Source organism: Clostridium manihotivorum (genome assembly GCF_004015185.1).
Lineage (GTDB): Bacteria > Bacillota > Clostridia > Clostridiales > Clostridiaceae > Clostridium_AR > Clostridium_AR manihotivorum.
Genome location: NZ_CP025746.1, coordinates 1,153,020 through 1,383,705, shown reverse-complemented (window position 1 = coordinate 1,383,705; position 230,686 = coordinate 1,153,020). Strand labels below are relative to the sequence as shown.

Genomic DNA, 230,686 nt, shown 5'->3' with positions numbered 1-230,686 from the left:
CTTCAGCCCGATTACGACGCTCCCCTACCCCAGTAGATTAAATCTACTAGCCGTAGCTTCGGTGATAAGTTTGAGCCCCGAACATCTTCGGCGCAGGATCTCTCGACTAGTGAGCTATTACGCACTCTTTTAATGAGTGGTACGCTTCTAAGCCAACATCCTAGTTGTCTTAGAAATCCCACATCCTTTTCCACTTAACTTATACTTTGGGACCTTAGCTGACGATCTGGGCTGTTTCCCTTTTGACTACGGATCTTATCATTCGCAGTCTGACTGCCGGACTAATACTATATGGCATTCGGAGTTTGATAAGGTTCAGTAAGCGATATGCCCCTAGCCCATTCAGTGCTCTACCTCCATTAGTCATATCCGACGCTAGCCCTAAAGCTATTTCGGGGAGAACCAGCTATCTCCGAGTTCGATTGGAATTTCTCCGCTATCCACAGCTCATCCCATGGTTTTTCAACACCAACGTGGTTCGGTCCTCCACGAAGTTTTACCTTCGCTTCAACCTGGCCATGGATAGGTCACCCGGTTTCGGGTCTACGGCATGCAACTATTCGCCCTATTCAGACTCGGTTTCCCTTCGGCTCCGTACCTTAAGTACTTAACCTCGCTACATACCGTAACTCGTTGGCTCGTTCTACAAAAAGCACATCATCACACACATATGGTGCTCTGATCGGTTGTAGGCACACGGTTTCAGGTTCTATTTCACTCCCCTCCCGGGGTTCTTTTCACCTTTCCCTCACGGTACTTCTTCACTATCGGTCATCAAGTAGTATTTAGCCTTGGGAGGTGGTCCTCCCTGCTTCCCACAAGGTTTCACGTGTCTCGTGGTACTCTGGAGCAGAACTAGTTTATTATTATTTTCACTTACAGGACTATTACCTTCTACGGTGTATCTTTCCAGATATCTTCAATTAATAATAACTTCACCTTATGTTCTGTCCGCAACCCCAAAGATAAATCTTTGGTTTGGGCTTTTCCGATTTCGCTCGCCGCTACTGACGGAATCGATTTTTCTTTCTCTTCCTCTAGGTACTTAGATGTTTCAGTTCCCTAGGTTTACCCTCCTATAGCTATGTATTCACTATAAGATACGTAGGGTTACCTACGTGAGTTTCCTCATTCGGAGATCTTTGGATCACAGGCTATTTGCGCCTACCCAAAGCTTATCGCAGCTTGTCACGTCCTTCTTCGGCTCTTGATGCCAAGGCATTCACCATGCGCCCTTTCTAACTTAACCTATGTCGTATTATTATAACCGGCGCATTACTGCGTCAGCTCCGTCACTGCGCTGCTCACTTACCTGAAGTAAGCTCCGCTGCTCGTTCGGTCGCTTCCTTGTTCTGCTTGGTTCTAATAATACTCCGAATTTGCTTCGCAAATTCTGCGTTTGAATTGTAGATGTACTGTTCACGCTGGTGTGCGTTTGTACTAGGTATAATTCATTGCATAGATGCGTTGAACTAGTAGAACTACTTAATAAAGTGGTTACTTTTAGTAAGTAATAGTTCGCAAATTCATTACTGATCTCAATGCTAGCGTGCATTGCTATCAGTAGTTTTATTACAAAGAACAGTAAATATCTTTACTTTAACTTATGTGCAATTTTCAAAGAACAATGGTGGGCTTAAATGGACTCGAACCATCGACCTCACGCTTATCAGGCGTGCGCTCTAACCAGCTGAGCTATAAGCCCACATATGGTGGAGATAAAGAGATTCGAACTCTTGACCCCCTGCGTGCAAGGCAGGTGCTCTCCCAACTGAGCTATACCCCCATATATGTATATATAAAAAAATTAAGACGCCAAAATAATGGTATCTCAAAATTAAACAGAGTAAATAACAACCAGAATTCGTGTATATTAAGTCTGAAATGCATCAGTACTTAATAATTTCTCCATAGAAAGGAGGTGATCCAGCCGCAGGTTCTCCTACGGCTACCTTGTTACGACTTCACCCCAATCGCTGACCCTACCTTCGGCTGCTGCCTCCCTTACGGGTTAGCTCACAGACTTCGGGTATTGCCAACTCTCATGGTGTGACGGGCGGTGTGTACAAGGCCCGGGAACGTATTCACCGCGACATGCTGATTCGCGATTACTAGCAACTCCGGCTTCATGTAGGCGAGTTTCAGCCTACAATCTGAACTGGGACAAGTTTTTGAGATTTGCTCCACCTCACGGTCTTGCGTCTCTTTGTACTTGCCATTGTAGCACGTGTGTAGCCCTAGACATAAGGGGCATGATGATTTGACGTCATCCCCACCTTCCTCCCGGTTAACCCGGGCAGTCTCGCTAGAGTGCTCAACTAAATGGTAGCAACTAACAATAAGGGTTGCGCTCGTTGCGGGACTTAACCCAACATCTCACGACACGAGCTGACGACAACCATGCACCACTTCCTGTCGGTACCAAAGGTACCGACTTCCCCGGTTAAGGGTAATTCAGGAGATGTCAAGTCTAGGTAAGGTTCTTCGCGTTGCTTCGAATTAAACCACATGCTCCGCTGCTTGTGCGGGCCCCCGTCAATTCCTTTGAGTTTTAATCTTGCGACCGTACTCCCCAGGCGGGATACTTATTGTGTTAACGGCGGCACGGAGGTGTTGAAACCCCACACCTAGTATCCATCGTTTACGGCGTGGACTACCAGGGTATCTAATCCTGTTTGCTCCCCACGCTTTCGAGCCTCAGTGTCAGTTACAGTCCAGAAAGTCGCCTTCGCCACTGGTGTTCTTCCTAATCTCTACGCATTTCACCGCTACACTAGGAATTCCACTTTCCTCTCCTGCACTCTAGATATCCAGTTTGGAATGCAAAGCACCAAGTTAAGCCCAGGTATTTCACATCCCACTTAAACATCCACCTACGCCCTTTACGCCCAGTAAATCCGGACAACGCTTGCCACCTACGTATTACCGCGGTCGCTGGCACGTAGTTAGCCGTGGCTTCCTCCTTGGGTACCGTCATTATCGTCCCCAAAGACAGAGCTTTACAACCCGAAGGCCTTCATCACTCACGCGGCGTTGTCGCATCAGGGTTTCCCCATTGTGCAATATTCCCCACTGCTGCCTCCCGTAGGAGTCTGGACCGTATCTCAGTTCCAATGTGGCCGATCACCCTCTCAGGTCGGCTACGCATCGTCGCCTTGGTGAGCCATTACCTCACCAACTAGCTAATGCGCCGCGGGTCCATCTTATAGCGGATTGCTCCTTTGATTTTCATCTCATGCGAAACGAAAATGTTATGCGGTATTAATCTTCCTTTCGGAAGGCTATCCCCCTCTATAAGGCAGGTTACCCACGTGTTACTCACCCGTCCGCCGCTAAGAAAGTTCCGAAGAACTTTCTCCGCTCGACTTGCATGTGTTAGGCACGCCGCCAGCGTTCGTCCTGAGCCAGGATCAAACTCTCAATTTAAAGTTTAATCATAGCTTACTTACTTAGTAAGTCTTTTTTCAAAAGAATTGCTGGTTTAAGTCTAGTTTTAGACTTTGTTTATTTTACTCTGTTTAATTTTCAAAGACCATTTCTTGCTGCTCATTTATATTATCATCATAAATTTAATTTGTCAACACTCTTTTTTATCTAAGTATTTTTCTAAATTTAATTTGTCAGACAACGATATTTAATATAACATGGCCAAAAACATTTTTCAACAGCCCCTATTTGTCATTGGAGAAACTTAAGTCTCAAATACTGCTATATCCTAAATATATCTTTATTATTCTATATATTATTAAAATTCAAAGCAATACTTATTTTAGTTAATTTGCAGTGTATACCTAACAATATACTACCACAACTTCTAATAATAAGACTCTTCAGATGAATATCTAAATTTTATATAATATAAATAGATAAACTAATATATTATCAGATCACTAATCACTTACTCAATATCCCATAAAGCCAAAATGCACTGAAGAGTATTTTCTTCAGTGCATTTTTATACTAATATAACTAATTCTATGATATATTTTCAAACTGCATATTATACAAGTATGCATAAGTTCCTTGTAGATCTATGAGGTCATCATGATTTCCTCTTTCTTTTACGCCCTCATCAGTAAGAACTATAATCTCATCTGCATTTCTTATAGTACTTAGTCTATGAGCTATTACTAAAGTAGTTCTATTCTTAGAAAGATCTTCTAAAGACTTTTGTATGAACTTTTCACTTTCATTATCTAGAGCCGAAGTAGCTTCATCCAATATTAAAATTGGAGGATTCTTCAAGAACACTCTAGCAATTGATATTCTTTGTTTTTGGCCACCTGAAAGCTTGACACCTCTTTCACCAACACTAGTGTTATAGCCTTCATTTAAAGTCATTATAAAGTCATGAATATTGGCTTTTTTCGCTGCTTCTATAATTTCTTCATCAGACGCATTAGGTTTTCCATAGGCAATGTTTTCTTTAATTGTTCCAGTGAACATATATACATCCTGCTGTACTATACCTATAGAATTTCTAAGTGATCTTAGTTTCAGATCTCTTATATCAATGCCATCAATAGAAATAGATCCATTACTTATCTCGTAGAATCTAGGTATTAAACTACAGAAGGTGGTTTTACCTCCACCAGAAGGTCCAACTAAAGCTACATTTTTTCCTGCACTTATACTTATGTTTATATTCTCCAGTATATTGTGTTTTTTGTTATAGCTAAAAGAGACATTTTTAAACTCAATATTTCCTTTAGGATTTGTAAGTTCTACAGCCCCTTTTTTATCAACTATATCTGGTTCAGTATTCATTACCTGTAGGAATCTATCAAAACCAGTAAGGCCCTTTTGGAACTGTTCAGTGAAGTTTACAAGTTTATCTATAGGACTTAAGAAGATATTTATATACAATATATAAACCATAAGGTCTGATACCTTAAGTGTTCCATTACTAATAAACATCCCACCTGCCAATATAACAGATACATAAAGAAGTCCTTGGAAGAATCCATTTCCACTGAAGAACTTACCCATAATAAAGTAATTATCTTCTTTACTCTTTAAAAATTCTGTATTACCTTTTTCAAACTTAGAGCTTTCAATTCCCTCATTAGCAAAGGATTTTACAACTCTAATTCCTGACAGGCTGTCCTGAACTATAGCATTTACATTAGCTATTTTTTCTCTATTTTTCATAAAAACTTTATTCATGTGTTTATTATAAAATATAGAGAAATACAACATAACTAAGGTTAAAAAGAAGAGTATTAAAGTTATTCTGGTGTTAATATTCATAAGTATTACGAAAGAACCAAAAAGTTTAAGTATTGATATAAATACATCTTCTGGCCCATGGTGAGCTAACTCAGAAATATCGAACAAGTCATTGACTATTCTTGACTGAAGAGTTCCAGTATTGTTGTTATCATAATAGGAAAATGATAATTTTTGAAGGTGATCAAACAAATCTTTTCTCATATTTGATTCCATCTTAGCTCCCATTATGTGTCCCCAAGAGGTTATAAAATACTGACAAAAATACCTTATAATATACATTATTAATAGTGCTATTCCTGCATAAATCACATATGTAAGTATCTTACTTTTATCCTGCAGTATATATACGTTATTTGTCAAATATCTTACGATCATAGGAAAGACTAAATCTATCCCAGATAATATTAGTGCGCATACCATATCAGCAAAAAATAGCTTCTTATATGGATTGTAGTAACTGATAAATTTCTTAAATATACTCATGCTTCTGTATTAATCCTCCCCGTACTTTTTATATAAATTATAAAATATCACCATATAGATTATTAAGCAACCTTCAAAATGTGTGATAAAATTTAGTTCAGCTAAACTATTAAAAAAATTTTAACGTTTACTTTACTTGTATTATAGTATTTCAAATCATTAACAAAGTCAATGCATACCCGATAAACCTGACAGGCGATTTAGTTTCCTAAGAGAAATGCAAGATTTCTTATTATACTCTTGTAATGAGTTTAACTTTCATGTGGTATTTCTAAAAAATAAAGGCTATGTTTAATAATATTGTTGAAATTAAGTGGTCATGAAGGAGATGCTATATGAGCGAGCTCATCTAAGCATCGGATGACTGACCACTTAATTTCAACACAGTACTTTAACAGAGCCAAAACAAAAGTTGTTGAATCAACCTTTACAATAAAAAAATAACATCAATCTCAAGACTATGAGTGAAAGCTATTATAATATTACTCATAAATCTTAAGATTGATGTTACCATGATTTATTTAATTTTTATTTTCCGAAGCATTTAATGTGTTGTTCAGTAATAATATATCAACTCTTCTATTCTTGCTTCTTCCTTGCTCAGAATCATTAGCTGCTACTGGCCTGTACTCTCCATAGCCTACAGAAGATAATCTTTTAGCTGCTATTCCACCATTATTAACTAAAAACTCAACTACGTTAGCTGCTCTAACAGAAGATAACTGCCAATTAGAATGAAAATAAGATGTATTTATAGGTACATTATCAGTATGACCTTCCACTCTTATGTAATTATCAATTTTATTAAGTATTCCAGCTAATGAAATAAGCTTCTTCTGGTTATCACCTTTCACATCAGCCTTACCGCTGTCAAAAAATACTGTATCATTAAAACTTATAACCAATCCTCTTTCTTGAAGGCTTGTGGAAATGCTTCCTTTTAAGTCAGAACCTTCAATCATCTTATCAACTTCTTTTTTTACATCTTCTAATTTCTGCTGTTCTTCTTTTTCTTTCTTCTCTTCAGCAGCTTTTTCTTCAGCCTGCTGAACTTGCTGAGCATCTATTACTGTTTTACTACTCTCTACACTAGCACTATCAGAGGTACCTATAATATTTTTCCCTCCACCCATAGCTACACTCAAAGAATTAGCTATCTGGGAATATTTTTTTGCATCCACTGTACTTGAAGCATACATAACCACGAAAAATATCATCAATAGAGTTATTAAATCAGAATATGTTAATAGCCATCTCTCATTATTTTCTTTCTCCGGTCTTTTCTTTTTCATATAGCTGTACCGTTACATAAAATCTACTAAAATCTAATATTTAGAGATTTATTCCTTATTCAACGCAACCTGTTTTGTCATAAGACTACTCCAGTTTGATATGTTGCTCCAAAGGCTTAAAATCCTGCGTAACGCACAGTACATATCAGCACTATCTTGTTAGTGATATTATGCTGATTTTTTATACCTTGAAAGATTTATTGACGCGTTTTTGTCCCTATCCATCCGAGCATTACATGATGGACAAACAAAAACTCTGTCTTTAAGTTTTAAATCTTTCTTTATTGCGCTACAACAAGAACAAGTTTTGCTTGAAGGATAAAACCTATCTGCTTTTACAAATTCAATGCCATTAAATTTACTTTTATATTCTAAGATACTAATAAACTTATGGAAACATTGTTCTTGTATAGCCTTTGATAAGTGTCTATTTTTAAGCATCCCCTTTACATTTAAATCTTCAACAACTATTCTGCTTGGCTTGGTTTTCACTATTGCAGTTGTTGTTTGATGAATGTGATTTAAACGTATATTTGAAAGCCTTCTTTGAATAAGTTTTAATTCTCTTTCGAGTTTTTTAATATTATTAGTTTTAGTAAATTTATAACGGTTTTCACCTTCCTTTCCTATTAGAATTTTTCCATCTTCATATTTTCTTGAAACTTGTTTCTGCTTTCTTTTTAACTTCTTTTTTAGTCTTTTCACTTCTTTAGCTTTGTTAATATTTTTAAATGGCTTATCTATATTTGAAACTATTGCTAAATCTTTTAATCCCAAATCCACACCTATTGATATATCTGTATTTTCTAATATAGTTTCTTTCTTTTCTATGCCTATAGATATATACCAGAACTTACCGTCAAAACTTATTCTTGGATTAATATATTTAATATCTGTAGGTATTTGCTCTACGGTTTTAATCCAACCTACTTTTTCAATTAATACTAAGTTTTCTTTAACTTTTAGTTTATCTGTATCATTATAGAATGAAGGTTTGCTTTCTTTTCTGCTCTTAAATCTTGGTTTATCCGCTAACCCTTTAAAGAAATTTTTATAAGCATTACAACCATCTTTTACAGCCTGTTTTGCTACATTATTAGATACTTCATTAAGCCAGTTAAGTTCTGATTTCTTTAAAATAGTTAATTCTTTTCTTAAATCTCCATCTTTTATAAACTTGCCACCATTTTTGTGATTTTCTTCTTGTCTTGCAAGTGTCCAATTATAAATATATCTTGCAGTACCAACAGACTGCCATAATTTTTGTTCTTGCTCTATATTCGGAATAATTCTAACTTTCTTCGCCAGTATCATTCTCTAACAGCTCCTTAATCATTTTCTTTGCTTTATTGGCTCTTTTGCCTTGCAACCTACAACTAAAAACTGTAACAATTTGAATTAAATCCTCAACTAATTCCTGTTCTTCTGTTTTTTCAGTGTTATCTATGATTTCGATATCAGTCCCATACTTATTACATAGATTTTCTATTATTTCAAACCCAAATCTCAGCAACTTGTCTTGCTAAATCATCTTTTTGTTTATTACTTGATACTCTACAATATCCAATTACTTTTTTAGTTCTCTTAACAAGTGGCACTTGCAAAACTTGATTAATTTGTTGTTCAGAATAATAACGGTGTCCACCTTCTGTTATATGATGTGGTTTTAACTTTCCTTCATTATCCCACAATCTTAAAGTTTGAATACTTTTTCCCACTAATTTTGAGAATTGACCAATTGTATAATACTTCATGCTATCACCTCTTTACACATATTATGACAACATAAAACTAATAATATTCCAATATATTCTAGCAGGTTTTAGTAGGTGTTTTACAAGTGTTGTATGCCTCTCTAAGCATTTGCATTATTAGCATTTAATTCTGCAACTTCATTTTCAGTTAAGAATCCTTCCAATTTAGATACTAGGGTATTAGGATTAGCACCTTCTTGAATTAACATAATCGCTTCTATTGATAATTCTTTCTCTAGAAGCTCTTCCTTGTCAAGAGCCTTTAACTTATTAGCTAGAGGCAACCATAACAAATTGGCTGTACCAACACCATAAAGAGTCGCTATAAACGCAACTGCAATTTTAGGCCCAAGTGTACTAGGGTCACTTAAATTACCAAGAACTTGAACTAGCCCCATAACTGTACCTATGATACCCATGGTTGGAGAAAATCCTCCTGCTGCTTCAAATATAGCTGCACCATCATGATGACGTTCGGATAATTGTTCTAGTTTAGTCTCCAGTATTCCTCTTATAGCACTTGGTTCAACACCATCAACAACCATTTGAAGGCCTTTTTTTATAAACGGATCCATACTATCATTTGTCAAATCCGATTCCAAACTAAGTAACCCATTCTTTCTAGTTTTTACTGACAATTCTTTAAAGAATTCTATTTGCTCTTTTATATTTGTATTTCTAGTTTTGAAAGCTACCCCAACTATTTTACCTATATTCTTTAATTTACTCATTGGAAAGGATATTCCCACAGCTCCAATAGTTCCTCCAAAAACTATTACAGCCGCTGAAAAAGCCATAAGCATTGTAGGACTTCCACCCTCTTCTATAAACGCGAAAACCAGTGACCCAAAGCCTATAATTATACTTACAATTATTCCTATATCCATACTTACCCTCCACTCTCTGACTTATAATACATTATTAGTTAATAATTGAATAATTTTTCTACATTTATTTATCGAACATTTTCCTAAATTTATTAGTATTTAAGCAAAATTTTTATGAAAAATTCAAAATTTAAGTAGATAATATAGCCATGTAAAATCGAGTAGGAGCTGAATAATTATTTTATTCAGCGTCCTCTCACACCACCGTGCGTACCGGTCTGGTACACGGCGGTTCTTTAAGTTGAATGAATTTTAATATATTGACGCGTTAGGCTTTTTAAGCCTAAGTCCGAGAAGAATTTATTTGTAAGAGTTGTGTTTAAAATTGCACTATTTGCTACTCGCCAGTATCCTTTGCGGGTATTGGCAAACTTTATAGCTTGGTAGTGTTCAAGTCCCAGCTTCTTAAGGTTTTTATATCTAGTTCTAACTTTCTTCCACTGTTTCCATATACACATTCTTAATCTTTTCCTTATCCAAATATCTAAGTGCTCCACTATTCCTTTGCATTTGGCTATTCCATAATAGTTAATCCACCCAACATTAATTAGGTTAAGTTTTCCTACCCTTTGTTCCAAAGTCATCGGTTTTGACCTAGATAGTATCTCTTTAATTTTATCTTTATATCGATTTAATGATTGCTTTGATATAGATGCATATGCTTTTCCATACATTAGGTTCAGTGTGAATCCTAGGAATTTTCTTCTCCAAGGTCTGTCTACTGCACTTTTCTCTCTGTTTACTTTAAGTTTGAGTTTACGTTCAATAAATGCAGTTATGTTCTCCATAACTCTTTTACCTGCTCTCTCACTCTTAACATAGATATTACAGTCGTCCGCATAGCGACAGAATTTATGACCTCTCATTTCTAACTCTTTATCTAGTTCATCTAGCATTATGTTAGATAAGAGTGGACTCAACGGTCCTCCTTGAGGAGTTCCTTCTTCATTTCTGACCACTACACCATTTATCATTATTCCTGACTGAAGGTATTTCCTTATTAGTGATAATACTCTCTTATCCTTAATGCTTCTTGATAATTTATACATTAATATATCATGGTTGACCTTATCAAAGAATTTCTCTAAGTCCATATCAACAACCCACCTATAGCCTTCATTGATATACTGCTCTGCTTTCTTAATTGCATCTTTAGCTCCTCTTTGAGGGCGGAAACCAAAGCTACTTTCAGAAAATCTTCTATCATAAATACTATTTAATTCTTGAGCAATAGCTTGTTGGATAAGTCTATCCAAAACTGTAGGTATACCTAAGAGTCTAGTTCCACCATTAGGTTTTGGTATTTCTACTCTTCTAACTGGCATTGGTCTATACTCACCATTAAGAATATTCTCTCTAATAGATATCCAGTTTGTTTTCAGAAATTGTTTAAGTTCATAAACTGGCATTCCGTCCACGCCGTGGCTACCTTTATTAGATATTACTCTTTTAAGAGCCAAGTTCATATTATCCTTGGATAATATCCTTTCTAGTGAGCCATATTCAAATCCACTGATTTTCTCCTTTGGAGTTGCCGAGAATTCTCTATGCACTCTTTGCTTATCTTCGAGTTCCACTCTATCTTGGGCACTAGAGCCTAAATATTTAGTTTTCTGCAATCTTTGAGTATTCTTCGAAACTTTCAAACTTGAAAACCTCCTTAAAGTTCAGTCCTTCATCCGCTATCGCGATTAGCGGAGTTACTATGACTTCTGCTGACTTCTGATAGTTCAGTTACATATCGCTATGTAGGTTATCGCCCTAGAAATTCATCTTTGTAAGCGATGTATCTATCAGACCTCCCCAGGTAAGAACAACAACCTTCATCTCATATATCTGCTACATTTACTCCTAGAAATTCGGATAGTGTTGGACTTCGTTTTGTTTTGCAAACTCGTCCGTTCCTAGTAAGCCTTATATGTAGTTCGTATCCCTCAGACCGAGACTTTGCCTTAGGCTTCCTTCAGATTCCACCTCACGATGGACACCCTTGCCCTTAGCTAGTGGTTCCCACTACCAAGCCCACAGCGGACTTTCACCGCCAAGTTGTTGCCCATGCTGGGCACACAAGAAAAAAGCCTTGCAAACTTAGTGTTTACAAAGCTTTTATATTGGTGCTATAAGCAGGGTTAGAAACTGCTATATATCAATTATTTTGTAATCTTCCATAAAATCTTATTAAACTGCATATAATTATTTCTTTTCTACTCATATAATGTTATTTAACATGTAATATCTTTTTTCCTAAAAGCAAGAATTGAACTTATATAGAGCGCAATAGTAAATAATACAATTACAATCACACCATTCATTAAAGTTATATTTTTATCTCCTAGCCTATATACATCTCCTCCACTTAGCACATCAATAATATTTGTATAAGTAATCTGCTTAATCCAAAGTCCTTAATTTCTATACCCAAGCATTGAGATTATGAATTTATTATCCTGATATAAATCATAATGTATAAATTCTCCTCGCTTAGTTTTTACATATCTATTTACAATATATTCTTTATGAGTTGATTTATTATTTTCAAATCTATCAAAAATATATTTAATATAATTACCATCATAAATTATATTTCTTGTTCCAGGTATTCCTTCTATTGAATAAGTTACTACTTTAAGCTTAGAAGGCTTTTCTAACAGCACATTATCAAAAAAAGTACACACTGGTAATTTATCATCTATTAGTCCAGTTGACTCAATAATAGAATCAGGCTTCTCTCTTTTAAAAAGTTTAGATATAAACTTCATAATTCACCCTATTTAACAATAATATTACTATAATCTTATTAAATAAAATAGATTATATAACCTGTTCAACGCAAGAAAAATTTATTACAATACTTCCTTTAACATCTCTAACTCTATCTATTTGAGATTGTGTCTCTGCTGATAAGTCTCTAGTATCTAAATTAGAATGTTTACTATCTCCCTCAAATTTTTTTTACTACAGGCAACAAAGTGGGAAAAAGTCGGTAAATCGAGTAGGAGCTGAATAATTATTTTATTCAGCGTCCTCTCACACCACCGTGCGTACCGGTCTGGTACACGGCGGTTCCTTAAGTTGATTGAATTTTAATATATTGACGCACTAGGCTTTTCAATCCTATGTCCGAGAAGAATTGATTTGTAAGAGTTGTGTTTAAAATCGCACTATTTGCTACTCGCCAGTATCCTTTACGGGTATTGGCAAACTTTATAGCTTGATAGTGTTCAAGTCCCAGCTTCTTAAGGTTTTTATATCTAGTTCTAACTTTCTTCCACTGTTTCCATATACACATTCTTAATCTTTGCCTTATCCAAATATCTATGTGTTCTACTATTCCTTTGCATTTGGCTATTCCATAATAGTTAATCCACCCAACATTAATTAAGTTAAGCTTCTCTATTCTTTGTTCCAAAGTCATCGGTTTTGACCTAGATAGTATCTCTTTGATTTTATCTTTATGTCGACTCAGTGATTGCTTTGATATAGATGCATATGCTTTTCCATACATTAGGTTTAATGTATATCCTAGAAATTTTCTTCTCCAAGGTCTATCTACTGCACTCTTCTGTCTATTTACTTTAAGTTTGAGCTTGCCTTCAATAAAAGCAGTTATGTTCTCCATGACTCTTTTACCTGCTCTCTCACTTTTAACATAGATATTACAGTCGTCCGCGTAGCGACAGAATTTATGACCTCTCATTTCTAACTCTTTATCTAGTTCATCTAGCATTATGTTAGATAACAATGGACTCAACGGTCCTCCTTGTGGAGTTCCTTCTTCATTTCTTACCACTACACCATTTATCATTATTCCTGACTGAAGGTATTTCCTTATTAGGGATAATACTCTCTTATCCTTAATGCTTCTTGATAATTTATACATTAAGATATCATGGTTAACCTTATCAAAGAATTTCTCTAAGTCCATATCAACAACCCACCTATAGCCATCATTGATATATTGCTCTGCTTTCTTAATTGCGTCTTTAGCACCTCTTTGAGGGCGGAAACCAAAGCTACTTTCAGAAAATCTTCTATCATAGATACTATTTAATTCTTGAGCAATAGCTTGTTGGATAAGTCTATCCAAAACTGTAGGTATACCTAAGAGTCTAGTACCACCATTAGGTTTTGGTATTTCTACTCTTCTAACTGGCATTGGTCTATACTCACCATTAAGAATACTCTCTCTAATAGATACCCAGTTTGTTTTCAGAAATTGTTTAAGTTCATAAACTGTCATTCCGTCCACGCCATGGCTACCTTTATTAGATATTACTCTTTTAAGAGCCAAGTTCATATTATCCTTGTATAATATCCTTTCTAGTGAGCCATATTCAAATCCACTGATTTTCTCCTTTGGAGTTGCCGAGAATTCTCTATGCACCCTTTGCTTATCTTCGAGTTCCACTCTATCTTGGGCACTAGAGCCTAAATATTTAGTTTTCTGCAATCTTTGAGTACTCTGCGAAACTTTCAAACTTGAAAACCTCCTTAAAGTTCAGTCCTTCATCCGCTATCGCGATTAGCGGAGTTACTATGACTTCTGCTGACTTCTGATAGTTCAATTACATATCACTATGTAGGTTATCGCTTTAGAAATTCATCTTATCAGCAATGTATCTATCAGACCTCCCCAGGTAAGAACAACAACCTTCATCTCATATATCTGCTACATTTACTCCTAGAAATTTGGGATAGTGTAGGACTTTGTTTTGTTTTGCAAACTCGTCCGTCCCTAGTAAGCCTTATATGTAGTTCGTATCCCTCAGACCGAGATTTTGCCTTAGGCTTCCTTCAGATTCCACCTCACGATGGACACCCTTGCCCTTAGCTAGTGGTTCCCACTACCAAGCCCACAGCGGACTTTCACCGCCAAGTTGTTGCCCATGCTGGGCACACAAAAATAGCTAAGTTTCATATTTGTGAAACCTAGCTATTTCAACGCTTTTGGTGCTCCCAACAGGGTTCGAACCTGCGACCTATGGATTCGAAGTTTAAGAACCTCTATATGTCATATCGAAGAAAAATATTATCAAAACTAAGTAAAATCAACTAGTAAATGCATATTGTAAATAAATTGAAATATCATATTGAAGACACTTAATATCATCTTAATAACAGTCACTCCCCGCAAAATTCCCCCGCAAAAAAAATTAGCTAAATACTGTATAGATACCACTGACAATTATCTTTCACATATCTAATCTCAATAGATTTCTCTATTCCATTAAAAATACTTTTACACTTAAATATCATAATATTAACTTTATCAATCTTAGTTTCATCTACATATAAAATTTTATTTATAGTATAAACACTATAGCTTTCATCTTCAGCAAATATTCTAAAACGGATTGGAGCAATCTTACCATCATAATTAAATGCTGCAACCATTTCCACCTTTTGATTTAAAATCAATATTCTCACCTCAAATGCACTTAGATAAAATAATTATATAAGAACATTAGTTCTCATGTCAATGTGATTAGAAAATTTCACCTTGTCTATAATTAAAACGAGGTGAGTGTATTGAAAAGAAAAAGAAGTTATATAATTGTAGATAGTAATATTAAAATTGGACTATTAATCCTAGTTTCTTCATTATTATATGTAATTTTAAGATAAAAAAATGAGCCTAATGAAAAGGCTCATTTTACTGGCTTAGGCAGAGCTGTAATAAACTTAGCCCAACCACCTTCGTATTTTATTAAATTCAAAGAATGATATCTTTTTAAATTAAGTAGATCTTCAAGTATATATGGATCTAACTCTTCTTTTAATTCCTTAAAGTTATCTTTATCGCAACCACTAATAAGCATATAGCTTGCATTAGCCGCTTTTAATTCATTCCTAATCTTACTTATTTGCCCTAGATAGTGGCATGATATAATTGGTTTTGCAGAAAACTTAGCTATTTGAGATAGCTTACTCCTTAGGAAATCCTGACAATTAGGAACCTGGTATAATTCATCAAAAATAATGTTAACCTTAACCCTTTGCTCCGAGTCTGGAATATCCCACTTCCTTTTCTGTAACGCTCCCCAAATCTTAGTAAGCCAGTAAGTACAATAGATATCCTTCTCTTGCTCTGTATTGAACATAACCTCAGGCATCTTTATACAGATTAACTGAGCTTTTTGCATTTCTTCAACTAAATTTATATTGTTCTTGGTGTCTTTTTTAAGCATAAGTTCCATGTAAGAGTTTTGTTTAAGTTTTTGTACCCTACTTAATATCCCTTGCGTATAACTTGCCTTGGTTCCTACAATTTGAGGTGGAGTGTCCTTAGTACCTTTGCTTATCTCATCTATTTCATACAGAGTATTAATGTATTCCTCTAAATTTTCTTCTTGATTACTTGGAGCATATTTTATATATTCATGCCTTGATACATGGTCCTGTAATATCTTAAACACATCTTTTATAGGTCCATTTTGTATAAACACCAAAACTGCTGCAGCTTCTAAAACTCTTTCCATCCTAGCCCTAAATTCTTCATCGTCATTCAAGTAGTTGACTAAAGTTACGAGCTGAGCAGTCTTAGCTTTAGCACATCGATATACTTCGAATATGCTGTCGTTTAGCGGTTCAACCTCGTTATAACCTAAGCCTTGGAGCTTATCGAAGTCACTACAATCTATTGTAAATACTTTGCTTTTATCTATTACTGAAGATACATCATTTGAAAGCTCACAATTACCGCAGAAATCAAAGAGTATAGTCGTTTCCTTTGCTGTTATACTATCTTTAGCCATATTACTTATTAATGTTGTTTTGCCAGCCCTGGTTGGTCCTATAAGACATAGAGTAAGGTACTTAAACTCTTTATCATTGCTTAGATAAGCCTTTTTACTATTGCCCTTATATGTGTTTTTACCTATAGAGATAGTCCCTTGCTGTAGCTCCACTGGTAGATCACTCTCCAGGGTATCTATTTTCTGTATTATTTTAAATTCACTTAAAAGTTCTCTGCCTGGTAGTTGTAGCAGATTACTACATTCGTTCAAGCTCATTTTATTGCTGTCTATATTCCATTTGTATCTCTCTATATCAACCTTAGAATTTACTTTTTTATAAATAAGCTCATTATCTAATTCTATAGACTTATAGCTCTGACATACACTCATAGCATTATTTAATCTTCTACTATCCTCAGAGCTGTCAGATACCACTAAAATTTGAGTATTTAACACTACATCATTCTTCTTTTTTAAAGTTGCAGCTGAAAGTTTTTTGTCTATGTTTATTGTACTAACTGCAAGCTCTAGCACGTCCATTTGATTATCATGCTTTTTATGTGTATTATTAAACAGCTCGTTAATGGAATCTAAAAGATTATCTACTAACTGCAGAAATACTATGGTAGCCATTTTTAATAAATAAGTAGCAGAGATTTTATCTCTAGTTACTGGAATATTAGCTTTGAATTTTTCTATGGTCTTAGCATAATCACTCCGCCATGTATATTGGCTCGTAGGGATAAAATTATATAGTACTGTAACTCTATCAATATCTTTCATTATATCTATAACATTAAGAATATTACACAATGGCTCGTTGCTTTTTCTATCAACCTCCAAGGATAAAGCATCTTCATATTTATAGTTGAGTTGGTATTTAAGGACTTGATCTGTAAACTTAGGAATACCTTGTATTTCTTCAATTGTTATCTTAGGCCATATATCTCTTATTTTACTTTTAGCTATGCTAATATACTGCTGTGGTACAATAAAAATGAAATCTACTCTGTCTCTATATATATCAACCACATAAGAGCATTTAACTTTAGTTTCTATAATGAAGTGTTTTTCCTCTTTTCTAATTTGTTGAGTAATTTTTTTATACATGTGAAAAATCATCTTAGCGAGATTGCTAGAATTATAGTTTCTTATAGAAGTATCAGGAATTAATCTTAAGTATTTATAGACGGGTTTTTGCACCTGTATTAATTGGGTAAATGTCATTTTCTTCATAATGCCATCACCAGTAACTTAAGTACTACATAGATGGAAATACCTATAGGCATATATTTAATACCTTTTTTATGTCCCATAACCGCCATTAGTAAAGCTCCAGCACAGTATACCATAGCAATTATTTCTACTACATTACATAATCCGTTCATAACAATAACAAAGGTTGCATAAGGATGCGTAATTACCCAAGATAAGTTATCAAAAAAGCTTGCTATGCTTTCAAGTGGTTTTTTAATCGCGTCTATTTTATCTTGAAATATATTAGTATTTGCTGGTGCGTGGTACTTCCCTCGCTCAATAAAACTGTCGAAGTAACCTTTAGCTTGATTTGTATCTACGTTATTAAGTATTTTTTGCATGTTATCTATTATCTGCTGATTATGTTCATTCTGAGTCTTCATTTCATCCATTATAGTTTGAGCATTATTCATCTGATTATAAAATTCATCTAATTCATTTATAAACATCTTTAACTCCTACTTCATTGATGAAAATGCAGTATCTATCTCTTTAAAGAACCATGGAAGGATTGAAAAGGCTGCATAGGCCACTATATACTTAAATATAACTTTGCCTATATTTTTACTATCACCTGCATTTAGGCTCTTGATTATATCAATTCCAGCACATATTAAACATGCCCACTTAGCAAAACTTTTTACATAGAACCAAAATCTGCTACCAACACTATCAAATGGATTTCCTGCAGCTAGAGCATTAACGGAGCATTCCATTAATATTGCTATTGTAAATACTGCTACCCTTCTGTACTGCTTATGTCTATATAATATTTTAGCTTTTTTCTCTAACTCAATACTTTCTTTAGATCTTAAGTAATTTAAAAATTCTTTCAAAGTGTAAGTTTGTTTTTTACTAAATAACTCCATTTTGTACAAACCACCTCGTATATTTATTTTAAAATTGGATATCATAAAAAATGTAAGGAGTGATAAATATGACAATACCATTTACAGTTGCACTAGTTGTTTTGACTTTAAAAGCTATCGCAGAAATTAAAGGATATTAATATATTGTGAATTTTACATAGAAACGTTAAATCTAAGCACGTTTTAAAAATCTTAAGCATACGCTATAGTGTAACGTATGAGCTAGAGCGAAGAAGTTCACTAGAGCACCATAGCCAAAGTCTAACTCCACGAAAGTTAGACTTTTTAAGCTATTTCTATATCTAAATCCTATCAAAGAATAGTTTTATTTCTCTATTTTCATGATTAATTTCATAATTTATTGAAAAGTTAGTTAGAAACTTGTCACCACAAAAAGCTTCATGTATAGCTCCTAATCCTAAACTTTCCTCTAAAAAATTATCTATAAACTTATCTAAGCTAAGTTTTTCCTTATCTTTATAACTATCATATAACTCCATTAAAAACTCATATAAATTTTTCATAACTTATATCCTCCGCCTTATTTAAACAATATAAAGCCCTTATTTCTCTTTTCTCATGATCTACTGCATAGCCAACTTTATAATTAAGCCCTTCATCACGTACATCTTTAGGTAGAGATTGATAGAATAATTCGATAACTTCTTCAATACTCATAAATTTATATATAAACGCATCAAATGATATAGTATCTTTTTCATCTGAACTTTTATAAACCTCGGCAGCTAATTCATAAATATTCATTTTCATTACATAAGCACAGCCATCAGGAACCATTTCCGAATACTCTTCTTTAACAAATCTATCAAGAATGTAATTTTGACTTGTTAATATAGACCACCTATTTTCTCCTGGCAGTTGTTTAAGCAACTTGCCATCTATCCAACCTACTAAGTCTCCATCATATACCATAACCCTCATATTCTCTTTAAGCATTTTATACCTCCAAATTATAATTATTTAAAAATTAAGATCCAATAATCCCTTTTTAGGCTTTTCTTCTTTAACATGTATTGATTCTTTTACAGCTTCATTATTATCACCATTGTGCATTATTGCCCTTAGGGTATCTTTTATAAAGCCACTTTGATTACTGTGTCTTAGTATCCATTTGTAAAGCTCTAAGTCATCTTCATTTTTCTTAAAACTAATTGTCAAAGGTTTAATATCATTTATAATAAGTTCATCAACTTTTTTCTTTACCATATCCTATTGGCCACCTCCCTAAACCCTATAGCATTAGCAAAAACAGGGTTAGGAACTACGAAAGAATTTTTATATCGATTAGTAAAAGCTTTTGAAAATAACTTATAACCTCCACCAGCTATAGCTAATTTCTCACTTCTTACTGGGAATTTCATCATTAAATCTTCATTAATCTTATCAAAGTTCTTTTTTAGAATTTCAATTACAAAGCTTAAGTCAACATTATCTCCATCTACTTGAAGATACCCTTTTTCTATAATTTTTTCTGCATCCAATAGGCCTAAATCAAGTGTATATAATGAATTAAGTTTATCTGCAATATCCTTATAGATATTTAAGGTTCCTACCGCTACAGTCGAGGAAATTTTAACTTTTCCATTTACTACGTATACTATCTCAGTAGTCCTACCACCAATGCAAACAATCACAATATCGTCAACTGTATTAAGCGAGTAATAAACTCCTATTCCTTCAGGATAAACCTCGAAGTCAGATATTATTATTTGTTTCGGTTCGCCATTAAGAATGACTTTTCTCATTCTGTTTTCTAAAACCATTTCTTTAAGGTTGTCTTTATTATTTTTATACTGATTTATAGGAAGTCCGCAAACAACTTGTTGAACTTCATTACCACTATTTAAAGCAATTGAAGTCAATAAAAGTGGTAAAAAATTAGTTTTACTAGCCTTATTCAGCTCTGTTTCAAAGTTGCCTTCTCCTATATAAAACTTTTTATCATCATATTCTATACTCATATTAGATCCTAATAAGTTTTCTTCTGTCGTAACTAGACTTTTTATATTAGTGTACACATCCTTACTTATCCACTCTTTTACACTGTAGTTGCCTACGTCTATACCCCTTTTCATTTTTCCTCCTGGAATATTACTAAGTATTAGATTAATTTTCTCGGCTGGCACCGAACACTTTAGTTATAGATTAGGTATGGTTAGATGTGATTTAGAATTTCTTTAATCTATTTTTACTTTTTTTGAACTTCTTGATATATGTGTATGCCAAAACTTTTATAAAGTTTCTTATTTTTTTAGAAAAAATATAAATTATTTTTAAAAAGTTATAAAAAAATATTTGGTATTATTCTAAATACCAAATATCATTAACATTTCTATTCAATTTTTTTGCTACTTGAAGCGACTTTTCCAAATTAGGTCTACTTGCACCTGATTCCCACTGATAATAAGATTTAGGATTGACTTGTAGCATATCAGCGAATTCCGTTGGTTCCATCATAAATTCTTTCATTCGGATTTCCCTTAGCCTATTTTTCACAGCCAATATATCACCTCTAATGATCCTATATTAGGCACGAAACACAATTACTGCTAATAATTATATACTTACTGAACACTCTTATCTTCCTTATCTTCCTCATCTTTCAATTCTTCTATTTTTTTCTGCTCATCTTTCAACAATAATGTTTCAGGGATTTTTTTATTTTCCATTGAAGGTATTCCAATGTTCTCTCCATTTAATATTATGCTAGGGTTATTACTAAATAACTTTACATTGTTTTCTTCTAATCTTGCCAATTTTTCATGTATTTCAGGACCACTTTTTACATTATTTAAGTCTTTTTCTTCTACATTTAACCCTTGTTGCTCTTTTATTAATCTCATGTATTCCCCTCTTACTTTTATATCTCCAAGAGCTTTATCCTGTCTCGCTTTCCAACTGAAATTATCCTTATAAACTTCATATGAAAATTTTATAATTGCTCCTAAAATTCCAAGGGCTGCTGCATTTCCGCTTAAAAAAGCTAAAAATGTCCCTGACTCAATACGATTATACATAATAGGTTCTTCTTCAGCAGATATACCAATAATTGAACATATGTCATTATACATATATTCTAAACTCTTCATAGATTCTAGTGTCGTTCCCAAATCATTATTTTCAGATAGAAGCCTTATACTAAAAGCACTTTCTTTAATGCCTAATGTAAGTCTATCATTAATATCTGCTATAGTTTTTATATCCTCTTGCAATCTATTAAACTCATTAACCATAATATTCAAAGCAACAATTAGTTCTATAAAGTGCATTCCTGTATCGGCGTTAATTATAATTGTCTTATATTTGTGAATTACTCCGTAAGCATATTCCATCCTTTTAATAAAAGTGTCAACACCTATCACACTATCATCATATTTTTTCAGTTCTGCTATAGCCATCCATAAATTCATAAAATCAATTTCTATCAAACTTTTGATAAGCTCTTTATGAAAATTAGTAGCTCTACTTCGTAAAGTATTAGCATTATTTATGGAGGAGCCATCTCCACCAGCAATCGCATTGTTTAGTAAAAAACCATAGGAAAAAGCATCCCATCTTCTGTGCTCTTCCAATATACCACTAATATCTTCAATAGTTTTTCTAATCGGTTCTATATCTTTTTTTATGGATATAGTTTTTTCATAAATATCATTGTAGTTCATAACACACCTCTTCTATTCTCAACTGCTTAAATTTTGTTGTTTAGATGTAAAATTATATATTTTAACCATATACTACAATAATACCAAAAAGTAGACAAACTTGCAAAACTTAATAAAATTACTAATATATTTAATTTAATTTATTTTATTTTCCTATTTTTATTAGGTATGTACTCAAGAAGATCCGCTATTTCACAATTCAGTGCTTCACAGATTAAATCCATGTGATCTAAATTAATCCTATCTACTAACTCATTGTATATTTCAGAAATTGTATTAGGCCTAATGCCTGTCTTCCTTACAAGGTCAGCCTGTGTCCATCTTCTCTCCCCTAACAGTCTAGATAGATGTATCTTAACCATACTAAAACCACCTTACAATAACCATTTTAAGGATATTGTATCGCTATTAAGTATTTTAAAGCGTATTTTGTTATAAAATAACTAATTACGTTATAAGACATTATATAATTTCTTTATACTGACAAAATTACTGGCACTGGTGAGTTTCTCCTGTAAAAGTCTTACAGTTTGATTGCTTGTCATTATTTTATATGATAAAATGAGTAAGTAATGTTAATCTGTTAGCTGTGATAATATCACAACCTTAACTATAGTAAGGAGGTGATATGTATGAATGATAGTATTGTAATACTATTGCAAGGGGGATTATTCCTTATTGCTCTAATTACTTTAGTTATTAAGCTGATTGAATTAGCAACGCAAAAACACTCTTAAAATCATACTTAATGACTTAAGAGTGTATATAGGTATTACTTTTTAAAAAGTAGAGTGCTACGAACGCTCTGCTTTTTTCATTATATACTTATTATACATTTGATACTATGGTTTGTAAAATATTTTATTTTATTATTTTTGCCTTTATTTTCCTTATAGTGCCTATATGGTAGTAAAATCGCTGATTGAATAAGTAAATTTATACTTCGCACCGTTCTTAGCTTTATAATATTGGTTACTTTCGTTTGCACATTGCTTCTCCAAAAATTGTTCTATGGCTGGTTTATATACACTCTCAGGGTATACTCTAGCAATCCCAGAGAACGTTGGATAGTACAGTTCTTCGCATTTAATATTATTTTCTTGTATATATTCCTCGATTATTACAGTAACTAACTTAGCATTAAGAGAATTTTTTATTTCATTTTTATTATTTTTATATCTATATATTTTATATTTTCTAGCTATCTCGCTATCAAACAAAAGCTGTTCATCTAGTTCTATCTTCTTATAATATGTATTTTTCCCCACCATTAACCTCCTCGTTTTTACTTTTTATTACTAAATATGTTAAAATATCAAAATAATTGTACCATTTGGAGTAAATTATGTAAATTATATTTTTATTGTTTTTATATCTGCAAACAAAAAAAAGCCTAGAAGGGAAAATCCCTTCTAGGCAATATATCTATTGTGCTGCAGTCTGTACAGCGCTTTGTATGTCATTAAGCTTCTTGGTTAATGAAAAATTAGTAGATTGTAATTCTTGAATTTGCTGATTTTGAGAAACTACTTGATCCTGAAGTTGCTTAACTTTATCGTCTTTTAAGGCTTCCTTACCCTTATTTACTTCCCCTGCGATTGTCTGTCTTAGGTAATCCAACTCTTCTTGTGTAAGCCCTGGAACCTTTTTTAATAGTAGTTCATCAAACATCTGAGCCTTTGATTGTATAGCATTTTCTAATGTTTGAGTTATTCTAAAGTTTTCATCCACAATACCCCAAACTTCCTTTGCAGTGTCTATCTGTTGTTGATGATCTTGAATAAATTTGCTCTGTTCAATAGCATCCTTTTTAGATTTGAGTACTTCAATAGCTGCATCTCCTACTGGTTTTACTAATACCGCAATGATACTAACACCTGCAGTTACTAAAATTGGGCTTACTAGATTAATTAAAAAGTTTAACATAAAATATTCCTCCATTATTTTATTATTTTTTAATATAAAAAAGAGTACCTTTTACAGTACTCTTAATCTTATAAATTCCTTGTGTAGTCACCTTTTAGGAACATATCGCACTCTTCATTCCTTCTATTAACTAAGCCTTGAAGCACTTGACTTCCTGCATGAGTCCAAGCTAAGAAGTTTTCTCTTAAGCTTTCATCCCTAACTCCAGCACAAATTCTCTTGTATAGATTTGATTGATTTAAAAGTCCATCTACCCCACAGTTGTATGCAAAGCTTGCTAATGCATCAAATTGATTTTGAGTAAGAACTACTCCTTTGCTATCTAGGTCTGCTTTAATACTCGAAGCTTTATCATTTATTTCTTCTTTAAGCCACTGTGTAGCCTGTTCTTCTGTACAATGCCCTAATGCTACTAAATCTTTTCTAGTAGTACCATAGCCTATAGTCATAACACCAGTACCATCATCATAAGCATGATCTACAAATCTTTCATAGTCCTTTACAAAATTTATAAGAGCATCAGACACAAGGCTAGAATTATTTTGAATAGTTTCTTGTGTTTGTGGAGAATCCCACTTCCAAATAACACCTGATTTTGTGTTAGGACCTTTGTCGGTGTCGTATACTATGTTATACTTATTGCCTAAGTCTTCAAGTACTGTAACATTTTCATTCTGTACAGTGCCGATTTGTTCGTTGGAATTTATGTCAAACACATATCGAAGACATGGAACATGTAAAGAATGGTCATTATCGTAGTATATACAAGCATTGGTTACATATGCTTCACGTTCTCCTCCTGGTACAGGATATCTGCACCTCACTAGCTGTCTAGAATAGCTTACGTCTATAACTGTAATTCTATCTCCATCATCCACTCTATGACCTTGTTGAATACTTCCGTCAGCGTTCCTACAATACAAAAAATCTCCTCTTACAATTGCATTACTCATTAATAATTCCTCCCTTTACTTTTTTGAAATAAAAAAAGTTACTGCTGCAGTAGCAATAACTGTTATAACTGTTTTTATTAAGTTTTCCCAATTTTGACCTGGCTTTTTTTCTATATCCTCGATTTTATTTGCTATTAGCTGAATCGAATCTTTTATCTCGTTAAGTATTTTAAATACCATCTTAGTTTGTTCCTCTGTCTTCCCTTGAGCTACTGACAAAGCAGTTAGATCCTTTTTTACATCCTCTAATTCATCTTTAAGCTTATTAAAATCATCTTTAAGTGCATCTATCAAGGTCGCCTGTCTGCAGTTGTTGCAACTATCACTCATCCTACACCTCCACAAATTGCTAAATAAAAAAACATCTAATTCTTATAGATGTTATTAACGCTTAAAACTAGTTTGATTGTGCAACTGGATTTAATAAACTTTGAAGTGGTGCTCCATCTTTCAGCTTTAATTGTCCGTCTACAACATGAAATTGCTTAAAGTTATAGAAGATTAAATAATTATACTCTAGGTATAAAGCTCCAAATACTTTAGACATTTCTTCTACTCTACTTTCCCCAAAAAACTCTGATAAATTTCGCTCTGGTGTAGAAGCTTGATATATCTCTCCGTCAGATAAATAATAAACAAACAACATATTATCCCTCCTATATTCTTGCTACAACTATAACATCTATAGCTCCCTCGCCTATAGTGTTCCCAGGCGTTGTCGTGTTTGCATCCCATCCCCACATAGTCTTAGTTTCAATTCCAATTTTCTGTAAACAAGGCTGTACTACTAACTCTCTCGTATCTCTATTCCAGCTTAGTAGATTTACAAATATAGTCCTAACTGCATCTTTGTTTTGTTGTGCCCATGCTGAGCTATCAATGTTCCCGTAACTACAAATTACCGTAAAATCCTGATTTATACCCATACCTTGAAAGTCTGGCGGTAATACTATCGTTGTGGTAGAACCATTTTTAACTCCAGGTCTTACTACTCCATAATCTAAAGACTTTATAGGTCTTTCACCTCCACCATTATTAATAAAAGCACCACTGGCGTTCATTAAAGCATACTTTCCATCAGGCTTAGACCACTTAGAGCAATCTTTAGTATGATATGCTGTATCGCCCCCTTGACCACCTATAGTAAAGTCACCTAAAATATTTAAGTTTCCGTTTATATCTCCTTTAAAAACTTCTACATTATTATTGTTTCTTATAGAGATATTACCGTTTCTTACAACTAGACCATCTGAGCTAGATACATCTACATTCACAGTGTGTATCTCGTCAGGAGAAGGGCACCAAGGTACATAATTACTACCTGACGCAAGCATTAAATCACCTACAAAGGTTACATAGGCTCCACTATAGTCTGTAACACCATAATGAGTTACTTTAAATTTTATTTCGTCGAAATCATTGGTTATTTTAAAGTCACACTGGACTAGTTTTCTTCCGTCAGCGTTTACTCCCCCAAAATCTATATAATTAACTGCATTACCATTATTCCAAATTTCTATACCACAAGATGCTCCTTTAGTTGCGCTCTCGGCACGTAAAACGCAACTAAAATAATAATCGGTATTTTTAGACATAGTTAAATTATCTTTGTTGTGTATTGATTGATATATAGCTGTGCTTTTACCTAATGTAGTAGGATAAAAACCTCTATATCGACCATCTAACATAGGTCCTAAATACCAATTACCACCGCTCTCTGCTCCATAAAACCACCAATTCGAAAATCCTAATTTAAAGTTAGAATTTTTGATTAAATTGGTAACTCCTGTAACTCCCATAGCAGCCTTTATGGTATCGGCACTTATGGTAAAATTACTACCATCCCAATTAATTTTACCCCCAAAGCTGAAAGTGCCATTGTCCATATTAATCCATGTACTTCCGTCCTTACTTCTTAAATATCCAGCTTTTATTAGCTCCGCGGAAAGTTGTCCAGTGGTAATTACAGATGCATTTATCGTTCCATCTATAAGCATACCTAGAGTAAAAGGACCATTAATACCTGTCTTACTTCCTCCTATTCCCTCATAGTTCATTCTTAAGCATTTTTGAGCGGTACTTGGACTAGGTGAGTCCATTATATAAATTTCTTGTGGCTGTCCGCCTGCATCTCTTTTATAATATACGTAGCCACCTTGTACACCAGTTAATATCTGTGTAGCTACTTCCATAGCCTTTAATAAGTCGCTTTTCTGTGTTTCTATAGTATTACCTATTTGAGATACAGAATTATTAAGTGAATTAAATGTATCTGCTGTGCTTGGCTTAAAGAAATTTCCGAGTTCAACTTCATCATAGGACTCTAGAATACAGTCATATTTATAACTAAGCATTTTAGCTTTTACATCTATTTTAGGGTTTTCTACTTTTATTGTTACCGTGTCTCCTAAATAGACCCTCTGAAGCTGTGCATAGTCCTTATATTCCTCGGTTTGACTTAATTCTTGAAAATCTACTTTATAGTTAATACCTGGTATATCTACTTTATTAATATTAAATAGATCCGAGACCTTTTGCCTTAATGCATTGTAAGCTTGATCTATAGTTAGGGTATCAGATACAGTTATATCTTGAAAATGAAATTCTCTTATTTTTGGATGTGCATAAGCATTAATATTAGGAGAGTCTATATATTTCTCAGGTAATATCAAAGTCTGATTTTTATCGTCTAGCCCTGTTGGCATTACCCTTGTTACAACATCATCTAATAATAACTGCTTTTCAATGCTCTTTAAGTTCTTTCCATATGCTATGCTAACTCCCCTATCTGTACCTCTAGCTGAAAGCATTTGTATGTTAAAGTTATCTCTTACTATTTCTCCTCCCCAAACTTTTATAAAGGAATTATCCATATCTCCGATAAGACAATCTACAGGATTTTTTCTAACATAATAAGCAGTACCTACAGTACCAATATCACTCATACATTTAAAACTATGTGGATACTGTGTATGACTTAGTATCCAATCTAAAGCCGCTGCTCCATTTTGGCTCTCAGGTCTTGCATCTTCTATAAAATTGTCCAATAGGTCATAAAATATATGCCTACCATAAGCAATAATACTATATAAAGTCGTTGCTATTTGATATATTCTAAACAGTTGATCTCCTTGCGGTGTGGGTGCCTTAATGATATTATCTTCAGCTATGTTTAAGTACTTCCCTCTTTCATCAAATGGATATTCTAATTCTATTGTATAGAGTCCATTTATCCTCTCTTCAACTTGTGCCCTTATAGGTGCATCTAACACTGCAAGTCCATTATTATTAAAGTCCGTTTCCATATTGCCATAGACTATTATCATTTAATCACCTTCTTTAAAAGGGCCAATTAAGGCCCTATAAAATTTAAGAGAAAATAGGTTCTATAGCTTTCAAGAAGCCTATTGTAGCATTAGCCATTCTTAAGCCACCATATGGATTAAAATGTACACCGTCCTGGTAGTACATAGGATGCGTATAATAATTAATTCCTAAAAGCTGATATGTGTTAAATAGCGGTAAAGCGGTTTTCCTAGCTATATCTTCTATAGCTAGCCTTATATTTTCCATTCTTTGTTCTCCACCATCACCGCCTTGATTAATTCTAAATATATCATTTGTTAAGATAATCCTAGCGTTAGGACATCTAGCATATATTTTATCTAACATAACCTTATAAGCACCGTAAAAAGTACCTGTTCCAGTATCTCCATAATGGCCTATAGTATCAAGCCAACCACTATCATCTACTTTTCTTGCTATATCATTTTGCCCAGCTAATATCATTATAAGGTCGGCATCTGGTGGTAAGGTCGCAATTCTAGCATCACTGCACATTGGAGATTTACTTATTTCAACGCCTCCGTCCCAATAGTCGCCTAAAGAAGAACCACCCACGCCGCAATTAACGTGTGTCATTCCTAGATAACTAGCAACGTATGGTTGCCATCTATTTTGAGCTACGTTAGAGTGCCCAAACGAAACAAATTTTTTCCCCGCCCACTTAGACATTAAGTAATATGCTTTATTAGCATAAATGCTTTGATCTGCATATTTTACATTGTTAGCAGAAGTAATATTGCCAGTACTGTCTAAACCTCTTCTTTGTATTGCAAGTAGCATATCGTCGCTTGCGTATTGCTCAGTGTGTTTGCCAGTTACTTGCAAAAATTGAACACTATTTATTTGTATAGTAGCTTGTTTTGTGCTACCTATGATATTTGCAAAATTACTAAATACGCATTTAAACCTTGTACTTGTTTGAGTAGTTGAAAGAGTATAAGGTAAAGCAACTCTATAATTACCAGTGTTTGTTATTGTAATCGTTGCTATTGGATCTGAGGAAGTTTCTACTGCATAACTCATTACACAGCTATCAAAATTTTTAGAAATTACATTTATATCAATGTAAAAATAATAATTTCCAGGTTGCAAGCTTGTTATTGTTCCAGATTTACCCCTTATCATAGGGTAAGGATTTACGGTATTAATTGTTAGATTTATAGGGAAGGAACTATCGTCTACGCTTGCATCTGTTTGTATCGCCCAAAAGTTATCGCTATTAAATTTGTAAGGCGGTATCATATCTAAGTCAATAAGTCCGTTTATATTCTTTGTATTATAATCTATAACAGATAATTTCCCTGTAACTTCATCAAGCAAATTATCTAATCCTATTTTTACCCCACTATCCATTTTGTTAGGTAAATAAGGTAAAAATGTTGGCGTAGTAGTAAAAGGCGTTGCAGAAGTAGTTAAAATGAAATTATTTTTATTGCCTATAGTTTCCGTAGTTCTAGCGTATACTGCATTAGTAGGTATCTTTTGGTTTCTATAATATCTGCCATCTGCAAAGTATTGTATAAAATTTTTGTTAGTATCATAGAAAGCAGTGGGTACTCCTTGCTCATTATTGGCAAAATATTTTCCTATAAAATCAGAAACATTAATATAATTGCTAGTAACATAATTAGAATTAGCGGTTAGTGTACCATCACTCAAAAGTGTGCCACTTACAACATCAGTAGGATTAAATAAATTGCTTGAATAAGCAATAAACTTAGTATGTTTTATTGCTATAGAGTTGTTTGCTATACCTGCACTTTGATATACTATACCAGTGCTAAGCCAGGCTGAACCATTCCAGTTATATATGCATCCATCTGCAGCAACTAATTTATTTTTATTATCACCATTAGGGTAGGCAGTTGTTAAGTCCGATACAGTCGAAAATGCTCTATCTGGTGCTCCACTTGCTACTTCGGCTACTTTACTATCTACATAGGAATATTCAGCTTTATTTGATACACTTGTTTTTACATTTGTTAAATCAGTCGCATAATCTTCTTCTAAAGTATCGTACTTCATTTGAAATTTACTATCCCAGTCATTTACCTCTAATAGAGCTGAAGATAAGGCATCAAACTCGTTAGAACTTTCGATAGCATCGTCATTTCTCAAACTAGCAATTACATTTATATTAAATGCCTTTGAACTAAGAATACTATTATCCTGTCCATAAATCACAAGCTCGCAAGCAAGTTCTCCTGGAATAGCTAGAACTTGGTTGGTTAACTCTGCTATTACCTTTCCATTTATAGAATCCTCGATAACTACGTTATTAAAGATAAGATTGTTATCTGGCTTTACAGCATATATTTTTACAGAATGGTTTGTAAGATCCATAACTCGTGAGTTATTTATAAGTGTAAATTCTATAAATCTACTATTAGCATCTCCTTGCTTTGCATCTATCCTAGTATAAATTTCTCTATTTATATCAAAGTTTATTTGTCTTATGTCTTGCATTCTTCATTACCTCCTATAAATAGCACCAATTTGGAACTATTTCTACACTATCTACATTACCACTCCAAGTAATGCTATTAACACCTTCCTGTAAGATTGGAAACGCTCCGATCATACTATTATTCATATTTATACTATCTTTATAAGCATCTTTACTAACACTATCTATAATCATATATTCATCTATATTTTTAAGATTTATAAGTGAGCCATTTATGACAATTGTTATGTTTCCCATACCATATATTGTTATTAATGGCTCACTTTGAAATGTACCTTCATTATATATTTCGCCTGGCTTACGAAGAGAAATTGTATTTTGTCCTTTTCTAGAATATTGAAATGGAGCACATAAAAAAGTAGCTGTGAATTTACCAGCTACCCAAAGCATTCTCTCTATTTCTTTATCTACCTTTACCTGTTTAACCTTATAAAAGTAATCGGGGTCATCACTTTGAATAAGCTCCCTATTATCTATATTGCCTATTAGCCATCTTTTTACATTTCTAACAGTTTGATGAATGTCGTTTCTATCTACTAGATTAAAACTAATTGGAACTGGTATATCTTTATAAGTGCCTAAATCTCTTGTCAAGCTACCATTTCTACCATCAATATCTATTATTCTTATATCTCTTTCAGGAACAGGAAAGTTTGGTCTCTGCTCTATATTTAAGTTTAGATCTCTAAGACTATCTTTATTATTAAAAAAAATACTATACCAATTAAGCACTAGAACTTTCCTCCCTTTCCTAGAGAAATTTTGCTATTGTAGGAATACATATTTTGACTTATTGGCTCACTTAATATTCTGGCAACTACTTGCTTATCCATAATTAAATAAGTAGGAGACTGTTGTATCGGTTGTGTATAGCTAGATACAATATTACTTATAGGTGTTAATCCCGCTTTCACATCTAGTTGAGTTTGTAGATTAGGTATAGCAGTTTTTAGGAGTGCTTGCATAGATGGTATTTGTGATTTTACACCATCTTGGAAGCCTTTTATCATATTAGCCCCCCACTTAACTATGTTTCTTCCTTCACCTTCTTTACTAGGCGAATTAAAGCCTAAAAAGTTTTTAATAGATTTAACTACACCGTGTGCTGCATCTGCAGCTTTTCCAGCCATAGCCTTTATTCCATCAATAAACCCGCCAATTAAATTCTTTCCCCAGTTAAAGGCGGTACTAGCTAAATCACTAAATATATTACCTATTCCTTTTAATATATCTCGGATGATATTCCCAACTCCACCTAATAAACTCTTAACTATACTTGTAAAGTTATTCCACGCTGCTCTCCAATTTCCGTTAACTATATTCATCACCATTGAAATAACATTCTCTATAACGCTAAGCGCTGTACTAACAACATCCTTAATAACATTAAAGATAGTCATTACAACATCTTTTATTACTGTAAACTCAGCTTTCCATATAGGTACTGCAATATCAAAAAAGCCTTTGATTACTGAAACCACTAAATTTACAACCTTGCTTACGGTCTGTTCTATAAGTGGAAAATTATCTTTTACCCAACCTACAACTTGTGAAAAAATACTTATAATAAATTGTAAAGCTGGATATAGAAGCGTGTTCCATACGCTTACAATAGCATTAAATACAGTCTCTATAACTTTTTCTATAGTAGGCCAATATGTGGATATATAACTTACAACATCATTTACTACCTTCATAATAATCACAAAGGCTGGTTTTAAAATATTATTCCATACTTGTACAATGCTTGTAAAAACCTGTTTTACTACGGCTTCTATCGTTGGCATGGCAGCATTGATACCCCTAATAATATCAAGAACAAATTTTTTCACGCCATTTAATATATTAACTATTTTAGTTGCGTTTTGGCCTGCCGACTCACTAGCATCTCCGCCAAACATATGATAAAACATGTCCTTAGCACTAGCTACGTTTCCTTTCAACATAGCAACAAGCCCCTTAATAGCAAATTCTATAATTTCTACAGGTCTTGTTATTATTTCAGCAAATCCCTCACCAAATGTACCTTTGAAAGCATTGTAAATAGAATATGTTATTGTATGTCCTTCCTTCAATGAATTGAATAAACTCTTAAAAGTTTCAATAACCGGCTTAATTGCATTATCAACAGTTGTTTTAAAACCTCCGAAATTCTTTATATAAGCAGCTGTTAATAAAGCAATTCCTCCTACTACTGCTGCTATAGGTATACTTAATCCGCCTATTAATGTACCAATTCCACTAACAGTAGGACCTAGTATACCCATTACCCTTTGAAGTAAAGAAGCTCCCCCAATAAATGTTCCAAATACTGCAGTAGCTGTAAGAACTCCTGCAATTAAATTTTTATGTTCTTTTACGAAGCCTGAGACACTTCTAGCAGCTTCATTTAATGTTTTAGCTATCTGTAATAGATATGGTAGTAAAGCACTTCCTATGGTCGCTTTAATGCTTCCCATAGTATTTGACAGTTGTTTCATTTGACCGTCATAAGTTTGTGCCGCTGCTTGTGCCTGCCCCCCAAATTCTTTATTAAGCTCATTTAGAATAACTTGCTGAGCTCCTGCCATATTGCCGGCTTCTTGCATAGTTTTTATTTGTTCTTTTTGTTGAGCTGTGAAGGTAACACCAACACGGGTAAGGGCAGTTATCCCCTTAATAGGATCATTAAGTGCTTTACCTAACTGAATAGCAACCTGTGGAGCTTCGGTTTTAAACTTCTGTGACATATCCATCATAGTTGAAGTAGCCTGTTTAAAAACATCCCCCTGAATATTAGTGAAAGTTAGAAGCATATTTTGACCCTTCATTACCTCCCCGGCAGTAAAGGTAGTTGCTGAAGAAACATCTCCTGCCATTTTCTTGATTTGATCTGCTGAATATCCTGCAGCCCCACCAGTGGATTTTATTGTCTGTTGAAGATCTGTAAAATTCTTTTCTCCATTAGCTGCAGCTGTAACAGCGCCTTTTAAATAATTAGCAGCCATAAGTCCAACAGCGCCAAAAGCATCCTTTATGTTAGATAATGCATTTGAAGCACTCTGCTTTACTGCAGACATAGCTTCCTGAAACCCTTCAACTTTACCAAGTATAGGTATGACTAGGCCTAAATCTTCATCCATACTTTAATCACTTCCTTAAACGGACAATAAAAAAAGACCAGTATCAAACGGTCTTCTTTATCATCCTATAAACTTTTTTACATAACTGAAATGAAATCTTAGGAATATAATAGTATACAGTCTTAGCCATGAAAACAATGAGTTTCCAAAACAATTTTATAATTAATGCTATAGGTTTAAAAATTATGAATTTTATTATTTCACTAATAGCTGAGAGTAATGAAAATATTAGAAGTGTTTCACCAGCATTTTTAATCTTAGTATTCCTACTTAGCTGAGACATTGCGCCTACACCTATAGCTGAGTCTATAGCTTGCTTTTTAGAGTTCTTAGTACTCATATAATCACCTCTGATTAAATTATACTAGGAACTAAAATCCATTTCTATCATATTTTTCTATTTGTTCTTTATTTTTTTTCTTAGACTTGTAAATCAAAATATCAATATAAAAGAAAAAATCCATTTTATCTATATCCACCATGCTTTGCCCTTGCATCATTAGAGTTAAATAAAAGTCACATATAAAATCATAGGGAGACAGTTCCTCACCATCTCCCTTTACTGGTTTAAATCAGATAATTCCTTTGATTTATTAGCAAACTTATTCATAACAGTTTCAATGCATTCTTTAAACTTAGGAAGAATATTTTCGATATCACATCCTTGATAAAACTCTTCCAAAGTAAATTGATTGTCAAATACATCAACAATGTATTGAACCATTGTATCAGTTGCTTCTTCATCCATATCGTCGCTACTCATGTTTTCAAATTCTTTATTAAGTTGAAGCGTTCTTTTAAATAAAATAGCTGGTAAAAAAGAAGCCTGGAACTTCTTTTCTGTTCTTTTTGTGCTTCCATCTTGTTTAAATTTAAGTACTATATTCATACTCTACCTCCTATGCAGTAGTAAATATCTTAGTTACTGTTACTAGCTTATTTCCTGCTCTATCTGCTACATCTGAGTCAGCTACAGCTAAATACTTGGATGCACTAGATAGTGGTGTAGTAGGAGTTAATATTACTGTTTTAGTAGCATCATTATAAACTACTGTAGCTCCTACTATACTTCCATCTGAGTCCTTAATTAAATAGAAGTTAGCTGGTGTTACTGTTGAAGGAGCTAAGCTCTCACTAAATGTCCATGTAAAAGTTGTGTTAGCAGCTACTCCGGTAGCATTTGCTGCTGGTACCGTACTGGCTATAGTTGGCGGAACGATATCAGAGTTTTCTATAGTGTTAAAGAATGTAGTTGAAACATCTACATACCCAGTTGACTCTTCATCAATTGAATATCTATCTTTTTTATCGTATTTCCTAGGTAAATAAACGCCCTCTATGGTATCATTCTGTATTTTTACATTATTACCTATTGTCTCAGCATCTTGTTTCGGGTCCTGGAACATAGTCTTATAAACTTTTACATATCTATTTTTACCATTTCCTTTAGTCCTTCTATATAGTATAGCTAGAAATGGCGCCCTATCATCTCTGTTGTAAATTATTCCTCCCACTCCATCTAAAGTATGTCCGAATATATCAGCTTGAGTTTCTAGTGGCAGTGTTTCAACATCTAGGCTAATTTTTCCTCCATTAGGTACTTGAACTCTTTCATTTTTTACTCCATCTGCATCAAAGTCACCAACTTTTACATCCGGATCAACTGATATTTTAGCTGCCGCTGCTAGTGGTTTTACTGGTCCATAACTTACCCCTGTTACATCATCTTTAGTCATTATTGCATAATACAGCGAATCTACATTAACAAAATTACTCATTAAATTAACCCCCTCATAATAAATAAAACACCTTTACGGTGTTTCTTCTTTGAGCTTTTTATATTTCATTGAATGATGAACTATTCTAGTATCATCTTCGCTTTGTTTCAAATACATAGTTCTGCGAAATCCATTATTCCTCATCAATCTATCTACATCAAAGTAAATTTCCTTAAATTCTCCAGTATTAAAGTCTTGTCTTTCCCAACAATCTATAGTTACCTCAATATCATCTGTAGTAGCTTTACCATCAAAGTAACTGTCACTATCATGACCACTATCAAAATAACTAATCATAGGAAAATATTCTTGTGGTACCGGATTATTAGCCTCAGCGCATTGAGTGAGAATTTCTGGATATTCTGGATAAGTAGGTGCTATAGTTTTTAGTATCGCATATACCTCAGGTCTTATGTCAACCACTATTTAGTCACCTCTCTTATATGCTGTTTTATTATATTCTTTATATCTGCTACATTCTTAGTTATAGCATTGGTTAAAATGTATTTGCCTTTAATACCCCTTGATGTACCAAATTCTAAATGCTTAGCATATGGAACACTATTAAATAGTATTCCTGAGTGCTCTTTATCTGGATTGATACCACTTCCTATAGAAGCTTTATATAATCCTGTTCTTTTCCATTTTGGCTTACCACTTTTAGTAGTAGGTACAGGTGTATTATAAATTTCGTTCATAGCATTTTCCTTAGCTTTTCCTTCAGCAAAAAAGGCAGCTTTTACAATACCTTTATCGAATTGAGATACTATAGACTTTGTTTTCTCATCTACTCTTCTTTTCCAATCCTCAAGAGCTTTATCAATATCATCCATAGCTTATATCACCACCTGGACATAAATTTCTATATGGCTCTTATAGTATAGTATAGAGTCTATACTATACTGCTTTCCTTCAAATCCTATTCTATTAGCTGCAGTTATACCAAAATCCTTACAGAATATAAGATGTGATGTTTTATCAGTTATTCCATAAGGTTTTCTCTGAATATTATAGGTTAAAGGTTGGAAGTCAGCTCTTATACTTCTATCTATTGGATAAGTTGTTATTACTCTTCCAATGCTTTCATCCTTGGTTTGAACTGGTTTTAATATATCAATCTTATCTCTAAGGATCATAGGCTTACCTTCTTATACCTTATTAGTACCTTTTCAATCTCTAAAGGCATCTCACTATCTTTCTTCTCGTATACCCTTTGTACTGCCCCTTCTCTCTCGCTCTCAACTCCAAGTCTATCCTCCCTGGACTTCTTATACTCTAAAACTACAAGCTTAATAACCGCAAGCTGAAGGTCAAAAGGTACAGTATCATAACCAGCTGTATAAGTAATTTCAACATAGCTTTCCTCAGAGTTTAAATAATTTAGTCTGTTGGACATTGTTAAGTATTGATAATCTAGTAAGTCTATATAAGAATTAACTATTTTATAATTGGTTACTTCATTGGTATCTAAATTAATTACACCTGTACCAAATCTAGTAATCTTATCAACAGACTTAATAGGATATTCCCTAGTAAAAATCTTATGATTTATTATGTGCTGTTCAGTATAGGTATTAACTTCAAAATGTCTTTCACAATAGTTTTCTACCATTTCCTGAACACCGCTTATTAGTAGATTTAAAAAGTTATCATCTGTAGTATCTATAATTGAAATTCCTAGATAACTTTTTACATCACTTAAAGCAACTAGTGCCATATGCACTCACCTACTTCTTTTTCTCTATTTTTGTGCTTTCAGCTTCTACTTCTTCTCCGAATCCTTTGTCTATAACCTTATCAGCTACTTTATCCTCAAATGCTGCTATATCATCAACTCTATAATTTTGGAATGGTACTGTTATCTTTACACACTTCATAGCTTTTCCTCCTAAATATCGAATTCTGCCTTATCATCTTCAATTAGCTTATTTGCTAGTTCATCATCTATGTTATAAACTTCGCCTTCCCTTAAGTCTGACATCATACCTAATTCAGTCCTTGAAACTGTTGTTAACATCTTTATTCTCATGCTTATTCCTCCAATCAATACGAGCAAGAAAAGCTATAAAGCCCTCCTGCTCTATATAAAAACTACTTTAGGAAACCAGTTAATAATGCAAATGACTTAGGGATAGATAACTTACCGTCAAGTCTCTCCCACATCTTAACAAGTGCTTCATGGTTCTTGAAAGCTTGATCTGATTGTGTATTAATTTCGCTTCCCATTTCACCTTTATCAAATAGATAATAGTATTCCAAATTACCAAATAGCAGCTCAGAACAAGTTGTTTTTGCATTTACTGTTAGATTTTCAGGGAATATAGAAGTGAACTCATATACAGGGAAACCATTAAAAGTTGCTGGTCTACCTTTAGTTATATCTCCATCTACCCACAAATATCTACCTTGTGTATCCTTCATCAACTTAGCTTGCCTTACTGCACCTGTGTTCATATAATATGCTGCTCCATCTCTGTAAGTAACATCTACATAGTATGGAAGGCCTACTAAATCATCACATGACAATACATTGCTTCCGCCAGCATTTATACTTGGTACGGTTAGTATTCCTGGAGTATTAACTATTCCTGTAGGTTGATTAGTACCTGAACCAGTCATGATAGCTAAGTTCTCGGCCTTAACAAATGCCTTAGAATACTGCTTTACTAAATATCCATAAAGATTTACTGGTGTATCTGAAAGTAAATCTCTAGCTATTGCTGTATAACCGTCTAATCTACTTACAGAATAAGCTAAACTTGAGAATGTTGGATTAGTAGGAGTTAATGGATTTGTATCAGAAGACTCCCAAGTAAGATTGATACCAGTAGCTCCTACAGGCCAAGTACCATTACGGAAAGTTACTGGTACAACTGTACACATATTTCTTAGAGCTCTAGGATCCGCAACTATTCTATCAATGATATCTGCCTGGAATTCAGTAGGTAGTAATTCTTGACCACTTCCTGCAGTACCTCCAGTTAAGTCTTTTTCAACTCCACCACAATACTTCATTATTTCAGCTCTGTTATTGTCCATCTTAGCTTGGAAGTATCTTAAGGTCTTTTCTTCCTTAGTCATTTCATCAGGTTTCTTTTCACTGAACTTGATTTTTCTTATTGCATTAGCAAGTCCTTTTTCTTGTAACACAGCTTCAGTTGTACTAGCTATAATTGCTTGTAATTGCTTTTCTGTTAACTTCATAATTATTTTGCCTCCTTAAGTAATTTCTCTATATTTTCTGAGACCATCTTTCGGATGTCTTCTTCGGAGTATTCCTTTGCCTCGTCATCATCTTCTTCTCCATCTTTATTAGGCTTAGAATTATCACACATATCTTTAATTGACTTAACATGTTCGCTAATTCCATCACATGCTTTGCATAAGCAATCTAAAGTTGCTTTGCTTAATGAAGCACCAGCTTTTTCTTTAACTTGGTCTTCTAATTCTTTTACCTTGTCATTAAGAGTTTCTATCTCCTTAACCTTTGCTGACATTTCATTAGAATGCTTGGTTTCTAGTGCTTTTACTTTTTCATCAACAGCTTTATCAATAAGCTTTTGAACTTCTTCAACCTTCATATCGTCTGTATCCCCCTCATTGTTTTTATTGATTAAATCAAAAAGAGCCTTGGAGATTTTTTTATCTTCATAGGCTCTTTGAATAGCATTAGGATTACACGGAACAGTTACCAAGGATAACTCTAAGAGCTCCCACTTTAAAAAGTCGTAACCACCTTCACTATTGGGTTTGTACTCCAATCCTATAAAGCCGATTGAACTTGCATTCATGAACTTATTAGCATATAAATAAAACCACTCTCGACCTAACTCCGTATCGGCAAACTGTATTTTAAAAATAAGCTTACTTCCTACTACATTAACTGAAAGTGATTTTCCTATAGCTTGTGAATGGTAATCATGATTAGGCAAAATAATAGGATTTCTCAAGTAGTTATCAAGTACCACACCATTCATAAACATGCGGTCTCCAACTCTATCAAAATCCTCTGTACTTCCTATCATTTCTATTATTCTATTTTGTTCATCTAAGACTTTTGTTTCAAAGACAAACTGTTTAAGTTGTTTACCTATTACTCTCACCTTCTTTCACATAAAAAAAAGACTTATTACTAAGTCTTTTCATTCATCAAATATCATCATCAATCTCAAGTTCATTTTGTATGACATAATTAGGTATAAGATCGATTTGCAATCCCATACTTTCCAACCTAATATCAGCAAACAAATTATTTATTTGCGTAGAGCCTAAATTTCTAGCTTCATTTTCATATTTATTTAAGAACTTTTCACATCTAGAAAGAATAAGTTCTGCATTTTTCTTATAAATATCAATAGGTAAATATTTTTTAGAATCATCTACATTTTTAATAGATTGCAAAAGACTTCTTGCTTCATCTTCAATTTCAACATAACTATAAGAGTGTTTATTCATATTTAAACTCCTCCTATTTCTTGAAAACTCATTTTTCAGCCCTGAAATTTCACTAAATATTACCTTTAACATCTCATCAGAATCAACTTTGCCTGTAGTATTATATACTGCAGGCGAAATATTTATCAATCTTATTAAGGAGTTTATACCAACACCCTTTGAATGGCTTTCATATGTTGCCTTTAGCATTGAACTTATTTCACGTTGGTCGTTCAAAACTTCTGAGTATATACATTCTTTTTTATATTCATAAGTATTAATTGTATTTATATCAAAAATTCTTCCGTTGCCAACTTCTTGAACCAATAAAACTGGTTTATCAAAGGCTTGCCTTATACCCAATTCAAATAATACATTAGGGTTTTTACTGCTCAAATCGCAGATTGCCATAGGAGCTTCTATTATTCTCTTTACGATATCTATTTGAATCATGTTACCTGACTTTGAATCATCTGCTCTATATGGCTTAAACCCTGCATCTATGATAGCTTTCTTAAAAATATCATCATAGACCATTTTAAAATGCCCTGTTTTATAACCATCTGGATCACTTATAGGCATAATAACAAAACATTCTTCTTCTTCAATTATTTCTTTCTCTAATACTTCCTTAATCTTTTCATTTTTTGATGTCAAATTCATCGCCTCCTTTTTTATAGATTAAATTCTACAAAAAAGGACAAATTCCTCTTATTACCACTAAATATTTATTACTGGGCTCATACAACAAGCACAATTAACAACCTCTGAAGCTGGTAAGCTATCGTCACCAGGGCATTCACAATCATATCCACCTACATTAAAAGGTTCATCTACAGATATTGGACTATCCATGCTGTACTCATTCCCTGCATCAATATGAGATTGCCGTGTATTATGATAAGATGGTAGCCATGCCTTGCCGTCTATTAAGTCACTATTCTGTTTATAACCTTCGATCGTAGCTTGATTTAAACTTGTCATAGTTTCAGTTTGCGCTACTGTTTTGGCTCTTGCTGGACTAAACTCATAGAAATCTTCTGCAGCAATCTTCTTAGCTATCTCTCTAATAGTGAAATCATCTTCGCTATTATACAGGTCTTCTATAATATCCTTAACTCTGTCCTTCGTATCATCATTAACCTTCGTTATATTAGATACTTTATTCTTAATCCTTTGTTGTACCTTAGGATCTTTTATATTAAAGCTTACTCCAGTGTCTTTGTGAATGTAATTACCTATATCCTTAAACTCATTTACAACTGACTCACCACCAGCTTTGAAGCATTTTACATATAAAGCTATTGTCTTATCCTGCAGTTCCTTATTCCATTTCTTAAGGTCCACAGGGTCTTTACTTCCATCAAGTATTTTACTTACTACATCTTTTTGCATATCATTGAAATAGCTTTTAATAATTTTATTAAATTCATTCTGCAAAGGCTCAGCAAGTTTTAAAAAATCTTCTTGCCTAGTCTTATTGTTTTTTTCAATTAGCCTTGCAATTTTCTTCCTAACTCCCTTTGAAAGCATGTTTTTTTTTACGCTTTTAGTAGGTTCGTTAGGTGGCTCTTCTTCAACTGGTTTATCATCTTCTTTAGGAGCACTCTGTTGAGTCGGTAGAGCTGTTCCCATTGGTTGTTGAGTGACTGGCTGATATATTACATCTCCACCAATTAAAGGCTTTAAATTGAGTCCTAGGAGCTTATTTAATACTTCCCTTGCTTCATTCTTTGTAATAGACTTATCAACTTGGCTATCAAGAACCGACTTAGTAAACTCCTTGTTTTCAGGAACTGGATCAACAAACTTCAACTCACTCTGTTCTTTAAACATTGGTACATACTCATTGTTAAGAATATCTTGAATGAGCTGTAAAACAGGCTTAATAGTATGCTTAGCAAAAGTGTATTCTGCAGTTTCTGCATTAGCTCTATTAACATCATCTGTAATACCTAATATGCTTTTAGGTACACCGAATGTTCCCAAGATACCATCTCTACTCTTATCCTTTAAGTTACTTACGTCTAGATCTTTTATGTTCATGGTGATTGGGGTAAATGTTACTTCACCACCACGAGCAAAAGCTATTTTGTTGGAGTTCTCAACTCCTTTATATTTATCATTCCATTGTGCTTTAGCCCTTTCGTAGTCTTCGTCACTTATATCTGGAAAGTTGACAATACCTGCGGGCTTAGCATCATTATAGAAAAAGTTTCTCACATATTGGCTTGTATACTTATCAGCTTCTAGGTCATTAGCTGCAGCTTGTGAAGGTCCTACACCGCTATAAGGGTTTATTAAGTCTGGAAGTTGGAAAGCTATAACCTCATCTACAGACAAAGGTATTTGCTGAGCTCCAGCTTTATACATATACCCTTTAATGTAATTATCCTTATCTGGTACTACCCACATATCCATTGGACTTATACACCATATTTCTTTAGGCCTTCCAATACCATCTTTAGCAATGTACCAGTAGCACTTACCTGTTAGCTCTAAAAAAGCTACAGTCTTCCACATAAGCTGAAACTGAGACATAAATGGATTAGGTCTCTTAAGCACGTTTAAGGCTAATGAACTTTGCTGTACTGTTTCACCTTTATAGGCCTTCCACTCATTACTAGCTACATTTTGAGATATTCTATTGACACATGCAAATAACCAACCTATCTGACCGTATGCCCTTAAGAAATCAGATGTATTCATACTAGGAGGTATCGTTATAACTTGATTAAAATATCCTTCATATAACTTTGACCTTGCTGTATTTATAGCCTTAGTAACATTCTTCTTAGTAAAATTAAATAGTCCTATCGGTCTCACCTCCTAAGCGAAATCTAGTCTAAACCTCGGCTTCTTAACATCTTCAACTGAATACCTAAGTGCATCAAGCAAATGGTTGTAATTATCGACTGGTTTATTGATATACTCACCAGTAACTTTATCTTTAATCCATGTATAGTTTTTAAGTTCTTCAATCGTGTTAGTGCACGAAGGATGAACTATTATTTCAAATTGCTGGATGAATTGAATACCATTAAGAATACTGTCTTTACCTTTTCTTGCTGGTCTAATTCTATGTACACCAGCTTGTTTAATTTCTTCAATAGACTTTTGCTCTGCGCTATCTGCAGTTATTACTTCTTTGTGATAGCCTTTTCTAATTATCTTCTTTGCTATCTCATCATTTAGAAGACCTTTTTCGTAGAACTCATCAAAGATGTAAATCTTCTTTTTCTCTAGTCCTACTAAGTTAGCTATGAAAGCTGAAGGGTCATTTATATATCCGAAGTCTAAGCCAAACAAAGCTCTTAAACTTCTATCAGTCTTTATTAAGTCCCTATAGTCAAATTCTCTAACCTTCCAGTTAGTGTATATTAACTTATCTAAAGTAGCGAATTCACCAAGCGCATAAATCCTAAAGTAAATTGGATTAGTCTTTTCCATCTCAAGAAGTGCATCAATGTACTCTTGAGGTAAGAACTTATTATCTTTATAAGTAGTGTGTAAAACTACAGTAGACTCTTTATTATATCCACTTGCACTAAACCATTGTTTATATACCCAATTTGCTTTTGACACTGGATTGAACATGACGTGTATTTGGTTATAAGGGTTTTTAGATCTTAAACGTAAGTTAAGTTGGGAGTAATCATCCAAACCTAACTCTGTAGCTTCTTCGATTAATATATCATCAATGCCTGCTATAGACTTAATCTTTTCAGGATCATCAAGTCCTTTAAAAATAAAAATAGAGCCATTTGGAAGCTCTATAGTTAATAAACTATCCTTGATATCGCATCTGTCGTATAACTGCCAATCTGCCAATACAGATTTAAATAGAGAAAAGATAGAATCTCTTAATGTAGCCTGTACTTTTCTTATAACCAAACACTTACGATTTGGATATTTAAGATACTTGTAAATCATCTTTTGAACAGCAAAATGAGATTTACCAGAACCAGCACCACCATAAAGTACATTAAATCTTGTGCTATAGTTTTCTAATTGTGGTAGGTAAACTTCATTAAACAGCTTCTTCGATATACTAATATTTAATGATGGCACATATAGCACCTCCTTCGTTATGCATACCGTTTTTAAATTATTTCGCTAAATAAATCTTTAACGAAATAATAAAAATAGCTTCAAACATAGTATTAAAGCCATTCTAGCAATTTGAACACCATATTTAATTACTAACATGAATTTTATGCGGTATAAATATACACAAATAGTGTTTTTATGCATTAAATATCGTATATTTATTCATCTTTCAAAGTTATATTAATATTATTATCTGTGTTAACTATTTCTTGTTTATCTACCCAACCATAATTATTCTTAAGAGTAAAAATTGCACCAGTAACTGAGTTCTTATAAAACAGCCTATCTTCGTACTCTGCTTCTATTCTCAACTTGGCTTCTTTTATCGCGCTTACATACTTCATCTTTGTTTCATAATTGAGTCTATTCAACCATCCATTTTCCTCAGCATTTTCATAGTTTAGCAATGTTGATCTATCACACCTTAACCACCATGCTAAACCAGTAACTGATACATGTTTTTTATTATTTTCAGCCCACTTAAAGTATTCATCTATCTTATTTTGCAGTTCTTTAGGACTTTTCCACTTTAAAGGCTTACCTCCACCTTTTCCTTGATTACCACTCATAAATATCACCACCTAGTTATTCACCTTTTTTAAAGCAACTAAAAAAAGGACAATATATTTTGCCCTCATGTAGCTTTGTACCATATTCACATTTACTGCATTTCTTAAATTGCTTCTTAGGCACTATATATTTCACGATACTCACCTTCTTACAAAAAAAAAGAAAAAGCACCTAGTTATTCACTAAGTGCTTTGCTGATTTACATTTTTGCTCAATATCATAGTACTTTATTCTATAGTGCACGTCAAGGACATAGAAAAGGACATTTTTAAGACTCCATTTTAATATAACTTTGGCTTTATCACTTACTTTTAAGTCATTTTTAGAAGGACATTTTTGTCGTGTTTTTATATAAATACTGTTTATTATTTTATAGTTTTATTCCGTCAATTCCGAAGAATAAAATACTAAGATCTTCAATTGCAGCTCTCACATCTCTGCCAATCGTTCTGACATTATAGTTAAAATGTTCTGCAACTTGTTCATAACTTGGCATAATATCATCTTCTACTTCATCAATGTATAAGTATCTAATTATTTGATATCTTCTCTCTTTTGCCTTTCCATCACTTTTGCATATAGCCTCATAATAATTCAAAGCTTTATTTATGTGCACTATAATTAATAGAGTTCTAATTTTAGTTTTACTAAGTGCCTGCACATATTGTTCTTCATCATCTACTGCATCTAAATCATCTAGTTCATCTATTGCATTTTTTTCATAAATTCTAATTGTTGTATTTTCAGATATTTTATTATGTGCTATTAAACTTCTATAATGTTTTAAAAGAAGTCTAGTATTTCTTAATCTTCTGTCATAACGCTTTTTTGTCTTATGGTATTCCTGGTCTTTTATATATCTAATGCCTTCTCTAATGCCAAGCTTAACGGCATCTTCATAATTCATTATTTTCTCTTCCATCAAGAAACCTCCTTATTTTTTATTAGCTAATAGTAAAGATGAAATTATAACACCTAAACTGCCACCTATTACTAGCCCTAATAAAAATCCAACCATAAAACTTACCCCCTAATATTATTTAATCTTGCTTTTACAGCTTCAAGTAGGGTATTCTGATTGACTTCTTTACTTGCTAATGCTTTAATAACATCTTCATCAACAGTACCTTTAGAAACTAGATGATGTATTATTACACTTTCCTTTTGACCCTGTCTGTGAAGTCTTGCATTAGCTTGCTGATATAATTCTAGGCTCCATGTAAGTCCAAACCAAACAATAATATTACCACCATACTGAAGATTTAAACCATGTCCTGCTGAAGCTGGATGAACTAATAGTATTGGTATCTCACCATTATTCCACTTCTTAATATCATCTGAACCGCCAAGCTCTACTGCTTTTAATTTATTCACCTTAAGGTATTTTATTATCCTAAGTAAATCATGTTTAAAACTATAAAATATTAAAACTGGCTTTCCATTTGCTGCTTCTATAATTTCTAACAAGGCTTTTAGTTTTTCTTCATGTATTTCTATAATATTCTTATCTTCACTATAGATTGCTCCATTGGACATCTGTAATAACTTGTTTGTAAGTACTGCTGCATTAGCTGCAGTAATATCATCTTCTCCAAGTTCTAAAACTAAATCTTTTTCTAACTGCTTGTATCTATTAACAACATTTTCAGGAAGATTTATATTGATTTCATTATCAATTCTTTCAGGTAGATCTAGATAATCTTTAGCCATCATGCTTATACAGATATCACCTATTTTTTGATGAATAGCTTCCTCGGCTCCTTCTCTAAGCTCCCAGTTATAAACTACATACTGATTTCTTCTTCCTGCTCTGAAGTATTGCTCTCGATAGCTTGTTATTGTTTTACCTAATCTTTTTCCACCATCAAGTAAGTAAACTTGCGGCCATAAATCTATTAAACTATTAGGTGCTGGTGTACCAGTAAGTCCAACTATTCTCTTAAAATAAGGTCTTACTTTTTTAAGTGATCTAAACCTTACTGCCTTAGAAGACTTAAAACTTGATAATTCATCAATAACGCACATATCGAAGGGCCAATTATTGAAGTATTGTTTTACTAACCAATCAACATTTTCTCTATTGGTAACATAAATATCTGCTGGCATACTAACAGCTATAGACCTTTGCTTTTGATTTCCTAAAATCTTTGATATTCTCAAGTGTTTAAGATGGTCCCACTTTTGAACTTCAGTACTCCACGTATCTTCAGCTACTCTAAGTGGTGCTATAACTAAAACCTTGCTAACTTCACCTAAGAATATTAATTCATCTACTGCAGTTAAAGTACTAACTGTTTTCCCCATTCCCATGTCTAGGAATAATCCTGCTGCTGTATTATCTATAATGTGATTTATGGCATATCTTTGATATTCATAAGGATTAAATCTCATCTCTTAACTCACCTACAAACTCTTTAACTTTTTCTATTGAGTCTATTACTTTAACCTCAAACCCTAAATCTCTTAATTCTCTAGCTCTATATTCTTGAATTTTTCTAGGTTTTTCACCTGGTGCTTTAAGTTCTACAAAGACAATTCTTCCATGTGGTAAAAGAACAATCCTATCAGGCACTCCAGACACCCCTGGACTAACAAACTTTAATGCTTTACCACCAATCAACTCAATTTCTTTTTTTAGTCTTTTTTCAATAGTACTTTCATTCATTATTTAGTACCACTGTTTAATTTATACTCACATTCTGAACAAAGGAAAAAATCACTTTTTTTATCATAAAATACTCCTGTTTTGGTTTTACATCCTTCGCACTCTTTTCCTATTGCTTGTTCTCCATCTTTATATATTTTAATCTTCATATTGATCCTCCAAAATAATTGTTGTATACATGTTAAACTTAGTAAAATCAATGCTTTATAGCATTTTGTATACAGTGTATACACGTTTTTCTTATTGAGTGTAATAATATGTAGATAATTATAGGTTTGTTTCACGTAATAACCCTATAATTATCTATAAAATATACTACTCCTATATAGAAACCTGTATACATTGTATACATAATAGCCTTAAGCCTTGATATTACTTACTTTAAGATGTATACAGAATTTCAAAATACTGTATACATCTGTTTACATTTTTTAGGTTCTATAATATCCCCTTTGAAGCCCATATCCACTAATTCTTAATGGTGATTTCTGCTTCTCCCAGTTTTTTAACCCTTGCAATATTTTATTTATTCTAGTTGAATCTCTTATATCTATTTTCCCAGATACACCATAGAGCTCATTTAATATTTCTTTTACACATATCCTATCCCTTAAAAAGCCATCTTCTTTTTTAACCTTAGGAGATAAAGAGTCATTAAAATACTGCTGACGTTCATATAATTCTTTTTCATACCAATCCTTTGGCAAAGGAGTATCTAAGAATTCTATAATAGTACTTTCTTCATCATCTACAATTCTATGATTATCTTGCTCTATAGAAGCTAAAGTTTCTTCTTCTTTGCCTAACATTAAAGCTTTGTTCTTCAACTTTTTATATATTTCAACTGCTTCAGCATATATCTGATCCACATCATTTTTTAAATCATCCACTACACTTTTAGTTGCTTTATCCATATCAGCATCTACGGGTAAATATCTCCTATCCCCTGTTGGATCCTTTAAAAAGGTTGGTTCATTAGTGGAAGCAACCAAAACATATTGTCTTGGTATATCTGTAGGATTGTGAGCATACGCCATTCTAATGGTTTTACTTTTATTAGTTATAAAAGCTTTCATTTCTTCTATTTCACTTTTCTTAGTTGGCGCCATTTCTGCCATTTCAACAATCCATTTCCCCATAGTTTCCTCTATTGCTTCTTTGTACTTTATAGTCGCTAATTCAGTGTACCAATCATCTTTTTTTGCCATTAGTCTATAAAAAGTACCTTTTCTAATTCCTTGTTTCCCTACGATTGTGGTAACATAATCAAGTTGGCAACCAGGATTAAATATTCTTTCTACAGCACCACAAATAAATATTCTTGATGCGGCTCTTGTATATACGTTATCTTCTACACCAAAATAATCAATCAAAACAGTTTCAACTCTTTCTCTCTTATCCCAAATTAAGCTGTTCAAATAATCTCTAACCGGATGAAACTTATTTTGATTAAATATCAGTATCAATGCATCATTGATAACCTGAGTAGCTCTTGTAATGTCATAAACCTTTTCCAAATAGTGCCTAATTCCAGCTTCATCGTTATCATTCCAAAATCGTATTTTATTTTCATTATTCCAAGGAAGTTTCCCTTTAATTGTATTTCTATAGCTAAACTCATTGTAAGCTAGTTTATCCTTGATGTTAGGGTCATTTTCTAATATAATTTTTACGTTATCAATGGTTGCTTTAATTTGTCCTTGTTTAGAATAAGATAGTAATGCTAGCCACTTTTCATCTGCTTCTTTGACTTCCTGTTCTCCATCTTCTATACTTTCAAATTCATCTTTAGCAGCTTCTATTCTGTCTTTACCCAATTGGATTCTAACTTTACTGTCATTTGTTGCAAGTTCAACCATTTCCTTAAAAGATGGAAGGTTATCCGGCTTTGTATCAATTCTTACTTCATCATCCAAATGTCCAAACTTGTGTATTCTTATTAAGTCAAAGGCATTACATAAGGTATTACTAGCGGGATCTGTTCCATGATGGCTATAGCTAAACTTATCTTCATAAACAACTATTCCACCTGTTGTACTTCCTTCGCTGAATGTATATCTAGTATCATCCGCACCAGGGATATAAATATCAGGTATAAACTCAGCTATTGCTTCACTTATTGTGTAAGTCCTACAAAAAGCACCTATCACACCTTTTTTGGTAAGTGGGTCTTCTTGCTTTTTAATAGCTAAGTTTAACTTTGCCCTAGCTCTGGAACTTTCAGGCCAATAACTTACATCCTGCCATCCAAAAGTATATCTAGCTAGTACATCATCAGGATTAAGCCATTCTAGGTCTTGATACTTAAAGATATACTCACCATCACATGAAGTGCTAGGCCAGTACATAAGCCTTACAGGTTCATAGGTAGTATCGTCGAACTGGTCTATGCCTAAATCATCAGCCACCATTCTAGCTATCGCCTGGTATTCATCTGGAAGTACTGGTCTAGCTAGTGGAATAACTAATCTTAATCTTTGATTATCAGGTGCATGTGTATGAGTTGAATAAGTAATACATGAGAAGTCAAAGAGTAATTCTATACTGGACCATACATCACCATTTACATAATCAAGATCTAGAGTTAAAAGAGTTCTGTTAGCTACATTCTCAGCTTTACGTCTACCATTCTTAAGACTTCCACCTACAAATCCACCAACATCTTTTATTCTGTCACGTTCAGTCTTAGGCATTTTCTTGTACTCGCTGTAAGTCTCAGGTGTTCTAGTTGTAGACCTAAGCTTTTCTACTAAATCTGAGTACAGCATGTTTTTGTTTTTCCAGTGAGTTTCTTTTTTACTTTTTCCGGTGGCTATAGTAATGGAACCATCATATTTTATTTTCAAATTTGGCTTATTTTCTTTTAATTCCAAATTACCACCTCCTTTTGAGTTAATTTTTATACATTTATCTTATATTCATTAACTCAGTATCTCTTCTCATAATACTGTCTTTAAAATTAAAACCATTAGGATATCTAAGTAGAAGTTTTTCTATATTAGCTATAGCTATTTCTTCTAGAGTCATGCCTTGTATATAAGCTAAGTAGCCAATATACCATAGAACATCTCCAAGCTCTTCCTTTAACTTTTCCTTATCGAGTTTATGACCATGAAATAAAACTTTTTTAATATAATCTTGAACTTCACCAGCTTCTCCACCTAAACCTAAAGCTCCATTCATTAATGCTTCCTTAGGTTTAAGTTCTGGATCAGTTCTTAAAGCATTTTGTTGATATTCATTTAAACTAAGCAATTTATAACCTCCGCTACGTATATATATTTTCTATTTATTTTTTATTGATTGATTTTCATATATTTAAAAACCTTCTAATACATGCTAAAATCATTTAAAAGGTAGGTGATTTTCATGCAAGTAAATACAACTATTGTTGTTGCTCTAATAACTGCTATTGCTGCAATAATTGCGCCATTAATAAATTCTTTTATGAACAATAGAACTCAATTAAAGTTAAAGCGACTTGACTTATTTTATAAAGAAAAATCTGATATTTATCAAAATTTCTGTAAAGCAATAATAGACTTAGATAACTGGATTTATACTGAAGACGATGACGCTAGATTAAATCCTCCAAGCAAGGAATTTTTAAAAATTCATCAATTAACTTATTTAATGGCTAATACTGAAATTAGATCTTTGTTAGATGAATTGAATTCCTATTATTATCTCGGAGAGATAAAGGAAAAAGAAATAAAGACTATTCTAATGGATGTTATTCAAGCAATGAATGAAGATCTTGAAAAATTTCGTAGGTAACAAATTTTAATGTTGCACTTAACTCTTTATAATTGTGCCACAAAAATAACACCGTACAATTCACTTTGAATAATACGGTGCTCTCATAAGATATTCTATTTTTTATTTATTTCGTTATACATAGAACTCTAATGAATTCTATAATAATTCTGAAGTCATGATTATTATCTCTTCAGAAATAAATCTTAATAAAGGAATTTCTTTTATTAAATATTTATCATGCTTAAATGGTACATATTTTAGCATATCTGTTTCTTTACTATGAACAAGAGAATTTCTTGTTTTATATATTCTCCCTGAAATTTTTTTAATTGCATCTTTTGATTGAGCTGTATCTAAATCTATTTTATAACCTCCAGAAAACTGCACTTCTGTATTTTTATAGTATTCGATCAATGTCTCGTCATATTCAGCAATTTTTTTCTTTAATTTTTCTATATCTATATACTTTAACAGAACCAATTCAAGTGCTTCTTTTTCATTAACAGAAAACTCTTCTTTACGACTTTGTAATTTTTTGTTAATTATCTTTATAACTTTTTTAATATCAGTCTCTCTCTTAATTGAAAAACTAGGACTTGATATTTCATATTGAACTAACCTAATTAATTCATCATTGTATATTTTTTCAAAAAAATGCTCCATTATGTGGTAATATGATATATATTGCAAAAAAGGACTTTCTGAAGATACTGCCATCTGATAATGATAGATTAAGTCTGGTATATACTTTCTTTTTGGAGGATCTGGGTTCTCGTGGTCTCTCCTAATTCTCATTATCCTCTCTGAACTAATAAATTCATCAAGAAGCTTTATCTCTATAACTGAGAATTCTAAATTATATGCCAAGCTAAACAAATATGCATTATTTAATTTTTCAAATTCGGCATAGCCTCTAGTCTCTTCTGATCTAATTTTTAATGTATCAATTTCACGAAAGAATAGCTTTAAGAATTCGAAGAAATCTTTCTTAGCGTTTTCTTTAGCCCTATCAAACATGACATGACTTAAAAATAGAAAATTTCTTCTAAATTCTTTAAGCATATTAGCTTCACTTAACTTTTCTAATAGAAAAAGTAGATATTCATCTGAAGCCTTACTTAGTTCATAATGAATTTTATTTTGGTAGTCATCCATGCTCAAATACTTTTCTACTATTCTCATGCTCATCCCAGGACGTCGATTCACTCTACGTACTAAAACCTCATAATAATTGCCTGAGTATATTCCAATGCTATCCTTTCCTTTCATCTTGCTCAAATTTTCTGATATCTGATTTATTCTTTCAGCCTCGACTTCAAATTCAATACCTTTGTAAGTTATTTTTATTTTCTCAATATCTTCTTCAATTTCACATCTAAATAATAATAATTGGATTATATCTTTAAATTTAGCTAAATCCACGTTTCTTCCCCCTATTTCCCTTTACACTCATTTCCGCCTTGTTGTCAAATCTACTATCCCCCCACTAATGTTAAAATTATATCATAGTCTTCCAATTCAATTCAAATTCTCATAAAAACACATCAAATATTTTATATTTAGGCACCGTATTATTGAATTTTCAAAGAACATTTTTTTATTTAAGCTATAATATTTTCAAAAACAGACTCGTTATCTACCACAAAAAGTAACCACGCTCTTTAATTTTCTTCCAATCTTCTTCACTCTCAACAGTTTCATGCTTCTGAATATTTCCATAACAATTTACAACTACTTTGATAGTGAGAAACTTCTTATTAAACTTTTTAGTCCATTCTTCTTTGCATGGTTTTATACTCTTAACTTCTTTGATATAACATTCTAATAAGTTCATTTAGTTTGCTCCTTTATTTCTCCACATAATTAGCAACATTCTTTATTAACATGTGGATACTTCCGTCTCCATTATCCTGAATTTCAAACTGATTAATATCTTTGTAAGCATCTTCGGTAATGCTTAACTCTATATCACTGCTTATCTTAAGTTTTAGCTTACTAAGCTTCTTATCTAAATACTCTTTGTCAACAGGTATTTTATCTAACTCCCACTGTTGCATATAGCCTATAAATTTCTTTCTAACTTCTACATCATAAGGATTTATTAGTTCAGCAAATTCATAAGCATCTATAATATCCTTCTCAGTGAGTTCTTTTCTTGTTAATGTTCTAATCTTCTCAGATCTAGCTGCATCCTCATTTATATTACTTCTTGTCCAAACTTCTACTGCAGTAATAAAATCTCTTGTCTTATCTCTATCACTCTCAATAAGCTGACATCCAAGGAACTTATCCACAAAGTAGTTTGACATATATTCATCATTATCTTTTACATAGCTCTTATCAAATACTAGTAGCTCATAATCACCTTTTCTAATAGGTTTTATAAATGCTGCCTTAGGTACCTTCTTAGTAGCTGATAAACCGTCTTTAACACTTGTAATATCAACACCTATTCCATTTTCATAAACATCAATTTTATGAATAAACTGCTTCATAAAGTCAAATCTCAGTATTGCCAACATTGGACCAACTTCACTTACTAATGACACAATAAGTAAATCACAGGAAGGTATATTTGGATTGTCTCGCATGAAACCGAGTAAACTTTTAGCTATTGTCTGCGAAGCTTTTATAATATCCACTCTTCCATTTAGGTACTCTTGACTTATAGTTTTTACATCTGTAGCTTTTTGCTTAAACTTTCCATACTTCAGATATTCATCCTTAAGTACTTTTTCAAGGTGACTTAAAATAAATTTATATCTTTCCTCATTAAGATCTAGCTTGTAATTATTTAAAACTGGTTCCTTTTGGTCATTATTAAGCACCTGAACCACCGCTTCTATTATTGAAATATCTCTAATTTTTTCCATATAAGGTATTCTCCTTTTCAAATTAATAATTATTTGTATCATAGTTATTGGTGAAACTAGTAGAAACATGGTAAAATATTGATAAAAAAGGGGGTTTTACTATGGGTGAAACTAAAATTAATGCAAGTCTAGTTAATGTAGACATTCCCGAATTTCTTGATAAAGCTGCTACTCCTCCGGCTCAAGAAGCCGGGAAAGCTTTGGCTAATATTTTTTATGCAATTTTTAGCCCTATAAACTACAGCGTTGAGAAAATGAGAATTAGACACAACTTAAACTTAAAAAAGTATGAAGAAGAACTTAATGAAGAGTTAAATAAAATACCTGAAAATAAACTTGTTGAACCACCCCTTAATGTTGTTGGTCCAGCTATAGAATCATCAAAGTTCTACATAGAAGATGAAAAAACAAGAAAAATGTTTGCCAAACTTATTGCATCCTCTATGAACATTGACCTTGCTTCTAAATCTCATCCATCATTTGTTGAAATTATTAAACAATTAAGTCCATTAGATGCTTCAAACTTTAAAATTATCTTTGAGGGAGAGCGTCTTCCAATTGTTAAATATCTCGGTGTTGATCAATTTGGTAATTCTGCAACAGCTATTACTAATGTTTTTTTATCAAATACTGCATATGGTTTTACTTCGATTATTGCTTCCTCAATTAGCAATCTTGAAAGATTAGGGTTAGTATCAATAACCTATACTGATAGATTGGCCGATGATAACGAATATTTGATGTTTTATACTGATCCTGATTATTTGAATTTAATGGATGAAATAAATAAAGAGAGAATGGAGGACCCTAATTATTTTTACCTTACAACAGACATAAAAAAGGGGATTATATCGTTAACTCCATTTGGTCAAGATTTTGCATCAATCTGCTTATAGATCATCAATCTTTTGAGTGTAAGTATCACCACTACACTCAAAACATTTTAATCTTTCATATAATAGCTGCACTCATATCCATCAGCCTTAAGTGGCAATCCTTTTGCCCACTCAATTGGCTCACCAAATATCTTATTAACTTCTTCTAAATTTCCAAATCCTATAGGTACATCCATTATTAATTCATCATGTACATGCATTACTACTGGATACCCTGCTTCTTCAACTTTAAACATAGCCTCAGCTAAACAGTCTCTTGCCGTAGCTTGAACAATATTTTCTACTAGCTTTGGTCCATAAGTTTCTAATTTAGTCCACTGTTTACTTGTCTGCTCCATTCCTTCATAAGTGATAACATCGCTATCGTATTGCCCTTTTTCGATCTTAGGTCGTATATAGCTTAGTTTTCTTCCACTTGATAATTGAATGAATAGAATACCTGGATTATAGATAAACTTAATTCCATGTTGTATTTCAACAGTTGTTCTTTCCCTAATTGCTTTCTTAGCTGCTTTATCTACATCCCACCAAAATTTTGTTATATTAGGATTAGCACTTCTCCAACTTTTAACTAAGCCCGGAAGTTCTTCTTCAGGAATACTTTTACTTTTATCCATTGACATAATAGCTCCAACACTGCCACCATATCCTAGTGCTAATTCTGCTATCTTACCTTTTTGTCTAAGATCTGAACCTTTTTTAATACTATCTATAGGTACATGAAACATTTGACTTGCTGAAGCTTCGTATATCTTTCCATGAGTTTTGAATACATCTAATCTCCAGTTCTCTCCTGCAAGCCATGCTATTACTCTAGCTTCTATTGCTGAGAAGTCGGCTACCATAAATCTATTCCCTTCACTTGGTATAAAAGCTGTTCTAATAAGTTGGCTTAAGGTATCTGGAATACTATCATATAAGAATTCGACTTCATCAAACTTACCTTCTCTTATTAAATTCCTAGCGTTCTCTAAGTCAGGTAAATGGTTTTGTGGAAGGTTTTGTACTTGTACTAATCTACCAGCCCACCTACCAGTTCTATTAGCTCCATAGAACTGTAGTAAGCCCCTTACCCTTCCATCTGTACGTCTAGCTTTTATCATGGCCTCATACTTCTTTGTGGAAGTTTTAGCCATAAGTTGTCTAAGTTCTAGTATCCTTACAACGTTAATTTCATCTTGTATCTCAGCAACTTCTATAAGAGCTGGTATACTATCTTTAGTAAGACTATTAACCTCAAAGCCTACGCGGTCGCTAATCCATTTTTTAAGCTGTGTAGGACTATTTGGATTATCTAATCCTGTAAGCTCTCTAGCTTCATCCTCAAGCATTTTAGCGTACCCTAAATCACATTTAATAGCATTCTCTATAAGTGCAATGTCAGTGTTAATTCCTCGGTCATTAATTATTTGATCTAGTTCCCACAATCTCTGTTCTTTATCTAAAGTTTCATATCTACTTAACTTATTTCTTATCTCTCTTTCAACCTCAACGTCTTGTTTACAGTAAAGCTTAAATGTTTTCCACTTATCCGGTGCATGTTCTGGAAGGTTTCTAGTTCTTTGACCATTTGTTTTAGTAGGTTTGCAAGGCTTACAAAAATATTGAATTAAGGCTTTACCTTCCTTCATTTTCTGCTTATCTTCAGCAAATTTAAGTACCTTACCAACCATATCTAAGGAACCAGGTAAACCTATAGTTAAAGCTTTTACCATAGTACATTGCCATTCCCGAGGTGGTGTTGTAGTTTTAAAGTATTCTGATATAGCATTTCTTTCAAAGTTAGCATTGAAAGCTGTTTTAATAATATTGGGATTTTGAAGAGCTGCTTCTACTTCATCAGGTATGAATTCACCTTGTGCAAGGTCTATTATTTGAACTGGTTCATCATTGAATGCATAAGCAAATAGTAATATCTCAAAGTCCGGGGACTCACAGTACTTGTAAGCCCCTGAAACTTTAATATCTACACTGCTATATGTTTCAACGTCTATAGCTAATGTATTCATACTTTATTCATCCTCACTAAATGCAACATGTAAAATTTCACATCTATTTTCATTCTGATTTATCCACTCTAGCGCAATATCCTCCGAATCATTTTCAAAAGGTATTGCCCTAGGTCCATCTAATTGATTTTTTCTTCGATAAATAATCCAAATCATACTACTAACCTAAGAAATCTTCTTCATCTGCTTCTAAAGCTTCAAAATCATCTTCAGCTCTAGTAAATCCTCCTAATGGCTCACCATCTTCAAGCTTTTGGACATTACCTAGTCCTGCAGCTATTCCTTTATTACCGCTAGCACTGAATGGATAGAAGTTAAGTGTTAATCTTGCATAGCATCCTGAATAAACTTCAGTAGCATCTAATATAGGTTGTACATTAGCATCAACAATGCCTGGCTTATTTTTGCTTGAAGCATTTAAAAAATAGCAGTTAGCATAAGCTTCATCATCAGGTCTTTCAGCATCTCCATCTCTTAAAGGTGTCTTAAGATTTGGAGGTACCTTACCGCCCCACTTACCCTTACCTTGTTCCTTAGCTTCATTTACAGCTTCTTTAATGGCCTTTAAAGTGTCTGTATCGGTCTTAGAAATTATTACACTAACTGAATACTTAGGTTCATTTCCTTCTATTGCATGTGGCTCAAAAAGGTGTGCATATGATAATCTAACCTTTCCTGTAGTTACCTTAGTTCCTGTTCTCTTTGCTTTTAAAATTGCCATAATAAAATCTCTCCCTTTTATTCAAATTTTTATTTATTAATATTGATTTGCTTTACTCTGTTCCACGGTATTACATTTGTTATATTGTCATCTTTATCTAATGCAACTACCCAAGTTGATGAAATATTAGATTTAATCCTATATTTATCACAAACAATAATTTCTACTTTCCCAAGTACATGTGAAAAAATAATAATTTCAACTTTAGATTCCATAACTTACCTCCTTAGTTAACTCACTTCCTCAAAGTCACCTTTAGCTGAGTTAAATACTTCTCTCTTATCACTTTCAGGTGCTAGGGTAGGTTTGCCTTGTGGTTTAACGATAAGCTTGCCTACAAGCTCTGCAAGCTTTTTCTTACCTACAACCTTCTCCATGTTAGTTAACCCTTGAAGTTCTTGGGGCTTGTAGATCTGTTCTTTTAAGTAATTATTATTTAGGAGTACTTCAGCTACTTTATCAGCATCTGTATATTTTCTATTAGCTCTACCTTCAACAACCTTCCAACCTGGGAACACTGTACCTTCTAAAGCTTGGTCTAAAGCATATTCCTTAACATCTGTAGCCCACTTAACTAGTTCATCAACTTTGCCTAAGATATCGGCTATATCATTTTCGCTAAGAGTATCAGTTGTCCTAAATTCGTATTTAGCTAATTCAAGATTTTTATCAGCTCTTGCTTTACAAACTGATTTAGCTCTACAGAAACCACAGTGTTCTCCAGCTAAATACTCACCTTCACCATCAAAAGCTTGCTTTGCTATAGGCTTTAGATCTTCCTCAGCCCACTTTAATAAATCAGCTGTAGTAATTTCATCTGTTGAAATACTATCTAGTCTAGGTTGTATGATAGTCATTTTTACTTTTTCGATATCATAAAGGAAACTAAACTCAGCTATAGCTCCTAATGCATAAAGCCTCATTTGTTTATTACCTTTTGCACTTACAGGTACGCCCTTACCATATTTAAGGTCGCATATCTCCATAGTTCCATCTGCTATTATCACAAAGTCACCAGTACCAAACCCCTCAGGTACCCACTCGCTAAAATCTAGTTTTTGCTCTATCTTAAATAGTGCATCAGGTGTCTTTGCTTTAGCTTCTGAAACCTTCTCCATACAGGTTTCAACATACATATCTACATAGTCAGGCATATCATTTGTAAATAACTCGTTTGACTCAATCTTTTTAGCAAACTCACTGTTAAATTTTCTCTTAGTAATTTCTCCAAGTTGTAGCTTTAAGCTTAATTCTCCTAGCTCATGTGCTAGAGTTCCCTCAGCTGCATACTCACTTGACTTGTTTTCAAATTTTTCTTCTAACCTTGCTGAAGGAGGACAGTTCATCCACTTATAAGCTCCACTAGCACTTAATATCGCATGTTTAGCCATTAAAGCAATCCCTCCGCTTCTTGATAAACTGCAGCATATTGTTCTTCTTTTAAGTCAGGTACTTTACTTGCTCCATACTTAGCTACTAGTGCTTTAACTTCTTTTTGCTTACCAGCTTTCATAACTTTACCTAATAGATCTCTAATCATTTCCTTAGTAACCTTAACTTCTGTTTCTTCATTTGGAGTGTCTTCAGTTACTGCTTCATCCTTATTTTCTTCTTCCTTATCAGGTGTAAACACTTGAACTGGCTTAGTAATTTCAACATCTTTATTATCCATAATAACCTTGCTTTCTACTGGTTTAGATGTTCCTTTAATAGCTTGTTTTATAGCTTCCTTAGGCTCAGTACCTACCTTCCCAAAAGTACTAGTGAAAGCTAATATTTCCTCAACTGAATTAAACTCTGCTACAATTTTCATAAACTATTTCCTCCTCGTTTTATTAACATTTTCTATTGTGTGAGAGTCAGCTCCTAAAGCCTTTTCTCTTTCACGCCTTAACTTCTCATATCTGTCATTAACATACTTGTGCATGAACTCTGATTTACTTAATTTAGTCATAGCCTTAGCCCTCCAAGAACATCTTAGTTTCAAAGGCTTCTATATCTATCTTTTGAACAATGTGCTTAGTGGCATTTTCTATATGCTTCTTATTGCTGGAGTATCTAATGAATGTTCCAACTGAATAAAAGTCATTAGTTGGAACTACTACGATATCTCCCTTTTTAAGATCTTCAATATCTGTCAAGTATGAGTATTCCATGAAGTCATAAAGACCTTTAAAACTTATTAGTGCTACTCTACCATCCAAGTTATGTCCTCCTTGTATAGTTTTTTTCAGTATGATATACTGAAGTTGCAAATTTTAATTTTCGGTTGCTTCGGCAACTCTTTTTTTATTACACACCATATTTTTACTTGTGCAGGCTTTTACGCAGTCTGCCTTATTTTTGCAGTAAAAGCAGCATAGTATATTCTTTTCATCTATAGGGCATTTACCTTCACTGCAGAAAATCAATTTTCATACCTCCTTTGCTTAAACTTCGCTTTTGTAGCCTCACCTCCCTTAATGCTTCTAACCTCGATATGATGGTCCAATATGGCTCTAACTTGCTTGTATAAAACTCCATCTAGCTTAGGCAATCTTTCAGTCATATCTTTGTGAACTGTGCTTCTAGAGTAGCAAAATAGTTTAGCTGCTTCTCTTATAGTTAGATCACTCATAACGATATGTGCTGCAACTTCTTTTACTCTATCTTCGATTAAGCGTTCCATCTTTACTCACCTCCTTCTTCAATATCTAAAGTAGACTCACTTTCATGTAATGCTCTTAAAGTAGCCTGTTTTAATGTCCTTGTAATTTGAATACACTCTTCAGTATTGAGTAATCTATAGCTCCTTAAAAACGATACTGCTAAGACTTCATTATCAGTTACCTTCAGGCCTGTATCTTGGTCTAAAGAGTTTAAAAGTTTATACTTTTCCATTACTTTTCACCATCCTTATTTTTCTTATTTGGCATTGCTAATAATCCTATAGTCATAGCCCCCCACATAAGGTAATAAATTTTATCGGATGCCATAATATCGCAGTATTTGCTAAGTAGCAGTATTCCGCCTATTGCAAAAATCTTAGCTTGTTTATCATTTAGTTTCACTTAAACCACCAGCTTGTATATTGCTAAGGAAATAGTTTAAGCATAGATTTTTTAGGTAAAACTCATATTCAACTGCTTGCTCAAAGTCCATATTGAGTGACTTACATATCAATTCGATAAGTTCTAATCTAGTAATGTAAGTGTCTATTTCATCATGTGTATTCTCTTTTTTATCCTCCGTAAATACTAATTCATATCCCTCATTTGTAGTGATAAGATCTGTTATATAAGCTGTTTCCATAGCTTACCTCCATTTAAGTATTTACGAATTATCTTATAGAGCTATCTTGGCTCTTAGCTGTTTCAAAGCTATCGTTATCTGACGAGATATATAACTTTGAGATAGCCCTAAAAATTCAGCAATTTCATTTTGGGTTTTATTTTTATAGAATTTTAGATAAATAATTTGCTTTCTGTTAGGTGCTAGAAGGTTTAAGTTGATACTTGATAGAGCTACATTTTTTAGAGCAACTTCTTCATAGTCTGTTTGATCTGAAATAATATCAAGTAACTCACAATTTTCCGTATCAGCTACTGACACATTTAGACTTGGAACATTAAGATGTCTTTTCATTTTTCTGTGATACATCCCAATTTCATTTGTAATAACTTTACCAAGGTATGTTGAGAAATTTATATTCTTGGAAATATCATAAGAATTATAAGCTTTAATAAATGCTAGTCCACCAACTTGATAAAGGTCATTATATTCGTGGTAGTCATAGCAGTCACAGTTCTGTATAATTTTTCTGATAAGTTTTTCAACCTTTAAAAAGGCTTCATCTTTAGCTAAATTATAGATTCCATCACTAAACTTTAGCTTTTTCATGTCTATCTCCTTATACTCTTATAGTTAGTTTTTTGCCTGTCTTTACTTGAACGAACACATAGTCATAAGCATTTCTACTAAATCTTAAGAACTCTCTAGGATTAAACCCTTCATGCCTTAGAATTTCTTTTTCATACTTAGTTAGCTTCTTAGCCAATTTAAACTACCTCCTATTGATGAACTTATCAATCTCTTCAAAAGTATATAGATCTTTGTTACCTATAGTCTTAGGTTTTATTTGCCTAGCCTTCTTATATCTCCCTAAAGTTCTTTTAGAAATTCTTAGTATTTTAGCAGTTTCGTCTGTTGTAAATAACTTAAGCTCTTCCAACTCTATCCCCCCCCCTATATTTTCTTTTGGATTCTTTAATCCCTACATGATATCCACAGGCATCAATTATCTCGTCTGTTGTACAGTCATATGCTTTCAGCATCTTCAGCACAGTTTGTACGGAAGGTATTCTGTCAGATCTCTCGTATTTCCTATAAGTTTCTAGTTCCACATCTATCTTATCCGCTACTTCTTGTGCTGTTTGTCTTTTAATAGCTCTTAAGCTCTTAAATGTGTTTGTTCTCATGCTTTATTACCTCCCCGTGTTTTTATAATAGCACCTATTGTGCTAATTAAAAAACACAATTTGTGCTAATATTTTTCCATTAAATTAATACATATTCCACATAATTCCTAGTGCAAGTAGATAGGGGTATTTTACTTTCGATTTCTTGATTTTTGGCACATAGTGTGCTAAAATCGACCTAAAAGTAAAAAAAATTTTGAGGTATAGCTATGGATGGTTCAATCTTAAAAAAGCTACGTAATGAAAAAAAACTTACTCAGGAACAGTTAGGCGCGCTTATTGGCAAGAGTGACAGCGCTATAAGAATGTATGAGGCAGGGAAAAGAGATCCTTCGTTTGAGACTCTTAAATTAATATCTGAAGTTTTAAATGTTAGCATTGAATATTTATTGACAGGAAATAATGAGAATGAAAGCAAAACTTCTAGCATTGTAAGTAAGATTATAGATCAACTTATAGCAAATGATGTGATTACAGATTCAGATAGTATAGATAAAGAAGTAGAAGAAATGATTATGTTTGCAGTAAGGACTGAAATAGATAAAAAGCTAAAAAATAAAGACCAGGAGGATTAACCCTCACTAGTCTTTATTTTTTGTTTCTTTATATGGTCAATTATAGTTTTTATATTATCTTCAGTTAACACATTAATATTCTCTGTCCCCAATAATGAAATCAATAGCGAAATCAAAATACCCCCTCCTTGTTACATTTATCATAATATAACAAAAAGTGGGTATTTAAAATGCAAAAAGTTTCTTTTATATTGTCGAAAATGGCACACTATCTAAATAGGATCAGTAATCCCAGGTTCACCCATAGGTCTAATGGAATTAGCACCTATAGTAGCTGATAGAACACTTACTAAGCAAAAAGCTGCTAATACTAATGACATTTTCCTTTTCATTTAAATCACCTCTAGATAATTATATCATATTTTTCCAAAAATTATGATATTAGCTTTATCATTTCTGTATCATTTGTAAATTTTAGTATCACTTTTAATAATAATCTATCAGATATTTTTAGGTTATACTGCTTTATATTATTGATTATTTTAAAAACTTCTAATTTTTCATTTTCAAAATAATCAATAACTTTTTCAAAAACTGTATTCTGATTTATTTCACTATTCATGTTAGAAAAGACCTCCAGTAGCATAGTAAAATCAATATAAACATCATTTTTTTGATTAGTATCAATATCTAGCTCTAACTTATTATATAGGATATTATATTTACACTGAGTAGATACTTCCCGAATAAACTCATAAGCTCTATTTAAATATTCTCTAGCTTGTCTATACTTCTTTTGTTCATGATATAAAGAAGCTATATTACCATAGCTATTAGCAATTATAGTATTATCTTTAGATATCCTAATTATTTTAAAATACACTTTTTTTGCACTATCATAATTCTTCAATTTTGTTTCAATATTGGCTTCAAGAGTCAACACTTTTTCTTCATACTTTCTTAATTTTAGCTTTTTAATAATTTCTATATAATTTAATGCATCATTATACTTTCTTTCTTTATAATAGGCAGTTGCTAAATTGAAATAGAAAGATATCTGTATTTCCTTATCACAACATTGCTCTATATCTTTTTTATGAGTTTCAGCCAAATGTATTATCGTCTTAAATTCGCCCTTAGCATAATAGGCTCTTATCAACATTATATTCATATCAATAATAATGCTTATTGATATATCTCGTTTTAAAACTTCTTGTGCATATAAAATTATTAAATCACTATTAGCATATAAATCGCTCTTAAATACATGAATAGCTTTAGTACACAAGCTGATGAAATCACTATCAACCATTTGTCTTAGTGCTTCATCTAAAGCATTAAGTGATAATCTATCAACTTTTTTTTCTAGGTCTGAAAGTATTTTCTCTATATCGAAGTGTGTGATCCCCAATAAAAAGTTAGTACTAACTTCATAATCTAACGCTATATTTTTTTCCTTTTGTATGTTTAATATCTTGTCTCTCAATTTAATAGCTTGTATAGGACTAATTTCTTTTTTTCCTCTCTCCAATTTCGAAATTACTGTCCTACTTATCTTTTCACAAACAAGATCATCCTGTGTTATATCTAAATCATTACGTATCATCTTTAATATTTCGTTAGTTCTCAACTTTTTCACCTCTTTGCAACTTCAATCTATATTAATATAGTACAACCTACATTGTATACTGTCAATAGAAATTGTACAACTCTTATTAACTTTTTACAATAAATATTGTTATAGTACAATATATATTGATTTTTTATAATATTAATTATATAATTAGCATATATTAATGCTATAAAGTATATGGGGGTTATAACATGGATTTAAAAAAAGAAATTAAAGCTCTTTTGGCTCTTCGAGACATGACAATGAAAGAATTAAACGATAAGCTCAATGAGTCAAAAGAAAATCCCACGGGTGCGCAAAACCTATCAACTCGCCTCAGCAATGGTACTTTAAAATATAAAGAAGTTGAAGAGATACTAAGCATACTAGGCTATCACATAGTGTGGGAAAAGAATGTCGTTTAATAAACATTATAACAAATTACGTTATAACTGCATGAATTTCTTTCGACCAATTTTAACGTTTAATATGATATTCTACTATATTTAATTAATGACACAATAAAATCAAATAAATATTTTTTATAAATATAATATAATTTAAATATTAAACAAAAAAAATTAACATATATGCTAGAACTTTATTACTGAAGTGTTAATTTATTCAAACTTTTTCACTATAATATTCGTTAAACATTATATTTACACGATGTTACATTTATAGAAGTTCAAAATTAACATAATGTCGATAAAAAAGTGAGGCGCTGTCATGTCTGTTACTATAAAGAAAAGACATTCCAAACGTCTAAAAATGGATCTATATTCTTACGAAATAGATTTTATAGACGAGACTACAAAAGAACGAGTAAGAGAAACTGGAAGTGGATTTACTACTAAGACTGAGGCTAAAAATGTAGGCCGTGAAAGAGAGATAGAATTAAAGAAAAAAACAGCTCTTGGTTTCAAAAGTACAAAAATAAAATTTCAAAAATATATTGAGGATTGGCTATTAACTATAGAACCTCAGCTTACTAACTCAACCTGGAAAAGATATAAAATTGCTGTTGACAAAATACTAGTACCTGAGCTTGGTGATATGTTTTTGAACAAAATAAAACCAACAAATATAAATAAGCTTTATTTGCACTGTATCAATGATTTAGGCAACTCTTCTACAACTGTTAGACAATATCATTGGATACTCTCAAAAGCCTTTAAAGACGCTCTAAAGTGGAAAATAATCGAATACAATATAATGGACTCTATCGAGCCACCTAAGAAGGTAAAAAAAGAGCTTACTGTGTATGATAAGGATCAGTTATTTAAACTTCTAGATAGGATAAAGCATATGACTGTCTATATGCCAGTACTAATAAGCTCTACAACTGGTATGAGACTAGGTGAAGTTTGTGGTTTACGTTGGAAGGATGTTGACTTAGATAACAAAGTTATCTACGTTACAAGGCAGCTACAAGAAGTAAAAGGTAAGCTAGAGCTTTTGGAACTAAAGACATCTACATCTAAAAGAGCTATACCTATCATAGAAGATACCAGGAGGGCTCTAGAAGATCTAAAAGATATTTGTGAATATAATAAATCTAACCATGCTAATTACCATAAAGAAGGCTTTGTTATTTGCAAAGGAGATGGTACTCCTTATGATCCTGAGTATGTGTCTAGGAATTATAGAAGGGTCATGAAGCAGTATAAAGTTTGTACTGATTTAAATATACCTTACATCAGATTTCACGATTTAAGGCACACATATGCAACCTTAATGCTAGAAGCTGGTGTTAATCCTAAGATAGTTTCCGGATTACTTGGACATAACACAGTAGGTATGACTTTAAACACTTATAGTCATAGATTACCTAGATTTGATGAAACTGCAGTATCTAAATTAGAAGATTTATTATCTCCCGCAAAAAATGATTCCCCGCAAAATTCCCCGCAAAATTGATTTTTACCTAATTTATTAAAAAACTAAAAGCCTTGTAAACTTAGTGTTTGCAAGGCTTTTATATTGGTGCTCCCAACAGGGTTCGAACCTGCGGCCTATGGATTCGAAGTCCACCACTCTATCCAACTGAGCTATAGGAGCAAAAAATGTAGTTTTTTACAATTTATTAAATAGTAAAATAAAAGACAACTTAATTTGTAAGTTGTCTTTTGTATGGAGCGGGTAGTGGGAGTCGAACCCACCTTTTCAGCTTGGAAGGCTGGAGTATTACCGATATACGATACCCGCGTATTTGGAGCGGAAGACGGGACTCGAACCCGCGACCTTCACCTTGGCAAGGTGACACTCTACCATTGAGTCACTTCCGCTGATTGGTGCAGATGAAGGGAGTCGAACCCCCACGCCGTAGGCGCTAGATCCTAAGTCTAGTGCGTCTGCCAATTCCGCCACATCTGCATCTTTTCATATTAAATTGGTGGCTCACCGGGGAATCGAACCCCGGACACCATGATTAAAAGTCATGTGCTCTACCGACTGAGCTAGTGAACCGTTGGCTGGGATAGCAGGATTCGAACCTACGAATGATGGAGTCAAAGTCCATTGCCTTACCGCTTGGCGACATCCCATTATTACTTTTTATAAAATGTGGGGTGAACGATGGGATTCGAACCCACGACACCCAGAGCCACAATCTGGTGCTCTACCAACTGAACTACGTCCACCACATTTTGGTGCGCCATCAGGGACTCGAACCCAAGACACCCTGATTAAGAGTCAGGTGCTCTACCAACTGAGCTAATGGCGCATAAATGGTGCGTTTTAAGGGATTCGAACCCCTGGCCCACGCCTTAGAAGGGCGTTGCTCTATCCAGCTGAGCTAAAAACGCATATTAAACTTTATTACTATGTAAGTAATTTCAACATCTTTTAGATGTTTTTGGAGCGGGTAGTGGGAGTCGAACCCACCTTTTCAGCTTGGAAGGCTGGAGTATTACCGATATACGATACCCGCATAAAATGGTCGGGGTGACAGGGATTGAACCTGCGACCTCATGGTCCCAAACCACGCGCGCTCCCATCTGCGCCACACCCCGGTATTAAAAAAATGGTGCGTTTTAAGGGATTCGAACCCCTGGCCCACGCCTTAGAAGGGCGTTGCTCTATCCAGCTGAGCTAAAAACGCATATTAAACTTTATTACATGTAAGTAATTTCAACATCTTCTTAGATGTTTTTTGGAGCGGGTAGTGGGAGTCGAACCCACCTTTTCAGCTTGGAAGGCTGGAGTATTACCGATATACGATACCCGCATATTTGGAGCGGAAGACGGGACTCGAACCCGCGACCTTCACCTTGGCAAGGTGACACTCTACCATTGAGTCACTTCCGCTGATTGGTGCAGATGAAGGGAGTCGAACCCCCACGCCGTAGGCGCTAGATCCTAAGTCTAGTGCGTCTGCCAATTCCGCCACATCTGCATCTTTTCATATTAAATTGGTGGCTCACCGGGGAATCGAACCCCGGACACCATGATTAAAAGTCATGTGCTCTACCGACTGAGCTAGTGAACCGTTGGCTGGGATAGCAGGATTCGAACCTACGAATGATGGAGTCAAAGTCCATTGCCTTACCGCTTGGCGACATCCCATTATTACTTTTATAAAATGTGGGGTGAACGATGGGATTCGAACCCACGACACCCAGAGCCACAATCTGGTGCTCTACCAACTGAACTACGTCCACCACATTTTGGTGCGCCATCAGGGACTCGAACCCAAGACACCCTGATTAAGAGTCAGGTGCTCTACCAACTGAGCTAATGGCGCATAAATGGTGCGTTTTAAGGGATTCGAACCCCTGGCCCACGCCTTAGAAGGGCGTTGCTCTATCCAGCTGAGCTAAAAACGCATGTTTAAGCGACAGTGTTTATTTTACTAAACTCAACATCTTTTGTCAAGATGTTTTTGGAGCGGGTAGTGGGAGTCGAACCCACCTTTTCAGCTTGGAAGGCTGGAGTATTACCGATATACGATACCCGCATAAATGGTCGGGGTGACAGGGATTGAACCTGCGACCTCATGGTCCCAAACCACGCGCGCTCCCATCTGCGCCACACCCCGTTAACTTTATGACTTACCTTCTTATCAGGCGAATCATGTTGTAACCTTTCGGCGACAAAGATTATTCTACACGATGTTATTATTTCAGTCAATACTTTTTTTAAAAAAGTTTTTTTATAATAAAAGTTTGCTGAAGTCAGTGTTTATAACCATTTGCGCCGATATAACAATTTACACATCAAAAAGTTCTAAGATTAAAACGAATAAAAATATTCAGAATATATTCTTATTCGCTTATGTATTACACCTCTACAAGGTATGGATAGATAGGCTTTCCTTCTACAACTTCTATGAAAGCTATGCTTCTTTTGCTCATCCTAGGAAGCGAGGCACTTCCTGGATTTATGATCCATAGATTTCTTTCTTGGGTTATTAAAGACTGATGAGTATGCCCAAATAAAGCAGCATCAGCCTCTACTTCCATAGCCTTAAAATATATTGAATTCAACTCATACTTCACATTGTATTTATGTCCATGAGTAATAAAAAACTTTTTATCTAGAACCTTCACTAGCATTTCTGATGGATATTCATTAGAAAAGTCACAATTGCCCTTCACTCCATAGACCTTGCCTTTATAATCGCTTATAAGGTAATCTAGATCAGTTATGTTATCACCAAGATGAATCAATACATCACTCTTCTTTATAAGCCTTTTAACCTTTTCTATATATTCAGTAACATTATGAGTATCACTAACTACAGCTACTAGCATTATTATTATGCCTCCAAAACTAAATTAAATTCTTCAGTTCTTTTTTTATAACCTCTAGTGCTTTTCCTCTATGACTTATTGAGTTCTTTTCATCTGCAGTCATTTCAGCAAAGGTTTTATTAAATTCTGGTACGAAAAATAATGGGTCATATCCAAAGCCCTCTACACCTGTAAGCTCCTCTTTTATAACTCCGTAAGCTCTCTCTTCCACTTTTACAGTTTTTCCAGTTTCATCTATAAGAACTATAGCGCAAACAAAAGCTGCCTTTCTTTCTTCACTAGGCACACCCTTTAACTTTTCTAATAATTTTTCGTTATTCTTTTTATTATTTCCATGTTCTCCTGCATATCTAGCAGAATAAACTCCTGGTTCACCATTTAAATAATCAACTTCTAACCCAGAGTCATCAGCCATTATAAGAAAATCATTTAATCCATCTTTCTTTACGTATTCATATATTTCCTTTGCCTTTTTATAAGAGTTTTCAATAAAAGTCTTCCCATCTTCTACTACATCTATATCTATATTGCAGTCTTTAAGCGACTTTACTTCTACATCTATATCCTTAAGTATTTGCTTTATTTCCTTTATTTTATGGTCATTATTACTTGCTACTATAATTTTTTTCATGCTACTCTCCCCCTGTACCTATCCATAAACTATCTTTCTTTAATACATCTTTTTGAGCTTGAATTATATGTTTTACACCCTTTTCTCCTAGTGAAAGAAGCTCATCTAAATCCTTCCTAGAGAAAGGACTTTCCTCACCTGTTCCCTGCACTTCTATAAATTCACCACCGTCAGTCATAACTATATTCATATCCACTTTTGCCTTTGAATCTTCTTCATAGCAAAGGTCTATAATCTTTTCGTCATTTAGTATACCAACGCTTACAGCTCCAACAAAGCTTCTTATTGGGAAAACCTTAAAGGGCTGATGCTTGTGAAGCCTATTAACCGCATCAACTAATGCTACGAAGGCTCCAGAAATAGATGCTGTTCTAGTACCTCCATCGGCTTGAATAACATCACAATCAATCCATATTGTTTTTTCACCCAAAGCTTTTAAATCAACCACTGATCTCAGTGCTCTTCCTATGAGTCTTTGTATCTCCATAGTTCTTCCATCAATCTTCAATTTAGCTATATCCCTAGGCTTTCTAGATTGAGTTGATCTAGGAAGCATATTGTATTCTGCTGTTATCCAGCCTTCCCCGCTTCCTTTTAGAAATGGAGGCACCTTCTCCTCAATAGAAGCATTACATAATACTTTTGTATCTCCTACCTCTATAAGCACTGACCCTTCAGCGTATTTTGTATAGTTTCTTGTAAGCTTAATAGGTCTTAAGCCTTCATTTTTTCTTCCATCTATTCTCATTTTATTGCCTCCTTTTAATATATAGAAAAAAGTTCATCTCTCTCAGGTTGTGGAACAATAACTTCACCTTCAGATAACTTTACTAGTATTCCTTTTTCTTCTGTTATCTTACCAATTATAGTGGAATTAATTCCATTTTCCTTAAGTAGATTCACAAGACTTTCTCCATTTTTAGTTGTTATAATCATACTTCCAGAAGATATTAACCTAAGTGGGTCTATATTGAATTCCTTACATACTTTTCTAGTAACTACTGAAATAGGCATCTTATCTTCATAGACTTTAAACCCTAAATTAGATGCATCAGCTAACTCCCATAGAGCACCGAGAACACCACCTTCAGTTATATCATGCATACAGTTTACTCCAAACTCCCCACTTATTTTCCCTTCCATTATAACACTAATTTTATTAATATATTCTCTAGCTTCATCAATTTCTTCTTCTGTTAATACATTTTTTATTCTTTCATATTTATCATTTACGATTATATTAGTGCCCTCTAAAGCTAGATTCTTAGTTACAATTATATCATCACCAACCTGAGCCCCTGCCGTTGATACAGCTCTTCCACTTATGCATTTTCCAAGTACCGTACATGATACAACTATCCTATTTACAGCAGTTGTTATCTCAGTATGGCCTCCTATGATCTCAACGTTTATCTTAGAAGTCTCTTCATCTATTTGCCTCATTATTTCATTTATTTCTTCGTAGGTTGTATCCTCTGGCGCTAGTATAGTAACTAAAATCGCTAAAGGTTCTACTCCACAGGATGCTACGTCATTACAATTTACATGAACTGCAAGTCTTCCTATGTTTTCTGCTGCTCCAGTTATTGGGTCCGTAGATATGACACATTCGTATTCTCCAAAATCTATAACTGAACAGTCTTCCCCTACACCATTCCTTACTCTTACTTCATCTCTTTTTACAGATTTATTATTGTTTATCAATCCTTTAAGATCATCCCAATTCAACTTACCTGATTTCATTGCCTTACTCCTTATAATAAATTTATCCCTTAAAAAGAATAAATAATGCTTTATATATGTACTCATGCAATTTTTTATTACAACTAACATATTATTAATATAAGTATTAATTTTATGAGGTGGATACATTGAAGTATATAGGTCCTTTTTTTAGAATAAATAGTCTTACCTCCTTGGAGATAGAAGGGCAGCTATTTTTTCTTTCACGGGAAGCGCTTAAGCATATTGTACTGCAATCTCGTTGCGGTCTCATAGCCTCTAACAAAACTTCCAAAAAGTATCTTTCTAACAATGATATTAACATAATAAAAGATTTTTCTCCACTTTTATGTATTTATAAAAAGGGGTCTCCTAAATTTGCTTCAACCAAGCATTTTCATGGTTGGTCTGAAGATGGTATAAAAAAAGAAATTAACAGCTCAGCCAATGCATTAATGACTCTTAGCATATTGGAACTTTCTACATTCTATGAAAAGTTTCAAAAATCCAATAGCATAAACTACTCAATCTCAAAAATATATAAAGCTCTAGCTAAGCAACAACTAGACTTTTACTCCAGCCAATTGAGAAATGCAGATGGAGTTTTTGTAGATAAGAAAAACTTATCAGAAGGCAACAGTGAATTTAATTTAGTTGATAAAGATAAGAAATTCAAGTTTTCTGATCAGGCAATGATGATGGTAGCATATTATCTTTATTGGAACATATGTACATTGGACGAAGATAGAGAAATGTACAAAAACTTTTCCTTAGATATATTGAATATGTTTTTAAATTATAAAGATGAAGTATACGATCTATCATTTCAAGAATGCTGCAAGATTTGCTTAGCCTTTAATGCACTTTACAGTTATTCTAACAATGATGATGCAAAGCTATTTTTAATTGATATTTCTGATTATCTAATTGATAAGTATGGAGAGAAAAATTACGTATTGGATAACCTTGACTATTCCTGTCTTCTAGCAATCAATCTATACTTATCATATAAAAATACTGGATTGGATTCTTTTAAAGATAACTTTATCCAAATCAGCGAAAGGCATAGAAGACTGTTTGATGATGATTCCGGCATATTCTTAAAACCTATGGAGAAAAAGGATATAAAATATAGTTGCAATGAAATAAATAATTATATGCTAAACATGCTTATCTATGAAGAATTTGAATCTTCTAGAGATTTTAAGGCCATGATTTCTACGGTATTCAGGCAGTTTTATATAAGCTCTGGCCTCGTTACCTCTTGGCCTGAAGCACCATCCTTAGATAACGAGGAAAGATATAGAGATTTAACCTTGAACTCCTCAGATCTTATTGATGAGTCTATGTTTAGAGTTAGCACCGCCACTTCCCCTGATACTACTGGTACTGCACCAATATTTTTGAAGAAGATTTCTTATTCTAAGAAAAAGGAAAGCTTTATAGCTTCTAAACTTTCTTTTGATAGTTTAAAAAACCTAAGCAACTTCTATCTGATTATATTATTATTTAAAGATAAAATTATGAATTCATCTTTTACCCCAGATAATCCTCTAAAAGATGAGAAACTAATAGCAGAAACTGAAACAATTAAAGAAACTGAACCTTCCGAAGCAGACTAAAAATGCATCATTAAAATATTATATTGAACGAAGAAAATCGCTAATGATAATTGCATTAGCGATTTTTAACTTTTTAATGCTAGAACCTATTAAAGTACCCTGTTGAAATTAACCGGTTAGTTATCATATGCTTAGATGAGGTTGCGCAAAGAATTAATATTATTAATCAGCATCCTTATCCTTAAGGTCTTCAGTACTAGAACTCAATTCAATTTTCTTCAGTTCTAACGCACCATCCTTATCAAAAGTTAGGTTCTTTATCTTATCTGATTTGACACAAATTAAGTTATCAAAAAGTAATGGCACTATATACGTATTATCTCTTAATAGCTTCACTAGGCTTTTATTTCTATTATCTACGTCTTCTTTTTTATCAATACTACTTAATATATTAGTTATGTCATTGTTGCTTATGGATTTATTTTTGTTGTTGCTACCCCATTTTGTAACTAACTCCCCATAGACATCAGAACTAGAACCTATATCCTCAAGCAATAACTCGTATTCTCCACTTTTAACAGTCTTATCTAACTGATCCTGCTCCAACAAGTTATACTTTACAGTTATACCATACAAATCTTTAAGATTTTTAGAGATAAAATCACATATATTCTTGTTTTCATCATTGTTAAGACATACTAATCTTAAACTGCCGCCTTTATAATTAGACTTTTCCAGCAAACTGTCTACTTGTTCTTTTATAACATCAAAGTTCTTAGAAGCATCGGTAACATTGGAGCTTACAATACTTTCATTAGATTTCAGTCCTTTTCTTTCTAACTCACCTAAAGCTAATTGAAATTTATCTTCTTTAACTAATGAATTTCCAGTGATTGAACTTAATATAGTCTTTTCCAATGCTCTTCTCATACTTAAATTGATCTTATCGTCTTTGCTGTCTGGATTAAACTCAATTATCTTCATCTTATCCGCAGGAAATATCTCTACTAAATTTTTTGATGTTAACCTTGAAATTTCGCTATTTGGCACATCTAGTATTATGTCTACATTCTTTTTTGATTCAAAATCAGCTAAGGCTAATTCAGCTCCACTGTATATTTTCAATATTATTTCCTTTGGCTCCATACTTTTTTTAGCCCAATACTTATCATTTTGTTGAAGCTCAATTTCCTTGCTATCTTTTATATTCTTTATTGAATACTCCCCTGAATACTTTATGGACGAAAACTCTGTCTTATAATTGTCCAATTTGCTAGATATGTCTCTAAGTTTAAAACATCCTTCGGACAACTTTTTTACGAAATCATTATCTTTTACGTTCATCCTAAACTTAATAGAATTCTTATCACCTTTAGATATAGCAACATTATTTTCAAAGGTTCCTCGCCCCTCATGATAATCCTTCACACCATATATATTGTATAATTCACTAACGTAAGCTTCTTTGTTTTTAGGAGATATTATAGTTTTAAAGAACTTTAAAAAGTCATCAGCTGTAATCTTGCTTCCATCGTTCCAATAAATATCATCTCTAAGCTTAAAAACATACTCAAGACCATCTTTACTTACTGAATAAGACTCAGCAAGCTCTGGTACTATATCACCTTTTTCATTTTTATCAACTAATCCATCAAAAATTGAGTAAAAAATTTCTTTATCTCTAATACTAAAATCAGTTTTTATATCTATACTTTCTGGAAAACTTTCAACAGCATATGTTATAGAATTACTATCATCTATGGTTCTTTCAGGGGTTGTATATGAGCATCCCTGTAAAGAAACAATTATCATAATTAATATTAATAGTTTGGAAAGCTTAAATTTCATCTATATACTCCCCTTTATAAAATATATATCTGAATTATGTCCAAACAATATTAATATTAATCATACTGGTAAATATCTATGAAAATCCAGTTTATCGTATTTCAAATGTTCATTATATTTTCTCTTAAACCATACCTGTCTTTTAAGAAACTTTTTACTATCTTCCAAAATGATTTTTGGTGCTGATAACTTCCAACTATTCATTTTATATATCTCACTTTCAAAAACTCCAGTAGTAATAAAATAAGCTTTATCAGCTTCAATAGATTCTGCTAGGTTTAGAAACCTGTAGTAATCCTCTTTAAAAACCACTAGAGTTTTATCAAACATTAAAAATACTTTTTCTCTTTTTCCTATAAGCTTTATTTGAAGGGTTAACTTACTTTTAATTATTACTTCGTATTGTATTCCATAAATCCAGCAATTCTTGGTCAAATTCTTGAATACCACTTCTACAGGTATTCTTTTAAACTTAAATATGGCTTTATCTAAAGAATTTTTGTATAACTTATAATATAATGAACTGATTACCCCAAAGCTGCCTCCAAATCCTTACTTCGAGATGTATTAACTCAATAATTTAATCTAAACTAAAAGTTAGTAATTCAATCTTATTAATGAGTATGTACATCTAAACCACAATATATGAATATGCTGCATACACTTATAGTATTTCAAATTAGCTTGTGAAATTTAATAATTTTCTAGATAAAAAATATTACTAACCTTGATAAAAAAACTTAAACAGATTATTATAGTAATATAAATTATGTATTCTATTACATATATTATATATTGCTATATTGCTGGAGGTTTTGGTAATGTTACTTGTTATAGAGATAATTGGTTTGTTATGTATGTTGACTATAATGTTTGTTGCTATCTGGGGATTCATAATAGCTAGATTCGCTTACAGTCAAATAAAATATCAAAACTATCTATTGGAAAAGCTTACTCAAAATATTTATTTGTTAGTAACAAAAACTGATGGCATCATTGATAGAGCCACTTTAAACACTAATAATGATGTTACTGAATATGATTCAAATGAAAATAAGAACCTAGATGGACAAATATAGCCATCTAGGTTCTTATTTCTATTCCTCAATTATTTCACATACAACCCCATAAATACTATAGAAATTGTAGCGATAATAAAACATATCAACGGATATGTTAACTTTTTACTTCCTTTTTCAAGTAGAAAAAATCTTATCCCCCAAAATATCATCGTTATACTCAACCCTATTTGGATTGGATAATACGAATTAAAGACTTCATTGATATATATAAATTGATAGGTGGTAAGGAGGGTAAGTATTATAGCTACGCTTGTTATCATCGCTGAAAGTAAGCTAAAAATACTTATAAGCCTTCTCATTCTAACCTCCTATAAGACTATTAAAGTCTTCTTCTGATAATATCTTTAATCCAAGCTCTAAGGCTTTAGTGTACTTGGATCCAGCATCCTCGCCAACTATAACATAGTCAGTTTTTTTGCTTACACTACCTGAGACTTTTGCCCCTAGAGACTCAAGCTTTTCCTTTATCTCAGTTCTGCTATAAGAAGCTAAAGAACCTGTAACCACAACAGTCTTTCCTTCAAAAGGATTTTCCTTAACTTCATTTTCCTCATATTTAGGAGTAACACCAAGCTCTAAAAGTTCATTTATTGTAGCTATAACCTTTTCTTCAGAGAAAAAGTCGATTATACTCTTTGCCACAATACCACCTATATCACTGACACTTATCAGCTCCTCATAGGTAGCCTTCTCTAGATTATCTATGTTCTTAAATCTCTTAACCAAATCCTTAGCTGTCTTTACTCCTACATTAGGTATTCCCAATGCATATATAAAGGAATGTAGTTGACAGTCCTTACTACTCTCAATGGCATTTAATAAGTTTTGTGCCTTTTTCTCACCAAACTTTTCTAAGGTTAATAGACTTTCTTTTTCCAGTTTATATAACTCTGTTATTGACTTTATCTCTAGCTTTTCAAATAACTGCTCCGCTGTTTTTTCCGAAAAACCTTCTATATTCATAGCTTCTCTAGATGCATAGTGTACTATGGTCTTAACCATCTGAGGCTTACAAGAAAGAGTATTTTCGCAGAAATAATGTGCACCGTTTAAAACAATATGGCTGCCACAAGCAGGACATGTTTCTGGTGGAACAATTTCTCTAGTATCTTCACCAGGTTCTCCTGCTACGCCCATTATCTCAGGAATAACATCATTGGATCTTCTAACGAATACCTCTGCTCCAATTAGTACACCTTTCCTTCTTACATCATCCATATTATTTAAGGTTGCTCTCTTCACAGTTACGCCAGCTAGTTCTACCGGTTCTAGTAATGCTGTAGGACTAACTCTTCCACTTCTCCCAACGTTCCATTCCACATCTAGAAGTTTCGTTGTAGCTTCTTGAGCTTCAAACTTAAAAGCTATCGCCCATTTAGGAAACTTAATTGTATATCCAAGTAGTTCTCTAGTCCTCATATCATCAATAGCAACAACGGCCCCATCTATATCATAATTTAGCTCAAATCTTATATCTTTTATATACTCGATTTCTCTCTCTATATCTTCCATAGTATGACAGATCTTCATATACTCATCAATTGGAAACCCTTTCTCTTTTATGAAGTTCATCATTTCTTCATAAGAACTAAAAGGTGTCCCTTCTTTATATCCTACATCATAAAAGAAAGCAGATAGATTTCTTTTTGCGGTTTCTTTTATATTTAGATTTCTAAGTGCCCCTGCTGCACCATTCCTAAGGTTTTTTAACGGTACCTCTGAAACTTCATTGTATCTATCAAAGGCTTCCTTAGTCATTATTGCTTCACCATGGATTTCCAAAACATCACTGCAGTTAATCTTAAGCGGTAAGGATTTTATGGTTTTAGCCTGTGCAGTAACATCCTCACCTATTTCTCCAGTGCCTCTAGTTGCAGCTTTTGTAAGAACGCCATTAACATCATAGGTACAATTTATAGTCAATCCATCAAACTTTTTAGTAACTATATATCTTAGTACCGGAAGTTTATCTTCATGACTTCTATTATAATCCTCAACAAACTTCACATTTCTATTATGCCATTCTTTAAGTTCCTCTAAAGTCTGCGCCTTGTCCAAGCTCCACAATCTAGCTTTATGAGTATATTTTGAAAACTCTGCAAGAGCAGTATCTCCAACTCTTTGAGTAGGAGAATAAGGTAATACATAAGAAGTTTCTTTTTCTAATGTAAGCAGCTCGTCATACTTCCTATCATAATCCTTATCTGATACAGAAGGATTACTTAGGGTATAGTATTCATATGCATATTTATTTAGCTCTTCTACTAGCTCCTCTATTCTTTTAATCTTATCCATCTAAACACCTCTCAATCTAATTGAGCTTTATATTATAGTATTATATATAGAAACCCATTACTAAAACTTAATTCATGGGCCCCTAATAAAAATCTATTTTTCTTTTCTACAGCAAAGCTTCACATTGAATCTTATATTTATCCTGATTATAATTTTATGTACAAGCATAAAATATTATGATAATAGCACCAAATCCCTATCTTAATTTCTTACTAAGAATTCAATTCTTTTTTCCATTGTATTTTATGAATCACTTTATCCTTAATGGTTGATTACTAAGAAGCAAGAATGTTATATATAAATATACTTCTTCCATTCTTAGCCTCAGAATAAAACCTTCCACCAATTTCAGAACCCAGAGGAGATTTGAAAATTGACTTCGGATTGAAGTGCTACATCTTTAGATGTATCACTTCATAATAAAACTTATATTTTCAAATTTCCTCTCAGAACCCAGAGGAGATTTGAAAATTGACTTCAGATTGAAGTGCTACATCTTTAAAGCAGCTCTAAAGGGGCAAAGCTTAACAGTAAGGTTTTTATGCCTTGGCTGTCAAAAGCAATAGTAAGCTTAAGATCATCACCTTCAGTAACGGTCTTTATTATAGTACCAATTCCGAACTTCGGATGCTTTATCTTTCTTCCCATAGTAGCTTCATTCTTTGTAAGGATTCCGCCAGAAGTACTATCTAAAGTCTCCTTTAATTTTCTTGCAGCATCAAGCATCGTTTCTTTCTGAGGCTTTTGATTTGCACCATATCCTGAACCGTAACCACTTCTTAGGCTATGAGGATTTCTATTGCCTTCTCCACTTCCATAGCCTTGGCTTGCAAACATAGAACTTCTTGTAGAAAGTCCAGAACTTGTATTTCCCTTTACGAAATTCTTCAATTCTTTAGGTATTTCAGCTATAAAGTCTGATTGAGGATACGCAACAGTTCTTCCAAAGACCTTTCTTACCTCTGCTGAGGTCATATATAATACATTTCTGGCTCTAGTTATACCAACATAGCATAGTCTTCTTGACTCTTCCATCTCACTTTCCGAATCAAAGGAAGCTGTTCCTGGGAATATACCATTTTCCATACCTACCATAAATACTACTGGGAACTCTAACCCCTTAGCTGAATGCACAGTCATCATAACTACAGTATCAGCTTCTTCATCCATGTTATCTACATCTTGAACTAAGGCAACCTTCTCTAAGAAGGCTCCTAAGGATTTATCCTCCTCATTGCTCTTTTCAAAATCAACTGCAGCAGAAACTAGTTCCTTTAAGTTTTCAACTCTGCTTTGATCTTCAGGTTCCTTGGAATCTTTTAGTTCCTTCATATATCCGCTTTTATCTAATATATACTCTATAAGTGTGGAAACCGGCATTTGCTCTGCCATATCCATAAAATCTTCAGATAGTTCTGTGAATCTCTTTATAGAAGCTATATTTCTAGCTGATAAGCTTGATATATTTTCACAGTCTAGTAAGCAGCTATAAAGACCATCATCAAACTCATTTGCAAATTCCATAACCTTAGCTACAGTAGCATCACCTATATTTCTCTTAGGTACATTTATTATTCTTCTAAGACTTATAGAATCCGCTGGGTTATTTATGACCTTAAGATATGCCATTATATCCTTTATTTCTTTTCTATCATAGAACTTTAGTCCACCGATTATCCTATATGGAATATCCCTCTTTATAAAGCAATCTTCAAATATACGAGACTGAGCATTTGTTCTATAAAGTATAGCAAAGTCCTTATAAGATAAATCCTTCTCCTCCATAAACTTCTTTATTTCTGAAGCTATAAACTGAGCTTCATCATTGTCAGAAAAAGCTCTATATATTCTTATCTTTTCTCCATGCTCTGCTTCAGTTCTAAGCACCTTAGACTTTCTATTGCTGTTAAATTTAATCACATTATTTGCTGCATCTAATATATTAGCTTTAGATCTATAGTTTTGCTCAAGCTTTACAACTTTAGCACCTGGATAATCTTTTTCAAAGTCTAATATATTTCTTATATCCGCACCTCTCCAAGCATATATACACTGGTCGTCATCTCCAACCACGCAGATATTCTTATGCTTTAAAGCCAATAACTTCACAAATTCATACTGACATCTATTAGTATCCTGATACTCGTCTATCATTATGTATTTAAATTTGTTTTGATAAAAATCAAGCACTTCTGGATTGTTCTGAAACAACTCAACGGTCTTAAATATCAAATCGTCAAAATCTAAGGCGTTATTTTCTTTCAGTCTTTTTTGATACATTACATATAAATCCGCAATTTTATTTCCTCGGAAATCACTCTCATATTGTCTTTTATATTGTGCTGGAGTGATTAGATTATCTTTTGCTTTTCCTATCTTGGATATGACTTCTTGTTCAGTTATATCCTTATCATTTATGTTAAGTTGCTTAATGCACTCTTTTACCAAAGCCTTCTGATCATAGCTGTCGTATATAGTAAAATCCTTCTTGTATCCAAGTTTCTCAATTTCTCTTCTTAATATCTTAACGCAAGAAGAATGGAAGGTTGAAATCCACATACTATCAGCTTTATCACCTATCAAGGATCTAACTCTGTCTCTCATCTCCTGAGCTGCCTTATTTGTAAAAGTTATGGCCAAAATATTGTATGGCTGTATGGCCCTCTCTTGCAACATATACGCTATTCTATATGTCAATACTCTTGTTTTTCCTGATCCAGCACCTGCAAGTATGAGAAGCTGACCATCTACAGTAGTAGCAGCCTCATACTGCTCCTTATTCAAAAGACTTTTTAAATCCATATAATCACTCCTTAAATATGAAAAACTACTTTTGCCTTCTCTGACTATACTCAAAGAACTTCTAGTAGACTATCTATGTTTTTTACTCTTCAGCTTATAGTATATTAACTTGCTAATTACAACGAAATATCTTTCCTAAAGAGTAAAAAGAGGAATGTTATTCCTCTTTTTATTATAGTCAAGTATATATATATTATATCATAATTATTATAGCTGTTGATATATAAAGATGCATATGTTCAATAAGATGTCCACTTTCCAAAACGCTATGATTTCTCAGTGTATAATTTGAAAATATTTATTTTTAATCATTATTAAGCATGAGATTTTAACAAGAGAATTTTACATAGAAATAATGTGTAGACCTGAAAAAATTACGAAATAAAAACCTTCGTTTTTATCAATTTAAGATTTTTTTCTTTCATTAAATAGAATTATCTAATAAACATAAATGAATTTCATATAAATTAATAATTTTATTACAAAATTTACCTCAAAATAATATGTGAATAATTTGCAAATTTAATACGTTTTCTTTTCACTTTTTTATATTTGAGGTCCAATTATATCACAATTCTTACTGCATAATTTTCAATATGTTAAATGATAAAATTATCTAAAAATAAAAAAGTCACTGAAGCGACCTTCTTCAGTGAGCTTTTTTTGCGCATCTGCCTTTCCGAATGTATATGAGGAAAATCTGGCAGGCGAATATAATTTATTTTTTACTGTTTACCCTAAATAGCTATTCTAAAGCATTGATATTACTAGGTTTTGACAATAAAAAATTATAGTTTTCTAAAAATAAAAAAACGCAACCCTTGGGGCTAGGTTGCGCTTCAGCAATAAGCAATAAATAAAAAGGGGGCTATTTATTCCTTTTATTTATCCTTGCAGAATTATTATATATAATTGCATTTTAAAATGCAAGCCTATTTTGAAAAAAATATTGTAAATAATATATTACTATGAATGAAAAAATTTCATATTTCAGTTATTTATTAAAACATTTAGTTCTTCTTCTGTAAGCTCTCTATATTCGCCTTCCTCTAAAGTTTCATCTAGTGGAAGATTGCCAAACTTTATTCTTCTTAAGTATACTACCTTTTTTCCTACTGCTTCAAACATCCTCTTTACTTGATGATACTTTCCTTCCTGCACTGTTACAAGCACCTTAGACCCTTCATCTGTAGCTTCCTCTATCTCAAGCTTAGCACTCATACACTTATAGCCATCATCAAGTTCTATACCTTCTTTAAATCTCTCTATATCTTTTTCATCTACCGCTTTGTCTATTTCTGCATAGTAAACCTTGTCAACATGCCACTTGGGTGATATTAACTTGTGGTTTAGTTCACCATCATTAGTTATAAGAAGTAAGCCTACTGTATCCTTATCCAGTCTTCCCACAGGAAATGGATTAAATACCTGATGTTCTGGATATAGAAGATCTATAACAGTTTCGTCTTTACTATCAAAGGTAGCAGATATTACTCCATCAGGTTTGTTCATCATTAAATATATGTACTTTCTGTAAGTTAATTCTTCACCATTTACCACTATCTTTGATTTTTCTGGATCTAACTGCATCCCATTATCCTTAACAACCTTTTCATCTACTATAACTGCTCCAGCCTTAACTAAGGCTTTTATTTCTTTCCTAGAACCATATCCTAAATTTGAAAGGATTTTATCAAGTCTCTCCAAAATAACACTCCTCTACTTTTTCATTAGAACTAATTTGATATTTTATCTATACTTATTAACTACTTAAAAGGACTGCACAAAAAGTACAGTCCTTTTATTATACACCATTTCTAAAATAATTCATTACTTTATTAACATAACTCACAGTTTCACTAGGCATCTTATAGATTTGATTTGGTGAACTCACGCCTCTTCTCTGCATAGTTCCAGGACCGCCATTATATGCTGCTAATGCCATTTCGGTATTTCCGTTGTATTTATCTAAGTATCCTTTTAGAAGTTTTGTCCCACCGTTAATATTTTGTTCTATATTAAATGGATCAGTAATACCTAGATTTCTAAAGTTTTCAGGCATTATCTGCATTATTCCTGAAGCCCCAACACCTGAAACTGAATAGGGATTGAAGCCAGACTCCTGTTTAATAATAGCTCTTATTAAATCTTCATTTATCCCATATCTTTGAGATGCAGCAGTTACAGCATTATTAATTCTCTCCATGTTACTGCCACTTACATTAGCTCCCTTAGAAGTAAACTTTAACACCGCATTAGAATAAGGTTTTATATTATTTAAATCAACTGTATTGGAACCATCATAATCCCCAGGTACATCCATTCCAAGCTTGCTTAAATCTGTTCCTGCCGAAACCTTTTGATCCACAGAAGCCCCACTACTATCAGATGCTCCTCCAGTTAAGGCACTTAATATATTGCTACTGCTATTATCTTCTGTTATATTCTTCATTAAACTTTCCATAACTAAATCAAAGGCTTGAGAATCACCCATGGCTTGCTTCATATAGGAAGAAAGCATCTGTACTCCTAACATCTGTTCAGTCTTATCTATTTTCATAAATTCACATCCTAAAGCTTATTATAAATATTTTAATACTTTCTATTATACTATTTTAAAGAAACCTGTTGAAATTAAATAATCAGTCATCCGATGCTTTAATGAACACTTAATTTCGATAATATTATTAAAGATAACCTTCTATGTAAACTTCCATTAGATAACATAGCCTATATTAATTATCGCCATAGTTATTTTATCACTTTAGAGGTTATTTTGCATATTTACTATATTATTTATCATTAATTTTCTATATATACTTTTTCTAAAGATAAAAGTACTCTCAATAATATAATAATTAACTGATAAAGATTTTTATTTCATTATTATTGCTTAATTAAAGAGACTATTTTCAGTGAGCTATTTTGAGCAGCTGGCTTTGCTGAGGATATGAAAAATCCAGTATAGCAATTAGTTCTATTCCTACAGCCCCCAATGACCTATTGTTAATTTTCCCTATCACTGGGTTTAAGTAATAAAGAGTCTTATGATTGCATATACATAAAAAAAGGTCTTCCACTGTTAGTTAAAGCTAATAGTGGAAAACCTTTTTACAAACATTATTCTACTTTAAACTCAAATATATCATAATCCTCATAAGCACATTTTCTATAATAGCTTTTTGCTAGTACAAGCATTCTATAGGTTCCTTGTACAAAAGGCATTAAGGTATAATAGCTTTTTCTTGAGTATTTTTGGACAAGCATCCAGTTTCCCTTTTCCATGATATAGAACTCGTAGCACACTTCCTTGCCACCGCAGCTTTCCACATTGAAGGTTATATCATCACTGATCTTAAAGGAAGTTTTGTTGCACAATATCTTTGTTCCAGTAACTGGAGGTGCTTCATTTACAAAAATGCTAATGGACTTTTTACAGTCAAAGCCCTCTTTGCATTTTTTATTTTTTGAATACATTTCAACAACATATTTTCCCGCTCTTTTAGGCTTAAAGGTAAACTTCTTACTGCCAATATAATCTGTTTCTTCAACAATATGCCCATCTATAAGTATTTCATATTTTATAAGTACATCCTTTGTATTCTGACTAATAACTTCAAGTTCTACCTCATCCTCTACTAAGTAGTACTCCTTTGATGGTAGCAGTACATAGTCTATATTTCCTTCAATATATTCCTTAACATTAAAATAAACAAACTGATGACTATCATAATCTTTTTCAGAGTACTTGTCCTTAACCTTTAACTCAACTTCATATTCTCCTGGAGTTTCCGGTATAAAGTTAACCCAATTTACATTGCCATAGCTTACTCTTTCTTTTTCCTTCTTATCCTTATATACTACAAAGCTATATTTCAGATCTATTCCACCTTCTGCTATAACTTTTATATTTATAGGATCATTTATTAAGTAATTGCTATTTTTAGCCAACAACACATCTGTTATTTTTACAGCCTTTTGTCTTTTTTTCTCTATAAGGAACTCTATGCTTTTCTTCTCCTCATATTCGCCTTGAAAGGATTCATCTCTTACAAACATAGTAATTGAGTATTGCCCCTCATATTTTGGTTCCCATAGAAAACTGCTTGTCCTTATATATCCAGAATCTTCGCCGTAGTTTCCATCTATCTTAAATCTATATAAAAGTTCCTTACCACCTTCTACTACTCCTCTTAAAAGTATCTTAGTTCCTTCGGCCTGAGGCGAATTAAGATCTGTGGTAAAAGTCTTTATATTAATAGGATAGTATGGCTTAACCTCATAAACCATTATTGCTCTATCATCATATTCTCTTTCTGAATACATATCCCTGGCTAAACACAGTATCTTGTAGCTTCCAGGTTGTTTTTCATTAAATCCAACCATTCTTCTAGAGGAATAATCTTGTACGCAAATAGTTTTACCATCAGGATTTATCTTTAAAAACTTATATAAAGTAGTTCTAGTATCATCTTGTCTTGTATATACTTGAAATATAAGCTCCTCATCTACAAGTAAATCCTTAGTTAAGCATTTGAAATCTATTATTTCTGGCCTCTCTATATCCTTAACTGTAAAGGTTATGGTCTTAAAGTCATCGAAATTATCTTTAGACTCTGGGGTCTTACACTCTACCAATATATCGTGTTTGCCTACCTCAGTAGCTGTAAAGGATAATACATTCTCTGTAGAATAGTCTTTTATAAGTTCCCAGCCATCTTTACCACTAATCCAGTACTTATACATAGATGGCACCCTACTAGTTTCAACTTGAATGGTTATCTTCTTTCCTATTTCAATCTCTTGATTTTCTATATACACATCTTTAATCAAATTTTCTTCTTTTTCACCAATGAAATAATCTCCTCTTATGATAAAATCATAAGGTTTCTTAGAGTTATCTCTCTTTACTTGTACCATTATAAAGTACTTTCCATCTTTCTCCGGCTTCCATGTACAGCTACTTTCTTTAGAAAAATCCTTTATGTCACTCCATATTCCATCTATACCTACTAAAAATTTAAAACTACAACCATCTCCAGAATAATTTCCTACACTTATGTTTATTTCGGTATCTTTCTCTTGAGGACTATTCTTGTCAAACAATAGAACTAACTCTTCCATATACTCTCAGCACCTCTTGTTCATTATTTTCACACTTTGGTATAAAAATATTGTTATATAATTGATAACTCAATTAGTAATCTACCCTAATATAGATAATTATATTATACTTTCCATTAAATGTAAAATAATCATTAGAATTTATTATTTTCATAACCACGAAAACAATTAAAATTTCATATTATATCTCCCTTTATTTTCATTTCTTAGACAAAGCTTAAGCACTTTAAAATTGAGTATATATTTTTCATATAAGAGTACATAATACTTTTATCTAAATTGTATTTCTACTTATGAAAGGGGGACAAAAAATTATGAAGGATCCTATAAAAAAAGAAATAGATCCAGATTCGAACAATACCTTTAATAATACTTATGGAAGCATTATTAACAGTGCAAATGGTATTGGCATAGGTATAATCGATTCTGATTCTAATTTAAACAGTTTAAAACCAAATTCTCACTCTGACATTAATACTCCTAAAAAATATACTCCAGGAGACTAAAAAATTATTGAAGTAACCTATTTTACATAGAAAAAACTCTTACTTTTTATGATAAGACATATGGTATAAAATAACAAGTTAAAGATTCTGAAATTTTAGTTTATAATAATCGAGTAGGAGCTGAATAATTATTTTATTCAGCGTCCTCTCACACCACCGTGCGTACCGGTCTGGTACACGGCGGTTCTTTAAGTTGAATGAATTTTAATATATTGACGCGTTAGGCTTTTTAAGCCTAAGTCCGAGAAGAATTTATTTGTAAGAGTTGTGTTTAAAATTGCACTATTTGCTACTCGCCAGTATCCTTTGCGGGTATTGGCAAACTTTATAGCTTGGTAGTGTTCAAGTCCCAGCTTCTTAAGGTTTTTATATCTAGTTCTAACTTTCTTCCACTGTTTCCATATACACATTCTTAATCTTTTCCTTATCCAAATATCTAAGTGCTCCACTATTCCTTTGCATTTGGCTATTCCATAATAGTTAATCCACCCAACATTAATTAGGTTAAGTTTTCCTACCCTTTGTTCCAAAGTCATCGGTTTTGACCTAGATAGTATCTCTTTAATTTTATCTTTATATCGATTTAATGATTGCTTTGATATAGATGCATATGCTTTTCCATACATTAGGTTCAGTGTGAATCCTAGGAATTTTCTTCTCCAAGGTCTGTCTACTGCACTTTTCTCTCTGTTTACTTTAAGTTTGAGTTTACGTTCAATAAATGCAGTTATGTTCTCCATAACTCTTTTACCTGCTCTCTCACTCTTAACATAGATATTACAGTCGTCCGCATAGCGACAGAATTTATGACCTCTCATTTCTAACTCTTTATCTAGTTCATCTAGCATTATGTTAGATAAGAGTGGACTCAACGGTCCTCCTTGAGGAGTTCCTTCTTCATTTCTGACCACTACACCATTTATCATTATTCCTGACTGAAGGTATTTCCTTATTAGTGATAATACTCTCTTATCCTTAATGCTTCTTGATAATTTATACATTAATATATCATGGTTGACCTTATCAAAGAATTTCTCTAAGTCCATATCAACAACCCACCTATAGCCTTCATTGATATACTGCTCTGCTTTCTTAATTGCATCTTTAGCTCCTCTTTGAGGGCGGAAACCAAAGCTACTTTCAGAAAATCTTCTATCATAAATACTATTTAATTCTTGAGCAATAGCTTGTTGGATAAGTCTATCCAAAACTGTAGGTATACCTAAGAGTCTAGTTCCACCATTAGGTTTTGGTATTTCTACTCTTCTAACTGGCATTGGTCTATACTCACCATTAAGAATATTCTCTCTAATAGATATCCAGTTTGTTTTCAGAAATTGTTTAAGTTCATAAACTGGCATTCCGTCCACGCCGTGGCTACCTTTATTAGATATTACTCTTTTAAGAGCCAAGTTCATATTATCCTTGGATAATATCCTTTCTAGTGAGCCATATTCAAATCCACTGATTTTCTCCTTTGGAGTTGCCGAGAATTCTCTATGCACTCTTTGCTTATCTTCGAGTTCCACTCTATCTTGGGCACTAGAGCCTAAATATTTAGTTTTCTGCAATCTTTGAGTATTCTTCGAAACTTTCAAACTTGAAAACCTCCTTAAAGTTCAGTCCTTCATCCGCTATCGCGATTAGCGGAGTTACTATGACTTCTGCTGACTTCTGATAGTTCAGTTACATATCGCTATGTAGGTTATCGCCCTAGAAATTCATCTTTGTAAGCGATGTATCTATCAGACCTCCCCAGGTAAGAACAACAACCTTCATCTCATATATCTGCTACATTTACTCCTAGAAATTCGGATAGTGTTGGACTTCGTTTTGTTTTGCAAACTCGTCCGTTCCTAGTAAGCCTTATATGTAGTTCGTATCCCTCAGACCGAGACTTTGCCTTAGGCTTCCTTCAGATTCCACCTCACGATGGACACCCTTGCCCTTAGCTAGTGGTTCCCACTACCAAGCCCACAGCGGACTTTCACCGCCAAGTTGTTGCCCATGCTGGGCACACAAAAAAGGCTTGTAAGATTTATTCAAATCTTTCCAAGCCTTTTTCTATTAATCTTTTTAATGAGTTATATAGTTTTAAATCATCTTCTTCTGTTCTTTTTTTGTGGGTACCAGTTCTTCCACCACTTCTTCTTACTTTTTGGGATATATGTCTTTCAAAAAGCAATCTATCTATATTTTTATCATCATAAACGCTTCCCTTCGGATTAAGTGCGTAGCAACCTCTACCTAGTACCATTGCTGCAACTCCATAGTCTTGAGTTATAATTATATCACCTTTCACAGCGTTGTTTATTATGTACATATCAACACTTTGAAAACCACTCTCCACTATTACAACCTTACTATAATCTGAAGTTATATAATGATGCATATCGCAATATATAACAACCTCTATATCATATTCTTTTGCTGCTTTTTCTATATATGCTTTTCCTGGACATCCATCACCATCAACTATTATCTTCATAGAAATTCTCCTTAATATCAATATAAGTATACCCTTATGATATATTTAAAAGCATTGTTGAAATTAATTCTTTGCGTAAGCATAAGCTGATTAACCAATTAATCTCAACACAAAAATTTAAAATAGCCATAACTTAAAGTTACAACATCTTATCACTAAATAACACTGAAGTGGCATTATTCCTATAAATTCTTATATTCTTATCTTGTTATATTGTTATATTGTTATATTGTTATGTTTTTTTATTCTTATAAATATAAATTTATAAAAATATAAGAAGTTATACTTTTCTGTCTCTCCAAATATATACGCATAAAATCTAAAAGGCCAATAGGGTTTCTTTTTTACTGTATATACTAACAAACTATTTTATAACCTTCATGTGGACTGTTAGATAGTAAAAAACTCAGCATAATTATGCTGAGTTTTTATTTAAATAAATATTATAGTCTACCTTCTAGTTCTTCTTTTAAGCTTTCAAATCCAGGTTTGCCAAGTAAAGCAAACATATTTTTCTTATATGCTTCAACTCCTGGTTGATCAAATGGATTTATTCCTAATAAGTATCCGCTTATTGCGCAAGCCTTTTCAAAGAAGTATACCATTTGTCCAAAGTAGTATGGTGTAACTTCTGGAACATTAACAACAACGTTTGGAACTCCACCATCATTGTGTGCTAAAACAGTTCCTTGGAAAGCCTTCTTATTAACAAAATCCATAGTCTTTCCTGCTACGAAGTTTAATCCGTCTAAATTGTCTTCAGTAGCTTCTATTGTTATTTCTTTTTTAGCCTTTTCTATGCTTATAACTGTTTCAAATATGTTTCTTCTTCCATCTTGGATATATTGACCCATTGAGTGAAGATCAGTAGAGAAATCAACTGCTGCTGGGAATATTCCCTTGTTATCTTTTCCTTCTGATTCTCCGTATAATTGCTTCCACCATTCATTAAAGTAATGAACTGAAGGTTCGTAGTTTACTAGTATTTCTGTAGTCTTTCCTTTATTGTAAAGGGCATTTCTTACAGCTGCATACTTATAAGCATCATTTTCAGCTAATGAAGCCTTTGAGTAAGTTTCTCTTGCATCAGCTGCTCCTTGCATCATTTCATCTATACTAATACCAGCTGCTGCTATTGGAAGAAGACCAACTGCTGTTAATACTGAGAATCTACCACCAACATCGTCTGGAATAACAAATGTTTCATAGCCTTCAGCATCAGCTAGTGACTTTAATGCACCTCTGCTCTTGTCAGTAGTTGCAAATATTCTGTTCTTAGCTTCATCTTTTCCATACTTCTTTTCCATGTAATCCTTGAAGATTCTGAATGCGATTGCAGGCTCTGTTGTAGTACCTGATTTTGATATAACATTTACGCTTATATCTAAGCCCTCGATAGCTTCAAGTAAATCTGCCATATATGTTGAACTTATATTATTTCCTACATAGAATATAGCTGGAGTCTTTCTCTTACCCTTTGGCAATGCATTATAGAAGTTGTTAGTTAACATTTCTATTGCAGCTCTTGCTCCAAGATAAGAACCACCAATACCTATAACTATAAGTGCATCTGAATCTGATTGTATCTTTTCAGCTGCCTTCTTTATTCTTGCAAATTCATCTTTATCATAGTTTACAGGAAGATCAACCCATCCTAAGAAATCTGAACCTGCTCCACTTTTGTTTTGTATCTTGTTATGAGCTGAAACAACCATATCCTCCATATAGCCAACTTCGTGCTCATTTAAGTAAGGTGCAACCTTTGATAAATCTAAAGTTAATCCCTTTTTCATATTACTACCTCCAAAATTTTAAGACTAATAGTATATTATATATTTATATATTATAAGCAAATTGTGAAATATTATTGTAAGGCTTATCTAAGCCAAACTCTCGTAATAAATAACATTATAAGGGTAAATAAAATTATTGCTATTATTAGCATTGGTAATATTATTATGTACTGGGCAATAATTATTGCTAGAAGATCTTTAAAAGTAGGTTTTTCTTGCTCTTTCATCTCTTTTAAGAATTTCTCTTCTTCACTTAACTCTTGTTCTTCTCTTTTTCCAAACTTGAACAATAACTTCACCTCTTATTAATTTATCATTTTGTATTATACCACAATAAAGTAGTACAAGAAATCTTTTCTATAACTTTTTTAGGGTATGTTTTAGAATATTGTATGAATTTAAACTAATACGTCAATTTATTTCATAGCACTATCATATAAACAGCAAAAGTCTAAGCTTTCGCCTAGACTTTTAGTAATTCCTAATCTACTAAGTGACATGCAACCCAGTGTTCATTACCAACATTTTTATATATTGGTGCTTGTTTCGAACACTTCTCCATAGCGTATGGACATCTTGTATGGAACTTACATCCTGATGGTGGGTTTGCTGGAGATGGGATATCACCTTTCAATAATATTCTATCTCTCTTTAAAGTTGGATCTGGAACAGGAACTGCTGATAAAAGCGCCTTTGTATAAGGATGTAATGGATTGTCATATAGTTCCTTCTTAGGAGCTAATTCCACCATGCTTCCTAGATACATAACTCCAACTCTATGTGATATATGCTTAACAACACTTAAATCATGAGATATAAACAAGTAAGAGAAACCTCTCTCTTGTTGTAAATCTGTCATAAGGTTTATTATCTGTGACTGTATTGAAACGTCAAGTGCAGAAACTGGTTCATCTGCAACAATAAAACTTGGATTCAATATAAGTGCTCTAGCTATACCTATTCTTTGTCTTTGTCCACCAGAGAATTCATGTGGATATCTCTTCATATGGTATGCTGCAAGACCACTTCTTTCAAGAGTCTCAGCAACTAAGTCTGCAATCTCATCCTTTTTAGCTATACCGTGATCTAATAGAGATTCACCAACTAATTCTCCTACAGAAAGTCTTGGATTAAGAGAACTATAAGGATCTTGGAATATCATCTGCATCTTTGGTCTTATAGCTCTTAAGTCCTTTTTACTTAATTCAAATATGTCTTGACCTTCAAATATTACTTTACCTTCAGATCTCTCTAAAAGTCTTAATATAGTTCTACCTGTAGTTGATTTACCACAACCGGACTCACCAACTAGTCCTAAAGTTTCTCCCTTTTTAAGTTCAAAAGAAACATCATCAACAGCTTTAACATTGCCAACTGTTTTTTGAAATACTCCAGCTTTGATAGGGAAATACTTCTTAAGATTTTCTACTTTTAATATTGTATTATCTTCCATATTATTTTCCCTCCTCATAAAGCCAGCATGAAACCTTATGTGTAGGATTTACATTTATCAATGTTGGTTGAGCATCCTTACACTTATTCATACATCTATCACATCTTGAATTAAAATAGCAATTGTCAGGCATTCCAATAGGGTTAGGAACCTGTCCTGGTATTGAATAAAGTCTATCTCCAGTTTCTTCAGTCAATAATGGTTTAGACTTCAATAATCCTTGCGTATATGGATGAAGTGGATTTTTAAATAGCTCTTCTACTGGAGCCTCTTCTATAACCTTACCAGCATACATAACTACAACATAGTCAGCCATTTCAGCAACAACACCAAGGTCATGAGTTATAAGCATTATTGATGTATTTAATTTCTTCTTTATATCTCTCATAAGATCAAGAATCTGTGCCTGTATTGTAACATCAAGTGCTGTAGTAGGTTCGTCAGCTATAAGAAGCTTAGGATTACAGCTTACAGCCATAGCTATCATAACTCTTTGTCTCATACCACCAGAAAGTTCGTGAGGATATGATTTCATTATTTCTTCAGCTCTAGGAATTCCAGTTATCTTTAGAACTTCTATAGCTTTTTCTGCAGCTTCTTGTTTTGATAGTTTCTGGTGAAGTATTATTGCTTCACATAATTGATCACCAATCTTAAAAACTGGATTAAGAGATGTCATAGGTTCCTGGAATATTACTGAAACCTCATTTCCTCTCATATGTCTTAACTCTTCATCAGAGAATTTTAATATATCTTTACCATTAAATAATATTTCTCCACCAACTATTTTTCCTGGAGGGTTTGGTATAAGCTTCATAAGTGACATGGCAGTAACAGACTTACCACAACCAGATTCACCAACGACGCATACTGTTTGCCCTTCTCTTATGTTAAAGCTGACATCATTAACAGCTTTAACTATACCACCACCGGTGTAGAAATAAGTTTTTAAATTTTTAAATTCAACTAAATTTTTAGCCATTTTCTTGTCCTCCTACACCTTAAGCTTAGGATCTAATGCATCTCTTAGACCGTCACCTAATAAGTTAATTGCCATAACTGTTAAGAATATTGCTATTCCAGGTGGCATCCAAAGCCATGGTTGAAATTGAAGTGCATAAGAATCTTGTGCCGCTTGTATCATATTTCCCCATGTAGGTGTTGGTGGTGTTACTCCAAGACCTAAAAAGCTTAGTGCAGACTCTGTCAGTATTGCACTACCAATTCCTAGTGTTGCTGTAACAATTATAGAAGCTAGAGTGTTTGGAAGTAAGTGTACAAACATCTTTCTTCTATCTCTTAAGCCTAAAGCTTCCGCCGCTTGCATAAACTCTTGTTCTCTCAGAGACAATATTTGACCTCTTACGAGACGGGCAAGACTTGGCCAACTTAATACACCTATTACTAGCATAACGACGTAAATCTTGTACTTAGGATCTATTCCCATATCCATCATTACTGCTCCAAGTAGTATTAGAAGAGGTAAGAATGGGAAACACATTAATATATCTACAATTCTCATTATTATTGTGTCGATTATTCCACCATAGTAACCAGCTATTATACCAAGTGAAGCACCTATTATAACTTCAATTGTAACTGCCACTATACCAACTGCAAGTGATATTCTTCCACCATACATAAGTCTTGCTAAAACGTCTCTTCCAAGTGTATCTGTACCTAGTGGATGTTGCATTGAAGGATCAGCTTGAACATTAAGAAGGTCTGACTTTTCCCATAAAGCTACTTTGTCTCCTCCTCTTATAAGTTCATCTATCCATGGGCCTATAACAGAGAAAATAATCAATGCTATTAATATATATAAACCAACCATTGCAAGTTTATTTTTCCTCAGATTCTTCCAAGCTAAACTCCAAGGGCTTTCGATTTTTTCTTTTTTATTTACTGTATCATTTACTTTAGCTTCCTTTTTAAGCATCTATTCCACCTCCTACTTCAATCTTATTCTTGGATCAACTAAAGCATATGCTATATCTGCAAGTAGATTACCAAGTAGAGTTAATATAGCAAGCATTAAGTTTGTACCCATTAGAAGGTAGTAATCTCTTGTATTAACTGCTGCCAGCTGAACTGGTCCTATACCTGGCCAGTTAAAGATATATTCTGTCAAAGTTGCTCCAGAAAATAATCCTGGGATTGAGAATCCTAATAGTGTAATAACAGGAATAAGTGCATTTCTTAAAGCATGCTTATAAATAACAACCTTTTCTTTAAGTCCTTTAGCTCTTGCAGTTCTAATAAAGTCTTGTCTTATAACTTCAAGCATACTTGAACGAGTATATCTCATCCAACCTGCTACGGAACTTAAGGTTAAAACAGTAAGCGGTAAAGCCATATGCTTCACAACATCAATGAACGCTTTGAATCCAGTATAATTTGAGCCTGGTGTCGACTTACCTGAGAATGGTAATAACTTTAAATCAACCCCAAACCATTTTATAAGTAATAAACCAAAGAAGAACGAAGGAATAGATATTCCTATAAGTGCGAAAATAGTAAAAGCCTTATCAAATATGGAATACTGTTTAGTAGCTGAAACAACTCCAATTGGAACTGCTATTAAAACTCCTAAAACAAGTGACGCTAATGCCAAGTAGAATGAGTTAGGTATAAATGCTTGCATTACCTTTGATACTGGCATTTTGTAATACATACTTTCACCAAGGCTTCCCTTAGTTACTAATTCCTTTACCCAATAGTAATATTGAGTAGGTTTTGATTGATCTAAGTGATACATAGATCTTAGTTCTGCTTTTCTTGCTAAGCTCATATGCGGGTCCATATTAGCAGAAATAGGATCACCTGGAGCTAGAGCGAAGATAAAGAAAATAATTATTGATACACCAACTATTGTAGGTATCATTTGTAGTAGTCTTCTTACAATGTACTGTCTCATCGTACCCCCCCTAAACTTTAAAATTTGCCCAAATTAATTTAGGCTATGACTTTTATGTTTTGCTAATCTTAAAGACTTCAATATATTATGTTATACAAAACTTTAAAGGTTATATTTTATAGCTTTATAAAATAGTATTAAAAACTATGCAACAAAAACTTTGATTATGAAAAAAGTTTTAAAATATATAACATAATTAGATTAAAACTTTAAGTTTAACACTTTTTAACAATAATTAATATTAAACTGCCACTATGTTAAAAATTATGTGTATGGTTTAGCTAATAAATCTAAGTGTAAATGGCTATTAGATAAAATATAGCATGTACAAAATAGAATTTGTTAAAAATCCAATTAAATTGTATAAAACTTCAAAACCCATCTCTCTTTTTGTATAAAATGCATAATATTAGCTATTTAAGATATTAATTCATCTTTGAATTAATAATAAATAGCTTATTGTGGAAGCGCTGTCATATATCAAATTTATACTTAAGTTATGCAATAGAGTTTGTTTTAATTGGATTAATTTTTAAAGAATGTATTTGAGATCAATAACTATTCAAGGATTAAGAATACATCTGAGAAGCTTAAGAATACTACTTTATAGCTTGTTATGATCCCTCTTAACTTAATAAAGCCTTATTTATTTATGTATTAAAGGCTATTGTAGAAAACGGAACTTTTATATTCTTTTTTGTAGGTGAAAGAAAAATGTTACTAACTTTCATTGAAAAGAAAATATCGAATAATCTTTTTTCTTGATAAAATAAAATTTAGCAAACATTTCATATCACAGATTATTATTAATTATTATATTACTTAATAAATAATTTGTAAATACATATATTTTATTGATAAGTTATTAATTTTTTCATAAGTTAGCAAAGAAAACATAATAAATTGATAATTATTTTTCAAAAATCTACTTTTGTAAAATCTTACTTATAAATTTCAACTTTTGAATACTTAACAACAACATATTTCATTTATTTTTTATTAAAATTATTTTTTATCGTTAAAAAAACAGCCAGAATTTATGTATTTTTCTTACATTTACGCGTATATTGTCTTATAAATTCATAGAAATTTAATTACTATAAACAAATTAGTATTATCCTCATAATGGTATCTCAACTTCTACCTTATATATCAATTATCAAATTCAATTTATATTCTGGTAATTTTTATTCATTTAATAATATATAGAAGTATTCCCCCCTTGTAAAATCTATCATAATAAATCTTAGCTTAGATTTTTATGTAGCTTGTCACAACTTCTTCACATAGATTCAGAAAAGTCAACTACAAAAAAAATTACAAAAGATCACTTTAGCGATTTCTTCGCTTTATTCATATAATGTAGATGTACCTATTTTATAAAGGAGTTATTGATGATTTATAATAAGGCTTTAATTAATCTATACTCTCAAGAAAAACTCAACGATACCTTAATCTACTTTTATAGTCTATGGAAAAAGCGCTATCTAAGAACTGTGGAGAACGTTCCTACTAAAATGGAATACTTATTTTACTCCCTAGACCAACCTACTCCAAACAATGCTGTTACAGTTTCTGAAGACATGGGGTATGCAATGGTTATATTTCCGCTTATGAGCAGATTTGATGCAGTAGCCAAAGATCACTTCACAAATATTTATAACTATATTAAGAACTATCCTAGTGTTTATAACAAGGATTTGATGGCTTGGCAGCAAGTTAAAACCTCTGACGGAAAAATAGTTAATGCTGAGCCCAAAACTGACTCGGCTACAGATGGAGATATGGACATTAGTTATGGACTTCTCTTAGCTCAAAAGCTATGGGGAGGTATGGACAATGTAAACTACAAGCAAGAAGCCATAAAAAGAATCAACGCGCTTATGGATAGTTGTGTTGATAAAACAGATTATATACTAACCTTAGGAGATTGGGTTAAAGGTATCCCAAGCCCTACTTTTAAGAGCGTTACTAGAAGTTCTGACTTCATGAAGCATCACCTAATCGAGTTTAGCAAAGTAGATACTAAAAACTCAGCAAATTGGAAAAGAGTTTTAGGTAGAATATATTCAATCATAGATGACCAGATGAAAAGAGAAAGTAAAGATACCGGTCTTATGCCAGACTTTTTTATAAAGTCTCAAGGAATATATATTGCTCCTAAAACTAAGGTTTTAGAAAGTCCACACGACGGAGATTACTTTACCAATAGTTGCAGAACTCCTTGGCGCTACTCTATGGACATTCTTTTCAACAATGTTGATATCCCCCCTCAAATGTCTATACTAAATAGATGGATAAAGAAAACTACTAATCTAAATGCTAAGAATATTAAATCCGGTTATTATATTGCCAACGGCACTCCTGGAAGCAGCTTCGGTGATTCCAATAACTTAGCTTTTATAGCTCCTTTCCTTGTTAGCTCTCTCATAGAGGATGGCAATGGAGACTGGACAATAAGTCTTTGGAACACACTTATGGAAAAGCCTATAGAAAATTGTACCTTCTACGAAAACACACTTAAACTAATGGCTATGATAATCGCCACCGGCAACTGGTTTACTCCTAGTAGTACAGATAATCTATTAAAAAGGCAGTGCCAATATAGAATAAGTATATAAGTACTGTGTTAAATTTAACTATTAAGTCATCAAACAATTTAATGAGTTCAAGCAAAAATTCATTGTATTCTAATAGCTCGCTAATATATCATCTTCTCAATAACAACTTAGCTTCACCATCATTCCTAAATATCGAAAAAAATTAAATATAAAAGTCATGCAAAAAAGGACTAAAGCATCTTCCTTTATGCACGACTTTTATTAATGTAATTTTATACCTTTACCTTGAATCATGTTTAAGATAACTTGAACACAGTACTTATAACATCTAATTTTAAAGGTTCCTAAAATGCCCTTCTAGTTAACTTTCTTTCCCCAAACTGCAGTTCCAGATTGATTTAAACCTGTATAAACCAGAGTTTGTTTATTATTTTCCCAATCCCAGGAAGGTAGTACCTTACAGGTATCAATCCAATAATCCCCTGGTGCTACACCTGGAGCATACCAATAAAGCTTAAGGGTATTAGCTCCTGTAAGTGTCCAGTGATTGTTACTTGATTCACTTCCGATTTTTCCACTAGCAAGCAGTACTGTATTTGTAGAACCAATCTTACCTGAATTACCTCTATCCAGCACTATGCTTTGGTAAGTTCCTGCTATTGATGCAGATGGTATAGTCTGCTCGTACTCTTTGTCATATCTTTCAGGTGAAGCTACTGGCCAACCATCATCAGTCCACAATAGTTTTCTTACATGTAAATACGCCCAGTTTACATCAGAACCAGTACGTGCATGATGTACTATATAGTAATTGCTTCCCTGCTTAAACACAGAATTATGACCTGGGGCAAGCCATCCACTATCAGTACCAAAAGCATAACTTCCTAGTATCTTTGTTCCAACCTCATTAGGAGTAGTTGTAGTAGTATTTATCATATTGTTATTATTATAGTCCACATAAGGACCAGTTACACTCTTAGACCTAGCAACTCTTACTGTATAGTAAGGAGAAGATCCCAAATAATCATAAGAACAGAATAAATAGTAATAACCAGTTGATGCATTATAGGTGATATAACCGCCCTCTACAGCATTGTTCACGCTAGTAGGTCTTCTAGCTATTAAAGTGCCTTTTCCATAAGTCATAAGCTTTCCTGTTGATGGATTTATCTGAGATACATATATTCCTCCGAAGAAAGATCCATACACCATCCACATCTTACCACTAGCATCAGTAACTATATTAGGATCTATAGCGTTATCCTCAGCGCCTATATCAGTTTTATATACTAAACCTTGATCTGTCCATGGTCCAGTTATAGAACTGCTAGTAGCTACCCCTATAAAGGACTTATTTTTACCAAATACAGAATTACAATAATACATATAATAAGTACTACCTATCTTCTCTATATCTGGTGCCCATACTAAAGTTTCACCTGTCCAACTTTTAGCAGAAGCAGGTGTTGAAGAAAATGCTGTCCCTACCCATTGCCAATCAACCATATCCTGAGACTTTCTTATTTGTACAGCCTGTGGTGGAGTTGCTGCTGTAGCAAAATCAGTAGAGAAACAATAATACCATCCATTTTCATAGTAAATGAAAGGATCATGAGTATTCATAGTCTTCCAAGCAGACGGATTGTTAATAGCAGAGACATCATTATACTTATAAGCTGGTGGTGCTGAAGGATAAACTATTCCTGTTGCAGCTAAAGCTTTCTTGCTTACATCTGAAGAACTTATAAGCACAAATGCAGCCATAAAAAGAGATGTTAGGAACATTGTTAGCTTTCTTTTTGTTGACATTGGTATAACCTCCAAAATTTTATAATATATCGGATGTCTACTTCATTGACTAAAAAATTCTCCAAAGTGGCCTTCTTTAGTGAATTTTTCACGCATCTGCTTTTACCAATAAATATGATAAAAGCCTTATATCTTGGGCCCAAAAAACTTTCAATGCTTTCAATATGAAGTTAACATCTCAAATCAAGTTTATTAAAACCAAATAAACTGATTCACCATTTGGTATTGCTTTGTATAGGTTATATAATTACTAAATCAATGCTCCAGTCATAGATATAGGCGCTTTTAAAACCTTATAACGAGTTAATACTTGATCATAAGCTTTTTTAAAAACAGTATATCCAGGCTTAGAAATCGTTTACTATGTATGGTAGAATATTTTAATTGTATGTTTTTTCTTTAATACTTTGCTATAATTCTAAAGCATCTTATAGGATTAATTATATATAAAGCTAAATAATTAGTTATAATTAAACCATAAAAAAGCATATCTATATCTCTATTAAAGCCATTCCCTATAAATTGATAGCGATATATATTTTATATATGATTCAATCAATTTAAATATACATAAAATTAACTCTAATTTCAACTATTTTTTGTTTTTAGCTGTACAATATCACAAACCCTTATGATACTTGTTAAAGGACAGCTTATGAACCAGTATATAGTCCACAAATTCTTATTAATTTTAGTCAGTTGGCTTTATTCACTTTAATAATTCTCCGCATATAAAAATTAGCAAGGATTATATTAACTCCTTGCTAATCTAAAAACATTACAAACTAACTCAATATTTTTGTAACGCTAAAATAATCTGTGATATTAGGAATAATTTAACCTTTAACTTTACATACTATCAATCCTTTGACCTATCAAAATTGGTGAAGAATAATTTACTGAGCTTTATCAAAATCTGCAAATTGAGCATGATAAAGCTGTTCATAATAACCTCTTTTTTCTAAAAGTTCATCATGAGTTCCTTGCTCCACTATTCCCCCATTGCTCATAACTAATATTAAATCTGCATTTTTAATTGTTGAAAGTCTATGAGCTATAACAAAGGAGGTTCTATCCTTCATAATATTTCTCATAGCAGTTTGAAGCTTTTGTTCCAATCTTGTATCAACGGAACTAGTAGCTTCATCTAATATTAGAATAGGCGGATCACAAAGCACTGTACGTGCTATTGTCATAAGTTGTTTCTCACCTTGAGAAATATTATTTGCTTCTTCGTTTAGTACCATATCATATCCATCCGGTAGTGTAGTTATGAAATGATGAACATTTGCAACCTTCGCGGCTCTGACTATTTCTTCATCATTTGCCCCTTCTTTGCCATAGGCGATATTATCTTTTATACTTCCGTTAAATAGCCAAGTGTCTTGAAGCACCATCCCAAACTTTTCTCTTAAGGTGTCTCTCTTCATATTTCTTATATCTATACCATCAATTTTTATGGAACCGCTATTTATATCGTAGAATCTCATCAACAGATTAATTAATGTAGTTTTTCCAACACCGGTTGGTCCCACTATAGCAACCATCTGTCCACTTTTCACATTGAAGCTTACATCCTTAAGTAAAGCCTTATCCTTTGAATAAGAGAAGGTCACATTTTCAAAACATACATTGCCTTGGTTGCTCTCATTTTTCTGTTGTATCTGAAGCTTATCTATCTCTTCCTCTTCATTTAAAAATTCAAACACTCTATGCACTGCTGCTATTGAGGATTGAATGGCTCCAGCAAGCTGGGTTATTTGAGACATAGGTTGATTAACCTGCCATATATAACGAATAAAAGCTTGCAACTGACCAACAGCAATTGCTCCAGATATTACATAGAAGGAACCTAGAATAGCTACTGCTCCAATTCCTACATATGTTATAAAGCTTACAAGAGGCGTCATTAAACCACTTATAAACTGGGCTCTAAAGCCTTCTTTGCATAACTCTTCATTAGCCTCAGTAAACTCTTGTATTGAGTCTTCCTGCTTTCCAAACAGCTTAATCTCATTAAAACCAGTAAACTTTTCCTGCACCACAGCATTTAACCTTCCTAAAGCATTCTGTTGCTTTTCAAAGATAGGCTGAGATTTTTTTGTAATCATCTTAGAAAATACTATTGATATAACTATTATTGCCAGGGAAATCATAGCCATGCCACTATGGATTCTAAACATCATATACAATGCTAACCCTAAACCTAATATGGCATTTAAAACCTGTGCAAAGCTCTGCTGAAGCGCATTTGATATAGCATCAACATCATTAGAAACTCTACTTAAGGTATCTCCCAAGGAATTTTTGTCAAAATATGATACTGGAAGCTTAGCTATTTTCCATTGGACATCTTTTCTCAAATCCTTCATTGCATTTTGAATTGCATCTGTAAGGAAAAACTGATAAATATAGCTGCTTAAGTTTCCTGCTATATAGATAAATATTAAGCTTATTATGATTTGAGTTATCTTTGCAAAATTAACAGACTTCCCTACAGTTATATCGCTAAACAGTTGTGTGGTAATCATACCTTCAAAGGTTGGACTAAGTGCTGCTAAGTAAGCAGCTACAACAATTAATAATATAGCTATCATTAGCTTAAATTTATATTTTTTAAAATATAAGATCAAACCCTTAACACCAGTATTTTTTTTCATCATCGCGCTAGCTCCTCCTTTGACATTTGACTAACAGCAATCTCATAATATATAGGACAGTTCTCCAATAACTCATTGTGATTTCCTATACCAACTATTTCTCCTTCATTTAATACTACTATTTGATTAGCATCCATAATTGACGAAACTCTCTGTGCTACAATCAAGGTAATTGCTTCTTTTATTTCAGCTTTCAATCTCTTTCTTAAATTAGCATCAGTCTTAAAATCTAATGCAGAAAAAGAATCATCAAATATATAAATCTCTGGCCTTCTTATAACTGCTCTAGAAATACTTAATCTTTGCTTTTGCCCACCGGACAAATTGCTGCCGCCTTCTTCCACCCGATCTTCAAATTGATCTGGTTTATCTACAATAAAATCATAGGCCTGAGCAATTTTAGTGCTCTCTTCTATTTCACTTTTACTAGCATCATGCTTTCCATATCTTATATTGTCACTTATGCTTCCTGAAAAAAGCATAGATTTTTGAGGTATAAGCCCAATCTTATCTCTTAAAGCTTTCAAATCATAATTTCTAACATCTACACCATCTATTTTTATGCTTCCAGAACTAACATCGTAAGCTCTAGGAATAAGGTTAATTAAAGTACTCTTTCCACTACCAGTACTTCCTATGAAAGCAACTATATCACCTTTCTTAGCTTTAAAGCTTATATTTTGTAATACAGGAGCTTCACTGTCTGGATACTTAAAAGTAACCTTATCAAACTCTAAAGTTCCACTTCCATCTCCCTGTATTACTGGATTGGCTGGATTCCTAATAACAGGCTCTTCTATTAGAATTTCTTCAATACGCTTAGCACTAATGGAAGCTCTAGGATACATAACAAATACCAAGCAAAATAACATTATAGAGAACATGGCATGAAACATATACTCTTGAAAAGCTACCAAGTTTCCAACCTGAAGTACTCCTTTATCTATCATTTTGCTAGAAAGAATAAACACAATAACAAGCCCCACATTTAAAAGGAAGAAGAAGGCTGGCTGTGGTACTGCCATAAGCTTAAAAAGTTTCTTAGAATTATATGAATAATCTTCATTTGCCTCAGAAAATCTCTTGGCTTCATACTTATCTTTTCTAAAGGAACGAATGACTCTAACACCAGTTAAGTTTTCTCTAATAATTTTATTTATATTATCCATACCCTTTTGCTGCCTTGCACTAATGGGTTCACTTAACTTAGCTATAATAAATACACCTAAACATATAATAGGGATAAACGCCCCTATTACCATGGACAAAGTAATATTGGTCCTTATAACCATAAACACGCTGACTATTATCATCACTGGAGTCAATAATGCTGTCCTAAGCAGTACATTAATAAACTGCATCAAAATGAAAGCATCATTTGTAGTTCTAGTTATCATACTTGATACTCCAAATTTGTTATACTCAGTGTGAGAAAATTCTTGAGCTTTTCTAAAAATATCGTTTCTTATATCTCTTGTAATAGAGGTACTAACTTTTGAACTACAATAAGCTAAAAGTATATTTCCTATTCCTCCAATAATAGCAACTATAAAAATTATAAAACCTAGCTTGTATATATAATACCTATCATTAAGTATTATTCCCCTGTCTATCAACTTAGAAACAATTGTAGGTATACCAATTTCCGCCACTGCAAAAGCTAGTACCGCTAAGATATTTAATAATACATATATCTTATATTTTTTTAAATGCTGTAAAATCAGCTTCATTGTAAAGCACCTCTCCTATCTGTAATCCTCTTAAGCTAATACTTGATTAGCCCATCAATACGTACTATGATAAACTATAAGGTTACCTTATAGTCAAGAGGAGAAAATGCTATGTATAAAAAATATTTTACTACGGGAAAGTTCGCTAGATTGTGCAATATAGATAAACATGTTTTATTTCACTATGATGAAATAGGCTTATTTAAACCAGAAGTAATAAACGAAAAGGGCTACCGCTACTACTCTTACGATCAATATTTCACCATATACGTCATATTAAACCTAAAAAATCTAGGTATGTCCTTGATGGATATAAAGAACTACCTTGAACAACGTAATCCTGAAATGCTATTGAATTTATTAGACGAAAAGACCTTAGAAATATCCGAAAAGATAAAGTGGCTTCAAGAGGTTCAGAAAAGTATAGAGAATCTAAAACAATTAACCACAGATGGCTTGGAAAGCAGATATGATATCCATTTAGAAGAGCTTCCTGAAGTGGTTATTCTTCCTTCTCACAATATTGAGAATGAATCCATCAATGACTTTGCTGGGTTCATGGAAGAGTACGTGAAGTTCTGTAAAAGCCTTGGAATAACCATTAATGAATATGTTGGAAGTATGATATCAGTAAGTAATCTTAGGAAAAGCAACTTTTTAAATCTATCCTATTTATATGTGAAAGCAGATCATCCTATAGACGGTCAAACTACAGTAAGGAAAAAAGGCATCTACCTATGCGGCTATTTTAAAGGAAAATATGAAGGGTTTCATAAACTATATACTAAAATGTTAGCTTATGCTGATGAACACAATATAACTTTAGGTGAATACTCTTATGAAGAGTATCTAATTTCAGACATAGCTGAAAAACATCCTGAGAACTATGTTTCAAAGCTTATGATTGAGACGGTTTCTTAACCTATGACTTTTGCTCCTTGTTGGTAAAATACAAAAAACATTGAAATTAATAGATACAAACTATATTAATTCAACAAATAAATGCTTAGCATCAGTATCCTTATCAACTGATGCTAAGCATTTTAATTAGCCTTTATATGATTTTTAGCCACTCCATGTTTATTATGTTTATAGAAAGGTTTGTTATAGTATTACACTTAATTTTTAACCATTTACTCCAACTAGTTGTACAACCAATTCATGTTCTTCGTCTATAGAAAGCTCATCTATAACTTTTTTCTCCACAATAAGAGCTCCATTAACTAGCTTAAGTTCTAAACTGCTTCCATCTAAGGTAGCTGCTGCTATTCTATAGTCCCCATACTCTAACCCATCTTGGTTTTCATACTTTACATGTATCTTCTTACCACTAAATACTGTAAAGGCTGCTGCACTAAAGTTACAATCAAATTGAGCTTTAACTAATTTAGGCTGAAGCATAAGATCTCCTAGTAAGCCTTTTATACCATATACTTCATTGATCATTGTAAGCAATAACTAGCTTGCTGCACCAGTAAGATAATGATACATACCTCTTCCACTTTCATTGATATACTCAGGTACACCTGGCAATATCCTACTCTTTTCAAAGTTGCAACAGTGGTTGTATATCATGTCTATGATTTCGAAACCTTCCTTAACAAAGCCTCTTTTATAAAGAGCATTTATATACATAATTGTCATATGACTGAACATAGCACCATTCTCTTTGTGTCCATAGGCAAAACCAAAGCCTCTACCCATATTCAATTTAATTTCTTTAAAGTCAGTATTTAATCTTACACCACCAACACTTGGATCCTTCAAATATCTATTTACCGCTGAAACAACCTTCTCAACTTGTTCTTTGTCAGCAGCACCACTCATTATTGGGAACACTTGGCCTTGACTAATTGCAATAACAAATTGAACTAATTTCTATTTATGATATAAACACTTGCATTTACTTAGAGTTTATAAATTTGATCCAGGTGTGATTCAAACAGTTCCTCAGGAGTTTTGTAGTTAAGTATTCTCCTAGGAAGAGTATTCATCCATTCTTCTATGAAAGCAATTTCATCAGAAGTATAGTTTGAAATACGGTTACCCTTCGGGATAAAACGACGTATCAGACCATTATGACGCTCATTAGTACCTTTTTCAAAAGATGAGTATGGATGAGTAAAATATACCTTTGTATCAGTTTCATTTTCAAGTGTGGATAAGTTAGCAAATTCTGAACCATTATCACCAGTTATAGTTTTAAAAACTTGGCTAAACTGGTCGCCAAATAAACTGCGTACTCTATTTAGAGCATCAGTAACAGCTTCAGCGGTTTTAGCTGCAATGTTTACAACCATAGCATATCTAGTTTTACGTTCAACTATTGTAAGAAGTGCGTTATCATTATTGGATTTTTCGCCAATAACAGTATCTATTTCCCAATGACCAAACTCATTACGAGTGTTTATCTCTACTGGGCGATCTGATATGCTAGAACCAAGTTTCTTCTTGTGCTTTTTAACCCTAGCAGGCTTTGTATTTCTACGTAGCTTTATTGGTAAATCAGTATTTTTTACATCTAATAAGCCAAGATCTATATAGTTATACAATGTTTTTGTGCAGACCATTTGAGATCGCTCAAAACTACCGTTAGCGATAGCTCTACCAACACAAGCATCTGGTGACCATGAAGCATTTTTAATTTTATCCACAGTATACTTGATAAATTCACTGCATTTTAAGCGTTTAAAAGTACTGCGACAGTTTATGCGATTCTTTTTATATACGGCTTCGCCAGTATCGGCAAGGTATATTTCAATGTGCTTTCCTTGCTTAATTTGAATGGTAGTTCCACGACGAATTTCATTTAAAACAGTGTTGATTGGTCTACCTAGTTCCTTTGCTATCCTATAAGCTGAATGGCCATCTTTTATACGAAGCTGGATAATCATACGCTCTTTAAAATTCAAATGTTTATTTTTACGTGATTCTGTGTTATTATTTTGATAGTCCATAGTGATTATCCTCCGTGTATGTTTTGGTTTGGCAATTAAATCATAACACAGAATAATCCACTATGGATTTTTTTATTAGTTCAATTTCATTTTACAACAGGTCATGAAAAAGTCCTTCAACCTTACAACAATTAGAAGGACATTGAGACCTATTATTACTAAACGTTTTCTTAACATTTTTATTTGTTAAAGTACTGTGTTGAAATTAAGTGGTCAGTCATCGGATATTTTAGTGAACTTTCACAAAAATCAGGTTGTTTTTTTTCAATTCATACAATATTCATCATAGTATTGTACATCATTAATAAACTTCTTTATATAGTACAAAATTATTATTTACTATGAAATTATTCCACTAATTAATAGTTTTGATTAAATTGCTACCTAATTTATAATGAATACTGAAAAAAGTACATGAAGGGATCTTCTAACATAAAAAAGTGCCAGGGAGCATCCTTAGATTTGTGTAAATCAAATCTAAAGATGCTCTTTTTTGTATATGTAGTTGGTAATAATGGAAATAATAACTACAAGGTGTTTATGAAGGGAGTAAAAAATGAAGAATATAGTTGTACCAGATATTGATTTGAAAAGTGAACTAAATAAGTGTAAAAGCATGGAGGACTTAGTTGGTAAGAATGGACTCATGCAGAGACTATTTGGAGATATACTACAACAATTTCTAGAAGCTGAGATGGAAGATCATCTTGGTAGACAAAAATATGAGCGTAACGAAGGTGATGATAGAAACTACAGAAATGGATATAGTAAAAAGAATATAAGAACCAGTTTTGGAGATGTAGATGTTTCCGTCCCAAGGGACAGAAAAGCTGAATTTGAGCCTAGGATAGTTAAGAAATATGAAACTGTATGCAACGAGCTTGATAAAAAGGTAATTGGCCTATACGCACGAGGAATGTCTGTAGATGACATTAAATCTGAAATAGATGAACTTTACGGGGTAGATATATCTCCATCAATGATATCGAAAATTACCGATAAGGTAATGGATACAGCGGTGGCCTGGCAGAATAGGCCTCTAGAAGAAGTATATCCAATAGTGTATATGGATGCTATACATTTTAAAGTTAGAGATGAGCATAAAATTGTTAGCAAGGCCACATATATCTGCATGGCGTTAGACTTAAAAGGCTACAAAGATATCCTTGGAATATGGATAGGTGAACAAGAAGGAGCTAAGTTTTGGCTATCAGTATGCAATGACCTAAAAAATAGGGGTGTCAAAGACATACTTATAGCCTGTATGGATGGCCTAAAAGGCCTGCCCGATGCTATAAAGGCAGTTTTTCCCGATGTCAACATACAAACTTGTATAGTTCATCAAATAAGGAACTCTATAAAATATATCGCTTCTAAGGATAGCAGACAATTCATTAATGACCTAAAGTTGGTGTATAAGGCAGCTACTAAAGAATCTGCTCTAGTCGCCCTGAAAGACTTGGAAGATACTTGGGGGAATAAGTATCAAATTGTAATAGATTCATGGAATAATAATTGGAATAACTTATCTACATACTTTGATTTTCCTCAAGATATAAGACGGATAATATATACTACCAATGCTTTAGAAGGATTTAATAGACAGCTAAGAAAATTCACTAAAGTAAGAACCTCATTTCCTACCGATGACGCGCTTAGGAAAGCGCTATATTTAGCCACTGAACAAATAATGGGTAAGTGGACTTCACCCAATCAGAATTGGGCTGGAACATTAGCACAGCTTTCTATAATGTTTAAAGAAAGACTTGAGGAATATATCTAGATTCTATAGGCTTGAACTTTTTTGAATAAATATGAATAATAATAAAGTTATTGCTAAAAATAGCATTAAAATCAACTACACTTTCTTAATATTAGTAATATCCAAAAAAATAAAAATTACCACAGGAACTTTTATCCTATGGTAATTTCCAAATACATAACAACTTGTCTAAACTAATTTACACAAATCGATGGACGTTCTCAAGTGCCACGATATAAGAAATATCGCAGCACCTATAAATAGCATTTTTATTGATTTCTAAAAGGTTATTCTATTCCCACTCAATAGTTGCTGGTGGTTTTGAAGTTACATCATAAACAATTCTGTTTACTCCTTGAACTTCATTGACTACAACTGTTCTTTATGAATATTTGTTATTTCTTCTTTGTGACATGTATCTATCTTACAGTATATTTCAAGTCATTTCAACTGCTATTTCACTAATCATTTCACAATAAATCAAAAGTTGTTTCCTATTATGTACTGTATTTTGAAAGTTATTTTTCAATATAACATTATATAATCTACACTCTATACTAAAGTTAAAATTTAAATTTATTGGTATTCACTTCTTTATGCCAATGTTTCAAGTACTTCATACTTCTTTATAAATGGTGTATTCATTATATTTTGATAGTACACTTTAGCTTTAACAATTTTCTTCCTACCTTTCAGGCTCTTAAATCTTCTATATGCTTCAAGTTCATTTTCAGCCTTGTAAATTGCTTCTCCATATTGCCCATCAATATGTATTACTAATAATTCAATAGTTTCATTCATCTTATCATCTTTCCTCTTAAGCCAATATTTCTAATATCTCATATTTCATTATGAAAGGTGTATTTAAGAAATTTCTTTTATATACCTTGGCTTTGAAAATATTCCTCTTACCATTTGATAGGTTTTTATACTTCCTATATGCTTCAAGTTCTGAATCACCACAATAAAAAACCTTTTCACAATCTAAGTCATAATTTTGAACAACTAATATTTCAATACTTTCTATCATTGAATATTCACCTTACTTTACCATTGTTACAGCTATTTAATTTCATCATATTCTTCATAATCCCATAAAAGCCTAGTTCCTAAAACAGTTTTGTAAATGACTTTACCTTTAGCAACCTTTTTCCTATGGTGACTTACCTTCTTATAAATTTGATAGGCTTCTATTTCAGTATCAAATTCCCCTAAAAGCTTCCTTTTAAAGTTGTCAGGGTTTTCTATCAGTAAAAATTTGTTTTCTTCTATTTCTTCAGGGTACTTGCTGAATAGAATATAACCTTCTTCTGAAATGTACTCCATATTATCCTCCTATGAATTATAAATTTATTATCTCATCTAAATTTATATTAATTTTTAATAAACCTACTTAAGCTACTAGCCCTGCATACAACTTGCATATATAGCCTTATTACCATATCATACCTTATGTTCTATACTATATTAAAATTTCCTTCTAAAATTCATATTTTTATATTAGTATTTATTATTTACACTTACATATTAACCTTATATATTAGATCTTAAAAATTATCTTTAAACACAAAACACCTTCTATTATTTTGGATTCATTCCTTAATCATAGAAGATGTTATATTTTGTACTATTGTCATATTTAATTTCTTCTAAAATATATTGCAAATCACAGTAATTTACTTATTATTTACTCTGAACCATTTCATAATCTTTAACTAACCTATAAAATGTATTTCTTTTTAATCCAAGTACTTCCATAGTTGCTGTTGCAGTTAGTTTTTCTTCTTTCCAGCTTTTATAAGCATCCTCCCAACCTATAGGAAATTTCCTTGCTGGTCTACCTGTTGCATTTCCTGTTTTTTGAGAAACTTTTTTACCAGTTTCAGAATCAACAACCATTGCATCTATTCCTTGTCTTTGCATTGATCTTATATTTTTTCTTTCTTGTTCTGCCATTGTTGTTAATACTTCAAGCATTAAATTATTAATCATATCAAACATAGCTTCACTACCAGCTGGAACTTCAATTAGAGTTGTTGGTAAATTCAACACCCTTATAATAACCCCTATATTTTTTAATTCTTCAAATTCAGCTTTTGTTTGTTGCTTGTTTCTCCCAAGCCTATCTATTGAGTGTATATAAAGTTCATCACCAGCTGATAATATTGCCTTTAATCTAGTATATTCAGGTCTATTAAAGTCTTTTCCTGAAGCTTTATCTGTAAATATTAGTGCTTCATTAACACCTTGTTTCTTAAATTCTTTTATTTGCCTTGCTTCATTCTGCTCAGCTGTTGACACTCTAGCATATCCAAACTTCTTGCCCACTTGGTTCCCTCCATATATTGCCACTAAGTTAATTTTTATTATATCTATTCTAAAACAGCTTGTATTATTAGCTACTATCCCCTGTGCCCCCTGTATGGGGTGATAAATATTTCCATACATTATAATACCACCTTTGTTTCTAAACATCAACTATACTTTAGAAATATTTCACATTTAGTTTGTACACCTTTAGAAACAGTAACTTGAATAGAATAATCATACTTTGAGTTCACCACATAAAGTGTTTCTATTTGTATACATTTAGATACATAATAATTTTCCCTTATAATATAAATGCTAAAAATCTATTATAATGGACAAATAAAGGCTTGAAACTTAATCTACTTATAGCTCCAAACCTTTCATACAAAACCCATTGCTCTATTTAATTTTTTTATAAATCACTCACTAGCCTAATATTATGTTTTAAAACAATTAGAATTTGGGTTGATTTACTTCTGCTATTATCTCATTTTCTACCCTATTCCAACATTCTATACACCATCCTGTTGGTACAGCTGAAGGCTTGCCACAAATACAAGTTCCTAAACTTTTCATTTTATAAATCTGCTTCTTCCTTGAGTCTGATGGATTCACCCTATTTTTTCTTTCTTGATTTCTTCTTGATATTTCCTCCAGCTCTTTTTCATCAAATAAAATTCTCATATCACATGACCTACCTTCTTCCTTGTATCTAAAAACTTTATGTTTAAATGTCTGTTTCAAACCATACAAATATCCACCAAAGAATCAGGGTTTCAAGGGTGTTATTTTCTTTGTTCCAAAAGTATAGTTTTGAAACACTCTAGGATAAATAATATTTTCAATAAAAATCTCTGATAAGACATGCTTTAAACTTCTTTACACTCTATTGATTGCTGTGCCTTAACTTTATGACTTATTAAAATATTAAAATGATGCATTAAGTCTATTTTGTTTAATAGTCATTTAATGAAAAAACATAAATTTATTTATTCAATTTACTATAGTGTATCAAATCAATAATTTTGTTTTAATCATTCACCTAAAATCTATTTTTAGTGTTTGTATTATTATAGTAATCTCATAATATTGGAATTCTTCTTATTTTTTATTTTTGTATCATTAAGAGTTTAATTAGCTATTTGACTATATTAAAAAACATTATAAATTTTAAAATATACTATCTTTTATCTTAACTGTAGAAACTATAAAGAATATATTAACTATACTTAATACAACTTATTTATTTAAGAATAACTACTAAAAAAGTTTTAATTGCTTAGGCTTCACAATTTCTTTAGGTCTCTTTTCTTTTATTTCAGAGAAAATATGATTTGCAATTTCAATTTTCTTTACAACCCTACTTCTACTACTACTTGATGTTTTAGTCTGCTTTCTGAATTCTTCATCATTTTTCATTTCATCAAGTTTTGCCCAAATTTCTTCTTTGCTCAATTTGTCAATAAAATCTATATTGTTTGAAAAGGCAATCATAACTGGATCATATATACTGGTTGAGAAAGGTAATGTCTCCAATCTAAAAACTTCTGAGCCCAAATCATTTATTTTTTTCATTACTCTCATAAATATTTTTTCTTCTTCATTATAATCAAACAATATTTCACCTTTTGTTACACTTAACATATATGAATCCATATGTTTCTGTATATGTTGATATCTTGTCCCATAATTCTTAAGTGTAAAATATCTTAAAACAAGTTCTTCTAGATACATTCTTTCTCTAGAATCTTCTTTTTTAGCAACATTGTCTTCAAATTCTTTTCTTTTTGATAAATCAACTATAAAAGCATTGAATTCATTACTAAATCCTCTAAAGATACAATTTCTTATTTCTTGCTCACTTAATTTTACCCCACCTGTATTTAATCTATTGAATAATTCATATCTCATTTCTACATCACTATCAAACCTAATTATTTCAACCCTGCAAACTGCTCTCTTTAGAGCCAAAACATATCTTTCAGGCAATGTCTTTATAGTAAACCCTTTTAATTCTTTAATTAATGAACCTTCAGTCAAGACTAAATTGTTTTTATCTTTCACTTTTAATTGTCCAAAAAAAGACAGAACAGTTGATAGTCTTTGAAGCCCATCTACAAGCTCCCACACTCCTTCTTTGGTCTCAGCAACAAATATTGGAGGAATTGGTATACTTAATAGTAATGATTCTATAAATCTTGTTTGTCTTTCTTCTTCCCATCTAAAAGCTCTCTGGAATTCTGGAGATATAACAATTTCATTATTACTATACATATTAATTATTTCTCCAAATGTCATATCAGCTCTATCAGGTTTAACCTCTTGTCTTTTACCTGTTATCTTTTCTATAAGTGAATCCTGTTGTTGTAAAATTGTTTCCTCATCAATTGCCTTTACTAAATTCATAAATTGCCTCCAACCCATTTTTTAAATTAATACTATTCATATTTATATAAAGCATCAATTAACTCATGTATTTTATTATAAAGTAAGCTGTAATTTGTAATTATTGTTTGCAGTCTTTCTGATTCAATCACAACACCTGTTGGGTGCCCAGCATCATTTCTAACCTGCCTAATTATATCCAAAAAAGAAAAATTAATTTCATGATTTTCAAATCCAAGTTGACTAAATAATTCTTTCTTATTTGAAATTACTTTAAAAAACCCCTCTAACCTTTTATGAGCTTTCTTAGCATTGAGTATTTCATTATTAAACTTAGAGATTTCTGTTTGTGAACCATGCTTAATTAAATAGGCAGAATATGCTTCACACAATAGAATCAACAATCTTTCAGCTGCACACCCTATCATAGTTGCTGTTGCTAGCCTATTACCACTAATTCCACAATTACATGCTTCCATAATATAATCTTTTTCCACCTTATCATAACTATTAGTAATTACATGAATTTTAAAGTTATCATATACTATATTTTTAGGATCTATATTAACCTGTACTTGCTTTTCAATAAATTCAATATTTCTAGATACAATTCTTTTTCTATCAGGTAATATATTAATACCTGCAAGCTCATATTTACCATTTGGCTTATAATAAATTCTACAAACACCATCTAGATAATACCCATATTTATCTAATTTACTCTTTAATGCTATTGGAACTCTTATTTGAACAAATTCTTTAAAATAATCTGTTTTATCTCCATAGATTCCTGTAGCATCAAATTCAATACTGCATTCATTAAATAGTGATAAAAGTTCCTCTTTGTTAAACACTATTCTATTAAATATATTCTGATTAATTTTTTTAGATTCATCATACTCAATATATTCTTTTATTGACTCATATAACTCTTGCCCTCTTAATTTATCTATATCCCCCAAACTGTGCACCTCATAAATTTACTTTTTTTATAACCTTAACTGGTGGTTGTAATAAGTACTCCCAAAAAGGCTCATCACTTTTTAAAAACTTTTGCAATGGTTCCCCTTTCCAATAATAGTCTATCAACATTGATGCAATAAGAATTGATTGATTACTTATCACTAGTCCTTGAATAGTATCAATTAAAAACATATCACCTCTGAAACTATTCTCTGATTCAACCTCCCATATGTCATAGTCTTCAAGATTTACCTTCATTAAAGAACATAATTGATTGAATCTATCAATATTATCAAGTGAAAAAATAGCATTTACTCTAGATGGCAAATTCTTATCAATTGCTTGTCTACCTTTTTCTAACAATAATTCAGTTATTGGGTATATATATGTATAACCACCACCTACTGCAAAGTAATGTTCTCCATGTACACACACACCATTTGTAAATGTATTATTGAAGTAATCTTGTAACATACTAGATGTATATTCATCCATGCATTGTATATTATCAATATGCCTTGATTGAATTACTTGACCTTGACTTAAATAACCTTTCCTTGCCATATGGTAAAATTTCATAATAACACCACCATTCTACAATGTATATATTAATTGTAAGTTTATTTCAGCATCAATGCAATATCATATTAAAAAGTATCCCTTAATATACTTATAACTAGCAATCTAGCTAGTTATCAATTTCTGTATAACTTATATGTGGTTTAAACACAATATTAATTATCTATATTGTTATAATTAATGAAGTTACTGTATAATGACTTCCTTTCTTATTTTTTATAATTCCTACTGATGATTGGTTAACACTGTGAATGAAATCAAACTGATACCTACTAAAATCAAATATTTTACTTATGAGCTAAAGCCCAGCCTTCAGCCTAATGGCTTCAGGCACAACTGTTAAATAATTATTATGTTTATGCTTGTTTATTAAAACAAATATTTAAGATTGTGCCTTATTTTTGTTGTAAGCCTTTAGGCTTTGCCCTTTAGGGCATGTCTTCTTATGTGTACACTACATATACTTATATAGGGAACATAGCTATAAACCAGCAATAGTGCCAAAGTGCTAGGCTAAAATGTCTAGTTAATTATTAATAATAGTGCTAGAATGTCTAGTTGATTATGTTAATTAGATTAAGAAGTTATAAACACCATCAATTTAAAAATCAATCTCTATTGAACCTATTTCAGTATCTTTGCATCTTTACATATTTGCTTTAAACTTTCTATAGGTTTCTTATTTTTAATTCTTAATTTCCTACTATCTTCCCATGCTTCAGCACTCTCAAATAGTTCTTCTAGCCATTTGAGTCCTGAAGGAGTAACCCCTTTATAAAATACTTTAGGATTAAGAAAAAAAGCATCTTTTTTACCTATTCCAGCAACACAAAAAACACAGTGTCCATTTAAAGTTGTTTTTCTAAGTTCATCAAAAAGCCTTGAAGCTTTAGTAATATCATATTTTAGTATTTTGCATATATCCTGTATTGTTAATGGTTGCAAATAATTTTTATATTCCTGTTCAGGATTTAAACATAACAAACTATATTCATAGTTTATATAGGGTAACAGACCAATTAAATAACCTAATTGCTTATGTTCTCTATTTTCTGCTCTACTATATATGTCCTGTAAATATGGAACTGATACTCTTATACTATTTCTTTTATAATAAGCTGGAAGTTTACCCTTACATGCAATTAACTTATTTACTTTAATAGCCTTAGCACCTTCTATAACCTCATATTCCAGTATTCCAGTATCAAAACAAGTCTTTTTAAATTGCCTTAGTTGCTTTGAAGCCAGTCCCATAACTTCTATCAAATCCCTTTCTTCTATAAATCTTGTTATTTTCTTACTGGATGCATCAAACACAAGTATATTATTGAAATCCATATAAGTAGTTAAATATGCCATTCTAAAGGCAAAAGCAGAATCAAACTTTCCTGAATCACTCAAGCATACACTAACAGTATTAATGTATTGCTGTTGTATAAAATCCCCACCTAGCATTTCTTTAACTTCTAGGTTTGTCCAGTGTTTTTGTTGCTTTCTTCTAAATGCATCCCTTTGCTTTGACTTCTTTAGTGTTTCTTCTGCTAAAAAACATTCCCTTAACTGCTCATTTGTGAAGTATTCTCCTGTTTTGATATCTACAAACTCTTGACTAAATTCATTATTTAACATAATCAAACTCCTTGTATTAATAAATTGTAGAAACTTCAGTCCCTACATACTACAAATTAAATACTGGAGTTCATTTGTGACATTATAATGGACAAATAACAATTTAACTACTAATTAATTTTGAAAAATATTTTGTTAGTTCTTGTTTTTCTCATGTGCTAATCCTCCTAACACTTCTTCAATTGTTTTAGATTTCTTGCTTAAGTATGTTTCAGATAGATTTTTATATAATGCTATAACCCCTTTCTCAGTTATAAGTGTTTTAATATCATTAATTACATAATTTCCTTTACTATATGTATAAGGCTTTGCAATAATATATCCTTTATTCAGCATCATTTGTCTTGGAATATTCTTTCTAGTCAACCAACCTATTTCTCTTAAATATTGGAACATATTATTTCTACCCAATCCTTTAATCCCAAAAGCTTTTGAAACTGCTTCAACATCAAATCCTTCAGTTATTTCAAACATTATTTCAAATGCTCTTGCCTTTTCATGGTTTTGTTCAGCAAATTCCTTTACTTTGGAATTTTCTAATAGTAAAAGTTCTCTTTCTTCTTCAGCTTGAGCTAATTGTAGTAATGCTTCTCTATATGTAGTTGGAAGCTTCATCTGTTGATTATTTAAAGTTTCCTCCATTTTATAGAACTGCTCTATATATGTTGCTGAAAATAAAATACCCTTTTCACCTGTCATTTTATTAGCAACCATATCACAGCCTTTTTTAGTTAATAGGTAACATCTATATGCTTTTCCAGTTCCAGTTATATAACTACTTTCTAGAAAAAACTTATCAGAACTCAAATTTGAGTTTTGACTTATAACTTTACTATATCCATCTATATCTCTTACTAAATTGTTATGTGCTTTCCCTATCACTTCAGCTATTTCCCTACTATCTACCATCAAAACCCCATTAATACTGTGTATTACTAAATTATTCATTTGTATTCCCCCTGATTATTTTATTTTCAAAGGATATATTAAATAACTTATCTTATTTGTGACATTTAAATATTTTTTAACTTAATTACTATGATAAAAAGTTAAATCCACTTTCACTGGATCTTTCAAATCTAAACTAACAGGTATAACAGCTTGTCTAAATGGGTAAAATATAAATAATTATAGTTTGAGATTAACTTCCATAGAAAATATGAGTTGTTCTACTAGCTTTGCAATTGGTTTTATGACAATTCAAATTTATCAAATAAAATAATTCACTATTAAAGTTACAACCTTTTAATTTGGGAGGTACTTATATGCCTAGAAAACTTACTATGGAATATGTAAGAGAATATGTGGAGAAATTTTCAGATTGCATTCTATTATCCAGTATATATAAATCAAATTCTACAAAGATGTTATTTAAATGTAAGTGTGGTAATGTGTTTAAAAAAGCTTTTGTAAAATTCAAAGACAGTGGTCAAATAACTTGTCCCAAATGTGCTACCAAAAGAAGCCCTCAGTGCAAGCCAATATCTAATGAAGTATTTTTAAATAGAGTACATGAACAGGTTAGTAATGAATATTCATTTCTTGAACCCTACATAAATGCAAGAACAAAAATTAAAGTTAAGCATAATATCTGTGGTTATGAGTATTTAGTTACACCTGATAAATTTTTAATGCAACATAGAAGGTGTCCTAAGTGTAATGGGTGTGTATGGAAAACAGAAGATTCATTCAAGAAAGAAATCTTAATTAAGTTTAATGGAGAATATGAGCTTGCTGGAGTATACAATGGTGCAAGAACAAGAACACAACTTAAGCACACTACCTGTGGACATATATTTGAAGTTTCACCTGATAGCTTCCTAAGGGGATTAAGTGCCTGTCATAAATGTAATACAAGCTTTGGTGAAAAGAGGATAATAACTTTTTTAGAAAACAATGGTATAAGCTACAAACATCAATATAGCTTTGAAGGATTAAAAAGGCACTTATTTGATTTTGTATTGAGAAATAATAATGGAAATGTACTTGCTATTGAATTTGATGGAATACAACACTTTAAACCAGTTAAATATTTTGGTGGTAAAGATAAGCTTAAAATTCAGAATTTAAGGGATAAATTAAAAGATGACTTTTGTAGAATAAATAACATAAAACTTATAAGAATCCCATATTGGGAAGCTAACAACATTGAAATTATACTTAAAGAAGTTCTTCAAACTTTTTATTTAAATGATACTTTGAAATCATCACTCTTATCTAATACACAAAACTAACTTATATTTATATATTCAGAGTTAATACTTTTCATTTTCTACATTTTAAAGTATATTCTTTTCATATGAAGTATTTATTAAGCTATAAAATATAATAATTTAGATTTTGCTATTTACCTTTGCTTGTACATATGCCTATTGTTTGGGAATCCAGTGGACACCTCCTGAAGGGCATAGAAACCTTACTTCAGTTAAGCAAGGTATTATTGTTTGGTGTATCAGAGTTGTACCCTTTCAAACATCTGTATCAGCATTACAGCCTTAATTGCTCCATTCCTACCCTAGAACAACAATTACATGGTAATCTTACTATAATCTTGCCAAGTCATATGACTTCAGGACATCCAGCCTAATGTTTTTGTTAACCCTGAATCCATTCAATCAGGGGATTTGTGCTTTCTTGATACAGTAAAAAAGCACAGAACTATCCCTTACCCTTTAGTAACTTTTTTCATACTGTGGGGGGATGTAGCACCATTCCTGATAGGTTATTTTATTATGTGATTAATCCTATCTCAACACATACTTAAATGTCATTGAAACATGTTTCTGAACATGCTAAAATGAACTTAAGATTTTCTATATTCAATTATGCTAGTTGGTATCTAAAATCTTGCTGGGATTGGTGTTGGTAGCACCTTTCCCTTTATTTTTTATTCTTAAAATATTGTTGTTTCTTATTAATTTTGGGTGCAACATCATCTATTATTGCAACAACATCAGTAAGTCTTGCATTATAGTATTTATTTAATTCATGCAGTGTTGAATGTCCTGTTACCCTTTTAAGAATCAAAGGACTAACATTTGCATTTACTGAATTTGTTATAAATGTGTGTCTAAATAAGTGTAATGAACACTTTTCAATCCCCCTTTCATTGCAATATCTTTTAATTTGTTTCTGTAAAGTTGACCTTTCCATTTGAGTATTAAAAACTGTTGGGAATAGGTATCCTTCCCCCTCCCCCTCCCTAACTTCCAAGTATTCTTCTAACACCTCACAAAGTGAAGTTGAAATTGGTACATATCTAGGCTTTTTACTTTTTGTTCTATTAACAGCAATACTTCTATTAATTAGATCAACAGACTGTACAATTAAATTTCTTAATTCTGTTGCTCTTATAGCTGTAGATGCTAATGTCCAAATTATTGCCCAATCTCTAATTTCAACAAAATTACTTTTCTTTGGCTTTTCCAATAACACTTCTATTTCTTCAGGAGTATATATTTCTTTAAAAGTTTCTTGTACCTTTAAATAAGGAAACTGAAAATCTTTATAAATATATCCCTTTTTGAATCCATATTTAATTACAGGACTTACATTTTGCATATAAGAGTTAATTGTGATATTGTTTTTTATCTCTTTAATCTGTTGTAAATAGCTTATATAATCCTCCATAAGTTCAAAATCTATAATTTCACAGGTTGGATTGTTCTTTCCTGTTTTATAGCAAAGGAATTCTAGAAAATATTTATTGTGGTGTCTATATGTTCTTAAAGTGTCTACTGCCCTTCCTTTAATTTCTGCTGACTTATAAAATTGTTCAAATAATGTTTCATATAATACTGATTCCTTGCCTTTTTGTTTAAATAACCTTGTCCCTCTGAAATCTCCTTTTTGCATTTCTTGATTACCTCCTAAAAATAATGAAATAAAAGAAAAAAGCCCTTATGACATATCATGTAATTAAACATGTCATAAAGACTTTTTATATAACTAATATTCACTTATATTTCACAGTTATTTCATTGATATTTCCTTGTATTTCAAAGGTTTCAACTGATTTCACTGCTTAGAACAGTCTATTCCCACTCAATAGTTGCTGGTGGTTTTGAAGTTACGTCATAAACAATTCTGTTTACTCCTTGAACTTCATTGACTATTCTTCTAGATACCTTATCTAGTACTTCGTATGGTATATGAGCCCAGTTTGAAGTCATTCCGTCTGATGAGGTTACTGCTCTTAAAGCTATAGTATGGCAGTAAGTTCTTTCATCTCCCATAACTCCTACGCTTCTTATGTCAGGTAATACAGCAAAGTATTGCCATATCTTGCCTTCAAGGCCAGCAAGAGCTATTTCTTCTCTGTATATAGCGTCTGCTTCTCTTACTATATGAAGCTTTTCTTCAGTAACTTCACCTAGTACTCTTATTGCAAGACCTGGTCCTGGGAAAGGCTGTCTCCATACTAAGTTATGAGGTATACCTAGCTCTTCACCTACAGCTCTAACTTCATCCTTAAATAATTCTCTTAATGGTTCTATAAGCTCAAAATCTATATCTTCTGGAAGTCCACCTACGTTATGGTGACTCTTTATAACTGCAGAAGTTCCTGTTCCACTTTCAACTACATCTGGATATATAGTTCCTTGAACTAAGAATTTAGCTTCACCTATCTTGTTAGCTTCTTCTTCAAATACTCTTATGAATTCTTCTCCGATTATCTTTCTCTTTGTTTCAGGGTCAGCTTGACCTGCAAGTTTTGATAAGAATCTTTCTTGAGCATTTACTCTTATAAGGTTCATATCAAATTGCTCACTGAAGATCTTTTCTACTTGATCCCCTTCATCTTTTCTAAGTAGACCGTGGTCAACAAATATACAAGTTAATTGCTTACCAACAGCTTTATGAACTAAAACCGCTGCAACAGATGAATCAACACCACCAGAAAGTGCACAGATAAGCTTCTTGTCGCCAACTATTTCTTTTATTTCTTGTATCTTCTCTTCTGCAAAAGAAGCCATAGACCAAGACTTAGAAAGTCCACATATGTCATATAAGAAGTTCTCAAACATTTTCTTACCAAATGGAGTATGCTCAACTTCTGGATGGAACTGAACACCGTAAAGCTTCTTATCTTCATTTTCCATTGCTGCTATAGGACAAACATCTGTATGACCAACTATCTTAAAGCCCTTAGGAGCTTCGGCAATATAGTCTGTATGACTCATCCAACAAGTCTCACTACCATCTATTCCCTTAAATAATCTTGATTGATTATCTAAATTCACATTAGTTTTTCCATATTCTCTAACTGGAGCTGTTGCAACTTTTCCTTCTAGCTTATGTGCCATTAATTGGTCACCGTAGCATATTCCTAATACAGGTACTCCTATATTAAAGATTTCTCTATCAATGGATGGAGAGTCTTCTCCATAAACACTATTAGGACCTCCAGTAAATATTAAGGCGCTAGGGTTCTTTTCTCTTATCTTTTCTAAACTATAAGTGTAAGGTATTATTTCACAATAAACTCCGCATTCTCTTACTCTTCTTGCGATAAGCTGATTATATTGTCCACCAAAATCCACTACCAAAACAATTTCTCTATTCATTGGTTTCCTCCATTTTAGGTATGAAATTAGATCTCTATATTAAAAATTTTAATAACAGTTAAATAAGTCATAGATACCAGGTATGGTATGAAACAATAATATTAAAATAGTTATATTATAGCTTCACTTCAGCACCAGGCATCTTTTTTTTATACATACTTTATACGTACCATTCCGAACTATTAATATAATTATTTCAAATACTTTCGTATATCCACTAACAATTATATTCGAACCTTAGGTATATATCAAGTTATTTAATTATTGATTTACACTGTAATTTGGAGCTTCTTTAGTTATGTTAATATCATGTGGGTGACTTTCTCTAAGACCAGCTGAAGTTTGAACTACAAATCTAGCATTTTCAAAAAGATCTTCTAGTGTCTTTGCACCAAGGTAACCCATACCTGATTTAATGCCACCAACTAATTGATATATTGTTTCTGATAAATATCCTTTGTAAGCAACTCTTCCTTCAACACCTTCTGGTACAAGTTTCTTGCTTCCTTCTTGGAAGTATCTATCCTTGCTTCCTGCAGCCATGGCTGAAAGTGATCCCATACCTCTATAAACCTTGTAGTTTCTTCCTTGATATATTTCCATTTCCCCTGGAGCTTCCTCACATCCAGCAAGTAATGACCCCATCATTACAGTAGTTGCACCAGCAGCTAAAGCCTTAACTACATCTCCAGAATACTTTATTCCTCCATCAGCTATAACTGGAACTCCGTACTTTCTTCCTTCTTCAGCACAATCCATAACAGCAGTAAGCTGTGGTACTCCAACACCGGATACAACTCTTGTAGTACAGATTGATCCAGGTCCTATGCCTACCTTAACACAGTCTGCACCAGCTTCTATAAGATCTCTTGTTGCTTCTGCAGTAGCTACGTTACCAGCTATAACTTGTAACTCTGGATATAAGTTCTTTATTGTTCTAACAGCATCTAAAACTCCCTTAGAATGTCCATGAGCTGTATCTATAGTTATTACGTCAACTTGAGCCTTAACTAATGCATCAACTCTTTCTACCATATCTCCAGTAACCCCTACAGCTGCTCCACATAAAAGTCTTCCTTTTTCGTCCTTAGCCGCATTTGGGAATACTCTTGCTTTTTCAATATCCTTTATTGTTATAAGACCTTTTAAGAATCCTTCACTGTCTACTAGAGGAAGCTTTTCAATCTTGTGTTTCTTAAGTATTTCCTTAGCCTCATCTATTGTAGTATTTTCTGCTGCAGTTATAAGATTTTCTTTAGTCATAAGCTCATCTATTGGTCTATCAAAGTTTGTTTCAAATAATATATCTCTATTAGTTATTATTCCAATTAGCTTTCCATCTTCAGTTATAGGCACTCCAGAGATTCTGTATTGAGCCATAAGTTCATTTGCTTCTCTTATGGTGTGGTTTCTTGATAGGAATATAGGATCTGTTATAACTCCATTTTCCTGTCTCTTTACTCTATCAACCTCTTTTGCTTGTTCCTCTATGGACATGTTTTTATGAATTATACCTATTCCGCCTTCTCTTGCTATAGCAATAGCCATCTTTGCTTCAGTAACAGTATCCATACCTGCACTTAAAAGCGGTATATTAAGTTTTATCTTCTTAGTAAGTTGAGTTTTAGTCTCCACTTGATTAGGTAATATTTCTGATTTGTGTGGTACAAGAAGTACGTCATCAAAGGTATATCCAGTTTTCCATATTGTAGCCATTCCTGATCCTCCTAATTTAAATAATAAATTTCATTTTTAATATTTCTTGCAAGTCAAATTGCATTTATGTACTATAATTAACAAATCCTATAATTTAAAACAAAAAAAGCATATCAACTCCAAGTGAAGTCAATACGCTATAAAAGATTATAGTATACCAATTTCACTCATAGTCGGGAATTTACGGTTTCCGGTAGAGACTCCTTGCCTTATCCAAGGGATATACGAGTAAATAGCTTTATCTTATTTAAATTTTATTTAATTATAGAATATGCAGCGAGGCTTGTCAATTATTATTGAAATTTTTGTTTTGATGATAAAAATATGATTTATTTTATTCATAACTTCTATCAGATAGATGTTTATCCCTTCACTTCATACATAAATTTAGTTTATCGCTTATTAAATAAATAATGTATTCTAACAATATGAATATCTTCCTAATATTAGATGCACTATATATAAGTTTAATTCTTTATCTCCTATTAAAATTTACTTGTATCATTAATTATTAAAATAAATTAGACTAATTGCAATAACAAATTGAACTAATTTCTATTTATGATACAAACACTTGCATTTACTTAGAGTTTATAAATTTGATCCAGGTGTGATTCAAACAGTTCCTCAGGAGTTTTGTAGTTAAGTATTCTCCTAGGAAGAGTATTCATCCATTCTTCTATGAAAGCAATTTCATCAGAAGTATAGTTTGAAATACGGTTACCCTTCGGGATAAAACGACGTATCAGACCATTATGACGCTCATTAGTACCTTTTTCAAAAGATGAGTATGGATGAGTAAAATATACCTTTGTATCAGTTTCATTTTCAAGTGTGGATAAGTTAGCAAATTCTGAACCATTATCACCAGTTATAGTTTTAAAAACTTGGCTAAACTGGTCGCCAAATAAACTGCGTACTCTATTTAGAGCATCAGTAACAGCTTCAGCGGTTTTAGCTGCAATGTTTACAACCATAGCATATCTAGTTTTACGTTCAACTATTGTAAGAAGTGCGTTATCATTATTGGATTTTTCGCCAATAACAGTATCTATTTCCCAATGACCAAACTCATTACGAGTGTTTATCTCTACTGGGCGATCTGATATGCTAGAACCAAGTTTCTTCTTGTGCTTTTTAACCCTAGCAGGCTTTGTATTTCTACGTAGCTTTATTGGTAAATCAGTATTTTTTACATCTAATAAGCCAAGATCTATATAGTTATACAATGTTTTTGTGCAGACCATTTGAGATCGCTCAAAACTACCGTTAGCGATAGCTCTACCAACACAAGCATCTGGTGACCATGAAGCATTTTTAATTTTATCCACAGTATACTTGATAAATTCACTGCATTTTAAGCGTTTAAAAGTACTGCAGCAGTTTATGCGATTCTTTTTATATACTGCTTCGCCAGTATCGGCAAGGTATATTTCAATGTGCTTTCCTTGCTTAATTTGAATGGTAGTTCCACGACGAATTTCATTTAAAACAGTGTTGATTGGTCTACCTAGTTCCTTTGCTATCCTATAAGCTGAATGGCCATCTTTTATACGAAGCTGGATAATCATACGCTCTTTAAAATTCAAATGTTTATTTTTACGTGATTCTGTGTTATTATTTTGATAGTCCATAGTGATTATCCTCCGTGTATGTTTTGGTTTGGCAATTAAATCATAACACAGAATAATCCACTATGGATTTTTTTATTAGTTCAATTTCATTTTACAACAGGTCTTAAAATAAATTATTATTTTAACAAAAGAAAAAAAACACTCATAAAATATTCTAATATTTTAATGAGTGTTTTTTTATCTCTATTCTCTGTATCTTAAAATAAATCAGGTGCTTCAACTATATTATATTGAAAGTCTTGAGATACACTAGTTCCTATTTTACAATTATCATAAATGGTTACTCCAGTGCTAGGCACAGTACCATTGTACCCATTCTTGTAGGTATAATTAATAATATAGTAACTATCAGCCAAAGTAGAACTAGCAGCTATCGGTACTGTAATGCTTATATTTTTCATAGATTTATCATAATCAGAAGTACCTGAGGTTTCTACGCTTGTAGCTACATTACTACTACTTATTAGTACCAATTTATTATCACTACCAACCTTGTATAAATCCACATTTACACCATAGTGAGAATCTAAGTAAAAATTGGATGTTTTGGTACTATTTATATTAAGCTCAACATTAGTTTGCTGTCCACTTGTTTTTATAAGAGCTCCAGCACTTGTTATTGCTCCACTAGTAGTCCCATAGTTACTAATACTATTTAATATATAACTCTCTCCTATAATACCTGAACTAGCCGTATCTATTTTGTTAGGCATAAATATACCTTGCTCTATTGCATAATCATTTAAAACCTTCAATGGTATAGAGGCGAAGTTTGTGCTCATAGGTATCCCCTCTAAATCACTATAATTTAACACACAGTTATTTAAATCAAAGTTACCCAACTGAGTTGCTTTAATATAACTTGTTGTTGTTTTAGGCATTCCAATATAACTAGCTGATGAGCTATTATAGGTATAAAAAAGTTTAATTGATTTGTTAGATGTTGTGGTACCATCTTCATATTGTATTCCAGTAGGAAGTGTCTCATCCACACTTCCATTTAAAATCAAATCACTATTCACAACATTATATAAATAAAGTACATCTTGACTTTGAACTAACTTATTAAAATCAGTTCCATTGGTTGAAGCTACTGATTTAATTACATCATCATTTGTATCATCACCTGCACAAATAGTCGCTATATTCAAGTTTTTATCACTCTTTATAACATTAGCCATTTCTATAGCATATTGTGAAGCTTTGTTAGCATCATTACCATAAGTTAATGGATTTGTTCCGTCATCACTGGAATTAGGACTATTGTTATCTAAAGCTTCGTAATAAGCCTGGGAACCGTCAGCACTACTAGTATAAGTATAATAATTAGGATTATTTTCTCCAAATACTATTATGCTTCTACTTACATCATTCCCATCATTTAATACAAACATCGCTTTTCTTAGTCCATCACCTAAATTAGATCCATTTTGACTAGTAATTCTACTTACAGCATTCTTTATGGAACTACTGCTTGTAGCACTTTGAAAGTAAATCGGAGTTGTAGTTCCAAAATTACTTATGGAAGCCCCCTGTCCATAGGTAACCAAAGCAATTTTAACATCAGTGGCTCTGGAAAACTGGTCTATAAATGAGTTTATATAATCCTTTTTACTATACTGAGAGTCAACAACCAAAACTATTTCCTTTGGCTTCCTGATATAGTTCATTAGAATTGCCTGTGGAGTTATAGCGTAATCAACCTCTTGTAATTTATTAGTATTAACATGATCTGAATACCCAGGTAAACTTCTCTGCAGATTAAAACCTATGCTCATTTTACTAGCGGTGTATTGAACCGTAGGCAAGGCCTGAGTTGCTGTACTACCATCAGTAGCAGTATAAGTTATATTCCAATTCTGACCTAATGTATAACTTCCACTTTTATTAGCTTTAAAGTTAAAAATCACATCAAATCCTTGTGCTTCGTATCTATTATTTGCTGCATTAAAGGTATAGGATATATTATTATATTGCTTACTATAAGTGCTTCCATTTATAGCGACATCTACTGTTGACCCTGTATAAACGATATTAGAAGGAAGCGTAAAGTTAAACTTTACATTTTCAACGCTATAATCTGCTCTTATATTATCTGCAATCCTGCCATAAACATCATCTATAGCAGTCGCGCTATTTGCGCTAAAACACAGCCCCCCCGCTTCGGTTGCTATCTGTTGCATCTTATCAGCAGAACTTCCATCACTATAAGCTATCTCATAGCTAGAATAGTTGGAGCTTGCTATTTGCTTAGCCATAACTTTTGCATATCCAAGTCCTCTGCCTTTTTCAGAAGTATTATAATATCCATTATCATCTGATCCATTTCCTCCTATAACGTTAGAATCTGAATCTGTTAAACTAGTATAATACCCATATGCTGTCTGTCTATATTGATAGTAGTAATTATAAGCTGTCCATGTTTGAACATCTGAAGTTATATTCCAATTACTATTAAAGTTATATAAAGTAGGTTCCCCATCAGACATCAATATTACGTATTTTCTTGTATTTGTAGACCTTGTGCCGCTTAGTATATTTAGTGCCGATCTTATACCATCACCAGTATTTGTTCCACCAGAAGCCATGAGACTATTTATTTTAAAATTCAATTGGTCTTTTTCTGAGGCTATTGACGGAGACAGCAAGCTAGTGCTATTACCATCATAATTAGCGTAGGTTGAGTATGTTGCAATGGCTATCTTAGTATTTGCTGTATTAGAAAACTTATTAACAAAGTTTGTTGCCGCAGTCTTTAGTGCAGCCATTCTTGTACTACTTCCCATAGTACTCTTCATACTTCCCGATGTATCCAATACTAATACAATCTCTTTATTGCTAATAACATTTATATCCCCAATTGCCAAAGGTTGTGGCTGAACGTGATAGGTAACAGTAACATCTTCATAAACCTTACCTTGACTCTTAGTTATCACAGGATCTGATATTATTAAAACTGGTTTTTTAGGCTGAGTTACGTCCCCTAAAGCTTTTGTATAATTTAGTATTGGTATCAAAGACAACACAAATATAAAAGCTATAATATAAGTAAAAAATCTTCTTCTTTTCTTAATTAAATTCATTTCATCACCACCTACTATGGTTTATGATAGTAACTATTCAGCTATAGCATATAATTTTATTTTTGATAAAATTTTAGATATGACAAATAGGGGTATCAAAGTCCTTAATACCCCTTAAATAATCTTATCTAAGCCAAGGTCGGATCAACTGGATTTTCTGTAAATGTAGAGTTTATACACTTAAGTGCATTCATGCCTTGCTTTCGCACCGTGGATACATATCCACGAATACGAGTAAATGCTTTAGCGCCACTAACACTTCTAAAGGTTCCAGAGATTTTTTGTTTAACCTTAGCCATTCGCAGATCTCGTTCTGCTAGATTATTATCAAAAGGTATATCAAAGTCATGCATGAAAGCAAGTATCTGTTCTCTATAAGTACTTAATCTATTTAATAAATTAAGGCTAGCACTTTTCTTTGCTTTCTTTTTAGCATAAGACTCACTATTGGCAATATAATCTTCTTTGAAACCATCTTCTAAGATTTGAGTATATCTTTTTTCGAAAGCTTCTATTTTATCTAAGGTTAAAGCATTAGCAATATTCCAATTTAAATCTACTTCTTTCTTTATCTCAATTAGTAGATTTTTCATTGGTTCAGCCCATGATTGTTTTTCTAGATCAGAGATACCATTTAGTTCTCTGAGAATATGGGCGTTACACAGAGAGTGATCACAATCTGTGTATTGAAGATATGTTTTCCAGCAGTCATGGACTGCTGTTCCGATGAAATTAGGTAAAATACCTATAGAGTCAACAGCTTCTTTTCCACGCTTTTCATGTGCTTCATAATATGTATATCTCTCGTTTGAAGCAACATGTAACCATTGACGCTTTTTATCTATAGCCAAACCTGTTTCATCAAAATGTACAGCACCTTGAGAATTAATTAATGATGCTTTTATATTTTTCTCAATAGGTTTCAAGTTTTCATGACAAGATTCATTAAAATTAACCATTGATCCTTGACTTAAATTTATATCAAATAAATCTGAAATTAACTCTGCACCACGTTTATACGGAATCAATTGATACTGAGTTAAATAAACAGATACAGCCTTTATCTTTTCTCCATATTGTACTGTATTGGTTATTCCCTCTGGGAATTTACCGGTATTTTTTCTTCTACATTTTGGACACTTTTTAATTTCTGCTCTATGTTCAACAACTTTAACTTCTATCTCTGGTATATCAACTACTTGGCGGATAATATTTCTCTCCGATTTTACATCCTGTAAAGATGTTCCGCAGATATCACACTTATCTACTGTGTGTATGATTATTTCGTCAGGATTATCATTGAGTTCAAGAGTCTTTCCCTCATGACCTTCTTGACCACCGGGGATTTTTATCTGTCTTCACTCTTAAACTTTTAGTTTTCTTTTTAAAACCGTCTGATGATGGTGGTTTACTACTGTTATTACTATTTTTATTAACTTGGCTTTCTAGTGATTTAACACGATTTGAAAGGGCTTTATTATCCTTCGATAGTGTTTCTACTTGAGAATTTAAACTCTTGATTTCATTAGTAAGTTCTCTAATAACACTCATGACTTGTGTTAATCCTTGATTATAGATTTCAATTATTTTGCCTTCACTCACGGAAGTCACCACCTTATCATTAGTTTTTTAAGACAGGCTATATAATATCAAAAACTAACAATAATAGAAAGGGGTTTATGAAAATTAATTTTATAGCCTATACTAAATTATTTGAATAGCTGAATAGTTACTTATGATATTTTTAAAGCAAGAGTTTACATATTCTCTAGCTTATATCAAGGATTAGTAACGCCCTTGTTCCTAAAGATTAATTTGCAGGAAGTGCTATAGCTTATCCCCTTATTGCTTAAGGTTATACTTACTGCAATTCCATCAGCATTATTATAATACTGACCTATAGGAGAAATTTGTATACTTTGGACATTACTAGATAAAGTTTTTGTAGTACTTCCAGTGCCATTTAAATTAGATGTAATTTCACTTAATCTTTTTGAAGTATTATCATAGTCGTATTCAACTGTTTGATTGGCATTTGCGTATAAAACCAATTTTAGACTATTAACTTGTATAGAATTTCCACTGCTTGTAGGTGCTATATTATTAATCATAGCTATAGAACTTGCCTGATTGCCATAAGTTAATAATGAATTTTGCACAATTTGCCCATCCTGTTGAAGCGCAGATCTAGTATTAGTTTCGTCCATAGTTTTACTGCTTGATAAATAAAACGAATATATTATAGAGCTTACTATTGCAATCAAAGCTAACGTTATTAGAAGTTCAATAACTGTAAATGCCTTTTTCTTAATATGCAAATCAAACACCTCTACTACCTTTCAATTTTCCATAATCCTTTGTGGATAATATCATTGAGATTAACTGCATTTTGAACTGAATCAGATACTACCAGAGTGTTACTTGCAATCTGGCTATTTACATCACTAATATTTAAAATGCTTTTTAACTTACTATAATACTTAGTACAAATTTTATTTACAATATCACTATTTTGAGTAATGCTAATATTTTCACCAGATGCTCTGCCTTGTATTTTTACATTTCCTTTAGTAATTATAGTACCTGTGTAACTAATATTCCCGCTTAAATACACATCTCCGGCTGAAATAATAACTGAGCTCATATTCTGATTATTTTGTCTATCTATTACTATATCAGGATTACTTCCAGTAGTAACCGGAGTTTCCTTAAAGGAATAGTTTTTACCTTTTATAAATATCCTTTTATTAGGATTGGTATTGATTATTATACAATTATTAGAGCTGTCATTACTTATATCTGTATAATCTACGTTACTATTATTTTGAGGTAGATTTATTTGATTTGATACATTCTTAACAACTGCACCATTATTATAATCTTTACTTAATGTTACAGTATCAGTAGTGGGCACATTTCCCATCTCATAAACTTGCTGAGCAAATTCATATTGTTTACTTAACAAATCACTTTGAAAACTGCTATCATCAGTGTAATTGGATTTATAAACAATGCCATTGCTTATGAAAGCCCCAACACTTATAGTGCTGTTATTATTAGTTGGTAGTGAAATTTTCTTAGTTATATTAAGAGATCCATTGTATTTACTATTTGTTGCATAATTGTAGAAGTGAGCGGCCTTATCAAACACAGTTATATCTTTCTTATCAATAAGAGTGAGCGGATTATAATATTTAAAAAGATAATCAGCTCCATCCTGTGGTATCATAGTTGCGTATGCATTATAATTACCTTTTACTGCTACTGATTCACCAGTTTGATAAGCTTCACTAGTATTTATATATGCTGTTCCCATAATGTAAGCTTTCCCATTAACAATTATCTCGGAACTATCATCAGTTGAATTCATTATAATACTGCTTGAAGATTTCTCCTTAGCTCCAGCCTTTGCATAATCCGTTCTCCTTATATCACTTATTGCATAAAGACCACCGTTAAGATGAGCATAGCTACTTGTCGCATTCATTGCTAGATCATTATCAATTATAGCAGCTTTGGTTACATTTAAATGCGAATCATAAGCACTTCCATTCTCATCTTTTCCTACATAAATATTACTTGCATATAAATTATCGTCAGTTACATTAACATTATTAGCGTTATTTAATAGTCTAAAAGTCCTAGATGTTACCACTTTTCCATTGTAAAAATTTACATTTACACTGTTATTTACAGCTATACCACCGCTATATTTGGTATATGCTATGGACCCACTTCCAGTATTATCACTCCCTTTTATAAATACATCACCACTTACATTGGCTGTATTTACAGAATCTATTATTAAATCTCCATCTGCAGCTATTGCCTTCTTTATGACTCCATTCATAGGCAACGTAACAGATTTCTTACCATAAGTACCTGAATAGTTAGGTATATCTATATAATAAACAGCACTTACCTTTCTCGCTTCATTACCATTATTATCTTGATAAACTGAAACTAAATTCAATTTATACCTAACTGGACTTCCCCCTATTGCAACCCTTTGGTTAGAACTGTCCACACCATAAAAATCACTTTCATCAAATCTAGGCTCTATATCTGTATTAAAATGAACAAAGGAGTATTTATCAGTATCATTAACTGCATTAAGGTTAGCTATTGTCTTCTTTTCTCTAATACAGTTAAGCAAATATTGCTCTATAAAGCTTTTGTAAACTGGCTTAAAGTAATCATTAAGCAAACTTTTTATCCCATCATCATTTGCGGTATAATCATCATTGATCAATCTACTTTTAGTTGGAGCTCCTGTCCTAGGATATGCACAAGTCTGATTATTTCGCATTTTGGAAATCTCACTATCCAATATACTATTTATACTATTTGTCCCAGAATCAAAGTGACTTTCTGCAGCACTATTTCCCTGTGTTATAGCAAGCTTTATTACGCTACCTGCGATATTATAAGCTGTATCAATTCCTGAATCAGCTCCATACAAATGCTCTATCCTTTTACTTTCTGTAATTCTAGATTTATAGTCAACTACTGTCATAGATAAAACAGCTGTTCCAACTGTAAAAACTACAGCAAACAAAACCACTACTGTAACCAAGGTACTACCTTTTTTCCTTCTCACAATTTCACCTCCTATTTTACTACGCTAGACTTAAGGTTATATATTGAGTTACCATTTTTGTTTATAGTTATATTAACGTTATAGCTTTGAGTTTTATTTTTATTAGTAGAAATATTATACACCGTTACAACTCCACCATTAGGTGTTATAGCTGAATTACTGCTGCCTCTTTCCATATAACTACTTATTTCATTCTTCCTATTGTTCTTCAAATATATATTCAATAAGTTTGTAGCAGAATAATTATCAGCAAATGCAATTTTAATCTTGGAAAATGTTTCGCCAATAGTTGTGAATGTACTTGTTGTACCATCCCGCTTTTTGAAATAGATAGTATTATCATCATTAACCTCAATGTATAGACTATCCTCATTAAGCGTAAAGTTACATTGTGAATTATTCACAGAAAATGAATAATTCTTAGAAGTGTTATCTCCACCGATGGTGAGCACTCCATCATAACTAACGGTATTACTTGGGTCAGATAAATTCACTGAAGTATCCCTGCTTAAATTCAGATTAACAACGAAGTTTCCTATATTTATTGGATTATAAACTCCATCACTAGTTCCTGTAAAAGTTTTATTGGAACTATTTACTGATATAGTTTGTTGTATAAAACCACTACTATTTTCTAAGCTAGATGAATTTCTCAAGCCTTCTAAAACCTGTTGTGCCACATATGCAGCTTGTTGCTTATCTTCCCCACCTTTATTGGTCTTCACCGATGTAAGAATTACATTGCTTAGTGGAATCATAATGATAGCTACAATAGCTAGACTCACTATTATCTCAATCAGAGAAAATCCTTTTTTCTTATATCTCATAATATATCACACTACCTTTGAGTGACATTAACAGCTGTTCCCTCACCTGTTATCTTGACTCGAGGATCTGTTCCGTCATCGCCATTTACTATTATAGAAACCACCTTATCTGTATTGTTTATAACTTTTAGATCTACCCCTGCCTTATCACTAGTTCCTTGCCTTAGTGTTGAAAATATATTAAATCGTATATCATCTGATGTCGGTTTAAATCCAATTCCTTTAGAACTGTACTGTAAAGGATAGCTATTTTTACTAGTCTTATACTTGTAATAATAGTTTCCATCTTTATCTTTAGTAAATACTACCTCAAGCTTTTCTACATTAGAGTTATCTGCATACAAATAGCTTGTCCTACTTTGATCACTATCTTTACCTATAGTAAGTGTCGGTAAATCAGAATTTATAGGTTTAGCAATCATAGAAAAATCATTTTTCTCTTCCTTTTGTTTTGCCGAATCTTCAATAGTTGTTGATAAGGTTGAAATCTGACCTCCAAAAGGTGAATCTTTACCATATTTGTTATTTAAAATCCATTTAGAGTAGTCACTATCTTCATCCCCTATTTTAGGAACAGCATAAAACTCCATAGTAAGACTTCCTGAAATATTCTTATCACTAGATTGTGTCATAGATAAATTTGAAAGCACTATCCTCTTGTTTCTTGCTTCCACATTTTTAATAAAAGTAGCAAGATTACTATAGGTTCCTTTAAAACTTAAAGTTACCTTCATCTGCTGAGCAGTATTTCCTCCACTACTATCTTTAGTTTGCCCATTATTATTTTGCTGGGCTGCCTGATTACTATTTCCTGACTGCTGATTATTAGTTACAGTTGTACTTTGAGAAGCTTTATTATTGTATTGATCTGCTAAGGATTGAAGCGATGAGCTAGGTAATGGTTGATAAGTACTTTTATTAGACTCCACACCCTGAACTTGCAAGTTTGAAAAATTCACATTTGCTTTAAGGTTTGATCCTTTTATCAAATCATCTATCTCCAGTATTAATTTTTCTTGAATTAATTCAGGATATAAATTTTTTGATTTGTCACTAATTTTTGCGTTTAATATCTTTACTTGTTCTTTCTTACTATCAAGAGAATTTATCGTAGCCATTACCTCATTATACTTCGATTGAGAAGCCGCTCTCTGCGTCTTTAATCCATCAATTTTCTCTACCTGTTTTGTATAAACAAATTGGTAGTAACCCACAACCACCAAAACTGCTAAAAGTATACCAAGCAAGTATTTTTCTCTTTCACTTATCTTCATTTCTCATCAACATCCTTTAATGTACATTTTAGGTCAAAGCTATAACTTCCACTCTTAGAATCATCTTGATTTATATTTCCTATTTGAGCATCTACTATAATATCAAGATTTTTTATATTATGTTGAAGCTCACCTATAGCCGACATTGTTTTTGATATACCTTGGATACTTAGACTACTACCATCAACAGATACACTTTTAAAATTAATATCGCTAGGAAGTGTTGAATTTATCTTATTCAATAAAGATGATGAAATTGTATCTCTTGAATTTATACCACTATCTATTTTTGCAAGTCCATCCTCATATTTGTTTAGTATATCTAATTTATTATTCAAAGTCTCAGCTTCCTTAACTTTTTCCTGTACCTTTGGAGAACTTACTGCACTTTGATACTTGTCTATTTCTCTATTGATAATGAATATATTAATACTATTCCATACAAAAGTACCAACTACAAACAATATAATAACTGCTGATATAGTATAAATATAAATTTTCTTTCCTACTACTTGTTTCTGCTTCCCTTGATAAGGGGCGAAAAAATTAAAATCATTCATCCTCTTACTCCCCCTTATAACCTTATTATAGCACCTATTGCATTAAGGTACTGTTCTAAAGTTTCATTTGCCAGTTTTAAATTAAGTTCTACGTTTCCTATAGTCCTAACCTTATTAGTTGGAATGGAAAATCTATCAAATACATACTTTTCCATCCCCTTAAGATTAGAGCTTCCACCATATAAAAATATTTTATCTATACTATTACCAACCTTCTTATTTCTATAGAACTGAATAATTCTTTCTAATTCAGAAAGCCATTCATCTACAACGTCTACTGCAACTTTACTAGCTTCATTATTTTCTGACATAGACAAATCTGCCTTAGCCCTCTTTTCTATTTCAGCAGTTTCCAGAGACATTTCTAACCTTCTACTAAGAGCTGCATCTATATTGAAGCCACCAGACTTTATAATTCTTGTAAACTCTAATTTTCCGTTTTTATAAATATTAACATTAAGAGTACTTGCACCCATGTCTATAAAGGCTAAAGTTTGTTCTTTTGAATAACCTTCTCCATTTACTTTATCCCCGTAGTTTACCAACTTATTTAATGAATTATAAGATATATCTAAGGCAAAAGGTTTTAGATTTGCATTTGTTAGAAGTTTATAATATTTTGTAGCTAATTTATCAGGATAAGTTATTACTAAAGCTTTAAACTTTAGCTTAGATTCCACTTGAAATCTATCTAATATAGTTTGTTGAATTATGTAATCATCCATATTTATTGGTAGGTATTGTTGTATTTCATACTTAACTACAGTACTGATTTCATCTTCTTGGACTGCTGGTATGGTAACTTCTCTATTTATTATGCTTGTAGAATTATTTGTACAAACAGCATCTTTTACACTTATCTTATTATTATTTAAAAGCTGCTCTAAGAAAACAGACATCATTTCTTGATTAAGAATATTACCATCTCCAACTGCATCTACTGGAGTCTTAGCACTTATTAGATTCTCAATCTCAAGATGCCCTTTATTATATCTTCCTACTACGATTTTAGTAGTATCGCTCCCAAAATCAAAAGAAACCACCCTTTTATTAAATTCTTTTTTCTTAGGTGCTTTTGTCTCTATAGGTTTATTGGATATTTTATTTTTTATATCACTTATGTCTATGTTCATCAAATCTTTAACTTTGCTGAAATTCATATGTTTGAACCTCCGATTTTATATGTTTGTTTTTTCATGCAAAATATTATTTATTTTATTGATCTACACTCTCTTAGTTTTCATCTTTCAATTTAACTTTAGTTTATATATACCTAAAATTACATTTAATTTAGATTTTAAGCATATATAAGCTAAGAAAAATAAAGTTATAGATGAAAGTGTAAAGTTATAAAAACTTTACACTTTCATCTATATATATTTACTAATTTGTAGCAGTAACCGTTACGCTTTCATCAGTACCAACTACTACATGGTACTTGGTTTTACCTTTCTCTTGTATAGCTCCTACTTGCTTGAAGTAACTAAGCAATCCAGCACTGTCTAATGTACCATTTATTGATGCTGATCCTATTGAAACACCACCAGTAGTTGCAACTACATCGAAACTGTTTCCAGCATTTACACCACCATCAGTTACTAGTGTTATTACAGTCTTTTTAATTGTATCTGCACTAGCATTATCAGCCTTCACCTTTGAATTTTCTCTAATTGTTGAAAAGCTTGGTATTGCTATAGCAGCTATTATAACTATTATAGCCATAACTATAATTAGTTCGATTAGAGTAAACCCTTTCTTTTTCTTTTTTAATCTTGAAGTTAATGCATTTAACATTATTCCTTCCTCCTTAAAATTTTTATTATATACTAAGTCACTACATATTCTGGTACATAGTGAACATTGGTAACATTAATGAGATTACTATAAAGCCTACAATTCCTCCCATTAGTAATATAAGCAATGGTTCTATTAACGCAGTTGTCGTTTGAATTGTAGTTTCAACTTCTTCATCATAAAAGTCAGCAGTTTTATTTAATATTTCATCCAGCGAACCAGACTCTTCTCCTATCTTTATCATAGAAGCAAGCATTGGTGGAAATATACCACTATTTTCTATAGGCTTTGACAAACCTTCACCTTTTATAAGCTCTTCTCTTATCTCTAAGAGTTTACTCTCAGCTATTTTATTTCCAACCACCTCGGAAACCGTCTCAAGGGCCTGTACCAGACTAACTCCACTGGAAAGCATAGTAGATAATGTTCTTGTAAATCTAGAAACAATTATCTTTTGGTTAAGGCCCTTTATTATCGGGACAGTAAGCTTAAGCTTACTTACAAAAAGTCCTCCACCTTCAGTTTTCAAGTAATATCTAATTCCAAAAACAAGTACAGCAAATATAATTAAAATTAGTATTCCATGTTTGGTCAGCCCTCCACTTATAGCTAGCAATATTCTAGTTGTTGCTGGCAGCTGAACTCCGTTTTCATTAAACATACCTATAAAGTTAGGCATAACAAAGGTTAATAGAACAATAACTATAGATACTGACATTATTGCAAGCACAGATGGATAAACCATAGCAGCCTTAATCTTATTATTAATCTTATTTTCTTTTTCAAAGTGAGTAGACATTCTTAGCATTACACTATCTAAATTACCACTCATCTCGCCAGTTTCCACCATACTTATCAGTAAGTCTGGAAATACTTTTCCTTGAAGCTTCATGGATTCAGATAGAGTTTCACCTTTTTTTACGTTGTCCTCTACCTTTGAAAGAGTTTCACGAAGCTTTTTGTTTGGTAGCTGTCTTGCTAGTATGTTGAGTGAATTATTTATAGATACTCCAGCATCTAGCATGGTATAAAACTGTCTGCAGAACACAGCGATGTCTTTTATTTTAACTCTATCAAACATCTGCAGGTTTATTGTTGTTCCCTGATTTATCTCTTCTACAAGAAGAGGGTAATAATTATTGGCACTTATCATTTCCATGACTTCATCTTTAGAGTCTGCGGTGTAGGTTCCTTGAAGCCTTTCACCATTTTCATTCATTGCTTTATATTTAAAACTAGGCATGTTACTTAAATACTCCTTTTCTCAAAGAATCTTTTACTCTTTTAAGAAAGCAATCGAAGCCATTTCTTCTATGGTGGTTACACCATCAAGTACAAGCTCCTTACATGCCATACTAAGAGTCTTCATCCCATTTTTAATAGATAAGTCCTTGAGTTTATTAGAATCTCTAGTTTCTAACATCATATCTCTGTGTTCTCTGGTTATCTCCATGATCTCATACACACCAACTCTACCAGCATAGCCAGTATTGTTGCAGTAACCACAGCCTGTTCCTTTGTACACAGTAATATCTTTTTCATTGTCTTCACCTAAGATAGCCTTTTCATACAAAGATGCTTCATGTGCTTGTCTACAATTCGGGCATATCTTTTTAACTAATCTTTGGGCTACTATCCCAGCAATAGAAGTTGAAACTAGATATGGTTGAACTCCCATATCAACAAGTCTTAATATAGATGAAGGAGCATCGTTGGTGTGTAGAGTACTTAACACCAAATGTCCAGTGATAGCTGCTCTTATAGCTATTTCAGCTGTTTCACTATCTCTTATCTCACCTATCATAACTATATCAGGGTCTTGTCTTAATATTGATCTAAGACCACTAGCAAAGGTTAAACCAGCCTTTGTATTAACATTAACTTGATTTACACCTTTCAAGGTATATTCAACTGGATCTTCAACAGTAACTATGTTAACATCTCCAGTATTTAACTCATTTAATACAGTATATAAGGTTGTGGACTTACCACTACCTGTAGGTCCTGTAACTAGCACTATTCCATGAGGAGACTTTACTATTCTTTCTAAGATCTTTAAGTCCTCACTTTTCATTCCAAGTCTTTCTTTACCTATCTGGTAGCTTTCTCTATCAAGTATTCTTATAACTACCTTTTCACCTGCAACCACTGGAAGTATAGAAACTCTCAGATCAACATCTTTGTTGCCAACCTTAGTTATTATTCTTCCATCTTGAGGAATTCTCTTCTCAGCTATATTCAGTCCAGCTAATATTTTAATTCTTGTAACAAGAGCTGCCTGACTTTCAGGTTCAAGGGAATTAGTTACTTGTAACTGTCCATCTATTCTATACCTTATTCTGATTTCATTTTCAAAAGGTTCTATATGTATATCTGATGCTCTCATTTCCACAGCATTTTTAAACAAATACTCAACCATTTTTACAACTGGCGCATTCTTAATGTCGTCAAATTGTTCCTCTTCTTGAGTATGTATTGTCTTTGCTTCCAATTTTCCCTTTGAAAGCTCTTCTGCTGCCTTGCTTACCTTCTGACTTGAATATTCTGTCTCAATATGTCTCTTAATCTCTTCTCTTGTACTTATATACGTTTCTACCTCAAAACCTGAAGAAATAGCTACATCATCAATAGCGAATATATTAAGTGGATCCCACATGGCAACCAATATCTTATTCTCATTGAATCCAAAAGGAATTAGTTCATATTTATCACAAACACTTTCTGGAACAGCCTTAAGTGCTCTTTTATCGAAACTTGTTATATTAAGATTAACTCTTTTAATTCCAGTCTGCTTCTCCAAAACTTCCATGATGTCTTCTGATGTTACCATGCTGAGTTCAATAAGCATTTCACCAAGTTTTTTCCCAGTTATCCTTTGTTTTTTAAGAGCTTCCTGAAGTTGAGGCATCGATATCTTACCAGATTCCACAAGCATGTCACCTAGTCTTCTCTTAACTACTCCCTCCATAGCATCTCCTTCTAACCCGTAGGGCAAATAATTATAATTAACATAATATAAGTATACAAATTAAGTTTTAATAAAGCAACGGTAAAATTATGCCACAAATTGGCAACCAACATTAATTTTTAATGTTATTTTTTATACTCACTAAATAAATTATTAAATACGGCATTTCTACAAAGTCTGACTATCATTTACATCAATATATAATTTAATCTAAATCATTTTTCCTGTCGAAATTTATTGGTTATTGGTATATATTTTCTTTCATTCTATAAAAAAATATAAAAATACATTTTTCACCACTAAAGTTTTTATAATTCTCTACAAATCTACTATTTAAGGTATTCTGTTTTGATTTTATATCAAAGATAACTCAATATACATATATTGGATTATCTTATTTTCAATTATAACCATCAAATAAACATTATATTCAGTAAAATGTTAACTTTATTGTATTTGTTATACTATTTATACATTTAGATAGAATTTGATTATCTGATTTCCAAACAAGATTGCAATCATAGCGCCAATTGCTAAAAATGGTCCAAAAGCAATATGATCTTTTCTGCTTTTCTTCTTTAAAGCTATAAGAATAACGCTTATAATTGCACCAATGATAAATGCGAAGAAAATCATGACTAACATATTCGACCAGCCAAGGTATATGCCACAAAGAGCTGCGATCTCAACATCTCCTCCGCCCATGGCGCCTGTTATTAAAGCAATTAAGCCAATTACACCTAAGCCTACAATCAAACCAATAAGATATGAATTTATATCATTATGTAGGTAAAACTTATCAATCAAAGTAAATACAATTCCTATGGCTAGACAAGGATAGATAGTCACAGCATATACATCAGTAGTATAAAAGTCAATAAATCCTATTACTATTAAAAACACAGCTAATATTAAAAACTTCAATGTATCCATCGACATACCATATTGATTATAAATTAAAACAAAGACTATACCTGTAAAAAGTTCCGTTAGCGGATATTTTATAGATATTTTACTACCACAATGCCTACACTTGCCCCCTAAAAATATATAACTTATAACAGGAATCAAATCATAGGCTTTTATGTCCGCATCACAATCAGTGCAATGAGACGGCGGGTAGGCTATAGATTCTCCTCTTGGTATCCTATAGATACAAACATTTAGAAAACTTCCTATAACTAGACCAAAAATAAAAACAAAAGCAAAAATCATAATTTCTAGTTCCATATCTTCACTCCTACAATTTCACTTACTATTTATTAGAGGTGTAACCCTCAATTCTAAAACTCTTTTTCAACACTACCCCTAGCTTATGATAGGATGTATAAAATTTCGTTCTAATACTATGTATTAAATCTTTAATTCAACAATTATATAAAAAAACCTTTATTTATTACAATACTTTCCCTTTTTATTACAAACAATTCAATTAAGCTGTAAATTATTTCAAATATTATAAGATAAATTATTTAAAGCTCATCCTCACAGTAGAAATAAGTACAATTTTATAAATTCTCTTCAAAATAAATCATCAATATAGAGGCAAATCGAGTAGGAGCTGAATAATTATTTTATTCAGCGTCCTCTCACACCACCGTGCGTACCGGTCTGGTACACGGCGGTTCCTTAAGTTGATTGAATTTTAATATATTGACGCACTAGGCTTTTCAATCCTATGTCCGAGAAGAATTGATTTGTAAGAGTTGTGTTTAAAATCGCACTATTTGCTACTCGCCAGTATCCTTTACGGGTATTGGCAAACTTTATAGCTTGATAGTGTTCAAGTCCCAGCTTCTTAAGGTTTTTATATCTAGTTCTAACTTTCTTCCACTGTTTCCATATACACATTCTTAATCTTTGCCTTATCCAAATATCTATGTGTTCTACTATTCCTTTGCATTTGGCTATTCCATAATAGTTAATCCACCCAACATTAATTAAGTTAAGCTTCTCTATTCTTTGTTCCAAAGTCATCGGTTTTGACCTAGATAGTATCTCTTTGATTTTATCTTTATGTCGACTCAGTGATTGCTTTGATATAGATGCATATGCTTTTCCATACATTAGGTTTAATGTAAATCCTAGAAATTTTCTTCTCCAAGGTCTATCTACTGCACTCTTCTGTCTATTTACTTTAAGTTTGAGCTTGCCTTCAATAAAAGCAGTTATGTTCTCCATGACTCTTTTACCTGCTCTCTCACTTTTAACATAGATATTACAGTCGTCCGCGTAGCGACAGAATTTATGACCTCTCATTTCTAACTCTTTATCTAGTTCATCTAGCATTATGTTAGATAACAATGGACTCAACGGTCCTCCTTGTGGAGTTCCTTCTTCATTTCTTACCACTACACCATTTATCATTATTCCTGACTGAAGGTATTTCCTTATTAGGGATAATACTCTCTTATCCTTAATGCTTCTTGATAATTTATACATTAAGATATCATGGTTAACCTTATCAAAGAATTTCTCTAAGTCCATATCAACAACCCACCTATAGCCATCATTGATATATTGCTCTGCTTTCTTAATTGCGTCTTTAGCACCTCTTTGAGGGCGGAAACCAAAGCTACTTTCAGAAAATCTTCTATCATAGATACTATTTAATTCTTGAGCAATAGCTTGTTGGATAAGTCTATCCAAAACTGTAGGTATACCTAAGAGTCTAGTACCACCATTAGGTTTTGGTATTTCTACTCTTCTAACTGGCATTGGTCTATACTCACCATTAAGAATACTCTCTCTAATAGATACCCAGTTTGTTTTCAGAAATTGTTTAAGTTCATAAACTGTCATTCCGTCCACGCCATGGCTACCTTTATTAGATATTACTCTTTTAAGAGCCAAGTTCATATTATCCTTGTATAATATCCTTTCTAGTGAGCCATATTCAAATCCACTGATTTTCTCCTTTGGAGTTGCCGAGAATTCTCTATGCACTCTTTGCTTATCTTCGAGTTCCACTCTATCTTGGGCACTAGAGCCTAAGTATTTAGTTTTCTGCAATCTTTGAGTACTCTGCGAAACTTTCAAACTTGAAAACCTCCTTAAAGTTCAGTCCTTCATCCGCTATCGCGATTAGCGGAGTTACTATGACTTCTGCTGACTTCTGATAGTTCAATTACATATCACTATGTAGGTTATCGCTTTAGAAATTCATCTTATCAGCAATGTATCTATCAGACCTCCCCAGGTAAGAACAACAACCTTCATCTCATATATCTGCTACATTTACTCCTAGAAATTTGGGATAGTGTAGGACTTTGTTTTGTTTTGCAAACTCGTCCGTCCCTAGTAAGCCTTATATGTAGTTCGTATCCCTCAGACCGAGATTTTGCCTTAGGCTTCCTTCAGATTCCACCTCACGATGGACACCCTTGCCCTTAGCTAGTGGTTCCCACTACCAAGCCCACAGCGGACTTTCACCGCCAAGTTGTTGCCCATGCTGGGCACACAAATAAAAAGCTAGAATGTTTTACCACTCTAGCTTTAAGTTGTTTTATTTTAGTACATTCCATCCATTCCCATACCTGGATTTGGCATTGGAGGATTCTTTTCCGGAATGTCAGCTACAGCTGATTCTGTTGTTAAGAATGTTGATGCAACTGATGCAGCATTTTGAAGTGCTGATCTTGTAACCTTAGTTGGGTCAACTATACCAGCTTTTATCATGTTCTTATATTCTCCATATAGAGCATCATAACCTACACCAGCTTCGCTGTGTTTAACTTTTTCTATTATTACAGAACCTTCTACTCCAGCATTAGTAGCTATTTGTCTCATTGGCTCTTCTAGTGATCTTACTATAATATCTATACCAACTTGAGTATCAGGTACTTCTGATGTTAACTCTGCTACTTTGTTTATAACATTAACATAAGCAGTTCCACCACCAGCAACTATACCTTCTTCAACAGCTGCCTTTGTAGCTGCTAAAGCATCTTCTATTCTTAGCTTTCTTTCCTTTAACTCTGTTTCAGTAGCTGCTCCTACTTTAATAACAGCAACGCCACCAGCAAGCTTAGCTAATCTTTCTTGAAGTTTTTCTTTATCAAACTCAGAAGTTGTTTCTTCTAATTGAGTTCTTATTTGAGCTACTCTGTTCTTTATTTCTGACTTTTCTCCTCTACCATTTACTATAGTAGTGTTTTCCTTAGTCACTTTTATGCTATCAGCTTGACCTAACATATCAAGAGTTGTCTCTTTAAGATCTCTTCCAAGCTCTTCTGATATAACAGTTCCTCCTGTAAGTATTGCTATATCTTCAAGCATTTCTTTTCTTCTATCGCCGAAACCTGGAGCTTTAACAGCTACACAGTTAAATGTTCCTCTTATCTTATTAACTACAAGTGTAGCCATAGCTTCACCTTCGATATCTTCAGCTATGATAAGAAGCTTCTTACCAGTTTGAACGATTTGTTCAAGCACTGGAAGTATTTCTTGAATATTGCTTATCTTTTTATCAGTTATAAGTATTAAAGCATTGTCTAAAACTGCTTCCATCTTTTCTGTATCAGTAACCATGTAAGGTGATACATATCCTCTATCAAACTGCATACCTTCAACAACATCTAGTTCAGTTCCCATAGATCTTGATTCTTCTACAGTTATAACACCTTCGTTGCCTACTCTTTCCATTGCGTCAGCTATAAGCTTACCTATTTCAGGGTCTCCAGCAGATATTGCAGCAACTCTAGCTATGTCTTCTTTACCTTCTACAGGCTTAGAAATCTTCTTAATTTCATCTACTGCTTTATCAACAGCAGTCTTTATTCCAGTTCTAAGAAGTATTGGATTAGCTCCAGCAGTAACGTTCTTTAAACCTTCTCTTATTATTGCTTGAGCAAGTAATGTAGCAGTTGTAGTTCCATCTCCAGCTACATCGTTTGTCTTAGTAGCAACTTCTTTTACTAATTGAGCACCCATGTTTTCAAATGGATCTTCTAATTCTATTTCTCTTGCGATTGAAACACCATCATTAGTTATAAGTGGTGCACCAAATTTCTTATCTAAAACAACATTTCTACCCTTAGGTCCTAAAGTTACTTTTACAGTGTCAGCAAGCTTATCTACACCAGCTTGCATGGATCTTCTTGCTTCTTCACCAAACTTTATTTGCTTAGCCATATCAATCTACCTCCTGTCTATTATTCTACTATTGCTAGTATGTCTTCTTGTTTTAATATAGTATATTCTTCACCATCTAGCTTAACTTCTGTGCCAGCATATTTGGAGAACAATACTTTATCTCCAACCTTAACTTCTAATTCAACTCTAGTGCCATCAATAATAGCTCCAGGTCCTACGGCTACTACTTCAGCTTCTTGTGGTTTTTCCTTAGCTGCTCCAGTTAAAACTATACCGCTTTTTGTTTTTTCTTCTGCTTCTAATCTTTTGATAACAACTCTGTCACCAAGTGGTTTAATTCTCATTTTCTAAACCCTCCTTATGATTTTTAGAGTATATATAATTTTATATTTAGCTTACTTGTTAGCACTCATTAATATTGAGTGCTAATACAATTATTATAATAGACAATAGTTTTTAATAATTCAACAACAAATTGATATTTTTATCCATTTTTTTAGATTAAATAATGTGATTACAAGAAATTATCTTGAATTTTCTAATTATTTCTTCATCTTGCTTATCCGTTGTTGTTTTTATAGTTATAAGATAATTAATTTAATACTTTTTTTAATAAACTCTAGTAATATATTTAAAGAAATCTATAAATTTCACAAAAATATTATAAAATTTCTTATAAAGCTATTTATTTTTTATAAAAAATGATAATAATTAAAGTATGAAACTTTATATTCTATGCCGAAAGAAAGGACGTTATGATGATATCTAAAAACTTTAATTACCTTAATAAACTTTTAAATCTTTTTTTATCTTTGAGTTTAACCTTAGCCACAATAGGTTTATGGTCTATTGTAACCTTGAACTTTACTCCTTTATATAAAATCAGTATAAAGGCCTTCGATATTACTACTGCTACATCTCTTACAGAAGGACAACTTATGTCAAATTATAAGGTTCTTATAAAATATCTCCAATCACCATCTATTCATAAACTAAAATTTTTAAACTTTCCTATGAGTGCTGGTGGAGAAACACACTTTGCAGACGTTAAAAGCATCTTTATATATCTACATATAATAACTTGGAGCACTATAATACTTTTCGCAGTATTATTCGTATTTAAGAAAAAATATCTATCAAAGGAAATTTTTAAGATATTTAATCATACTTTCTATATTCTATCTATTTTTTCGATAACTATACTTATTTTGGTACTAAATAATTTTGATAAAACCTTCGAAAACTTCCATAAACTATTCTTTAGCAATGATCTTTGGTTATTTGATCCTGCTACTGATCCAGTTATCAACGCTTTACCAGAAAACTTCTTCATGGTTTGTGGTATAACAATAATAGCTTTAACCCTTATCCAGGTGATTATATTGAAGGTTATATATCAGAGGCATAAAAAAGCGAATACATTTGCTAAAAGAAATATTTTTGATTATTAGAAATTAGATTTATTATCCTTTTCCCTCAGATAATATTAAAATCACTAGGTAATCATCACTATTTTCACTATCAATTATTTAGGCTATGTTTAATAATATTGTTGAAATTAAGTGGTCATGAAGGAGATGCTATATAAGCGAGCAATTAGCGCAAGCTCATCTAAGCATCAGATCACTGATCACTTAATTTCAACACGCTACTTTAACAGAGCCATTATTTAAAGCATAAAAGAGAGGTGCAAGCTAACCTCTCTTTTATTTTGCGAACCTATATTTTTTGATTAGTTTCCAAATTGTTTTTCAATTGCTCTAACTCATTGTCACCTATATTAGCTGCAATTCCAAGCATAGCCCAAAATACAGGCGCAACACTTACAACACTTATGTTAAAGAAAGCTTGAATTAAATAGCCTATAATAGACATAAGAAGTCCTAAATATAATATCTGATATGCTTCATCAGCTCGCCTAATCCTTTTTAGAAGTTTTAAACATATAAATGTAATTAAAGCAAGATAGATTAAGAGCGCAGGAATGCCACTTGTAACTGCTAGTTGTAAATATTCATTATGTGCTTTATCAACTATTCCACCTGTTATATCCTGCATGTACTTCAGTTCATCAAAGTACTTTTCTAAGAATACTACCCCAAATGTATCCGGTCCACTTCCAAGTAACGGATGCTCAGGAATAAAGGTTATCCCCCTTTTCCATATATAAAGTCTTGAGCTTCCAGCGGTGTCATTATCCTTCATTGTAATCTTTTTAGCATCAAGACCTATTGAATTAAGTCTAGATGCTATACTACTGTCTGTTAATAAGTTTAGCAATAAGAAAACAACAACAAATATACCTAAACACATCATATATCTTTTTATATATTTCTTCTTTTTTAAGCAATATATAAAAAGAACTGCTGAGTATACAACAAAGGAAATCCAATTACTCCTTGCTATAGAGGCTACAAGCCCAGCAAAAATAATTGAAGCTGAAATTAAGTATGTTTTTTCCCCTTTTTTCAAATAGAAGCAAATATTTATTGGTAAATATAAAGTCATAATTATTGCAAAAAAATCTCTATTTCCTATAGTTGAATATGCTACATTGCTCCAATTTTTTCTTATAGAATCTGGCGCTATAAAATCGAATCCTAAATACTGAACAATTCCATATATAGATATAATACATATAATTATATTTATATATTTTAGTACCTTGCTAGAAAACTTAAAGTGTTTATACATTATTAAAAAAATAAGGCAATAAAATACTATAGCTAATAAACCTTCTCTTCTATCAGGCCTTCCATTTATTGAAACCGGTACATATACTGAAAATACTGTTGATAATACTAACCAAAATATAAATAAGGCGATCAAATAATCAATTATAGTATTTTTAGACCATCTTTCTCTATCATATATGACTAACATCGCAGCCATAACTACTAAATATACTAATATTATCTTAGGCTCATAAAATCTATCTTTTAAACCAGGTAAGATTACTATTGGAATAAATCCCATAATTAAAAAGGAAAATACTTTTATTGGCTCAAGTTTTTTAATCACTTTAATAACTTCATAATTAACCAAAGAAGTAGCAGGTTCACCTTGTTTAGCTAATCCATATCCAACTGCAAGAATAGACCAAAATACTGGCGCAACACAAATTATACTTATGTTAAAGCAAGCCTGGACACAGTAGGATATTATACTTAAACCTATTGCAATCAAATATCCATTCTGTTCTTTCATCGCTTTTCCTAATAACTTTATCACTATTGTAGCTAATATAACAATGTAAATAGCTAAAGATAAAATTCCATTATTAATTAGAATCTCAAGATATTCATTATGTGCTTTAGTTACAATGCCACCTAGGTTTTTAACCATAAATTTAGCTTCATTTGAGTATTTAGACATAAATGCTGCTCCAAAATTGTCTACACCATAACCTAAAAGCGGTTTATCCCATAAAAGATTTAACCCATTTTTCCATATATATACCCTTCCTGAACCAGCCATCTCATTACCTGACTGTTGCAGAGAAGTAGCATCATTGCTAATGGAGATTAATCTAGTATTTAACTGGCCACTCTTTAAGTAGTTTAACCCCAAGAAAATTACTATCATCGCTACTAAGACAAGAAACCAATTTATAAGTCTTTTCTTATTTTTTATTGATAGTGCGAAAAGAATTGTAATGTAAATGACTAATGAAATCCAACTACTCCTCGTTAGACTACTAACTAGTGCTGCAAAAAGTATTGAAGTTATTATGAGATACCTCTTCTCATTTTTATATATAAACAATGAAATAGCAATTGGAAGAAATAATGATATATATGCTCCAACTGCATTCCTGTACCCTAAAGTACCTATAGCTTGAAATTTCATTATTGAAGCTCTAACCTTATCAAGCTTTATAGGATTAACTCCAAAAAACTGAATTAAAGCGTATAATGAAACAATACAAGCACATATAAATAAAAATTCTAAAAAACCTTCTGATAGTTTAAACTTTTTAGATATAAACAAAAAATTTATATAATAACAAAGGTACAATAAAAATGGTTCCCTATCAGTCATATTGCCAATAAAGGAATTGTGAATATCTATACCCATCAAACTTGAAATAAAAAGTATTCCAATAAATAATCCTAAAAGCTTATCCAACCAATCAAAATCGATTGTATCCCTTTTTAAATACAAGTAAATTAATGATAAAGTTGATATAAAATATACAAAATATAGCTTTGGTGTGTAGTAAACATCAAAGGTTCCAGGAACCATTATAAGTGGCGTTATTCCCATTAATGATATAGCAATTAAATTCACAAAATACTCTTCTTTAATATGTAACTTTTTCGTCATCAAGCACCTCTCACAACTTAATAAAAAATTCGCTAAAGTGACTTTCTTCAGTGAATTCTTTTTGCGCATCTGCCTTTTCTGAATATATATGGCATGCGACATTTTTTTATTTTTTCATTTCGTATGAATTTAAGCAATCTACTGGATAGTAACTCAAAACTTAATTTTTGATAAAACTTCCTGAATAATAAAGTTTTTATTATTGCTGTTCTTCTTTGCTAATAAGTTTCTTACCTATCACTATCCCTAATAAAAGCAAAATACAAACAACTCCTATTATAGCTACAAGAAGAACTATCTTATTTCTCGAAAGATTATGTCCAAAAAATATGGACACAAAAAGCATAGGCGTTCTCGCTAGATTGGATATAATCAAAAACTCTTTTAAAGAAAGACTTGATATTCCACATATATATCCTAAGACATCCTTAGGGATTCCAGGTATGATATATAGTAAAAATACAATTCTTCTAAGGGATTTATGTTTTTCTTTTTCTGACTTATCGGGCTTATTTTTATCACTATGTTCTGCTTTATAATGGTCAAGCTTTTTTAGTAACCAAAGATCCTTCTCGCTTACTAATTTCTCTACAAAGGGTTTTCCAAGCTTCTGTGATATAACAAAAGTAATGGCACTACCAATCACGGCTCCCAAAAGAGATAAGGCAAACCCAATCCAAGCGCCAAAAATATAACCTGCAGCCACTTGTACTATTTCTCCCGGTATTATAAATATAACTATCTGCATTATCTGCATAACTAAAAAAGCCACCCAAGAGTATGGACCATAGCCTATAATCTTCGCCTTGAGCTTCCTAACATCTGTAAATACATCTATATACTTGGCATAATATTTATAAAATATAAACAAAATAAGTAAAAAAATTATTCCACCAATAATATAATATTTATATTTCTTTAATTTATCCTTCATAATCCCATATCCTTATTATTATAATTATTTAATCTCTCTAATAAACAGTATATAATACTGGCAATATAGCTAACACTATAGTTTTCTTATTATTTACTTAATTTTATCTTAATATTTAAAAACATGGGTTACAAAACATTTTATTTTGCCATTTTCTACATCATTATATCATTTTGTACATTATTTTTATACAATAATTGTAATATTTTTATTTATTCTTTATTATAATACATATAAAGACATTATTCTTCGGTGCAAGAATCTATTTTCAGAACTCTTCTGTATTATGAGGCGAAAATTTTAAAATATAACCTCTATTACCAAGCGTTACATATATAAAATGCAAACTTATTTAACTTGTAAATATTAGTAGCTTTATTTCCTCCTTTTACGATTAAGTAGATAACCCTGTTGTCCATTAATTTCGACATACTATTTTTACAGAGCCTATAATTAAAATTTCAATAAAGGGTGATATTATGCATAGTGAAAAATACATTTGTGATTTGTGCGGAAGAGAGGTTTCAAAGATAACAGTACATCATTTGGTTCCTAAAGAAGAAGGAGGTAAGGACTTGGATACGGCCATGTTGTGTCTTCCCTGTCATAAACAGATTCATGCACTGTATTCTAACAAAGAATTGTCAGTGAGACTTTATACTATTACTAGACTTAAGAATGATGATAAAATAAAAAAATATCTAAAATTCATCACGAAGCATCCTGGAGATTCTCATATATCGGTTAAAAAATCTAAGGATGTAAGAAAAAGATAGCCAAAGGATTTTAAAAAGTATTTAAACTTTTATAATCTCCTACTGGCTATCCAATTAATTCTTACAGTATCTTATTCTTTAACCTAACCCTTGCATAAGTACAATTAATCTTCACTATCTAAAATCACTATTGATTAAACCTTTATGTTATTCTCTCTAGCATAGTAGAAGAAATATTGCTGTGCAAAGCCTGAAAGATCCCCAAACTTTTCTCTTCCAAAGATTCTAATCTTGTTAAGTGACACATCTGGTGCTAAGTAGAAATGAGCCATAGCTCTCTTAACCCATACATCTACAGGAAAAGCGGAATACTTTTTCATAGAAAATAACATAACGCAATCAGCAACCTTAGCTCCAACACCTTTAAACTTTTGAAGCGCTATATGACAATCGTCATCACTAAGGTTTGAAATCATATTTAAATCATATTGAAGAAGTTCTTTTTCTTCTTCACTCATAGAAGCTATATCTTTATTTTCGCTTAAAAGCTCGTTACAAGCCTTTACCTTAGCTACAGTATCAAATATGTACTTACTTCTAAATGATGCTCCAGTAGTGTTTATTTCTTCTAAGGATGCCTTTGAGAACTGCTCTATAGTAGGAAATGCATAGTAAGTATTACCCTTGTACTCTATAGCACTTCCCCACTTCTCACTGATTTTGTTTATAGTCTTACTTATTACTGGTATAGAATTTCTAGCAGATATTATAAAGCTTATTAATATTTCGAAAGGGTCTTGTTTTAATATTCTTATTCCATAACCAAAGTCTACTGCTTTTTCTAGTAGCGGATCTCCAGCAAATTTATCCTTTATAGCAGAGTAGTCTCTCTCTAGATCAAAATACTCCAACCATATGTTATCAAAATCATCTTTATTGGTATTATGTATTATTATGTCTTCTCCGCTCTCTTCTAGTTCTATAACTCTTTCATGAGCAACTCCGATATAAGTACCACTTTCTTGTCTTATCCATCTAAAGCATTGACCGCACTCAAATACCTGCTTTATATTAAAACTTTTAGCTTCTTTCAGTACGACTTTATCATCATAGTATTCTACATTTTTAAAATCCATTTTATCACCTTTTCTTATTTATCTATTTAGAAAAAATTTCTCTAACACGATTTTCATTAGTATTTTTGCCTATCTAAACAGTAAGCCTGACATATTTTTCTTAACTATAATTATACTTTTATATTTTAATTTTTACAATTATCAATTTAAAATCCTTAGCACTAAATATAAACTTTCACTTAATAATTAATACTTATTATTTCAATTTGCTTTTTATTTTTAGGCTCTGTTAAAATACCCTGTTGCAATTAAGCTGTCAGTCATCCGATGCTTTAATGAGCTTGCGCTAATTGCTCGCTCATATATCATCTCCTTCTTAACCGCTTAATTTCAACAATATTATTAAACATAGCCTATTTCTATATTTGGTCATATATTAACTAAAAGTTGCGACTCCCTACAATTAGAATTAATAAATTGTTACAGAAATATACAACGCTTACCTAACAAGCAGTATTAAATCATTATTTATCAAAATAATATCTGCATATATTTGCAGAATCAGAAAAGGTGATAAATCTTAATTATATCTATATATGTAAAATAGTTATGCGCAGAATCTATATAGGAAAGCTATTAGTGCGAAATGTTTTTTTCTGTAATCTCACTAAAGCATCCAATAATTAGCCACTTAATTTCCACTTACTACTTTAATAGAACTAAAGAAAAAAGTAGCTGAAACGCCCATTCTTCAGCAACTTTTTTGCCCATCTGCCTTTCCGAATGTATATGAGGAAAATCTGGCAGACGAATAAGATTTCTTTTTATTGTTTACCTAAATAGCCATTATATAGCCTTGATATTACTAAGTTTAGCTAGTAAACTTTTTTACTTTTCTATCCAGCAAAAAAGCTTTATATAAACACTTTCGTACCATGATAACTGCAGATAAATAGCTTCTCCATTTCTTCCTTAGTAATCTTTCTAGGATTTGATAAAGTACAAGCATCTTCTATGGCATTGGCTGATATTTCTTTTAGCTTTTCATTAAAGAAATCCTCTTTGACTCCATATTCCTTTAAGGTATTTGGTATTCCTAACTTTTCGTTCATGTATCGTATAAGTTCTCTTAAGGACTCAACTAACTCTTCATCAGTATTTCCTTCAAGCTTTAATCTTCTGCTTATGTCCGCATACCTATCCATGCAAGCTTTCTTATTAAAATCAATAACATATGGAAGGTATATTGCATTTGCACAGCCATGAGGAATATTAAATACCGCCCCAGTTTTGTGTGCCATACTATGAGTTATTCCAAGCAAGGCATTGCTAAAGGCCATACCAGCTAAACACTGAGCATAATGCATGTTTTCTCTACATACCATATCACCTTGATAGGACTTTAATAGATTATCTCTTACCATATCGATGGCCTGCAATGCAAGAGGGTCTGTAAAACAAGTATGCTGAGTTGCGACATAGGCTTCTATGCCATGGGTCATTGCATCCATTCCTGTATGTGCAGTAAGCTTAGGTGGCATCGATTCTGCCAGCTCTGAGTCTACAATAGCTATATCTGGGGTTATATCAAAATCCGCTAAGGGATATTTTATTTTTGTGTTATAGTCAGTTATTACTGAGAAAGCAGTTACTTCTGTAGCTGTTCCAGAAGTTGATGGAATAGCTATAAATTTTGCTTTGTTTCTTAGCTCAGGTATAGAAAAAGGCTTTTTTATGTTTTCAAAGCTTTCCTCTGGATACTCATAAAAGATCCACATGGCTTTTGCAGCGTCTATTGCTGAGCCTCCTCCCATAGCTACTATAAGATCTGGCTCATACTTAAGCATCTGCTTAGACCCTTTCATTACAGTTTCCACTGAAGGATCTGGTTCAACACCGTCTATTAGATTAACCTCTATATTAGCTTCCTTTAGATAGTTTACTGCCCTATCTAAGAAACCAGACTTTCTCATAGAACTTCCCCCTGTTACTACAACAGCCTTTTTTCCCTCTACATTCTTCAATTGCTCCATAGAGCCTTTTCCATAATATATATCCCTAGGCAAAGTAAATCTATTCATAAAAAAATACCTCCCGATAGTATTTAAAAATCAATTTGATTATTGGACTCTTTTAAAATACCATGTTGAAATTAAGCGGTAAGTCACCCGATGCTCTAATGTGCTTGCGCAAAGAATTAATATAGCATCTACTTCATAACCACTTAATTTCAAAAATATTCTTAAGCATAGCGAATTTTTAAAGTTCCTCTTTATAAATTATCGCTCTGAAGAATATTCTACCTATAAAGTAAAGTCTAAATAATGTTTTGACATAGGGGCCCAACTTCAACTATTAAGTTATGCATGCCTAAAGTTCATAGGTGCATGATTTTTGAACATGCATAACTTAAGTTTTCGTAATGGAACCCTATAAGATCTTACTCATTAATTTTTGTAGATAAAATCTCTAGCTTCCCTTAGGATATTATTAGTAAATACTGCAATATTTATTTATATAAATTCAAAATTTAAGTAAGGACTACTGATAAAGTTTATAAAGCTATACTGCTTCAATCCGTAGACTCAAAATATAGCCTTGTAATCAAAATTATGTATTCTTATTTCCCAGAAAATAAACTTCACAGAAATCAAAAAAACACAACCTAAAAAGGTTGTGTTTAAAAATCCATAAAGAATTTATTATTTCGCGTAGTTGTGGAAGCCTCTACCTGACTTTCTTCCTAACCAGCCAGCTCTAACGTACTTTCTTAGTAAGCTATGAGCTCTGTACTTAGTATCTCCAGTTTCATTGTAAAGAACGTCCATTATAGCTAAGCAAACATCTAAGCCTATAAGATCTCCTAAAGCTAGAGGTCCCATTGGATGATTTGCTCCAAGCATCATTGACTTATCTATATCTTCAGCTGAAGCTATTCCTTCTGCAAGTATACCTACAGCTTCGTTGATCATTGGTATAAGTATTCTGTTAACTACAAAACCAGGAGCTTCTGCAACTTCTACTGGTTCCTTACCTATAGCTAATGAAACTTCTTTAACTGCATCAAAAGTTTCTTGTGATGTAGCCATTCCTCTGATAACTTCAACAAGCTTCATTACTGGAGCTGGATTGAAGAAATGCATACCTATAACTTTGTCAGGTCTGCCAGTTGCAGCAGCAACTTCAGTTATTGATAATGATGAAGTGTTTGAAGCTAATATTGTTTCTGGCTTACATATGTTATGTAACTCAGCGAATATTTGCTTCTTTATTGCCATATTTTCTACTGCAGCTTCGATTACTAGATCGCAGTCAGCAGCTAAGTTCATATCAGTTGTTCCTGATATTCTTGAAAGGATTTCTTCTTTAACTTCTTCAGTCATCTTTCCTTTAGCAACAAGTTTGCTTAAACCTTTGTTGATTCCTGCAATTCCTTTATCAACAAATTCTTCTTTTATATCTCTAACTATAACTTCATATCCTTTTTGAGCGAAAGCTTGAACTATACCAGCTCCCATTGTACCAGCACCAAGAACAAATATCTTTTCCATGGGTATACCTCCTAAAATTTACATATTTAGTCCTACCTTTTAAGGTAGGACTTTGTATTTATATCAAACTTATGATTAATCAGTTTTATAAAAATTATGCTTCTTCTTTTCTAGCCTTAGCTTTTGCAATAAGTTCTGGAATAACTTTGTTTAAGTCTCCAACTATAGCATAGTCAGCTATCTTCATGATAGGTGCAGTTGCATCCTTATTGATTGCTATGATCATATCAGAATCTTGCATACCAGCTGTATGTTGGATAGCTCCTGATATACCACAAGCTATATAGATTGTTGGCTTAACAGTCTTACCAGTTTGACCTACTTGGTAAGCAGCTTCTAACCATCCAGCTTCAGTAGCAGCTCTTGAACCAGCAACTGTTCCACCTAGAGCATCAGCTAATTCCTTAAGAAGAGCGAAGTTTTCTTTGTTTCCAACTCCTCTACCACCTGAAACTATTATGTTAGCTTCACTTATATCAACTATATCCTTAGCTTCCTTAACAACCTTAACAACCTTAGTTCTTACATCAGCATCAGTTAAGTTAACCTTGATTTCTTCAACTACAGCTTTGTTTTCACTATCGACCTTTGAGAAAACTCCTGGTCTTACTGTAGCCATTTGTGGTCTGTGATCAGTACAAGCTATAGTAGCCATTAAGTTACCACCGAAAGCTGGTCTTGTAGCAAGAAGGTATTTTCCTTCTGCATCTATATCAAGTGATGTACAGTCAGCTGTTAAACCAGTTGAAAGTCTAGCTGCTATTCTAGGACCTAAGTCTCTTCCTATGAATGTTGCACCTATGAATAATATTTCTGGCTTTCTTTCTGTAGCAAGGTCACAGATAACCTTAGTATATCCATCAGTTGTGTAGTTTTCTAATAATTCATGTTCAACTACTAAAACTTCATCAGCTCCATGAACACCTAATTTTTCAGATAATCCTTTAACGTTGTTACCTATTAATAAAGCTGTTAGCTTAACTCCTAGCTTATCAGCAATTCTTCTTCCTTCTCCTAAAAGTTCTAATGAAACTTTTTGAAGTTCGCCGTTTCTTTGTTCAGCGAATACCCATACGCCTTTATAATCTGCTATATTCATAATATTTTACCTCCCAAATCTTAGATGTAGTGTTTCTCAATTAATTTTCTTAATACGTAATCTGCTGCTTCACCAGCTGGTAAATCAACTAACTCTCCAGCGCCCTTAGTTTCTTTAGTCATTGATTTCTTAACCTTTGTTGGTGAACCCTTAAGTCCTAATAAGCTCTTATCTACATCTATATCGTCTGCTGACCATATTTGAATTTCCTTACCAGCAGTTCCGAAGATTAAACCTACGTTCATATATCTTGGCTCGTTTAATTCCTTAATTGCAGTTAAAAGAACTGGAGTTTGAACCTTTATTAATTCATATCCATCTTCTAATGCTCTGTTAACTAGAAGACCATCTTCTTCTACAGTAACATCTTGAACATAAGTTACTTGAGGTATATTTAAATGCTCTGCTATTTCTGGACCAACTTGTGCAGTATCTCCATCGATAGCCTGTCTTCCAGCGAATATTATATCATAATCTAACTTTTTTATAGCTCCAGCTATAGTATTTGAAGTTGCAAGAGTATCAGCTCCAGCAAATGCTCTGTCAGTTATAAGTATAGCTTCGTCTGCACCCATGCATAGAGCTTCTCTTAAAGCTGTTTGTGCTTGTGGAGGTCCCATGCTTACTATTGTTATATGAGCACCTTTTTCATCTTTTATTCTTAAAGCTGCTTCTAAAGCATGCTTATCTTCTGGATTTATTATTGAAGGAACACCTTCTCTTATAAGAGTTCCAGTCTTTGGATCTATTCTAACAGCTGTAGTATCTGGTACTTGCTTTAAACAAACTACTATTTTTATCATTCTTCTGTCCTCCTAAAACTATTTTAAAATGTTTCCTGAAATAACCATCTTTTGAACTTCTGAAGTTCCTTCATAGATTTCAGTTATCTTAGCATCTCTCATTAATCTTTCAACTGGATATTCCTTAGTATATCCGTATCCACCGAATATTTGAACAGCCTTAGTAGTTACTTCCATAGCTACGTCAGCAGCGAATAACTTAGCTCTTGCAGCATCTAATGTGTAAGGAAGTTTGTTTTGCTTAAGCCATGCAGCTCTATATACTAAGTATCTAGCAGCTTCAACCTTAACATCCATTTCAGCTATATACCATTGTAAACCTTGGAAAGCAGAAAGTGGTTTTCCAAATTGCTTTCTTTCTAACATATACTTCTTAGCTTCATCTAATGCACCACCAGCAAGACCTAAAGCTTGAGCAGCTATACCTATTCTTCCTCCATCAAGAGTCTTCATAGCTATACCAAATCCCTTACCTTCTTGTCCAAGTAAGTTTTCTTTTGGAACTATACAGTTTTGCATTATAAGTTCAGTTGTTGATGAAGCTCTGATACCCATCTTGTTTTCAACTTTACCTATTGAGAAACCTGGGAAGCTCTTTTCAACTATGAAAGCTGATATTCCTTTTGTTCCCTTGCTCTTGTCTGTCATAGCAAATATTATGAAAGTTTCAGCAACTCCACCATTTGTTATGAATATCTTAGATCCGTTAAGGATGTAGTTATCTCCATCTAATACTGCAGTTGTTTGTTGACCAGCAGCATCTGTACCAGCACCTGGTTCAGTTAAACCAAAAGCACCTATTTTTCTTCCGCTAGCTAAGTCTGGAAGATATTTTTGTTTTTGAGCTTCAGTACCAAATTCATTTACTACTGAACCACAAAGTGAAGTATGAGCTGATACTATAACACCGTGAGTACCGCAAATCTTTGATAATTCTTCAACAGCTATGATGTATGATAAAACATCTCCGCCAGCACCTTCATATTTCTTATCGAAAGGAATTCCTAACACACCAAGTGATGCCATTTTCTTTACATTTTCCATTGGGAATTCTTCAGTTTCGTCAATTTCACCTGCTATTGGTCTAACTTCAGTTTCAGCGAAGTCTCTAACCATTTGTCTTACTAATTCTTGTTCTCTTGTTAATTGGAAATCCATTTATATATTCCCTCCTGCTAATTTTATTCTGCACAGAACAATTATTAATTGTTCTGCCTCCTGCAATTTTATTCTGCACGCAACAATTATTAATTGTTCTGCCTGCTGATAATTTTATTTTTGGCAGAACTGAATTAACAGTTCTACCAATATTTATTGTCCACGGAGAAATACTTTTCTACTCCGCCTAGTATTTACTAATATATTTTAATTTAGTATAAATTAAACTTAATTTAATTTAAAGTAATATTTTTGTTAATTATTGATTCTTGAAATTCTTTTCTCTTTTTTCAACAAAAGCAGACATTCCTTCTTTTTGATCTTCAGTAGCAAAGCACTTACCAAAGTCTTCTGCTTCTATTACTATAGCTTCATCTATACCTACTTGCATTCCTCTGTCTATAGCATCCTTACATAGCTTAACTGCTATTGGAGCATTTGCAGCTATCTTTTTAGCTAAAGCTTTAGCTTCATCCATTAAGCTTTCTAGAGGTACAACCTTATTAACTAAACCAATTCTTAATGCTTCTGCAGCATTAACCATATCTCCAGTGTATATTAATTCTTTTGCTTTACCAAGTCCAACTAATCTAGGAAGTCTTTGTGTTCCACCAAAGCCAGGAGTTATTCCAAGTCCGCTTTCTGGTTGAGCAAATCTTGCCTTCTCAGAAGCGATTCTTATATCACAAGCCATTGCTAATTCACAGCCTCCACCTAGTGCAAAACCTGAAATAGCTGCAATAACTGGTTTGTCCAACACTTCTAATCTTCTGAAAACTTTATTTCCTAAAGCTCCGAATTCTCTACCTTGCTCTTCATTTAAGTCTTTCATTTCAGATATATCAGCACCTGCAACGAATGCTTTTTCGCCAGCACCTGTTAGTATAACAGCATAAACTTCTTTATCTTTTTCAAGTTCTGCTACAACTGTGTCTATATCCTTTAATGTTTCTGAGTTAAGTGCATTTAAAGCCTTTGGTCTGTTTATTGTTACAACAGCAATATTCCCCTCTTTTTCAAGGATAACATTTTTTAATTCCATTGTTATGGCCTCCTTAAAGTAGTTATATTCTTAACAAAGCATATAAGTTTTATTTTCATAAGCTTATATTACAATAAAAACTCTGTCATATTATGTTAATTATTTTTGAAGCTTGTTAATATTATAACAATCACTAGCAAAAAATAATTGAAGTCCTTGAACTTCAATTATGATTATACTTGTTTGCAAATACTTTTGCAATATATTTTGTGTCTTTTTTAACAATTTTTAAGCTACTATTTTTAGTTGTTATTTAATTCTGAGATTCGTTTATTAAATATGCTAAAGTTAATAAGCTTTCACTAAGATGTACATTTTCTACAATTACGTCCTTAGGAGCTACTAGATCCACAGGAGCAAAGTTCCATATTCCTTTAACACCATTTGCTACAAGTTCATCACAAACCTTTTGAGCACTGTTGTCAGGAACACAGATTATAGCAATATCTATATGATTTTCATCTAAGAAACCTTTCATACTGTCTACATCTTTTATTTCAATATCCTTTATTCTGATTCCACTAAGTCTTGGGTTAGCATCGAACATACCAAGCAAATTAAAACCAAGCTTTTCAAATTGAGTATAATTTGCTAGTGCCTGACCTATGTTACCAGCACCAACTATTATGGTGTTATAATCTCTTTGAAGGCCTAATATAGCTATTATTTGATTATATAAATCTCTTACATTGTAACCATATCCTTGCTGTCCAAAGTCACCGAAGCAGTTCAAATCTTGTCTTATTTGTGATGCTGTAAAACCAATCTTTTCGCTTAGTTCTTTTGATGAAATTCTATCAACATCATTTTTTAATAGTTCTAATAGATATCTATGATATTTAGGTAGTCTTTTTATAACTGCCATAGATATATTTTTTTTCTTTTCCATGTCTGTCACCTCTTCTTAAATTAACAAATCTCCAATGCATTTTTCATTAGTGATTTTTTACGCATCTGCCATTCCGCCCTTTTGAAGAAAACTTGGCAGGCCAATAAAATAACCGTTATATTAAAATCATTCACAGATTAAAAAATTATAAATTCTAAAAAGTATAAATCCACTATAGTACTCTTTTCCTTATATATATTACCACAATTAATCTAAACTTATCTATATATTAACATTGTTTTTGATAAAATTGTTTAAAATGAGAATTATATTTCCCATTTAGGATAATACTTTATAAGTATAAATAAGATGCTTTGAATTTGTAAAGCTAATATATAGGGAACCTTTATGAAAACTTAATTTATACTTGTTATAAAATCCCGGCTTCTGGGGATTTTGTGGCACATATAAATTAATAGTTAAAGTTGGATATCTATATAAGGTTCCATTGCAAAAACTTAAGTTATGCATGTTCGAAAATCATATTTTGTAGGGATTTTCTATGATGTATAAATTATTAATTTAGGCTGGAACTGTATATAATTTTCAACTTATATTTTACAAATATATTAATATATTTAATGCTTATTTTACAAGTTTAAATTAAAGGAATAATAGTCAAATTTTAAAGCTTTAATTTCCACATAATATTGCACTTAAGGAAAATAACATCCTAATAATAAGTATATGGCTCTATAGTCAGTACCAGTATCATAAGCATAAAAAAATGATTTTATAATTTTTAGACTACTAATTCACAAATGTATAAAAGGAGGATAACAATGCTCAGCGAAACTTTAATTAAAGCAATAAACAACCAAATAAACTATGAATTCTATTCATCTTATTCTTATTTAGCTATGGCTGCTTATGCCCATTCACAAGATCTTGATGGATTTGCAAACTTCTTTAGAGTTCAAGCTCAAGAAGAAATTTTTCATGCCATGAAATTTTTTGATTATGTATATCAAAAGAATGGAGATGTAACCTTAGAATCTATAGATAAACCTCAGCTAAAGTTTAAGAACATGGTGGATGTTTTAGAAAAAGGCTATGAACACGAGCAAGAAGTTACTAAAAGAGTCTATGAACTAGCAAATCTTGCAAACGAAGAGAAAGAACATGCAACAATATCTCTATTAAAGTGGTTTGTAGATGAGCAGGTTGAAGAAGAAGATAATTTTAACAGAATAATAAAGAAAGCTAGAAGAGCGGATACAAACCCTGCTGCACTTTACCTACTGGATGATGAATTAGCTCAAAGAGTCTATGTAGCTCCTGGCTCTGCAAATGCATAGAGTATATAACACAATTCGCTGAAGCGATTTTCTTCAGCGAATTTTTTGGTCATATGCATTTTTCAATGTATATGATGATAATTTGATATGTTATTGTATTTTGTATAAAACAAAAAGAAAATGAGACTTATGTATAACGCAACCCTCGTTATACATAAGTCTCACAAATTAATACAAAGCCAGATGAAAAGCATCAGTATGTTGATTTTGAAACAACATTAAATGCTGTCTGCTACTCCCTTATGCCTGAAAGTATTCTCAACGAAAACCATTATATTTAATTATGGCCTCAATGTCAACACGATTTGTAGTTTTTTTTGTTTTTTTGTCAAATAAACTCCGTAGTAATTTATGGTAATCTACAAAACTAGTCTAAATCAGTGTTTATCCAGCTCATCATAGCTCTTAGCTCTTTTCCAACCTTTTCTATTGGATGTTCTTTTTCCATTCTTCTCTTAGCATTAAAGTAAGGTCTATTTACAGAATTCTCTACAAGCCAATTTCTTGCGAAGGTTCCATCTTGTATATCCTTTAGTACTCCCTTCATTGCTTTTCTAGTATCTTCTGTAACTATCTTTGTACCAGTTACATAATCACCATACTCAGCTGTATCGCTTATAGAGTATCTCATGGTACTCATACCACCTTGATACATCAAATCTACTATTAGCTTCATTTCATGTAAACATTCAAAATAAGCATTTTCTGGAGAATAGCCTGCTTCAACTAAAGTATCAAACCCAGCTTTTATAAGTTCTGTTACTCCACCACAAAGTACGGCTTGCTCTCCAAATAAATCTGTTTCAGTTTCATCCTTAAAGGTAGTCTCAAGAACTCCTGCTCTTGCTCCACCTATACCTATAGTGTAAGCTAAGGCATAGTCTTTTGCCTTTCCTGAATAATCTTGCTGTACTGCTATAAGGCATGGCACACCTGAACCTTCAGTATAAGTTCTTCTTACCATATGCCCTGGCCCCTTTGGTGCTATCATAAATACATCAACATAGGCAGGAGGTACAATCTGTCCATAGTGTATATTAAAACCGTGAGCAAAAACCAAAGCCTTGCCTTCACTTAATGCTGGTTCAATCTCTTCCTTATATAATTTAGCTTGTTTTTCATCAGGTACTAATATCATTATTATGTCACATTGTTCTGTAGCTTCCTTAACTGACGCTACCTTAAGTCCTGCAGCTTGTGCTTTTTCAACAGATTTACTTCCACTATATAGCCCTACGGTTACATCTACACCGCTTTCATGTAAATTTAATGCATGTGCATGTCCCTGACTTCCATAGCCTATTACTGCTACCTTCTTATTTTGCAATAGTGATAGATCTCCATCTTTTTCGTAATACATTTTTACCATAATTATTCCCCATCCTTTTCTATTTTTTCTATCATTTTATTTACAGCATTGATTAATGCATTTATACTAGCTTCAATTACGTCCCCTGAAAGAGCTTTTCCAACAAATATGTTGTTGCCTTCTTCAATCTTTACTGTAACTTCTCCTAGCGCGTCCTCTCCATCACTTACTGACTGTATATTATAGTCTTTAAGCTTTAAAGGAATATTAATAGCCCTTTCCACTGCTTTAAATGCTGAAGCCACTGTTCCATCCCCAACAGAACTTTCTCTTAAGATTTCACCATTAAACTCAATCTCTACAGTGGTAGTTGGTATACTTCTATTTCCACCAAGAGTTTGGAAGGAAATGAGCTTATAAGTTTCTTCTGTTATATTGGCATTATTGTTTACAATCGCCTCTATATCCTTCCAATTTATATTCTTCTTTCTGTCTGTTAATTTTTTAAATTTGTCAAAAGCAACCTTTACAGCCTCTTCATCCATATCTATTCCATTTTCTTTTAAATAACTAGAAAAGGCGTGTTTTCCAGAATGCTTTCCAAGAACTATATTATTATTCTGTACTTTCCCTATGGATTCTGGTGTGATTATCTCATAGGTTGATTTCTCCTTAAGCACACCATCTTGATGTATACCTGATTCATGGGCAAAAGCATTTTCCCCAACTATTGCCTTATTAGGTTGTACCATCACTCCAGTTAAAGAAGATACTATCTTGCTGCTTCTCCATAGTCCATTTGTCTTAATGCCAGTAGTCATGCCTAAATAGTTCTTTCTAGTTTCAATAGCCATGACTATCTCTTCTAAGGAAGCATTTCCAGCCCTTTCTCCAAGACCATTTATCGCACACTCTACTTGAGTAGCTCCATTCATAACTCCGCTTAAAGAATTGGCTACAGCCATTCCAAGGTCATCATGACAATGAACTGACACATCTACCTTTTCAATTCCCTTCACCTTATCCATTATGTTTCTAATGAAATTGCCATAATCATTTGGAAGTGCATAACCAACAGTATCTGGTATGTTGATGACCTTTGCTCCAGCCTTAATTACCTCTGTGAATAGTCTTATTAAATAATCAGAATCACTTCTGTAAGCATCTTCAGCTGAAAACTCTATATCAGAACAAAGACTTGAAGCATATCTAACCATTTCTACAGCTCTTTCTAAAACCTGATCTTCAGTCATATTGAGCTTATATTTTAGATGTATAGGAGAAGTAGCAATAAAAGTGTGTATCCTTGGACTTTCAGCAAATTTCACTGCTTCATAAGCTCTATCTATATCTCCTTTAGTAGCTCTAGCAAGAGCAGCCACCGTAGAATTCTTTATATTATTAGCTATGGAAGCAACACTTTCAAAGTCACCTATAGATGCCATAGGAAATCCTGCTTCTATAATGTCCACACCTAAGGCCTCCAAGTTTCTTGCTATAACAAGCTTTTCCTTCAAATTAAGATTAACTCCTGGTGTTTGTTCTCCATCTCTAAGGGTAGTGTCAAAAATCTTTATTCTTTTCAATACTTCACCTCCTAGTTTTCTGTTATTATTTCATCTATGGGATCTCCTGGTGCAACCATAGGAAATACCTTTTTATCTATATTTATTACATAATCTATTACCACAGGAACTTCTGAGTTAAAAGCTTCTTCTAAGACTTCATCAATCTGACTTGGCTCAGTTACTCTATAACCTTTAGCTCCATAAGCTTCAGCCAGCTTAACATAATCAGTGCCTCTATTTAGCGTAGTATAGGAATATCTACTTTCGTAGAAGAAACTTTGCCATTGCCTTACCATACCAAGACACCCATTGTTTAAAATTATTACAACCACTGGAACCTTGTTGCTCACTGCGGTAGCAAGCTCTATGGCATTCATGGAAAAGCTTCCATCTCCAGCTATATTAACAACCTTGCTTTCAGGCTTGCCAATCTTAGCTCCTATAGATGCTCCAAGGCCATACCCCATGGTTCCAAGTCCACCTGAGGTTAGTAAAGTCCTAGGCTTTGAGAAGGTATAGTGAAGTGCTGCCCACATCTGATGCTGACCTACTTCGGTAGTCATAACTAAATCCTCTCCAAAGCTTTTATATAAACAGTTAAACAATAATTCTGGAGTAACACTATCAGGATCTTTTTTATAGGACTTTAAAGCCTTGTATTCCTTCATAAGCTCTAACCAGCTATCGTTTCGCTTTTCTTTTATGAGATTCATAAGCCTTTCAAGTGTATATTTAACATCCCCTACTATATTTGCATCGGTCTTAATGTTCTTATCTAATTCTGCCGGATCTATATCTATCTGAACTATCTTTGCATTTTTAATATGCTCTCTGTTGGCTACTACTCTATCTGAGAATCTTGTTCCTATAGCTATTATAAGATCTGCTTTTGTTGCTAGAAGGTTTGAAGCCTTTGTCCCATGCATCCCAATCATACCTGTATAAAGTTCATGTTGCCCTGGAAATGCCCCCATGCCCATTAAAGAAGTAGCTACCGGTGCATTTATCTTCAAGGCAAGCTCCTTAAGTAACTCCGTAGCTCCTGAACTTATTACTCCACCACCTGCAAAAATCAAAGGTCTTTCAGCTTTATTTATGAATTGAGCTAAGTTAGCTAAAGCCTTTTCAGTGACATATCTACAATCCTTTTTTAATTCCATAGGCTTTTTACTCTCATACTCAGAAATCTTTGCAGTAATGTCCTTAGGTATATCTACAAGAACAGGTCCTGGTCTTCCTTCTTTTGCAATATAGAAAGCTTTTCTTATGGTTTCTTGAAGTTCTCCAACCTCTCTAACTATGAAGTTATGTTTAGTTATAGGCATTGTAATACCTACTATATCTACTTCTTGAAAGCTATCCTTACCTAAAAGAGGAGTAGTAACATTACCTGTTATGGCTACCATCGGTACTGAGTCCATATATGCTGTGGCTATACCAGTTACTAAATTAGTAGCTCCTGGCCCTGAGGTAGCAAGACATACTCCTACCTTTCCAGTAGCTCTTGCATATCCATCGGCAGCATGAGCTGCTCCTTGTTCATGACAGGTAAGCACATGCCTTATCCTGTGTTCATTTTTATAGATAGCATCATATATATTAAGTACAGCTCCGCCAGGATAGCCGAAGATTATTTCTACCCCTTCATCTATTAAAGTATTAATTAATATCTCTGAGCCGTTTAGTTTCATGGGATCCTCCTATCTTAATACTGCCCCAGTACTAGCAGAGCTTACTAGTCTTGCATAGCGACTGAGATAGCCTTCTTTTATTTTTGGTTCTGGTAAAGTCCACTTTTCTTTTCTAAAACTTAATACTTCATCACTTACCTTAAGTTCTAGCTTTCCATTAGGTATATCTATTGATATTAAGTCTCCTTCTTCAACTAAAGCTATAAGACCACCTTCATAGGCTTCTGGTGACACATGTCCTATAGCAGCGCCACGAGTAGCACCAGAGAATCTTCCATCTGTAATCAAAGCAACACTCTTATCTAAGCCCATGCCTGCAAGTGCAGAGGTAGGTGAAAGCATTTCTCTCATGCCAGGCCCACCCTTAGGACCTTCGTATCTTATAACAACTACATCACCTTCATTTATGCCTCCACCAAGTATGGCTTTGATAGTATCTTCTTCTGAGTCAAATACCCTTGCAGGGCCTTCATGAACCATCATTTCCTTTAGTACTGCAGATCTTTTTACTACCGCTCCATCAACTGCTAAGTTACCTCTTAGAACTGCTATGCCACCAGTTTTGCTATAGGGTTCCTCTACGGACTTCACAACAGTATGATCAGCTTCTAAGGCTGCTTCAACTATCTCACCTTGAGTTAAGCCGCTAGCAGTTACACAGGTTAAGTCTAGAAGATTAAGCTTTGCAAGTTCCTTCATAACAGCTTTTATCCCACCAGCCCAATATAGATCCTCAATGTGATGGCCACCAGCTGGAGCTAACTTACAAAGATTAGGGGTTACACCGCTTATTTCATTTACTTTATCTAAATCAAACTCTACCTTTGCTTCATTTGCTATAGCTGCTAGATGAAGTACGCTATTTGTAGAGCATCCTAGAGCCATATCAACAGTAAGAGCATTTCTTATGCTTCTCTCATTTACAATATCTCTAGGCTTCAAGTCAGCTTTAACCAAGTCCAAAATCTTCATACCTGCTTGTTTTGCTAGTCTTATTCTCTCTGAATAAACCGCTGGAATAGTTCCATTACCTGGTAGAGCTAAACCTAATACTTCAGTCAAGCAATTCATTGAGTTTGCTGTATACATACCTGAACAAGAACCGCAAGTAGGACACGCCTTTTCCTCTAGTTCCTTTAGATCACAAGTACTCATGCTTCCGTTATTATATGCTCCAACAGCTTCAAATACAGTGGAAAGACTAACATCCTTACCTTTGAACTTTCCTGCAAGCATCGGTCCTCCGCTAACTACTATAGAAGGAATATTTAGTCTTAAAGCTCCCATTATAGCTCCAGGTACGATCTTGTCGCAGTTTGGAATGAGCACTAAGCCATCAAAGCCGTGAGCATTGGTCATACACTCTATTGAATCAGCTATAAGCTCTCTGGAAGCTAAGGAGTAATTCATTCCTATATGCCCCATAGCAATACCATCACAGACTCCTATAACAGGAAACTCTATAGGTGTTCCCCCTGCAAGAAGAACTCCTTTCTTTACTGCTTCCACTACTTTATCCAGATGAGTATGACCTGGTATTATCTCATTATGGGAAGTAACTATTCCTATCAGTGGTCTATCGAGCTCCTCATCGGTAAAGCCTGCTGCCTTAAACAAAGATCTATGGGGAGTTCTTTCTACTCCTTTTTTAACTAAATCACTTCTCATTCTTTCTTCTCCTTTACCTGTAATTTAGATATATATAAAAACCTTTAACTATAATTTTTTAATCTTATAATTAAATCTTCATAAAATCATATAAATATATAGCTTCAATAACAGTTTGATAAATATCAAACTTTGTATTTTTGTCTCTAATTCAAAAATATAGATACTTAACTAATTATTTTTTATTCTTGGCTATGTTTAATAATATTGTTGAAATTCAGTGGTCATGAAGGAGATGCTATATGAGCGAGCAACTAGAATTAAATGATTTTTTCAGATGGAATAGCTTTAAAAATCACTAATACGTTCTTCATTAGTGATTTTTTGCGCATCTGCCTTTTCTGAACGTATGTGAAGAAATTCTGGCAGGCGACATAATTTTTTACTCTTTACTCTTTTTAATCAAGACATTTTATATTATTTTCATTTAAATTAAAATATAAGAATTTTATAAAAGTTATGATCATTAAAGAGTAAAACTGTACTGTTCGAACGTAGTGAGTTTACAGTTTTAGCCATGGAATATGACAAAATCATATTAATTCTTTGCGCAAGCTCGTCTAAGCATCGGATGACTGACCACTTAATTTCAACACGGTACTTTAACAGAGCTTAACTCTCCAATTACTAAGCTGCCCATTTCCTTTGTTCCAACCTTTTTCATACCTTCACTGAATATATCACCAGTTCTATAACCAGCTTCTAACACTCTTAGTACAGCCTTTTCAATAGCTTCAGCTTCCTCTTGAAGATTGAAGCTGAATTTAAGCATCATAGCTGCAGAAAGTATGGTTGCCAATGGATTAGCTAGTCCCATGCCAGCTATATCAGGTGCACTTCCATGGATCGGTTCATACATACCTCTATTATTTTCCCCTATACTAGCTGAAGGCAGCATACCAATTGATCCTGTTATCATAGAAGCTTCATCTGACAGTATATCTCCGAACATGTTGCTAGTTACTATTACATCAAACTGTCTTGGATTTCTAACTATCTGCATTGCAGCGTTATCTACATACATATGATTTACTTTTACTTCAGGATAGTCTTTTGCTACTTCTTCTACTACTGCCCTCCAAAGTCTTGAGCTTTCTAAGATATTTGCTTTATCTACACTAGTCAAAATCTTATTTCGTTTAACCGCTATATCAAAAGCGGTTTTAACAATTCTTCTTATCTCTGTTACCGAATATTTTTCAGTATCATAAGCATATTGCTCATTGTTCTCTTCAAATCTTCCTCTGTCTCCAAAATAAATTCCTCCAGTAAGCTCCCTTACTACTGAAAAATCTATTCCATCCCCAATAACTTCATCTTTAAGTGGTGATGCAGCTCTTAGTGGTGCATAAAGTAAGGCTGGTCTTAAATTACAATAAAGTCCAAGACCTCCTCTAAGTCCTAAAAGAGCTTGTTCTGGTCTTTGTTTAGCAGTTGGATCATCCCACTTAGGCCCTCCAACTGCTCCAAGCAGTACAGCATCACTTTTCTTACACTCTTCCAAGGTTTCCTCTGGCAGCGGTGTCCCCTTTTCATCCATGGCACAACCTCCTGCAAGCAGGAATTTATATTCAAATTTATGATTATACTTTTCCCCAATTACCTCTAGAACCTTTAAAGCCTCGTCTACAACCTCCGGTCCTATTCCATCACCTTTTATAACTGCAACTTTATATGTCAACTTTATATCCCCCTTTTATTACGCTTAAATGTTATAACGCTTACTATTTACTACTCTGCCTATCATATTTCTCCAGTGCTTAAGCCCCAGTACTTTAACAGAGCTTTTATTTTTCATCCTTAAAAAGGCAAATGTCCTCTCTATAACTTATCTTTTTAAATTGTTATCTTTTCAAATTTTAGACTATGTTTAAGCTTCGCTAAGAATATTATTAAAATTAAGTGGTTATGAAGGAGATGCTCTATGAGCGAGCTATTAGCGTAAGCTCATTTAAGCATCGGATGAATGACCACTTAATTTCAACTTCTTAACTTCTTAATTTGTTATATTGTTAACTTTTTAAATTCTTAACTTCTTAAGAATTTATAGTAATCAAGCCACTTTCAGGCACATTTAATGTTTAGAGCGGCTTGATTTCCACACATATAATTAGAATTATTTATTATTGTTTATATAACCTATAAGTCCCTTGTTTCTTATTATCTCCTGCATGAACTCTGGAAAAGGTTCAGCCTTATATTCTTCCTGCTTTGTAAGATTTTTAATTACCCCATTATTAAAATCTATTTCAACCTCATCCTCTGCATCAATGCCTGCTACTGCTTCTTCACATTCTAAGATTGGAAGTCCTATGTTAATAGCATTCCTATAAAAAATTCTTGCAAAGGTAGAAGCTATAACACAGCTTACTCCACTTTCTCTTATTGCTATAGGTGCATGTTCTCTAGAAGAACCACAACCAAAATTTTTATTTGCAACTATGATATCTCCAGGTTTAACCTTATTTACGAATTCTAAATCTATATCTTCCATGCAGTGAGCCGCAAGCTCTTTAAAGTCTGAAGTATTTAGGTATCTTGCTGGTATTATTACATCTGTATCAACATTGTCTCCGTATTTAAAAACTCTTCCTTTTGCTTTCATATGCCTATTCCTCCTAAACTAATTCTGGGTCAGTTATAACTCCAGTAAGTGCTGAAGCTGCTGCCACTGCTGGACTTGCTAGATAGACCTCTGACTCTACATGTCCCATTCTTCCAACAAAGTTTCTATTTGTAGTAGATACTGCTCTTTCACCTGCAGCCAGTATTCCCATATGACCACCAAGACAAGGTCCGCAAGTTGGAGTAGATACGATTGCTCCTGCTTCAATAAAATCTTTCAATAAGCCTTCTTCCATGGCTTGAAGATAATTTTTTTGAGTTCCAGGAAATACTATAGTTCTAACATACTTAGCAACCTTCTTACCTCTTAATATAGAAGCTGCCACTCTGAGATCCTCTAATCTTCCATTTGTACAAGATCCTATAACAACTTGGTTTATTTTAACTTCTCCTGTTTCATCTACAGTCTTTGTATTTTCAGGTAAATGAGGGAATGCTACTGTTGGTCTTAAAGTAGCTAGATCTATTTCATAAACTTCATCATATTCAGCATCTTCATCTGGTTCATAAACCTTATACTCCCTAGTTGAATGCTCTTTGATATATTCAACAGTTTTTTCATCTACTGGGAATATACCATTCTTAGCTCCAGCTTCTATTGCCATATTGGCCATGGTAAATCTGCTATCCATAGAAAGATATTTCAAACCATCTCCAGTAAACTCCATAGATTTGTACAATGCTCCGTCTACACCTATAAGTCCTATTATATGAAGGATTATATCCTTACCGCTTATCCACTTAGCAGGTTTATTCTTCAATACAAACTTTAAGGCTGAAGGCACCTTAAACCAGCAATTGCCAGTAGCCATACCAGCTGCCATATCAGTAGAACCTATTCCTGTGGAAAATGCACCTAAGGCTCCATAGGTACAAGTATGTGAGTCAGCTCCTATAACCACATCTCCAGCTACAACCAGTCCCTTTTCAGGTATCAAAACATGCTCTATTCCCATCTCACCGATATCAAAGAAGTTTGTTAACTCCTTATCTTGAGCAAATTCTCTTATGAATTTACATTGCTCTGCTGCTTTTATATCTTTGTTTGGAGTAAAGTGATCTGGCACTATTGCAACTTTTTCCTTATCAAAAACTTCTAAATCTCCAAGCTTTTTAAATTCCTTTATAGCCACAGGTGAAGTTATATCATTGCCTAAAACTAGGTCAAGCTTTGCTTGTATAAGTTGTCCTGCTTTCACATAATCAAGTCCTGCATGGCTTGCTAATATTTTTTGAGTCATTGTCATCCCCATTTTAAATTCCTCCTAAAAATAAGTTCTTACTTTTCTTTCTATATCTTTAATCAACTTATATTCAATTGAATCCACCAAAGCTATCCAACTAGCTTCGATGATATCCTTAGATACTCCAACATTGCTCCATTTCTCTACTCCATCTGTAGATTCTATAAGAACTCTAACCTTAGCCCCGGTGTTACTCTCCGAATCTAAAACTCTAACCTTGTAGTCAACAAGTCTTACACTTCTAAGCTGAGGGTAAAATATTTCTAGTGCTTTTCTTAATGCTTTATCCAAAGCATTGACTGGTCCATCGCCTTCTGCAGCAGTAATTTCTGTTTTTCCTTCTACGGTTATATTGATCAAGGCCGTAGAACTAAAAGTCCCTTTTAAAGATGGCTGCTCACCTATAATCTTAAAATGATTTAGTTTGAAGAAAGGCTCGTACTTACCTATTATCTTTCTCATTACCAGCTCCACAGTTCCCTCTGCTCCCTCAAACTGGTAGCCTTCAAATTCTAATTCTTTTAGCTTATTAGTTATTGATTTTACTTCTTCACTATCTTTCTTTATATTTGGGAAAATCTTTTGAACTTCCTTCCAAATAGTGCTCTTTCCACTAACTTCAGATACCAAAAACCTTCTTTTATTGCCTACCAGTTCAGGTTTTATATGCTCATAAGATTTAGGGTCCTTTGATACAGCGTCAATATGCATACCTCCCTTATGAGCAAAAGCTGAGGCTCCCACATATGGTGTATCATCAGTTAAAGTTATATTGGATATTTCAGAGATGTATCTTGATATTTTAGTTAATTTATCTAAGTTTTTACTAGCTTCAAGTTCATAATCATACTTACATATTAGAGTTGGTAATATTGTAGATAGATTTGCATTACCACATCTTTCTCCTATGCCGATAAAGGTTCCCTGTATATGGTTTACTCCGCCTTCAACCGCTGTCACTGAATTGGCTACTGCCATTCCAATATCATTATGGCAATGTATGCCTAAGCTATCCCCCAATATTTCATGAATATTACTTACAATTTTAATTATTTCTAGAGGTAAAGTTCCTCCATTAGTATCGCACAGAACCACAACCTCAGCCCCAGCTTCCTTGGCAGTCTTTATGGTCTCTATGGCATAGCCCTCATTGTTCTTATATCCATCAAAGAAATGTTCAGCGTCAAATATAACTGTCTTCCCCTTATCAACCAAAAACTTTATTGATTCATATATCATAGATAAGTTTTCTTCTAGGGTAGTCCTTAATATATCTTTCACTTGAAAGTCCCATGACTTTCCAAATAAAACTACTGTATCCACCCCAGCTTCTAACAAATCTTTAAGATTCTTATCCTCTTCAACCTTAGTGCCCATCCTTCTAGTACTTCCAAACGCTACAAGCTTTGCATGGTTTAAAGTAATATTTTTCATAGATTTGAACAATTCCATATCCTTAGGATTAGAGCCTGGGTTGCCAGCTTCTATATAATCTATCCCCAACTGATCTAAAGACTTACATATCTTAATTTTATCTTCTAAGGAAAATGAAATTCCTTGTCCTTGAGCCCCATCTCTTAAGGTAGAATCTAAAATATAGATTTTTCTATTCAATTAATCACCCCTTCTAATGCTATTGCTGTTTTATAGATAAACTTATTTCACATGGAAATCTTTATTAAAATACTAATTAAATAACTAGTTTATCTGTATATGATGATTCCTGCTATAGAGTTCTTAACTCAACTATTAATTTATATATGCCCGATAATCCCCAGAAGCCGGTATTATCGAACATACATAAATTAAGTTTTCGTAAAGGATACCTATAGGTATCCAACTCCAACTATTAATTTATACATTACCGAAAATCTCAAAAACCCGCCATTTTCGAACAAGTATAAATTAACTTTCCATATATGAACTCTTTATCAAAACCCCTTTTTTATTACTTATTGCTTTTATACTCAATATTAGTTTTAAAGGATTATTTTACTGAAAATTTTGTATTTACGAAATTTTCCGACACATAAAGCTACATGGCCCCTTTGAAGTTATGAAAACCTCGTGAAATAGTATAACTAACTGTTGTATATATTTATTTTGCTTATCCTACATACTCTTCCTCAAAGTAGTCCCCATAAGAGCTTATTTCCTTACTTCCTCTTTCAATTGCAGCAAGTCCAGTTCTCACAATTTCCTTAACCCCATATTCCTCCATAAGTTTTATAAGAGCAGATACCTTGCTATCATCTCCAGTAAGCTCTAGAGTTAAGCATTCTTTATCAAGATCTACAACTTTACATCTAAAAATCTTTGCAACATCATTTATAGCAGCTCTTTCAGTGGCATCAGCTTTTATCTTGATAAGAACCAGCTCTCTTACTACTGAATTATCTGGTGTAAGCTTTATCACCTTGATGACTTCCTGAAGTTTATTTAATTGCTTAATGAATTGATCTAAAACTTCATCTCCTCCCATTAAAGTTATAGTAATTCTAGCCAACTCTGGATTCTCAGTCTTACCAACAGATAAGCTATCAATATTAAAGCCCCTTCTCATAAACAGCCCTGATACTCTGCTAAGTACACCTGATGAATTTTTCACTAAAACAGATAATACATGTCTTTCCATCGCAACCTCCCATTATACGGTTATTATTCAATATAAATTAATATATTTAATTTTTTTACAGTAAAAGTTTATAAAAAATTTGCTAAAACGACTTTCTTTAGTTAATGCTGTTATATTATTTTTATGTATGCCAAATACTAATAAAATTTTCAAATTATATTAGACAATATATAATGCTTTATCATGGAGGCTTAATTAATACATGCATGAAAATTACCATAAGATGTGATCTTCCAACAAGTATAAATTAATTTTCGATATAGGAACTCTTTAGTATATCTATACCTTAGTAGCTTTAATAGAAAAATTTCAGATGAACTTTAAGTAAGTAATTAAGTACTTTCTATGCCTTTGAACGTAGGTGAGGTATCTAAGAGAGGAATAAAGAATAAAAAAATCCCACTCTAATGATATAAATCATTTAAAGTGGGATATGTTATCATCTCCGCCTTATAAAAAAATATCACCAGGTTCAATCAAACCCTTGCCTATAACGGGGCTTACCGGAATTTCCTTACTTGCGCCATTGCTTTCAGGTTTCTGCTCAAGAGTGATTGTCACTTAGAAAAAACATCGATTCTCACCTAACCTCGACTCTCTGTGGCTTTTAATAACTAAATGACTGTCTCCGTCAACGCATTTATTTTTAACGGGCATATTTTCAATTTTTATTGAACTAATTGTTAATTATGATTTTATTGATGATGTGGTGATATGTCAATACATTTAAAAATTAAATAGCAATATAATATTTTTAAACATATTATATTGCTATTTTTGTAATTATATAGTTTTCAAAAAGTAAAATAGTTAATTTTTTCTAACCTTTAAAATTCTCATAGAATTTAAAACTGCAATAAGTGCAACTCCTACATCTCCAAAAACAGCTTCCCACATAGTAGCATATCCTACTGCTGCAAGAGCCATAATAAGAAGTTTTACACCTAAGGCAAAAACTATATTCTGCCAAACTATTACATTGGTTCTCTTTGCTATATTTATACCTGTTGATATTTTAGAAGGTTCGTCAGTCATTATAACCACATCTGCTGCTTCTATTGCAGCATCTGAGCCAACTCCTCCCATTGCTATTCCGATATCTGCTCTTGCCAGAACAGGTGCATCATTTATTCCATCTCCTACAAAGACAACTGCATCCTTCTCTTGCTTTTTACTAAATATCTGTTCAAGCTTTTCCACCTTATCTGCAGGTAGAAGCTCTGAAAATACCTTCTTAATACCAAGCTTTTCAGCCACTGCATCGGCAACCTTTTTATTGTCGCCAGTAAGCATAACTATATCCTCAATACCATTTCTTCTTAAGCTTTCTATAGCTTGTTTTGAGTCAGCTTTTACTTCATCAGCAATTAATACAAAACCAGCATACTTCTTGTCTATCGCAACATGTACTAAAGTTCCAGCTTCACTAGGATTTTCAGCTTTTATGGAGTTATCCTCCATTAGTCTTATATTTCCTGCTAAAACTTCTTGTCCATTAAAATTAATTTTTATTCCCCTTCCAGAAACTTCTTCAAAGGAATCTATTTTATTCTTATCTATAGCCTTACCATATTCCTTAACTATGGAAATAGCTATAGGATGGTTAGAATAAAATTCAGCATAAGCTGCATACTCAATCAACTGTTCTTTTGTAAAACCATTTTTATTTTCTAAATTGGAAACCTTAAACACACCTTTTGTCAAGGTTCCAGTTTTATCAAAGACCACTGTCTTAACTCTGTTAAGAGCTTCTAGGTAGTTGCCTCCCTTTATCAGTATACCTTGTCTTGATGCCGCTCCAATTCCTCCAAAGAAAGTTAAAGGAATAGATATAACAAGAGCACAAGGACAAGAAACAACTAAGAAGGTAAGTGCTTTATATATCCAATGAGAGAAATTGTGATCACTCATTATAATTGGAGGTATAAACGCAAGTGCTAAAGCAGCAAAAACTACTGCCGGTGTATAGTATCTAGCAAACTTAGTTATAAATTTCTCTGTTTGAGCCTTCTTATTTCCTGCATTTTCAACAAGATCCAAGATCTTAGCTACTGTTGATTGACCAAAGTCTTTGGTTACCTTAACCTCTAACAAACCATTTTTGTTAATGGCTCCTGATAGTACCTCATCACCGGATGTCACTTCTCTAGGTATTGACTCTCCTGTAAGAGCAGAGGTATCTATAGATGCTTCGCCTTTTAACACTACTCCATCTAGAGGAATTCTTTCTCCTGCCTTTACAATTATGATATCCCCAACTTCTACACTTTCAGGATCAACCTTTGTTTCACCTGAGGCTAGCTTTAAGTTAGCATAATCTGGCCTTATATCCATAAGCCCTTGTATAGACTTTCTTGATCTGTCAACAGCCATATCTTGAAAAGCTTCACCAATTTGGTAAAACAGCATAACTGCTGCAGCTTCCGGAAACTCTTTTATAGCAAAAGCTCCTATAGTGGCAATAACCATCAAGAAATTTTCGTCAAATACTTCACCTTTTTTAATATTTCTTAGTGCTAGAAGTAGAACATCCCCTCCAGCAAGAATATAACTTACTAAGAATACCCCTAGTTCTCCGTAGAAACCAAAATTGAATATCATACCTACAGCATATATAACTATAGCAGCAACAATCCTTGCTATTCTTGCCTTTGATAACTCACCCCCATGTTCATGGTCATGTCCATGGTGATCATGCTCATCTTCACCGTTATGATGTTCATGTTCATGGTGCTCATGTGCATGTGAATGCTCACTATTATTTGAATGCTCATGTTCATGTATAGCTTCTTTGTGACTTAATTGAATATTTATATTTTCGCCATCTTTAACTTCATACTCACTATTGTTTTGGCAACATTCATCCTCACAGGGTGCATGATACTTTAATGTCCTATTTATTTTTGCCTTAGCAGGCTTTCTTACCTTAACATGAGGCTCTTGAGCTACAACTATATCTGTAACCTTTGATATGATGCTCTCCTTATATTGTTCTTCCACTGTCATAGTTAAGGTTCTATTTGCAAAATTAACATTAGCTTCTTTTATTTCTTCTAGCTTATTTATCTTATCTTCTATTTTAGCTGCACAGTTCGCGCAATCAAGGCCATCTAGATAGAGCTTTATTTGTTCCATTTATCTTCCCCCTTAAAAAACTGGTGCCATTTCTTGTATATAACTTTTTTATATTTTCTAACCTTTGATATATTTTTAAGCTTTTGCTATGTGTAGTAATATTATTGAAATTAAAAGAACCAAATTTTATAAATTAACAGAGCCTAATTTTAAAGTATAACTTATTAACTTTCAGCAATTAGCCCTCTGTTATATGTTCTAAGCCTTGGTTAAATATATTTTTTACATGTTCATCATCTAGGGAATAATAAATAACCTTTCCTTCTCTTCTATGCTTAACCAATCTAGAAGCCTTTAAGACCCTAAGCTGGTGAGATACTGCTGACTGAGTCATCTTTAGCAAAGCGGCAATATCACAAACACACATCTCAGCCTCAAAAAGCGCACATATTATCTTAATTCTTGTACTATCTCCAAATATTTTAAAAAGTTCCGCCAAGTCGTATAGTGTTTCTTCTTGTGGAATCTTTTCACTAACTTGTCTTATAACATCTTCATGTATAATGGTGCAATTACAACTTTCAACTTTTTCATTAATCATTTAATCACCTCATATAATTTTCCAACAAACATATGAATAAGTGTTCATATGTTAATATCATTATATTCTTTCAGTTAAAAATGGTCAATAAAAAAAGGGTGAAATTGAGAAATATTTTTATTTGGACTTCATGGAGATTCATAAAAACTAAAAATTTTATGCTTTCATAGAAAGTAAAAAGAGGTTTAAAAATAATTCACAAAAATCATTTTTAACCCTCTCTTAACAATATTATACTAATCCCATTGTCCTATTGGATCTATCATGTTACAAACCTCCTTATAATGATACTTATATATTAATTCACTTTACATATTTTGTAAATAATTATTCATGATTTGTATTTTTATGGTAAAATGTAATTACAAAACATTTATTAGGTAACTCTGAAAATGTTGTATTTTTCTAAACTAAATTTATTTTAAAGGAAGATATCACATGAATTACAAATTATATGATTATAAAATAGAGAAAATTTTAATAGAGAATCAAGATTTCCTATGTTTAGTAAGTCAAAAAAGTGATCCATTATCATTATTTTTAAAATTAGGCGATAAACTCAATAATAAAGGTAAGATTCTCGACTCCTATTATTGCTTCAAAAAGGCTTATGAATTAAGAATTAATAGTGATGATGATATTAAAGCAAAGATTTCAATATGCCTAAGTTCATTGGCTTTAAAACTTAATAAAGTTAATGAAGCATATAAAATACTATCAGAAGCACTAAATGATAATCTTTATGTACCTTCTTACAAAAAATCAAAAATATTGCTAAATTACATATTGGTCTTAAAGAAGCTTAAAAGGTTTGACGAAGCCTTAGATAATATATTGTTTTTTGAAAGTAGTTTTGGTGTAAATAATATTAATCTATTTAATCTGCTAACCCTAAAAGCAAACATTTTAAAAGAAAAAGGCTTTTCAAAAAATGCTGTAGAAATTCATAAGCTTTTATTTGACTCTAGCAGTAATACTGAAGAAAAACTTGTTGCATGCTGCAATATATTGAGCATATATCTAGAAGACTCTAACTCATATAAACTCAAGGAATATATGGAGATTATTGAAGATTTGACTTATGATTACAGGTATTATAATAATAAGCTCTATGAGGCTGATATATACTTTTCCCTTTTCCAATACTACAAATTTATTAAGGATATTGCAGAAGCAGATAAATTTTACAGACTAGCTTACGTTAGTGCTGTTGCCAATAATAATTATAATATTGCTGATAGCTGTATTAATTCATGTTTCTATATCAACACAAAGCTTAAGCTGAGTTAACTATTGTACCTTATGTAAGATTTTATTTGTAACATACATTAACTAAATAAAAATTCGCTGAATTAACTTTCTTCAGCGAATTTTATATATATGCTCTTTATTCAATTATCGAAAAAGTGCTAGCTGTCCACATATTATTCTTTAATTTACACTAAAAGCTTAGTAGTCCTATAATACTTATATAAAGTTTTAACAATACCTTTATATATTATAGTTTGCTATAGATCCACTTACCTTCAAATAACACTTTTTGTTCCTCTATTCCATTATCTCTTAACTGCTTGGCAGCAGCATCAAAGCACCCATCAATATTATCCACAACATGAGCATCACTACTTATATTCATAGGTATATTCATCTCTTTACATCTTGCTATTATCCATTCACTTGGATAATATTCTTTAATATACCCTCTAGTTACTCCACCTGTATTTACTTCTATAATAAGCTTATTTTCTTTTATTACCTGCAATGTTTTTTCAATCTGATTAACATACCTTGAGTCATCTTCCCTGAAAAACAAATTATCCTTATTAAATTTCTTTATCAAGTCTAAATGACCTATGATATTAGGCTTGCTTGAAGAAGCCATTTCCCTAATAAAAGTATAATACGCTTCTACAAACTTATAAGCATCACCATCATAACCATCATTGATTATTTTTCTTAGCTCTTCTTCTGAATAATCTACAGTTAGATACTCTCCACTGTCTTTGATAGGCATAAAATGAACTGATCCTATACTATATTCTAGTGGAATAGCTTTATATATTTCATCTCCTGGCCCCATGATACCCTTTATATAATCTATCTCTAATCCTAAGCATATATTGATTTTTTCTTTATACTTTTCTTTTAAACTTAATATTTCATCAACATATTTTCCTAAGTCCTCCTGCTTCATAGTCCAGTTATTTGGTATAGCTACTGGAGCATGGCTAGAAAAACCGATAGCCTTAAAGCCAAGTTGAATAGCTTTCTTTACATAGTCTTCAGGCTCACCCTTCCCATCACAATAGTGATTATGCATATGATAGTTAAACAGTTCCATTTTTATCCCTCCTTTTGAAGATTGTATCTTGATGATAATATTTATTTTTACTTATGTCTACTATAAAGTTTCCGTATATGACTCTTTATTTAGATCCAAGATTCTTTCTTTTTACATCATACAAATCATATCCATCTAAACTAAAGAAATCCTTTATTCCTATAGTTTTAAAAAGCTCAATTTCTTCACTATACAATGGGTACATTCCTGTTAGATATACAGTCTTCGTTGGAAGTTCTATCTTAGCTTGTGATTGATCCAAAATAGAAGGTGCAAAAACAAAATAACCTACCATATCAGAATCCTTCGATATAGGCTCTTCTAAGGTAAACAAATCTCCATACCCAAATGGTTTTTCTCCTCTAAAATTGGTAGCTAGAAATGCTGAAGCAAATCCCCAAGCTTCTTCCTCAGATTTGACAGTAACCATTAGTTCAGGTCTTCCGTTGCTCCAATCTGGATGGTTACCTTCAGATAACCCATAGGTAACAGAAGTTATCATACCCTTCTTTGGAAGATTGTAATAATAAAATATATGGATTGGTGTTCCTCCATCCAAACATTCCGCTTTCCTAATAGAGTCTGGTTTTCCAAACATGCTTTCAAGTCTTTCTACAAAAACCTCAGCATCAGTTTTACTACTTTTATTAACGCTATTAAACCCCATATATATTCCCCTTATCCTATTATATTTTAGTTCTAAATACTTACTAGATAGATGGACCACTTCATGTAGATTCCTAAGCTTAATTGCCTAGAAATCATACCACTTTCTACTAAAAACATTAACTTTTCAGCATACTCTATGAAGCCATAAGCTTAATTGATAATTTCTATACCAAAATGAAGAAAACCTTTACATGAATAGGTACTTTATTATATCATACCTGATAACAAATCGCTAACAAGCAATCATAAGTGATTTTTTATCAGGTATGCCTATATAATAGTTACACTTTCTGCCTACTTTTTTGTGTAGAAATTTCAAGTCAAAAATAAGATTTTAGCTTGATATATTGAAGCTTATAAAAGTCTTTCTAGCTGCTTTATAGTCTCAAAAGCTTTATCTAGTTGGTCATTTTTAGTATAGGCTTCTGAAAGCTTATAAAGAGCAAACTTATTTCCTTTTTCAAAGTCGTACTCTTTTAGAGTATTTAAAAATTCTTCCATATAATAAATAACCTTCTCTATATCATTTCTTGACTCTAAAATAGTAACTAGATCAAAATAATTGTCATAAAGAATATCAAGTTTCATGCACCTTTCAGCCATTCTTATAGCCATCTCGATAATCAGTATACTTTCTTCATATAGTCCCTGTTTAAAAAATATTTTTGCCTTTATATTAAGAGTATTTGGCAAGGTTTCTTTATCTATCCTATTCTTTATTATACTTGCTTTAGATAAATACCCCAAGGCTTCATTATATTCACCTTTTTCATAATAGCATTCACCTACATTATTATAGATTAAAGCCAGCAACTTTTCATTTTCACCTTTTATTTCTTGAATCAATTTAAAATATTCTTCTAAAGCCTCATCTCTTTTACCAAGCTTATCTAATGAAATGCCCTTTATTATCCTTGCATTAGTCACATATTTAGCTGCAACTATAGAACTTCTCTTTAAAATATTTTTATCAATTATCTCTATAGATTTTTTATAACATTTGCTACGTGAATATGCATTAGAAATATTGAGATTTGCTCTAAAAAATATATCATAGCTATCTTCATATATTGAGTAAGCTATTGCTTGTGTATAATAGAATATGGCTTCATCATACTCACTAAGCTTTAACTTACAACTACCCATCAAATCATAAATATTAGCTTGTGGCTTATCCTCTCTAAGTTCCTTGTATATACCTAAGCAATTATTTAAGCATATGAAAGCAGTATTATTATCTTTTTCTTCCATGTACCTCAAAGCATTTAGATGATGCATCTTAGCCAATAGATCAAGTAATTGAAACCTAGTAGCTATAGCTATAAGCTCATCCAATTGTTTATGATTATTTTCCTTTCGTAGTTCCTGCTCACAATAAATTCTAGCATCCTCGTCAGGTTGCCTATAAAAATACTCATCATCAAGCTCCACCTTTATTGAGTTCTCTTTTGCTATAAGATTAAACTTTTCCGCTAGCTTTTTAGAGCTTTCCCTACTTACATTTCTTTTCCCAATCTCCATCATGCTAATAAAGCCTACAGACATGTTTTCTGATTCTAATTCCCACTGATTAACCCTTAGGCTTGTCCTCATTAGTTTTATTTTCTCGTTTGGACTATAAAACTGCAAATAGATCATCCCTTCACTCATCAATACTTTATTATCCCTAATAACATTATAACTATCTTTTCCAAAAAACACATCAATAAATATAAAATTGTAACATTATTGTATAATATTATAAGAAATAAAAAAGTCGCTGAAGCGAGCTTTTTTTGCGCATCTGCCTTTTCTGAACGTATGTGAAGAAATTCTGTCAGGCGACTTAATTTTATTTTTTACTGCTTATCCTAAACAGCTGTTCTAAAGCCTTAATATTGCTAGGTTTAGATAATAAATTTCTTTATACTTTCCTTAACAGTAAAAGAGTCTAGTTACAAACTACATAACTAGACCCTCCTTTATTAATTCTTAAGTCCAACCTTGTTCCTCTGCCATTACTCCACTTTTATTCTTGCTTGGCTCCTCAATTGTTGTTGGAAATCTGCTTTTAGCCCATTGGTTTTGTGTTTTGGTACCGTTTTTTCTGAAGGTTTTCTCTGTATAAACTCTTCTATGTCTACTATTCATTGCTAGCACCTCCACAAATTTTTATTTAAACATATGCAAACTTAATCAGAAAATATTTTTCCAGTTATTTGAATAACTTGTCTTAAGTTAATCAAACAAACCAAAGTTTTGCACATATTTTTAGTACCTAACACCATCAAAGACCTTATTATAACTTATCTTCGACATAAGCTATAGAGTAAAACATCTTTAATGGTATACTTATAGTATGCTATATTTTACGCTTCTTATGATGCATACTTTCTACAAAAAACTCCATAGCATAGTGTGAAAGTAAGATTATTATTAATCAAACCATAAAATTGAAGGAACTATATTTTTGTTATAGTGTCTAATAAGTGTATAGCCACAACCTACAACTCCTGATATTAATGATAACTTCTTTTCTAGATAGCTTCCATTCTCAGCTAAATAGAAGTGTTCGATATAAGCTAACAACTTATTAAAAGCATTTTTACAACTGTTATTAAGGTTTTTATCATCTAAAATTTCTGCTGCAAACTCTAATATTTCTAAGTTTCTTATAGCACCATCATAATAATCAATAGCTTCTTCAAATGAATTATTAGTAAAATGCTTTATAAGTAACTCTACTTCCACATCCATTAAATCATCCACATAACAATACTTTTTAAGAACTAATCGGCTTAAAAGCATTTCAGAATAGAATTTTGTACTTTTTAAGGCTTTGTTCATATTTAATATAATATTATCTTTTCTCTGGTTATTAAGAAGTTTATCTATAACATTATCTGCTTTGTGATTTTTACTAATATTTGCAAACCTTGCACAAAAGATTATTGCTTCATTAATATCTAATAACTGATCACTATTTAATATATCTATATTGAATTTCTTTTCTAACTTTTCATATACAATATTACATATATCTAATATCTTCTCTTTAAGATATAAAAATTCTTCTCTCTCAGCTACAGCTAATAATGCGCAAAAAGATTTTAACTGATTTGTTTCATCATAGCTGTATATAAATTTTCTAATACAAACTATGATCTCTTCTATATATTCTTTTACTATCTCTTTTCCAGTAATCAAATACATTTTTGCAAAGGTGTATATTCCTATGTTTGCAAGCATAAAGAACTCTTTGCTTATTTTATTTTCTTTAATCCTAGCTCTTAAATCATCAACAAAGCTTTCCATAGCTTCTATTGAAGTTGCAATGAAATACTCATTCTTACTTACTACTCCAAGGTATAAGAAAAATAAAGCTATTCCGCTATTTCCCTCATATGGATTGTCATTGCTTGGGCATACCGTAAAACTTTCATTACAATCCTTTTTTAAAGTTATCCAGCTTCTACTTGTTATGGAGTTATTATAACCAATTATACTGTCCTGTATAATATCTTCTCCTAGCTTAGAAGCAGTCTTTAATATATGATCAAAATCAATTCTGTTCTTCTCATATTCTTTTGATATGGTCAATTTGAAAATGTTACTTTTTATATTATTAAATTTAGCATCAATAATATTTAATTGCCTTGCCAAATCCTTTTTATTAAGATGGTTTATATTTGTAACTACTTTTGCTAAGTATGAATTTTTATCTTTAAATAACTCTCCCATCAGTTTGATAAATATAGTTTTATTTTCAACTAGTATATTATATATACGCTTAAATCCACTTCTGTACTCTAATAACTGCTGCTTATCTAAATATTCTCTAGTGCTATCTAAAAAGTTTATGTTATATACAGAACATTCAATAACAAATCTAACTACACTTTCTGCTGATTGGAAAGAAGGCATATTGGTATCTATCTCTATTACATCAGCTATATTTTGTATAACTGGTTCTCCATTTATGCAGGTCAAGTCATATTCAAAGTTATTTTGTCCACCTAAAATATAAACAACCGCAAGAATCTCTCCACATTTAAAATAGTAATTTGGTTTTAATTTATTATTAGTCTGTAATCTCTGATTAATTATATTCATAAATCCGCCATTATCCAAACTTACTATAGGCTGTATATATAATTTTTCTTCTTCAGGAAGACTTATATTTATTCTTTCAATTATCTTATTAACCGCCAATTGTTCTCTAAAACCATTCTCTCTAAATAATATAATTTCATCTGATGAAAGAGTAATGATTGCCTCTTTCCTATCATATAAATACTCTATATTGTCTATCATAGGAATATCAAGATTATGTCCCAATGTTCCCCTTATATAAACTATATTTTTTTCCATTAATTTAAGTAGTTTATCTACTTTACAAAAGTATTTTTTAATATATTTTTTATTAAACTTTTCTTCACAGAAGGAATTTAGGCAATTACTTAAAAAAAGATCCTTGTTTATCAACAGTTTTTTTAATTTATATTGAATCTTATCTATATTCTCAATTAAAGAATTCATATATTTTTTCTTAATAAAATTAAAGTCTAATATATTTTCCTCCAAAGCATCTTTATTTAATGTTGATTCTCCCAAAATTATTCCCCCCCTAACTTGATATAAAAAATATAACACATATTGGACTAACATATATAAATTTGTAATAATCGTCGCTTTTTTAGTAATAATAGGTTGTTATTTTGCTCTTAAAGCTGTAGACCATTATTAATTTTAAGGTATTAATAAAAGCCATGTATAGTAAGGCTCTTTATTTTCCTTATTATACATGGCTTTTATTTTTGCAAGAAACTTTTATGCATTATAACGAAATACCTTGCTAATCAAGTAACCCCTTCAATAGTCTTGTTGAAACAAGACATTGCTCACCATTTATCATATATGCACATCTATTAGTTGTATCAATTTCTCTTATGTTATCCTTATTTACTAAATAAGATTTATGACATCTATAAAATCTTTCATCCACTTTATCTTCAATCTCTTTCATTTTAGCATAGAACTCTAATTGCCTATCAACAGCATGTACAATTATTTTATGTATTGTTGGTGAAGTTTCAAAAAATAATATCTTACTAAATTCAATATTCACAACCTTATCTTCTGTTTTTATAGAAAAAATCTTCTGTCTCTCGGCGTCCTGAACTGAATGCTTTGTATTAGCATCTAGTATGCATTGATGTATTCTTTCCCTTATGTTATTATAGTTATCCTTTATTATATAATCCATGGCCTCTACCTTATAGGTAAAGGTTAAATAACTCATCTCTGCATGAGTAGTAACAAAAACTATAAAGCCTCTTGGATCATATTTTCTTATCTCAGAAGCTAAATTAATTCCATTCATAGAAGCTTTTAAATCAATGTCTAAAAAGTATAATCCTGATATACGACTTTCCTTTATATAGTCAATTAACTTCTCTGGACTTTCTGTATCAAGAGCCATATCCATATCTATATTTTCAATCATTATTATATCTTTAATTATCTTTGTAAAACGTTCTCTTTGTTCTTTGTTATCTTCGCATACAAAAACCTTAAGCATAAGATCACTCCCCACTACATTTTGCTTATATATAATATTTGTTTAAATCTACCTTTTTCAATAATTGTGTCTAAAGAAGCCTTTTTATATTTAGATAGCATCTTTTTTAAATTATATAAACCAATGCCTCTGCCATTTCCTTTAGTTGAAAATCCATTTTCGTATATTTTATAAACTGGCGGAGTACTATCTGAACAACTATTAATTATAACTATCTTTAAATGTTTTTCCTCATTAATTATTGCAAATTCTATGTTAGGCTCGTCACACTCAATAGCGGCTTCGATTGAGTTGTCAACTAGAATACCTATACATCTGCTCAAATCCATAATATCCATATTGAAATCTTTTATAGGTTCAGTAATTTCTATATGAACTTCTATTCCCATTTCTTGAGCCCTTATCAACTTGGATGACAGTATACCTTTTATCTCAGGTACCTGTATATTTTTTAGATTTCCTATTTTAAAATTATTGTTTTCCATACTGTTACTTAAAGGCATTATCTTATTGTTAAAATGAGTTCTTAAACCCTCCATATCATCACTTTGTATAAATCCAACCATTGAAGCCAATATGTTTATATAATCATGTCTAAAGGATCTCATATCTGAATAAAGGCTCTCAAGATTATTGGTGTATTGCTTAAGGTTTTCAAATTGTTCCTGTTTATTCCTAAAATCAAGCTCTTTAGTCAAACTCTTAATCAATATATACATAAATACTATCAACAATACAAAATATGCTAAAAACATTATGTCGTTTACTTGATATATCTTAAATGCTGAAACTTTTCTCCTACTCAATATTATATTTGAATAAAATATAACTACAGTTAGTAGTAAGCTCAAGAGCATAAGTAGCCCATTAGTTCCTTTTAGATCTATATCCAAAAGCTTTGTTTTCTTGTATAGTATGAAAGATAAAAACTTGCTTAATATATAGATAAATATGAAAGTAGTTATATATCCGATAAAATATGTTAAGTTATCATTATATACTTTATCACTACTTCCCTTAGATAGAGTGGTATATATACCTGAAATTAGATTATCACTTAGTACTGCTAGAATTAAAGAAAATACTGGTAATGATATGCTTTTTATGATATTTTTACTTCTTAAATATAACAATACTATTGGAATTACAAGCACAGGTATAATCGCTATAAATTCTGATGATGTTACATAAAACAATAAGTAACTTAGAGTATCTGCTACTACAATTGTACCTATAAACTCCTTTATCTTTATTTCAGTGAAACTTAGATTAAGTATTGTACTATATAATAATATAATAGTTGCTAATAACTTCAAATAGTATTCCATAATATATTTTTTTCTCCTTTAAATGGAACTTTAATATATTATATTATATCACGCTAATAAAACTTTTAAATATATAGTTACCATAAAAAACAATTTTTAATATTTTTTTAATTATTCTTCATCATTTTGCAACAATTCTAGTGGGAATTTAGGTTCATAAAGACAGAAAATAGAACAATCCTTCATTGAAACTTCACCTACCTTAATCGCTTTATCTCCTATGTCGTTTGCTAATCTTTCTCCCAAATTAATTATTTGCTCTCTCAAATTTTTCATAATTTCTATATCTCCTTTTTAAAATTTTATAAGTTATTGGTAATATATTTATAACTTCGTAACATGAAGCTATAGTTATCATGGCTTTAATCCTATAACTTGGTATTATTAATGTTATTATCATTAACAATAAACCTGTGATTGCAGCTTTCTTTCTTAGTCTATCTCTCAATCTTTTAGACAAAAGTGGATGGGACTCTGTATCTGCCGGTGCGTACTTGTAAAGTAAGGTAATAATAAAAGTAAAAATTGTAACTACCATAATATTATTTATAGGTATATATCTACTCATATATGCTCCAGTGACAAACATGTTAACAGAGACTATTGTACATATAACACTATTCTTAGCATGTATCCCAAAAGCACTTTTTCTTAGGCTAGCAAACACTGTGCTCATAAGTATAGATTCTTTTATCAACCCCGTATAAGCGGCTATTGAAAAAATTATTGTAAACTTAGTAAGATTTATTAATATAATTTCAATACCTAATTTTAGCTTTAAAAGATCTATTCCTTCCTTATGTATATATAAATTTAATCTTTCTGTAAAAATTCCAGCTAAGTTTTCTGTAAAATTCATTTTATTTTTTAATTTGTTTTCCATTTACATCACCCAATATCAATTATATTAAAATTAATATCCAATAATTGTTTATATAACATATTGACTGTTTGAATTAATAAATGTGAAAACTCTAAGCTCTTTATATAATAATCGCTATCTTATTTGTAATAACCGTTTTTATCTTTTTCATTTTAATATTCACTATATCTTTTCCTAAAAAAGTTCTGTAAGCTTAGCACTATTATAAAAAAGCATACATCAGTTATTATCAGCACTGCTTTCATGTGTAAACTTAATTTAATAGCTATAAAGGTAACAAGATTTAAAATAATGATAAAGCCTGCTAACTTGATTTTATCTTTCATAATATCACCGCCTTTAAGTATTTATCTTATGTCTATATTCTATATCATAAGGTTCATCTTCTATTATTTTTGTATTAAGTGTTAAAAATAGATAACTAAATGCCTTTTGATCTAGCAGAACTTATCTTTTCCTTAGCATCTGCCTTTACCCATGTATATGAGGAAAATCTGGCAGTCCAATAATACTGTTTGCCATAAGTAGCTGTTATGAACCATGTAAATCATTAAATTTAGCTATAAGAAGTTTTGTACTGCTCTAGGCAAAAATATAGACCCGATTACTAAAATTAGTAATCGAGTCTAATACTCTGCATCTATTCCCACCTAAATAATCTATTAGCCATAACCCCAAAAACAGCTAGGCATGCTAAAATGACAAAGATATATGAAGTCGCAAACAATGCGCCACCTGCTAATATTTTTCTTAGTAGCTCTACTCCGTAGGTAGTAGGTAAAAACCAAGCAACCTTTTGGATGGAACTTGATAAATTACTTAAGGGACAGGTAATATCTCCCAAAAATAATAATATAAAATAAATTATCAACCCTCTGGTTTGTACAGCTCTAACATCACTGCTGGTGTTTCCTATTATTACTCCTAAAAAGTATAGCATTATGTGCAGTACTAGAAGTACTCCAAAGAACTTTGGTAGATAACCATATGGAATATTAACATTATATCTAACAACTGCTATTATAGATAATACTCCCATTGTAAATATCCCTAAGATAAACTGTATAGTATAATGAACTATCATATATAAGGAAGGCGAAGCCCCTGCTAACCTTAATCGCTTAAAGTACTTACACTCTCTGTCTCTAGCAAAGCCTATAGGAAGTGTAGTAAGACACAACATTAGTATTGTAAGCACTGTAAGCGATGGTATAAGCACTAGAGGATCAAAGCTGCTAGCCGCACTTTTTTTCAGGTTCTCCATCTGCATTACAAAAAGAAATTGAGGAAATGCTATTGCAAATATTAGTACCCAGGGTACAAGTATTACTTTCTTTAACTCCAGTAAGAACATAGCCCTAAATCTTCTCATTATGCTGCACCACCCTCTAAACTATCATTATCCATTATCTTATCAAAGCACTGTTCTAAGCTGCTAACTTTATATTTATTCTTTAAGGTTTCAAGATTAGTATCTTCAATAATGCATCCGTCTTTAATAATTACAAATCTCTCACAAAGATCTTCAAGCTCCTCCATGTAGTGGCTTACCATAACAATGGTCTTCCCTGCATTTTTTAAGCTTTTTAGCTTTCTTCTTATATCTTTTCTACTAATCGCGTCTAAACCAGTGGTAAGCTCATCAAAAATAAGCATTTCTGGGTCATGAAGCATAGCACACAATATATTTAACTTTTGCTTTTGCCCTCCTGACAGCTTTTCTATATTCTGCTTCTTTAGTTCTGATAGCTCTAGATAGCTTAGTAGTTCCTCTACTCTACTTTTAGGAATGCCATACATGGAAGCCCAAAACTTGCACCAATCCTCTACATTAAGTCTTCCATCAAACTGTGCCTGTTGGAGCTGAATTCCAATTTTTTTAGGTAATTCTTTTGTTGAAAAGTCATAGTTAACCATCCCTTTAGAAGGCTTCTTCATTCCAGATATTATGTCTATAAGTGTTGATTTCCCTGCTCCGTTTCTACCTATAATGCCTATAGCTTCCCCTGGATTTATCTTCAAGTTAATATTTTTCAATACTTCTTTAGTTCCGTAGGAATGAGCTATTTTACTCAATTCAATCATTAATTCTCCACCTTTCAACTAAATAATATATTAACTAATTTAAATTATATCCAAGTATACAGATTCTATAGGCATGATGTATTATTAGGCTATTATTAATAAATAACTGTAATATTTAAGAACATAATTTGTAATAAAAGCGCTTATTCACATAATAAACGTCTTTCTGCGCTAAGTATATTCTTAAGAACCTTGTTAAAATTAAGTTGTTAGTAAGTAAATGCTAAAATAAAAACCAAAAGACTACAAAATCTTTCGGTTTCTACTCTATCTTATTATTTATAAAGCTTACAACGGTTTTTAAGGCATCGTATCCATAATACAGACACTGCTCATTTACATCAAAATTTTCTGTATGAACCTCTATATCATCGCCTAAGTAAGATCCTATGAAAAAATAGCAAGTTTTGATTCCTTCTAGAGTTAAGCCATAGTATGAAAAGTCATCACTAGACATTAAGAAAGGACACTTAAGTACATACGACCTGCCATATCTTTTCTCAAATAAAGCTCTTGTTAATTCGCTGAGCTTTTTATCATTTTTCAGTGCTGGGTATTTAGAAATTATATCACTATTTACTGTCAGCTTTTCACTAAGATCTCTAATGAAATTTTGATAATCTAGGGTCACCTCTTCTATATTCACTCCTCTAAAGTTTATAAGCAACTTCAATTTACTTGGAGTAACATTGTAATATCCATTAGTTTCAATATTGGTGACCTTAAATATCCTATCCTCATTATTATATTGCTTTTGAAAGCTTTCTATAGTTGATAGCACCTTCAAAAAGTCCGTTTTCTCTGCTATGTGTCCTTGCTTTAGCTTTACTTCTACTTCTGCCATCAAAGCAGCTGCAAGCATTACATCAGAGCTAAGAGAATAGTAACCAACTGGCAGATTGGGAGTAATATGCAGAGAGTACATAAAAGCTATATCATAATTCGTCAATTCTCTTGAAAGCTTCTTTGCTCCTGCATACACCTCTTCACCAGCTTGAAATACATATACTAGGTTAACCTTAAGCCTCTCTGTATCTAGGAACTTAATAAGTTTAAGCAATATTGCCATATGAACATCATGACCGCAGGCATGACACATACCTTCATGCTCACTACAATAGCTAACGCTCTTGGTATCCTTAATAGGCAAAGCATCAAGTTCAGCTCTGAAGGCAATGGCTGGATAATTATCGCCATTGACCTTCATAGCTACTAAACCTAGCTCTGAGTTGTGAGTTATCTTAGTTGAAACTGCATTATTTCCTATATATCTTTCAATATATCCTCTAGTCTTTCTTTCAGCCATAGCTATCTCAGGTATCTTGTGTAAGTCATGTCTTATTTCCTTTAGTTCCTCTAAGTCCTCTAACATACTATGCGCCTACTATTGAAGTTTTCTTATATCTATAAACAACAAGAGTAACTATTAGCATCAAAACTATATAAACTGACAATATTGCTAGATTTGATAACGCTTGTGCATGATCAGAAATATTTGATATCATTTTAGTTGCATAGAAGCCTGGGAAAGCCCTTTGGATAGTTGTAATAAAGCCTGGCATCCCAGGATACATTTGCTGAGTTACGTTAGTAGCCATAGCTGCAAAGTATATTGGAAAAGAAAGTGCTTGTAGTGTTACTGTCTCCAAAACAAAACCTAAGCATAATCCTAACAATACATAAAATGTACTTAAATAAAGAATTACAGCTTCCATAATAAACAGCTCTCTAGTCAATTGTAATTTGAAGAACAAAGCTCCAAAAAGAATTATAACAGCTTCTATAAATACATTAAGCAATATTTGTACTGCTGAAGTAATAATTATAAACTTACTTGGAGTGTAAGGTGTTGTAACTAGTATATTACCTATATAAGGCTTTTCTCTTGCTATTCTACTACTCAAGGTATTAATTCCACTTCCTACCGTAGCAAAGGTAGAACACAAAACTGCTAACATTGCTGACATAGCCGCCTTAGCTTCAGCTCCACCAGAGCTAGACATACTATACAAAAGCACATAGAAGAATAATGGAGCAACCAAGGTAAACATTATAAATCTCTTATTTCTTATTACTTTCAAAAACTCATATTTTATTGTAGTACTCATCTTACAAAACCCCTTCCTTAATAAGCGTATATTTCTCTATAAATATCTTTTACTTCTTTAAAGCGTTCCTCAAAAATGTATTTGCCCTTTTTAAGCAGCTGAACTAGTTCACCATATCTTCTTGTATTTAATATAAATAGCTTATCATCTTCTATCTTTCCTCCAAATTCTCTTTGAACCTCATTAAGTTTATCTGCTTCGCTGTGCACAACAACTACCTTTTGTGAATTTAGTTCAGTTTTGTTTACATCAAAAGCTATAACCCCATCCTTCAAAAATACGAATCTATCACAGTAATCGTTAAGTTCATCTAAGTGATGTAAAGTTACAAAAATTGTTGTTCCTTTTTCCTTTATAGCCTTTATGTTTTGCCAGAATAGCTTGCAGGATTGAATATCCATCCCAACGGTTGGTTCATCTAAGAAAAGTAATTTAGGGTTAGAAGAAAGTGCAGTTGCAAAGGAAAGTCTTCTTTTTTGTCCACCTGACAAAGTAGAAACTAATGAATTCTTTTCTCCTTCTAAGTTTGCAAGCTTCAATAGATATTCAGTGCTTGTCTTTGACTTAAAATAGCTTTTATGAAGAGCTATAGCTTCCTTTACCTTTAAATTATCTGGGAAATAATCATTTTGAAGCATTATCCCAACGTCTGTCTTTGGCGAAAAATCTCTCACTATGCTGCCATCATCAACATCCATTAAGCCTAAGATTGCTCGAATTATTGTTGTCTTGCCTGCACCATTTGGGCCTATAAGTGCAATGCTCTCACCCTTATTTATTTTCATTGAGACATCTTTCAAAACTTTTTTATCTTTAAATGACTTTTTCACATTTATTAATTCTAACATTTTAATTCCTCCATTAATCTCATAATCTAATTATCTTGCATACATTGGCATGAAAGTGATATGGGTGCTATTAGCTCTGTGTGATACATCATGTTATCTTTAAAGATAATTTTTCTTTCATTTACGCTTGAAAGCATAGTTATATACCAACTATAATAATCCACTAACGCTCCTATATACTCCTTAAATATAATCTCTTTTAAAGAACTATCTTGTGATCTAGCTTTAATTATCTTATGCTGCTTTTCCATATTGAGTTTTAGACATTGGAAACAGAAGTCTTCATCGGATTTATATATTGGTCCAATCTCTTCTATTTTTTTATCCTTCACCTTGCATAGAAATACAGTGCTATTATTAGATAAATTAATTTTATCTTTAATCTCCTCAAGATCTTTTGTATCGGAATAACCAATAATATTATGAATATATAAAGGTTTCTTAGTTTCATTGCAGACTAGCAACCCCTCTAAGCCAATATCTTTAGGGTCTATATTAAAAAAGTTAAATCTAGCTTTAAAAAAGTCTCTAGTCAAAACCCTTGAAAGAAATAGTTTGTCTATATCCGCTCCTAAATCATAAAATAAGCTATTCAGATTTCTGTATAAATCAACTTTATTTTTCTCTATTATTACTCCCTCTTCATATAACTTAGCTAATATAGGTTGATTATGATCAATATTTTCTCCATTTATAAGTTCATTAATTAATGCTTTATCACTTATTCTTCTTAAAGAGTACATAGGTTTATTACCGCTATAAATATTGAATATATCTAAGTCTTCTCCATTCCATATAGCTTTATAAAAAACATTGAGCATTTTATCTCACCTCTCTTCTAACCTAAAACTACTCCATATACACAATGTTGAAACTTATTTTTCCTGATTCCTAGAGCTTGTTCTATTCTTTCATGGAATAATCCGCATATAGGCAAGGAATCCTTTCCCAAAGCTGTTACAACTAGTTGCATATTTTGTCCTATATGTCCTGCTTCCAGTAATGCCAATCTATAAGAAAGCTGTCCGTATTTTCTAAAACTATATTTGAAGTCTGCTACCATGAAAACTACTGCCGCTGACTTTTCCATAGTCTCACTTCTCACATCCAATTTTAAGGAAGTCATAGGAAACAACTGCTCTAGTTCGCTTAATGATATAGCTGATTTTAGCCTACGAATAGAGTTATCAACTGGATCAAAGTAATAAAATCCTGCTTCTAAGCCTTCTATTTTATTAGCATAAAAATATATCTTTATGGGATATAAAGATCCACCTGAAGGATAAGTTCTTAAATATACCTTTACGTTTTTATCAGCTCTTGGGTAGTCTCTATCCTTCCACCTACGTCCTGCTGATAGCACAAGTAATTTTTCCAAATCCTCAAGGTTCCAACTTCCCTTTAATTCATTAAGAAGAGTTGATTCCCTATTCAAAAGCGTATCCACTAACCCTTTGACCTCAAAATCACTTTCACTAAATTCTTTATTAAATATAAGCTTTTCTTCATCATTAGTTTTATCTTTAGCATATTCTGGAAATTCATAATCATCTCTAGGTGAATAATTAAGCCTCCAGCCTACTGATCTCATCTCTTCTTTAGTTAGCAATTCAAACATGTCATTAAAATTATGAAATTCTAAGCTATCTTTAATTACATTCTCCATCATAGTACCCCACCTTCCTTAATACAGTAATATAATGCACACTCATATTCTGGTACGATGCCCAATCTATTGTTAAGCATGTGCAGGTGTGAAAATACTATTGACCTAAAACTCTTATAATCCTTTACGCTTCTATATATTTCTTCAAAGCCTTTTATTAGCTTTTCTAAGCTATTACTAAAAAACTCCTTGTGTAAAATAAGTTCATTTATTCGCTTTATATATTTACCATTACTTACACAATTATTTAGTAGATTTTCAGCATAGCTCATATCTTCTATAGAATTCATTCCTCTCCAGCACCTGACGCAATTCTCATAAAATGCATTATTAGCTACTCCTAAAAGCTCCTTTTCCTGAAGCCTATCTACTAAGAGCTTCACCGTAACTGCTGAAAAGAAGAATCTTAGTAGAAAGCCCTTGTCTTTTGTTAAAGATATTAACCTAGTTACATATTCACTTGAGATCATAAAAAGGCTTTCAGTCAAAGGCATAAGATCTTCCCCGCCATACCGTTCATACTCTGGAATATACTCAGCAGCTATTATTTCACCTTCTTCATACCAAGGTAGCTCTTCTTTTGAAATTGTGTTTTCCTTAATATTCTCATAGTAATCTTCTTTGCTTATCTTACCTTTAAAAGGATTTATTTTGATGTAGTCTATAACCTCTTTAAAAATCTCTTTGTAATTCAGTGTTTTTTCAGTTAAGAACCTCACTCTAATATGAGGTCCTCCCTCCCAGTATCTGATAAAAAACCACTTTTCAATGATATTTTCCTCCATGAAGCTTGCCATCTTCTTGGCTATTAACTGGATAACTTCGTCTTGTTTAGAGCTATCGTAATAGTATATATAATAGGTATTCCATACTGAATTCATCTTAATTCCCTCCTATGGAAATGGATGAGGGTTAAGATTCATCTCAAATTCAGTTGAAAGCCCTCTTCTGATTCTTTCATCCAGTATTCTTTTATTTATGATTCTCTTATATTGCTGACCAAAAGCAATAGGAAGCATACCTGGAACGAAAACCTTAGCAACATGTAAGCCTTGTTTTTCTATTAGCTTAGGTGTTAGATCTACAATATAGACATCATCATAATGTAAAAGTACTTTGTCTAAAAGTTCTTCTAAATCCTCACTTAAATAAGAATTTTTATACTTATTTTCTTTATAGTAATCTTTATATACTTCTTTAATGGACTTACAATTGTCTGTTTTCAAAGCAAAATCTAGAATCTTAGAATTCTCTTGAGAGGCATAATATAGCACATGATCATGGAATTCTGTAACTGCTTTAGGATTAGAAATAAGCATATTTACTCTTTTGCTCATCTCTTCGCTCTCTTTAATCTGTTTTTCATATATAGGAAGAGAAGTCAACACCTCTAGAGCCGCAGATTCTAGCGCCTTTTCCGGATTAAAGTTGCTTCCAGCGGCATTGTAGCACTTCATAGCTGCATCACCATTAGTATTGTGTATAAGTGCCCACACTGTTGGAATTCCTAGCTCCATTGATATATCAAAGAACCTAACCTCAATACCGCTTTGTTTAAGCAGAAATATCAATTCCTTTAACTCCTTTAGATTTGTACTTTCTACGTCTATCTCTTGAAGAGGAAATCTGTTGTACCATTCGCACAAGAAGTTATCTCGTTCTATTACCTCGAAAAGTCCATGAAGAACTGCTTCCTCAAAGCTACTTCCTAAAGCCATACCATTTGAACTCTCATAAACAAATCTATTTGCTCTATCATCTCTATAAAAGTTGTCACCATAATATATAGATTGCTCTGGTATAAGTACTTTTCTCTTTTCTCTCATTGAGTAAACCCATTTCCAATACACCGGAAGTGTTTCTGAGTATCTTTTTATTCTATAGGCAGGATGTTCCCATTCCTCTGTGGTATGAAGTCCCAATCTTTCAGGATTTATTGCAATATCCTTCACCTCTTCATAAGTCGCATATAGCTTAGACTCTGTCTTTCTATCAAAACAACCACAGTATCTTTCTATTGCTTCCAATCTACATATATCTTCAGCTCTCTTTTTTGAATAAGCTCTCCCGAACCCTGCTTCCACATAGTTAGGTGCAAGTTTAAGCTCTAATCCATATGCAGGTATATTAGAAGACAAGTATTCCCTATAAAAGTGTGTAAACACTCCAGTAGTGGTATCATAATATCTTTTAAACAGTTCATCTGTTTTTACTTCTGTCTTAATCCTATACTTTTCAGGATCTGGTTTTATATCCTTATGAAAAACCCCACTAAAGCTATTCTCATTATCTTCTTCTAGCTCTCCACAAAAACTACAAAATTCATCCTTCACTAATCTAAACCGCTTTGTTTCTCCACTATTAAAATTTATATTCTCAAGATAACAATGATATCTTTCTAAGTACCTAGCATCACTTTTAGCTATTTGAAAGAATTCTTTTAAAAACGCTTCCGTAGGCTTATCCCACAGGAAAGGTACTTCCTTGTCAGCGCAAACAGTTAATAAGTTCTCAGTGCCTTGCTGCTTCATGTTCGAAATGGAGCAGAATAAACATGGATCATCTTTATCCAATACCAAGGGTCCTACCAACAAGGTGCTTAGCAGTCTGTGAAAATAGAATGTGTTATTTTGCTTGTGTGCTATAGCTTGCTCTTGAAGACCTTTATAATTAAGATTATCGGCAAATACAAAAACTATATCTTCTGACTGCTCAAGCTCCTCCTTACCTACAAAAGAAAACTGAATATTACTGTCTTCTAACAGTCTAACTACCTTTTTCATAAATAAACTTTCATTTTTATATATAGAAATACTGCTCACATTGGCCACCTACCTTTCCTCCAACCGTAATACATGTATATCTTCCTTAAGCAACTCGTCCACCTTAAGTATCTGAAGTTTGTACTTTTCACCTAATTTATCTTTTAAAAGCTTAACATCTCCAATTGGCAATAATTCTAATGCTGTTTCTTCACTATACCCATTATCCTTTTCCCTATCAAAGGATATACAATTTTGATGCTGCACTGCATAGAAATGTTCTAAAACTCTTACGTATAATTTCTGCGGATCATATCCATAAAGCCATTGAGTACAGCTTTCATCACCTAATCTAGCTCTCATTGAATATACACTTAATGTTTTATGCTGCTTTACTTCTACTCTGAGACTATCCTTTAAAGACTCAAATTTATCTATCATCTTATGGATAATAACTTGATTCTTTTCCTTATTAAAAAATATTATTTTCTTTTCCAATTCCTCTGGTTCAAACCTATTAAAAAGTAACTCTATGCTATTTTCTAGTAGCACTTCCCAATTATCTGCTGTAATCCAGTTATAGTTTGAATATACCTCCTTAAGCTTAAGGTCAATATTCTTATAAGAGGCCCTAAGATCCTGGATTATACCATCAACGCCTGCATAGTATGTCCCATTGTTTGAAACAGATATTTTATAAGGTATCTGAACTAAATCAGTTTTAACACTGGAAAAATCATAAATTGACTTATTCTGCCATATAGAGATAGCATCTAGCTTCTTCAAGCTATTTTCTGAATTTTGGAACAATTCTTCCTGTAAAGATACTTCTTCTAATGCATAATCTTTCAAAAGCCAAATTCGTCTTACTATATCTCTGCTCTCTAAATCTATTAGTATATTTCTGTTTTCATCAGAGATAAGTTTATTTTTTGCTATAGCCTTTTCATATAGCTCAACAAAGGGATCTACTTCAATATCTTTTTTTAGAATTTTTATTTCATTCATATGCTCCAAATACTCATTGGTTATAACCATGCTTTTACTGTTAAGTACATAGCGGTTGTAACTAATTTTCTCTTCATTCTTAATTCCTATATTCTTTTTAGCACTTTTATTAAGAAGTCCTTCTGCTAGTTCTTCTGTAATTTCGCAAATGTCATTGTGGTCCAGTTTAAATAATTTCACAAACTTTTCCTTTGAATCCTTTGGCATCTTTATCTTATTAAGTGCCACTTCATCACAAATATAAATATTATTATTATCATTTATGATCCAATTACCCATTTACCACTTCACCTCCATACTTTACACTCATTTCTTGGTATATATCCCTCCAAGTCATGTTATATTTACCTTCAACACTTTCTGCTACAAGACCGGTTATCTTTTGTTTTTGTAAAGGCGATATATGAAGTAATGGCATTAAAGAATATAAAGTGCTTATTATATATCTATAGACTATAAAACCTTTTTCATGGTACAAGCTTACAAACTTTTTATTTGAATAAAAGGTCTTATGAAAGTCATGTGCATTCTTATGCCTATCAAAAAAATCATCAGCCATATACATATTATTAATATAAAGTTCACCCTCATCAAAAGCCTTAGATATGATAGGTCTCACTGCATCTATTAGCTCCTTCAGCTTTGAAAATATAAGTTCTGAATCAAACTCTTTATTAAGAAAGCGGTCTACTCCATGCTTTATAAATTGTTTTTCTTCTTCACTCCTATATTCAATGAAGCCTAGCCATTTATCTTTTGCCTGTTGATTATTTATTTCTAAAAGCTGCTGCTTAAAGTATTCGTAATTAGATCTAAGAGAAAGATATCCTACTCTTATACCATTTGGATTTAGAGCTGAGGTTATAAAAAACATTTTCGTAAGTTCTATATTTTTTTCTTCCTCATTAAGCTGACACCACTTTTCATCAACTGAACATATAAATTTTGTCTTTAATCTCTCTATAGCAAGATTGACCCTATCTGAACTCAACCTTTTCCTTTCTTCAAGAAAACCATTAGCTTCTATAATCAATTGGCCATCCTCGTATAGCGGCGTTACTTCACAGTCAACTTCCTCTAATCTCTGTACACTTTTAATAGCTTTTTCAAATCTTTCATAATGTTTTTTTGAGTATTCAGTTTTGCTTTCCTCTAACAATCTTTTTACATAGTCTTCTAGGTCAGCATTAATTCTTTCTTCTGGATATGTTATCTCTATATGAAAGCCTTTTATAAATCCTTTTTGAATAGTTACATCTTCTAATCCATTTTTATTTATAAAATTAATGATATGACTCATGAAATCGTGGCTTTTAAAACTATCATATACATAACATCTTAGAACTCTCATTGACCACACCTCCCTCACTAGTAAGTTCATATATATATTCTTTTACATATTTATCCTTGGCCTCTGATATAGGAAGCTCCTCTTCGATAATTATGTGTTTATTTTTTTGTAAAGTTTGCGTAAAAAGTTCGAAAAGGTGAGGAGAATCTAAGTTTATAAATTGTGGCTTTCTATCACTTTTTCCAATGTTGATATCATCAATATCCATAGTGTAAGCTCTTACGTAAAACTTTATCGGAATACCTTCTTTATTAAAGCTTTGTATAATCTTACTCCAAAGTTCAAATTTATTATTTATATTACAGTTATTTAGAAGATACTCTGATGACAACACCCACTTAGCCCTGGACACCACAACTTCTCCACTATCTCCCATCGATATTCTTGGTACTTTTATGACCTTATCTTTATCATAACTATCATCTTTTACAATAGTTCTAAGCACTAACTCACCTAAGTCAAAATATATGGTGCTATGAGATGAAAGCATATCAAATATGTTCATCAAGGATGGTGTTGCTAGAGAAATAAGCGTTCCTAAAAATTGAGTCTTTATTGTTTCTCCAGTACCTTTATGGAATAACTCAACTTTTTTAGTGTATTCATTATACCTAAATCCTAGATCCTCCCACCCTAAAGCATTTTCAGACTGCTTACCATATCCAAAGGGCAGATTGAAATATCTCTTTGATAGCTCAGCTCTTACATTTGCATTAAATCCAAAGGTATTTCTAATATCTGTTACTCCTATACTGTTAAAGTATTTATCAATATACTTTTTATATTTGTCATCAAGGCTATCCAAATATTTTAGAAATCTACTAAAGTAAATTCCGTAGCCCTTATATAAATGATTTATCACAAGTTTTTTTCCTTCTTCCCCTTCTTGAACAAAAAATGAGTGGGATACAACATCTTTGCTTATCAACTCTCTAACAGGCTTTATATTTTCTTCTATATACTGTCTATTTAAAACAACCTCAGAGTCACTAGTATGATCCTTAATATAATAAATGAGGTTTTTAGAGAATTCATTTAGCATAGCTACATCCTTATTGGCAAACTCTCTCTCCCAGTTATAGTCTCCTAAGAACATATTTTTCTCATCATCTCCAAAAGAAAACACCTCGGATAGCTCTCGTAAAACCTTTGACATCTCTCTTGAATCTTTTGGATTAATCTCTTTGTCATATTTTTCTTTAAAATACTCACCAGTTATAAACTGCATTCTCACAATTGGATCTAAGGACATAGCTATTAACTGATAATAAGAAAGTGTGTCCAGTATGCTTGCATCTAGCTTTCCGTAATTATCTTCTAGCTTGTGATCTATTCCGTCTATATATAATAAATTTCTTCGCTTTAGCTCCCCTATATTTACTTTTGCAGCCAACGCCTCTATCTTTGTGTAAATATTCATCACTTTTTTATAGTCTATAGTATCTCCGAAGTCTTCAAGCAGCTTTTCCACTTCTTCTAATTCACTAATAAACACTTCATCATATCCATACTTTTTAAGGTAGTATATAATTTCTTGAATGATACTTTCAGCTTGTTCATCTAGGTAATCAATTCTTTCTAACACGCTTTGACCTATTAGATTGGTTAAGACCTTTTTTGCCTTATCTTGTTGCAAGCCTAAAGTCTCTAAAAACTCAATCATTTCCTTGAAAGAAACTTCTTTCTGCTCTGTTAACTTTTTGAATAGAGCTTCAAATACAGAATTATGCTTGAACACATACACCACCTGGCTTGACATATGTAAAGTATCATTATCAGTAGGATTTCTTAGAACTGTAACATAGTATTTACCATCCTTCTGCATCAAGGTCTTGCATACTCTATATGATAGTTGCTCCATAATAGCAGGCTCTTTACATATTTCATCAAATATTCTTAGTATGATGTTATTACTTATTCTGGCATAGAGCTTCTTCTCTCCTTTTTTATTAATACCTCTACAGCCGATTCCTGAATAGGTCAAGTTAGCTAGAGGACTTGTCTTCATCACAGCTCTTGTCAAAAACTTTACCAGTACTGAATCTAACTTTTCTAAGCTTCTATCATGCTTACTTATTGGCTTATCCAAGTATTTTTTCAGCTTACCAATTATAGTATCGTTGGTTAAAATAATTGAATTTCTTAACGCTTCATCTACTAAAAAAGTACTTCTTATTTTTTCTCGCTCTTCTGTATAAAGCTCATGAAATTCTTCTTCCAAATCTGAATACTCTTTTCTAAGTTCTTCTTGCTTATCTACTACATTTTTTATCTTTTCTAAAAGCTCCACCTTAATATTTTCCGAGATTGCTTCCAGCCTTCTATAAGCTGAAGCTCTCATGTTATGAAGATCTCGCTTCAAATTTATAACTTTTTTTCTTAAATCATCACTGTCTATTTCTTTTACTTGTTTCTCTAATATATCTGTAAGCTCCTTTGTTTCCACTTCTACTCTTTGATGATTTTCTAAGTATGCTCTATACTTACCTGCAATTTTATCTTTTAATAAAAAATCTACATAGTATAGTGGAAAATTTGTCTCCCTATAAATACTGATAGGTGAAAGTTCCATTATATCTATACCTTCTTTCCTTTATATTTTTTATGGAAATGGATGAGGTGCCAGGCTTACCTCTACACCCTCACAATGCCAAAGCTTTCTCAAAGCTTCTATTCTTTCATAACAAATCATTCTATTATCTTCTCCAAACCATAATTGTTGAATATTTGGTATCAATACCTTTACAAGTTCCAAATTAAAATCCTTATATCCAAAAGGTGTCTGCCTTACTATAAAAACATCTCCATATCTATCACTTAAGCTATTAAGAAGCTGTCCAACAATTATTCTTAAATTTATTTTTTCATCGTGACCTCTGTTAAAATACTCCTCATAAAGATTTTGAATAGTATGGGATTCTTTTATTTCAGTTAGAAAATTAAACAAATACTTTTCTGACTCCAAAGAGTAAAGTATTGGATGATCAGTAAGCTCTTTTACTCCAACCTTCTTTATGTCTACTGCCTTCTCCTTGATGCTTTCAATTTCTGGACTATAATACTCTAAAGCTAGTAGCATTTCATGAAGAGCTGCTGATATTGCACTTATTGGGTTATGATTAGCTGCCGCTGTTGAATAAGTAGCAAATTGCTTAATTCCCTTTCCTTCACAGAAAGCCCATACCGTAGGAATAGTTTCTTCAATCCTAATATCATATAAGGATACTTTATAGCCTAATTTTTCTAGCTTTCTTATTAAAGTATTAATGGTTTCATCTTCTATTGCCCCTAGGTCTATCTTCTTAGGACTTCTTTGTAAGTACCAGTGATTTAGAAAGGCATCCCTTTCTATAAGCTCCATACAAGCATAGTAAATGCTATCAACAATAGTACTGCCTAAAGCGTTTCCATTAGAACATCCTTTAAACACCATACAATCATTACCACTATACTCATCATCAAATTTGTAATAAGCTAAACTTTCAGGAATATAGTATGTGTTCTTATTTTTCCATGAAAAACTCTTTATCCAGTTAGTTTTTATCTTTTCATCATACTGTATAAGTTTAGAATTTCTTCCTTGCACATCTTTTAAAAATATATTAGGATCCATTACAAGTTCTTTTAGACTTAGCTCTTCATAACTAGCTGATATAATCTCTGCTTCTCTCCCCCTAGGATGCATGCCTCCATATCTTTCAAAAGCCTCAAAGATGGAATGGTATAAGGTTGTCTGTAGGTTAGTACCTGAGCCTATGCCCATACCATAGTAATCTTTGTTTTTTAATCTAAAATAGGAGGTAACTGAGAAAAACTTATCTACACTGTAGTCTTTATATATGAAGAAGTTTGAATCTGTATTTTTATTAGAAAGTAATTGGTTAAGGCTTGAATAATTCTGAGGTGAATAATAAGAATTATATTTATCTAAATATATATCTTGACTAAAAGCTTCATTTATTAATAGCGTGTCATCTTCTATGCCATTTTTCGTACAATCCTTGCAACTGTTGCTTGGCCAATAATAATTCAGCTTAATATTATTATTTTGATCTATACTATAGTACATTAAGTTTTTATTGCTTTTATCAAGATACCTATACCAAAGCGTCTCTATAAGGTTATTAATTATTGGTATATTCAAGTGAATACTTCCAAGCATCATCGAATTTGTAGGATTTTCTCTATATTCATATTCTCTCTTATTATATCTTCTTCTTTCCTTAAAGCAGCTTGGACACCCTATATGATTATTACTGAAAAATGGTCCAATTATAACTTCGTTGTAGTCAATGTATATATATAAATACTCTTCGTAAAGTAAGCTATGCTCATAAGCTTCATCACCATACTCTATAAAACATGGCATTTCTGTTCCATTGCACAACTGCAAAGCTGCAAAATGTTCTTTTCTATTAATTAACTCTGTTAAAGCCTTTATCTCACACACTATTATCACCTCCTAAGATTATAAACTTATATCTTGTACTTAAAGCATCTTCATATACTTTGAGTTCAAAGGGCTGCTCTTTTATATCAAAGCTTGTATCCTTTACTTTTGGATTGTTACAATTGTAATATTCCTTCTTTTTTAGCTTAATCCAAAGGTCTAATAAGCAATCTTCTATTGTGCTTCCAACGGTGGTATACTTTCCTGACTTGGTTATCAATTCTATATACTTTGTTTCAAAGAAATCCTTACAAGTTACGTATCTAGCTTTAAGAAGCTCTCCTTCAAGCTTAAGCAGCTTATAGGTTTCGTTGTGCTCCAAATTTACTTCTGTCCAATTAATATCCTCACATTTTATTTTTTCAGCTTGTGATATATAATCCAAACAGGCACTTTTAGTAGTAAATCCTATACCAAAACCTGAATAATTATAATAATTTTTCAATACAAATCTAAACAATTTCTCTATAGCTGCTTTTTTATTAAGGCCATAGAATACAAATCTTTCTCCAAAGATATCAGCACTTAACTCCCATATATCCTTTAAGATAAACTGCTTATTATCAACAATTTCACTTATAAGCTCCCATTCTAAGTAACTTTCATTTACCATGCTTTCCTCTTTAGGCATCTCATTAGGTAATAACCTATTGCACCTCAAAGGACAGCACTTAGCATGAGCTATATTTCCTGCATTCCTTACTTCTACTATTCCTTTTTCATCCAAAGTAAAGAGCTTATCCTCATCGTAATAAATCTCATCAAATTCTTCGGGAATAACATACTCCTCGTTACTCCCAAAAGGGTATTGTAAGGCAAGACATTTCTCGCAACAGTTTTCTATAAGTAAGATTTTATTACCAAGGCTATACTTATGCTTTGCTATTTTGCCCTTTTTAGAATGATCCTTTTTTAACTTATCAAATATTGCTTCTTTCAAAATCTCATGTTTTTGGTCCAAAAGAACATTTGTAAACATATCCTTTACTTCCTTGTAGGGAGTCTTAGGTAAGGAAATCACCTTATTCCCACCTAATATTTCAACCCCCTTCGAGGTTTCAATTATCTTAATAACATCCTCATTCATAATAGCCTCCTTTATATAAAAACTGATAACTCTTCAGTTACTTTATCAAAATCATAAGGATTAGGATTAGCTTCTTCTAAGACTATAGCTAATTCTTTATACTTACTTAAGTAATTATTTATATGTCTAAGCATCTGATTAAAGAAAAATGAATCTCTTATATCTATAAAGATTGGCTTATGAAGACCTTTTTCTGCAAAAATAAATTCCAGTCTCATATTATTTATTGGAAATAGTCTTATAAAGAATTGCTCTGGTAATTGATATTTTCGCCTTAATTCATGAAATTTTATATATCCATCTAAATCCTCTGATATTCCCTGAAAAAGCTTATTGTGTAGTATCTTTTTTCTTCTTTGTATCACTATGTTTTCAAAGCTTATTTCACCAATTTCTTTATAGTCTTCAATTGTAATATCTGCATAATTTATAGTAAATCCATTTAAAAATTGATCTTGTGTCAAATAACTTATTATTCTAAAATCTTCCTCTAGATAAGCCGCAGCTAAGGTTCCTGCATAAACTGGAAGAAACTTTTTGTTATCATATATTAACTCAAACCTACTTTTGTTACCATTCCAGCCTAATCGACATCTATCAAGCCCTATACTATCACTGCTTTCTACCTTATCCTTAACTTTTAATTGGTATTTATAATTTAATTTAATATTATTAGGACTAAAGCCATAACTAGGGCAATATAAAGCTAGCTCTTCCTGCTTAACATCTAATTTTATTTTTAACTGCTCTACAGCTTTTTTTATCTCTTCCTCTCCACAATGTTGGAACATGTATGATAAGTAAGAACTTTGTATATTATTAATAAAATATCTGTCTTCCATATCTCTCTGGATTAGAAGATTGTGATAATTTGTATTATGAACTGCTAGCTTTTCAAGCTGATTCTTTATATTAATTAAAAAATCCTCTTGCAAAACCACGTCTTTTCCTGACAAGGTTCTTTTTATCTTATTTTCATAGCTTTCATATAAGCTATACAATGTTGAAGAACTGTCGTTTTGTGTAAAAACGCTCTGTTTAAAATTATCACTTGCCCTATAACCTTCATACAACTCAAGATATTTCAACAAAATATCCTTTATATATATATTGCAAATTGGTTTCTACAATCTAACACATAGCCTGTCTATTGTTTGAGTAGGAACCTTATTTATGTTACTTATAAACTTTTGAATTGCAGTTCTAACTTGTGGCAGAGATTTATAAAAGACATTGTTAATAACAGATGCCTTTAGCCATCCCCATAACCCCTCTATAAGATTCATTTCTGGACTATACGGTGGTAAAAACATCAATTCAAGCCTATCTTTAACTCTATTAAGAAATGGCTGAATCAGCTTTGCATGATGAATCTTAGCATTGTCTAATACCACAACAATTTTTCCTTTTGGATACTGCTTAAGTACGTTTTCTAAAAAGTCATTAAATATCTTAGCGTCATATCTTTCATGTTCCTCGCAATATACGTTACCAGTCTCGTAATCCAATATTCCCATAAGTTTAACACCTGCATTTTTACCGAACGTAGGAATTTTCCTTTGTTGTCCTCTTATAAACCAGCTCTTTTGAATTGCTTGATAATCTCTAATCATTGATTCATCTTCAAATAAGATGGTATCAACTAAGCCATTGAGGCATTTTTTTAAAGCTTTAAAGTCACTTTTAAAAATTTCTTGCTTTTCTTTATCAGCTTTCGCTAAGACGTAAGTAGGTCTAGTATAACTTAAATTTAATCTATGAAGTACATATGCTATTCCTCTATGTGACATATTTATATTAAATTCTTTAATAACCCATTGCCTCACTAATTCAATAGTCCAATTCATTTTAGATTCGAAGCCTACATCTTCTGGAGTTTTTGTAGTTATAGTTTCTACAATGAGCTTCTCTTGAAGTGAATTGATTTTCTTTGCGCTCCGCCGCCGTGGCCAATATTTAATCCATCTATTCCTTTTGATTTATAATTTTTTATATATGTAGAAACAGTATGTTCTTCTAGATTCTCCATTTCAGCTATTTTTCTATTTGTAAATCCATCAAAATGCTTAAGTAAAACAGAATATCTTTTATATAACCTTGTGTTTTTAGTCTTTTTTAAAGCTGATTTTAACTCGTTTATATCATCTTCATGCCCAGCAATCTTATTAAGAATCAAAATATCCATATTTAAAACCTCGCTATAATTTTTATTTTATATTCTAGTTTGGATATTTTAGTTATCTTATATTAATGGATGTTCTTACCTAAATATCATATCGAAATTTTCATCTTGCAACATATATATCTTTAAAATCTTTTGGGATTGAAAGTTCAAGTTCATCTTTAATAAAAAACCTGAGCAATAGTCTTCTGTCGAATATGGGTAGTATTTTAGCTATCTTATTTAAATTCTCTTTTGTTTTTTTATCTAAACTACAAGAAGCGTATTCTTTACTAAAGTAGTTATTTTCCGTTAGAAAGGGTTGATTAATATCACTTTTAAACTCATCATATCCTAATATTTCGAAACTACTTCTAACTCTATCCTTAATTTTATCTACAATATCCCTTCTATTTACCATATTGTCTATACCAGGAATATTATTTACGTAATCTTTAATTTCTTGCAGATTTTTATAAAGAGACTGCAAACTTTCTGATTCACAGGAAAATTCAAAGCATATGTCTATGAGTTCTTCTAAGGTTGGTTCCTTGTGCTTAAGAAGTATTGTATTAATTAAAAAACCGCATTGCTGAAGCTTATTAACCTTCTCAAGTCCGTCTTTTCCTCCTCCAAACAAGACTATAAGCTCATTTCCCTTTAATATAGTGCCACTTTTCATAGTTTCTTTAAGCCTTAAATGAAGACTATACTTTTTATATTCATTTCCTATAAATTGACTTTTGCTACTAAGCTGGCTAAAACAGCTTTTTGCGACAAGCTTGTTTCCTTTCTCTTCATATTCTATAAGGAAGAGACTTTTATAGATAACTTCTTCTTTTTGCAAAAAACTATATAATAGCTTCAATATAACCAGATAATCTATCTTCACTTTGCTTCGATTATTATTGTCTACAACCAGTGATGTATAAGAAGATAGCGGTGCACTCTTGGCAAAGCCTCTCATTACAGTCTTCCAAAGTTTACTTAAATCTTTATGTCTTCTTCTACATAGAGTCTTATGCATACTGTAATTTGCTATAAGAACAGCATTGTTGAAATAAGGATTTTTAAAGAATATGTTGAACATATTTTCTGAAGACTGCTTAACTAAATCATTATATTTCCCCTCAATATATGCTTTATCAGCTTTAATTCTATCCTCTAACTGAGCCACATTACTTACTTCGATCCTTAGTTTTTCGCTTATATCCTCAAACTTTGGAATATTATTGAACTTATACTTTCCTTTCTTAAGCATGTGTTGTAAGTAAATATAGCAGATTCGATGTTTCTCATCTGTATCAATCAAATTTGACAGCTTATCCTTCAGCTGCTCCTTTATTTGAAAAAACAACTGATACTCTTCTATGAATTTAATAAAAGCCTTATAGAATTCATCACTAATTAAAATTTCCTGTTTATCTATGTGATTTAATCTCGAATAAACTAATTCCATTTTACACACTACCTTTTTCATAATTTAAAAATAATCAACTTCTAAAAATTAATTATTTTTAAATTATGAGCTTTTATTTTTAGGAAATTGCATAATTGGAATTATGCAATTTCCCAAAATCCATATATGCCTTATATTAAGGTCTATTCTATGAGTTAAGGCATTGACTATAGATAATATTTTTTATTATGCACAACTTGATGAGCAAGTTGATGAGGATGATGATCCACAGGTTGAGGTTGATGATCCATTTCCGCCTGATGCTGCTGTTGATGGCACTGCTTGTACATTATCCATCTCTATAACCTCTATATCAAAATCATCAAGTATATTGTTTAATTCCTTTACATTTTCCTTATTCATTTTATTTAATTCCTCCCACAATTTTATTTTTAATATTTTTTATTGGTTTATTTTTATGCACAGCTTGATGAGCAAGTTGATGAAGATGATGATCCACATGTTGAGGTTGATGATCCATTTCCGCCTGATGCTGCTGTTGATGGTACTGCTTGTACATTATCCATCTCTATAACCTCTATATCAAAATCATCAAGTATATTGTTTAATTCCTTTACATTTTCCTTATTCATTTTATTTAATTCCTCCCACAATTTTATTTTTAATATTTTTTATTGGTTTATTTTTATGCACAGCTTGATGAGCAAGTTGATGAAGATGATGATCCACATGTTGAGGTTGATGATCCATTTCCACCTGATGCTGCTGTTGATGGAACTGCTTGTACATTATCCATTTCTATAACTTCTAGATCAAAATCATCAAGTATATTGTTTATTTCTTGAACCTTTTTTTCTTCCATTCTTTTCACCTCCTTCATATGAAAATTTATATATTTTCAAGTTATGGCTAATTATATATGACATTAGCTACAACATGCTGAACAAGTTGATGAGGATGATGATCCACAGGTTGAAGTTGATGACCAGCCATTTCCACTTGATGCTGCTGTTGATGGTACCGCTTTTACATTGTCCAGTTCTATAACTTCTATGTCGAAATCATCAATTATATTGTTTATTTCTTGAGCCTTTTTTTCTTCCATTTTTTCACCTCCTTAATATGTATTGTTTATATATTTTCAAGTTATAGCTAATTATCTATAACATTAGCTGCAAGAGGATGAACAAGTTGATGAAGAGGATGATCCACAAGTTGATGTCGATAATGGAAATATACCTGCTCTAGAAGCCGCTGTTGATGGCATTACATCTATGAACTCAAGCTCACTCACCTCAATATCAAATTCACTAAATATGTTGTTTTTATTCTCCATTATATTTGCCTCCTTTTATTTATCTCGTGCTTTTATTTGCATAAAAACTTAATTTACTATTATATTTTCATACTCATATGTCTAACTAAGTTTTTTTATATTTGTTGTATCAACTGAGTACATGTTTATTATAAAATCTTAAGGCTAACACTTTGGAAATATATAACAACATGTCCATTTTTAATAATCAACGTATTTTTATTCATTTATTTATATAATGGTTGCTTTTTTTGCAATAATATATGTGCAAAACTGCTGTTAACACTTAACTATATAAATTAATTCAGATTAATAATTAAATACTATTAATAGCTAGATTTTTATAAGTTTTTTTCTTATATAAATCAATTTAAATATATAGAAGAATAGCTATTCTAGTTCTAAAATCTTAAAAATAATAGAAATAAAACTTACCTGTTAGTGCTAACTTTATTGATTTGTATCCTTTACTTTTAATTGGTATATCCTTATATATAGCATTTAATAACAAAATTTCTATTTCACCTAAAACGCCAATATTTTTAGACAGCATTTTCAATATAATACAAACAAAAACTTGTATCGCTGTATTTCGCGCTAAAATACCGTAAGCCAACAATTAAATACTTTTTGCAACAATTAATCCCATGCAAATCTCTATTTCTATGCTTTTAATTAACAAAGTGCAAATATTGACAATGTTTATCTATCAGAAAAATGCTGTCTTATTATGTAGAATTCATTCAATTTTAGAGTGAGAATATCGGTTACCAAACTAAATACAGTTACCTTTTTATAGTTTGTAACGTAATTTGTATACATCAAAAAATTAAGGTTAGTTTATAGCTTTTTGTATACATGTGGAATTTCTAGACAGTAAAAAAGAGGCTGTAGCATATGAATTGAATTAATTCACATACAACAGCCTCCTTGAGGTAAAAGAAAATATTGAATTTATAAAAAATGATAATTATAAGATTTTTGCAATAAATTTATTAAGTACAAATTGATGATTTACTTGTATAATATGTTTAAAGCTAATACAAAAAATTTATCATCAAGCCATATATAAAATTGCAATTTTGCCCTATATATTTAAAATATATAAATTTCAATAATAAAAATTCATAGTAGAATATTACCAAATATATAAATCGCAAATAAGTGCAAAATAATTACAATAATATTTAAAAGGTTGTGATTTATATGGATAATATTTATTCAAATAATACATTAGAATTAAATGAAAAAATTAATGAATTAAAGTCAATTATGAAGGAAACTAAAAATGTACGAATGTATAAAAGATACCTAGTAATATTAAGGCACTTGGAAGGTGCTTCAAATGTTGATATTGCTAAAATGGTTTCTTTAGATCAACATACAGTCGGAGACTACATTAAAAACTACAAAGCTAAAGGATTGCTAGGCTTAGTAATGAAGCATAGTACAGGAGCTCCCAGAAAATTGAGTAAAGACCAAGAAGCCATGATAGTTGAAATTGTAACAAATAAAACTCCTGACGAAGTCGGGTTTGAATCTAGAAAAAACTGGACTATTGAAATAATTAGGCAGTGGGTGATTAAAACATTTTGTATAACCATGAGTCACAGGGGAATCCATGAAATTTTGCATAGATTAAATCTAAGCTATACAAGACCAACCTACGTACTAAAAAAAGCTGATAAAGAAAAGCAAGAAGAATTTAAGGTAACTTTTGAAGACCTAAAAAAAACTAATTAATGGGGAGCTAGCGCATCTTCTGTTCGAAGATGAATCCATGATAAGAGACTATCAAGCTATACAGAAAACTTGGTTTAAGAAAGGTCAGCAGCGTAAAATCCCAACCTACGGTAAAAATGCTGGAGTAAAATTAATAGGGATATTGGATTATGGTACAGGAAAAGTATATTGTGAAGAGCATGAGAGGTATGATGCAGTTGTATTTGAAAGATTCTTAAAGTGTATACTAGAACAATACCCTACGGGTAAAATCGTAATGATACTAGATAATGCAAGAATACATCATGCAAAACTACTTGAGCCCTTTTTATATGAGAATAAAAATAGATTAGAGTTAGTATTTTTACCACCATATAGTCCAGAACTTAATTTGATAGAGGGGTTATGGGGGTGGCTTAAGTCAAGAATAATTAATAATGCATTCTATCCTACCTTATCTAGGGTAAGCGAAGCAGTGCAAAGGTTTATTACACATATAAATAAAACCCCTACAGAAATCATAGACAGGCTATGCATTAAAATGTAGAAGTTTTATTGAAATATATATATATAATAAGTAATATGCTAAGATTTCTTAAATACCATAGCAACTTGCTCATTACTTATTCAAATGATGATAGTGACATATCTAATAAGTCAGATATATTTCATGGTATAAACATTAAATACGGAAAGAAAAGTGGGTGAAATTTATGAAAGTATCCTTTACAAATACTGTTAAAGATATGGTTGAGCTGAATATGCAAGCCAAACCTTCTTCTGGTAGTGAAAGGGTTAAAATATTTTTTATAGCCCTTATTCCATTGATAGTAATAATAGGATTTATATATGACTATTACTGTCTAGGACTAGGCTTTTCATATTGGTATGTAGCCGAATTTATATTCTGCATATTGTGGGTTATATTTTTCCCTATGCTTGGTAACTTATCAGCTAAACTTTTTCTTACTTTTAGGTTAAGAAAGACAGCCTTTCATCCATTAACTATAGAATTATCAGATGAAGGTATAACTAAATATAGTAATAGCTCTTCTAGCTATAAATTTGAATGGGCATCAGTATTAAGTATCATTACTACTGATAATTATATATTTATTTACATTGATCCTACTATAGGATATTCAATCCCCTTGAGTGCTTTTTCTTCTGACGAAGAAAAGAACCACTTTATTAAGTACCTTTATGATCATATTGATATGTATTCAAAGTAATACGTTAATAGGTAAAACAGTCTTCATCCTTTCTCCTTGCCATGCATCATTAGTTTGAAAATATAGATTTACTTTAATAATAAGGAGTTAATAATGTTTAAAAAGATACTACTAGCTTTTTTTGCACTAATAATATTATTGTGCGTAGTTATATTTATTAAAAATGATTTGAATAACAGTAAGTACACCTTTTCTAGTGTAACTGAGGAAATTAACTATAATTGTAGCTTAGTAATGAACGTCGAAAATAAGGTATATAACTATGAAACTGTTAGAATATTTGAGATAGATGCTGATAAAGACAATATCTTATCAAATAAAAATATAGAAGTAAAAAATAATAAATTAAATTACTGTGGCTATCAGATCACAAAGAATCAGGACTTTGTATTTACTTATATAGATAACGAGAAATCAGTATTAAAAATTAAATCTCCTTTATCTGAAGATTTAAGAGAGTTTTTAGTGACATCATTTTTAAAAGAAGGAGTAACAAATATCATAGTATTCCCTTTTAAAAACACTAATAAAATATTTGTCAACGCTCAAGGAAACTTTTATTTTGTAAATTTATTATCTAAGAAGATAACCCCATTAAATCATGGTAAGTATAAAATTCCATCGATGAACTTAAAACAAAATGTAGTAACTATTATAAAAGTTGATGCATTTACAAACCTTACTTACGTTTTTGACGAGGATGGAAATACTATTTGCAAATATTTATAATACTATATTGAAAAGATAGGGTGATTAATATTAAAATATCCTTTACAAACACAATTGAAGATTTACTTATTTTCAATAAAGAATCCAAATCCTCTAAACGTTCTGAGCCTGTAAATATTTTTGTGTATTCTGATTTTCTTCTTAGAAATAATCGATAACTTGAATAATCATAGTATTTATGGCTTTGTCTAATGATGTATATTTTTAGCAATCGAATTATTTAGCCTTTATGTATATTATCTCCAATTAGTGGCAATAATATACTTGGGCAAAATAATTTTTAAAGGAACTTTAATTCTAGGAATTTCCTAATTTAAAGTTCTTTTTCTTATGATGTTTTATCTAAAATATCGCTAAATACAATATTAAGTTGACTAATGACTAAATCCCAATCAGGGTAATTTCTGGTCCATTTCTTGGCTACGCGTTCAACGGCTAAATAGAGCATCTTTAATAGACTATCATCATTAGGGAATATTAGCTTAGTTTTAGTTACTTTTCTAAATTGGCTATTTAGGCTTTCTATAACATTAGTAGTATATATTATTTTTCTTATGTTATCTGGAAATGCAAAGAATGTACTTAAATTATCCCAATTATCTTCCCAACTCTTAACTGCATTAGGATATTTACTAGACCATTTTTCTTTTAGTGATATTAGATTTTCCATTGCAACAGCTTTGTATACTCCCTTTAAATCAGCTACAAAAGCCTTTCTATCTTTATACGGAATATATTTCATACTAGATCTAATTTGATGTATTATGCACCTTTGTATCTTTGCAAATGGAAATGTAGCTCCGATAGCTTCTTTTAAGCCGTTAAGACCGTCAACAGAGAATATAAGCACACTTTGAACTCCTCTATTTTTAAGGTCATTTAGTACTGATAACCAGAATTTACTGCTTTCATTAGCTCCTATCCATATTCCTAAAACTTCTTTTGCTCCATCTAGATTAACACCTATGACAACATAAGCAGCTTTAACTATAATTTGCTTATCTTCTCTTACTTTGTAGTGTATCGCATCCATAAAAATAAATGAATAAACTTTTTCTAATGGTCTGTTTTGCCACTCTGAAACTAGTGGCAATATCCTATTGGTTATATTAGATACAGTTTCAGCACTAACATCAACCCCATATAACTCTTTTATTTGCTCAGATATATCTCTAGTTGTCATTCCTGTTGCATAGAGACCTAAAATTTTGTCTTCAATTCCATTCACGGATCTCTGATGTTTAGGGATTAGTTTAGGTTCAAATTCACTGTTTCTATCTCTTGGAATATCGACCTGTACAGGTCCTAGTTCGGTTTTTATAGTCTTTTTTGAATATCCATTTCTGCTATTTCCATTAATTTTTTCTGAACCTTCATATTTTCCATATCCTAATGCTTCATCCATTTCGGCTTCTAAAGCTTCTTGTAAAACATCTCTAAACATATCTTTTAGACCATTTAGGATGTCATTAGCACTAGTAAAATTCTGATCCTTTATATATTCTCTTAATAATTCTTTCGACACATTACTCATAAAAAAACTCCTCCTTGTATTAATTTTTTATCTTAATTATTGCCAAGAAGGAGTTCGTTTTATTCAGTTTACACAAAATTTTTTACAGAGCCAACGTTCTAAATATGCTAAATTTATTTCTACAGGTATGGCTCCAATAATAATAGTTTTAAATTTAGTTTATCAATATCTTAATCAAGCACTGAACTTCTTATCTGTTATTATGGTTATATTCGGTATACTATGGATTATATTTTTCCCTAAATTTCTTGATGTGATTTATAAGAAGCGATTTGTTGATATGTTAGGTCCAATTAATCTTGAATCCACCACTTTAGAATTATCCGAGGAAGGATTTGAGGCAACAAGTAGCTCTTCTGAATATAGGCTACCATGGAACTCAGTAGATGATATAATCATTACTAAGAAACATATACTAATTTACCTTAACATAAACAGTGGCGTGTCAATACCTTTTAACGCATTCTCTTCTAGTTTAGAAAGAGAGTCTTTTACTAAGTACCTTTATGACCACATCCAATAACTCTAATTTAGCAGCTAATTTACACGGCTCTATTATGCTACACTCATTTGGGTAAATCATTGTTAAAGCAACAATATTCATTAAAAATAAAAGTACCTAGCTATTCGCTAGATACTTCAACCATTAAATAAACTAAAGCATATTGTTCTTCTTAAATAAATACATACATGACTTTGGTAAAGCTATTTCGTTGGTAATTCCATAAGGATAGCCTTTTTCCATGGCTTCTTGCTCACTTACCTCAATTGCTTCCTTCTCTCCCATATGAGTATCTGTCCCTTTTATAAGATAATATACTCCTCTAGCATCATTAGTTCGAAAATATGGCATTTCAAATTCATCAGAAACAGAAGAATTACCTATTATTTTCCACTCACCGCTTTTTAATGCTGAATCATAACTCCATCTCATTAAAATATGGTTGTCATCACTTAAGGTATCAATATGGATTACTTCATCAGCTTTAATAGGTTTAACCTTATATATAATAATAAAAACAGTAGCAAGATGATTCTTTATTACCTTTGCAACTGCATTCAGTTGTTCATCTAAAGGAATTAAAAAGATATCCCCTATCTTATATTTTATTCTTTTTGCCATAGTACCTCCTTTTGTAAATATGATACTTTCACAACAGATGATTAAATCTTGTTATCACATTACAATAACCTTATTAAATACAAAATCAATGATTTAATTGTATGATATGGTTAAATATCCTACAATATAATTCTCAAAATGCAACTGTAGAAAAGATTAATTTGGGGTCTATTTATCAATATTTATATATTCTTTTGTAAAATAAGCTGTCTTATATCCATCTCCAGCATAATAAGTAGCAAGTGCATAGTTACCTTCTACTTTATGAACAAGTAGTCTTTCACCATTTTTTACATATCCCATTCTATTGCTTTCTGGTGAAGGCTCATATCTAGCGTCTAGTTCGGTTTGTACATTAATTACTGTAGCATTAGTATCTATTGCTAATACCTCTTGTTTTGAGTTTACCCATACTTTATCTGAAGGCTTCCCAAAAGCGTCTTTCCAATAGATTACTGGAAGAAAATATTGCTTATCACATACTTCTGCTAATATCTGTATTCGCTCATTTTCATATATTTCCCCTAAGTCAATGTAATTTTGTTCTGGTTTATTTCTAGGATCTAAGCTAACCTTAGCTACTGCATTAGGTTCAAATTTATCTTGAGTACTTCCATCACTTGAAGCAGCAGTTTGAATAGCTTTTGAAGGCAAGTCAGCCTTTAGGTTTTGAAGAAGAACAGCATTGTTATTTACTATAGCTTCTGCTATGCACCTTCCTATAAAGTCTGCACCTTTTTCTCTATATATCCTTACATCTTCTTCTGCCTCTACGAAGCATACTTCTATTATCATTGCAGCCATAGATGTTTTTCTCAGTTCATAAAGACCAGTGCTTACCTTTACTCCTCTGTTAATTAATCCTGTTTCAGTAGAAACTTTATTTACTACCCTATTAGCTATAGGTTCTGCTTTGCCTCCTGTAGCATATATCCATACTTCAGTTCCTATGGCACCACTATAACTATCATAAGCTTTATTAAAATGAATTGATGCAAATAGTTCTGCTCCAAAAGCGTTAGCTTTATTGACTCCATATTCTAAATCTGTATTCACATCGCATTCACCTGGAGTAACATCTATAACTTCTTGTCCTTCTTGTGCTAAATATTTTATTACCGCATCCTTTACTTTCCTGTCTTCAGTGGTTTCATCAATAATTCCTGAAGCCCCTGGGGCTTGAAAGTTATGCCCACCTCTTATTGCAATTTTCACGTTTACCACTCTCCTTTTAATATCTCCTGTACTTATTTGTACAGCAATTGATTTTGTTGAATATCTGACTTTATTAATAATTTTCATTTAGTTGATGTTTTTTCTTTATCTGCTTTTATGAAACCCTAAATTCTTTAAAGAATCATATATAGTTAAAAAGCCACTAATGAAATTTCATTAGTGGTTAAAACTTAATAATTTCTAATTTTTAATATTTTAATTATAACTTTTAGTACATTACTTTTATTGCTCTGACTGTTCATGCTTATCATTAACAGCCTTTTTGTTACCATCCTTGAGCTGAACTAGTGCATTTTGTAATTGCTCAGGTATAGGCAGTCCAAGTGCTACACAGTTTTCCAGCAAGCTAATTCCTTCGTTAGCAATATAAAAATAACATACTAAGGTTCTAAATACCCAAGTTCCTGCATTTAATAATTTATCTAATAAAACAGCTACTATAAGTACTATAAATATAACTGACTTTTTAGCTATGCCTTTAAAACCTATATCACTAGATATTACCTTGCTTATATAGGCTTTTATAACGCCTGTAGCATAATCAAGCACCATAAAAGCAATTAGCACCATTAACGCCGTATCCCACATTCCAAAAATCCAAGTTATGCTTGTACCAATTGCTGCGATTATTGAGGTTATTATATTTTGTTTATCTATTTTATTCACCACCTATTAGCCTGTAAGCTTATAAAAAAATCAAGTAAAATTACTTTCTTTATCAACCGTTCCATAAGTTACTTTTAATTGTGTAGCTTTATATATTTATTTTAACATCTTCAAGTCTTGTACATTATTATTGAATAAATAGCAAATGAATTTTATACTGTAATAAAAGTAGCTAAGAAATTCAAGTATCAATTTATAATTAGTTGTATATTAAAAATACTTAATTTTAAAAATTATTTATTTTCAATGAGGTCACTATGAATATTGAATACACACTTTCAGAGGAAGAATTCATACAGTGAAGTATAGAAAATAAAACATTTGTACCCAAAAGAATATTTGAAAGTTTAGAAGAAAAAAAAGTTTCTCGATTATATTAATAAACTTTTAGTTTATTAGCCCTTTTTATACATTATTTTAATTAAAAGATAACATATATACCTTTCTTATTTAATGTTTATATACATATATTGTCACTACAGTTGCAATAATTAATATGTTATTATAGAATTTAATTACAATTAAAATTCTATTTCTTATTTTTATAATTAGGAAGGTGATTACTATAAAAATATCATTCTTAAATACTATTGAGGACTTAGTTATTTTAAATAAGCAAACTAAAGCATCTAAGCGAGCTAAAAATGTTAAAATATTTTCTACTTGTATAGTTCCAATAACAATAGCCTTAGAATTAATTTATGATTATTTATCTTTCCACCGAATAATAACTCCTTTCAGTATATCTTCATTTATATTCTGTATAATATGGATTATATTTTTCCCTAAGCTTGTAGACTTATTTAATAAAAAACGTCTTATTGCTAAGTTAGGCCCAATTACCTTTAAACAATTAACTATAGAATTATTCGAAGAAGGACTAGAGGTAAAAAGTGAATCTTCTGAATATAAATTACCGTGGAACTCAGTTGATGCAATTATTACTGCTAATGACCATATATTAATTTACCTTAACATAAACAGTGGTGTGTCAATACCATTTAACGCATTCTCTTCTAGTTTAGAAAGAGAGTCTTTTATTAGGTATCTCTACGGCCACACTAAGTAACTCCAACTTAACATTATTTCATATAGAGCTATATATAACTATATAGCTCTATAATAATTCAATTAATTACCATAGACACAACTTTTATTTAAATAACTGCCAGTGCCCCTATAGCACTTTCGGGTGCAATTATAATTGCTACGATTGCAAATGCAATTGCTGTACCAGCAAGTAACACATAAACAATACTTAACCCATCTGAATTAGTTTTTTCACGAGCTTTTTCAACTTCTGGATTATTATATGATGATATAGTTAGTTTGCAAAACAAGTTACTTTCTAGGTATACAGGCGTATTCATTAACTTTACACTAAATTCAATTTCAAGCTCCATATTAGCCTTTATTGTTACAGATATATTTCCATTAGCTATCTCAGCTGATATCTCATCTAACTTACTCTTAATATTTAGGTATTCATTTATTGGAAAATCATTTGATAATTCAACTTTACCATCTGTAACAGTTAAGTTAAATATTCTTCCATTTGAAGCAGATAGGGTTGATTTGGTTCCAACGGATGCACTTATTTGAACATTTCCTACTATAATAGGTTTAATTTCAATATCTACACCTATTTCACCCTTAAATCCGAATCCCCATAATATTTTTCGTATTGCATCTAATGCATCCGAATATGTTTTGCCATTACCATTATCAGATGCCAGTATTCCTCTAACTGCATTTATAACCTTCTGTGAATATCCACCATTAACTACATCATTATGGCTATAAGTATTAGTAGGAAGCTCAATTAAAGCTGCTTTTGCGCCAATTGATTTAGCCCAAGCTATCATAAATCCACTATCTTCACCATAACCATTCCTCTGTTCAAAGCCAAATTGATTTCTAAAGAACTGACCAATTTGAGGATCACCGATAGCAGCATTTTCCCAGCCATGAAGATCTATTACTACCATTTCACCTGAGGTACTATTCTTAACTCCTTGTATGAAGGTGCTTAAACTTCTAGACTCTGAAACACTTAATGGAGCATCTCCTGTCCAGTTTCTTGTAGTACCATGAGGGGTAAAGCCTATAGGATAATCTCTATTAGTATCAACTGCTCCTACTATTGTACATCTTCCTGGGCCATTATTAGTATAGCCATCTATTAGTCCATCTGGGTTTGCTGATGGAATTACATATACAGTCCATCCATTTGTTGAACCGCCTGCAAGGGATTTAATTAGATTATTACCTATATAAACTAGCTCAATTCCATCTCTGCTCCAATTATCTTCAAATCCGTGCTGTTCACAAACAAATACTAAAGAATTACTTCCACTGCCTATCTTATATGCTGCCAAATCTCTGCCTTTACCGCTTGTACCATATACTATCCTTTGTGCGCCTGCTACAGATACTTGAGGTATTGTAATAGGGCTTATTGAACTTCCTTCATATCTAACATAACCTGATTTGGTATTTGGCCCTTTATCTGTATTGTAAACAACATGTGTCATTCCATTTTTCTTATATAATGGTGTTGCTGCTTCATACGGATCTAAAGAACCCAAGTGAGCACCATTTTCATCCAACACTTCTTCAGCACTAGATCCATTATGCCATTCGCCTTGCCTGTCATATTTTATTAAGGATGGGACATTAGTAACATAACCCTGTCTTACTACGCTTCCTGCTGGATACTGAACTAAAGTTAGTTGCTTTGTATACCCTACATCCAATACTGTAATTCTATCTCCATTTGATACTTGTCTTCCTGCTATTGTGTTTCCATTTGCATCTCTTATATATAAGTCATCACCTATAACCTGTGCATTGTTAGGATAAGTAAATCCACCTGGAACTACTTCACCAGGATTTATACCACCTGTAGGATTAGATGAACCGTTTGCTCCAGCATATACAACATAACCTGACTTTGTATTTGCTCCTTTACTAGTGTTATATACCACATGAGTTTTACCATCACTAATTTTATACAAAGGTGTTGCTACTTCATAAGGATCTAAAGAGCCTATTACTGTATTATTTTCATCATATACACTTTCTAAACTAGATCCATTCTTCCAAGTTCCTTGATTTATATACTTGATTATATTAGTATTGTTAGTTACATAACCTTGTCTTACTGAAGTTCCTGCAGGATATTGTATTAAAGTAAGCTGTTTAGTATACCCTACATCAAGAACTGTGATCTTATCACCATTATCAGTTTGTCTTCCTGCAATTGTATTTCCATTCTCATCTCTTATATAAAGAGAATCCCCTACTATCTGCGCATTATTTGGATAAGTGAAACCTCCTGAAACTATTTCTCCTGGTTTTATATCTGGATAATTCTTTCCCATTTTTATTCCTCCTCAAATTTTATAATTGTAATTTTTAATCTTTGTTGAATTATGTTGCAGACATATACTTTTTTACTGAATATCAAAGTCACAAAATAACCACCTCCTTTAATGCGTTAGCATTTAATAAAAAAGTCGCTGAATCGACCTTCTTCAGCGAGCTTTTTTGCGCATCTGCCTTTTCTGAACCTATGTGAAGAAATTCTAGCAGGCGATATAATTTTATTTTTTACTGTTTACCATAAATAGCTGTTCTAAGCCCTTGATATTACTAAGTTTATCTAGCTAAACACCTTTTTTCATGGCGTAAAAAAGCACTTAGCGATTAACTAAGTGCTTTTCTCTTAAACAATTTCTATGATGTAATACTAACACGTGGTAACTAAGGTATGTAATAAGCTGTTTATAAGAATAATATTAGATTTTTATTAGATTCTTATTTTTACTTTACGCAACAATGCTATAATATACTGTATAAAAATAGCAAATATCAGCAGTAACTTACAGCGTATGCTTTTACAAAATTACTTAGGAGTGATGGAATGATTTTAGCAGTACTATTTATCTTAGTTATATCCATATGCATTGTTATAATTAACAAATCCTTCAATAAGAAAGAGCTTTTCAGAAAATATAATCTATATTTATCAAAGGCAAACGAGTATTTAGAGTTATATGACATAGAAAAGGCAATACAAATATATGATAAGGCTATAGATTGCTATCCAGAATATTTTTTTGCATATAAGTTAAAGTGTGATGCTTACATAAAGCTTGAAAATTACGAACAAGCCCTTATAGAAATAAATAAAGCTATAGATTTATGTGACAGTGATGTAGCATCTTATAAGCTTAGAATCCTATGCAATGTAGCACTGGATAATAATCCACAACAAATTATAGATGACTCAGATATAATTTTAGAGCTTAATTCCTTTAATGATGACGCTGATTTTTATAAAGGTATTGCTTATATTAGTCTAGGCGACTTAGAAAGTGCTGTAACTTTTCTGGACAAGTACATTAAGAATTGTAATGATAATTCCACTGCTTATTTTTACCTTGCAATAGTTTATTCGGATTTAAATAATACTGATTTAGCTTTAAATAATATATCCAAAGCAATAGAGCTAGATAAGGGTAATTTAAAGTATTATCGCTTTAAAGCATCTCTTTATATTACAAAACACTTGCCTATTCATGACACTTTGCCTTTTTTATATGAGGCTAATAACTTATTTCCAAAGGAACTACTATTCCTGAAATCCATAATATATTGCCATATAAGAACAAAAGATTATCAGGACGCCTTAGATGCAGCTAAAAAACTAATCATGATAGAAGATAGTGTGGAAAGTAATTCTATGCTGTATTCAATTTATATGGATATGAATGATTATAATACTTGTCTTAAAATATCACTTAAGATGCTTGAACTTGACGATACTAGTGTAAAAGCTTTGAATTATAGAACTTTTGCATACATTTTACTTGGCAATTATGAGCTAGCTTTAGATGATATAATTAGATTGTTAGAGCTTGATACTAAATCTTCGGAAACATATAAAAATTATTCCTATCTTTTATACAAAATAGGTAATATAAAATTTGCAGAAGAGAATATCTTAAAGGCTATAGAGCTGGACTCAAGCAAAGGCCAATATTACATTATCCTATCAGCAATAAACCTGATAAACAATAATGTTGAACAGGCATTGAAAAACCTATCCATTGCTAGTGAAAAAAATATAAATAATTATGTTTTCTTAGAGGATGTCATATTTGATAAAATAAAACATACAGATGTATTTATTAAGCTATATAATAGCAAGAACTCAGCACATTTAAAAGCCTAGATCAAACTAAAAAAACTCTTACTTACTAATACATTCTAAATTGAAAGAGCATTTCTAGGACTATAAATTATAGCTTAAGAAATGCTCTTAACTTGAATTAGCTTCTGTCTTCATTTTTACTTCCTACTAATTAGCATAAGTTCATTAAAGGTATTAGCTTATTTAGTATCTTTTTCTTTTTATCAATTATATAAATGTCATTCATGCAAAGCCTGTCAGCTATTTGCTTATATTGCAGCTTCTTAAAATACCTAAGTTCAATCAGTCTATACTCATCCTCTGTTAATATGCTCAATACATTATCTATCCTCTGTAATTCTATCTCTTTCTTTCTCTTAAGTATCTCTAAGTTATAGATTTTATTTTCCTTATACTCTATTTCATTTTCTACACTTGAGGTGATCTTATTTGTAGAACTTGTCTTGTCTCCATAGTAGATTGTACCTACTCCCCTATATTCATTTTTTATCTCTTCTATGTCAAGCTCTATGTTTTTTATCTCCACTTCAGTCTGCTTATAATTGAAAAGCATTGCTTCAATTTTCTTATATTCATTACTTACTCTCATTATCTCACCTATCCTTTTATATATTAAATTAATATGTTATATAAGTACCTATTATAATATTTCCCTCCTTTATTATTGTTTAATGAGATAATATCATGTTCTATCAGAATACACCAACTGTATTTTGGTATATATTTCTTTATTTTACGAATTTATCTCCACATTTTACGAACGCACGTTCTATTTTCTTGTTTTTTCGATTGACTTTATGTGCTATAGGAATATAATATATTCTATAAGTACATATCCAAATAAAGGAGTGATTATTTTGTTCGGCAAGAACATAAGAACTATTCGAGAAGCTAAAGGACTTGGAATAAATGAATTATCTAGACTTAGTGGTGTCAATGCAAGCTATATTAGTGCCTTAGAAAGAGATGAAAAAAAGAACCCTTCAGTAAACACCCTAGAGAAGCTAGCTGATGCACTAAGGGTTAATATAGATGATATTATGAAAGTCAGCTTTACTAAATCATATGAAACCACAACTACAGGTCAAGAATATCTTAATGAAAAAATATCTTTTTCTAATAATAAAACTGAGGAATTTGAAAGTGCAGAAGAGGCTATGCAGTTCATATTAAAGCAGCCTGCAATCATGGGCTATGGAGGCTTTGATATAAAAAAACTTTCAGATGCTGAACTACTTCAATTTGCTAACGAACTACTAAATCAGCTGCAATTGTTAGGTCTTAAATATAAAAAATAAAGGAGGAGCTTATGTATTCTTGGATTGATGATATAATTTATGGACTTAAGGAAAATTATAGTACAGAGGATGTTTATGAGTTGTATGACTGCCTAGATATAAAGATACATAAGATAGAAGCTGATAATATATTATTAAGCGGCAATTATAGCTTCTATTATAGAGACCTGGATGATAGAGAAATAGTCTTTATTAGAAATGATATCAAGGGAGTAATGGAGAACTTTATATTACTCCACGAGTTAGGCCATGCACTTCTTCATACAGAAGTTTTCCAAGCTGCATTTAATAAAAACTTTAGCAACATAGGCAAATTTGAAAAACAAGCTAATTATTTTGCTTTCAAGATGCTAAACATAAAGCTTGATATGATCGAATTAGAGTCTATGACAATTGATCAAATTGCTAGTTGTATTGGAATCTCTAAAGAGTTATCATATTTAATAACAGACTTTAAGTAGTTTATAGAAAGCTATGGAGGAAAATTTCATGATTAAAATAACCTTTTTAGGAACTAATGGATGGTTTGACACTGAAACAGGAAGAACTGTATCAATACTCATAGAACACAATGACTACTACATAGTACTAGATGCTGGCAATGGCATTTCAAGACTACCACAGTATATAAAAGATGATAGACCTGTCTATTTATTTTTAAGTCATTTTCACCTAGATCATATATCTGGACTTCACACCTTATCTCTTAACAAATTCTCTAAAGGGCTATATATTATATCTCAGCCTAACAGTGAAAGGATTATTAAACAATTTATCAACACTCCTTTTACAACACCTATAGACAAATTACCTTTTGATACACATATAATCAACGCCCTTGAACCTAATATTGAACTACCCTTTAATGCAACATTCTTACCTTTAGTTCACAGTACAGAAGTTTTAGGTGGCAGATTTGAAATAGATGATAAAGTTATCTGCTACTGTACAGATACAGCCTACTGTGAAAATGTTATAACCTTAGCTAAAGATGCTGACGTCTTAATTACGGAATGCAGCATGAAATCAAAAGAAACCTTTACAGATAAAATTCACTTAAACCCTGAACTTGCAGCAAAACTTGCTTTAGAAGCTAACGTAAAGAAACTATTACTTATGCACTTTGATGCCAGTAGTTATCTGAAGCTAGAAGACAGAGTAAGTGCCGAAGTAAGCGCTGGTGAAATATTCAATAACACCTTTGCTGCAATAGATGGCTTAGAGGTTGAAGTTTAGATGTAAGTTGCATAGTTTCTAACTCAACTATTAATTTATTCTCTCATGAAAATTCCTATAACACGGGATTTTCAAACAGTCATAAATTAACTTCCAATATAGAAACTCTATAAGAGTGTACCCCTTTATTCTAATTTGTATTTTTTAACTCCCCTCGCACAAGCCAGAGATGCTTTAAAAATACTTTCCAGATTAAAGTGGTACATATCTATCATTAATGTGACTTATTTTGCATTATTAATAACTTTTTTGTATTATCTTTGTTATATTTTTAACTTGACTATCTTTAGACACTGTATTATAGTAAATTACGTGAATAGAAAATTAAATACAGACAGTTCGTAACCATCCTGTCTATAAACAAAACTAGGACGTAATGGGTTTTAAAGCTGCTGATTTCAATATAATAACTCTTTTTGTATTGGAATTACTGTAGCTATGGATATACTACCCTTCTACTACCGGTTTAGGTAGTTTTTTTTGTTTATGGGCATTTTATGCCCTTTTTTTGTTGCTTTAATCTTAGGCTATGTTTAATGACATTGTTGAAATTAAATTATTATGAAGGAAATGCTATATAAGCAAGTTCATCAAGGCGTCGAAGGACTGACCACTTAACTCCAACAGGGGTACTTTAACAGAGTGTATTTTCAAAAGAATGGTTTCGAACTCTCTAAATTAGGGAGGCTTTAAAATTAAAAAGATTGGTTTAACAACAACGGTTCCTATAGAGGTTCTTATAGCTGCAGGCTATACTCCAGTAGATTTAAATAATATCTTTGTAGTTTCAGATAACCACTTAAAATACATTGATTTAGCTGAAAAAGATGGTTTCCCTAAAAGCCTTTGCGCTTGGATAAAAGGGCTATACGGAGCTTGTATAGAAAACGGAATTGAAGAAATAATTGGCGTTATGGAGGGGGACTGCTCCAATACAAAGGCACTTATTGAAGTGCTTCAGTTAAAAGGAATCAAGGTACATCCCTTTTCTTTTCCTCACAGTCACAGCTTAGAGGACATAGAAAGAGAAATAAAAAAGTTAATGGCTATCTTTAATGTTGAAGAAGCTGAAGTTGAAGCTGTTAGAAAAAGACTAAATGAAGTCAGACTTCTTGGAAAAGAGATAGACGAATTAACTTACATTCAAAATAAAGCCACAGGTTTTGAAAATCACCTATATCAGGTTAGTCTAAGTGACTTCAATGGAGATATAGATGGTTATGAGGCTGATTTAAGAAAAGCAATTGAGGAAATAAAAGCTAGAAAGGCTACAGATAAAAAGCTTCGTTTAGGCTATATAGGTGTTCCACCAATGACTACAGATATTTATAGCTTTGTGGAAAATCTTAATGCTCACTTTGTGTACAATGAGGTTCAAAGGGAGTTTGCTTTTCCAAGAGGAAATGAAGCAAAAAATATATATGAGCAATACTATGACTACACTTATCCCTATAACACTGATTTTAGACTTCTAGAGCTGAAAAAACAGATAAAAGAAAGAAAGCTAGATGGAATCATCCACTATACTCAGGCTTTCTGCTATAGAGCTGTGGAAGATATCGTGATTAAGAATAACCTTGATATTCCTATTTTGAATATCGAAGGAGATAAATTAAATACTTTAGATGCAAGAACAAAGCTTAGACTAGAGGCTTTCCTTGATATGCTACTGGACTTGAAGGAGGAAAACCGATGAGAATATTAGGAATAGACCTTGGCAGTCGAGAGGTCAAGATTGTAATAATGGAAGATAACCTTGTAGTGGAAAAGAAAAAGATCAGCACCATGAGGTTTTACAGGGATTTCTGCCACTTAGATGGAAAGATTGTAGTGGACTTAGATAAGCTTCAGGTTGGACCTTTTGATAAAGCCGTATCTACAGGCTACGGAAAAAACAATACAGACTTAAAGCTCTTCACTCAGATAAATGAAATAAAAGCTCATGCCTATGGAGCAATGTATCAAAGCTCTCTAAAGGATTTTATTCTACTAGATGTAGGAGGACAAGATGTTAAGATCGTTAAGATTGAAAAAGGTCTTACTACTGATTTGGAGCTTAATGAAAAGTGTGCTGCTTCCTGTGGAAGGTACTTAGAAAACATGGCCAATGTACTTGAGATATCCTTTGAGGAAATGAGTAAATACGCAAAAGACCCTGTGGACTTAAACTCTACCTGTGCAGTATTTTCCGAATCAGAGCTTATTGGAAAAATAGCTGAAGGAGTACCTATAGAAAGATTGTGTGCAGGAGTAAATTACTCTATGTATAAAAGACTTCGTCCTCTTTTAAGCAATTTTAAAGGAGATAAATTAGTCTTAACCGGTGGAGTTGCTAATAATACTGCAATAAAAAATTATTTAAAGAATGATTATGATGAAATAATCTCTGTAGAAGAGCCGCAATTTAATGGGGCTATTGGCTGCTGTTATTACGGAAGCAAGTTTTTAAAGTAGATTAGGAGGATTTACATGTATATTTTAAAGGCAGAACACAGCT

At 32.2% G+C, this 230,686-nt stretch carries 214 protein-coding genes, 24 tRNA genes, 2 rRNA genes, 2 pseudogenes and 1 riboswitch (2 of these 243 only partly in view); of the genes and pseudogenes, 29 read left to right on the top strand and 213 right to left on the bottom strand.

Features of this window, described 5'->3' with window-relative positions:
- The 23 genes and pseudogenes from C1I91_RS06245 to C1I91_RS06125 form a co-directional block, all read right to left on the bottom strand.
- A 23S ribosomal RNA gene (locus tag C1I91_RS06245) occupies positions 1-1,249 on the bottom strand; it reaches 1,658 nt to the left of the window's first position.
- Positions 1,250-1,628: 379 nt separating this feature from the next.
- Positions 1,629-1,705 (bottom strand) — tRNA-Ile (locus C1I91_RS06240).
- A 5-nt stretch (positions 1,706-1,710) separates the two neighbouring features.
- Positions 1,711-1,786 (bottom strand) — tRNA-Ala (locus C1I91_RS06235).
- Positions 1,787-1,914: 128 nt separating this feature from the next.
- A 16S ribosomal RNA gene (locus tag C1I91_RS06230) occupies positions 1,915-3,426 on the bottom strand.
- Together the 16S and 23S rRNA genes with 2 tRNA genes alongside form the textbook arrangement of a ribosomal RNA operon.
- Before the next feature lie 549 nt (positions 3,427-3,975).
- On the bottom strand, positions 3,976-5,715 hold the full coding sequence (locus C1I91_RS06225; RefSeq protein ID WP_128212052.1) for an ABC transporter ATP-binding protein: 1,740 nt from the start codon (positions 5,713-5,715) through the stop codon (positions 3,976-3,978).
- Positions 5,716-6,236: 521 nt separating this feature from the next.
- On the bottom strand, positions 6,237-7,007 hold the full coding sequence (locus tag C1I91_RS06220) for a flagellar motor protein MotB (RefSeq protein ID WP_128212051.1): 771 nt from the start codon (positions 7,005-7,007) through the stop codon (positions 6,237-6,239).
- A 168-nt stretch (positions 7,008-7,175) separates the two neighbouring features.
- The gene (locus tag C1I91_RS06215) at positions 7,176-8,321 is read right to left on the bottom strand and encodes an RNA-guided endonuclease InsQ/TnpB family protein (protein ID WP_128212050.1); all 1,146 of its coding nucleotides are present in this window, start codon (positions 8,319-8,321) and stop codon (positions 7,176-7,178) included.
- A pseudogene (locus C1I91_RS06210) lies at positions 8,299-8,761 on the bottom strand (MerR family DNA-binding transcriptional regulator). The gene C1I91_RS06215 and the pseudogene C1I91_RS06210 overlap by 23 nt, the downstream one beginning before the upstream one ends.
- A gap of 101 nt (positions 8,762-8,862) precedes the next feature.
- The gene (locus C1I91_RS06205; RefSeq protein WP_128212049.1) at positions 8,863-9,648 is read right to left on the bottom strand and encodes a flagellar motor protein; all 786 of its coding nucleotides are present in this window, start codon (positions 9,646-9,648) and stop codon (positions 8,863-8,865) included.
- A gap of 236 nt (positions 9,649-9,884) precedes the next feature.
- A complete protein-coding gene (ltrA, locus tag C1I91_RS06200; RefSeq protein WP_205694243.1) occupies positions 9,885-11,294 on the bottom strand; it encodes a group II intron reverse transcriptase/maturase in 1,410 nt (469 codons plus the stop codon).
- A 759-nt stretch (positions 11,295-12,053) separates the two neighbouring features.
- Positions 12,054-12,407, bottom strand: a complete 354-nt coding sequence (locus C1I91_RS06190) for a DUF4362 domain-containing protein (protein WP_128212048.1) — start codon at positions 12,405-12,407, stop codon at positions 12,054-12,056.
- Positions 12,408-12,715: 308 nt separating this feature from the next.
- A complete protein-coding gene (gene ltrA, locus C1I91_RS06185) occupies positions 12,716-14,125 on the bottom strand; it encodes a group II intron reverse transcriptase/maturase (RefSeq protein ID WP_205694283.1) in 1,410 nt (469 codons plus the stop codon).
- 680 nt (positions 14,126-14,805) lie between these two features.
- On the bottom strand, positions 14,806-15,066 hold the full coding sequence (locus C1I91_RS06175; RefSeq protein WP_164880467.1) for a hypothetical protein: 261 nt from the start codon (positions 15,064-15,066) through the stop codon (positions 14,806-14,808).
- 230 nt (positions 15,067-15,296) lie between these two features.
- Positions 15,297-17,621: a type IV secretory system conjugative DNA transfer family protein gene (locus C1I91_RS06170; protein WP_238475934.1), complete on the bottom strand. Its 2,325-nt coding sequence runs from the start codon at positions 17,619-17,621 to the stop codon at positions 15,297-15,299.
- The gene (locus C1I91_RS06165; protein WP_128212046.1) at positions 17,618-18,091 is read right to left on the bottom strand and encodes a hypothetical protein; all 474 of its coding nucleotides are present in this window, start codon (positions 18,089-18,091) and stop codon (positions 17,618-17,620) included. The genes C1I91_RS06170 and C1I91_RS06165 overlap by 4 nt, the downstream gene beginning before the upstream one ends.
- Before the next feature lie 9 nt (positions 18,092-18,100).
- A complete protein-coding gene (locus C1I91_RS06160) occupies positions 18,101-18,511 on the bottom strand; it encodes a hypothetical protein (RefSeq protein ID WP_128212045.1) in 411 nt (136 codons plus the stop codon).
- Between the two features lie 302 nt (positions 18,512-18,813).
- Positions 18,814-19,035: a hypothetical protein gene (locus tag C1I91_RS06155; protein WP_128212044.1), complete on the bottom strand. Its 222-nt coding sequence runs from the start codon at positions 19,033-19,035 to the stop codon at positions 18,814-18,816.
- Positions 19,019-19,468, bottom strand: a complete 450-nt coding sequence (locus C1I91_RS06150) for a hypothetical protein (RefSeq protein ID WP_128212043.1) — start codon at positions 19,466-19,468, stop codon at positions 19,019-19,021. Before C1I91_RS06150 ends, C1I91_RS06155 begins: the two co-directional genes overlap by 17 nt.
- 24 nt (positions 19,469-19,492) lie before the next feature.
- Positions 19,493-19,738 carry a hypothetical protein gene (locus C1I91_RS06145; protein ID WP_128212042.1) on the bottom strand — a complete coding sequence of 82 codons (246 nt, stop codon included), beginning with the start codon at positions 19,736-19,738 and terminating at the stop codon, positions 19,493-19,495.
- Entirely contained in the window at positions 19,732-20,607 is an 876-nt protein-coding gene (locus tag C1I91_RS06140; RefSeq protein WP_128212041.1) for a ParM/StbA family protein, read from the bottom strand. The genes C1I91_RS06145 and C1I91_RS06140 overlap by 7 nt, the downstream gene beginning before the upstream one ends.
- 226 nt (positions 20,608-20,833) lie before the next feature.
- The gene (locus C1I91_RS06135) at positions 20,834-20,989 is read right to left on the bottom strand and encodes a helix-turn-helix transcriptional regulator (RefSeq protein WP_338032602.1); all 156 of its coding nucleotides are present in this window, start codon (positions 20,987-20,989) and stop codon (positions 20,834-20,836) included.
- Positions 20,990-21,096: 107 nt separating this feature from the next.
- Positions 21,097-22,194 (bottom strand): hypothetical protein, encoded by a 1,098-nt coding sequence (locus tag C1I91_RS06130; protein ID WP_128212039.1) that lies wholly within the window; start codon positions 22,192-22,194, stop codon positions 21,097-21,099.
- A gap of 140 nt (positions 22,195-22,334) precedes the next feature.
- Complete coding sequence (locus tag C1I91_RS06125) at positions 22,335-22,556, bottom strand: helix-turn-helix domain-containing protein (protein WP_128212038.1); 222 nt, start codon at positions 22,554-22,556, stop codon at positions 22,335-22,337.
- Between the two features lie 270 nt (positions 22,557-22,826).
- On the opposite strand from C1I91_RS06125, the gene C1I91_RS28720 reads away from it, so the two are divergent.
- Positions 22,827-22,931, top strand: coding sequence for a putative holin-like toxin (locus C1I91_RS28720; RefSeq protein ID WP_238475933.1), 105 nt, complete (start codon positions 22,827-22,829; stop codon positions 22,929-22,931).
- Positions 22,932-23,093: 162 nt separating this feature from the next.
- Here the strand turns inward: C1I91_RS28720 and C1I91_RS06120 are convergent, their stop codons facing one another.
- The 30 genes from C1I91_RS06120 to C1I91_RS05990 all read right to left on the bottom strand — a co-directional run bounded on the left by C1I91_RS06120 (position 23,094) and on the right by C1I91_RS05990 (position 50,819).
- Positions 23,094-23,462 (bottom strand): hypothetical protein, encoded by a 369-nt coding sequence (locus C1I91_RS06120; RefSeq protein WP_128212037.1) that lies wholly within the window; start codon positions 23,460-23,462, stop codon positions 23,094-23,096.
- A gap of 157 nt (positions 23,463-23,619) precedes the next feature.
- Positions 23,620-24,120: a cobalt ABC transporter permease gene (locus C1I91_RS06115; protein WP_238475932.1), complete on the bottom strand. Its 501-nt coding sequence runs from the start codon at positions 24,118-24,120 to the stop codon at positions 23,620-23,622.
- A 68-nt stretch (positions 24,121-24,188) separates the two neighbouring features.
- A complete protein-coding gene (locus C1I91_RS06110; RefSeq protein WP_128212036.1) occupies positions 24,189-25,073 on the bottom strand; it encodes a lysozyme in 885 nt (294 codons plus the stop codon).
- 15 nt (positions 25,074-25,088) lie between these two features.
- Positions 25,089-25,403 carry a hypothetical protein gene (locus C1I91_RS06105; protein WP_128212035.1) on the bottom strand — a complete coding sequence of 105 codons (315 nt, stop codon included), beginning with the start codon at positions 25,401-25,403 and terminating at the stop codon, positions 25,089-25,091.
- Positions 25,404-25,470: 67 nt separating this feature from the next.
- Positions 25,471-25,719 (bottom strand): hypothetical protein, encoded by a 249-nt coding sequence (locus tag C1I91_RS06100; RefSeq protein ID WP_128212034.1) that lies wholly within the window; start codon positions 25,717-25,719, stop codon positions 25,471-25,473.
- A 10-nt stretch (positions 25,720-25,729) separates the two neighbouring features.
- Positions 25,730-28,399 carry a phage tail spike protein gene (locus C1I91_RS06095; RefSeq protein ID WP_128212033.1) on the bottom strand — a complete coding sequence of 890 codons (2,670 nt, stop codon included), beginning with the start codon at positions 28,397-28,399 and terminating at the stop codon, positions 25,730-25,732.
- Between the two features lie 43 nt (positions 28,400-28,442).
- Entirely contained in the window at positions 28,443-30,884 is a 2,442-nt protein-coding gene (locus tag C1I91_RS06090) for an SGNH/GDSL hydrolase family protein (RefSeq protein ID WP_128212032.1), read from the bottom strand.
- 13 nt (positions 30,885-30,897) lie between these two features.
- The gene (locus C1I91_RS06085; protein WP_128212031.1) at positions 30,898-31,617 is read right to left on the bottom strand and encodes a distal tail protein Dit; all 720 of its coding nucleotides are present in this window, start codon (positions 31,615-31,617) and stop codon (positions 30,898-30,900) included.
- Positions 31,617-34,007 carry a phage tail protein gene (locus C1I91_RS06080; protein WP_128212030.1) on the bottom strand — a complete coding sequence of 797 codons (2,391 nt, stop codon included), beginning with the start codon at positions 34,005-34,007 and terminating at the stop codon, positions 31,617-31,619. The genes C1I91_RS06085 and C1I91_RS06080 overlap by 1 nt, the downstream gene beginning before the upstream one ends.
- A gap of 43 nt (positions 34,008-34,050) precedes the next feature.
- A complete protein-coding gene (locus C1I91_RS06075; RefSeq protein ID WP_128212029.1) occupies positions 34,051-34,347 on the bottom strand; it encodes a hypothetical protein in 297 nt (98 codons plus the stop codon).
- Between the two features lie 219 nt (positions 34,348-34,566).
- Positions 34,567-34,896, bottom strand: coding sequence for a phage tail assembly chaperone G (gene gpG, locus C1I91_RS06070; protein WP_128212028.1), 330 nt, complete (start codon positions 34,894-34,896; stop codon positions 34,567-34,569).
- Between the two features lie 10 nt (positions 34,897-34,906).
- Complete coding sequence (locus C1I91_RS06065) at positions 34,907-35,785, bottom strand: major tail protein (protein WP_128212027.1); 879 nt, start codon at positions 35,783-35,785, stop codon at positions 34,907-34,909.
- 33 nt (positions 35,786-35,818) lie between these two features.
- The gene (locus C1I91_RS06060; protein WP_128212026.1) at positions 35,819-36,208 is read right to left on the bottom strand and encodes a hypothetical protein; all 390 of its coding nucleotides are present in this window, start codon (positions 36,206-36,208) and stop codon (positions 35,819-35,821) included.
- On the bottom strand, positions 36,208-36,618 hold the full coding sequence (locus tag C1I91_RS06055) for an HK97 gp10 family phage protein (RefSeq protein ID WP_128212025.1): 411 nt from the start codon (positions 36,616-36,618) through the stop codon (positions 36,208-36,210). Before C1I91_RS06055 ends, C1I91_RS06060 begins: the two co-directional genes overlap by 1 nt.
- Positions 36,619-36,621: 3 nt before the next feature.
- Positions 36,622-36,921 carry a phage head completion protein gene (locus C1I91_RS06050; protein WP_128212024.1) on the bottom strand — a complete coding sequence of 100 codons (300 nt, stop codon included), beginning with the start codon at positions 36,919-36,921 and terminating at the stop codon, positions 36,622-36,624.
- Positions 36,918-37,502 carry a head-tail connector protein gene (locus tag C1I91_RS06045; protein WP_128212023.1) on the bottom strand — a complete coding sequence of 195 codons (585 nt, stop codon included), beginning with the start codon at positions 37,500-37,502 and terminating at the stop codon, positions 36,918-36,920. Before C1I91_RS06045 ends, C1I91_RS06050 begins: the two co-directional genes overlap by 4 nt.
- Positions 37,503-37,512: 10 nt before the next feature.
- Positions 37,513-37,662 (bottom strand): hypothetical protein, encoded by a 150-nt coding sequence (locus tag C1I91_RS28070; RefSeq protein WP_164880466.1) that lies wholly within the window; start codon positions 37,660-37,662, stop codon positions 37,513-37,515.
- A gap of 11 nt (positions 37,663-37,673) precedes the next feature.
- Positions 37,674-37,814: a hypothetical protein gene (locus C1I91_RS28065; protein WP_164880465.1), complete on the bottom strand. Its 141-nt coding sequence runs from the start codon at positions 37,812-37,814 to the stop codon at positions 37,674-37,676.
- Positions 37,815-37,876: 62 nt separating this feature from the next.
- A complete protein-coding gene (locus C1I91_RS06040; protein WP_128212022.1) occupies positions 37,877-38,989 on the bottom strand; it encodes a phage major capsid protein in 1,113 nt (370 codons plus the stop codon).
- A gap of 2 nt (positions 38,990-38,991) precedes the next feature.
- Positions 38,992-39,888, bottom strand: a complete 897-nt coding sequence (locus C1I91_RS06035; protein WP_128212021.1) for an HK97 family phage prohead protease — start codon at positions 39,886-39,888, stop codon at positions 38,992-38,994.
- Positions 39,889-39,934: 46 nt separating this feature from the next.
- Positions 39,935-40,876 carry a hypothetical protein gene (locus C1I91_RS06030; RefSeq protein ID WP_128212020.1) on the bottom strand — a complete coding sequence of 314 codons (942 nt, stop codon included), beginning with the start codon at positions 40,874-40,876 and terminating at the stop codon, positions 39,935-39,937.
- 63 nt (positions 40,877-40,939) lie between these two features.
- Positions 40,940-42,928 (bottom strand): phage portal protein, encoded by a 1,989-nt coding sequence (locus C1I91_RS06025; protein WP_128212019.1) that lies wholly within the window; start codon positions 42,926-42,928, stop codon positions 40,940-40,942.
- A gap of 120 nt (positions 42,929-43,048) precedes the next feature.
- The gene (locus tag C1I91_RS06020) at positions 43,049-44,290 is read right to left on the bottom strand and encodes a PBSX family phage terminase large subunit (RefSeq protein ID WP_128212018.1); all 1,242 of its coding nucleotides are present in this window, start codon (positions 44,288-44,290) and stop codon (positions 43,049-43,051) included.
- Between the two features lie 197 nt (positions 44,291-44,487).
- Positions 44,488-44,898 (bottom strand): terminase small subunit, encoded by a 411-nt coding sequence (locus tag C1I91_RS06015; protein WP_128212017.1) that lies wholly within the window; start codon positions 44,896-44,898, stop codon positions 44,488-44,490.
- A gap of 371 nt (positions 44,899-45,269) precedes the next feature.
- Positions 45,270-45,821 (bottom strand): hypothetical protein, encoded by a 552-nt coding sequence (locus C1I91_RS06010; protein ID WP_128212016.1) that lies wholly within the window; start codon positions 45,819-45,821, stop codon positions 45,270-45,272.
- Between the two features lie 101 nt (positions 45,822-45,922).
- On the bottom strand, positions 45,923-47,290 hold the full coding sequence (locus C1I91_RS06005; protein ID WP_128212015.1) for an SNF2-related protein: 1,368 nt from the start codon (positions 47,288-47,290) through the stop codon (positions 45,923-45,925).
- Positions 47,280-47,564: a VRR-NUC domain-containing protein gene (locus C1I91_RS06000; RefSeq protein ID WP_128212013.1), complete on the bottom strand. Its 285-nt coding sequence runs from the start codon at positions 47,562-47,564 to the stop codon at positions 47,280-47,282. Before C1I91_RS06000 ends, C1I91_RS06005 begins: the two co-directional genes overlap by 11 nt.
- Positions 47,564-47,713, bottom strand: a complete 150-nt coding sequence (locus tag C1I91_RS28060) for a hypothetical protein (RefSeq protein ID WP_164880464.1) — start codon at positions 47,711-47,713, stop codon at positions 47,564-47,566. Before C1I91_RS28060 ends, C1I91_RS06000 begins: the two co-directional genes overlap by 1 nt.
- A 282-nt stretch (positions 47,714-47,995) precedes the next feature.
- Complete coding sequence (locus C1I91_RS05995; protein WP_128212011.1) at positions 47,996-50,437, bottom strand: virulence-associated E family protein; 2,442 nt, start codon at positions 50,435-50,437, stop codon at positions 47,996-47,998.
- A gap of 34 nt (positions 50,438-50,471) precedes the next feature.
- Positions 50,472-50,819, bottom strand: a complete 348-nt coding sequence (locus C1I91_RS05990; protein WP_238475931.1) for a nucleoside triphosphate pyrophosphohydrolase family protein — start codon at positions 50,817-50,819, stop codon at positions 50,472-50,474.
- Between the two features lie 114 nt (positions 50,820-50,933).
- On the opposite strand from C1I91_RS05990, the gene C1I91_RS05985 reads away from it, so the two are divergent.
- Positions 50,934-51,341: a hypothetical protein gene (locus C1I91_RS05985; protein ID WP_128212009.1), complete on the top strand. Its 408-nt coding sequence runs from the start codon at positions 50,934-50,936 to the stop codon at positions 51,339-51,341.
- 138 nt (positions 51,342-51,479) lie between these two features.
- Here C1I91_RS05985 and C1I91_RS05980 read toward each other — a convergent pair whose 3' ends face one another.
- From C1I91_RS05980 to C1I91_RS05970, 3 genes are all read right to left on the bottom strand, one after another.
- Positions 51,480-52,745, bottom strand: a complete 1,266-nt coding sequence (locus tag C1I91_RS05980) for a hypothetical protein (RefSeq protein ID WP_128212008.1) — start codon at positions 52,743-52,745, stop codon at positions 51,480-51,482.
- Between the two features lie 214 nt (positions 52,746-52,959).
- On the bottom strand, positions 52,960-53,157 hold the full coding sequence (locus C1I91_RS05975) for a hypothetical protein (protein WP_128212006.1): 198 nt from the start codon (positions 53,155-53,157) through the stop codon (positions 52,960-52,962).
- Between the two features lie 13 nt (positions 53,158-53,170).
- Positions 53,171-54,196: a nucleoid-associated protein gene (locus tag C1I91_RS05970; protein ID WP_128212004.1), complete on the bottom strand. Its 1,026-nt coding sequence runs from the start codon at positions 54,194-54,196 to the stop codon at positions 53,171-53,173.
- Between the two features lie 101 nt (positions 54,197-54,297).
- Between C1I91_RS05970 and C1I91_RS05965 the strand changes: the two genes are divergently transcribed.
- Entirely contained in the window at positions 54,298-55,092 is a 795-nt protein-coding gene (locus tag C1I91_RS05965; protein WP_128212002.1) for a DUF4393 domain-containing protein, read from the top strand.
- A 47-nt stretch (positions 55,093-55,139) separates the two neighbouring features.
- Here C1I91_RS05965 and C1I91_RS05960 read toward each other — a convergent pair whose 3' ends face one another.
- From C1I91_RS05960 to C1I91_RS05905, 17 genes are read right to left on the bottom strand one after another with little or no spacing between them, the layout of a single operon-like run.
- Entirely contained in the window at positions 55,140-57,101 is a 1,962-nt protein-coding gene (locus C1I91_RS05960) for a DNA polymerase (RefSeq protein WP_128212000.1), read from the bottom strand.
- Between the two features lie 3 nt (positions 57,102-57,104).
- The gene (locus C1I91_RS28055; protein ID WP_164880463.1) at positions 57,105-57,257 is read right to left on the bottom strand and encodes a hypothetical protein; all 153 of its coding nucleotides are present in this window, start codon (positions 57,255-57,257) and stop codon (positions 57,105-57,107) included.
- A gap of 4 nt (positions 57,258-57,261) precedes the next feature.
- On the bottom strand, positions 57,262-57,822 hold the full coding sequence (locus C1I91_RS05955; RefSeq protein ID WP_128211998.1) for a DUF2815 family protein: 561 nt from the start codon (positions 57,820-57,822) through the stop codon (positions 57,262-57,264).
- 29 nt (positions 57,823-57,851) lie between these two features.
- Complete coding sequence (locus C1I91_RS05950; protein WP_128211996.1) at positions 57,852-58,037, bottom strand: hypothetical protein; 186 nt, start codon at positions 58,035-58,037, stop codon at positions 57,852-57,854.
- 15 nt (positions 58,038-58,052) lie between these two features.
- Complete coding sequence (locus tag C1I91_RS05945; protein ID WP_128211994.1) at positions 58,053-59,213, bottom strand: DUF2800 domain-containing protein; 1,161 nt, start codon at positions 59,211-59,213, stop codon at positions 58,053-58,055.
- Entirely contained in the window at positions 59,213-59,635 is a 423-nt protein-coding gene (locus C1I91_RS05940) for a hypothetical protein (RefSeq protein ID WP_128211992.1), read from the bottom strand. Before C1I91_RS05940 ends, C1I91_RS05945 begins: the two co-directional genes overlap by 1 nt.
- A 3-nt stretch (positions 59,636-59,638) precedes the next feature.
- Positions 59,639-59,776, bottom strand: coding sequence for a hypothetical protein (locus tag C1I91_RS28050; protein WP_164880462.1), 138 nt, complete (start codon positions 59,774-59,776; stop codon positions 59,639-59,641).
- Positions 59,777-59,780: 4 nt separating this feature from the next.
- The gene (locus tag C1I91_RS05935; protein ID WP_128211990.1) at positions 59,781-60,026 is read right to left on the bottom strand and encodes a hypothetical protein; all 246 of its coding nucleotides are present in this window, start codon (positions 60,024-60,026) and stop codon (positions 59,781-59,783) included.
- A gap of 54 nt (positions 60,027-60,080) precedes the next feature.
- Positions 60,081-60,233, bottom strand: coding sequence for a hypothetical protein (locus C1I91_RS28045; protein WP_164880461.1), 153 nt, complete (start codon positions 60,231-60,233; stop codon positions 60,081-60,083).
- Positions 60,230-60,490, bottom strand: coding sequence for a sporulation transcriptional regulator SpoIIID (locus C1I91_RS05930; protein ID WP_128211988.1), 261 nt, complete (start codon positions 60,488-60,490; stop codon positions 60,230-60,232). Before C1I91_RS05930 ends, C1I91_RS28045 begins: the two co-directional genes overlap by 4 nt.
- 2 nt (positions 60,491-60,492) lie before the next feature.
- The gene (locus C1I91_RS05925; RefSeq protein WP_128211986.1) at positions 60,493-60,702 is read right to left on the bottom strand and encodes a hypothetical protein; all 210 of its coding nucleotides are present in this window, start codon (positions 60,700-60,702) and stop codon (positions 60,493-60,495) included.
- A complete protein-coding gene (locus tag C1I91_RS28040; protein ID WP_164880460.1) occupies positions 60,702-60,872 on the bottom strand; it encodes a hypothetical protein in 171 nt (56 codons plus the stop codon). Before C1I91_RS28040 ends, C1I91_RS05925 begins: the two co-directional genes overlap by 1 nt.
- Entirely contained in the window at positions 60,859-61,113 is a 255-nt protein-coding gene (locus C1I91_RS05920; RefSeq protein ID WP_128211984.1) for a hypothetical protein, read from the bottom strand. The genes C1I91_RS28040 and C1I91_RS05920 overlap by 14 nt, the downstream gene beginning before the upstream one ends.
- Positions 61,114-61,146: 33 nt before the next feature.
- Positions 61,147-61,701, bottom strand: coding sequence for a sigma-70 family RNA polymerase sigma factor (locus C1I91_RS05915; RefSeq protein ID WP_128211982.1), 555 nt, complete (start codon positions 61,699-61,701; stop codon positions 61,147-61,149).
- 10 nt (positions 61,702-61,711) lie between these two features.
- Positions 61,712-61,858 carry a DUF6906 family protein gene (locus tag C1I91_RS28035; RefSeq protein WP_164880459.1) on the bottom strand — a complete coding sequence of 49 codons (147 nt, stop codon included), beginning with the start codon at positions 61,856-61,858 and terminating at the stop codon, positions 61,712-61,714.
- Between the two features lie 6 nt (positions 61,859-61,864).
- Complete coding sequence (locus tag C1I91_RS05910; protein WP_164880458.1) at positions 61,865-62,032, bottom strand: helix-turn-helix domain-containing protein; 168 nt, start codon at positions 62,030-62,032, stop codon at positions 61,865-61,867.
- On the bottom strand, positions 62,019-62,279 hold the full coding sequence (locus tag C1I91_RS05905) for a helix-turn-helix transcriptional regulator (protein WP_128211978.1): 261 nt from the start codon (positions 62,277-62,279) through the stop codon (positions 62,019-62,021). The genes C1I91_RS05910 and C1I91_RS05905 overlap by 14 nt, the downstream gene beginning before the upstream one ends.
- Positions 62,280-62,488: 209 nt before the next feature.
- On the opposite strand from C1I91_RS05905, the gene C1I91_RS05900 reads away from it, so the two are divergent.
- The gene (locus C1I91_RS05900) at positions 62,489-62,854 is read left to right on the top strand and encodes a helix-turn-helix domain-containing protein (RefSeq protein ID WP_128211976.1); all 366 of its coding nucleotides are present in this window, start codon (positions 62,489-62,491) and stop codon (positions 62,852-62,854) included.
- Between the two features lie 373 nt (positions 62,855-63,227).
- Here C1I91_RS05900 and C1I91_RS05895 read toward each other — a convergent pair whose 3' ends face one another.
- Positions 63,228-64,424: a helix-turn-helix transcriptional regulator gene (locus C1I91_RS05895; RefSeq protein WP_128211974.1), complete on the bottom strand. Its 1,197-nt coding sequence runs from the start codon at positions 64,422-64,424 to the stop codon at positions 63,228-63,230.
- 194 nt (positions 64,425-64,618) lie between these two features.
- Here C1I91_RS05895 and C1I91_RS05890 point away from each other — a divergent pair, with 194 nt between their 5' ends.
- Positions 64,619-64,831, top strand: a complete 213-nt coding sequence (locus C1I91_RS05890; protein ID WP_128211972.1) for an LLM class flavin-dependent oxidoreductase — start codon at positions 64,619-64,621, stop codon at positions 64,829-64,831.
- A 304-nt stretch (positions 64,832-65,135) separates the two neighbouring features.
- A complete protein-coding gene (locus tag C1I91_RS05885) occupies positions 65,136-66,326 on the top strand; it encodes a tyrosine-type recombinase/integrase (RefSeq protein WP_238475930.1) in 1,191 nt (396 codons plus the stop codon).
- Between the two features lie 64 nt (positions 66,327-66,390).
- On the opposite strand, the gene C1I91_RS05880 is transcribed toward C1I91_RS05885, so the two are convergent.
- From C1I91_RS05880 to C1I91_RS05755, 26 genes are all read right to left on the bottom strand, one after another.
- A tRNA-Arg gene (locus C1I91_RS05880) sits at positions 66,391-66,467 on the bottom strand.
- Positions 66,468-66,540: 73 nt separating this feature from the next.
- Positions 66,541-66,614, bottom strand: a tRNA-Gly gene (locus tag C1I91_RS05875).
- 5 nt (positions 66,615-66,619) lie between these two features.
- Positions 66,620-66,694 (bottom strand) — tRNA-Gly (locus tag C1I91_RS05870).
- Positions 66,695-66,698: 4 nt separating this feature from the next.
- Positions 66,699-66,782: transfer RNA gene (locus C1I91_RS05865), tRNA-Leu, on the bottom strand.
- 17 nt (positions 66,783-66,799) lie between these two features.
- Positions 66,800-66,875, bottom strand: a tRNA-Lys gene (locus C1I91_RS05860).
- A gap of 2 nt (positions 66,876-66,877) precedes the next feature.
- Positions 66,878-66,952 (bottom strand) — tRNA-Gln (locus C1I91_RS05855).
- 20 nt (positions 66,953-66,972) lie between these two features.
- Positions 66,973-67,048 (bottom strand) — tRNA-His (locus C1I91_RS05850).
- Between the two features lie 7 nt (positions 67,049-67,055).
- Positions 67,056-67,131: transfer RNA gene (locus C1I91_RS05845), tRNA-Lys, on the bottom strand.
- Positions 67,132-67,136: 5 nt separating this feature from the next.
- Positions 67,137-67,213, bottom strand: a tRNA-Arg gene (locus tag C1I91_RS05840).
- Between the two features lie 51 nt (positions 67,214-67,264).
- Positions 67,265-67,338 (bottom strand) — tRNA-Gly (locus C1I91_RS05835).
- 6 nt (positions 67,339-67,344) lie between these two features.
- Positions 67,345-67,420: transfer RNA gene (locus C1I91_RS05830), tRNA-Pro, on the bottom strand.
- Between the two features lie 12 nt (positions 67,421-67,432).
- Positions 67,433-67,509 (bottom strand) — tRNA-Arg (locus C1I91_RS05825).
- Between the two features lie 52 nt (positions 67,510-67,561).
- A tRNA-Gly gene (locus C1I91_RS05820) sits at positions 67,562-67,635 on the bottom strand.
- Between the two features lie 5 nt (positions 67,636-67,640).
- A tRNA-Gly gene (locus C1I91_RS05815) sits at positions 67,641-67,715 on the bottom strand.
- A gap of 4 nt (positions 67,716-67,719) precedes the next feature.
- Positions 67,720-67,803 (bottom strand) — tRNA-Leu (locus tag C1I91_RS05810).
- Between the two features lie 17 nt (positions 67,804-67,820).
- Positions 67,821-67,896 (bottom strand) — tRNA-Lys (locus C1I91_RS05805).
- Positions 67,897-67,898: 2 nt separating this feature from the next.
- Positions 67,899-67,973, bottom strand: a tRNA-Gln gene (locus C1I91_RS05800).
- Between the two features lie 19 nt (positions 67,974-67,992).
- Positions 67,993-68,068, bottom strand: a tRNA-His gene (locus C1I91_RS05795).
- Between the two features lie 7 nt (positions 68,069-68,075).
- A tRNA-Lys gene (locus C1I91_RS05790) sits at positions 68,076-68,151 on the bottom strand.
- Positions 68,152-68,156: 5 nt separating this feature from the next.
- Positions 68,157-68,233 (bottom strand) — tRNA-Arg (locus C1I91_RS05785).
- A gap of 57 nt (positions 68,234-68,290) precedes the next feature.
- Positions 68,291-68,364: transfer RNA gene (locus tag C1I91_RS05780), tRNA-Gly, on the bottom strand.
- A 5-nt stretch (positions 68,365-68,369) separates the two neighbouring features.
- Positions 68,370-68,445 (bottom strand) — tRNA-Pro (locus tag C1I91_RS05775).
- Between the two features lie 241 nt (positions 68,446-68,686).
- A complete protein-coding gene (locus C1I91_RS05770; RefSeq protein ID WP_128211970.1) occupies positions 68,687-69,160 on the bottom strand; it encodes a metallophosphoesterase in 474 nt (157 codons plus the stop codon).
- Positions 69,161-69,179: 19 nt separating this feature from the next.
- The gene (locus C1I91_RS05765) at positions 69,180-69,791 is read right to left on the bottom strand and encodes an XTP/dITP diphosphatase (RefSeq protein ID WP_128211968.1); all 612 of its coding nucleotides are present in this window, start codon (positions 69,789-69,791) and stop codon (positions 69,180-69,182) included.
- 1 nt (position 69,792) lies between these two features.
- Positions 69,793-70,539, bottom strand: a complete 747-nt coding sequence (rph, locus tag C1I91_RS05760) for a ribonuclease PH (RefSeq protein WP_128211966.1) — start codon at positions 70,537-70,539, stop codon at positions 69,793-69,795.
- 14 nt (positions 70,540-70,553) lie between these two features.
- Complete coding sequence (locus tag C1I91_RS05755; protein WP_128211964.1) at positions 70,554-71,534, bottom strand: AIR synthase family protein; 981 nt, start codon at positions 71,532-71,534, stop codon at positions 70,554-70,556.
- 128 nt (positions 71,535-71,662) lie between these two features.
- On the opposite strand from C1I91_RS05755, the gene C1I91_RS05750 reads away from it, so the two are divergent.
- Complete coding sequence (locus C1I91_RS05750) at positions 71,663-73,135, top strand: hypothetical protein (RefSeq protein WP_128211962.1); 1,473 nt, start codon at positions 71,663-71,665, stop codon at positions 73,133-73,135.
- A gap of 162 nt (positions 73,136-73,297) precedes the next feature.
- Here C1I91_RS05750 and C1I91_RS05745 read toward each other — a convergent pair whose 3' ends face one another.
- Positions 73,298-74,923 (bottom strand): ABC transporter substrate-binding protein, encoded by a 1,626-nt coding sequence (locus C1I91_RS05745; protein WP_128211959.1) that lies wholly within the window; start codon positions 74,921-74,923, stop codon positions 73,298-73,300.
- A 60-nt stretch (positions 74,924-74,983) separates the two neighbouring features.
- Positions 74,984-75,358, bottom strand: coding sequence for a hypothetical protein (locus C1I91_RS05740; RefSeq protein WP_128211957.1), 375 nt, complete (start codon positions 75,356-75,358; stop codon positions 74,984-74,986).
- 386 nt (positions 75,359-75,744) lie between these two features.
- Here C1I91_RS05740 and C1I91_RS05735 point away from each other — a divergent pair, with 386 nt between their 5' ends.
- Positions 75,745-76,002 carry a hypothetical protein gene (locus tag C1I91_RS05735; RefSeq protein ID WP_205694282.1) on the top strand — a complete coding sequence of 86 codons (258 nt, stop codon included), beginning with the start codon at positions 75,745-75,747 and terminating at the stop codon, positions 76,000-76,002.
- 29 nt (positions 76,003-76,031) lie between these two features.
- Here the strand turns inward: C1I91_RS05735 and C1I91_RS05730 are convergent, their stop codons facing one another.
- The 6 genes from C1I91_RS05730 to C1I91_RS05705 all read right to left on the bottom strand — a co-directional run bounded on the left by C1I91_RS05730 (position 76,032) and on the right by C1I91_RS05705 (position 86,226).
- Positions 76,032-76,304 (bottom strand): hypothetical protein, encoded by a 273-nt coding sequence (locus C1I91_RS05730; protein WP_128211955.1) that lies wholly within the window; start codon positions 76,302-76,304, stop codon positions 76,032-76,034.
- 1 nt (position 76,305) lies between these two features.
- A complete protein-coding gene (gene ligA, locus C1I91_RS05725; protein ID WP_128211953.1) occupies positions 76,306-78,300 on the bottom strand; it encodes an NAD-dependent DNA ligase LigA in 1,995 nt (664 codons plus the stop codon).
- A gap of 498 nt (positions 78,301-78,798) precedes the next feature.
- Positions 78,799-81,102: a DNA helicase PcrA gene (gene pcrA / locus C1I91_RS05720; RefSeq protein ID WP_128211951.1), complete on the bottom strand. Its 2,304-nt coding sequence runs from the start codon at positions 81,100-81,102 to the stop codon at positions 78,799-78,801.
- 990 nt (positions 81,103-82,092) lie between these two features.
- Entirely contained in the window at positions 82,093-82,809 is a 717-nt protein-coding gene (locus C1I91_RS05715; protein ID WP_128211949.1) for a pseudouridine synthase, read from the bottom strand.
- A 97-nt stretch (positions 82,810-82,906) separates the two neighbouring features.
- Entirely contained in the window at positions 82,907-83,662 is a 756-nt protein-coding gene (locus tag C1I91_RS05710) for a lytic transglycosylase domain-containing protein (protein WP_128211947.1), read from the bottom strand.
- Positions 83,663-84,222: 560 nt separating this feature from the next.
- On the bottom strand, positions 84,223-86,226 hold the full coding sequence (locus C1I91_RS05705) for a triple tyrosine motif-containing protein (RefSeq protein WP_128211945.1): 2,004 nt from the start codon (positions 86,224-86,226) through the stop codon (positions 84,223-84,225).
- Between the two features lie 314 nt (positions 86,227-86,540).
- On the opposite strand from C1I91_RS05705, the gene C1I91_RS05700 reads away from it, so the two are divergent.
- Positions 86,541-86,732 carry a hypothetical protein gene (locus C1I91_RS05700; RefSeq protein ID WP_128211943.1) on the top strand — a complete coding sequence of 64 codons (192 nt, stop codon included), beginning with the start codon at positions 86,541-86,543 and terminating at the stop codon, positions 86,730-86,732.
- 188 nt (positions 86,733-86,920) lie between these two features.
- On the opposite strand, the gene ltrA (C1I91_RS05695) is transcribed toward C1I91_RS05700, so the two are convergent.
- From ltrA (C1I91_RS05695) to C1I91_RS05655, 8 genes are all read right to left on the bottom strand, one after another.
- Entirely contained in the window at positions 86,921-88,330 is a 1,410-nt protein-coding gene (ltrA, locus tag C1I91_RS05695) for a group II intron reverse transcriptase/maturase (RefSeq protein ID WP_205694243.1), read from the bottom strand.
- Between the two features lie 440 nt (positions 88,331-88,770).
- Positions 88,771-89,220, bottom strand: coding sequence for a YaiI/YqxD family protein (locus C1I91_RS05685; protein ID WP_128211941.1), 450 nt, complete (start codon positions 89,218-89,220; stop codon positions 88,771-88,773).
- Between the two features lie 443 nt (positions 89,221-89,663).
- A complete protein-coding gene (locus tag C1I91_RS05680) occupies positions 89,664-91,013 on the bottom strand; it encodes a glucose-6-phosphate isomerase (RefSeq protein WP_128211939.1) in 1,350 nt (449 codons plus the stop codon).
- Positions 91,014-91,096: 83 nt separating this feature from the next.
- On the bottom strand, positions 91,097-91,303 hold the full coding sequence (locus tag C1I91_RS05675; RefSeq protein ID WP_128211937.1) for a hypothetical protein: 207 nt from the start codon (positions 91,301-91,303) through the stop codon (positions 91,097-91,099).
- Between the two features lie 191 nt (positions 91,304-91,494).
- On the bottom strand, positions 91,495-92,466 hold the full coding sequence (locus C1I91_RS05670; RefSeq protein ID WP_128211935.1) for an ABC transporter ATP-binding protein: 972 nt from the start codon (positions 92,464-92,466) through the stop codon (positions 91,495-91,497).
- Position 92,467: 1 nt separating this feature from the next.
- Positions 92,468-93,448 (bottom strand): ABC transporter ATP-binding protein, encoded by a 981-nt coding sequence (locus tag C1I91_RS05665; protein ID WP_128211933.1) that lies wholly within the window; start codon positions 93,446-93,448, stop codon positions 92,468-92,470.
- Positions 93,449-93,460: 12 nt separating this feature from the next.
- Complete coding sequence (gene opp4C, locus C1I91_RS05660) at positions 93,461-94,405, bottom strand: oligopeptide ABC transporter permease (protein WP_128211931.1); 945 nt, start codon at positions 94,403-94,405, stop codon at positions 93,461-93,463.
- A gap of 12 nt (positions 94,406-94,417) precedes the next feature.
- Entirely contained in the window at positions 94,418-95,383 is a 966-nt protein-coding gene (locus C1I91_RS05655) for an ABC transporter permease (RefSeq protein WP_128211929.1), read from the bottom strand.
- Between the two features lie 1,394 nt (positions 95,384-96,777).
- On the opposite strand from C1I91_RS05655, the gene C1I91_RS05650 reads away from it, so the two are divergent.
- Positions 96,778-98,004, top strand: a complete 1,227-nt coding sequence (locus C1I91_RS05650) for a glycosyl hydrolase family 8 (protein WP_128211927.1) — start codon at positions 96,778-96,780, stop codon at positions 98,002-98,004.
- Positions 98,005-98,301: 297 nt separating this feature from the next.
- On the opposite strand, the gene C1I91_RS05645 is transcribed toward C1I91_RS05650, so the two are convergent.
- The 3 genes from C1I91_RS05645 to C1I91_RS05635 all read right to left on the bottom strand — a co-directional run bounded on the left by C1I91_RS05645 (position 98,302) and on the right by C1I91_RS05635 (position 104,143).
- Positions 98,302-99,753 carry an arabinan endo-1,5-alpha-L-arabinosidase gene (locus C1I91_RS05645; RefSeq protein ID WP_128211925.1) on the bottom strand — a complete coding sequence of 484 codons (1,452 nt, stop codon included), beginning with the start codon at positions 99,751-99,753 and terminating at the stop codon, positions 98,302-98,304.
- An 896-nt stretch (positions 99,754-100,649) separates the two neighbouring features.
- Positions 100,650-102,416, bottom strand: a complete 1,767-nt coding sequence (locus C1I91_RS05640) for an ABC transporter ATP-binding protein (protein ID WP_128211923.1) — start codon at positions 102,414-102,416, stop codon at positions 100,650-100,652.
- Positions 102,413-104,143: an ABC transporter ATP-binding protein gene (locus C1I91_RS05635; RefSeq protein WP_128211921.1), complete on the bottom strand. Its 1,731-nt coding sequence runs from the start codon at positions 104,141-104,143 to the stop codon at positions 102,413-102,415. The genes C1I91_RS05640 and C1I91_RS05635 overlap by 4 nt, the downstream gene beginning before the upstream one ends.
- Positions 104,144-104,254: 111 nt before the next feature.
- Here C1I91_RS05635 and C1I91_RS05630 point away from each other — a divergent pair, with 111 nt between their 5' ends.
- Positions 104,255-105,064, top strand: coding sequence for a MerR family transcriptional regulator (locus tag C1I91_RS05630; RefSeq protein ID WP_128211919.1), 810 nt, complete (start codon positions 104,255-104,257; stop codon positions 105,062-105,064).
- 204 nt (positions 105,065-105,268) lie between these two features.
- Here C1I91_RS05630 and C1I91_RS28715 read toward each other — a convergent pair whose 3' ends face one another.
- The 3 genes from C1I91_RS28715 to C1I91_RS05620 all read right to left on the bottom strand — a co-directional run bounded on the left by C1I91_RS28715 (position 105,269) and on the right by C1I91_RS05620 (position 107,100).
- The gene (locus C1I91_RS28715) at positions 105,269-105,544 is read right to left on the bottom strand and encodes a hypothetical protein (RefSeq protein WP_238475929.1); all 276 of its coding nucleotides are present in this window, start codon (positions 105,542-105,544) and stop codon (positions 105,269-105,271) included.
- 57 nt (positions 105,545-105,601) lie between these two features.
- Positions 105,602-105,970 (bottom strand): GH36-type glycosyl hydrolase domain-containing protein, encoded by a 369-nt coding sequence (locus tag C1I91_RS28710; RefSeq protein WP_238475928.1) that lies wholly within the window; start codon positions 105,968-105,970, stop codon positions 105,602-105,604.
- Positions 105,971-106,050: 80 nt separating this feature from the next.
- Positions 106,051-107,100 (bottom strand): IS30 family transposase, encoded by a 1,050-nt coding sequence (locus C1I91_RS05620; RefSeq protein WP_128211917.1) that lies wholly within the window; start codon positions 107,098-107,100, stop codon positions 106,051-106,053.
- A 556-nt stretch (positions 107,101-107,656) separates the two neighbouring features.
- On the opposite strand from C1I91_RS05620, the gene C1I91_RS05615 reads away from it, so the two are divergent.
- Positions 107,657-108,883 (top strand): IS256 family transposase, encoded by a 1,227-nt coding sequence (locus C1I91_RS05615; RefSeq protein WP_128211915.1) that lies wholly within the window; start codon positions 107,657-107,659, stop codon positions 108,881-108,883.
- A gap of 271 nt (positions 108,884-109,154) precedes the next feature.
- Here the strand turns inward: C1I91_RS05615 and C1I91_RS05610 are convergent.
- From C1I91_RS05610 to C1I91_RS28030, 11 genes and pseudogenes are all read right to left on the bottom strand, one after another.
- Positions 109,155-109,235 (bottom strand): annotated as a pseudogene (locus tag C1I91_RS05610) (GMP synthase (glutamine-hydrolyzing)); the annotation flags it as partial.
- 221 nt (positions 109,236-109,456) lie between these two features.
- Positions 109,457-109,663 (bottom strand): hypothetical protein, encoded by a 207-nt coding sequence (locus C1I91_RS05605; protein ID WP_128211913.1) that lies wholly within the window; start codon positions 109,661-109,663, stop codon positions 109,457-109,459.
- Positions 109,664-109,679: 16 nt separating this feature from the next.
- Positions 109,680-109,892 (bottom strand): hypothetical protein, encoded by a 213-nt coding sequence (locus C1I91_RS05600; RefSeq protein ID WP_128211911.1) that lies wholly within the window; start codon positions 109,890-109,892, stop codon positions 109,680-109,682.
- A 32-nt stretch (positions 109,893-109,924) separates the two neighbouring features.
- Entirely contained in the window at positions 109,925-110,188 is a 264-nt protein-coding gene (locus C1I91_RS05595) for a hypothetical protein (RefSeq protein WP_128211909.1), read from the bottom strand.
- A 357-nt stretch (positions 110,189-110,545) separates the two neighbouring features.
- Positions 110,546-111,310: a recombinase family protein gene (locus tag C1I91_RS05590; protein ID WP_164880457.1), complete on the bottom strand. Its 765-nt coding sequence runs from the start codon at positions 111,308-111,310 to the stop codon at positions 110,546-110,548.
- 315 nt (positions 111,311-111,625) lie between these two features.
- A complete protein-coding gene (locus tag C1I91_RS05585; protein WP_164880456.1) occupies positions 111,626-111,856 on the bottom strand; it encodes a hypothetical protein in 231 nt (76 codons plus the stop codon).
- Between the two features lie 576 nt (positions 111,857-112,432).
- Entirely contained in the window at positions 112,433-113,578 is a 1,146-nt protein-coding gene (locus C1I91_RS05580; protein WP_164880455.1) for a DUF262 domain-containing protein, read from the bottom strand.
- 32 nt (positions 113,579-113,610) lie between these two features.
- A complete protein-coding gene (locus tag C1I91_RS05575) occupies positions 113,611-114,519 on the bottom strand; it encodes a hypothetical protein (protein ID WP_128211901.1) in 909 nt (302 codons plus the stop codon).
- Positions 114,520-114,529: 10 nt separating this feature from the next.
- The gene (locus C1I91_RS05570; protein ID WP_128211899.1) at positions 114,530-115,099 is read right to left on the bottom strand and encodes a hypothetical protein; all 570 of its coding nucleotides are present in this window, start codon (positions 115,097-115,099) and stop codon (positions 114,530-114,532) included.
- A 624-nt stretch (positions 115,100-115,723) separates the two neighbouring features.
- Positions 115,724-116,728, bottom strand: a complete 1,005-nt coding sequence (locus C1I91_RS05565) for a hypothetical protein (RefSeq protein ID WP_128211897.1) — start codon at positions 116,726-116,728, stop codon at positions 115,724-115,726.
- Positions 116,729-116,863: 135 nt separating this feature from the next.
- Entirely contained in the window at positions 116,864-117,676 is an 813-nt protein-coding gene (locus tag C1I91_RS28030; RefSeq protein WP_164880454.1) for a Rha family transcriptional regulator, read from the bottom strand.
- A 317-nt stretch (positions 117,677-117,993) separates the two neighbouring features.
- Between C1I91_RS28030 and C1I91_RS05555 the strand changes: the two genes are divergently transcribed.
- Positions 117,994-118,962: a hypothetical protein gene (locus C1I91_RS05555; RefSeq protein ID WP_128211895.1), complete on the top strand. Its 969-nt coding sequence runs from the start codon at positions 117,994-117,996 to the stop codon at positions 118,960-118,962.
- Between the two features lie 646 nt (positions 118,963-119,608).
- Here the strand turns inward: C1I91_RS05555 and C1I91_RS05550 are convergent.
- The 20 genes from C1I91_RS05550 to groES form a co-directional block, all read right to left on the bottom strand.
- A complete protein-coding gene (locus tag C1I91_RS05550; RefSeq protein WP_128211893.1) occupies positions 119,609-120,583 on the bottom strand; it encodes a tyrosine-type recombinase/integrase in 975 nt (324 codons plus the stop codon).
- 179 nt (positions 120,584-120,762) lie between these two features.
- Complete coding sequence (gene guaA, locus C1I91_RS05545; protein WP_128211891.1) at positions 120,763-122,295, bottom strand: glutamine-hydrolyzing GMP synthase; 1,533 nt, start codon at positions 122,293-122,295, stop codon at positions 120,763-120,765.
- A gap of 261 nt (positions 122,296-122,556) precedes the next feature.
- On the bottom strand, positions 122,557-124,011 hold the full coding sequence (gene guaB, locus C1I91_RS05540; RefSeq protein WP_128211889.1) for an IMP dehydrogenase: 1,455 nt from the start codon (positions 124,009-124,011) through the stop codon (positions 122,557-122,559).
- A gap of 150 nt (positions 124,012-124,161) precedes the next feature.
- Positions 124,162-124,259, bottom strand: a riboswitch (purine riboswitch).
- 336 nt (positions 124,260-124,595) lie between these two features.
- On the bottom strand, positions 124,596-125,645 hold the full coding sequence (locus C1I91_RS05535) for an IS30 family transposase (RefSeq protein WP_128211887.1): 1,050 nt from the start codon (positions 125,643-125,645) through the stop codon (positions 124,596-124,598).
- Between the two features lie 197 nt (positions 125,646-125,842).
- Positions 125,843-128,728, bottom strand: a complete 2,886-nt coding sequence (locus tag C1I91_RS05530; RefSeq protein ID WP_128211885.1) for a vWA domain-containing protein — start codon at positions 128,726-128,728, stop codon at positions 125,843-125,845.
- A gap of 128 nt (positions 128,729-128,856) precedes the next feature.
- The gene (gene tnpC, locus C1I91_RS05525; protein WP_238476024.1) at positions 128,857-130,005 is read right to left on the bottom strand and encodes an IS66 family transposase; all 1,149 of its coding nucleotides are present in this window, start codon (positions 130,003-130,005) and stop codon (positions 128,857-128,859) included.
- A gap of 43 nt (positions 130,006-130,048) precedes the next feature.
- Positions 130,049-130,330 carry a DUF6444 domain-containing protein gene (locus C1I91_RS28705; protein ID WP_238475927.1) on the bottom strand — a complete coding sequence of 94 codons (282 nt, stop codon included), beginning with the start codon at positions 130,328-130,330 and terminating at the stop codon, positions 130,049-130,051.
- Between the two features lie 176 nt (positions 130,331-130,506).
- On the bottom strand, positions 130,507-131,046 hold the full coding sequence (locus C1I91_RS05520; protein ID WP_164880453.1) for a prepilin-type N-terminal cleavage/methylation domain-containing protein: 540 nt from the start codon (positions 131,044-131,046) through the stop codon (positions 130,507-130,509).
- Between the two features lie 14 nt (positions 131,047-131,060).
- Positions 131,061-133,328, bottom strand: a complete 2,268-nt coding sequence (locus tag C1I91_RS05515) for a hypothetical protein (protein ID WP_128211881.1) — start codon at positions 133,326-133,328, stop codon at positions 131,061-131,063.
- Positions 133,329-133,339: 11 nt separating this feature from the next.
- The gene (locus C1I91_RS05510) at positions 133,340-134,155 is read right to left on the bottom strand and encodes a type IV pilus modification PilV family protein (RefSeq protein ID WP_128211879.1); all 816 of its coding nucleotides are present in this window, start codon (positions 134,153-134,155) and stop codon (positions 133,340-133,342) included.
- 11 nt (positions 134,156-134,166) lie between these two features.
- Positions 134,167-135,429: a hypothetical protein gene (locus C1I91_RS05505; RefSeq protein WP_128211877.1), complete on the bottom strand. Its 1,263-nt coding sequence runs from the start codon at positions 135,427-135,429 to the stop codon at positions 134,167-134,169.
- Positions 135,426-135,989, bottom strand: coding sequence for a PilN domain-containing protein (locus C1I91_RS05500; RefSeq protein WP_128211875.1), 564 nt, complete (start codon positions 135,987-135,989; stop codon positions 135,426-135,428). The genes C1I91_RS05505 and C1I91_RS05500 overlap by 4 nt, the downstream gene beginning before the upstream one ends.
- Before the next feature lie 14 nt (positions 135,990-136,003).
- A complete protein-coding gene (gene pilM, locus C1I91_RS05495; RefSeq protein WP_128211873.1) occupies positions 136,004-137,149 on the bottom strand; it encodes a type IV pilus assembly protein PilM in 1,146 nt (381 codons plus the stop codon).
- A gap of 223 nt (positions 137,150-137,372) precedes the next feature.
- The gene (locus tag C1I91_RS05490; RefSeq protein WP_128211871.1) at positions 137,373-137,783 is read right to left on the bottom strand and encodes a prepilin-type N-terminal cleavage/methylation domain-containing protein; all 411 of its coding nucleotides are present in this window, start codon (positions 137,781-137,783) and stop codon (positions 137,373-137,375) included.
- 40 nt (positions 137,784-137,823) lie between these two features.
- Positions 137,824-139,026: a type II secretion system F family protein gene (locus C1I91_RS05485; RefSeq protein ID WP_128211869.1), complete on the bottom strand. Its 1,203-nt coding sequence runs from the start codon at positions 139,024-139,026 to the stop codon at positions 137,824-137,826.
- 33 nt (positions 139,027-139,059) lie between these two features.
- Positions 139,060-140,751: a GspE/PulE family protein gene (locus C1I91_RS05480; protein ID WP_128211867.1), complete on the bottom strand. Its 1,692-nt coding sequence runs from the start codon at positions 140,749-140,751 to the stop codon at positions 139,060-139,062.
- 468 nt (positions 140,752-141,219) lie between these two features.
- Positions 141,220-141,981: a prepilin peptidase gene (locus tag C1I91_RS05475; RefSeq protein ID WP_238475926.1), complete on the bottom strand. Its 762-nt coding sequence runs from the start codon at positions 141,979-141,981 to the stop codon at positions 141,220-141,222.
- 399 nt (positions 141,982-142,380) lie between these two features.
- Positions 142,381-143,790, bottom strand: coding sequence for a group II intron reverse transcriptase/maturase (ltrA, locus tag C1I91_RS05470; RefSeq protein WP_205694244.1), 1,410 nt, complete (start codon positions 143,788-143,790; stop codon positions 142,381-142,383).
- Between the two features lie 471 nt (positions 143,791-144,261).
- The gene (gene groL, locus C1I91_RS05460) at positions 144,262-145,884 is read right to left on the bottom strand and encodes a chaperonin GroEL (protein WP_128211865.1); all 1,623 of its coding nucleotides are present in this window, start codon (positions 145,882-145,884) and stop codon (positions 144,262-144,264) included.
- 20 nt (positions 145,885-145,904) lie between these two features.
- Entirely contained in the window at positions 145,905-146,189 is a 285-nt protein-coding gene (gene groES, locus C1I91_RS05455; RefSeq protein WP_128211863.1) for a co-chaperone GroES, read from the bottom strand.
- A gap of 411 nt (positions 146,190-146,600) precedes the next feature.
- Here groES and C1I91_RS05450 point away from each other — a divergent pair, with 411 nt between their 5' ends.
- Entirely contained in the window at positions 146,601-147,296 is a 696-nt protein-coding gene (locus tag C1I91_RS05450; protein ID WP_128211861.1) for a TIGR01906 family membrane protein, read from the top strand.
- A gap of 268 nt (positions 147,297-147,564) precedes the next feature.
- Here C1I91_RS05450 and C1I91_RS05445 read toward each other — a convergent pair whose 3' ends face one another.
- A complete protein-coding gene (locus tag C1I91_RS05445; protein ID WP_164880452.1) occupies positions 147,565-150,171 on the bottom strand; it encodes an O-antigen ligase family protein in 2,607 nt (868 codons plus the stop codon).
- A gap of 199 nt (positions 150,172-150,370) precedes the next feature.
- Positions 150,371-151,105 carry a TVP38/TMEM64 family protein gene (locus C1I91_RS05440; RefSeq protein ID WP_128211857.1) on the bottom strand — a complete coding sequence of 245 codons (735 nt, stop codon included), beginning with the start codon at positions 151,103-151,105 and terminating at the stop codon, positions 150,371-150,373.
- A gap of 479 nt (positions 151,106-151,584) precedes the next feature.
- On the opposite strand from C1I91_RS05440, the gene C1I91_RS05435 reads away from it, so the two are divergent.
- Positions 151,585-151,881: an HNH endonuclease gene (locus C1I91_RS05435; protein WP_128211855.1), complete on the top strand. Its 297-nt coding sequence runs from the start codon at positions 151,585-151,587 to the stop codon at positions 151,879-151,881.
- A 134-nt stretch (positions 151,882-152,015) separates the two neighbouring features.
- Here the strand turns inward: C1I91_RS05435 and C1I91_RS05430 are convergent, their stop codons facing one another.
- The 8 genes from C1I91_RS05430 to C1I91_RS05395 all read right to left on the bottom strand — a co-directional run bounded on the left by C1I91_RS05430 (position 152,016) and on the right by C1I91_RS05395 (position 161,439).
- Positions 152,016-152,957 carry a DNA-3-methyladenine glycosylase family protein gene (locus tag C1I91_RS05430; RefSeq protein WP_128211853.1) on the bottom strand — a complete coding sequence of 314 codons (942 nt, stop codon included), beginning with the start codon at positions 152,955-152,957 and terminating at the stop codon, positions 152,016-152,018.
- Between the two features lie 854 nt (positions 152,958-153,811).
- On the bottom strand, positions 153,812-154,978 hold the full coding sequence (locus C1I91_RS05425; RefSeq protein ID WP_128211851.1) for an iron-containing alcohol dehydrogenase: 1,167 nt from the start codon (positions 154,976-154,978) through the stop codon (positions 153,812-153,814).
- Between the two features lie 621 nt (positions 154,979-155,599).
- The gene (locus tag C1I91_RS05420; RefSeq protein ID WP_128211849.1) at positions 155,600-156,448 is read right to left on the bottom strand and encodes a 3-hydroxybutyryl-CoA dehydrogenase; all 849 of its coding nucleotides are present in this window, start codon (positions 156,446-156,448) and stop codon (positions 155,600-155,602) included.
- Positions 156,449-156,542: 94 nt separating this feature from the next.
- The gene (locus C1I91_RS05415; protein WP_128211847.1) at positions 156,543-157,547 is read right to left on the bottom strand and encodes an electron transfer flavoprotein subunit alpha/FixB family protein; all 1,005 of its coding nucleotides are present in this window, start codon (positions 157,545-157,547) and stop codon (positions 156,543-156,545) included.
- Positions 157,548-157,567: 20 nt separating this feature from the next.
- Complete coding sequence (locus C1I91_RS05410) at positions 157,568-158,347, bottom strand: electron transfer flavoprotein subunit beta/FixA family protein (RefSeq protein WP_128215922.1); 780 nt, start codon at positions 158,345-158,347, stop codon at positions 157,568-157,570.
- A 21-nt stretch (positions 158,348-158,368) separates the two neighbouring features.
- Positions 158,369-159,508, bottom strand: a complete 1,140-nt coding sequence (locus C1I91_RS05405) for an acyl-CoA dehydrogenase (RefSeq protein ID WP_128211845.1) — start codon at positions 159,506-159,508, stop codon at positions 158,369-158,371.
- A 259-nt stretch (positions 159,509-159,767) separates the two neighbouring features.
- The gene (locus C1I91_RS05400) at positions 159,768-160,550 is read right to left on the bottom strand and encodes a short-chain-enoyl-CoA hydratase (RefSeq protein WP_128211843.1); all 783 of its coding nucleotides are present in this window, start codon (positions 160,548-160,550) and stop codon (positions 159,768-159,770) included.
- A 253-nt stretch (positions 160,551-160,803) separates the two neighbouring features.
- Complete coding sequence (locus C1I91_RS05395; RefSeq protein WP_128211841.1) at positions 160,804-161,439, bottom strand: redox-sensing transcriptional repressor Rex; 636 nt, start codon at positions 161,437-161,439, stop codon at positions 160,804-160,806.
- 782 nt (positions 161,440-162,221) lie between these two features.
- Here C1I91_RS05395 and C1I91_RS05390 point away from each other — a divergent pair.
- On the top strand, positions 162,222-162,737 hold the full coding sequence (locus tag C1I91_RS05390) for a ferritin (protein ID WP_128211839.1): 516 nt from the start codon (positions 162,222-162,224) through the stop codon (positions 162,735-162,737).
- Positions 162,738-163,104: 367 nt separating this feature from the next.
- On the opposite strand, the gene ilvC is transcribed toward C1I91_RS05390, so the two are convergent.
- From ilvC to C1I91_RS05335, 11 genes are all read right to left on the bottom strand, one after another.
- Positions 163,105-164,106, bottom strand: coding sequence for a ketol-acid reductoisomerase (gene ilvC / locus C1I91_RS05385; protein WP_128211837.1), 1,002 nt, complete (start codon positions 164,104-164,106; stop codon positions 163,105-163,107).
- Between the two features lie 2 nt (positions 164,107-164,108).
- The gene (locus C1I91_RS05380; protein ID WP_128211835.1) at positions 164,109-165,632 is read right to left on the bottom strand and encodes a 2-isopropylmalate synthase; all 1,524 of its coding nucleotides are present in this window, start codon (positions 165,630-165,632) and stop codon (positions 164,109-164,111) included.
- A gap of 11 nt (positions 165,633-165,643) precedes the next feature.
- On the bottom strand, positions 165,644-167,305 hold the full coding sequence (gene ilvB / locus C1I91_RS05375; protein WP_128211833.1) for a biosynthetic-type acetolactate synthase large subunit: 1,662 nt from the start codon (positions 167,303-167,305) through the stop codon (positions 165,644-165,646).
- Positions 167,306-167,314: 9 nt separating this feature from the next.
- The gene (gene ilvD, locus C1I91_RS05370) at positions 167,315-168,973 is read right to left on the bottom strand and encodes a dihydroxy-acid dehydratase (protein ID WP_128211831.1); all 1,659 of its coding nucleotides are present in this window, start codon (positions 168,971-168,973) and stop codon (positions 167,315-167,317) included.
- Between the two features lie 589 nt (positions 168,974-169,562).
- The gene (gene leuB, locus C1I91_RS05365; RefSeq protein WP_128211829.1) at positions 169,563-170,654 is read right to left on the bottom strand and encodes a 3-isopropylmalate dehydrogenase; all 1,092 of its coding nucleotides are present in this window, start codon (positions 170,652-170,654) and stop codon (positions 169,563-169,565) included.
- 435 nt (positions 170,655-171,089) lie between these two features.
- The gene (gene leuD, locus C1I91_RS05360) at positions 171,090-171,578 is read right to left on the bottom strand and encodes a 3-isopropylmalate dehydratase small subunit (protein ID WP_128211827.1); all 489 of its coding nucleotides are present in this window, start codon (positions 171,576-171,578) and stop codon (positions 171,090-171,092) included.
- 13 nt (positions 171,579-171,591) lie between these two features.
- The gene (leuC, locus tag C1I91_RS05355) at positions 171,592-172,851 is read right to left on the bottom strand and encodes a 3-isopropylmalate dehydratase large subunit (protein ID WP_128211825.1); all 1,260 of its coding nucleotides are present in this window, start codon (positions 172,849-172,851) and stop codon (positions 171,592-171,594) included.
- 12 nt (positions 172,852-172,863) lie between these two features.
- Entirely contained in the window at positions 172,864-174,456 is a 1,593-nt protein-coding gene (cimA, locus tag C1I91_RS05350; protein ID WP_128211823.1) for a citramalate synthase, read from the bottom strand.
- A 493-nt stretch (positions 174,457-174,949) separates the two neighbouring features.
- Positions 174,950-175,477 carry an acetolactate synthase small subunit gene (gene ilvN, locus C1I91_RS05345; protein WP_128211821.1) on the bottom strand — a complete coding sequence of 176 codons (528 nt, stop codon included), beginning with the start codon at positions 175,475-175,477 and terminating at the stop codon, positions 174,950-174,952.
- 810 nt (positions 175,478-176,287) lie between these two features.
- Complete coding sequence (locus tag C1I91_RS05340; protein ID WP_128211819.1) at positions 176,288-178,612, bottom strand: heavy metal translocating P-type ATPase; 2,325 nt, start codon at positions 178,610-178,612, stop codon at positions 176,288-176,290.
- A 178-nt stretch (positions 178,613-178,790) separates the two neighbouring features.
- Positions 178,791-179,153, bottom strand: a complete 363-nt coding sequence (locus C1I91_RS05335; protein ID WP_128211817.1) for an ArsR/SmtB family transcription factor — start codon at positions 179,151-179,153, stop codon at positions 178,791-178,793.
- A gap of 438 nt (positions 179,154-179,591) precedes the next feature.
- Here C1I91_RS05335 and C1I91_RS05330 point away from each other — a divergent pair, with 438 nt between their 5' ends.
- On the top strand, positions 179,592-180,443 hold the full coding sequence (locus C1I91_RS05330) for a hypothetical protein (protein WP_128211815.1): 852 nt from the start codon (positions 179,592-179,594) through the stop codon (positions 180,441-180,443).
- Positions 180,444-180,651: 208 nt separating this feature from the next.
- Here the strand turns inward: C1I91_RS05330 and hisJ are convergent, their stop codons facing one another.
- From hisJ to C1I91_RS28510, 33 genes are all read right to left on the bottom strand, one after another.
- A complete protein-coding gene (hisJ, locus tag C1I91_RS05325) occupies positions 180,652-181,494 on the bottom strand; it encodes a histidinol-phosphatase HisJ (protein WP_128211813.1) in 843 nt (280 codons plus the stop codon).
- An 85-nt stretch (positions 181,495-181,579) separates the two neighbouring features.
- Entirely contained in the window at positions 181,580-182,161 is a 582-nt protein-coding gene (locus C1I91_RS05320; RefSeq protein ID WP_128211811.1) for a suppressor of fused domain protein, read from the bottom strand.
- A gap of 356 nt (positions 182,162-182,517) precedes the next feature.
- Positions 182,518-183,792, bottom strand: coding sequence for a tetratricopeptide repeat protein (locus C1I91_RS05315; RefSeq protein ID WP_164880451.1), 1,275 nt, complete (start codon positions 183,790-183,792; stop codon positions 182,518-182,520).
- Positions 183,793-184,134: 342 nt separating this feature from the next.
- On the bottom strand, positions 184,135-184,293 hold the full coding sequence (locus C1I91_RS28025) for a hypothetical protein (protein WP_164880450.1): 159 nt from the start codon (positions 184,291-184,293) through the stop codon (positions 184,135-184,137).
- Positions 184,294-184,578: 285 nt separating this feature from the next.
- Complete coding sequence (locus tag C1I91_RS05310) at positions 184,579-186,756, bottom strand: lanthionine synthetase LanC family protein (RefSeq protein ID WP_164880449.1); 2,178 nt, start codon at positions 186,754-186,756, stop codon at positions 184,579-184,581.
- A gap of 241 nt (positions 186,757-186,997) precedes the next feature.
- On the bottom strand, positions 186,998-187,723 hold the full coding sequence (locus C1I91_RS05305; RefSeq protein ID WP_128211805.1) for a LytR/AlgR family response regulator transcription factor: 726 nt from the start codon (positions 187,721-187,723) through the stop codon (positions 186,998-187,000).
- Between the two features lie 14 nt (positions 187,724-187,737).
- Positions 187,738-189,051: a sensor histidine kinase gene (locus C1I91_RS05300; RefSeq protein ID WP_128211803.1), complete on the bottom strand. Its 1,314-nt coding sequence runs from the start codon at positions 189,049-189,051 to the stop codon at positions 187,738-187,740.
- A gap of 111 nt (positions 189,052-189,162) precedes the next feature.
- Complete coding sequence (locus C1I91_RS05295) at positions 189,163-189,327, bottom strand: cyclic lactone autoinducer peptide (protein WP_128211801.1); 165 nt, start codon at positions 189,325-189,327, stop codon at positions 189,163-189,165.
- Positions 189,299-189,934 carry an accessory gene regulator B family protein gene (locus C1I91_RS05290; protein ID WP_128211799.1) on the bottom strand — a complete coding sequence of 212 codons (636 nt, stop codon included), beginning with the start codon at positions 189,932-189,934 and terminating at the stop codon, positions 189,299-189,301. The genes C1I91_RS05295 and C1I91_RS05290 overlap by 29 nt, the downstream gene beginning before the upstream one ends.
- Positions 189,935-190,086: 152 nt before the next feature.
- Entirely contained in the window at positions 190,087-190,260 is a 174-nt protein-coding gene (locus C1I91_RS28020; RefSeq protein WP_164880448.1) for a hypothetical protein, read from the bottom strand.
- Positions 190,261-190,574: 314 nt separating this feature from the next.
- Positions 190,575-191,306, bottom strand: coding sequence for an ABC transporter permease (locus C1I91_RS05285; RefSeq protein WP_128211797.1), 732 nt, complete (start codon positions 191,304-191,306; stop codon positions 190,575-190,577).
- Positions 191,306-192,019: an ABC transporter ATP-binding protein gene (locus tag C1I91_RS05280; RefSeq protein ID WP_128211795.1), complete on the bottom strand. Its 714-nt coding sequence runs from the start codon at positions 192,017-192,019 to the stop codon at positions 191,306-191,308. Before C1I91_RS05280 ends, C1I91_RS05285 begins: the two co-directional genes overlap by 1 nt.
- Before the next feature lie 262 nt (positions 192,020-192,281).
- Positions 192,282-193,391 carry a M20 metallopeptidase family protein gene (locus C1I91_RS05275; RefSeq protein ID WP_128211793.1) on the bottom strand — a complete coding sequence of 370 codons (1,110 nt, stop codon included), beginning with the start codon at positions 193,389-193,391 and terminating at the stop codon, positions 192,282-192,284.
- Between the two features lies 1 nt (position 193,392).
- Positions 193,393-194,127: an ABC transporter permease gene (locus C1I91_RS05270; protein ID WP_128211791.1), complete on the bottom strand. Its 735-nt coding sequence runs from the start codon at positions 194,125-194,127 to the stop codon at positions 193,393-193,395.
- A 17-nt stretch (positions 194,128-194,144) separates the two neighbouring features.
- On the bottom strand, positions 194,145-194,975 hold the full coding sequence (locus C1I91_RS05265) for an ABC transporter ATP-binding protein (RefSeq protein ID WP_128211789.1): 831 nt from the start codon (positions 194,973-194,975) through the stop codon (positions 194,145-194,147).
- 26 nt (positions 194,976-195,001) lie between these two features.
- Positions 195,002-195,796 (bottom strand): hypothetical protein, encoded by a 795-nt coding sequence (locus C1I91_RS05260; RefSeq protein WP_128211787.1) that lies wholly within the window; start codon positions 195,794-195,796, stop codon positions 195,002-195,004.
- Positions 195,797-195,813: 17 nt separating this feature from the next.
- Positions 195,814-196,644, bottom strand: a complete 831-nt coding sequence (locus C1I91_RS05255; RefSeq protein WP_128211785.1) for a SagB/ThcOx family dehydrogenase — start codon at positions 196,642-196,644, stop codon at positions 195,814-195,816.
- Positions 196,641-197,522, bottom strand: a complete 882-nt coding sequence (locus C1I91_RS05250) for a thiopeptide-type bacteriocin biosynthesis protein (RefSeq protein ID WP_128211783.1) — start codon at positions 197,520-197,522, stop codon at positions 196,641-196,643. The genes C1I91_RS05255 and C1I91_RS05250 overlap by 4 nt, the downstream gene beginning before the upstream one ends.
- A gap of 12 nt (positions 197,523-197,534) precedes the next feature.
- A complete protein-coding gene (locus tag C1I91_RS05245) occupies positions 197,535-199,472 on the bottom strand; it encodes a TOMM precursor leader peptide-binding protein (RefSeq protein ID WP_128211781.1) in 1,938 nt (645 codons plus the stop codon).
- Positions 199,473-200,690, bottom strand: a complete 1,218-nt coding sequence (locus C1I91_RS05240) for a hypothetical protein (RefSeq protein WP_128211779.1) — start codon at positions 200,688-200,690, stop codon at positions 199,473-199,475.
- Positions 200,683-201,762 carry a hypothetical protein gene (locus C1I91_RS05235; RefSeq protein WP_128211777.1) on the bottom strand — a complete coding sequence of 360 codons (1,080 nt, stop codon included), beginning with the start codon at positions 201,760-201,762 and terminating at the stop codon, positions 200,683-200,685. The genes C1I91_RS05240 and C1I91_RS05235 overlap by 8 nt, the downstream gene beginning before the upstream one ends.
- Positions 201,734-204,334, bottom strand: coding sequence for a lantibiotic dehydratase (locus tag C1I91_RS05230; RefSeq protein WP_128211775.1), 2,601 nt, complete (start codon positions 204,332-204,334; stop codon positions 201,734-201,736). The genes C1I91_RS05235 and C1I91_RS05230 overlap by 29 nt, the downstream gene beginning before the upstream one ends.
- A gap of 30 nt (positions 204,335-204,364) precedes the next feature.
- Entirely contained in the window at positions 204,365-206,212 is a 1,848-nt protein-coding gene (locus C1I91_RS05225; protein WP_128211773.1) for a YcaO-like family protein, read from the bottom strand.
- Positions 206,205-207,299, bottom strand: a complete 1,095-nt coding sequence (locus tag C1I91_RS05220; RefSeq protein ID WP_128211771.1) for a hypothetical protein — start codon at positions 207,297-207,299, stop codon at positions 206,205-206,207. The genes C1I91_RS05225 and C1I91_RS05220 overlap by 8 nt, the downstream gene beginning before the upstream one ends.
- An 11-nt stretch (positions 207,300-207,310) precedes the next feature.
- Complete coding sequence (locus tag C1I91_RS05215; RefSeq protein WP_128211769.1) at positions 207,311-208,387, bottom strand: hypothetical protein; 1,077 nt, start codon at positions 208,385-208,387, stop codon at positions 207,311-207,313.
- A 36-nt stretch (positions 208,388-208,423) separates the two neighbouring features.
- Positions 208,424-209,484 (bottom strand): IS630 family transposase gene (locus tag C1I91_RS05210; RefSeq protein WP_128211767.1). Its coding sequence is split into 2 segments (ribosomal slippage): positions 208,424-209,232 and positions 209,232-209,484, totalling 1,062 coding nucleotides; the frame shifts between segments, so codons are not numbered across the junction.
- 100 nt (positions 209,485-209,584) lie between these two features.
- Complete coding sequence (locus C1I91_RS05205) at positions 209,585-210,940, bottom strand: hypothetical protein (protein ID WP_164880447.1); 1,356 nt, start codon at positions 210,938-210,940, stop codon at positions 209,585-209,587.
- 165 nt (positions 210,941-211,105) lie between these two features.
- Positions 211,106-211,282, bottom strand: a complete 177-nt coding sequence (locus C1I91_RS05200; RefSeq protein WP_128211763.1) for a thiazolylpeptide-type bacteriocin — start codon at positions 211,280-211,282, stop codon at positions 211,106-211,108.
- Between the two features lie 53 nt (positions 211,283-211,335).
- Positions 211,336-211,512, bottom strand: a complete 177-nt coding sequence (locus C1I91_RS05195) for a thiazolylpeptide-type bacteriocin (RefSeq protein WP_128211763.1) — start codon at positions 211,510-211,512, stop codon at positions 211,336-211,338.
- Between the two features lie 53 nt (positions 211,513-211,565).
- The gene (locus tag C1I91_RS05190; RefSeq protein WP_128211761.1) at positions 211,566-211,742 is read right to left on the bottom strand and encodes a thiazolylpeptide-type bacteriocin; all 177 of its coding nucleotides are present in this window, start codon (positions 211,740-211,742) and stop codon (positions 211,566-211,568) included.
- 63 nt (positions 211,743-211,805) lie between these two features.
- Positions 211,806-211,985 (bottom strand): thiazolylpeptide-type bacteriocin, encoded by a 180-nt coding sequence (locus C1I91_RS05185; protein ID WP_128211759.1) that lies wholly within the window; start codon positions 211,983-211,985, stop codon positions 211,806-211,808.
- A gap of 63 nt (positions 211,986-212,048) precedes the next feature.
- The gene (locus tag C1I91_RS05180; RefSeq protein ID WP_128211757.1) at positions 212,049-212,216 is read right to left on the bottom strand and encodes a thiazolylpeptide-type bacteriocin; all 168 of its coding nucleotides are present in this window, start codon (positions 212,214-212,216) and stop codon (positions 212,049-212,051) included.
- Positions 212,217-212,604: 388 nt separating this feature from the next.
- The gene (locus tag C1I91_RS28510) at positions 212,605-212,811 is read right to left on the bottom strand and encodes a hypothetical protein (protein ID WP_205694281.1); all 207 of its coding nucleotides are present in this window, start codon (positions 212,809-212,811) and stop codon (positions 212,605-212,607) included.
- A gap of 590 nt (positions 212,812-213,401) precedes the next feature.
- Between C1I91_RS28510 and C1I91_RS05175 the strand changes: the two genes are divergently transcribed.
- The 3 genes from C1I91_RS05175 (at position 213,402) to C1I91_RS05165 (ending at position 215,878) form a co-directional block, all read left to right on the top strand.
- Positions 213,402-214,464, top strand: a protein-coding gene (locus tag C1I91_RS05175) for an IS630 family transposase (RefSeq protein WP_238475849.1) whose coding sequence is annotated in 2 segments (ribosomal slippage) — positions 213,402-213,923 and positions 213,925-214,464 — 1,062 coding nt in all. Because the reading frame shifts where the segments join, the coding sequence is not laid out codon by codon here.
- A 166-nt stretch (positions 214,465-214,630) separates the two neighbouring features.
- The gene (locus tag C1I91_RS05170) at positions 214,631-215,149 is read left to right on the top strand and encodes a YcxB family protein (RefSeq protein WP_128211755.1); all 519 of its coding nucleotides are present in this window, start codon (positions 214,631-214,633) and stop codon (positions 215,147-215,149) included.
- Between the two features lie 93 nt (positions 215,150-215,242).
- Positions 215,243-215,878 (top strand): hypothetical protein, encoded by a 636-nt coding sequence (locus C1I91_RS05165; protein WP_128211753.1) that lies wholly within the window; start codon positions 215,243-215,245, stop codon positions 215,876-215,878.
- Between the two features lie 328 nt (positions 215,879-216,206).
- Here C1I91_RS05165 and C1I91_RS05160 read toward each other — a convergent pair whose 3' ends face one another.
- Positions 216,207-217,412 carry an IS256 family transposase gene (locus tag C1I91_RS05160; RefSeq protein ID WP_128211751.1) on the bottom strand — a complete coding sequence of 402 codons (1,206 nt, stop codon included), beginning with the start codon at positions 217,410-217,412 and terminating at the stop codon, positions 216,207-216,209.
- Between the two features lie 127 nt (positions 217,413-217,539).
- Between C1I91_RS05160 and C1I91_RS05155 the strand changes: the two genes are divergently transcribed.
- Positions 217,540-217,935, top strand: a complete 396-nt coding sequence (locus C1I91_RS05155; RefSeq protein ID WP_128211749.1) for a YcxB family protein — start codon at positions 217,540-217,542, stop codon at positions 217,933-217,935.
- Between the two features lie 132 nt (positions 217,936-218,067).
- On the opposite strand, the gene C1I91_RS05150 is transcribed toward C1I91_RS05155, so the two are convergent.
- The 3 genes from C1I91_RS05150 to C1I91_RS05140 all read right to left on the bottom strand — a co-directional run bounded on the left by C1I91_RS05150 (position 218,068) and on the right by C1I91_RS05140 (position 220,428).
- Positions 218,068-218,535 (bottom strand): Imm26 family immunity protein, encoded by a 468-nt coding sequence (locus C1I91_RS05150; RefSeq protein WP_128211747.1) that lies wholly within the window; start codon positions 218,533-218,535, stop codon positions 218,068-218,070.
- 168 nt (positions 218,536-218,703) lie between these two features.
- A complete protein-coding gene (locus C1I91_RS05145; RefSeq protein WP_128215921.1) occupies positions 218,704-219,750 on the bottom strand; it encodes an N-acetylmuramoyl-L-alanine amidase in 1,047 nt (348 codons plus the stop codon).
- Positions 219,751-219,993: 243 nt separating this feature from the next.
- Positions 219,994-220,428, bottom strand: a complete 435-nt coding sequence (locus tag C1I91_RS05140; RefSeq protein WP_128215920.1) for a phage holin family protein — start codon at positions 220,426-220,428, stop codon at positions 219,994-219,996.
- A gap of 565 nt (positions 220,429-220,993) precedes the next feature.
- Here C1I91_RS05140 and C1I91_RS05135 point away from each other — a divergent pair.
- Positions 220,994-221,506 (top strand): YcxB family protein, encoded by a 513-nt coding sequence (locus tag C1I91_RS05135; protein WP_164880446.1) that lies wholly within the window; start codon positions 220,994-220,996, stop codon positions 221,504-221,506.
- Positions 221,507-221,594: 88 nt separating this feature from the next.
- Here C1I91_RS05135 and C1I91_RS05130 read toward each other — a convergent pair whose 3' ends face one another.
- On the bottom strand, positions 221,595-223,820 hold the full coding sequence (locus C1I91_RS05130) for a M14 family zinc carboxypeptidase (RefSeq protein ID WP_128211743.1): 2,226 nt from the start codon (positions 223,818-223,820) through the stop codon (positions 221,595-221,597).
- Between the two features lie 542 nt (positions 223,821-224,362).
- Here C1I91_RS05130 and C1I91_RS05125 point away from each other — a divergent pair.
- Positions 224,363-225,676, top strand: coding sequence for a tetratricopeptide repeat protein (locus C1I91_RS05125; protein ID WP_128211741.1), 1,314 nt, complete (start codon positions 224,363-224,365; stop codon positions 225,674-225,676).
- A gap of 130 nt (positions 225,677-225,806) precedes the next feature.
- Here C1I91_RS05125 and C1I91_RS05120 read toward each other — a convergent pair whose 3' ends face one another.
- Positions 225,807-226,244: a sigma-70 RNA polymerase sigma factor region 4 domain-containing protein gene (locus C1I91_RS05120; protein ID WP_128211739.1), complete on the bottom strand. Its 438-nt coding sequence runs from the start codon at positions 226,242-226,244 to the stop codon at positions 225,807-225,809.
- A 259-nt stretch (positions 226,245-226,503) separates the two neighbouring features.
- Here C1I91_RS05120 and C1I91_RS05115 point away from each other — a divergent pair, with 259 nt between their 5' ends.
- The 6 genes from C1I91_RS05115 to queD form a co-directional block, all read left to right on the top strand.
- Positions 226,504-226,953: a helix-turn-helix domain-containing protein gene (locus C1I91_RS05115; RefSeq protein ID WP_238475925.1), complete on the top strand. Its 450-nt coding sequence runs from the start codon at positions 226,504-226,506 to the stop codon at positions 226,951-226,953.
- Positions 226,954-226,964: 11 nt separating this feature from the next.
- Positions 226,965-227,414: an ImmA/IrrE family metallo-endopeptidase gene (locus C1I91_RS05110; protein ID WP_128211735.1), complete on the top strand. Its 450-nt coding sequence runs from the start codon at positions 226,965-226,967 to the stop codon at positions 227,412-227,414.
- 28 nt (positions 227,415-227,442) lie between these two features.
- Positions 227,443-228,189, top strand: a complete 747-nt coding sequence (locus C1I91_RS05105; protein WP_128211733.1) for an MBL fold metallo-hydrolase — start codon at positions 227,443-227,445, stop codon at positions 228,187-228,189.
- A 694-nt stretch (positions 228,190-228,883) separates the two neighbouring features.
- Complete coding sequence (locus tag C1I91_RS05100; RefSeq protein WP_128211731.1) at positions 228,884-229,885, top strand: 2-hydroxyacyl-CoA dehydratase family protein; 1,002 nt, start codon at positions 228,884-228,886, stop codon at positions 229,883-229,885.
- A complete protein-coding gene (locus C1I91_RS05095; RefSeq protein WP_128211729.1) occupies positions 229,882-230,643 on the top strand; it encodes an acyl-CoA dehydratase activase in 762 nt (253 codons plus the stop codon). The genes C1I91_RS05100 and C1I91_RS05095 overlap by 4 nt, the downstream gene beginning before the upstream one ends.
- Positions 230,644-230,658: 15 nt before the next feature.
- On the top strand, positions 230,659-230,686 hold the start of the coding sequence (gene queD, locus C1I91_RS05090; protein ID WP_128211727.1) for a 6-carboxytetrahydropterin synthase QueD. The gene runs 416 nt beyond the window's last position; the window shows 28 of its 444 coding nt (coding positions 1-28); its start codon is at positions 230,659-230,661; its stop codon lies beyond the right edge, outside the window.

Bases quoted from the DNA above. Each gene is read 5' to 3' on its own strand.
- C1I91_RS05945 (WP_128211994.1), bottom strand. From the start codon at position 59,213: ATGGCTAAACATGCGATATTAAGTGCTAGTGGAGCTTATAAGTGGATG.
- C1I91_RS05430 (WP_128211853.1), bottom strand. From the start codon at position 152,957: ATGGATTTTAAAAATGTAGAATACTATGATGATAAAGTCGTACTGAAA.
- C1I91_RS05565 (WP_128211897.1), bottom strand. From the start codon at position 116,728: ATGTTAAATAATGAATTTAGTCAAGAGTTTGTAGATATCAAAACAGGA.
- C1I91_RS05330 (WP_128211815.1), top strand. From the start codon at position 179,592: ATGAATTACAAATTATATGATTATAAAATAGAGAAAATTTTAATAGAG.
- C1I91_RS06220 (WP_128212051.1), bottom strand. From the start codon at position 7,007: ATGAAAAAGAAAAGACCGGAGAAAGAAAATAATGAGAGATGGCTATTA.
- C1I91_RS06000 (WP_128212013.1), bottom strand. From the start codon at position 47,564: ATGAATGAAAGTACTATTGAAAAAAGACTAAAAAAAGAAATTGAGTTG.
- leuC (WP_128211825.1), bottom strand. From the start codon at position 172,851: ATGGGGATGACAATGACTCAAAAAATATTAGCAAGCCATGCAGGACTT.
- C1I91_RS05110 (WP_128211735.1), top strand. From the start codon at position 226,965: ATGTATTCTTGGATTGATGATATAATTTATGGACTTAAGGAAAATTAT.
- C1I91_RS05265 (WP_128211789.1), bottom strand. From the start codon at position 194,975: ATGTTAGAATTAATAAATGTGAAAAAGTCATTTAAAGATAAAAAAGTT.
- C1I91_RS05730 (WP_128211955.1), bottom strand. From the start codon at position 76,304: ATGAGAAGGCTTATAAGTATTTTTAGCTTACTTTCAGCGATGATAACA.
- guaB (WP_128211889.1), bottom strand. From the start codon at position 124,011: ATGGCTACAATATGGAAAACTGGATATACCTTTGATGACGTACTTCTT.
- C1I91_RS28720 (WP_238475933.1), top strand. From the start codon at position 22,827: ATGAATGATAGTATTGTAATACTATTGCAAGGGGGATTATTCCTTATT.
- C1I91_RS05585 (WP_164880456.1), bottom strand. From the start codon at position 111,856: ATGAGAATTTTATTTGATGAAAAAGAGCTGGAGGAAATATCAAGAAGA.
- C1I91_RS05710 (WP_128211947.1), bottom strand. From the start codon at position 83,662: ATGAAAATAGATAAGACTGAACAGATGTTAGGAGTACAGATGCTTTCT.
- C1I91_RS06155 (WP_128212044.1), bottom strand. From the start codon at position 19,035: ATGAAAAATTTATATGAGTTTTTAATGGAGTTATATGATAGTTATAAA.
- C1I91_RS05425 (WP_128211851.1), bottom strand. From the start codon at position 154,978: ATGAATAGATTTACTTTGCCTAGGGATATATATTATGGAAAAGGCTCT.
- C1I91_RS05620 (WP_128211917.1), bottom strand. From the start codon at position 107,100: ATGGACTATCAAAATAATAACACAGAATCACGTAAAAATAAACATTTG.
- C1I91_RS05555 (WP_128211895.1), top strand. From the start codon at position 117,994: ATGCCTAGAAAACTTACTATGGAATATGTAAGAGAATATGTGGAGAAA.
- C1I91_RS05095 (WP_128211729.1), top strand. From the start codon at position 229,882: ATGAGAATATTAGGAATAGACCTTGGCAGTCGAGAGGTCAAGATTGTA.
- C1I91_RS05645 (WP_128211925.1), bottom strand. From the start codon at position 99,753: ATGTCAACAAAAAGAAAGCTAACAATGTTCCTAACATCTCTTTTTATG.
- C1I91_RS06145 (WP_128212042.1), bottom strand. From the start codon at position 19,738: ATGGTAAAGAAAAAAGTTGATGAACTTATTATAAATGATATTAAACCT.
- C1I91_RS05890 (WP_128211972.1), top strand. From the start codon at position 64,619: ATGGATTTAAAAAAAGAAATTAAAGCTCTTTTGGCTCTTCGAGACATG.
- C1I91_RS28710 (WP_238475928.1), bottom strand. From the start codon at position 105,970: ATGAGTGGTGCTGCTGACAAAGAACAAGTTGAGAAGGTTGTTTCAGCG.
- C1I91_RS28025 (WP_164880450.1), bottom strand. From the start codon at position 184,293: ATGAATAGTAGACATAGAAGAGTTTATACAGAGAAAACCTTCAGAAAA.
- C1I91_RS05635 (WP_128211921.1), bottom strand. From the start codon at position 104,143: ATGAAGCTGATTTTACAGCATTTAAAAAAATATAAGATATATGTATTA.
- C1I91_RS05960 (WP_128212000.1), bottom strand. From the start codon at position 57,101: ATGAATACATTAGCTATAGACGTTGAAACATATAGCAGTGTAGATATT.
- C1I91_RS05255 (WP_128211785.1), bottom strand. From the start codon at position 196,644: ATGATGGAGAATGTAATTAAAGATAGCTTAGAATTTCATAATTTTAAT.
- C1I91_RS05130 (WP_128211743.1), bottom strand. From the start codon at position 223,820: ATGGGAAAGAATTATCCAGATATAAAACCAGGAGAAATAGTTTCAGGA.
- C1I91_RS05640 (WP_128211923.1), bottom strand. From the start codon at position 102,416: ATGATGAAAAAAAATACTGGTGTTAAGGGTTTGATCTTATATTTTAAA.
- C1I91_RS05940 (WP_128211992.1), bottom strand. From the start codon at position 59,635: ATGAAAATTGTAGCAGAGTTTAATTCAGTTGAGGAAATATTAGCTTTC.
- C1I91_RS05235 (WP_128211777.1), bottom strand. From the start codon at position 201,762: ATGAGAGTTCTAAGATGTTATGTATATGATAGTTTTAAAAGCCACGAT.
- C1I91_RS05905 (WP_128211978.1), bottom strand. From the start codon at position 62,279: ATGAGAACAAACACATTTAAGAGCTTAAGAGCTATTAAAAGACAAACA.
- C1I91_RS05445 (WP_164880452.1), bottom strand. From the start codon at position 150,171: ATGACGAAAAAGTTACATATTAAAGAAGAGTATTTTGTGAATTTAATT.
- C1I91_RS06050 (WP_128212024.1), bottom strand. From the start codon at position 36,921: ATGATCCTTAGAGATAAGATTGATATATTAAAACCAGTTCAAACCAAG.
- C1I91_RS05970 (WP_128212004.1), bottom strand. From the start codon at position 54,196: ATGGAAAAAATTAGAGATATTTCAATAATAGAAGCGGTGGTTCAGGTG.
- C1I91_RS05200 (WP_128211763.1), bottom strand. From the start codon at position 211,282: ATGAATAAGGAAAATGTAAAGGAATTAAACAATATACTTGATGATTTT.
- C1I91_RS05510 (WP_128211879.1), bottom strand. From the start codon at position 134,155: ATGAGATATAAGAAAAAAGGATTTTCTCTGATTGAGATAATAGTGAGT.
- C1I91_RS06095 (WP_128212033.1), bottom strand. From the start codon at position 28,399: ATGATAATAGTCTATGGCAATATGGAAACGGACTTTAATAATAATGGA.
- C1I91_RS05915 (WP_128211982.1), bottom strand. From the start codon at position 61,701: ATGAAAAAGCTAAAGTTTAGTGATGGAATCTATAATTTAGCTAAAGAT.
- C1I91_RS05270 (WP_128211791.1), bottom strand. From the start codon at position 194,127: ATGAGTACTACAATAAAATATGAGTTTTTGAAAGTAATAAGAAATAAG.
- C1I91_RS05125 (WP_128211741.1), top strand. From the start codon at position 224,363: ATGATTTTAGCAGTACTATTTATCTTAGTTATATCCATATGCATTGTT.
- ligA (WP_128211953.1), bottom strand. From the start codon at position 78,300: ATGGATAAGATTAAAAGAATAGAGGAGCTAGTAGAAGAGCTAAATAAA.
- C1I91_RS06160 (WP_128212045.1), bottom strand. From the start codon at position 18,511: ATGGAGTTATTTAGTAAAAAACAAACTTACACTTTGAAAGAATTTTTA.
- ilvB (WP_128211833.1), bottom strand. From the start codon at position 167,305: ATGAAACTAAACGGCTCAGAGATATTAATTAATACTTTAATAGATGAA.
- C1I91_RS05965 (WP_128212002.1), top strand. From the start codon at position 54,298: ATGGGTGAAACTAAAATTAATGCAAGTCTAGTTAATGTAGACATTCCC.
- C1I91_RS05475 (WP_238475926.1), bottom strand. From the start codon at position 141,981: ATGGAACTAGAAATTATGATTTTTGCTTTTGTTTTTATTTTTGGTCTA.
- C1I91_RS05955 (WP_128211998.1), bottom strand. From the start codon at position 57,822: ATGGCAATTTTAAAAGCAAAGAGAACAGGAACTAAGGTAACTACAGGA.
- C1I91_RS05415 (WP_128211847.1), bottom strand. From the start codon at position 157,547: ATGAATATAGCAGATTATAAAGGCGTATGGGTATTCGCTGAACAAAGA.
- C1I91_RS06075 (WP_128212029.1), bottom strand. From the start codon at position 34,347: ATGAGTACTAAGAACTCTAAAAAGCAAGCTATAGACTCAGCTATAGGT.
- C1I91_RS05165 (WP_128211753.1), top strand. From the start codon at position 215,243: ATGTTTAAAAAGATACTACTAGCTTTTTTTGCACTAATAATATTATTG.
- C1I91_RS05400 (WP_128211843.1), bottom strand. From the start codon at position 160,550: ATGGAATTAAAAAATGTTATCCTTGAAAAAGAGGGGAATATTGCTGTT.
- C1I91_RS06215 (WP_128212050.1), bottom strand. From the start codon at position 8,321: ATGATACTGGCGAAGAAAGTTAGAATTATTCCGAATATAGAGCAAGAA.
- C1I91_RS05390 (WP_128211839.1), top strand. From the start codon at position 162,222: ATGCTCAGCGAAACTTTAATTAAAGCAATAAACAACCAAATAAACTAT.
- C1I91_RS05530 (WP_128211885.1), bottom strand. From the start codon at position 128,728: ATGAATTTAATTAAGAAAAGAAGAAGATTTTTTACTTATATTATAGCT.
- C1I91_RS05950 (WP_128211996.1), bottom strand. From the start codon at position 58,037: ATGGAATCTAAAGTTGAAATTATTATTTTTTCACATGTACTTGGGAAA.
- C1I91_RS05570 (WP_128211899.1), bottom strand. From the start codon at position 115,099: ATGAAATTTTACCATATGGCAAGGAAAGGTTATTTAAGTCAAGGTCAA.
- C1I91_RS05150 (WP_128211747.1), bottom strand. From the start codon at position 218,535: ATGGCAAAAAGAATAAAATATAAGATAGGGGATATCTTTTTAATTCCT.
- C1I91_RS05305 (WP_128211805.1), bottom strand. From the start codon at position 187,723: ATGCTTAAGGTTTTTGTATGCGAAGATAACAAAGAACAAAGAGAACGT.
- C1I91_RS05550 (WP_128211893.1), bottom strand. From the start codon at position 120,583: ATGCAAAAAGGAGATTTCAGAGGGACAAGGTTATTTAAACAAAAAGGC.
- C1I91_RS05300 (WP_128211803.1), bottom strand. From the start codon at position 189,051: ATGGAATACTATTTGAAGTTATTAGCAACTATTATATTATTATATAGT.
- C1I91_RS05655 (WP_128211929.1), bottom strand. From the start codon at position 95,383: ATGAGACAGTACATTGTAAGAAGACTACTACAAATGATACCTACAATA.
- C1I91_RS05205 (WP_164880447.1), bottom strand. From the start codon at position 210,940: ATGAAAAAGGTAGTGTGTAAAATGGAATTAGTTTATTCGAGATTAAAT.
- ilvD (WP_128211831.1), bottom strand. From the start codon at position 168,973: ATGAGAAGTGATTTAGTTAAAAAAGGAGTAGAAAGAACTCCCCATAGA.
- C1I91_RS05985 (WP_128212009.1), top strand. From the start codon at position 50,934: ATGCAAGTAAATACAACTATTGTTGTTGCTCTAATAACTGCTATTGCT.
- C1I91_RS05490 (WP_128211871.1), bottom strand. From the start codon at position 137,783: ATGTTAAATGCATTAACTTCAAGATTAAAAAAGAAAAAGAAAGGGTTT.
- C1I91_RS06045 (WP_128212023.1), bottom strand. From the start codon at position 37,502: ATGGCACTAGTTGCTTTAAGTGATGTAAAAAGTTATCTAGGAATTTCA.
- C1I91_RS05120 (WP_128211739.1), bottom strand. From the start codon at position 226,244: ATGAGAGTAAGTAATGAATATAAGAAAATTGAAGCAATGCTTTTCAAT.
- C1I91_RS06125 (WP_128212038.1), bottom strand. From the start codon at position 22,556: ATGGTTAAGATACATCTATCTAGACTGTTAGGGGAGAGAAGATGGACA.
- C1I91_RS06170 (WP_238475934.1), bottom strand. From the start codon at position 17,621: ATGAAGAAAATGACATTTACCCAATTAATACAGGTGCAAAAACCCGTC.
- C1I91_RS06025 (WP_128212019.1), bottom strand. From the start codon at position 42,928: ATGAATACATCTGATTTCTTAAGGGCATACGGTCAGATAGGTTGGTTA.
- C1I91_RS05755 (WP_128211964.1), bottom strand. From the start codon at position 71,534: ATGAAATCAGGTAAGTTGAATTGGGATGATCTTAAAGGATTGATAAAC.
- C1I91_RS05735 (WP_205694282.1), top strand. From the start codon at position 75,745: ATGTTACTTGTTATAGAGATAATTGGTTTGTTATGTATGTTGACTATA.
- C1I91_RS06110 (WP_128212036.1), bottom strand. From the start codon at position 25,073: ATGAGTAATGCAATTGTAAGAGGAGATTTTTTGTATTGTAGGAACGCT.
- C1I91_RS05505 (WP_128211877.1), bottom strand. From the start codon at position 135,429: ATGAAGATAAGTGAAAGAGAAAAATACTTGCTTGGTATACTTTTAGCA.
- C1I91_RS05195 (WP_128211763.1), bottom strand. From the start codon at position 211,512: ATGAATAAGGAAAATGTAAAGGAATTAAACAATATACTTGATGATTTT.
- C1I91_RS05685 (WP_128211941.1), bottom strand. From the start codon at position 89,220: ATGAAGATAATAGTTGATGGTGATGGATGTCCAGGAAAAGCATATATA.
- C1I91_RS05220 (WP_128211771.1), bottom strand. From the start codon at position 207,299: ATGAATGAGGATGTTATTAAGATAATTGAAACCTCGAAGGGGGTTGAA.
- C1I91_RS05615 (WP_128211915.1), top strand. From the start codon at position 107,657: ATGAAGAATATAGTTGTACCAGATATTGATTTGAAAAGTGAACTAAAT.
- C1I91_RS05260 (WP_128211787.1), bottom strand. From the start codon at position 195,796: ATGCTCAATGTTTTTTATAAAGCTATATGGAATGGAGAAGACTTAGAT.
- C1I91_RS28065 (WP_164880465.1), bottom strand. From the start codon at position 37,814: ATGAGAATAAAGATGTTAACAACAGTTTCAAGGACTGAATTAGGTATG.
- ilvC (WP_128211837.1), bottom strand. From the start codon at position 164,106: ATGGTAAAAATGTATTACGAAAAAGATGGAGATCTATCACTATTGCAA.
- C1I91_RS05340 (WP_128211819.1), bottom strand. From the start codon at position 178,612: ATGGAACAAATAAAGCTCTATCTAGATGGCCTTGATTGCGCGAACTGT.
- C1I91_RS05670 (WP_128211935.1), bottom strand. From the start codon at position 92,466: ATGGAAGATAATACAATATTAAAAGTAGAAAATCTTAAGAAGTATTTC.
- C1I91_RS05900 (WP_128211976.1), top strand. From the start codon at position 62,489: ATGGATGGTTCAATCTTAAAAAAGCTACGTAATGAAAAAAAACTTACT.
- C1I91_RS05765 (WP_128211968.1), bottom strand. From the start codon at position 69,791: ATGAAAAAAATTATAGTAGCAAGTAATAATGACCATAAAATAAAGGAA.
- C1I91_RS06055 (WP_128212025.1), bottom strand. From the start codon at position 36,618: ATGGATGATATTGATAAAGCTCTTGAGGATTGGAAAAGAAGAGTAGAT.
- C1I91_RS05405 (WP_128211845.1), bottom strand. From the start codon at position 159,508: ATGGATTTCCAATTAACAAGAGAACAAGAATTAGTAAGACAAATGGTT.
- C1I91_RS05280 (WP_128211795.1), bottom strand. From the start codon at position 192,019: ATGATTGAATTGAGTAAAATAGCTCATTCCTACGGAACTAAAGAAGTA.
- C1I91_RS28020 (WP_164880448.1), bottom strand. From the start codon at position 190,260: ATGAAAGATAAAATCAAGTTAGCAGGCTTTATCATTATTTTAAATCTT.
- C1I91_RS05595 (WP_128211909.1), bottom strand. From the start codon at position 110,188: ATGGAGTACATTTCAGAAGAAGGTTATATTCTATTCAGCAAGTACCCT.
- ilvN (WP_128211821.1), bottom strand. From the start codon at position 175,477: ATGGAAAGACATGTATTATCTGTTTTAGTGAAAAATTCATCAGGTGTA.
- C1I91_RS06105 (WP_128212035.1), bottom strand. From the start codon at position 25,403: ATGAGTGATAGTTGCAACAACTGCAGACAGGCGACCTTGATAGATGCA.
- C1I91_RS05925 (WP_128211986.1), bottom strand. From the start codon at position 60,702: ATGGAAAAGTATAAACTTTTAAACTCTTTAGACCAAGATACAGGCCTG.
- C1I91_RS06010 (WP_128212016.1), bottom strand. From the start codon at position 45,821: ATGGAAGAGAAAATAATGAATTATGAAGATGCCGTTAAGCTTGGCATT.
- C1I91_RS05180 (WP_128211757.1), bottom strand. From the start codon at position 212,216: ATGGAGAATAAAAACAACATATTTAGTGAATTTGATATTGAGGTGAGT.
- C1I91_RS05770 (WP_128211970.1), bottom strand. From the start codon at position 69,160: ATGCTAGTAGCTGTAGTTAGTGATACTCATAATGTTACTGAATATATA.
- rph (WP_128211966.1), bottom strand. From the start codon at position 70,539: ATGAGAATAGATGGAAGAAAAAATGAAGGCTTAAGACCTATTAAGCTT.
- C1I91_RS06135 (WP_338032602.1), bottom strand. From the start codon at position 20,989: ATGATGGAACCAACGGAATTCGCTGATATGCTACAAGTCAATCCTAAA.
- C1I91_RS05745 (WP_128211959.1), bottom strand. From the start codon at position 74,923: ATGAAATTTAAGCTTTCCAAACTATTAATATTAATTATGATAATTGTT.
- C1I91_RS05580 (WP_164880455.1), bottom strand. From the start codon at position 113,578: ATGAATTTAGTAAAGGCAATTGATGAGGAAACAATTTTACAACAACAG.
- C1I91_RS05920 (WP_128211984.1), bottom strand. From the start codon at position 61,113: ATGGAAACAGCTTATATAACAGATCTTATCACTACAAATGAGGGATAT.
- C1I91_RS05600 (WP_128211911.1), bottom strand. From the start codon at position 109,892: ATGATAGAAAGTATTGAAATATTAGTTGTTCAAAATTATGACTTAGAT.
- opp4C (WP_128211931.1), bottom strand. From the start codon at position 94,405: ATGCTTAAAAAGGAAGCTAAAGTAAATGATACAGTAAATAAAAAAGAA.
- C1I91_RS05480 (WP_128211867.1), bottom strand. From the start codon at position 140,751: ATGGAGGGAGTAGTTAAGAGAAGACTAGGTGACATGCTTGTGGAATCT.
- C1I91_RS06040 (WP_128212022.1), bottom strand. From the start codon at position 38,989: ATGAAGTTAACAGAAAAGCAATTACAAGCAATTATAGCTAGTACAACT.
- C1I91_RS05705 (WP_128211945.1), bottom strand. From the start codon at position 86,226: ATGGAAGAGTTAGTTCTATTGTTTGACAAGAATAGTCCTCAAGAGAAA.
- C1I91_RS05975 (WP_128212006.1), bottom strand. From the start codon at position 53,157: ATGAACTTATTAGAATGTTATATCAAAGAAGTTAAGAGTATAAAACCA.
- C1I91_RS28050 (WP_164880462.1), bottom strand. From the start codon at position 59,776: ATGACTAAATTAAGTAAATCAGAGTTCATGCACAAGTATGTTAATGAC.
- C1I91_RS28715 (WP_238475929.1), bottom strand. From the start codon at position 105,544: ATGCTTCAGCCTAAATTAGTTAAAGCTCAATTTGATTGTAACTTTAGT.
- C1I91_RS28030 (WP_164880454.1), bottom strand. From the start codon at position 117,676: ATGAATAATTTAGTAATACACAGTATTAATGGGGTTTTGATGGTAGAT.
- C1I91_RS05440 (WP_128211857.1), bottom strand. From the start codon at position 151,105: ATGAAGGATAAATTAAAGAAATATAAATATTATATTATTGGTGGAATA.
- C1I91_RS05250 (WP_128211783.1), bottom strand. From the start codon at position 197,522: ATGAATTCAGTATGGAATACCTATTATATATACTATTACGATAGCTCT.
- C1I91_RS06225 (WP_128212052.1), bottom strand. From the start codon at position 5,715: ATGAGTATATTTAAGAAATTTATCAGTTACTACAATCCATATAAGAAG.
- C1I91_RS28060 (WP_164880464.1), bottom strand. From the start codon at position 47,713: ATGAAGATTAAAATATATAAAGATGGAGAACAAGCAATAGGAAAAGAG.
- C1I91_RS28070 (WP_164880466.1), bottom strand. From the start codon at position 37,662: ATGAAGTGTGTAAAGATAACAGTACCATTCCAAAATTATAGAGTTGAT.
- C1I91_RS05630 (WP_128211919.1), top strand. From the start codon at position 104,255: ATGTATAAAAAATATTTTACTACGGGAAAGTTCGCTAGATTGTGCAAT.
- C1I91_RS05885 (WP_238475930.1), top strand. From the start codon at position 65,136: ATGTCTGTTACTATAAAGAAAAGACATTCCAAACGTCTAAAAATGGAT.
- C1I91_RS05930 (WP_128211988.1), bottom strand. From the start codon at position 60,490: ATGGAACGCTTAATCGAAGATAGAGTAAAAGAAGTTGCAGCACATATC.
- C1I91_RS06130 (WP_128212039.1), bottom strand. From the start codon at position 22,194: ATGAACTACAATGATATTTATGAAAAAACTATATCCATAAAAAAAGAT.
- C1I91_RS05295 (WP_128211801.1), bottom strand. From the start codon at position 189,327: ATGAAAAATTTGAGAGAGCAAATAATTAATTTGGGAGAAAGATTAGCA.
- leuD (WP_128211827.1), bottom strand. From the start codon at position 171,578: ATGAAAGCAAAAGGAAGAGTTTTTAAATACGGAGACAATGTTGATACA.
- C1I91_RS05190 (WP_128211761.1), bottom strand. From the start codon at position 211,742: ATGGAAGAAAAAAAGGTTCAAGAAATAAACAATATACTTGATGATTTT.
- C1I91_RS05450 (WP_128211861.1), top strand. From the start codon at position 146,601: ATGATGATATCTAAAAACTTTAATTACCTTAATAAACTTTTAAATCTT.
- groL (WP_128211865.1), bottom strand. From the start codon at position 145,884: ATGGCTAAGCAAATAAAGTTTGGTGAAGAAGCAAGAAGATCCATGCAA.
- C1I91_RS06205 (WP_128212049.1), bottom strand. From the start codon at position 9,648: ATGGATATAGGAATAATTGTAAGTATAATTATAGGCTTTGGGTCACTG.
- C1I91_RS06140 (WP_128212041.1), bottom strand. From the start codon at position 20,607: ATGAAAAGGGGTATAGACGTAGGCAACTACAGTGTAAAAGAGTGGATA.
- C1I91_RS05680 (WP_128211939.1), bottom strand. From the start codon at position 91,013: ATGAAAAAGGGATTAACTTTAGATTTATCAAAGGTTGCACCTTACTTA.
- C1I91_RS05320 (WP_128211811.1), bottom strand. From the start codon at position 182,161: ATGGGGTTTAATAGCGTTAATAAAAGTAGTAAAACTGATGCTGAGGTT.
- hisJ (WP_128211813.1), bottom strand. From the start codon at position 181,494: ATGGAACTGTTTAACTATCATATGCATAATCACTATTGTGATGGGAAG.
- C1I91_RS06080 (WP_128212030.1), bottom strand. From the start codon at position 34,007: ATGGATGAAGATTTAGGCCTAGTCATACCTATACTTGGTAAAGTTGAA.
- groES (WP_128211863.1), bottom strand. From the start codon at position 146,189: ATGAGAATTAAACCACTTGGTGACAGAGTTGTTATCAAAAGATTAGAA.
- C1I91_RS05230 (WP_128211775.1), bottom strand. From the start codon at position 204,334: ATGGAACTTTCACCTATCAGTATTTATAGGGAGACAAATTTTCCACTA.
- C1I91_RS28055 (WP_164880463.1), bottom strand. From the start codon at position 57,257: ATGATTTGGATTATTTATCGAAGAAAAAATCAATTAGATGGACCTAGG.
- C1I91_RS05700 (WP_128211943.1), top strand. From the start codon at position 86,541: ATGAAGGATCCTATAAAAAAAGAAATAGATCCAGATTCGAACAATACC.
- C1I91_RS06100 (WP_128212034.1), bottom strand. From the start codon at position 25,719: ATGTTGTTTGTTTATTATTTATCTGACGGAGAGATATATCAAGCTTCT.
- C1I91_RS06115 (WP_238475932.1), bottom strand. From the start codon at position 24,120: ATGTTAAACTTTTTAATTAATCTAGTAAGCCCAATTTTAGTAACTGCA.
- gpG (WP_128212028.1), bottom strand. From the start codon at position 34,896: ATGAATATAGTACTTAAATTTAAACAAGATGGAAGCACAAAAAGAACA.
- C1I91_RS05605 (WP_128211913.1), bottom strand. From the start codon at position 109,663: ATGAATGAAACTATTGAATTATTAGTAATACATATTGATGGGCAATAT.
- C1I91_RS05535 (WP_128211887.1), bottom strand. From the start codon at position 125,645: ATGGACTATCAAAATAATAACACAGAATCACGTAAAAATAAACATTTG.
- C1I91_RS05500 (WP_128211875.1), bottom strand. From the start codon at position 135,989: ATGAATGATTTTAATTTTTTCGCCCCTTATCAAGGGAAGCAGAAACAA.
- C1I91_RS05240 (WP_128211779.1), bottom strand. From the start codon at position 200,690: ATGGGTAATTGGATCATAAATGATAATAATAATATTTATATTTGTGAT.
- guaA (WP_128211891.1), bottom strand. From the start codon at position 122,295: ATGAATAGAGAAATTGTTTTGGTAGTGGATTTTGGTGGACAATATAAT.
- C1I91_RS05290 (WP_128211799.1), bottom strand. From the start codon at position 189,934: ATGGAAAACAAATTAAAAAATAAAATGAATTTTACAGAAAACTTAGCT.
- C1I91_RS06015 (WP_128212017.1), bottom strand. From the start codon at position 44,898: ATGAGTGGTAATCAAGGAAAAGGTGGAGGTAAGCCTTTAAAGTGGAAA.
- C1I91_RS05275 (WP_128211793.1), bottom strand. From the start codon at position 193,391: ATGTTAGAGGACTTAGAGGAACTAAAGGAAATAAGACATGACTTACAC.
- C1I91_RS05155 (WP_128211749.1), top strand. From the start codon at position 217,540: ATGGCTCCAATAATAATAGTTTTAAATTTAGTTTATCAATATCTTAAT.
- C1I91_RS05335 (WP_128211817.1), bottom strand. From the start codon at position 179,153: ATGATTAATGAAAAAGTTGAAAGTTGTAATTGCACCATTATACATGAA.
- C1I91_RS06150 (WP_128212043.1), bottom strand. From the start codon at position 19,468: ATGCTTAAAGAGAATATGAGGGTTATGGTATATGATGGAGACTTAGTA.
- C1I91_RS05185 (WP_128211759.1), bottom strand. From the start codon at position 211,985: ATGGAAGAAAAAAAGGCTCAAGAAATAAACAATATAATTGATGATTTC.
- C1I91_RS05485 (WP_128211869.1), bottom strand. From the start codon at position 139,026: ATGCCTAGTTTTAAATATAAAGCAATGAATGAAAATGGTGAAAGGCTT.
- C1I91_RS06165 (WP_128212046.1), bottom strand. From the start codon at position 18,091: ATGTTTATAAATGAATTAGATGAATTTTATAATCAGATGAATAATGCT.
- C1I91_RS05105 (WP_128211733.1), top strand. From the start codon at position 227,443: ATGATTAAAATAACCTTTTTAGGAACTAATGGATGGTTTGACACTGAA.
- C1I91_RS06190 (WP_128212048.1), bottom strand. From the start codon at position 12,407: ATGAAGTTTATATCTAAACTTTTTAAAAGAGAGAAGCCTGATTCTATT.
- C1I91_RS05665 (WP_128211933.1), bottom strand. From the start codon at position 93,448: ATGGCTAAAAATTTAGTTGAATTTAAAAATTTAAAAACTTATTTCTAC.
- C1I91_RS06090 (WP_128212032.1), bottom strand. From the start codon at position 30,884: ATGCAAGACATAAGACAAATAAACTTTGATATAAATAGAGAAATTTAT.
- C1I91_RS06005 (WP_128212015.1), bottom strand. From the start codon at position 47,290: ATGAGATTTAATCCTTATGAATATCAAAGATATGCCATAAATCACATT.
- C1I91_RS05590 (WP_164880457.1), bottom strand. From the start codon at position 111,310: ATGTATGGAAATATTTATCACCCCATACAGGGGGCACAGGGGATAGTA.
- pcrA (WP_128211951.1), bottom strand. From the start codon at position 81,102: ATGGATTTAAAAAGTCTTTTGAATAAGGAGCAGTATGAGGCTGCTACT.
- C1I91_RS05650 (WP_128211927.1), top strand. From the start codon at position 96,778: ATGATTTATAATAAGGCTTTAATTAATCTATACTCTCAAGAAAAACTC.
- C1I91_RS05435 (WP_128211855.1), top strand. From the start codon at position 151,585: ATGCATAGTGAAAAATACATTTGTGATTTGTGCGGAAGAGAGGTTTCA.
- C1I91_RS05170 (WP_128211755.1), top strand. From the start codon at position 214,631: ATGAAAGTATCCTTTACAAATACTGTTAAAGATATGGTTGAGCTGAAT.
- C1I91_RS05160 (WP_128211751.1), bottom strand. From the start codon at position 217,412: ATGAGTAATGTGTCGAAAGAATTATTAAGAGAATATATAAAGGATCAG.
- C1I91_RS05420 (WP_128211849.1), bottom strand. From the start codon at position 156,448: ATGGAAAAGATATTTGTTCTTGGTGCTGGTACAATGGGAGCTGGTATA.
- pilM (WP_128211873.1), bottom strand. From the start codon at position 137,149: ATGAATTTCAGCAAAGTTAAAGATTTGATGAACATAGACATAAGTGAT.
- C1I91_RS05395 (WP_128211841.1), bottom strand. From the start codon at position 161,439: ATGGAAAAGAAAAAAAATATATCTATGGCAGTTATAAAAAGACTACCT.
- C1I91_RS05285 (WP_128211797.1), bottom strand. From the start codon at position 191,306: ATGAGAAGATTTAGGGCTATGTTCTTACTGGAGTTAAAGAAAGTAATA.
- C1I91_RS06065 (WP_128212027.1), bottom strand. From the start codon at position 35,785: ATGAGTAATTTTGTTAATGTAGATTCGCTGTATTATGCAATAATGACT.